Below are 230,686 nucleotides of genomic sequence, written 5' to 3' on the forward strand. Positions count from 1 at the left end.
CGTAGTGGTAGACGTAGCCGGTCTGGAGGCGGACCACGCCGCGGGTGATGTCCACCACCCGGGCCGAGATGCCGTCGGGGCCGAGGCCGTCGATGACGCGCCCGTCACCCTCCTTCCAGAGGAACAGGCCGAAGTTCTTGGCCGGCCGGACGAAGATCCGGTCGTAGATCTCGTCGAAGTACCACTTGTTGAGCAGAAAGCGGTACAGGATCGGCTGCGACTCCGCGAGGCGATGCGGCAGGTCGGGCCGGCGCAGGTACATCCAGAAGGCCAGCAGGAAGCCGAGCACCAGCATCACGAAGGGCGAGGCGGCGACCCAGCCCGGCGCATCGTGGATCTTGTGCATGATGTCGTTGCCGGACCCGTGCGGGAGCGCGTTGCCCCAGAACTTGTCCATGTCGTGCCCGATGAAGCGCTCCTTGAAGATCAGGCCGGCGAAAAGGGCGCCGAAGGCCAGGATCGCCAGCGGAATCGTCATCACGAGCGGGCTCTCGTGCGGCGTGAGGGGCGCGTGATCGTGATGCTCGACCGCGCTGTGCGAAGCGGGTTCGACGTCGTGACCGTGATCGTCGTGGGCGACACCCTCGTGGTGCCCCGGCGCGCCGTCGGCTTCATGCGCGGTGGCCGCGTGGACGTGGTCGTGCGCCGCATGCGCGTGATCGTCATGCCCGTGTGCGCCGTGCGCGACCCAGCGCTGCGGTCCCTCGAAGGTGAGGAAGAACAGGCGCCAGGAGTAGAACGAGGTCATCAGCGCGGCGATCACGGTGGCGAGGAACGCCAGCACGTGGCCCGGGCGGTCCGACATGTAGGCCGCCTCGATGATCGCGTCCTTCGAGTAGTAGCCGGAGGTGAAGGGGAAGCCGATCAGCGCGATCGTGCCGATCGTCATCATCGCCGTGGTGAAGGGGATGTAGCGGCGCAGGCCGCCCATGTTCCGCATGTCCTGCTCGTGGTGCATCGCGTGGATGACCGAGCCGGCCCCGAGGAACAGCAGCGCCTTGAAGAAGGCGTGGGTGAAGAGGTGGAACACGCCCGTGGCGTAGGCGCCGACGCCGAGGCCGACGAACATGTAGCCGAGCTGCGAGCAGGTCGAGTAGGCGATGACCCGCTTGATGTCGTTCTGCACGAGGCCGACGGTGGCCGCGAAGAAGGCGGTGATGCCGCCGATGACCGTGACGACGGTGAGCGCGGTCGGGGCCAGCTCGAACAGCGGCGACAGGCGCGCGACCATGAATACGCCGGCCGTCACCATGGTGGCGGCGTGGATGAGGGCCGAAACCGGGGTCGGGCCCTCCATCGCGTCGGGGAGCCACGTATGCAGCAGGAACTGCGCCGACTTGCCCATCGCGCCCATGAACAGGAGCAGGCAGGCGAGCGTCAGGGCGTGCCAGTCATGGCCGAGGAAGTGGAAGGTCGCGTCCTTCAGCTCCGGGGCCTTGGCGAAGATCGCGTCGAAACCGACCGAACCCGTCAGGACGAAGACGAGGAAGATGCCGAGCGAGAAGCCGAAATCGCCGACGCGGTTGACGATGAAGGCCTTCATCGCCGCGGCGTTGGCGGAGGGCTTCTCGTACCAGAAACCGATCAGCAGGTAGGAGGCGAGGCCGACGCCCTCCCAACCGAAGAACATCTGCACGAGGTTATCGGCCGTCACCAGCATCAGCATGGCGAAGGTGAACAGCGACAGGTAGGCGAAGAAGCGCGGCCGGTGCGGATCCTCGTGCATGTAGCCGATGGAGTAGAGGTGCACGAGGGTCGAGACCGAGGTCACGACCACCAGCATCACCGCGGTCAGCGTGTCGACCTTGAAGGCCCAATCGACCACGAGGTCGCCGGCGGTGAACCACTGGGCGACGGGCACGGTCTCGGCGCGGCCGTCGCCGGTCACGAGGAAGAAGGCGCCCCAGGACAGCAAAGCTGCGAAGGCGAGGCAGCCCGTCGTCACGAGCTCGCTCATCCGCGCGCCGATGAACCGGCCGAACAGGCCGGCGATCAGAGCGCCGATGAGCGGGAAGAAGACGATCGCGTGATACATGGGTCGGTCGTGCCTCGCAGCAGGCGGACGAAGGGTCGGGGCTCTCTTGGAGGGAGCGTCAGCCCTTCATCATGCTCACGTCCTCGACGGCGATGGAGCCGCGGTTGCGGAAGAACACCACCAGGATCGCGAGCCCGATCGCGGCCTCGGCCGCGGCGACCGTCAGCACGAACAGGGCGAAGACCTGTCCGGTGATGTCGTTGAGGTGGGTCGAGAAGGCGACGAGGTTGATGTTCACGGCGAGCAGGATCAGCTCGACCGACATCAGGATGACAATGACGTTCTTGCGGTTGATGAAGATGCCGAGCACGCCGAGCGTGAACAGGATCGCGGCAACCGTCAGGTAGTGGCTCAATCCGATCATCGGCCTCAGACCTCCACGCCCTGCCGCGAGGGCACCTTGATGGTATCGACCGCCATGCCTTGCGTGCGGGCGTTCTGCACGGCGATGTTCTGGCGCTTCACGCCGGTGCGCTCGCGCAGGGTGAGCACGATGGCGCCGATCATCGCCACCAGCAGGATCAGGCCGGCGATCTGGAAGGCGTAGACGTAGTCCGTGTAGAGCACCCGCCCGAGCGCCTCGGTGTTGGTCGCGGTCTCGCCGTGGGCGGCGCGGCCGAGCGGCGCCTGCACCAGGCCCGGATCGATGGTCCAAGTGCCGACGACGAGGACCAGCTCGATCAGGAAGATCGCGCCGATCAACCCGCCGATCGGCAGGTAGCGCTGGAAGCCCTGGCGGAGGGCGGCGAAGTCCACGTCGAGCATCATCACGACGAAGAGGAACAGCACCGCGACGGCGCCGACATAGACGACGACGAGGATCATCGCCAGGAACTCGGCGCCCATCAGCACGAACAGCCCGGCGGCGTTCACGAAGGCGAGGATCAGGAACAACACCGAGGTGACGGGGTTCCTGGCTGCGATCACCATGAAGCCCGAGGCCACGGCGAAGCCCGCGAAGAGATAGAAGAAGGCGGCGGCTGCGGTCATGCGATTTTCAGCATCGGCCGCCCAAGCGAGCGGCTCCCTTCTGCCTCGGTGGACCCTCGGCCGCAGGCGGCGGCCCGTCTAGCGCATCGAGAGCGAGGCGCTAGGTTCCTGTTTCCGCATCGTCTTTTTCCGAGGGCCGGAAGCCGCCGTTCGGGACGATGCTCTATAGAACTGGGCTGTGCGACGCACAACCGATGTCGGCGGCCGAACTAGCGGTAGGGCGCGTCGACCGCGATGTTGCGGGCGATCTCGCGCTCCCAGCGATCGCCGTTCTCGAGGAGCTTCTGCTTGTCGTAGAGCAGCTCCTCGCGGGTCTCGACCGAGAACTCGAAGTTCGGCCCCTCGACGATGGCATCGACCGGGCAGGCTTCCTGGCACATGCCGCAATAGATGCACTTCACCATGTCGATGTCGTAGCGCGTGGTGCGCCGCGTGCCGTCGTTGCGGCGCGGCCCCGCCTCGATGGTGATGGCCTGGGCCGGGCAGATCGCCTCGCAGAGCTTGCAGGCAATGCAGCGCTCCTCGCCGTTGGGATAACGGCGCAGGGCGTGCTCACCGCGGAAGCGCGGCCCGCGATGGCCCATCTCGAAGGGGTAGTTGATCGTGGCCTTCGGCTTGAAGAAGTATTTCATGGCGAGGACAAACCCCGACACGAACTCCTTCAGGAGAAGGCTTCTGGCGACCTGATCGAGCTTCACGGCGCGATCTCCAATTCTGGTCGCCTTCCTTAGCGAGCGGGTGACCGGCTCGCGTGAAGGAAATGCGACCTCACAAGGGACGGGTCAGGCTCCCGGCGCGAGGCCGGTGAGCTTGAGGACGAAGGCGACGACGATGACCGAGATCAGGGACAGCGGAAGGAAGACCTTCCAGCCGAGCCGCATGAGCTGGTCGTAGCGGTAGCGGGGCACCATGGCCTTCACCATGGCGATCATGAAGAACAGGAAGCTGGCTTTGAGCGTGAACCAGATCACGCCGGGCACCCAGGTGAAGGGCACGAACGGGATCGGCGAGAGCCAGCCGCCGAGGAACAGGACCGTGCCGAGCGCGCACATGGTCATGATCGCCACGTACTCGCCGAGCATGAACAGCAGGTACGGCGTCGAGGAATACTCGACCATGTAGCCCGCCACGAGTTCCGATTCGGCTTCCGGCAGGTCGAAGGGCGGGCGGTTGGTCTCGGCCAAAGCCGAGACGAAGAACACGCCGAACATCGGGAACAGCCAGAGCCAGTACCAGCCGAACAGGCCGAGCGCCGTGTCCTGCGCCATGACGATGCGCGAGAGGTTGAGCGAGCCGGCGCAGAGCAGCACGCAGATGATGACGAAGCCGAGCGAGACCTCGTAGGAGATCATCTGCGCCGCCGAGCGAAGCGCGCCGAGGAAGGCGTATTTCGAGTTCGAGGCCCAGCCGCCCATGATGACGCCGTAGACGCCGAGCGAGGAGATCGCGAAGATGTAGGTGATGCCGACATTGATGTCGGCGATCGCCCAGCCGTCGGCGAGCGGGATCACCGCCCAGGACGCCAGCGCCAGCATCGCGAAGACCAGCGGCGCCAGCAGGAAGATCGCCTTGTTGGCGCCCGCCGGGATCACCGGCTCCTTCAGCACGAACTTCAGCAGGTCGGCAAAGGACTGGAACAGGCCCCAGGGCCCGACCACGTTCGGGCCGCGGCGCAACTGCACCGCCGCCCAGATCTTGCGGTCGGCCAGCAGCGCGTAGGCGATGAAGACGAGGAGCGCGGCGAGGAGCACGAAGCTCTTCAACGCGATCAGGAGGACGGTGCCGAGCACTTCCCAGAAGGTCATCGGTGGCGTCCCCTATTCCGCCGCTTCGAGGGCGCGACCTCGGGCGAGGCCGGAACACTCGGCGAGCACCCGCGAAGCGCGGGCGATCGGGTTGGTGAGGTAGAAGTCGGCGACCGGCGAGGAGAAGGTCGCCTTCTCCGTCGCGGCCGGCAGTGCGGCAAGCCGATCGAGCATGGCCGCCGCATCGGACGGCTCGACCTGTCCGACCGCCGCGAGATGCGGATGGGCGGCATACATCGCCTTACGCAACGCAGCGAGAGAATCGTAGGGCAGGCGCTTGCCGAGCACGTCGGACAGGGCGCGCAGGATCGCCCAATCCTCGCGGGCGTCGCCCGGCGGGAAGCCGGCGCGGTTGGCCATCTGCACCCGGCCTTCGAGGTTGACGTAGGTCGCGCTCTTCTCGGCGTAGGCAGCGCCCGGCAGGATCACATCGGCGCGGCTCGCGCCGGCATCGCCGTGGGTGCCCTGATAGATCACGAAGGCGCCCGGCCCGATCACCCGCTCGTCGGCACCGAGGTTGAACACCACGTCCAGCGCGCCCGGCTCCAGCATTTGCGAGAAGCTCAAGCCCCCCTCCCCCGGCACGAAGCCGAGATCGAGGGCGCCGACGCGGGCAGCGGCGGTGTTGAGCACGCCGAAGCCGTTCCAGCCGTCGGTCACCGCGCCGACATCCTTCGCCAAAGCGGCGGCGGCGGCGAGCGAACCGAGCCCGCCCTCGCCGACGATGACGAGCGGACGCTCGGCTTGTCTCAGCACATCGAGGAAGCTGTGCTCCCCCTTGGCGATCGAGGCCAGCGTGTCGGTGCCGGCGCCGAGATAGGTGTAGGGGTAGGTCAGGTCCGGCTGCTCGTCGAGGATCAGCCCGATCGAGACCGGAGCCATGCGCCAGCGCTTGCGGATGCGCACGTTGAGCAGCGAAGCCTCGGTGCGCGGGTTGGCGCCGACGATCAGGATCGCGTCCGCCTGCTCGATACCGGGGATCGTCGCGCCCAGCGTGTAGGCGGCCCGACCCCAGGCCGGATCGATCGCCTCGCCGGTCTGGCGCGCGTCGAGATTGGTGACGCCGAGCGAACCCATCAGCGCCTTGAGAGCGAAGATTTCCTCCGCACCCGCGAGGTCGCCGACGAGCGCGCCGACGCGCTTGGGATCGGCGCCCTTCACCTTGGCGGCAATGGCCGAGAACGCCTCCCCCCAGGAAGCGGGACGCAGGCGGCCGTTCTCGCGCAGGAATGGGCGGTCGAGGCGCTGCAGCCGCAGGCCGTCGACGACGTGGCGGGTCTTGTCGGAGATCCACTCCTCGTTGATCTCTTCGCTGATCCGCGGTTCGATCTGCATCACCTCGCGGCCGCGGGCATCGATGCGAATCGCCGAGCCGACCGCATCCATCACATCGACGGACTCGGTCTTGTGCAGCTCCCACGGACGCACGTTGTAGCTCTGCGGCTTGTGCACCAGCGCGCCGACGGGGCAGAGGTCGGCGACGTTGCCCTGAAGCTCCGAGCCCATCGCCTCTTCGAGGTAGCTGGTGATCTCCATGTCCTCGCCGCGGCCGATGGCGCCGAGATCCGGCACGCCGGCCACCTCCGCGAGGAAGCGGACGCAGCGGGTGCAGTGGATGCAGCGGTTCATCGCCGTGCGCACCAGCGGGCCGATATACTTCTCCTCGACCGCCCGCTTGTTCTCGCTGTAGCGGGTCGAGTCGACACCGTAGGCCATCGCCTGATCCTGCAGGTCGCAATGGCCGCCCTGGTCGCAGATCGGGCAATCGAGCGGGTGGTTGATGAGGAGGAACTCCATCACCCCCTCACGCGCCTTCTTCGTCGTTCCCGAACGGGTGAGAACCTCCGGCGGCTCGCCGTTCGGTCCCGGTCGGCAATCCTTCACTGCGTAGGCGCAGGAGGCCACGGGCTTGGGCGCGCCCTTCAGCTCGACCAGACACATGCGGCAATTGCCGGCGATCGACAGCCGCTCGTGGAAGCAGAAGCGCGGGATCTCCGCGCCCGCGATCTCGCAGGCCTGAAGCAGGGTGTAGTCGGCCGGAACATCGACCTCGGTGCCGTCGATGAGGATTTTGGTCATCGGGTCATCTCGAAGGTGAGCATCGGGGCGGCACTCACTCCGCCGCCATCGGCACCGCATCCATGTGCGGGTTGGCGCTGTACTGGTCGATCCGCTTCTCGATCTCGGGGCGGAAGTGCCGGATCAGGCCCTGGATCGGCCATGCCGCGGCGTCGCCCAGTGCGCAGATCGTGTGGCCCTCGACCTGCTTGGTGACTTCCAGGAGCATGTCGATCTCGCGCTTCTGCGCCCGGCCGGCGGCCATGCGGGTCAGCACGCGCCACATCCAGCCGGTGCCCTCGCGGCAAGGCGTGCACTGACCGCAGCTCTCGTGCTTGTAGAAGTACGAGATGCGGGCGATCGCGCCGACGATGTCGGTCGATTTGTCGAGCACGATCACCGCTGCGGTGCCCAGCCCCGAGCCGAGGTTGCGCAGGGTGTCGAAGTCCATCTTGGCGTCGATGATCTGCTCGGCCGGCACCAGCGGCACCGAGGAGCCGCCGGGGATGGAGCACAGCAGGTTGTCCCAGCCGCCGCGCATGCCGCCGCAATGCTTATCGATCAGCTCGCGGAAGGTGATGCCGAGCTCTTCCTCGACGTTGCAGGGCTTGTTGACGTGGCCCGACACGCAGAACAGCTTGGTGCCGGTGTTGTTCTTGCCGCCGAGGCCGGCGAACCACGCGCCGCCGCGGCGCAGGATGGTGCCGGCCACCGCGATCGATTCGACGTTGTTGACGGTCGTGGGGCAGCCATAGAGGCCCATATTGGCCGGGAATGGCGGCTTCAGCCGCGGCATCCCCTTCTTGCCTTCCAGGCTCTCGATGAGGGCTGTTTCCTCGCCGCAGATGTAAGCGCCCGCGCCGTGGTGGACGTAGATGTCGAACGGGTAGTCGTGGATGTTCGACGGCCCGACGAGGCGCGCCTCGTAGGCCTCGTCCACCGCGCGCTGGAGGGCGAACTTCTCCGCCACGTACTCGCCGCGGATGTAGATGTAGCAGGCATGCGCGCCCATGGCGAAGGAGGCCAGCAGGCAGCCCTCGATCAGAAGATGCGGATCGTGCCGCATGATCTCCCGGTCCTTGCAGGTGCCCGGCTCCGATTCGTCGGCGTTGACGACGAGGTAGTGCGGGCGCCCATCCGACTTCTTGGGCATGAACGACCATTTGAGGCCGGTGGGGAAGCCTGCGCCGCCGCGGCCGCGCAGGCCGGAGCCCTTCATCTCGTCGATGATCCAGTCGCGGCCCATGTCGAGGAGGAACTTGGTTCCGTCCCAGGCGCCGCGCTTCTTCGCGGCCTCAAGCCCCGGCGAGTGCAGGCCGTAGAGATTGGTGAAGATGCGATCCTGATCGGCGAGCATGATCCGCTCCTCAGCCCCTGCTGCCGGCGAGATCGGACGCCTGTCCGACCCAGTTTTCCCGGTCGATCCGTCCCGGGAAGGCGAGGTAGGCGCTCACCCAGGCAACTTCCGGCGGCGACCAGGCGGCGACCTGATCGTAGTGCCAGACGCCGAGATCGTTGAGACGGCGCTGGTTGATCGGGCCGATGCCCTTGATCTTGGTCAGGTCGTCCGGACGATCGTCTCGCGGGGTATCAAGCCCCTTCGGCCGGGTGCCTGCGGCGTCGGCGCGAGCCTCCGGGTTCTCGCCCTCGGGGACGTCGTCGCCGGCACCGACCGTCGCCGGATGCTGAGGCGGCTCGGTGCGAAGGACCTTGTCCTCCACGACGGCCGGATCCTGGCTGGGGGCCGCCTTCGCGTCGCGGGCCTGCGCCTCGTCCTCGGGCTTCACCGGAGTCTGACCGGCGCTGGCCCGCTCGGCGGGCGCATCGACGGCGTTCGACTCGTTGGCGCGCCCGGCCGAGGGACGGGCCGGCTTGGTCTCGTCCTTGACGCGGGCCTCGGTCGAGGCGGCCTCGTCCTTCTTGACGCTTTCCCCGCCCTGGTCCGCGCCCTCGGTCTGCTCGAAGCGCTTGCGCCAGGCACCGACGCGGGAGCCGTCGAACAGGCTCTCGTCGGTCAGGGTGTTGACCGCATCCTTCGGCTCGGAGGACACTCGGCCGATCTGCGAACCGACCTTCACGGGGCGGCCGGCGGCGAGGTCGTCCATGAGCTTGTTCAGGCTCTCGGGCGTCAGATCCTCGTAATAGTCCTGGTTGATCTGCACCATCGGCGCGTTGCAGCAGGCGCCGAGGCACTCCACTTCGAGCCAGGAGAAGTTGCCGTCCGCCGTCACTTTGCCGGAGGGGCCGAGGCGCTCGTGGAGCGAGGCCTTCAGCTCCTTCGCCCCGCAGCAATCGCAGGGCACGGTGCCGCAGACCTGGATCCAGAACCGGCCGACCGGCTCCAGCGCGAACATCGTGTAGAAGGTCGCGACTTCGAGCACGCGGATATGCGGCATGCCGAGTTCGTCGGCGACCGCCTCGATCGCCTTCTGCGGCAGCCAGCCGCCGTTCTGCTCCTGCGCCTTCCACAGCAGCGGGATGACGGCGGAGGCCTGCCGGCCCTCCGGATATTTCGCGATCTGGCCGCGCGCCCAGTCAGCGTTCTCGGGCGTGAACGCAAAGTCCTGGGGCTGCTCGGCGGCGGGGGCTAGCCTGCGGTTGGCCATGACGTTCGACCCGTCTCCTCAGCGGTCCACTTCGCCGAACACGATGTCGAGCGTGCCGAGCACGCAGGACACGTCGGCGAGCAGGTGGCCGCGGCACATCCAATCCATCGCTTGAAGGTGGGCGAAGCCCGGAGCGCGGATCTTGCAGCGGTAGGGTTTGTTGGTGCCGTCGGATACGAGGTAGACGCCGAACTCGCCCTTGGGGGCTTCGACCGCGGCGTAGACTTCGCCCTCGGGCACGTGGAAGCCCTCGGTGTAGAGCTTGAAGTGGTGGATGAGCGCTTCCATCGAGCGCTTCATCTCCCGGCGCGGCGGGGGCGCGAACTTGCCGTCGATCGAGGCGATCGGGCCCTGACCGGCGGGCTCGCGCAGCTTGGCCACGCATTGCCGCATGATCTTCACGGATTCCCGCATCTCTTCCATGCGGATCACCTGGCGATCGTAGGTGTCGCCGTTCTTCCCCACGGGGATGTCGAACTCCATCTCCTCGTAGAGTTCGTAGGGCTGCGACTTGCGCAGATCCCACGGGATGCCGGAGCCGCGCACCATCACGCCGGAGAAGCCCCAGGCCATGGCCTCGTCCACCGAGACGATGCCGATATCGACGTTGCGCTGCTTGAAGATGCGGTTGGCCATGACGAGGTTGTCGAGATCGTCGACCACCTTCAGGAACGGGTCGCAGAACGCCTCGATGTCGTCGATCAGCGCGGGCGGCAGATCCTGATGCACGCCGCCGGGCCGGAAGTAGTTGGCGTGGAGCCGAGCGCCCGATGCGCGCTCGTAGAAGATCATCAGCTTCTCGCGCTCCTCGAAGCCCCACAGGGGCGGCGTCAGCGCGCCGACGTCCATCGCCTGCGTGGTGACATTGAGGAGGTGGGAGAGCAGCCGCCCGATCTCGCAGAACAGGGTGCGGATGAGCTGAGCCCGGCGCGGCACCTCGATGCCCGCGAGCCGCTCGATCGCGAGGCAGAAGGCGTGCTCCTGATTCATCGGCGCGACGTAGTCGAGCCGGTCGAAATAGGGCGTCGCCTGGAGGTAGGTCTTGTGCTCGATCAGCTTCTCGGTGCCCCGGTGAAGGAGCCCGATATGCGGATCGACCCGCTCGACCACCTCACCGTCGAGTTCGAGCACGAGGCGCAGCACGCCGTGCGCCGCCGGGTGTTGCGGCCCGAAATTGATCGAGAAGTTGCGGATGTTGTGTTCGGTCATCGCCGCAGCCTTCAGCTCGACGTCTTCTCGTCGCCGGGGAGCACGTAGTCCGTGCCCTCCCACGGCGACAGGAAGTCGAAGTTGCGGAACTCCTGGGTCAGCTTGACCGGCTCGTAGACGACGCGCGCCTCGTCCTGATCGTAGCGGACCTCGACGAAGCCGGTCAGCGGGAAGTCCTTGCGCAGCGGATGGCCCTCGAAGCCGTAATCGGTGAGCAGCCGGCGCAGGTCGGGATGGCCCGAGAATAGGATGCCGTAGAGGTCGTAGGTCTCGCGCTCGTACCAGTTGGCCGCCGGGAAGACCGGAATTGCCGAGGGCACCGGGGTCGCGGCGTCGGTCTGCACCTTCACGCGCACCCGCATATTATGACGCAAGGAGAGCAGGTGGTAGACGACGTCGAAGCGGCGCGCCCGCTGCGGGTAATCGACGCCGCAGATGTCGATGAAGCAGCGGAAGGCGCAAGCCGGCTCGTCGCGCAGATAGGTCAGCGCGTAGACGATGTCGCTGCCCTGGACGACGAGCGTCAGCTCGCCGCGGGAGATGGCCCATTCGGTGACCGCCGGGCCGAGCGCTCCGGCGATCCGCTCGCCCATGGCCCGCAGGGCGTCCTCGCCTTGAGGGGCCGCGACGGTGCGGCGAAGCGTGATGCCATTGGTGGTGATGGCTTCCATCGCGCCCTCCCTCACCGCTCGATCGTGCCGATGCGGCGGATCTTCCGCTGCAGCAGCAGGACGCCGTAGAGCAGGGCCTCGGCGCTCGGCGGGCAGCCCGGCACGTAGATATCCACCGGCACTACCCGGTCGCAGCCACGCACCACCGAGTAGGAGTAGTGGTAGTAGCCGCCGCCGTTGGCGCAGGAGCCCATGGAGATGACGTAGCGCGGCTCCGGCATCTGGTCGTAGACCTTGCGCAGGGCCGGGGCCATCTTGTTGGTCAGCGTGCCGGCGACGATCATCACGTCGGATTGCCGCGGCGAACCGCGCGGCGCGAAGCCGAAGCGCTCGCAATCGTAGCGCGGCATCGACATCTGCATCATCTCGACCGCGCAGCAGGCGAGACCGAAGGTCATCCACATCAGCGAGCCGGTACGGGCCCAGTTGATGAGCTCGTCGGCGCTGGTGACGAGGAAGCCGCGATCCGCCAACTCGTCGTTGATCGACAGGAAGGTCGGATCGTTCGCGCCGATCGGACGCCCCGTCGCGGGATCGATGATCCCTTTGGGCGCCGGCGCGATGTCGGGCGCGCGGGAGAAGGTCGGAGTCAGGGCCATCTCTGCCTCTGAGCGAGAGCGGGAGGGAAACGACGCGGGAAGAACCGTGCCGCTAGTCCCATTCGAGGGCGCCCTTGCGCCACTCGTAGACGAAGCCGACGGTGAGAACGCCGAGGAAGATCATCATCGACCAGAAGCCGAACCAGCCGAGTTCCCCGAAGGTGATCGCCCAGGGGAACAGGAAGGCGACCTCGAGGTCGAAGATGATGAACAGGATCGCCACGAGATAGAAGCGCACGTCGAACTTCATGCGCGCGTCATCAAAGGCGTTGAAACCACACTCGTAGGCTGAGAGCTTTTCCGGATCGGGGCTCGAATAGGCCACGATGAAGGGAGCAATCAGCAGCGCCACTGCAATGAACAGCGACACGCCGAGGAAAATGATGAGCGGCAGGTAATCCGCCAATAGGCCGGTCATGCCGCACCTCTCATGTGGTTGCGCGTGAGGATCATGAACGACGGCCCTCGCGACGGCTTCCGGCCCGTGGAATCCCTCGGATGGAATTCCTCCAATGCCAGACTGAGCGCGGGCGAGGCTTAGACGAGCCCCCCCGCGAAACAAGGGCATTGCGCGTCGCACAATCACCTCATTGGCTGACAGATGGGGGTATCCGTGCACCGGACCACAGGACGGATCGGCGCATGCCCCTGCACGGTTGAGCATCGCCATCTCATCCCCGTCGCTTCCTCGACCACCAATCCTGGCATTTGGCATACCAGAGCCATGGGTCGCAAGCACGGCGCGCGGCTGTGAAGAAGTGCCCACACCGTACTCCACGGACGCTCTGGCGCGATGCGCCTGTCCTCCTTCAACGTTTCGGGCCGTGTTTTCGCGAACCGTCGCCGGATCGTCGTATTTCCCCAAACCGTCGCTTGACAGCTCGGGGCGCCCCACATAAACCCCGCCTCGTCGCCGACACGAGCCCAGCCGGCCGGCGACGCAGAACGCGGGCGTAGCTCAGTTGGTTAGAGTGCCGGCCTGTCACGCCGGAGGTCGCGGGTTCGAGCCCCGTCGCCCGCGCCATGTTCCCGATGTCGATCCGACCGGGAAACCTGAACTCCACAATCCTCAGACAACCGACACGCTTCTTTGAGCGGTGAACGCGCGATTTCGCCTGCCTTGTCCGGCGTGACCGATGCGCCACAAGCCGCGCGATGTGGCGGGTCCGAGCTGCGGGCGCCCCGGTTTCGCCGCAACGGCCAGGGAAGCGGGCGCATCCGACTCACGCTGCAGCCCTCACCCCTCCGATGCCGAATCTGCGCCTGTCCGCCGCCGCGGCCCTCGTCACCCTGACACTGGCCGGCTGCGGAGGATCACCCGTTCTCGATGCGGGCGTACCGGCCCTGCCGGTGATCCTCGACGAACAGGCCGCCGCCGCTGCGATCTCCCGCTATAGGGCGCAGCATGGGCTGAGCGCCGTCGTCATCGATTCCCGTCTGATCACCGCGGCCTCGTTCCAGGCACAAGCCAATGCCCGGGCCGGGCGGCTCAGCCACGAGATCGCCGGAAGCTTCGACAGCCGCATGGCGGGCGTCGGTTTCGGCCGGCGCTACGCCTCGGAGAACCTGAGCGCGGGGTCCGAGACCTTCGATCAGGTGCTCGCCCGCTGGAAGGCGTCGCCCGAGCACAACCGCAACATGCTGATGCCGCAGCTCCGGCGCGTCGGCATCGCCCGGTTCGATGCTCCAGGAACGCGTTACAAGCGCTTCTGGGCGCTGGTGATGGCCGGCGATTGAGGTGAAGCGGCCCGAGCCCCGACGCGGCCGGGCCGCCCATCACCGCTACTGAATCTGCGCGAAGAGCGGATCCAGGCGCTTCTGCGTCAGCTTGTTGTGCTGAACACTCTTGGCGGCTTCTAGGTTGTCGCGCTTGTCGCCGACGACCACGAGGGCGACCATCCCCATCATGTAATGCGGCGCGCATTTGAAGCCGTAGACGCCTTCCTTGTCGAACTTGACCACGGCTTCCTGACCGACGGTCGTTTTGACATAGTCGGCGCCGTCCGGCGCCATGCCCTTGATCGTCTCGACGTTGTGCCCCTTGTCGGTCGGCAGGAACTTGATGCTGTCGCCGGGCTTCAGCCGCACGAGCGCGGGATCGAACACCATCATCCCGCCTGGCCCGCTATTGAGCATCTTGACCGCCACTTCGTCGGCCGCCGCCGGCAAGGTCGTGGCGATGGCGATGGCGAGCGTGGCGGCAGCGATCAGGGCCCTGAAGATCATCATTCATTTCCTCGTAATAATTCTTAAGATAATCGACGATCATCATCGACATTTACGGAATACCGAGTCTTTTACCGAGTATCAAAGCGATAATTACTTGAGAAATTGAATTATTACACTTTGAAATAGGCTCCCCGAGAAGCAGGGCGGGACTGGATGGGCCGGGCCTTTCAAACCTGCGCGGCTGCGTGTAAACGCAGGGCTTGACGATCATCCCAGCGCCTGCGCCCCCTTGGCGCCGCCTTCGAAATGGCGGTGCGCGAGGGCGAGCGCGCGCGAACTCGCTTCAAGGCGCTCAATGCCGAAACGCACCGACATCTCCTCCATTCTCATCATCGGTGCGGGCCCCATCATCATCGGGCAGGCCTGCGAATTCGATTATTCCGGCACTCAGGCCTGCAAGGCCCTGCGGGAAGAAGGCTACCGGATCGTTCTGGTGAACTCGAACCCGGCGACGATCATGACCGACCCGGACATGGCCGACGCGACCTATGTCGAGCCAATCACGCCGGAGATCGTCGCCAAGATCATCGAGAAGGAGCGGCCCGACGCGCTGCTGCCCACCATGGGCGGACAGACGGCGCTCAACTGCGCGCTCTCGCTCAAGCGCATGGGCGTGCTCGAAAAGTTCGGCGTGCAGATGATCGGCGCGACGGCCGAGGCCATCGACAAGGCGGAGGACCGCAACCTCTTCCGCGACGCGATGACCAAGATCGGCCTGGAGACGCCGAAATCGGCGCTCGCCAACGCCTCGGCTGCCAAGAAGGCCGACCGCGACCGCTATCTCGCCGAGAAGGCGCGCATCGAGGCGGCGCAGTCGGATCCGGCCGTCCGCGCGACGGCGCTCGCCGAATTCGATCGGCAGTGGAGCGGCGGCGAGGGTGACCGGCGGCGGCGCTACATCGAGCACGCGCTGGGCCAGGCGCTGATCGCGCTCGCCGAAGTCGGCCTCCCGGCGATCATCCGCCCCTCCTTCACCATGGGCGGCACCGGCGGCGGCATCGCCTACAACCGGGAGGAATTCCTCGAGATCGTCGAGCGCGGCATCGACGCCTCGCCGACCAACGAGGTGCTGATCGAGGAGAGCGTGCTCGGCTGGAAGGAGTACGAGATGGAGGTCGTCCGCGATAAGGCGGATAACTGCATCATCGTCTGCTCCATCGAGAACGTCGATCCGATGGGCGTGCATACGGGCGACTCGATCACCGTCGCGCCGGCGCTGACGCTCACCGACAAAGAATACCAGGTGATGCGCGATGCCTCGCTCGCGGTCCTGCGTGAGATCGGCGTCGAGACCGGCGGCTCGAATGTGCAGTTCGCGATCGACCCGAAGACGGGCCGGATGATCGTGATCGAGATGAACCCGCGCGTGTCGCGTTCCTCGGCGTTGGCCTCGAAGGCCACCGGCTTCCCGATCGCCAAGGTCGCGGCCAAGCTCGCCGTCGGCTACACGCTGGACGAGATCGCCAACGACATCACCGGCGGCGCGACCCCGGCCTCGTTCGAGCCGACGATCGACTACGTCGTCACCAAGATCCCGCGCTTCGCCTTCGAAAAATTCCCCGGCGCCGAGCCGACGCTCACCACCGCGATGAAGTCGGTGGGTGAGGCCATGGCGATCGGCCGCTGCTTCGCGGAATCCCTGCAGAAGGCCCTGCGCTCGCTCGAGACGGGGCTGACCGGCCTCGACGAAATCGAGATCGAGGGTCTCGGCAAGGGCGACGACCACAACGCGATCAAGGCCGCGCTCGGCACGCCGACGCCGGACCGGCTGCTCAAGGTCGCGCAGGCCATGCGCCTCGGGATCAGCCACGAGGAGATCTACGCCTCCTGCGCGATCGATCCGTGGTTCCTGGAGCAGCTCCAGGCCATCGTCGATCTGGAGAACCGGGTGAAGGCACATGGCCTGCCCAAGACCCCGGGCGCCTTCCGCCAGCTCAAGGCCGCCGGCTTCTCCGACGCGCGGCTGGCCGTACTGACCGACACCGACGAGGACGCCGTGCGCGCCGCCCGCCGAGGCCTGGGCGTGCGCCCGGTCTTCAAGCGGATCGACACCTGCGCCGCCGAGTTCAAGGCGCCAACCGCCTACATGTACTCGACCTACGTCGCCCCCTTCGCTGGCCAGACCTCGGACGAGGCGTACCCTTCGGACAAAAAGAAGGTCATCATCCTCGGCGGCGGCCCGAACCGGATCGGCCAGGGCATCGAGTTCGACTATTGCTGCTGCCACGCCTGCTTCGCGCTGACCGAGGCCGGCTACGAGACCATCATGGTCAACTGCAACCCGGAGACGGTCTCGACCGACTACGACACCTCCGACCGGCTCTATTTCGAGCCGCTCACCGAAGAGGATGTCCTGGAGATCGTCGAGACCGAGCGGCAGGCGGGCACGCTCCACGGCGTGATCGTACAGTTCGGCGGCCAGACCCCGCTCAAGCTCGCGCGCGCCCTGGAGGCCGCCGGCGTCCCGATCCTCGGCACCTCGCCCGACGCCATCGACCTCGCCGAGGACCGCGACCAGTTCAAGCGCCTGCTGGACAAGCTCGGCCTCAAGCAGCCCAAGAACGGCATCGCCTACTCGGTGGAGCAGAGCCGGCTCGTCGCCGCCGAACTCGGCCTGCCCTTCGTGGTGCGCCCGAGCTACGTCCTCGGCGGGCGGGCCATGGCGATCATCCATGACGAGGCGCAGTTCGCCGAGTACCTGCTCGGCACGCTGCCGAGCCTGATCCCCTCCGATATCAAGGCGCGCTACCCCAACGACAAGACGGGGCAGATCAACACGGTGCTGGGCAAGAACCCGCTCCTGTTCGACCGCTACCTGTCGGACGCGACCGAGGTCGATGTCGATGCGGTCTGCGACGGGCAGAGCGTGTTCATCGCCGGCATCATGGAGCACATCGAGGAGGCGGGCATCCATTCCGGGGACAGCGCCTGCTCGCTGCCGCCGCGCACGCTCTCGCCCGAGATCCTCGCCGAGTTGGAGCGGCAGACGAAGGCGATGGCGCTGGCCCTCAAGGTCGGCGGCCTGATGAACGTGCAATACGCGATCAAGGACGGCGCGATCTACGTGCTGGAAGTGAACCCGCGCGCCTCACGCACGGTACCCTTCGTCGCCAAGGTGATCGGCGAGCCGATCGCCAAGATCGCCGCGCGGATCATGGCCGGCGAGCGCCTCGACAGCTTCGGCCTCAAGCCGAAGCGGCTCGACCACATCGCCGTGAAAGAGGCGGTGTTCCCCTTCGCCCGCTTCCCCGGCGTCGACGTGCTGCTCGGACCGGAGATGCGCTCGACCGGCGAGGTGATCGGGCTGGATGCGGGCTTCGGCGTGGCCTTCGCCAAGAGCCAGCTCGGATCGGGCACGGCGGTGCCGCGCACCGGCACGGTGTTCGTCTCCGTGCGCGACGACGACAAGCCCCGCGTGTTGCCGGCGATCCGGCAGCTCGCCGGCCTCGGCTTCACCATCCTCGCGACCGGCGGCACGCAGCGCTACCTGGCGGACGAGGGCATCCCGACCCAGCGCATCAACAAGGTGCTGGAGGGCCGTCCCCACATCGTCGATTCGATCAAGAACGGCGATATCGCGCTGGTCATCAACACGACCGAGGGCGCCGGTGCGCTGTCCGACTCACGCTCCCTGAGGCGGGCGGCCCTCTTGCATAAAGTGCCGTACTACACCACTCTCGCTGGCGCGATGGCGGCGGCCGAGGGGATCAAGGCCTATCTTGAAGGCGATCTTCAGGTTCGCGCCTTGCAGGAATACTTCGCGGCCTAATTAGACGTTCGTGTGCCGGGCGGCCCGCCGACGGAAGCGGGCGGCCCGAGAGCACACAATCGAGAGCCGTTATCCCGGCCCGGAAGGAGCATTTTGCTCCGGCCGGGCCTCTTCATTGTGGCGCGAGACCATGAGCATCGACAAGCTTCCCATCACGGCACGCGGCTACGCAGCCCTCGAGGAGGAGCTGAAGCGTCGCCAGCAGGTGGAACGCCCCCGGATCATCCAGGCGATCTCCGAAGCCCGCGCGCTGGGCGACCTCTCCGAGAACGCCGAGTATCATGCGGCCAAGGAGGCCCAGTCCCACAACGAGGGGCGGGTGCTCGAACTGGAGAGCATGATCGCGCGCGCCGAGATCATCGACACCTCGAAGCTGTCCGGCTCCAAGATCAAGTTCGGTGCCCGCGTGAAGCTGCTGGACGAGGATACCGAGGAAGAGAAGACCTACCAGCTCGTCGGCGAGCCGGAGGCGGATGTGCGCGAGGGCCGCGTCTCGATCTCCTCGCCCATCGCCCGCGCTCTGATCGGCAAGGCCGTCGGCGACACGGTCGAGGTCACGACGCCCGGCGGTGGCAAGTCCTACGAGGTTGTCGCCGTCGAGTGGGGAGCCTGACCCCATGCGCGTCCCCAGCCTCGCGGCCGCGTTCGGCCTCCTGGCCGGGGTCGTGCTCGGCCTCCCGGCCGCGGCGCAGGAATTTGACCGGGTCGGCGGCATCGCCGTCGATGTGCGCCCCCTGCAAGTCTATGCCCGCGGTCCGCAGACGGAGCTTCTGCGCGCGGTTCTGACCGAGGCGATGCAGCGCAGCTTCGGTGACCGCATCGTCCGTGGCGCGCCGACCCTGGTGGTGCGCGTGAGCGGCCTGTCGCTGGCCGCCTATGGCGGTGCGCAGGGCGGCGATCGCAGCAGCCTCGGCGGCAGCGGCACGACGGACTATCTCGACGGCGAGGCTGTGCTGGTCGGCCGTGGGGGCGAGATCCTCGCGCGCCATCCCCAGCTTTCGGCCCTGCCCGCGAGTTCCGGCGGCGCGTGGTACGATCCGGCCTCCGAGCGGCGGCGGGTCGCGGCCCTTGCCGAGCACTACGCGCAGTGGCTGCGGCGCAGGCTCCCGGCCCAGTAGGCCGGGTTTGGTGGGATCGAAGGTTTTGCGTCGCGTGAACGAACAGGGGCCGGTGCAAGGGCGGGCGCAAGCGCCGGTGAAGCCCGACGATAGCGTACCGCCGGAGCTCGCGCGGGCCCGCGTCTGGATCCTCACCGACGGCAAGGCCGGCGACGAGAACCAGTGCATCGGCATCGCCGAGGCGCTCGGCCTCGCCTATGAGACGCGGCGGATTCCGGACGGACGCCCCCTGACCTGGATGGCCCCGTGGGGGCCGATCGACCCGCGGGACGCGCCGGGCCGGGCCGGCGGCCTGCTGCAAGGCCCGCTTCCCCATCTCCTGATCGCGTCGGGGCGGCGTGCCGTGCCCTATCTGCGCGCCGTGCGCCGCGCCTCGGACGAGAAGACCTTCACGGCCTTTCTCAAGGACCCGCGCACTGGCCACGATACGGCGGACTTCATCTGGGTTCCCGACTACGACGATCTGCGCGGCCCCAACGTCTTCACCACGCTCACCGCGCCGCACCCCGTCTCCCGCGCCCGGCTCGACGCCGCCCGCACGACGCCTGACCCACGTCTCGCGCGCCTGCCCTGGCCACGCATCGCCGTGCTCATCGGCGGGGACAGCCGGCATCTGCGTTACCGCAAAGCCGACATGCAGCGGCTCGTGCGCGATCTCACCAAGCTCGCCGAGGGCGGCTGCTCGCTAATGCTGACGGTGTCCCGGCGCACGCCGCCGGACCTGCGCAAAGCCCTCGAGGACTTGGTGAAGGACAAGGGCGGCTTCTTCTGGGACGGCAGCGGCGAGAACCCGTACGTCGGCATGCTGGCGATCGCCGACCACATCGTCGTCACCTCCGATTCCGCCAACATGGTGGGCGAGGCCGCGAGCACCGGCGTGCCCCTCCTGCTGTTCGACCTGCCGCGTACCTATATCCGCCACCGGCGGATGTTCGCGGGTCTCGCCATGGCCGGCGCGCTGAAGCCGTTCATCGGGCGCCTGGAGGCGCTGCGCTACGCCCCGATCGACGCGACGCCGGAGATCGCGGCGGCGCTGGCGGAGGGTTACCAGCGGCATCGCGCGCGCTTGGCCGGGGAGGTAGCGGCGGTGCCGCGCCCGGCCGAACCGACGCCTGCCCCGCGCGGACCGTTCTGAGACGGCACCGGGACGGGCTGTTTTCCCCGCGTCCTCCGCTTTGGGAAGAAATTTTTGGCTTCCTCGTGCCAGACTGGGCGCGAGGCTACACAAAGCAACGGACAGCCGGCGCCCAAGGATCGGGACGCCCGCTGATAGGAGACGGCACAGATGGCCCACACCCATGCGAGGCTCGTCATCATCGGCTCGGGGCCGGCGGGCTACACCGCCGCGATCTACGCCGCCCGCGCCATGGTCGAGCCCCTGCTGATCTCGGGCTTCCAGCCCGGCGGCCAACTGATGATCACGACCGATGTCGAGAATTATCCGGGCTTCGCCGACGCGATCCAGGGCCCCTGGCTGATGGAGCAGATGCGGCTCCAGGCCGAGCATGTCGGCACGAAGATCGTCTCGGAATACATCACGAGCGTGGACCTGAACGTGCGCCCGTTCCGGCTGGAGGCCGATTCCGGCGAGACCTACACCTGCGACTCGCTCATCATTGCCACTGGCGCCCAGGCGAAGTGGCTTGGCCTGCCCTCGGAGGCGAAGTTCCAGGGCTTCGGCGTCTCGGCCTGCGCCACCTGCGACGGCTTCTTCTTCCGCGGCAAGGACGTGACCGTGGTCGGCGGCGGTAACACCGCGGTCGAGGAGGCCCTGTATCTGGCCAACCTCGCCAAGTCGGTCACCGTGATCCACCGCCGCGGCGAGTTCCGGGCCGAGCGCATCCTGCAGGAGCGCCTGTTCAAGCACGCCAACGTCACGGTGAAGTGGCATCACGCGGTGGAGGAGATCTGCGGCTCCGACACGCCGCCCTCCGTCACGCATCTGCGTCTCAAGGATCTGCGCACCGGCGCGATCGTCGAGCAGCCCACCGACGGCCTGTTCGTGGCGATCGGCCACCAGCCCGCCACGGGGATCTTCGAGGGCCAACTGCCGATGCGGCACGGCGGCTACATCACGGTGACGCCGGGCACTACCGCGACCGACATACCGGGCGTGTTCGCAGCGGGCGACGTCACCGACGACGTCTACCGTCAGGCGATCACCGCGGCCGGCATGGGCTGCATGGCCGCGCTGGAGGCGGAGAAGTTCCTGGCCAATCTCGATGTTGGCGAGAGCCCGGCCAAGGCTGCCGCCGAGTAGGCGCCCGGGCTTCGGGCGTTTCGCGGGCGTTTCAAGTACTGTTCAAAAGAACGCCCGCTTCGCCATCGTGTCGGACCCGGAGACCGACCGGGGACAGGCGCTGTCGAAGCATTCAAGACGTTGTTCGACACGCATTTCCCTGTTGATGGCGGAAATGACGCAACCAAATTGCAAGCTTGTCGTCCTAACCTGAAAGCTGCGGGAGCCGGCAGGTTTCGCGAAGAAGCCTTTCGCCGGGTATGGCAGGGCAACAGACTGGCGTCGTGCAACGCCCGAAGGTCGTGGCCCCCCGTGCGGGCTGACTGCGACGGGCCGACCTCGACGGGCGGGAGTGACGGCCTTGGATTGGGACAAGATCCGGATTTTCCTCAACGTCGCGGAGGCCGGCAGCTTCACGCGGGCGGGCGATGATATCGGCCTCAGCCAGTCGGCGGTGAGCCGGCAGATCAGCGCGCTGGAGCGGGAGCTGAAGGCGCCCCTGTTCCACCGGCACGCCCGGGGCCTGATCCTGACCGAGCAGGGCGACCTGCTGTTTCGCGCCGCGCGCGACATGAAGCTCAGGCTGGAGAACACCCGCGCCCGCCTCGTCGAGACCAGCGAGCGCCCCTCCGGTGACCTGCGGGTGACGACGACGGTGGGCTTAGGCACATCCTGGCTGTCGCAGCGCGTCTCGGAATTCCTCGATCTCTATCCGGATGTACGGATCGAGCTGGTGCTCACCAACGAGGAGTTGGACCTCGCCATGCGCGAGGCCGACATCGCGATCCGCATGCGCCGTCCGGCCCAGCCGGACCTGATCCAGCGGCGGCTGTTCACGGTGCATTATCACGCCTTCGCGAGCCCCGATTACGTCAAGCGCTTCGGTGAGCCCAAAACCATCAGCGACCTCGACGAGCACCGCCTCGTCTCGTTCGGCGGCAACGAACCGTCCTATCTGCTCGCGACCCACTACCTCGCCAGCATCGGCCGCGAGGGGGATGAGCGCCGTCCGGTCCACTTTACGGTCAACAACATCACCGCTCTCCACAAGGCGATGGAGGCGGGGGTCGGCGTCGGCATCCTGCCGGACTACGCCGTCGATGGGAACGAGAGCCTCGTCCAGGTGCTGCGCGAGAGCGAGATGCCGACGATGGAGAGCTATCTCGTCTATGCCGAGGAGATGCGCTCGGTCGCCCGCGTCCAGGCCTTCCGCGATTTCCTCGTGAACAAGGCACAACGCTGGACTTATTGAAAGCTTGGCCGGGCAACCGGCCGGCAACCGCCCTTGTCGCGCACCGACGCACTCGTCTAAGACCGGCCCTCCTGCCGGGCGGTTCGCGAAGCCTCCGGCCGACGCAGCCGGACGGCATGATCGCGATTCACTGCCTCAACGGGCCGAACCTCAATCTCCTGGGCCAGCGCGAGCCGGGCATCTACGGCGCCGCGACGCTCGCCGACATCGAGCAAAACCTGCGGGAGCAGGCGGCTCGCCTCGATATCGCCCTGACCTTCCGTCAGACGAATCACGAGGGCGAACTCGTGACGTTCGTGCAGGAGGCCGGCGCCGCCGGGGCTGGGGTGCTCATCAACGCCGCCGCCTACACGCACACCTCGATCGCGCTGCGCGACGCGATCAAGGGAGCGGGGGTGACAGCGGTGGAGATCCACCTCTCCAACGTCCATGCCCGCGAAGACTTCCGCCACGTCTCGCGGATCGCGCCGGTCTGCGCCGGTTTGATTTCGGGCTTCGGTGCCCACAGTTACGTCCTGGGGCTCGACGCCCTCGCCCATCTCCTGCGTGGACGCACCCCGTCCGCCTCCTGACCTCAGAACTACGAGCCGATGGCCAAGAACGAACCCTTCGATCCCGAACTGGTGCGCGAACTCGCCCGGATGGTCGCCGAGACCGATCTGACCGAGATCGAGGTCGAGAAGGGCGATCTGCGCATCCGCGTCGCCCGAAAGATCGAGACGGTCTCGGTTCAGGTCGCGCCTTCCGCCCCGGCCGCTGCGGCGGCACCGGTCGCGGCGGCGCCTGCCGCTCTGGCGCCGGCACCCGCCAAATCCGGTGCGGGCCATCCCGGCGCCGTGCCGTCGCCCATGGTCGGCACCGCCTATCTGCGCCCCTCGCCGGACGCGAAGCCGTTCATCGAGATCGGCACGAAGGTCCAGGCGGGCGACAAGCTGCTGCTGGTCGAGGCCATGAAGACCTTCAACGAAATCGTCGCGCCCCGCGCCGGTACGGTGACCGCCATCTTCATCGAGGATGGGATGCCGGTCGAGTACGGCGAAGCCCTCCTCGTTCTCGAGTAGCCGCCCCGCGATGTTCGACAAGATCCTGATCGCCAACCGCGGCGAGATCGCACTCCGCATCCTGCGGGCTGCGAAGGAGCTCGGTATCGCCACCGTTGCGGTCCACTCCACGGCCGACGCCGACGCCATGCATGTGCGGCTGGCCGACGAGAGCGTCTGCATCGGCCCGCCGGCCGCCCGCGACAGCTACCTCAACATCCCCTCGATCATTGCCGCCTGCGAGATCACCGGGGCGGACGCCGTGCATCCCGGCTACGGCTTCCTGTCGGAGAACGCCCGGTTCGCCGAGGTTCTGGCGCACCACAACATCGGCTTCATCGGCCCCAAGGCCGAGCATATCCGCATCATGGGCGACAAGATCGAGGCCAAGCGCACCGCCAAGCGCCTCGGCATTCCCTGCGTGCCGGGCTCCGAGGGCGGCGTCACCGATCCGGACGAAGCCAAGCGCGTGGCCGCCGAGATCGGCTATCCCGTGCTGGTGAAGGCCGCTTCGGGCGGCGGCGGGCGCGGCATGAAGGTCGCCCGCTCGGAGAGCGAGCTGGAGCAGGCCCTCGACATGGCCCGCACCGAGGCCAAGGCCGCCTTCGGCGACGATGCGGTCTACCTCGAGAAGTACCTCACCAAGCCCCGCCACATCGAGGTGCAGATCCTCGGCGACGGGAAGGGCCACGCGGTTCACCTGGCCGAGCGCGACTGCTCGCTGCAGCGCCGCCACCAGAAGGTCTGGGAGGAAGGCGGATCGCCGGCCCTCAACGAGGCGATGCGCGCCGAGATCGGCGGCATCTGCGCCAACGCCATGCGCGAACTCGGCTATCTCGGCGCCGGCACCATCGAGTTCCTCTACGAGGACGGGCGGTTCTACTTCATCGAGATGAACACCCGCATCCAGGTGGAGCACCCCGTCACCGAGATGATCACCGGGATCGATCTCGTGAACGAGCAGATCCGGGTCGCGGCCGGCGGCGGCCTGTCGGTGGCTCAAGAGGATATCAAGGTCGAGGGCCACGCCATCGAGTGCCGGATCAACGCCGAGCACCCTTCGACCTTCCGGCCCTCGCCGGGGCTGATCACCTATTTCCACCCGCCGGGCGGCCTCGGCGTCCGGGTCGATTCGGCCGCCTTCCAGGGCTACCGGATTCCTTCGAACTACGACTCGCTGATCGGCAAGCTGATCGTGCACGGGCGCACCCGCAACGAGTGTCTGATGCGCCTGCGACGGGCCCTCGACGAGTTTGTGGTCGACGGCATCGACACCACGCTGCCGCTGTTCCGCACGCTGGTGCGCAATGCCGACGTGCAGAACGGCCTCTACGACATTCACTGGCTCGAAGGCTTCCTGGCCCGCGAGGAACTGAACGGCGTCGAGACCCGGCGCTGAGAAAGCGGGGCGGCAGGCCGACACGGCACGCCTGCTGCCTTCTGACGGCTGGTGTTCGCGCCCGGAGCGCGCGACAACGCTTCGATGCACGACAGGCCGCCCGTGGACATCACGCCCGACATCCTGCTCAAGGCCTATGCCGCCGGGATCTTCCCGATGGCCGAGGATGCGGATGATCCGACGATCTACTGGGTCGAGCCCCGCGCCCGCGGGGTGCTGCCCCTCGACCGTTTCCACGTGCCCAAGCGGCTCGCCCGCACCGTGCGCTCCGACGGGTTCGAGGTCGTCAGCGACCGGGATTTCGATGCGGTGATCGAGGGCTGCGCCGCCCCGCGCCGGGATACCGCCCGCACCTGGATCAACGCCCGCATCCGCGACCTCTACGGCGCGCTGTTCGATCTCGGCCATTGCCACACGATCGAGGTCTACCACGAGGGGCGCCTCGCGGGCGGGCTCTACGGCGTCTCGCTCGGGGCGGCCTTCTTCGGCGAGAGCATGTTCCACGAGGTGCGTGACGCCTCGAAGGTCGCCCTGGTCCACCTCGTGGCTCGGCTGCGCTCCGGAGGTTACCGGCTCGCCGACACGCAGTTCCTCACTGAGCATCTGAGCCAGTTCGGCGTCGAGGAAATGCCGCGCCACATCTACAAGCGCCACCTCGCAGCCGCGATCACCGAGCGGGCCGAATGGGGTCCGCCGGACCGGGTCTTTCGCGGCGCCGAAGCCCTGGCCGCCCTCGGGATCGGCCGCGCCGAGACGTAGGGGCGACATCGGGGCGCTGCCCCGATTCCCCGCCAAAGGAATGATCCCTTTGGGATCCCATTCTTTCAGCCGGGTATCGGTTCGAGCCGCAGCAGGCGGCCGGCGAGCGCCGCGGCCACGTGCGGGTCGGTCCGTACGGCCTCACCGAGCAGGCCGTCGATGACGAGCGCGGCGATGCCGTGGACGAGCGCCCAGGACCGCAAGGCTTCGTCGGCGGCGGCCTCCCCCGGCAGCAGCGTCGCAACCCGTTCAGCCAGCACCGCGTAGGCGGCGGCGGAGGCTTCGCACAGTGCCTGGGGCCGTGAGCCGCCCGAGCGCGCGCCGCCGAACATCAGACGAAACAATCCGGGCTGCGCACAGGCAAAGGCGACGTAGGCCGCCCCTTGCGCGTAGAGGGCCTCGCGTCCCGCCCCCTCCCCTCCCCGGTCCGCCACCTCCAGCGCCGCGCGCAGTCGCTCGAAGCCGACGATGGCCACCGCCGCGAGTAGGGCGTCCTTGTCGGGAAAGTGCCGGTAGGGCGCCATCGCCGACACACCCGCCCGGCGCGCGGTCTCGCGCAGGCCGAGCGAGGCCGGATCGCCCCCCTCCTCCAGGATCGACAGGCCCGCCGCGACCAGCGCCCCGCGCAGATCGCCGTGATGGTAGCCGCCCTTGGCCGGATTCGACTCAGCCTTCGATGTTGACACTGTAAGCAACGCGCCTATGATTACACCGTAAACATGGGATTGATGCCATGCAGACATCGGATAAGCAAGCTGCCGCAAACGGCCGCCCCACGCGGGACTCGGTCGATCTCTCGGCCTATCCGGGGCTTGTCGTGGTCTATCTCGGCTTTCGCGTCGGGCGGATGCGGGGCCTCAAGGCGCTGCTCGGCATCGGGCGCGGGCTGGCCCAGATGCAGCGCGAGCGGCCGGACGGGCTGCTGGCGCACGAGAACCTCGTCTATGGCCTCAACCATATCGGCATGCGGCAGTACTGGCGCGATCTGGAAAGCTTGGAGGCCTTCACCCGCTCGGACCCGCACAAGACATGGTGGCGGGATTTCGGCCGCGATCCGGCCGGCAACGGCTTCTGGCACGAGGCCTACCGGCTCTCGGGCGGGATGGAGGCGATCTATGTCGGCATGCCGCGCCCGATCGGGCTCGCGTCCTTCGCCGCCGCCCGCCAGCCGCTCGGGCCCTTCATGACCTCGCGGCAGCGGCTGGCTTCTTAGAGCGCATTCCGACGAAGTGGTGGCCGGTTCGTCGAAAGAATCCGCGTCAAAACAAGGATCGGGAGCCGCCGGCCTGATGCAATCAGGTCGGATGGGCGCTTAACGAAAAATCGCGTCGAAGATCGATTGCGGCTCGCGCGGAGGCGGCGGAGCGGCTGCAGGCCCCTCGTTGTTCGGGAAGAACTTGCGCGAGGGCTTCTGTTTGGGCTGGACCGGCACGCCGCGCGGCCCCTCGACGTCGACCTGACCGTTCTGGTTGACCTGGGCGGACGTCTTGGTCGGGTCCGCGCCCTTCTTCCTCGGCTTGTCCTGGCGCGAGGCGAGCGCGGGCACGTCCTCCTGCTCCTTCGCCTCGGCGATCACGTCGGAGCCGCCCTTACAATCGGTCAGCCACACATCGTAGATCGGGTGCTCGATGGCGTGCAGGCCGGGGCTCGCCGCGAACATCCAGCCGGTGAAGATGCGCCGGTACTTGCTGTCCAGCGTCACCTCGTCGACCTCGAGGAAGGCCGTGGTCTTCGGCGTCTCGGTGGGCGGGCGCGAGTAGCAGACCCGCGGCGTCATCTGCAGCGCGCCGAACTGCACCGTCTCGTCGATAGCGACCTCGAAGGTCACGATCCGGCCGGTGATCTTGTCGAGGCCGGAGAACACCGCGGTCGGGTTCTTGATCTTGTCGGCGGAGGCCGGCAGCGCGCAGAGCGCCAGGGCGAGCGTGCCGAGTGCGGTCCGGCGCAGGATCGTTGCGGGGATGCGGCTCAAGGCGCCCTCTTGAGTCTGGAGCCGGCCATCGCGGCCGGCAAACGGTGCGGCCGTTCCAACACCCCAAGGGTGGTGGAAAAAGGGCGGCCGGGCCGTGATGCTCTGAAGTTCCGCCCGGGCTGCGCACCGACCGCCCTATGGCAGATCGCGGTGCCCCCCGGCTCGCGGCATGGCTTCGTCTACTCGGCGGGCGTCCACGGCACGTAGTCGCCGGTCGCGGCCGGGCGCTGGCCCCAGGAGAGCTGCGAGCCCTTCGGCCGGTAGGCCGCTGCCGTGCCGGTGAGGTTCTCCTCGTGGGCCTTCTGCCACTCGCGAGGCTGATAATCCTCCTCGCTCGGAGCGACGTCGCCGTTGTGGCACAGCCAGGCCCGCCAGCCCGGCGGCACGCGGGAAGCGTCGGCATAGCCGTTATAGACGACCCAGCGCCGCTCCGGGCCGACTGAGCGGTCGATCAGCGGACCCAGCGCCTTGTAGTATTTGTTGCCGAGCTCGTCCGAACCGACGAACTGGCCGCTGCGCGCGGTGTAGAGCGCAAGCGACATCGTCTGCCCGTTCCACCAGGTGAAGATGCGCAGCAGCGTGTCCTTGAGGGCCATGATTCCTCCGGCGAGCGACGGACCCGCGGTGCCGTCGCCGCGGTCGTTATGGTCGTCACGCGCGTGTGAGTCCAGCACCCCGGACCGCTGTCGCATTTACGGCACGCTCCCCCTGTCTCGCGCACCCGTTAACCCTGTCCGACCCTCTCGAGGGCGGCCAAACCCATCGCCTTCCCTGTGGACCGAAAAATTTTCCCGGCGGATTCGATCAAGCCGAAAGGCCACTTAGCGAACCGCCTCGAATATCCACAGATTTATGATGCAGGACACAACATCTAGCGCGGAACACGGGTAGCCGGCACTAGTTATTGACGCAGATGGCCGCTCGGACGTAAGGTCCGGGCATCGCTTCGAACGGTTCGGCGGGGTTTGGGAAAAACCCCGTTTCCGCATGACGGACAGGCTCCCACGTCGTCTGCTGCGGGGCCCCGAACCGGCCGAGGCACATCCGGCTTTTCATCCATGATCCGCGGCTTGCGCCGCGGCACGGGGTCGCTTGGCTCCGAGGGAGAGGGATTCATGCGGTTCGAGCGGCGCTACACGACGGCAGGCCAGTCGCCCTACGCTGCCATCGCCTTCCGCAAGGCGGTGAGCGAGATTCGCAACCCGGACGGCTCGATCGTCTTCCGGCTCGACGGCATTTCCGTGCCGGAGAGCTGGAGCCAGGTCGCCGCCGACGTGCTGGCGCAGAAGTATTTCCGCAAGGCCGGCGTCCCGGCCCGCCTGAAGAAGGTCGAGGAGAACAGCGTTCCCTCCTTCCTCTGGCGCGCCGTGCCGGATGAGGCCGCGCTCGCCGAACTGCCGGAGGAGGAGCGCTTCGTCTCCGAAATCTCGGCGACCCAGGTGTTCGACCGGCTCGCCGGCTGCTGGACGTATTGGGGCTGGAAGGGCGGCTACTTCTCGTCCGAGGAAGACGCCGCCGCCTTCATGGACGAGCTGCGCTTCATGCTCGCCCGCCAGATGGTGGCGCCGAACTCGCCGCAATGGTTCAACACCGGCCTGCATTGGGCCTACGGCATCGACGGGCCGAGCCAGGGCCACTTCTACTGCGACCCGAAGACCGGCGTGCTGACGAAGTCGGCCACCGCCTACGAGCACCCGCAGCCGCATGCCTGCTTCATCCAGTCCGTGCAGGACGACCTCGTCAACGAGGGCGGCATCATGGACCTGTGGGTGCGCGAGGCGCGCCTGTTCAAGTACGGCTCGGGCACCGGCTCGAACTTCTCGATGCTGCGCGGCGAGAACGAGCGCCTCGGCGGCGGCGGCAAGTCGTCCGGCCTGATGTCCTTCCTCAAGATCGGCGACCGGGCCGCGGGCGCGATCAAGTCCGGCGGCACCACCCGGCGCGCCGCCAAGATGGTGATCGTCGACATCGACCATCCCGACGTCGAGAACTTCATCGACTGGAAGGTGAAGGAGGAGCAGAAGGTCGCCGCGCTGGTGACCGGCTCCAAGGTCGTCTCCAAGCACCTCACCGCGGTGATGAAGGCCTGCACCCAGTGCGAGGCCGAGGGCGACGCCTGCTTCGACCCCGAGCGCAACCCGGCGCTCAAGCGCGAGATCAAGGCCGCCCGCAAGGCGATGGTGCCGGACGCCTACATCAAGCGCGTCGTGCAGTTCGCCCGCCAGGGCTTCACCAAGATCGACTTCCCCGTCTACGACACCGATTGGGATTCGGAGGCCTACCTCACGGTCGCCGGCCAGAACTCCAACAACTCGGTCTCGCTGACCGACGAGTTCCTGCGCGCGGTGGAAGCGGACGGGCCGTGGAGCCTGACCTCGCGCACCACGGGCAAGGTCGTGAAGACGCCTCAGGCGCGCGACCTGTGGGAGAAGATCGGTGAGGCCGCCTGGGCCTCGGCCGATCCGGGCCTGCACTTCAACACCACGATGAACGACTGGCACACCTGCCCGGAGGGCGGGCGGATCCGGGCCTCGAACCCGTGCTCCGAGTACATGTTCCTCGACGACACGGCCTGTAACCTCGCCAGCGCCAACCTGCTGACGATGTACGATCGTCAGTCGAAGCACTTCGACGTCGAGGCGTTCGAGCACCTCAACCGGCTCTGGACCGTGGTGCTCGAAATCTCGGTGATGATGGCGCAGTTTCCGTCCAAGGAGATCGCCGAGCTTTCCTACAAGTACCGCACGCTGGGCCTCGGCTACGCCAATATCGGCGGCCTGCTGATGACCATGGGCCTGCCCTACGACTCCGATAAAGGCCGGGCGCTGGCCGGCGCGCTCACCGCGATCATGACGGGCGTGGCCTACGCCACCTCCGCCGAGATGGCGGCCGAACTCGGCACCTTCGAGGCCTACCCGGACAACGCCGCGCACATGCTGCGGGTGATCCGCAACCATCGCCGTGCGGCGCATGGCGAGGTCGCGGGCTACGAGGGCCTGAACGTCAGCCCCGTGCCGCTCGACCACGCCAACATCCCGCAGGCCGATATCGGCGCCCATGCCCGCGCGGCCTGGGACCGGGCGCTGTCGCTCGGCGAGCAGCACGGCTACCGCAACGCGCAGGCCACCGTGATCGCGCCGACCGGCACGATCGGCCTCGTGATGGATTGCGACACCACCGGCATCGAGCCCGACTTCGCCCTGGTGAAGTTCAAGAAGCTCGCCGGCGGCGGCTACTTCAAGATCATTAACCGCGCCGTGCCGGACGCCCTGCGGGCGCTGGGCTACCGCGAATCCGAGATCGCCGAGATTGAGGCTTACGCCGTCGGCCACGGCTCGATGGGCCAGGCTCCCGCGGTGAATCCGGGGTCGCTGCGCGCCAAGGGCTTCACCGACGACAAGATCGCGGCGGTGGAAGCGGGGTTGAAGTCGGCCTTCGACATCAAGTTCGTGTTCAACCGCTGGAACCTCGGCGACGACTTCCTCAAGGACACCCTCAAGGTGCCGGCGGAAAAACTCGCTGACCCGACCTTCGAGCTCCTGCCCTTCCTCGGCTTCTCGAAGCGCGAGATCGAGGCCGCCAACACCCATGTCTGCGGAGCGATGACGCTGGAGGGCGCGCCCTTCCTCAAGCCCGAGCACTACGCGGTGTTCGATTGCGCCAACCCGTGTGGGCGCACCGGCAAGCGCTACCTCTCGGTCGAGAGCCACATCCACATGATGGCCGCGGCGCAGCCCTTCATCTCGGGGGCGATCTCCAAGACCATCAACATGCCCAACGACGCCACGGTGGAGGATTGCAAGGCGGCCTACCTGCTGTCCTGGCGCCTCGCGCTTAAGGCGAACGCCCTCTACCGCGACGGCTCCAAGCTCTCGCAGCCGCTCAACTCGGCGCTGATCGCCGACGACGAGGAGGACGCCGACGAGGCTCTGGAGGCGATCATCCAGGCCCCGGCCGCCGCCAAGGCGACGGCGGCGGCGGAGAAGATTGTCGAGCGGGTGATCGAGCGCATCGAGCGCATCCGCTCGCGCGAAAAGATGCCTGACCGGCGCAAGGGCTACACCCAGAAGGCGGTCGTCGGCGGCCACAAGGTCTACCTGCGCACCGGCGAATACGATGATGGCCGCCTCGGTGAGATCTTCATCGACATGCACAAGGAAGGCGCAACCTTCCGAAGCCTGATGAACAACTTCGCCATCGCGATCTCGCTCGGCCTCCAATACGGCGTGCCGCTGGAGGAATACGTCGAGGCCTTCACCTTCACCCGCTTCGAGCCAGCGGGCTTCGTGCAGGGCAACGACGCGATCAAGAACGCGACCTCGCTGCTCGACTACGTGTTCCGCGAACTGGCGGTCTCGTATCTCGGCCGCACCGACCTCGCCCACGTCAATCCGGCCGAAATCGGCGGCACGGTGCTCGGCGGCGGCGAGGGCGACACCACCCGCGAATCGGCCAAGCCGGCGCCGGCCGCCTCGGCAGTCGTCTCCCGCGGCCTGCTGCGCGGCTCGGCCGACCGGCTCACCCTGATCCAGGGCGGTCCGGCCGGCGCCACGACGGGGGTGGCCGCAGCCGCCACGGGCCAGTCGGCCCCGGCCGGCGGTACGGTCCACGCGGTGCGGGGCGCGACCGCCCTGAAGGCGGAGCCGCAGAGCGTCGGCAGCATCGAGGCGCTGCCCTTCGCCAAGCCGGAGCCGAAGGCGGAGCGCACTGTCGCCGACCGCCGGGCCGAAGCGAAGATGAAGGGCTATGTCGGCGAGGCCTGCCCCGAATGCGCGAACTTCACGCTGGTCCGCAACGGTACCTGCCTGAAGTGCGACACCTGCGGTTCGACGACAGGGTGCTCATAGTTATGCCGTGCTACTGTGGATGAGAGCATAAGTTGAGCATCGCGCGAGGCGAAAGTTGCCATGTGATGCGCTCAGTTCTCGGTCTTCAACCTACCGAGTCCTGAATCGCTAGCGAGCTGGCGGACATTTGGGACGGTACTGGCAAGGAGGGCGCCTGATCGGCGTCCTCCCCATGCTGCGGAGAACAAAACAGATACGACCTCGCTTAGGGCGGAGCGGCTTCGGACCGCCCTGTAGCCTGAGGCAAAAGATGAGCACTGTGGGGAGACCCATGAGGACGCCGATGAACGCACCGGTTCGACCTAGTCACGGCCTGCAGGGCTTCCTGGCCCGCTATTGCCCGGAACCAGAAGTTTGATCCGCCCCCACTGAAGTGGTCCGCCCTGAGGTATGGCTTTTGAGCCAGATGAGGACGGACAGATGGGAACGAAGCGGCACAAGCCGGAAGACGTGGTCGCCAAGCTGCGGCAGGTGGATGTTCTGGTCTCGCAGGGCCAGAGCGTGGCGGAGGCGATCCGGGCCATCGGCGTGACGGAAGTGACCTACTACCGCTGGCGCAAGGAGTACGGCGGCCTGAAGAGCGATCAGGTTCGACGGATGAAGGACCTGGAGGTTGAGAACCAGCGGCTGCGCAAGGCGATTGCGGATCTCACCCTCGACAAGCTGATCCTGCAGGAGGCCGCTCGGGGAAACTGACCAGCCCCGCGCGCCGACGCGCCTGCATCGCGCATGTCATGAACGTCCTAGACGTCTCCGAGCGCCGCGCCTGTCGGGCGCTCGGGCAGCATCGCTCGACGCAGCGCAAGGTGCCGCGGGGAAGAGAGGATGAGGCCGCGCTGACAGCCGACCTCGTGGAACTGGCTCGCCAGTACGGGCGCTACGGCTACCGGAAGATCGGTGCATTGCTGAAGGCGGCGGGCTGGTTCGTCAACGACAAGCGGGTCGAACGGATCTGGCGGCGCGAGGGGCTGAAGGTCCCGTCTCGGCAGCCCAAGCGCGGCCGCATCTGGGACGGGGATGGTTCCTGCCTGCGATTGCGGGCGGAGCGTCGCGATCACGTCTGGTCCTACGACTTTGTCGAAGCCCGCACGCACGAGGGCCGCAAGTTCCGGATGCTGAACGTGGTCGATGAGTTCACGCGGGAGTGCCTAGCGATCCGCGTCGCACGCAAGCTGAAGGCGGCGGACGTGATCGACGTGCTGTCCGACCTGTTCATCCTGCGCGGCGTGCCCAGCCATATCCGCTCGGACAACGGTCCGGAGTTCATCGCCAAGTCCGTGCAGGCCTGGATCACCGGTGTCGGCGCCAGAACAGCCTACATCGCACCCGGCTCGCCATGGGAGAACGGTTACGTCGAGAGCTTCAACGCACGACTACGGGACGAGCTTTTGAACGGTGAGATCTTCTACACGCTCAAGGAGGCGCAGATCGTGATCGAGAGTTGGCGTCTACACTACAACAGCGTGCGCCCGCACGCCTCGCTCGGCTACCGACCACCGGCCCCGGAGGTGTTCGTGCCGGCCTTCACCGCTTGGCCGGCTGCGCTCACTCGGTCGGCTCCGCCGGCCAAGCGACCCGTGGAGCAAAGGCCGACCCTGCACTAACTTAGAACTTGGACCACCGCGTGGGGGCCGATCAGTCGTTAGATGAATTCCGGAGCGAATACGCGACCCTGTTCCAAGAGATGACAACCACAGGCATTCATTTTCGCGAGATCAAAAGGCGCCTGACTGCGCTCGGTCTCGGGCCGTCGATCGAACGGGAGGTCGTTGGAGCGGCATTCTATCGACGATCGGATCTTCGGCGCATCTAAAATATCAAGACCAATAGTACGTACTCCAGGCCCTCGCGGATAAGACCGCGGGGGCCTTTGCTATGTCTCGATCGAGCTGCTCTGCGGGCGCGAGCGACCATGGATTTCTCCTTCGTCGCTCGAACAACTTATCCGCTTGGAGTGAGCAACTTATACCTGATTACGTTGGAGGGTGCGAAAAATCTTCAATCAAATCAGTTACATAGACCTGGGCACTTATCAACTTATGCCTAACTCCACAGCTACTGTGGATGAGAGCATAAGTTGAGCATCGCGCGAGGCGAAGGTTGCCATGTGATGCGCTCAGTTATCGGTCTTCAACCTAGCGAGTCCTGAATCGCTAGCGAGTTGGCGGACATTTGGGACGGTACTGGCAAGGAGGGCGCCTGATCGGCGTCCTCCCCATGCTGCGGAGAACAAAACAGATACGGACCAGCTTAGGGCGGAGCGGCTTCGGACCGCACTTCGCCAAAGCTGGATCCAACCAGCAGCACCCGCGGCGTAATGATCAGGCCGACCTTCATGTACTGGTCCCAGGTGATGCGCTGGCCCTTGCTCGCCAGCACGTGCAGCCAGAGCAGGGTGGCGAGGTTGCCGCTGGGCGTGAAATTCGGCCCAAGATCGCAGCCGATCACGTCGGCGTAGACCATCAGCTCGCGGGTCAGCGGCGACAGGTCCGGGGCTTGCTGGATCGAGAGCGCCCCGACCAGCACGCTCGGTATCCGGCGGCTCGCAGAGCTTCAACGCCGTGAACAGCCTGCGCATGCTCGGGCGCTGGATGCGGATGATCATCGACCCGAATCAGTCTTCGGTGACGATGGCCTACAAGGAGTTCGACGAAGCCGGCTGCATGAGGCCGGGACCGCTCTACGACCGGGTGGTGGATGTCTGCGAGGCACTCATAAAGTTCACGCTGCTGACCCGCGAGCGAACGGACTACCGAGCGGATCGCTACAGCGAGCGGAAAGAGCGGGAGCCGGAGAGCCTGAAGGCGGTGGCGGCCGACATCGGTTTTGTGAAGCGGTAGGCAAGCGCTTGACCTTCCCCCTATGGGAAGGATCACAATCAGGTCGCATCCTGCGGAGGACACCAAGCCATGAAGAACCTGATTGCGAGCGCGACAGCCTTGCTACTGCTAAGCGCTGCCCCTGCTCTCGCCATGAGCTGCTGCGGTGGCAGCAAGGGCAAGGGCGCGATGATGTGCGGGAAAGGCAGCATGGCGATGAACCACGCCCAGAAGGGCAAGAAGGGTGGTTGCTGCTGCGAGGGTATGAGCGGCGGCAACATGAGCAAGCGTACCTGAGCTGCGCCAGGTCGTGCCGCAATCAGGCCGGGCCGACTGCCCGGCCTTTTTTGCGCGTGCCATTGGTCAAAACTCGTCCCAACGCGCACGCAGCACTCACACCTGACCGACAAAGCTGATGCACCAGCGGCGCGGCGCAGCTAGGCGAAACTTCATAATTCAAGATTTCCGGATGGCTCGGGGTAGGCGTTGCCAATCAGGCACTCGGAAGGCGCGAAAGTCTCGACCGAAACTCAACTCATTGGTTCCGATTTCCACACGCTCTAGACATTGGGATGTGGCTACTCAAAAGTCCGACTGGGGTCGAAAGCGGCCCCGGGTCAGTGTTCGATCGATGAGTTGACGGCCTGCTCCTTTCCGCGCACGGCGCCCGCATCAACTTTGGGGGCTCCCCAGCGAACGTTGTGATCGGTCCGATGGATATCCTGCGCTCGATAGGTCGGTCGGCGCGAGGCTCAGGCGGTTCGCGGGTGTGCCGGGCTGCGCGAACGAGGGAACGGTCGCGCCGGCCGTAGACCGAGCGGAAAGCGTCGGGCTCATGATGGGCCTGCCTGCCGCCCGCCTTGGCTCGATGAGACAGCTTTCAGGCGGGTGGCAGACCCGATGCAGGGTAGCTCACGATGAGGTTGTCGAACTGCGAGATGCCCGAGCGGCTCCTCGCGTATACAGGGACGGCAAGTGCAACCACTACAAGGGTCCTGCATAATATTCAGCAAGCAGTTCCCACTCCTGCCCGGAAATTAGATGATCATCGCGCCTTGAGAACTCAGGCGCGTTATGCAGCTGCTCCTCCGTGATGTTTGTGCGATAGCCTTGTAGGCCCAAATCGTAGTGCAGATAATTCCACGGAATTGTGTGACTGTCTGAACTTCCGCCAATAAATTTTCTGAACGAGGTGACTGCATAAGCGACATTGCCATTTACCTTCTCAATCACAAGGCGCTTGATTATCCCAATTTGTTTTCCGCTTGCGTCGTACACAGCAGTGCCTTCGACACGACTGCTCTCGATGAACGGGTGGCTCGGAGCTGACGTCGTATGCGCGTCTGACATAGTTCATCTCCCTTAGTTCTGCGCCAACACAGACAGTAAACGCGCACTGCCACTTTGTTGTGCCGTCTCAAGGAGCATCAGGGCCATCGGTCCGAGAATCGTGAGCCCGCCGACGAGGCACCTCGATGAGTTGGTCTCCCTCGTGTCAGGGGGCTGAGGATGCGATCCGCCGCACTCAGTTCCGAAGCACTTTGTCCGTCGCGATAATTTCGGCCTGTTGGCCGTAGCGACCGTGTCAGCGTATGAGCACAGCGCCGGAATTTAATCCCATTGCCATATCCCCGAACCTGCTTTGACGTAGCCGCCGCTGACGGACCGCTTCTGCCTCGGTAGCGGACGCTCGAAGCGATCGCGGGGGAAGTCCGCAAGGGGCCATAAGTTCGCGTGAGGCGAGGACAAGCTAAAGGTCCGAGTGGAGCCGGAAGCGGCCATGAATGGCGATCCGTTAAAAGTGCACCTATCGCGAACCCGTGGTGCTGGTCTTCGGCCGCATACCGAAATCGAACCGACGCCAGCGCACGGATATCAAAGCGTCAGCCCACGCAACCGCAACTCAATTGGGTCGTTACGATATCTCGGGGGCGTTCTCCAGTAAAGGAGCGTGCCGTGACGAGATCAGAAGCAAAGTTCCTGGATTACATCAAGAAAAAACCTGGGATGCCAGATGCCAGTGAGCTTGAGCGTCTCCGGGATATATTGGATCGGATGGAATGGCAGCACATCTTTAGCTGGGTGGAGCCGAAGAAGTCTGCACGCTCTGATTGAGAATGATGGGAGGGGCAAATGCCTTTTGGTAGGTTCCCTCCCATACCCAAACAGAACCATGCGGCACGGCTGCCTCAGGTAGCGAGCGGCCGCCCTGGGCCGAAGGACCGCTGAAGTCGCACAGCCGAATAAGTGGCAAGCGAACTTCTGCCCCCCTTCCGGATAAGGGAGGCTGCTCGAGAAAGCCCGTTCAGGTCGCGGGACCTGACATCCATCCCGCTGAACGTGTCCACCAAGGGGATCGCTCCCTCGTTCTGCCAAACAGCCAAACGAACGTGAACATGAGCTCGATCAACGAGGAGGCGACGGTCGCATCCCGGATCGAGCTACGTGCGAGGAACGTTTATTTCCCCGGAGCGAAGCGGCGGACGTGTCTCTACACATGGTAACCTGGAAGCGGAGGATGTGGGAGCTTTACGAGGGCGATAGCGACCGCGCGCATCGGTTTCGTTACGGCCTGCTCGCCTTTGACTTGACCACCCTCCTGTTCATCGTCGTGTCCTCGTTCATGCCCCGCCCCCCATGGGTCGAGGTGGTCGATATTCTCATCGGTGCCGCGGTGGCTGCCGACTTCCTCTCGCGACTGTCGATCTGTCCACGACCGGCCCGAGAGTTCCTGCGGCCGACGACCTGGGCGGACGTCGCCGCTATCGCCTCCTTCCTGGCGCCCATCGTCGGCGAGGGCGCCGGATTCCTGCGCATCCTTCGCACGCTGAGGCTGCTGCGGACCTACCAACTGCTGGATCGGCTGCGAGCAGACTTTCCGTTCTTCCGCCGCAACGAGGAGGCGATCATCGCGGTGCTGAACCTCGCGGTGTTCATCTTCATCATGACCAGCATCGTCTATGCGACGCAGCATCGCACGAATCCAAATATCGCCAACTACGTTGACGCGCTGTATTTCACGGTGACTTCGCTGACGACGACGGGCTACGGCGACGTCACTCTACAGGGGACCAGCGGGCGGCTGATCTCCGTCGTCGTGATGATCTGCGGCGTGACCCTGTTCCTGCGCCTCGCCCAGGTTCTGTTCCGGCCCAACAAGGTGCGCTTTGCCTGCCCGACCTGCGGCTTGCAGCGCCACGAACCGGATGCGGTTCACTGCAAGGCTTGCGGCACGACCCTGAACATTCCCGATGAGGGCGCCGATTGAAGGTCGGAGCGGCCGCGGTGCTGTCTTGGAGATCAACGTTCGATGCCGCGAGCCTGACCACCCTGAGCATCATGCACCTGCCTTACTTCGAGGCGCCAAGCTCCCATTGAACGGCGAGCGCGACTTGGAACTGCGGTGTGTTCCGGTTGAGTCCGAAGCCCACGGCTGCACCAAGGATCGCACGCTGGTCTCTCAGGCGGTGTCGCACACCCGCCTGCGCCAAGCTGTAATCTGGCTGCCCCTTCTCCTGCTGCTCGCGTGCGTAGGTGATGACCAGAGCCGTGTCGCGGGTGAGTGCCTGTCCGGCTGAGGCGTTGACGAGATAGCGGGTCATCCGTTCCCCAGGGGCTGGATCGAAGCGGTGGACGGTACCTATGTTCAGGCTCACGCCGAGCGGACGCTCGCCAGCAATGAGCGTCTTGCCGAAGAGGGCTGTCGCTTCGGTTTCGTACGCCGTGCCACCCGGTCCGTAGAGGGAGCGCACGCGGCCGAGCAAGCCGACAATCGGCCAGGAACCGCTCTCCTCCGTCAACTGGTAGAGCGCACCCAGCCGGGTCGTTCCGCCGAGAGCTGCACGCTCCTGCTCCGAGCCGGGTCCACCCACTTCGGTCGACACTGTTCCGAGGCGACGGCGCACGTCCAGGTTACCGTAAGCACCTGTTTGGCCGATGCGGAGGTCGAGATTGGGTGACACGCCGTAGCTCAGTTCGGTCTCGGCGCCCCAGGTGCTTCGCACGCGGCCTGTCGCGGCTCGTTCATAGGATCCGACGATGGAGTAGGCCGCTTCTCCGGGCGGCGTGGCGTGCGGGTCGGTGACCTCGAAGGGATCATCCGCCAGGGTGATCGGCTCGTCCTGTGCCGCAGTTGCGCTCGGAAACGCCAGTGCGGCCGCCAAGGCAAGCCCCCAGGCAGCCGTGACGGACGGAGCCCGGCATCGCACTCTGCCGCCTCGTGGTGCGTTCTTCATCGGGTCGGAGCTTACGCTTAAGCACCCAGTTGCGCGATGGCAGCATCCGACGGCCCGAGGCGGTTGAGCGTTGCGGAGGTCTCGATGCCCGATTGGCAGGCTCTGTTCGTGCCGGAGCACTCCCTGCTGGAGATCGCCCTGCGCGGCACGATCATGTACTTGGCCCTGTTCCTCGTCATGCGGTTTGTCATGCAGCGCCAGGCGGGCGCCGTGAGCCTAGCCGACCTCTTGGTCATCGTGCTGATCGCCGACGTCTCGCAGAACGCCTTCTCGAACGAGTACAAGTCGCTGACGGAGGGGCTCCTGCTCGTCCTGACCATCGTTGGCTGGAACTACGCCATCGACTGGCTGGCCTTCCGCGTTCCGGCCTTTGAGCGCTTCATCACGCCCAAGCGCCTGCCGCTTGTCGTCGATGGCCGCATCTGCTGGCGGAACATGCGCCGGGAGATGATCACGCACGCCGAGTTGATGAGCCAGCTTCGCCAACAAGGCATCGACGATCCCGTCCTCGTTCGGCTCGCCTCGCTGGAAGGCGACGGTTCCATCAGCGTGATCCGCAAAGATGATGAGGAGCCGAACGGCAAGCCGGAGGATCGACGTGCTGTAACGTGAGGCGGCGTGCAATTCGGAAAGGCTGTCGTCGACTGATAGACTGCTACGCGTATATCGAGCCTCATTGACGTATCAACTCGGCCGAGCGCCTGCGAAGCGCGCTCTCGTACAGCAAGCGTTGCATCCGGTTGGGATCGCGTTCAGTCGTTGGGCCAGAGTGCGCAACGAGAAGAATGCCCGCAATGGGTCGCAAGCAGCGGTTCAGCACTTCACGATCCAAAGTCGGCTTTTGGTGCAGAGGCGATCGAGAGATGTGTGAAATGCGCTTCGGCAGACGTCATGGCCTACATAATGGTCTGCCGAAGTCGTGTTTCATTGGAGTTGCGGCCGCAACACACAGTCCGGATCGGTGACATCAGGGGGTGTGGACTGCCGCGATAGCCTCGATCTCGATCATCGCCGCAGGATCGTAGAGCGCCTTAACCTCCGCAATCGTGTCGGCTGGATAGGGTTCGGAGAAGAACTGTCGCCGCAACTCGACCACATCCTTGAAGTGGCTCATGTCGGTGACGAAGATCGTCACTTTGACGACATCCTTCAGGCTCGATCCACCGGCCTCAAGGGCGCGGCGCAGGTTGGCGAAGGCCTGTTCGCCCTGTGCCCGGAAGCCGCCCTCGACGATCCTGCCGTCATCCGCGGCGCCCGCTTGGCCAGAGATGAAGAGCAGGTTCCCGTAGCGGATGCCCTGCGAGAGCAGGAACGGCGCATAGTTGTCCGGTTCGGTGACCACACGTTCCAACATCGTCTATCTCCTGTCGCTGCGTTATCGCTGCGGGCCGTGCTGGAAATCTCCGCGGTCCGGCGACGGCACACGCATGCGCCGATCCGCGGATGCGCGTGTCAGGCCGCCAGCTCGCTCGACTTGATGTTGGCGATGGGCCCGAGGATGGCGGGGTCGAACGCGGTCACCTCCCGCTCGGCCCGGACGCGGTTCGGGAAGTCCGGGTTCGCGAGCGCGGCCTTGCCGAGCGCCACGATGTCGGCCCCCGCGGCCATCACCTCCTGCGCCCGCGCCACATCCTGCACGCCGCCGTTGGCGATCAGCGTGACATGCGGCGCGTAGCGGCGAGCCAGGGCAACGAGGCTGTCACGACCTCCCTCGAAGGCAGGCTCCCACACCTTGTGCTCGGTGACGTGGAGGTAGCTGGCTCCGGCCTCGGCGAGTGTGCCGAAGATGGCCTCGGCGTCCTGCTCGCGACCCGCCCACTTGTGACCGAAGTCGTTGACCTTGCCCTGCGAGATGCGCACGCCAACCGGGACGCCGGCCGGGACCGTGGCCCGAACCGCATCGAACACGGCGCGCACGAGCGTGGTGCGCCGGCGCATGTCGCCGCCCCACCGGTCGTCGCGCCGGTTGGCGTAGTCGGTCAGGAACTGGTCGATGAGGTAGCCGTTCGCGCCGTGGATCTCGATGCCGTCGAAGCCGGCCGACACGGCCCGTGCCGCCGACGTGGCGAAGCCTTCGATGGTGTCCGCGATCTGCTCTTCGGTCATGGCGGTGGGCATCGGATAGGCGCCCTTGCCGTAGTAGAACTCCATCTGGTGACCCTTAGGCTGCACGGCCGAGGGTCCGACGGTGGTGTCGCGAAAGCGGTTGCCCTGGCTGATCGCACCCGCATGCATGAGCTGCGCGAAAATGCGCGCGCCATGCCGATGCACGGCGTCCACCACCGGTCGCCAAGCCTCAGACTGAGCCTCGTTGGTAATGCCGGGCTGGCGAAGGTAGCCCTGGGCAAACGCCTGGTCCGTATAGATGCCTTCGGTGACCAGGAGCCCGAAGCCGCCACGGGCGAAGCGCTCGTAATAGCGGGCCATCGTCTCCGTGGCGGTGCCGTCCTCGGAAGCGCTCACGCGTGTCATCGGAGCGACCGCCAAGCGGTTACGAAGCGTCAACCCGGTTATATCGGTGGCGGTGAAAAGGCCGTTTGCGTCCTTACTCATGTTCGTCTTCCGACCTGCTCTCGCTGCTCGTTTGACAGCAAGATAGCTGCAGGGTCGGCCATTCAGTAGCCGTGATGGACGATAAGCATTTTATCAGTCAGTGATATGCTGATGAATCTCTTGGATGTGGCCTTGTTCTGCGCCATCGTCTCGACCGGCAGCCTCTCGGCCGCCGGGCGGCAGGCGGGACTGTCTCCGATGGCGGTCAGCCGGCGCCTTGCGGCGCTGGAACACGAGCTCGGGGTGCGCTTGATCCACCGCACCACGCGCTCCGTCGCGCTGACAGCGGACGGCGAGACGTTCCTGCCGCTCGCTCAGACGATGCTGGAGGCGCAGGAGGCGGCGACGGCGGCCTTCTCCGAACAGCACGAGGGCTTGAGCGGGGTCCTGCGCGTGACCGCGCCCCACCGCATCGGCCGGGCTCTCGTCGTACCCCTGGTCGTCCGGCTGATGGCCGAAAACCCGCGCCTCAAGGTCGACTTGACCTTCTCGGACGGGATCGTGGACATCGTGGCCGGCGGTATCGACGTGGCGATCAGGGTGGCAACCCTGCAAGCGTCCGAGCTGGTAGCCGTTCGAGTGGCGGACAACCCACGCATCCTGTGTGCCGCGACAGCCTATCTCGCTGCGCACGGATGCCCCGAGCGTCTCGCCGACCTCGACGCACACGCCTGCCTGACACTGCACGCGATGGACGCCTGGACGTTCCGCCAAGCCGGGCACCCCATTGCCAAGCGCATCAAGGGCAGACTGGCCGCCAGCAGCATCGATACGGTGCACGCCGCCTGCGTCGCCGGAGCTGGACTCGCGTTGCTGACCTATTGGGATGTGGCACAGGACTTGGCCAATGGCACCCTCAAGGCCCTAACCCTCAACGATGCCGAGCCGGAGCAGTTGGCCATCTGGGCCGTGCTCCCAACCCGGCAACACATGCCGGCACGCGTGCGTCGGTTCATTGACGGGCTCAAGTCCGCGTTGATGGTGTCTCTTCCAAACGTACCGACATCAGGAAGCCTCTTCTCATCCTAATGGACGGGTCAGAATGCCTGAGGGGCGGGAACCGTTGCACGCACTGATCTCGGCGGCGTCCCAGCATGGGATACCTTCCGCCCGGACGCGGTCGGCGGAACGATTTGGCCCTGTTCCCCGTCTCTGGTTGACGCTCGTCTTCCTGCCGTTTCGCCTCCTGCGAGGGCTCATACGGCGTCGCCCCATGGTCGCCGCCTCTCCATGACCGCGGCGGGACGTTCCCCGGAACGGTAAGGTTGAGCTTCGAGTTTAGGCGGCGCCAATCCGGGGGGCTTCCTTGAGACCATCTCTTCTCGCAATGTTGGGGCTGCTGCTTGTGGCCGACCCGAACACTTCCGTCGCACAAGGCGTTCAGGAAGTACCCGCCGCGTCCGTCGAGGCGGACGAACCGCGCCCTGGGCCGCCTCCTCCGTTACCGGACATTTCGGACCCGAACGGCCGGGCCGGCGAGGCCCTGAACGAACCAGGCGCGCGCTCCGGCATCCCGAAGGCCCTACGCGCCTCGGGCTCCAAGGCGGGCGGGCCAGCCAACGACCTCAACTCGAGCGGCCGGGCCGAGGCGCCGGCACCGCCGAAAGGAAACCTTAGCCAAGTCGTCGCCGGGAAGGAGCTGTTCCACGGGAACTACTGCGGAAAGGGCCAGCGGGGCGAGGGTCTGCCGCCGACGGACGACCTCGACGCCGCGTGCATGCGCCACGACGCCTGCTACGACACCGCGGGGTACAGCTCATGCGCCTGCGACGCGACACTGAAGCGGGACGCAGCCATCGTCTCGGATAGCCCGAGCGTATCGCTCGAGGTCCGGCGAAGGGCTCTTAGCGTCATCGAGGCGGCAACCGCGATGGACTGCCGCGCGCCGTGACCCCGGCTGGGTGATTGGAGCTGCGAACCAATACTGCTCAACTTTAGACGCCTGCCATCCGCCGTCGCCGGAACCGAAATTCTTCGTCAGGTGTTGAATCCCGAACCCTCATTCACTTGTAGCATAAAGACTGCAGATGCCTGCTTTCTCAAAGCCACGCCTTATGATTGCATTAGCATTTGCGGCTGGAGCAGCTTCCACTGCAGCCTTTATTGCAATCGGGGCCGACAGAACTGTGACTCCACAGGAGGGAACGGAAGCAAAATTGCCTGCCTCGGCCGTTGCCTCTCCAGCCGAGTCCGGCTTGGGTAGCTGGGTAGATCCTAATCAACCCGCTACAACGAAGCATGCCGCCGGTGTTGTCTCGCCGAATCTGGTATTCCAAGCTGAGGCTCCAACAGAGGAGCCTCGAGATATTCCTGATCAAGCGAACAAGCTGGCATCTGGGCTTGCTGTACCCGTGCCCCCCCGCAGACCAGAGCATTTCCGCATTATCGCGAACTCAGGCGATCGAAATGCCCGTACGCTTGCAACCGAAGATCGCGTCAGAAAGATTGTTGTTCCCAATCAAGCTGATAGCACTCCTCGAAACAAGAAAGCGGTACAGTTCAGCGTACAGCGCCATGCTGGAACTAAGGAGGATACGGCCAAAAGAGAGATACCTGAGCCCAGGCAGCACGTCACCTCGACTCAGCCTAATGGGGTGATGCAGTGGCTCATTGAGCCTTCTCGCTTCTAAACCGGCAATTCCCCCGAGAGATGCTGCTGGAGCGAGACATATAAGGACGGCTTGGCGCCTCAACGGCGTCCATCAATAAATGCAGTCCTATGGATTTTTCTTCAGATGCTCGGCGGAACAGCGGATGAAAACTTATAAATTGATAGCGCTTCTGGCTCCGCTTGCTGCATGTTCGTCCTCCGTTCAAGCCATCAGTCTGGCTGAGATGCGGGAACGCACGGCAGTCATTGCCAGTCGCTATCTCGAAATTTGGTCTGCCAATAATGCGAGTCCGATTTCAGGCGTGCCGTACATGTACGGACCAACAGTGATTTTCTACGGCAAACGGTATACTCAGGCCAATTTGGTTGACGAAAAACGGCGAGCGATACGTCAGTGGCCGGTGCGGAAATACGTTCATCGACCTGGAACACTCAAGATCGACTGCAATGCATCCACACTGAAGTGCGCCGCGCGTTCGACGATTGATTTCGACGTGGGCAATCCTAGCAATGGCACGTCCAAATCTGGATCAGCCAAGTTCGATTTGGGCGTCTCCTTCGCTGACCGTCATCCTGTTATTCTCTACGAGGGTGGAAGCCTAAACAGCCGACGTGCCGGCAGATAGGCGTTCACGGCTCGAAGAAGCAATGGGCCTCAGACCCCCCGGAAGATCCCGATCAGGATGACCGTGAGCAGCACGGAAATCAGGATCGAGCCGAGACAACCCAACCGGTTGGAGAAGAAAAAGAACATGCCCGGAATACCGCTGCGGACAGCAGGTGGTTCCGTGACGATCAGCAACAGTGGCAATCAGGCTAAGGCCGGGGTCGCTCGAGTCTGCTCCGTTCGCCTAAGCAACAGCTGCCGGCCCTCAGGTTACGGTTCTTTCGTCCGAAAATCGCCACTTCTAGACCTTCAAACATGGCTTCTGGAATGGGCGCTCTTGTCCCGCACGCTGCCACTGCCCGGGATGTTCAAGCCGGGAGACACAAGATCCTGATGTCGTGACCGCTGCTCAAAGGTCCGCTTCTTCCGACCAAGCGGACGTCTCGGCCGGCAGGCTTGAGGGTCTGCAAGGGGTGAGGAGTTCGCCTCCACCTTGTTCGGCTTTGCGCCGTTCGCAGACCCTCGGCCTTGTCCTCTAAAGATCCGCTCATGATCCAAGTCCGGACCTTAATCCTACTCTGGGGAGCTGTATCTTCAGCTGATCAGACAGAGGCTCGCGGCTCGACACAGACCAGGCCGGGGCGCAGCGAGTCTCCGGCGCAGTCCAAGCAGCAGGCGCGCTGCTCGGGAGCCTGTCAGCCGGGTTTGATGCAGGGGCCGTCACGGTCAGCAGCAACGTGGCCGCGGGCGTCCGCACGGGCGGAGACCCGCTAAACCTCTACCGCCTCGCCGGTGCGGCGCTCCACGGGGCCGAGGCCTGCCGGCGCAACCAAACCCGCTACGCATGTCGGCCCCGTGCCGAGGAGGGCAGCAAGTCCGCGACATTCCGTTCCGAGCCGGTTCACCGCCTCGGCAATCCAACAATCACGCCGTCCTTACCCACCTGGCTTTGACATCTCTCGACGATCGTTCAGGCCGCGGCAATCTGACGGTTCAGGCGTGCGGCGAGTTGGTCGGCGAATTTGCTCGCCGCGACCGGGAGCAGACGTCCGCGCAGTTGCGCCAGCACGACGCTCATCGGTTCGAGATCGCGGGCGTCGATCAGACGGCTGCGCAGGCGCGGGTCGTCGGGAATGCCGCTCGGCACCTGGAAGCTGACGACATCCTCCCGCAGGACGACGTTGCGCAGAAATTCCAGCGATCCCGATTCCACGGTCGCGCGCATCTCGATCCCGCGCCGGGCGAGGGCCTGCTCGATATGGTGGCGGATGGCGAGGGAGCGGTCGGGCAGCGCCAGGGCGTGGGCGAGACAGTCGCGCAGCCGGATCGGCCCGTCTTCGGAGGCCAGGGGATGGCTCGCCCGCATGAGGGCGCACAGGGACTGACGGCCGGCATAGAGCGCATGCAGCTCCGCCGAGGGCGGCGGCTGGAGGATGAGCGCGAGGTCGGCCTCGAACGAGACGAGGGCGGCCACCGCCTGGACGTGATCGCGCACCTGCACGGTGAAGGCGACCTGGGGAAACTGTGCCCGGTAGGTCTCGACCTCCTCCGGGATCATCCGGGTGACGAAGGCTTGACTGCAGGCAAGCGCCACTTGGCCTCGGCGCACGCCGGAGAGGTCGGCGATCTGCGAGCGCACCCGGTCGAGGTCCGCGGCCTGGTCGCGGATGTGCCGCGCCAACAATTCCCCCGCCGCGTTCAGCCGCATCCCTTGGGCAAGGCGCTCGAAGATCGGCGTTCCGAGCTCGTACTCGATGTCTTGGATCTGGCGGGTCAACGCCGAGGGCGTGATGTTGAGGCGCTCGGCTGCCCGCCGGATCGATCCGCTGCGAGCGACCTCGGCCACCGCGGTCAGGCTGCGCAGATGCTTCATCCCGGTCCTCCCGCACGGTGTTGCCAAAAATTCAACAGCGCCGTCAAGAATTAGCACTTCCCGGCAACAGCCCTGCTTCCTAGGCTCACGGCCTCGGTACATGCAGGAGCCGCCCGATGATCGACCGCCGCAGCCTCCTCGCCGGTCTCGGAGCCGGCCTCGTCGCGAGCTCACTCCCCGGCCGCGTTGCGCGGGCACAGTCCGCTCCGACCGTCATCCGGATGGGCTCGCTCAAGCTCATTCACTCGATCGCGCCCCACTTCTACGAGCGCTTCACGCCCGAAGGCGTGCGGGTCGAGGTCATCCCGTTCGAGAGCCCGACCGAGGGCAAGAACGCCGTCGTCACCAAGTCGGTGGATTTCGGCACTTTCGGGCTCGCGGCAGCGACGCTCGGGGCCGCGGCGGGCGAGCCGATCGTCGTGATCGCCTCCACCTGCAACCGCGGCATGGGGGTGATCGCTCGCAAGGATTCCGACATCCGGACGATCAAGGACCTGCGCGGCAAGCGCGTGGCGATCTGGCCCGGCAGCACGCAGGAGGTGTTCGCCCTGGAGCGGATGCGCATGGAGGGACTGTCCGTGAAGGACATCACCCCGGTGCGCATCTCCTTCTCGGAGATGCACCTCGCGCTCGCCCGCGGCGACGTCGATGCCTATGTCGGCGCCGAGCCCGCCCCCGGCGTCAGCCTCGCCTCGGGCATTGGCCAGCTCGTCGAGTACCCCTACGGCACCGAGATGGGCTCGCTCAACATGGTGTTCGGCGCCCATCGGGACACGCTGGCCGAGCGGCCCGACCTCGTGCGCACCATGCTGCAGATCCACCGCAAAGCCACCGAGTTCGCCGCCAAGGACCGGGAGGCGATGATCGCCATGGCGGTGTCCAAGCTGGGCCAGAAGCGCGAGGCGCTGGCGATCTCGGCCCCGAACGTCGAACTCACCTGGAAGCTCGGGCCCGACGAGGTGCGGCAGGCCAAGATCTATGCCGATCGCATGCTGGCACTGAAGCAGATCAAGCGCCTTCCCGAAGACGGTTTCATCGACACCCGCTTCGTCGATGCCATGAGGGACGCGTGAGCGCCGCGATCGAGGGCGCCGCCCTCCCCGCCGCCTTGCCGACCGCCATGCCGGCTCAGGGACAGAGCCCGAAGCCGGACGCCCCGCTCCGCAACCTCCTCGACCGCTTGCGCGGCCCTGTCCTCGCGCTGGTAGTGCCGCTGGCGGCCCTTGCGCTCTGGCACTTCGCCACCGCGAACCGGCCCTACAGCCTCGTCCCGCCTCCCGCGGAAGTGTGGCTGGCCCTGCGCGACATGGCGTTCGGCGGGATCAACGACGACGCCTTCAGCGCCACTCTCTGGGCTCATCTCTGGGCCTCGCTGTCGCGGGTCTATGGCGGCTTCGCATTGGCCGCCGCGGCGGCCCTGCCGCTCGGGCTGATGATCGGGCGGGTGCCCCTGGTCCGGGCTCTCCTCGATCCCGTGCTGCAGATCCTGCGCCCGATCCCTGTCACCGCGTGGCTGCCGCTGGCCATGATCCTGTTCGGGCTCGGGGCCACCTCGGCCTTCTTTCTCGTGTTCCTGGGTGCCTTCTACCCGATCCTCGTCAACACCGTGTTCGGCGTGCGTTCGGTGGAGCCGCGCCTGTTCGAGGCGGCGGCGATGCTGGGCTGCACGGGTCCCGCCCAGTTCCTCCGGGTGGTGCTGCCCGCCGCCCTCCCCTCGATCTTCACCGGTCTGCGGCTCGGCCTAGGCTTCGCCTGGGTGGTGATCGTGGTCGGCGAGATGACGGGCGTCCAGACCGGCCTCGGCGCCGTCATCATGGAGGCACGCCAGCTCTCGCGCACCGAGATCGTGATTTGCGGCATGGGCGTGATCGGCGTCGCCGGCTTCGTCTCGGACTGGATCGTCATGCGCGTTGGTCGCCGCCTCCTCTCGTGGAGCCCCTCCCATGGCTGAGCCCACCGTTCCCATCCTGACGATCCGGGACGTCTCGAAGACCTACACGGCGCAAGGCCGACGGACGGAGGCCCTGCGCGGCGCCGGCCTCACCGTCCAGCGGGGGGAGTTCGTCTGCCTGCTCGGCGCCTCCGGCTGCGGGAAGTCGACCCTGCTGCGCATCGCCGCCGGCTTCGAGGCGCCGAGTTCGGGCCAGGCCCTGATGTGGGACAAGCCGATCGCCGGTCCTGCGCCGAGCCGCGGCATGGTGTTCCAGGATTACTGCCTGTTCCCTTGGCTCTCCGTGCGCGACAATATCGGCTTCGGCCCCAAATCGCGGGGCCGCCCCGCGGCGGAGGTCCGCGACACCGCGCGCCGCTACATCGATCTGGTCGGTCTCGGCCGCTTCGCCGACGCCTATCCACACCAGCTCTCGGGCGGCATGAAGCAGCGCGTGGCCATTGCCCGGGTGCTCGCCAACGAGGCCGAGATGGTCCTCATGGACGAACCGTTCGGTGCCCTCGACGCCATGACCCGCGAGCGCCTCCAGGACGAACTCCTCGACCTCTGGGCCCGGACCGGCCTCACCGTGCTGTTCGTCACCCACGCCATCGAGGAGGCGATCTTCCTCGCCGACCGGATCGTGATGATGTCGCCGGGGCCGGGCCGGATCGAGGCCGTCCACACCGTCGACCTGCCGCGGCGCCGGGACGTGTCGAGCCCCGCCTTCAACGATCTGCGCCGCATGCTGTCGGCCCAGCTCCACAGCCACCACGCACCGAAGGCCGCCTGATGGCCGCGGCCGATGCCGTGCACTGGCGCGACCTCGACCGCGCCGCGCTCACCCGGGCCTACGACAATTCGGGGGCGGTCCGGGACAGCGCTGCCCTCGTGGCGGGCTGGCGCTCCCGCAGCGCTACCTTCCGGGAGAGCAAGGCCGGCCACATCCTTGCCTACGGCCCCGGCCCGCGGCAGGCGCTCGATCTCTACCGCTGCGGGGCGGCGGGGGCGCCCTGCCTCGCCTTCATCCACGGCGGCTACTGGCAACGCAACGCCCGCGAAGACTTCACCTGCATGGCCGAGGGGCCTCTCGCCCTCGGCTTCGACGTGGCGCTTATCGGCTACACCCTGGCCCCGGAGGCAAGCCTCACCCGGATCTCCGAGGAAGTCGGGGCGGCTTTGCGCCTGCTGCGGCAGAAGATCGGACCCTCGCGCCTCGTTGTCGCGGGCTGGTCGGCCGGCGGCCATCTCGCGGCGCTGATGGCGACCCTTGCGGCCGACACGGTCGATGCCGCCCTGGCCGTGAGCGGGATCTTCGATCTCGAACCGATCGCCGGGACCGCACTCAACGACGCGCTGCGCCTCACCGATGGGGAGGTCGCCGAGCTCTCGCCCATCCACCGCCTCGCCCCGGACGGGCCGCCCGTCTCGGTGATCTATGGCGGGGCCGAGCTGCCCGAGCTGTGCCGCCAATCCGAGGACTACCACGCCGCCCGCAGGGCGCTGGGCCTCGCTGGCGACCTGCACGTCGTGCCGGGAGCCGACCATTTCCGGGTGCTCGACGCCCTGATCGCGCCGGACGGCTCAATCGCCCGAGAAGGCGCCCGCCTCGCGGGCCTGTGACATTTAACGACGAGGACGGACCCGTGCCTCCCTTCCCGACAATCTCCGCCCTGCACGCGGCCTACGCCAGCGGCCTCGGCCCGCGAGAAGTCCTGGCCGAGACCTACCGGCGCCTCGCCGCCATCGACGATCCGGGCATCTTCCTCACCTTGCTGCCCGAGGCAGAGACTTTCGCAGCCGCGGCGGCGCTCGGGCCCTTCGACCCGACCGAAAAACCGCTCTGGGGCGTGCCCTTCGCGGTCAAGGACAATCTCGACGTCGCCGGCCTGCCCACTACAGCGGCCTGTCCGGACTTCGCCTTCGTGCCGTCCGAGACCGCCCCTTGCGTCGCGCGCCTGCTGGCCGCGGGTGCGATCCTGATCGGCAAGACCAATCTCGACCAGTTCGCCACTGGCCTCGTCGGCCTTCGCACGCCCCATCCGGCCCCGCGCAATGCCCTGAACGCCGATCTCGTGCCCGGCGGGTCGAGCAGCGGCTCGGCGGTAGCGGTGGCGCACGGGCTCGTCGCCTTCGCGCTCGGCACCGACACGGCGGGCTCCGGGCGGGTGCCGGCCGGCCTCAACAACGTGGTCGGGCTGAAACCCTCGCTCGGGTCCGTCTCGAGCCGGGGCCTGCTGCCGGCCTGCCGGACGCTCGACACCGTCTCAGTCTTCGCTGGCACGGTCGCGGATGCCGACCGGGTGTTTCGGATCATGGCAGGCTACGACGCGGCCGATCCCTACTCCCGCGACCTACCCGTGCCGACCCAGCCACTCGGGCTGCCGCCGGGCCTGCGCGTCGGCATGCCGGATGCCGCAAGCCTCCGCTTCGGTGGCGATCCCCTGTCGGAGGCCGCCTTCGTGGCGGGACTCGACGACCTCGCTACCCTCACCGGACGGCCCGATGCAGTCGATCTCGCGCCGATGTTCGCCATCGCCGCGCTCCTCTACGACGGCCCCTGGGTCGCTGAGCGCTATCAGGCGATCCGTCCGCTCATCGAGAGGTCACCGCAAGCGCTGCACCCGACCACCCGCGCGGTGATCGGCCGGGCCACGGCCTTTACTGCCGCCGACGCCTTCGCTGGCCTCTACCGGTTGGCCGAGCTGCGCCGAGCCGCCGACGCCCTGTGGGAGCACATCGACGTACTGGTGGTGCCGACCTACCCGCGGCCGGTCGCCTGCGCCGAACTTGAAGTCGACCCGATCGGCCCCAACAGCGAACTCGGGACCTACACGAACTTCGTCAATCTGCTCGACCTCTGCGCGCTCGCGGTACCGGGCCGCTTCCGGACCGACGGCCTGCCGGCGAGCCTCACGCTGATCGCGCCGCGCGGCCGGGACGGGCTCCTCGCCGCCTTGGGCGCCCGCCTTCACGCGGCGGCCGGCGTCCCGATCGGCACGAGCGGGGAGTCGGTGCCGGTGCCGGAGGCCGGGCCGGCGAGCGCGGGCCCAGACGAAATCGAGCTCGCGGTGATCGGCGCGCATCTCTCGGGACTTCCGCTCAACCGCGAGCTGACCGGCCTCGGGGCACGCTTCCTCCGGATGGGCGCCACGCGGCCGGATTATCGGCTCTACGCGCTGCCCGGCGGTCCGCCCCGGCGGCCGGGCCTGTTGCGAGTCGCGGCCGGCGCGGGCACGAACATCGCAGCCGAAGTCTGGGCCCTGTCGCCGGCCGCCTTCGGCCGCTTCGTGGCCGCCATCCCGGCCCCACTCGGCATCGGCACCCTTCACCTCGCTGACGGCACCAATCCCAAGGGGTTTCTGGTCGAGGCTGAGGGGATCGCCTCTGGTACGGACATCACCCGATACGGCGGCTGGCGGCGTTACCTCGCCGTACAGAGCGACGGAGCGGACCGCCCCACCGCGGTCGAACGCCAGTCCCTCCACGTTGCCTAGCGTTCGCGCGCTTTCTGCAAACCGGTGCGCTTGCGTTGGACCTCGTTGAAAGGCCCAGCCCATCTGCTCACGACTTGAGAGTTCCGCACTCACCCACGAACGACTGAGAGACCGCTTTCGCGGCTCAACCGGACCTCAACCGGCACCGGCGCAAATGGCTGCTCGGGGTCAGGAATTCGCATTCGGTGTATTTGGCGTTCAGCAGGAGGTCCGCGCGACCCAACTCATCCCTGTGAACGGAACCGCCCGGCACGTGCTTCAATCCTGGGCCGGACCCACGGTGTCGGCCGTGAAGGCTTGGCGTGATCCGAGGGGCTTGGGTCGCCCCGCGGTGCTATCACGGGCAGTCTGGCGCTCCATCTCGGCGTTCAGTTCCGCCCCAAGCAGCACGATGACGACGGATAGCCAGATCCAAGTCATGAATCCGACGCCGGCACCGAGCGATCCGTAGACACGGTTGTAGCTGTCGAAACTGGCCACGTACCAAGAGAACAGAACAGAGGTGCAGACCCAGGAGAGAGAGGCGGCGACGCTGCCCCAGCTGACCCAGCGCCATTTCGCCTCTCGTCGGCTCGGGCCATAGCGATAGGTCAGTGACAGGCTCATGCTAACGAGCAGCAGGAGGGCAGGCCAGCGCAGGATGCGAAGCGCTGTATCGGCAAGTCCGCCCAAGCCTATGCGGCTCAGTACGATCGGCAGGATCACCACCATGCCGGTCGACGCGAGAACGAAGACGATGCCGGTCAGGGTGAACAGGAAGGTGGTTACGTAGAAGCCCACCAGCGATCGCTTCTCGCGCTCTCGGTAGATCACGTTGAGCGCATCGAACAGCGCGCTCACCCCCGAGTTCGCGCTCCAGAATGCGATGATCATGCTGAGCAGCGAGGCGGTGCTGAGAGCACCCGTACTCTGCCGGGCGATGCGGACGAGTTGCTCCGACAGCAGATCGAGCACGCCGTTCGGCAGAACGCCTGCAAGTAGGCTCAGGTGCTGTCCGATCGCTGTCGGGTCCGAGAACAGGCCGTAGAGCGAAACGATCGTGGCGAGCGCGGGAAAGACTGCGAGCAGGGCGAAGAACGCGACACCGCCCGCCGTCGCCAGAACCCGATCGCGCTGTAGGGAGAAGACGACCCGCCAGAGGATGTCCCGCCAGCCAAGAGCCGGAATGTCGGAGGGCTGATCAGCCGTGCGGCCACGGTTGGGCTCGCGTGATCTGGTGAGCGCGACGCCGATGCTCCGCTCGTCAGGCCCTCGCGTGCTGACGGATCGCCAATCCTCGCCTTCCGCCTCGTCCTGCTGCATGAGGCGCCTCTTCGAGCCTGCAACGGCCCAAGTTCATCAAGACCGAGCCGTAGGCAAGCGCTGCCTATGCGGAGTGCGGTCGAGCACGCGAAGACTCCGGTTCTCGAACGGATCTTGCTCCGGTGGGTTGACCGCCTGTTGGCTGCGCGTCCTTCGCCCCACAGCGGCACAGCAGAGCGCACCGGTCCCCCGGCACCCACGCGAGCGATGATGGCAGAGATCCGAAGGGCCCTGGTTGCGGGCGCGAATGGCATCATCGGCAAGGCGCTGATGCAGGAACTCGCGGCAGCGGACGGTTGGCATGCGCGCGCCCTCTCGCGTCGACCGCACGGATCGAGCGGTGACATCGCGGCGGATCTCACCGATCCCCACACGACCCGCGCCGCCCTCGCGCAGGCCCGAGATACGACGCACCTGTTCTACGCCGCGCTCGCGCCGCATCCGAGCCTCGCCGAAGAGGATCGGCTGAACGGCGCGATGCTGCGCAACCTCCTCGACGGGCTGGACGCCGTCGGCGCGCCGCTGGAGCGCGTGGTCCTGTATCAGGGCGCGAAGGTCTATGGCGTCCATCTCGGGTCGGTTCCTGCACCGTTCTACGAGGACGAGAACCCGCGCCACATCGGGCCGAACTTCTACTTCACGCAGGAGGACGTGTTGCGGCGTCGGGCGGAGCGCGGCGGTGCGGCGTGGTCGATCCTGCGCCCCGACGTGGTGGTCGGCGACGCGGCCGGTAACGCCATGAACATCGCCATGGTGATCGGCGCCTACGCCGCCCTGTGCCGTATGGAAGGGGCAGCGTTCCGTTTCCCTGGTCCCACGCACGTCTACGAGGGCGTGTTCGCCCAGGTGACAGATGCCCGCGCCCTTGGCCGGGCAAGCCTTTGGGCTGCGACAGCGGACGCCGCGCGCGGCGAGGCCTTCAACTACGTACACGAGCCTTTCCGGTGGCGGCGGGTCTGGGAGAAGCTCGCCACCGCGCTCGATCTGCCGCTCGGGCCACCGGTCCCCATGCGCCTCGCCACCCACATGGCGGACAAGAAGCCGGCCTGGGAGAAGCTGGTGGCCGAACAGGGCTTGAGCGACATGCCCTACGAGCGTGCGGTCGGCTGGGGCTTCGGCGACTTCGTGTTTCACAGCGACTTCGACCTCGTCTCCGACATGGGCAAGATCCGGCGCGCCGGGTTCGGCGAGAGTGTCGACAGCGTCGAAGCTCTGGTGTCCGCCATTCGCAGCCTGCAGGAGGCAAAGGTGCTGCCGCGCTAGTTGCCTGCCCCCAGTTCGTTGTCGCTACGGCGCTTCTAGCGCTCGCCGCACTCAGAAAGAAAAGTCTACCCGCGCCGGAAACTTGAGATGTTCGCAGTGGATCGGAGGCGGAAGCTCAATGCGCTCGCGATGAACGTCCAAAGCTGACGTGCCGGCAAGCTTGCCGTAGAGATCTTCAAGGCCGTTTCTTCGCGCCATCGGTGAGCGGTAGGTCGATGACACAGCGCAGTTGAGCCTCACTGAGTTCGTAGCTGGTGCGGGCCTTCAGTGCGTAGGGCAGCGCCTTCTCGATCAGGTCACGTCCGTAGCCCCGCCGGATCGGACTGCCTTCCTGGGGCCGGCGGATACCCTCTTCCTGCCAAACCAGCGATAGCCGCCGCTCTTCGTCCTCTCCCCTGTAGGTATCCCAGCTCACCCAGAGCCTCCCCTGCTCGTTGGCGAGAGAGCCGTACTTGCGCGCATTGGTGGCCAACTCGTGCAGGGCGAGAGCGAGTGTCTGCACGCTGACCTTGCGCAAGCGGACCGGCGGGCCCTTCAGCGCCACTCGAGCCTGCATCGCGGCAACCCCGAACGCGTCGAGCTCGATCTGGATCAACGCCTGGATGGTGATCGGCTCCTTGTCGGAACGTGAGAGCAGACCCTGCACGCGTGAGAGAGCCGCGAGACGGTCGTTGAACCGGTCGCAAAACTGATCGGTCGGACCAGTCTGGGTCATCGTTTGCTGCGCGATCGAGCGCACCACGGCGAGCAGATTGCGGGTGCGGTGCTGCAGCTCATCCACCAACACCGCTTGACGCTGCTGCAGCTCATGCAGATCGTGGATGTCTGTGACAGCTCCGTAGCAGCGATCGATCTGCCCAGCAGCATCCCGTATCGGCTCAGCACGGACCATGAACCAGCGGTAGATGCCATCCTTCCCGCGAATGCGGTATTCACGGTTGTACGGCCGTTCCTGATCCATGGCGGCCCGGAAGCCCGTGATTGTGTACTCGCGCTCGTCTGGGTGGATCACCTTCTGCCAGCCATAGCCGAGAGCCTCCGGTTCAGATTGGCCGGAGTACTCGTACCAGCGCTCGCTGAACCACGTTGCTCGACCGACAAGATCACTGCTCCAGAGAAAGCCGGGAACAAGGTTGGCCAAAGCCTGGAACCGTTCCTCGCTCCTGCGCAGCGCCGTCTCAGCGCGCTCGGCGATCACGCGACGGAGCTCCATCTGTGACATGGCCTGCCGGGCGAGTGCCTCAAGGCTGCTGGCCTGGTTATCCGTGAGGCCTTCCGGCCGCGGCTTGGTGTCGATGACACAGATCGTGCCGAAAGCGACACCGTCCGAGGTCACCAGTTGTGCTCCGGCGTAGAACCGAATGTGAGGTTCGCCCGTGACGAGAGGATTGCCGGAGGTCCGCGGATCGAGCGTCAGGTCCGGGATCACAAAGAGTCCGGCCTGTTTCAAAGCATGACGACAGACCGATTGCTCGATGGGCATTTCGGAAGGGGCAAGGCCGATGCGTGCCTTGAACCACTGCCGATCTGACCCAACAAGGCTGATGAGTGCGACAGGCGCCTCGCAGATCCGCGAGGCGAGGAGCACAAGGTCGTCGAAGGCCGGCTCTGGAGCCGTGTCTAAGATCGCGTAGCGGCCCAGTGCGATAGAACGCGCTGTTTCCTCCAGATCAGGCATGATCGCGTCCGCCAAGGCCGCCTCTCCCAATGAACATACAAGGACGGCGGGGCGCGATTTGTTTCGCCTTCAGCGAGCGCAACCGCTTCCCGCAGTATCGGCGGCGTACGTCGTGCGCCGAGCAAAGAGGCGCATCGCTGAAGCGCCTCGCGATCAACACGTTTTACGCTCGTTCACGCGTCAGCAGCGGACGGACTGCCGTGCGAGAGCGAAGGTCCGGAACTGTCGCATGTCGTGAGCGAGCCCAGCTCCCGACGATCGTACGGCGTTGCCCCAGCGTATCCGTTCGCGCCAAGACCGCGCTCAGGCGGGGATCGGCGAGCCGTCCCATCCGAAGACGCCGCCGGTGTCGTCTGCGCTGAGGCCGTTCAGTACGCGCAGGAGATGCGACGCGCTCTCCTCGGGAGAGAAGACGCCGTCGGCCGTCGGGTCCGGCCGGAAGGGCCGCGACAGGCCGGAGGCGACCGTGCCCGGATGCAGGCCCACGACGATCGCCTCCGGTCGGCTGCGGGCCACCTCGATCGCAAGCGTTCGCAGAATCTGGTTCAGCGCCGACTTCGAGGCGCGGTAGGCGTACCAGCCGCCAAGTCGGTTATCGCCGATCGATCCGACACGCGCCGACAAGGCCGCAAACACGCATCGCTCCCGTTGCGCCAGCAGAGGCACGAAATGCTTGGCGACGAGCGCTGGGCCGATCGTGTTGACGGAGAAGATGGTGGCCATCGCGGTGGGATCGAGCGCCTTGACCGTCTTCTCGGGCGAGACGCCTGTCCGGTGAAGAAGGCCGGTGGCGACGATGACCAGGCCGACCGGTCCGGCTTCGCCGACCCTGACCGCCGCCGCCGCAACCGTCGCCTCGTCGGTTAGGTCGATCGGGAGGGTTCGGACGCCCTGCGGGACAGACGATTCCGAGCGCGAGAGCGCGAAGATGGGCGCGTAGGCAGCAGACTCGGCGAGCGCGCGGATCAAGGCCCCGCCTATGCCGCCGGACGCACCGACGATGACCGCGCTGGTCTGGCGCGAGGCGGTCAAGGCGTGAACTCCCTGTCAACAGCGGAGCCTCGGTACCCTCGGTGAAAAATCAGACTGAGGTTGTTGGCCGGCATCGGGACGCGTTCGACCAAATGCAGATCGTGCGCTCGGCCGGCCGCCGCGACCGCCTCGATATCGCGGACGCCCCAGGAGGCATTCCTCGCGCGCAAGCTGTCGTCGAACGCGGCGTTGCTCGGCGCGGTGTGCTGACCATCCTCCCGAAAAGGACCGTAGAGGTAGAGTATACCCCCCTCCGGGAGCGTCGCTTCCGCGCCAGCCATCAGCCCGATGGTCGCGTCCCAGGGGGCGATGTGGATCATGTTGATCGCGACAACCGCGTCCACCCGTGTCACCGGCCACGGCTGACGGGTCGCGTCGATCGCCAGTGGCAATCGGATGTTCGCCAGCCCAGCGGCGCGGGCGTGGGCGATGATACTGCGACGGGCTGCCTCATCCGGATCGCTGGGCTGCCAGACGAGCGCGGGTAGCGCACGAGCGAAGTGAGCGGCGTGCTCGCCCGACCCGCTCGCGATCTCGAGGACAAGGCCGCTGGGCGGGAGAACGCGCTTGAGGACCTCGACGATCGGAGCGGCGTTGCGGGCGGCGGCCGGCGAAAACAGGGCATCGGGCATCGGGCTCTTTTAAGGGCAGCCGCTGCCGACCGCATGCCCTTTCGTCGCGGCACGCCTGCTCGGAGGCAACGACACGACTTCAGCTCGAAGCGCACAGCTGCGGCGCGGGCGGATGCGGGTGCGATGCTGATGGCTTCCAAAACGGAGTTCCATCATGCCTTCAGCGACACCACCCGCCGACCGTGCAACCTCGGCCGCCTCATCGGCTCCAAGCCGCCGTTTAAGCCCAAGTGATGCTTGTTTTACCGTTTCCGAGCCGAATGACCCGTCATTCCGGTGCGAACCAGCCGACTGCAGCCGTCATCGGATCGCTCGGGCCACCATCCGGGATCAGGACCCGTGTTTCAGTTCGCGCAAAACCTGCGCGTCGCAGATACAGATCGACGAGCTGCGCGTGCCCCATCGCATCGAGAGCAGTCCAGATCGCGACAGCCTTGGTCGGGAAACAGCGGTTCGAGAAGCTGACGATGACCGGCGATCCTGGGCGGAGCACACGCGCAACCTCCGACAGCACCGTCACCGGTTGCTGGAGGTACTGCACCGACACGCAGATCAGCGCCGCGTCGACGCTCGCGCTCTCGATGGGGAGATGCGGGTCGGCATTCAGATCTTGCACGAAGCGTCGTGTCAGCCGTGGGTTGGCGTCGAGTTCGCGCTGGTTCAAGCCATGGCCGATCACCGCCGCGAAGGCTTTGTCCGGGGGAAGGTGGCTGACCCAGCTCGACATCATGTCGAGGATGATGCCGCCCGAGGGGAGTAGTTCGGCGTACAGGCGCGTCACCGCGGCGATGGCCGACTCATCAATATGCGTGACGAAGCGCGGCTCCCTGTAGAAGCGGGAATCGGGCGAGGGGTCATGTTTCGTGAAGGCCTCGGCTGGCAGCTCGGGCAGTTCGGGCGAGGCGATCCGGGTTGCAGACACGGTCAGAGCTTACCGTTGAAGCTGCCGATGATGGTGCGCCAACAGATGCGCAGCCGACTTGGTTCGAGGTGGTGCGCAGCGCCTGATGCCGCAGCTTCAATGCCGACTCAGTGAGACCGCGAAGACCGACCCGCACATAGACGGTAGACTCCGTTGTGGGGGGCAGCCGCCGGATCGCCGGCGCTATCGTGTCGCGTGTCGTCACCGCCCCGGAACGCGTGGCAATCCCGTACGGGACGTGCTCGTTGTCCTTCGACACAGCAGGGAACGCCCGAGCGGCGCGCAGTGCGTTTGTTTCCGTCAGCCACCGCCCGGCTTCGCCGCGCCGCCGCGGCACGGATCGGTCCGTTCCGGCACCTCCCGGCCCTGTTCCACCTCGCTTGGGCAACGAGCCGCACCCTGACGCGCGCCAGTATCGGTTTGCGCCTTGCCCGCGCGGCCATCCCTGCCTTGATTCTCTATGCCGCCAAGCTCGTCGTCGATACGATCGTGGCCAGGCAGGCCGGTGCTCCCGCGCCGGCGAGCGTGTCGGATTGGCTTGCCGATCACCGAAACTTTCCCTGGGATCCGGGCAGTCGGCCGGGCGCGGGGAGCGAAGGTCCGCGGCCGTAGCGATGGTTCCTCGGATGTCCGAGCTAGCCCTCGGGTAGCATGTGGGAATGGTGAGGCTTGCCCGAGCAAGATGCTTTTGCCGCGAACGAACCGAGCCGTTTGGCCGTTGAAGGCCGATCCTGGCGGGAACGGCCCGCGTTCGGAGGAAGCGTCGGATGTCGGGTTCTACAACTGAACTCTCGGCCTTGCAGACGCCGCCGTCGGCCGATGCGGGCCACGGCTCCAAGACGAGCTTTTGGGCGCTGACCCTCGGATCCGTCGGCATCGTCTACGGCGACATCGGGACCAGCCCCCTCTACGCGCTGAAGGAATCCCTGCACGCTGCCGCAGGCGGGGGCACGCCCCGACGCGCGACATGGTGTTTGGCGTCGTCTCGCTGATCCTGTGGGCCCTCATCCTCATCGTGACGCTGAAGTACGTGCTGCTCGTCATGCGCGCCGACAACGAGGGTGAAGGCGGCACGCCCTCCCTGGTGGCGCTCGCCCAGCGGGTGCTCGGCCAGTCCGGAAGCTTCGTCATCGTGCTCGGCATGGTCGGCATCGCCCTGTTCTACGGCGACGCCATCATCACCCCGGCCATCTCGGTGCTGTCCGCCGTCGAAGGGTTGAAGCTCGTCACCCCGGCCTTCGAGCCGTACGTGCTACCCCTCAGCCTCGCCATCCTGATCGGCCTGTTCGCGGTCCAGAGCCATGGCACGGCGCGGGTGGCGACCTTCTTCGGGCCGATCACGGCGTTCTGGTTCGTCGTCATGGCGCTCGGCGGCCTCAGCCATCTCGCCGACGACCTGAGCATCCTGGCGGCCTTCAACCCGGCCTACGGCGTCAGTTTCCTGCTCAACCATGGCACGGCCGGCTTGCTAGCGCTCGGCGCCGTCTTCCTGGCCGTGACCGGTGCGGAAGCGCTCTACGCCGACATGGGCCATTTCGGCCGTTCGCCGATCCGTGCGGCATGGTTCGGCCTGATCCTGCCGGCGCTCGCCCTGAATTACCTGGGACAGGGCGCCATGCTGCTCGCCCATCCCGAGCGCATCGAGAACCCCTTCTTCCTGCTCTACCCGTCCTGGGCCCTGCTGCCGATGGTGCTGCTCGCCACCGTAGCGACCGTCATCGCGAGCCAGGCCGTCATCACCGGCACCTTTTCGATCACCCAGCAGGCCATGCAGCTCGGGTTGCTGCCGCGCATGCGCGTGCAGCGCACCTCCGAGACGGAGAAGGGGCAGATCTACATTCCGCGGGTGAACTGGTGGCTGCTCGTGGCCGTCGTGTTCCTGGTGGTGCTGTTCAAGTCGTCGAGCGCGCTGGCGGCGGCCTACGGCATCGCGGTAACCGGCGACATGGTCATCACGGCGAGCCTGCTTTTCATCGTTGCCTGGAAGGCATGGCGCTGGTCACCCGTGCTGGCGGCCGTGGTCATCGCTCCGTTCCTGCTCATCGAGTTGGTGTTCCTGTCCGCCAACGCGCTCAAGCTGCTCCACGGCGGCTGGGTGCCGCTGACCATCGGGGCGGCCCTTGTCACCGCCATGTGGACCTGGCGGCGCGGTTCGGCCCTGGTTGCGGAGGAGATCCACCGGCGCCGCGTTCCCCTGTCGAACTTCACGCGCATGGCCGAGACCGGCTCGGTCCTGCGGGCACCGGGCACGGCCGTGTTCCTGACCGGCTCGCCGGGCGACACGCCCGGGGCCTTGATGCACAACGTGAAGCACAACCACGTGCTGCATGCCCGCAACGTCATCCTGCACGTGGTCACCGAGGACCTGCCGCGGGTGCCTCAGGCGGACCGCGTGACGGTCAAGCCGCTCTCGGACGTCTTCACCTGCGTGACGGTGCGCTTCGGGTTCATGGAGCTGCCGGACCTGCCCCGTGCCTTGGCCGCAGCCGGCTTCGACGCGAGCCACCTGTCCTACTTCCTGACCCGGCGGGTCCTGGTGCCCTCGCCGGAGACCGGCATGCCGGTCTGGCAGGACCGGCTCTACATCGCCATGGCGCGCGCGGCGACGGACGCGTCCCGCTACTTCCGCATCCCGGTCGACAGGGCCGTCGAGATCGGCGCCCGAATCGACATCTGAGGACACGATTCCCTGCCAGGGCGGGTCAAAGTGCCGTTCGGGACGTGCGGCGGCGCATTCAGCGCATCCCGGCCCTTGCCAGGGCGGAGCGGACGACGCGTACATGCCCGGGGTGGATGGCGGCGAGGTAAGCGCGCCCGAACAGGTTATGGCAGCGGACCACGCTGGTGGCCGTAAGGTCTTCCCGTCCATCGTCGCGCGTGACCAGAAGCAGCGACAGGCGGAAATCGAGGTGGCGGTCGTCCTCGCCGAGCACGATCTCCCGGTCCGAGCGCGAGAGCACGGGGAAGAAACCGATCCGGTCCCGTCCGCCGGTCTCCAGCCGGGTACGGATTTGGCCCGACGTCCGCACCCCGAAGGGGCGCACAGCCCCGTCGCGCAACCACATGGCCATGGTGACCCAGGCTGCCGGGTTCGACAGCGCAGCCTCGGCAAGCCTGGACAAGTCATGCGGCCCCGGCCCTGGCAGCCTCACCGCGAAGGCATCGGCGAGGTCGGCGCCGGCGTACCAGGAGGTCACGGCGCAGTCGGAGGGCAGCGGGACGGGCCTGACGTCGGTTCGCTTTCGCGATGCCGGGGAAATAGAGGGCATCATGCGAGGCTACCGCGATCTGCTCAGAGCGTCGACACCGACCCGCCATCGACGCGCAGATTCGTCCCGGTGACGAAGCCCGCCCGGCCGGATGCGAGGAACACGACGGCGGCGACGACTTCCGGCCTGCACGGGCGACCGAGGCCGATGTTCAGGCGGAACGCGGCGAGGGCGTGGGTCAGGCTGTTGATGGCCGCCTTGGCCATGGAATAGATCGGCACCGCTACCAATCAGACGCAGACGGTGGCCGCCAATTCGAAAGTCAACCTCGGTGCCGAGGCGAACCCGAGTTAGAATTCCATGCCAAACTTGACCCGGACGTTGTGCCGCTCGAACTGGTTGAGCCCAAGGGCACGGCCAGCGAGGGTCGGATCTGCATCCCGACCCCAAACCTGCCCCGCATACGCTGCTGTCAGCCAGATCTTCTCAGTAAACCTATGATGCAGGGCGGGTCCCACAGTGAGCGCTTCGCTCTCCAGCTGGTTTAGGAAAATTCCCTCATAGCCGCGTAGGTAGCGTACTTCCGGACCGAAATACGTGTTCTCCCCAATCCGTCCCACCAGGACGTTCGACCACAGGAATGTCGAGGAGCGGTAGCCAGGACCACCACCCCGTTGGCGGCCAGCGGCGGGCTCGAAGCTGATGTTGCTGCCGTACCAGAGCTTGTCCGGCACCACCTGAACGTCGAGCTGGAGCAGGCTCTCAAGGTCGAAGATGTTGGCGCCATTGCCTTCAACGGGCAGGATACGCGTGAATCGGGGACGCACCTCGAGGGCGAGCCCCAATGGCTGCTCCTTCGTACCTTTCAGAAACTGGTACTTCACCTCCATGGAGACACCGTCGAAGGTGCCGTAGGATTTGTCGTCCAGATCCACGATGTTGCGTTGCCGACGCAGCGTGCCGAAAGCGCTGAATTCGATGCTCAGCTTGTCGATGGGGTTGAACTGGTAGGCGAACCGCGTCTCGAGCACACGATAAGTCGATGGGCCAGGACCGTCTCTGCGCTTGCTGACGCGTGTGACGGTATCGATTACGACTTCCTGTTCACCCTTCTCTCCGGCATCAGCGCCCTCCGTGAAGCCGAACAGGTGCTCGGTATCGACGTCCTTCTTGTCGGACTTCTCTGCCTTCTGATCCTTGTCTGCGCTGCTTCCCGGCGAACCATTCTGTTCCGTCTGAGGCTTGTCACTTGGTTTGGCCTGAGCAGAGGACGGAATGGCGAGAGTGAGCAGTACGCCCGCCACTACCGAGACGTGTCGAATTGGCCAGTTGCTTCCGGTCATGATCCTGCGAGGGCCTTGGGTGGGCAGTGCTCCAGCACGTCCGCTTAGAGCCGATGCTGGCCGATCTGCCTGCTGCTAAAATGCCACTCGCACAAAAACTCATGGTGTCAGGGGATTATGTGGTCGGGGATGATCGTACCAAACGTCCGCAGAGCGTCGAGAGCGGCAATTCCGGCCTAACGAGTTGAATGTCGGCTGCTGGCGCAGAGCCGACGTTCAGCATCCGCGCGCTGAACAGCAGCTTTCCACCCTAAGCGGCCCCCAACGTTCGCCGCGGGAGCGTGATGAGCGTGCGGTGGTGCTCGTTCTCATCGTCGCCATGCGGGATATGGTCCTGGCCCGCCAACAGATGCACCTCCGGGGTGTGCGTTGCCCGCAGCAAGGCGTGTTCGGCTCCGTGGGAAACACCGTAGCGGCAGACTGTGAAGCACAGCCAAAGTCTCGGCTGTTCGGTCCGGGGCGACATCTCGAATGTCGCCCGCGTTCCACACGTCACCGCCGACCGAATAGCCGAACGGGACGCCCAGGAACCCGTGAGCCGCCAGGATAGCGGCCGTCAGAGAGCTGTACCTCCGCCAGCCGCGGCCCAGGAGACCGCTCGGGTTCAAATTCGTACGCCGCTTGTTCGGACTATGCGCCGCTATTGGCACTTAGGCCCATGCGGTCATAGGGGGCGTTTTCCGCTGGCGATTATTATCGGTGAAATGGCGGCGACGACGGCCGCCCGCGGTGTGCGCCTCCTCACCGCGTTCAGGACGGCAAGTGCCCTAGCCAGCGACTTGTATCGATGTCGCCACCGTCTCAAAGAGGCAGGCCCCTGTGAGGGAAGACGCAATCCCGCGCCTCGGCTACAGCCGGCGTCGCTTCACGGCCATGATCGTCGGCGGCTTCGCGACAGGCGTGGTCACCCGCGCGATCCGTCCGGCCGAGGCGGCGCCCGAGGACGTCCGTATCGCAGATCTGGACTGGGTTGATGCCCGTCGCGACCGCCGCGTGCCGGCGCGCTTGTACTGGCCGTCGCCGGGGGTACCGGCGGGGCCTGTTTCCCTGATCGTCTTCTCGCACGGCCTCGGTCAGTCGCGGACCGGCTACAGCTATCTTGGGCGCCACTGGGCGGCCAGCGGCTACGCGAGCCTTCACGTGCAGCATGTCGGGAGCGACGGCAGCGTCTGGGCCGGCAATCCGTTCGAGGTTCTCGATCGCGTGAACGTGGCAGCGGACGAACGCGAGGCAATGGCTCGGGCCGCCGACATGAGCTTCGCTCTCGACCGCCTCCTCGACAAGGACAGCGCCTTTGCCGCGTTCATCGACCGGGCGCGTATCGTCGCCGCCGGCCATTCCTATGGTGCGAACACGACCTTGATCGTCGGCGGGGCGCGCGTTGTTCGCGAAGGGCGGACAATCGATCGTAGGGACATGCGCTTCAAGGCCGGCATCGTCATCTCGGCGCCGCCCTTCTACGGCGAGCGCGACCTGCACGCCGTGCTCGCGGCCATCACCATCCCAACTTTCCACGTGACCGCGACGGCGGACGTCATCGCGTTGCCCGGTCGACGGTCGCCCGTGCAGGATCGTCTTGAGGTCTACGAGGCGGTCGGGACGACAAGGAAGGCGCTGGTGGTCTTCCAGGGCGGGTCGCACAGCATCTTCACCGACCGGCTGCTGACAGGCGGAGTAACGCTCAATCCGCAGGTCAAACAGGCGACCGCGGAAGGCGCGCTGGCCTTCCTCGACCTGGCATTCCGAGGCGACCCCTCACCGTTGTCGTCATGGAGCGAGGCCTGGAGCCCGCTCCTCGCCGTGGCGCCCACAGCTTACCTCGTCCCGGAATCGTCGCGGCACCCATCACGCCGATATCGTCCCCGCTCGTAGCGGTTGCGCCAACCCTCGCCCCGCTCGGACGGTCCATGTTCCACCTGATCTTCGGTCTGCCCTGCCTGTACGTCATCGCCAGGGTGCTGTGGCCTCTGCCTTGGCCCTTCGCTTTGAAGGCCTGCGTTGCGGTCCTCCTGCTCGTTGCATCCCAGTACCACCTATGGAGCCGCCTCTCCTCAGGCTCGGTGTTCTCACCCGAGTTTCCGCGCGCGTTGGTCATCCTGTTCAACTGGGCCTTCGGCGCCATTTTCCTGTTGGCGGCGATGCAGTTGGCGCTCGATGTCGTGACGCTGGTCAGCAAGCTCGTGCCCGGAGGCAGCTGGCCGCTGCCGATGGCGTGGCGCTACGCCGAGGCGGGTCTAGCCATGCTTCTGTCAGCGGTCGCAGTACAGCAGGCCGTGCGGGTGCCCCCGCTGAAGGATGTCACCGTCGAGATCGAGAACCTCCCGGCCGGCTTCGACGGCTATACCCTTCTCCAGCTGACGGACCTGCATATCAGCCGCCTGTTCCTGGCGAGTTGGACGCGCGAGGTCGTGGCGCGATCCAACGCGCTCGGTGTCGATCTTATCGTGGTCACCGGTGACCTGATCGACGGGTCCCTCGCCAGCCGTCGTGCCGACGTCGAACCGCTGCGTGATCTCCGGGCCCCCGATGGGGTCTGGCTGATCCCCGGCAACCACGAATACTTCTTCGAGTACGCGGCGTGGATGCGCCACTATGCCGAGTTGGGCATGGCCGTGCTTGCCAACCGGCACACGGTCCTGAGGCGCGGTGATGATGCCGTCGTCCTGGCTGGTGTGACCGACCTTTCGGCCTCGCATTCCGGCCAGCCGGCTCACGACCTTGATGCGGCGTTGGCCGGTGCTCCGGTCGGCGCCCCGATCATCCTCCTCGACCATCAGCCGAGGGATGCGGCCAGGGCGGCCTCGAAGGGTGTGGCCCTGCAACTGTCGGGTCACACGCACGGCGGGATGATCGTGGGTCTCGATAGGCTGGTCGCGCGGGCGAATGGCGGCTTCGTCTCGGGCGCATACGCGGTCGGCGGTATGACGCTTTACGTCAACAACGGCACGGCGCTGTGGCCGGGCTTCGCCCTCCGATTAGGCCCTCCGTCCGAGCTGACGCGTATCACGCTCCGGGCCAGAGTTCGGCCTCGCACGAACTGACGGAAACCAGGTCCGGCTCCGCCTTCAGGGTTCGAAGAAGCGACTCGCCCTCGAAACACGGCCATCGCGTCAGACCACCAGACCGGTCTGAGTCGCACCTCGCACCCATCATCTGGGGAAGATCGCTGCGACGGCCCCAGCCCGACGCCGAGGGCATCGAAGGGGAAAACTCATGTCTAGCAAAAGGGTAGATCGCGCGCCCGAAAGGATTCGGCACGGCACAGCTTCGGCAAGAACGCTTGCGTGCCTTGGTCGGACATCACAAAGACATCCTCCGAGGCACGCGCTTACGGGGCTTGTGCGGAAGAGGCGGAGAATGTCTTCCTCATAGCCGCTGACGAGCTCCGGCTGAGACCGTCTTCGTCTGGCTCGGCAGCGGCTGCGATCTCTATCGTTATTGCGCTACAAACGTGAAGAGCTGCGGACTGGCGAGCGTGGTGTCACGACCGGCCTGGATCTGAGAGCAGGATCGCTGCCGCCCAACATCACGGCTCTCAGTTCTTCGAGGCTGAAGTCTGCGAGGTTGGCTGCCAGATCGGCGCGCACCCGTTCGAGCAAGGCCTCGTTGCTGGCGCCATGGATCATTGCATCGATCAGCACGTCAGCGTAGGCGCGGCTCGTCCGAGCATCACAGCCAAGTTTCCGGATCGCGAAATCAGCCAATGCTTGGGCGCCAGCGCGGCGGCTCAGAAAGCGTCGTTCCTCGCCGATCACAAATAAAAGCTCTTCGGCGCGTTCTCTTTCCTCGAACGATCTAAGCATCTTCTCCCTCCACAACAGGTCGGCGGATGCGAGCGTGCGAAGATCGCAACATGCGACCAATCACGGCGAAAGCCAAGAGAAATCGCCTTTACTGCCAGGGGGCCTCCGAGGCGTTGGCGAAACTCAAATCACATCCGTGCCACGATGGCGTGAGTAGCCAGACTCCGTTCGCGGTCGGAAGTCGTGAGCGCGGGCGTTCTGTCACAGCGCGGAAGCAGCCATCGCCGACCATGTTGAGGCGATGCGACCTGCACCCTTTACCATCGTCATATCCGGCAAGCGGTACGAGTGCCGTGTTGCTGGGAACACTGAAGCCGAGGCCGCCGATACGGCCGAGCACATCCTGCATCAGCTCCGACAGGAGGAGCGGGTTTGGCCCGGGCAGGTCAACATCGAGTGCGAGGATTTCGAAGCGGCAAAGCGCCTTGCCGCGTACTTCGCCACCATCACCGTCGAACCCGACCTCAAGTGAGTTCTGCCGCGATGCGGTGTGTCTGGCCCGCAACCTGGTGCGAAAACGGTGAGGCTGCCCTCACGGTCTGGTCGGGTTCGGGGCGCCTCATCGCCCGGTGGACAGCCCGTTGTCATCGATGGATCCACAAAGGGCACGCGCGTTGATCAATTTCCCAATCGCGATCTTGACCGTCTGGCCTTGCAGTTCGAGCGCCTTCACCCGCTAACCGCGCACGATGGCGCGCAACGCTTCAACGTCGGAGTCGTCGGGGATCTCTGAGGCCAGTTGCGCAGTCTCATCCGCCGCCACCCAGGGCGAGCGAGGTGCAGGCAAGTTCCGCACGGTGAAAGCGCTGCCGCTTAGGCGGCAGCGCTTTCAACTACTTCGTGGCAACCTGCTGCAGGCTCTCAGCCAACTGGCTGGCGAACTCATCGCCCTTGTAGATCTCCGAGACAGCCTGCTTGAGCTTCTGCTCGTCCTCCGACTTGCCCAGAGCCTTGGCGTAAGCGGCCGCTGATCCGAACCCAGCTAAGCCGTAGTGCGCCATGCGCTGGTACTGGGCGATGATCACCACGTCCCGAAGCTGGCCATCCTGCGGGGCCTCTTCGGACGCGTGCTTACGCGCCTCGGTGACCAGCCCTTCCATGCCCTTGCAGTGCTCCGGCTCAGCCTTTCCTCCGGCTTGCTCGATCAAGCTCTTGAGGATGCCAGTGTGCTTGTTGATACCCTCGACCGATTTCTCAAGCATTTGCTTCAGCTTGGCGTCGCTAGCCTTCTGACTGAGCTGTTGAACGGTACGGGCCATCTGGTCGTTAGCAGACCAATTATCTTTCAGTTCATCGAGGTATACATCTTGCAGGCTGCGGGGTGCTGACATGAGGAACCTCCTTGAGCTCCTCCGGCCAACCTCCAACTTCTGCCGACGTTCCTGACAGAGTTAGCGTCGTTCGTGCCGCAAATGCCTGAAACCACCTTTTCCGCCCGTTCCGGCTACGTGCAGGGTTAGGGGCTGGCAGGCGGTCACCGTCCTGGCAGACGATATGATGGGACACCGGCTTCTGGAGAAACCAGCCTCAAGCCGCGGCTCGGGTACATCAACCCGCGGGCTTGGCACTCCAGTTGCCAGCGCATTCCACAAATCCGCCGGACGTGCGCCATGTCCCAACGCCGTTACCTTTGATGTTAAGGCGGGCAGAAGCCCGGTTCAGCACACTGGGCGATGGAAATGTCGGCCGCTCTCTTCCTCCATCACAAGTGCGGGTCATCCGCTGCCGTGAGGCGACCTTCAGCTATCGCGGCGCGAAACATCTCGTAGTCGGCCGCATTTCGATCCCCATAGGCCTGCGCCCAATCAGCAAGGGCTTCACGCAGGTCGGCACGCCCATCGTGACCGAAGTAGCCCGCGATCGCCGCTGCATCTCCGGTGCGAGCATGCGCCTTCGCCAGCAGCGCACCGTAGGCGTGCGAGAAGTACATCAGCGAGCGGCCCGCCATACGACTGAGCGGGATCTCGCCCTTCATGTTCTTCATCTGACGCACGTAGAATGGGCGGCCATCGATGCTGGTCCAGCCGAGCAGCGGGTCTCCCACTGCCTGCAGCAGGCGCTGTCCGTAGATGACGCGTTCGCCCTCGTGGCTCGCATAGGGCTCGGGCATGCCGCGCAGATACGGTGCGCTTGCCGGTCGCACGGCTTCCTTGACCTGGAGGAACAGCGCATCCTGGTCCGAATTTCCGCACAACAAGGCGACATAGGCCCGCGTGCCGACGCTACCGACGCCAACCACTCGGTGCGCGACATCGACGACGTGGTAGCGGCTCAGCATGAACCGGCGCTCGCGCGGCAGCGTCTCGGCGTAGCGTTCCAGTCCGGCCGTGACGCTCTGGCGTGTCGCTTCATCGACGCGGGTGAGAATCGGAGGCTCCTCGCGGAAGCGCCAGCCACCATCCGTGCGCCGCTCGCCGACCCGATCGAGCAGGCTCTGATTATTCTTGCGTCTGGCCTTCTCGACGGCTCGGAGCACCACGGCCTGCGACTGGGCATCGATTTCAATGCCGATGAAGTCGAGATCATCAGCGCGCGCGGCCTGCTGCCAGACGTCCAACGATCCGCGCGGAGCGAGATCGTCCATGGCGTGCTGGTAGCCCGCGGCGGCGCTTTGGACCGCCTGACGCCGTTCGGTTACGGGCACGGCGGCGTCTCGCGCCGCGACCTCGATACTCGCGCACAGCCGTTTGAGATCCCATTCCCACGGTCCGACCGTGACCTCATCGAAATCGTTGAGATCCAGAACGACGTCGCCCTGCGGAGAGCCGAACAGGCCGAAGTTCGATAGATGGGCGTCACCGTTCATCACGACGTCGATCGCACCGCGCGGTCCCTGAGCCAGATCCCAGGCCATGACCTGCGCTGCCCCGCGCAAGAACGCGAACGGCGAGGAAGCCATGCGGGCGACCCGCAGCGGGATGAGGTGTTCCTGCCGGCCAGCATGCGCCCCTTCGATGAGCGAGACCGGGTCGGGTCGATCCGCGTCGGCGCCTAGGATGGCATGATCGGCATGGGGAAGGTCGCGTCGCAGCGTCTTGCCCGCGGCTCGACGCTTATCCCACGGCTCGACTCCGGTGCGCAGGTCAATGTGCGGGAAGTCGGCCAGCGGCTCCAGCACGACCTCTTCAGCAGCCTCGATGATCGCGGCCTGCTCGCCCGATCCTGGTGCTGTGACGTCGTGATCCATCGTGCGTTCCGTCGTCAGGTCCGTCCGCGATGAGCCGCGGTCACTCCGCTTACGGCTTGAAGCGGTTGTCCCGCAACGCGACCGAACAGACCTCTTTCCCCGATATCCGCCTCTAAAAATCAAGCAGCCCTCGGCTCGGCGATCGAGCGCGTGCGCCCCTCCTCAGGGATTGATGGCGGACGGGTGAGCTTCGGCGCGGCGGACCGGCGCCGAGCGGCAGGACGCCCGGTCCTGAACGGCGGAACCGCGGCCTTCGGCGGAGAGCCGCCCGAACCGTGGCGTCGGCAAGGGCGTCGCACGGCACGCTGTGCTGCTCAAACGGGCGTGGATCTTGCTGAGGCGCGACCGACCGGTGCGGGCAAGGCTCGCCCCGGCGGGTCAGACACCACGTCGGACCGGAGGCGCCCGGAGATCCGGGCGGGGACTCGTCGAACCCAGCATCTTCCGGCCGCCACAAGGAAACCAGTATGGCTTACCTCGCGCCCTCCGAATTCGTGACCAAGATGGTCGATGCCGGAGAATCCAAGATTTTCATGGCGACCCGCGACACCGTGATCCGCGCCTACATGGCGGGCGCGATCCTGGCGCTTGCCGCGGTCTTCGCCGTCACCATCACTCAGCAGACCGGGATCCCGATCCTCGGCGCCGCCCTGTTCCCGGTCGGGTTCTGCATGCTCTACCTGCTGGGCTTCGATCTTCTGACCGGCGTTTTCGTGCTGGCCCCGCTGGCGCTCCTCGATCGACGCCCGGGCGTGACCTGGGGCGGGGTGCTGCGCAACTGGGGCCTCGTCTTCCTCGGCAACTTCCTGGGGGCGCTCACGGTGGCCTTCATGATGGCCTTCGTCTTCACCTTCGGCTTCACCGCGCCGGCCGACAAAGTCGGCGAGTTCATCGCCCATGTCGGCGAGCGCCGCACCCTCGGCTATGCCGCCCACGGCGTTGGCGGCTGGTTCACGATCTTCATGCGCGGCATGCTCTGCAACTGGATGGTCTCGACCGGCGTCGTCGGCGCGATGATCTCGACCACGGTGAGCGGCAAGGTCATCGCCATGTGGATGCCCATCATGGTGTTCTTCTACATGACCTTCGAGCACTCGGTGGTGAACATGTTCCTGTTCCCCTTCGGCCTGATGATGGGCGGCAACTTCTCGATCGGGGATTACTTCTTCTGGAACGAGATCCCGACCGTGCTGGGCAACCTCGTCGGCGGCTTGGCCTTCACGGGGCTCACCCTCTACACCACCCACGTCCGCACCGCGCCGAAGCGCACAGCCGTGCAGGGCGAGGCGCGCCGCCTCGCCGCCTGATCCGTGCTTGACCGGACGGGGACCCGCGCCGCAAGGGCACGGGTCCCTGTCCCTTAAGTCCTCCCCGATGCCGAACGACCTCAGGCTCACGCTCGGCCAGCACAGCGCGGCGGGTCGCAAGCCCAACAACCAGGATTTTCACGGGGCGCTCATCCCCGGGCAGCCGGCTCTGGGGCTCAAGGGCGCGGCCATCGCCATCGCGGACGGGATCGGCAGCAGTGCGGTCAGCCACGTCGCGAGTGAGACCGCGGTCAAGAGCTTCCTTACCGACTACTATGACACCCCCGACACATGGTCGGTGAAGAGCGCGGCGCAGCGCGTGATCGCGGCAGCCAATTCCTGGCTCCACGCCGAGACGCGGCGCAGCCGGCACGAGCCCGACCGCGGCTACGTCACCACCTTCAGCGCCCTCATCCTCAAGGGCCGCACAGCCCATCTCTTCCACGTCGGCGACGGGCGGATCTGCCGGGTTGCGGGCCGCTCCTTGGAGCAGCTGACCGAGGATCACCGCCTCGTTCTGTCGGCGGAGGAATCCTATCTCGGCCGGGCACTCGGCGCGGGCGGACGCGTGGAGATCGACCATGCCAGCGTGCGGACCGAGCCCGGCGACGTCTTCGTCCTGACCACCGACGGCGTACACGAGCACGTCGATCCAGAGACGATCGCTGGCCTGATCGCGCGCCATGCTGCCGATCTGGACACGGCTGCCCGCGAAATCATCAGACATGCCTACGAAGCCGGCAGCACCGACAATCTCACCGCACAGATCGTGCGCATTGAGGCAGCACCCGAGGACGGGCCGGCCGATCTAGCGGGCCGCGTCGCGGATCTGGCGCCCGCGCCCCTGCTCGATCCACCGACCGATTTCGACGGCTACCGGGTGCTGCGCACGCTTCACGCGAGCCACCGCAGCCACGTCTATCTCGCGCTGGATTCCGAGACCGGCGCGACCGTCGCCCTCAAGGTGCCCTCGACGGAAGCACGCGACGACCCCGCGCAGCTGCGCCGGCTGGTGATGGAGGAGTGGATCGCCCGGCGCATCGACAGCCCGCACGTGTTGAAGGCCCAGCCGCAGGCGCGGCGGCGCAGCCACCTCTACACGGCGATGGAGTATGTTGAGGGACGCACGCTGGCGCAGTGGATGCGGGACAATCCCGCGCCGGACCTCGAGACCGTGCGCAGCCTTGTCGAGCAGATCGCGCGGGGCCTGCAGGCCTTTCACCGGCGCGAGATGGTGCACCAAGACCTGCGGCCTCAGAACGTCCTGATCGACGCCGCTGGCACCGTACGGATCATCGATTTCGGCGCGACGCGCGTGGCGGGCGTGGCCGAGCTCGCCCCGAGGAACCGGTGCTCGGCACCCAGCAGTACAGCGCGCCCGAATACCTCGCCGGCCATGCCGGTACATCCGCGGCAGACGTGTTCTCCCTCGGGATCATCGCCTACCAGATGCTGACCGGACAGTTGCCCTATGGCGCGGCGGCCGCCCGGGCCTTGACCGAGGCGCGGGCGCGGCGCCTGCGTTACGTCCCGCTCTCGGCCGTGCGGCCGGGCCTGCCGGTCTGGGTCGACGGCGCCCTGCGCAAGGCCGTCCACCCGAACCCAGCTCTGCGCTATGAGGCGCTGTCGGCCTTCACCTACGACCTGCGCCACCCGAACCCTTCGCTCGCCGGAATGCGCCGGGCGGCTTTGCTGGAGCGCAATCCGATCCTGTTCTGGAAGCTGGTCTCGCTGGGGCTTGGGCTCGCGCTCCTCGCCCTGCTGGTGAGCCGAGCGGTCTGAGCACGCTGGCCGACGCTTCTCTCCGCTTTGAACCGCGCGTTCCACTTCGCAGCCGGTGGATCGTCAATCGCAACGTGCATTGGAGCGAGTGAAGGCACGGCAACGAGCACGAAGTTGTGGGGCTTCGTTGTCTGAACCCAGTCGGACATTGAGCGGCGATCGAGCAGACGCGGCGCTACATCGGAGATTGGTGGCGGACGGGGGCGCTAGGGACGGGCGGAGCGGCGCCGGGGTGATCGTGCGACCCGACCTCCACCCCACAATCGTCCTGCAGAATGGGCGCCGAAGGCTGGACATCAGGGGCGGAGGCCCGTCTACCTAAGGCCTACCCTCCAGTAGGCCTCGATACCGGACTTGCCCCATCTCGGTTCGCCGCGGTGGGGTTTTTCACGTGCCTACCCATGCAGGGGCGCTACGCAGCACATGAAGGGCCAAGCCTCCTAGAACGACGCCGGCACCGATCAGCACGAGGATATCGCCGAGTGTCATAGGTTGTTTCATGGCTGTCGTTTGCAGCCAAATGCACCTATCGATCTATACAGGCAGCCGCACGGGGCACTCTCACGCTCTGCCGACAGCACATGGCCCCGCGTGGATTAAATCGTAGAGCCGATACCTTGCCCGATCGCAGATTGCCCGTTTAAGGCCTCCGGCACCCGTCGCGCGGGGCTTTTCGTATCTGGGGCTACTGGCTTGGCTCGACCGATGCTCGCCCCGCCGCATCGTCACGGATCATCTGGAGCACCTTCTCAAGCTCAGCGAACGATGTCTTCGTGTGCGCGATAGAAGCCTCGGAGATCGGCTCAGGCCGGACCATAGGTGCCACCTCGTCCGAACAGGCGGCTCCAGAGGCCCCCGACGACGGCCGACTTGTCGATGTCACGGATGTCCTGCGAGTACTGGCCGGTGTAGAGTCGGACAATCATCACGTCGCGGCAGGCGCCCTCGAGATTGTAGGAAAATCGGACGCATGCGGGGCTCCGACGCCTGCCCGGCGTCACGCCATCGACCGTGGCTTCAAGGTGCGGGAAGCGCTCCATCTCGATCCAGATCTGGTCGCCGGGGCGTAGCTCGGGATCGGCCGGGAATGATGCGATCCCTCGATCGAGCGACAGATTGACGATCCGCGCGTCCAAGGTGCGGTCCGCTGCGACGATGCGGGCCGGCTCGTCTGTTGCGAAACTGTCAAGGAGCGGACGCGATTTCTCGAAGCAGATCAGGGCCGCGACCAAGAGGACGAGGATGTTGAGGGCGGCCCAGTAGGCCGAGACGAGCGAGAACTCACCCTCGCCGATGCGCGACCATTCCGGCACGATGTTGATGACGAGGCCGAGCGCGGTGACGGCGATCCAGAAGGCGATCGAGAAGAAGGTGTAGGCGTCGAAGGCGTTCTCCTCGTTGCCGCTGCCCTTCGGCGTCACGCGAAACGGCACGCCGAACGGCTTGATCACGCTGGAGACCACAACGGGCAGCATGCGGAACGTCGCGAAGGTGCCCACCGCGCTCGACACCAGTGGCAAGTAGCGGGTCGGCGTCAACCAGCCCATCAGCAGGAAGTAGGCCGTGAGCACGGGCAACTGGTAATAGACGATGTCCTGCGAGCCGGTGAAGTACAGCGGTGCCGCGCCGGTCCAGAGGTAGACGGCCGGTACCACGAGGATCACGAACCGCGTCGTGTACTGCATCAGCCACGACAGGGGCAGGAACATCACCCGCTGGAACAGGTTCAAGCCCGGCCCCCGCAGCGGGCCGTTATGCAGGTAGATCGTCTGGATGCCGCCGCGGCACCAGCGGCCCCGCTGAACGAAGTATCCCTTCAGGTTCTCCGCCGCGAGACCCATCGACAGGCGCTCGTTCAGGTAGCGGGTCTTGTATCCCTTATTGAGCATCGCGAGGGTCGTGAGGAGATCCTCGGTGATCGAGTCGTGCGGGAAGCCGCCGATTACATCGAGGGCCGCGCGGCGGGCGATCGAGCAGGAACCGCAGCAGAAGCTCATGTCCCAGGCATCGCGGCTCGCGGCCATCTCATCGAAGAACAATCTCTGCTCGTCGGGCCAGACCTTTTCGAGCGAGAGGTTCGACTGGACCGGATCCTTGTTGAAGAAATGTTGCGGGGTCTGAACGATGCCAATCGACGGGTCCGCGAAAAAGGGCAGCGTGCGGCGCAGAAAATTGCGGTAGGGCACGAAATCGGCGTCGAAGATCGCGATGAAGTCGCCTGAGGATACCTTGAGTCCGTTGTTCATGTTGCCGGCCTTGGCGTGGGAATTGTCCGGCCGGGTGACGTGGATCGCGCCCTTCTCCTCACAATACGCTTTCAACCAGTCCCGCTTCTTGTCGTCGAGGACATAGACCTTGAACTTGTCCCGCGGGTAATCGAGCGCGAGAGCCCCGACGATGGTCCGCTCCAGCACGTCGAGCGGCTCGTTGTAGGTTGGGATGAAGACATCGACTCTCGGCAACTCCGCCTCCGGCCGTACGAAGAAGGCTCGTTCCAACCGGCTCGCCTCGGCGCTTCGGTCGACCGAGCGGCTCATCACCACGAGGAAGAGCAGGATGTCGGCGAAGGCGCCGAGTTCCACGAAGAAGACGGCCCAGGTCCAGATGAGGGCAAAGCTGCCGTCCACAGGATGCGGCAACACGGTGTGAAAGAAGCGCCAGAGGAGGTAGCGCACGGCCACCGCGAGAACGAAGGCGCAGGCGATGCTCCGCGCCCAGGTCTTCTGCCGCGGCCAGTTCGTCACGAAAAGATAAAAGAAAGCCCCGACGAGGCAGGTCGGCGCGAGAGGAGCGAGGTTGAGCTCTAGGAGATGCTGAACCACAGGCTCTTCACCCAGTTGACGAACGGCAGAGTCGCTGCGGATCGTGCAAACCGGACTTGCACGGTGCGGCCCACATGGCAGAAGTTCTCGTAGTCGGTTTGCATCGCATTCTGATCGAGGATCAGCCGAATGCGGGCATTCTTGCCTCTGCTCTTGGGCGGAATGGCCGCAAGCGTCACCTCCTCGACGGCCGCGCTTGACCCACGGACGGAGTTCACGCGTCCGGCAATGACGTCGGAGGTTCCGAGCAGCCGCACTTCTGCGGGATCGCCAGGCTTGATTTGATCATAATCGACTTCGTCGAGCAGGATGTCGACGAAGAGATCCCGGCAGTCGAGCAGGCGGGTCAGCTCATTGCCGACAATCACGTTCGAGCCGCCGACGACGTTGTTGCGCCAGATCACACCGCGAAAGGGGAGCCTTATGGAGGCACTCGACAGCCTGTCGTTGCGGTTGCGTTCGATAAAAAGCTGTTTCTCCAGGAGCTTAACACGTGCGCGTTCGATCTTAGCCTGGGCCTCGACGTTGGCGAGCTGAATCGTGACTTCGTCTCCACGTTGTTGCGAGTACGGCACATCGTTTCGCCCCTCGCCCACGAAGGTGCCACGCTTCAAAGCGTCGAGCTGCTGGTTCAGCCGATCAAGTTCAGCTTTGGCGATCGTGCCCTCGTTGCCGGAGGCGACGGCTGCAGCCCTCGCCGCTTCGACTGAACTGTTCGCGACCACACCGGTCGCACCGAGGGTCTGCTTGCGGCTGAGGTCGGCCTCTGCCGAGACACGGTTGGCCTGGGCTGTGCTGATCCGTTGCTGGCGGATAATGATCTCCTGCTGGATGCTTTGCAGGCTCGCCTTCTGGTAGTCGCCGAGCCGCGCAGCGAGTTCCTTCTTGAGAGCCGCGAGCTGACCGATCTGCGCGTCGAGCGCCTTCAGGCGCTCGAGCGCGGCGCCGAGGTCAGCATCGAGTTGCGCTTCCGCCGTGCGGGCGATGCGATCGTTCGTGATTTGGAAGATCTCGGCTTCCTCCGGCAGCGCGGTCCCGACCTTGGGAGGAGTCTCGGAAACGACGCCCTCGATCGGCGCCGACACCACGGCGAAGCGCGCATTTACGGTGCCATCGAGGCTCGTATATCCGGTCAGGCCTGGCAGCATTACAACGACTGCGGTGGCTAGAAGCGCCAATCCGACAAGGATGCGAACAGCACGAGTGTTCCAAAACATGCCCCATCATCCTGATACGGCGTCTCGGCGCCTTGTTTTTTCAGGCGGTTAGCTCAAGCGAGTGGAATGATTTGCTTGCTGCTCAGACACGAAAACGCTCACTTCTCCGGCATGGATCCTTGGGATCGCACGATAGTTGCATTTTCCTTAGCGAGATTGGTGCGCTTTTATTCGCGCGGGGGCTGCGCCTGGGCCAGTCCGCTGAGTGGCGCAGTCCAATCCTCAACGACCTACTCTGGTTTCTACGGACGAGCGCATTGTGGAAGGATCTGCCAACGTGTTCCGATTCCGTCGGAGCCGTGGTGAGCCAATTGCATCGCTGGCGCCAAGCGGGCGTGTTCGAGCGGGCTCCGCAGCACCGGCAGGCACAGGCGGGTGCCTGCCGTGATTTCGACTGCGATCTTGCGAAAGTCCGTCCAGGTACTTCCTAGACTTAAAAGCGAACGGGCAACTTCCTGCCGGATACGGTTGTGTCGAGCTCATTAGCCTGTCGGGAAGCGGGCATTCTGAAGGCCTGAGAAGGGTCGCAAGCAGCGGTCCGGGTCCGGTGAAGCCAATGTCGGCTTTTGTTGCAGAGGGCCGTCATCCGAGGCTGGGCTTATCGGCAGCAGCGGGTTCCTTCTGAAGAGCTCCTCAACCCAAGGGCCTGTCATGCCCGAAGTCGCTACCTCCCAAACCAGGGCCCGCGTTCCTTGGAACCGTGGCCGCAGTGTTGGCCCCAAGCCGCTGCGCGTAACTGCGCCCGGTCTTGGGCAGTCGATCGAACGGGAGGTCGTTAGAGCGGCATTCTATCGACGGTCGGATCTTCGGCGCATCTAAAAAAAAGATTGATAGTACACACTCCAGGCCCTCGCGGATAAGACCGCGGTGGCTTTGCTATGTCTCGATCGAGCTTCTCTGCGGGCACGAGCGAACATGGATTCCTTCTCGTCACTCGAACAACTTATCCGCGCGGAGCGCGCAATTTATACTTTATTACCCAGAAGGTGCGCACAATCTTCAATCAAGTCAGCGCCATAGAACCAGGCTCCTATCAGCTTATGCCTAACGCTAAAATGTTGGGCTACCCAAAGATACGCATTCTGACCTCTAGGATACACATCAGCAGAGCCTAAAATAAACTAACGAGATTGGGGCGACCGTGGATCGGTCGCCCCAGTCGCGAAGGGAACAAAGGGGCACGGCAATTTCCACCCCGGCGAGGACGGACTTGCAAGCGCAGCGATGGGCTGCGGATGCTATCGTTGTATCGGCCCGATACGGATCGCGCGGCTGGGTCGGTAGCGGCGGCAGTAGTTCGACGCACACAAGTGCGAGCCGCTCTTGATGGCACATAGAATGAAGAAACCGCTCGCGGGCAAGGTACTCCGGTAGTCCCATAAGCGTGACCACGATCGAGGTGTCGGAACCCGTGTGCAGCCAAGGACGGATCACTAGGGCCGACGCAATTTTTACGTGCAAGTGCACCAAAAGACGAAGCGCAACTGCGGACGAAGTACAGCCCGGTTCAGCGCCTGGTAGGCACCTCTTGGTGTCCCGTCCGATCAAGCAAAAATATATACAACGAGCCATTTGACGGCTGGAGGATGCCGCCATGCCCGGTTCCGTCAGGCTGCGCGCCGACATCTGCTCGAATCGGGCAGCTTCAACCATGTATTCTGGTGCCCTTCGCCGCTGGGTGGGCATGACGCCCAGCGCATGGCGGAAGGTTCAACGAACGGGGTGAAGCGCGACGAGAACCACGAAGAAGCTCGCTTGCGACGGAAGAGGGAGAGCGGATGCAGCAGCACCTTCCTGCCTGGGCCTGCGTCCTCGTGATGCTCGCTGGCGAGGCGAGCGCGCAGGAAGCCCGATCGCCCCTGCTCGACGCGGCGGACTCGCGCATGCAGATCGGCGCCGCCTCGCTCGTGCCGACGCTCCGCCGCCGCTGGCTCTATGCTGATCACAAGCTCGTCGTCGGGCGCGTAAAGGATGTGCGGGTCTCGGCCGACGGGACGACGCTGATCGCAGTGGTGGCCCGCCGTCGCTGGCTCGGCGGCGGGGAGGTTGGCATCCCGGTTCCTCTCCTGCGGCAGGCGGACAACGACCTGACCGTCAGCGCCACACGCGAGACCATCGGGCAGCTTCCACTCTTCAAGCCGTGAGAGACGAGCCTTGATGACTCGCTGCTCGCGGCGCTGGAGGCGTACCGCAACCAGCCACACCGGCTTCCGCTGCGTTGTCAGGAGGGAGCCATTGCCCGATGATCCAAACGCCATGCAGGGCTTCCCACGATGAGTCCGGCCAACTTGGAACGGCTGACGGGGACGCGGATGCCGGTCCGTGCCTGGCACATTGGCATCCTCTTGGCAGCAACCGTGCTTCCGGGGAGCGCGTCGGCCGGTCCGAGCGGACGCGACGGCGAACGCATTCGGGTCGTCTATGTGGCACCCAAGACGGCCGCCTACCGTGAGATCTACGACACCATGCGCGAGCACAAAGTGCTGGAGCGGGTCGGCGCCATCATCGGTCTCGTCAGGCTGCCCAATCGACTGACTTACCGGCTGACCGAATGCTCCGGCGAGCGCAACGCTTGGTACGCGCCCGAGAACTGGAGCGTGACCGTCTGCTACGAGCTCCTCGACAGCATCGTCCAGGCCGCACCGCGAACGAAGTCGCCGGCCGGGGTGACCCGGCAGGATGCGATCCACGGCCCGGTCTTCCAGATCCTGCTGCACGAGAGCAGCCACCTCCGTTCCCTCGCGGCGACCGATCCTGATGCGCAGCGGGCCATCGACCTCTTCGTCTACCGGATCGAGCGGGAGCTCGGCTCGCTGGTGGCGGCACTCGGCGGCCTGGACGCCCTCATTTTCACCGGCGGCATCGGTGAGAACGACGTCGCCACACGGGCCGAAGTTCTGCGGGGAGCCGCCTGGGCCGGTTTCGAACTCGACGCGGTGGCCAATGCTTCCGGCGGCCCGCAGGTGACCCGAGGGCCCGGTCCCGCTGCCTGGGTCATTCCGGCGGACGAGGAGATGACGATCGCGCGCGGAACGTGCGAAGCGCTGGCCCAGGTCCAGCGCGAACCGGCCTCATGAACAACAGGAGTTCGCCATGGAAGCGCTGAAGACGAATCCACAGACCGAACACGAGCTTGGCGACGAGAGCTTCATGTCCGCCGCCGAACTCGGCGCTTATACGGCCAAACTGAAGGCCGCGAAGGCCCTGCAGACCGAGGATCGAGCCGAAGAGGCGCGGGCCGAGCTCATCAAGACTCTGTCCGAGACCATCGAGGTCACGCCTAAGAAGGTGCACGAGATCATGACGTCGCTCTTGTACAAGCTCCGGATCGCGGCCGAGCAGGGCAAGAACGAACTTCTCGTGATGCGTTTCCCGAACGTGATGTGCAGTGACGGCGGACGGGCCATCAACAATTTCGAGAAAGGTTGGCCCGAGACCCTGACCGGACGCCCGCGCCAAGCTTTCGAGTTCTGGCGGGACCGCCTGCAGCCGGCCGGCTACGGCCTGAAGGCCGTGATCGTCAACTTCCCCGACGGCATGCCGGGTGACGTGGGCTTCTTGCTCACCTGGGAGACACGCAGCGCATAGGTTCCACCGACCTTCAGGATGGCAGCCATGGCCGCGCGATCACGACGGGCTTGAGTCCGACAAGGTGGGCAGGCCGTTGCGCCTCGTCGTCGACGGGAGATGGTTGTCGACGTGCAGGTTCCAGCGGCTGGTCAACCCCGCGCTGGTGCGCCGGGAAGCTCTCCTGGGCGTCGGTACCGAGCTGACCGGCATGACCATCGACGTCGACGATGGCCAAGAGTGCCTCGCGAGACGCCCAGTCACAGGCGCCCTCCCTCTCGGGCTGGCGGCGCAGCAGGCGTTTCTTAGGAGAAACGCAGCATCATGCCCTGCCGGCGCTCGGCCGCGCCTCGACCGCGGGGTTGCCCTGGAGCTTGCCGGCGCGATCCCAACCTCAGTACCTTTCGGTGACGAAGCGCCTATTCCTGAGGGTATCGTCGTACGCATCCTCCTTGCTGCGCTTCGGCAGCGTCACCGCGTCGTGCTTCTGTTCCCTGTAGGGGATCAGACGGAGGAGGTGAGTGATGCAGTTGAGGCGCGCCCGCCGCTTGTCGTCGGAGCGGACGATGTGCCAGGGAGCGTCGTCAGTGTCGGTGGCCGCCAGCATCGCATCGCGCGCCTTCGAGAACGCGTACCAGCGCTCGTAGGATTCGAGGTCCATCGAGCTCAGCTTCCACTGCCGGAGGGGATCCTCGATCCGTGCCAGGAAGCGCCGCTTCTGCTCCTGCTTTCCAACCTCCAGCCAGAATTTGATGAGTTGGGTCCCGCCATCGACGATGAAGCGCTCGATCCGCGGGCAGAGGTCGAGGAACCGGCGATACTCCGCGTCGTTGCAGAAGCCCATGACGCGCTCGACGCCCGCCCGGTTGTACCAGCTACGGTCGAAGATCACGATCTCGCCGGCCGCCGGGAAATGCTCGATGTAGCGCTGGATGAACATCTGGGACTTCTGCCGGTCCGTTGGTGCCGGCAGCGCGACGACGCGGAACACGCGCGGGCTGACCCGCTCGGTGATGGCCTTAATCGTCCCTCCTTTGCCTGCCGCATCGCGGCCCTCGAACACGATGATGATGCGGGCGCCGGTTCGCTTGACCCAGTCCTGCAGATGGCACAGCTTGACCTGTAGGGTGTGCAATTCCCTCTCGTAGTCCTTTTTCTTGAGCTTCTTGGCGGTCCCGGCCTGGGGCCGACCCGCATCGGGCTTCGTGGTCGGTATGACCTGCTCGATATCGTGCATCGTCATGCTCCCACCTGCCCGCATCGAAGGGGTCGATCGAGTCACTCGGCCGGCAAGTGCTTCGGGGCGCCGCTTGCGCCTTCGACCGACGGCTCGACCTGCTGTTTCGCTCCCTTGCGCCTCATGAGGCTCCAGGCCCGCTCGCGCAGGCCCTGAAACAGGACGTAGAGGGGCGGAATCACGAAGATGCCGAGGAATGACGCGGCGATCATGCCGCCGAAGACCGGCGTCCCGACATTGCGTCGGGCGAGCTGCGAGGCTCCGACAGCGATGACCAGGGGGAGCAGGCCCAGGATGAAGGCGAAGGACGTCATCATCACCGGGCGGAAGCGCAGGCGCGCGCCTTCGGTGGCAGCCTTCTGAAGCGGAACGCCCTTCTCCCGCTGCTCCTTGGCGAACTCGACGATCAGGATGCCATTCTTGGCAGCCAGCCCGATGAGCACGATCATGCCGATCTGCGCATAGAGATCGAGGGTGAGCTTGCCCCACACCATGGACGCGTAGGCCCCGGCGATCCCGACCGTAACCGACAGCAGCACCGGGACGGGGATGGTCCAGCTCTCGTAGAGCGCGACCAGAAACAGGAACGCGAACAGGACCGCGAAGCCCAGGATGATGGCGGTCTTGCCCTCGGCCCGCTTCTCTTGGAACGCCGTGTCCGTCCACTCGCCGCCGAAGCCCGCAGGCAGGGTCCGGGCCGCGACGCCGTCCATGGCGGCGAGCGCCTGACCGGACGAGACGCCCGGCGCGGGCGAGCCCTGGATCGTGACGGCGCGAAGGTTGTTGTAGCGGATCAGCGCCGGCGGCCCCACCACGATCCGGACCTCCGCGAGCGAGCGCAGCGGCACCATCTCGCCGTCCTTGTTCCGCACGTTGATCCGATAGATGTCGTCGATCTTGGTCCGGTCTGCGGCCTCCGCCTGAACCTGCACCTGCCAGGTACGGCCGAACAGGTTGATGTCGTTGACGTAGTAGCCGCCGAGCGAAGCCTGTAGCGCTTGAAACACGGCGCTCAGGGGCACTCCGAGAACCTGCGCCTTGTCGCGATCGATATCGAGATAGACCGATGGGTTCGTCGCCGAGAAGGTGCTGAACACACGGTTGAGCTGCGGATCCTGGTTCGCTGCTACGACTAAGCCGCGCAGGACTTGGGCGAGCTCCTTCGGATCGCCACCGCGCAGATCCTGCAGCACGTAGCTGAAGCCACCGCCGGTGCCGAGGCCGATGATGGGTGGAGGAGCGAGCGGTACGACGGTGCCTCCGGGGATCTCCCGGAATTGCTGGCCGAGGCGCGCAATCATGGCCGCCGCTCCGTCCGCGGCAGCCTTGCGCTCCTCGAACGGCTTGAGGGTCACGACCAGGAAGGCCGCGTTGCCCTGGGAGTAGTTGTCGATGAAGTTGAGGCCGATCACCGAGGTGGTGTCAGCGACCGCATGCTCCTGCCGCAGGATCTGCTCGGCCCGGGCCACGACCTCGGAGGTCCTCCCGACCGATGCGCCTTCCGGCAACTGCACCACGACGAAGAAGGCGCCTTGATCGTCTTCGGGCAGGAAGCCGGTCGGGGTTCGCTTCGCGAGTTCGGTCGCGCCGTAGGCCGCGGCGCCGGCGAGCACGAGACCGAGGATCGAGAAGCGCACGATGCGCGCCACGGCGGCACCATAGCCGTTGCTGACCCGGTCGATGGAGCGCATCACCATGCCCATGATACCCCGGCGAGGGCCGTGGTGCGGGCGCAGCAGCACGCCACAGAGAGCCGGCGACAGGGTCAGCGCGTTGACCGCCGAGATGAACATCGAGACCGCGACCGCGACGGCGAACTGGCGGAAGAGCTCGCCCGAGATGCCGGGCACGAAGGCGACCGGCACGAAGACCGACAGCAAGACCAGCGTGATGGCGATGATCGGGGCCGTGATCTCGGCCATGGCCCGCTTCGTCGCGTCCCGGGGTGACAGCTCCGGGTGCTCCTCCATCACACGCTCGACGTTCTCGACCACGACGATGGCGTCATCGACGACGATCCCGATGGCGAGCACCAGGGCGAGTAGCGAGACCGAGTTCGCCGAGTAGCCGACCGCCTTGAGGACGATGAAGGTGCCGATCAAGCTGACAGGCACGGCCAGCGTCGGGATCAGCGTGGCGCGCAGGCTACCGAGGAACAGGAACACCACGATCACAACGAGCACGAAGGCCTCGACCAGGGTCTTCTGCACCTCGTGCACCGTTTCGGTGATGAAGGCGGTCGGATCGTAGGTGACCTTCCAGGCCAACCCCTCGGGGAAGGTCTTCGCCAGCTCTCCGACCCGCCTCTCGACCTCTTTCAGGGTCGAGAGGGCGTTGGCGCCGGGTGACTGGTAGATCGCGATCACCGTCGCCGGGCTGCCGTTGAGCCGCGTCTCACGGTCGAGATTGGCCGCGCCGAGATCGACTCTCGCCACGTCGCCGAGGCGCAGCACCGACCCGTCCGGGTTGGTGCGCAACACGATGTTGCGGAACTGCTCCGCGGAGGTCAGGCGCCCTTGCGTCTGGATGCTGAGCTGAAGCTGCTGCTCGTCCGAGATCGGCCGGGCACCGATCCGCCCGACCGGCGCCTGCACGTTCTGGGCCTGGATCGCTCCGATGACGTCGCCCGTGGTCAGGCTGAGCCCGGTGAGCTGGTCGGTGCGCACCCAGGCTCGCATCGCGTAATCCTGCGGGCCCCACAGCGTCGCATCGCCGACGCCGGGCGTGCTCTTGATGCGGTCGAGCAGGTTGATCGTGACGTAGTTGGAGATGAAAAGCGGGTCTTGGGTCGATTTTGGCGAGTAGACCGCCAGGACGCCGAGAAGGGCCGAGGATTTTTTCTTGACGGTGACGCCCTGCTTGCGAACGTCCTCGGGCAGCTTGGCGAGGGCGATCTGCACGCGGTTGTTGACGTTGACCGCATTGATGTCGGGATCGGTGCCGAGCTCGAACGAGCCGGTGAGCGTGTAGCTGCCGTCGTTGCCGCTGACGCTCTTCATGTAGATCATCTTGTCGACGCCGACGACCTGGGACTCGATTGGCTGCGCGACCGTCGATTCCACCACGTCGGCGGATGCGCCCGGATAGGTCGTGGTCACCGAGACCTGCGGCGGCACGATATCGGGGTACTGCGCCACCGGGATCGTCAGGAGCGCCAGCGCGCCCGCGATCGAGATCACGATGGCGATCACCACCGCAAGGCGCGGCCGGTCGACGAAGATGGCGGAGAACATGGACGTCAGATCCTGCTGGCCGTCTCGCTGACCGGGGTCGCCTGAACGAGGATCCCGGGCCGCACCCGCTGCAGCCCATCGACGATGACGACTTCGCCGCCCGAGAGGCCCTCCGCGATGACCGCGTCCGTTCCGGTGCCGCCAGGCTCCGGTTTGACGCGCCGTATCTTGGCCCGGCTTTCCTCGACGACGAACACGTAGACGCCGCCCTGGTCGGCGATGAGGGCGGATTGCGGCACGACGACCTTCTGCTCCGGCTGCCCGGCCTGAAGGTTGACGCGCACGAGTTGCCCGTCGCGAAGCGCACCGGCCGGGTTCGGCATCGTGGCGCGCACGACGACCGTGTCGGTCGCGCGGTCGACGCTGATGTTGACGAAGTCGACCCGTCCGATCTGACCGTATTCCGAGCCGTCCTGAAAACGGATCCGGACTCCGATCTTGCTCCGGTCTGGGCGCGCCTCGCCCTGCTGGTAGCGCAGGAACTCGCGCTGGCTCACCGGGAAGGTGACGTAGATCGGGTCCTGGCTGACGATCGTGGTGAGAGCGCCGCTGTCGGGCCCAACCACGTTGCCCTTGGTGACGCTGGTGCGGCCGATCTGGCCGGAAATGGGCGCGAAGATCTGCGTGTAGCCGAGATTGATCCGCGCCGTCTGGAGGCTCGCCTCGTCACCCATGACGGCGCCCTTCGCCTGGTCCCGCGCGGCGCGGGCCTGGTCCCGGGCTACGACGGTGCCGGAGCTTTTATCGAGTAGGTCTTGCGCCCGCTGCAACTGGATGGCTGCCAGAAGTTCGGCGGCCCTGGTGCGCTCGAGCGCGCCCTCGGCCTGCTTGACCGCGGCCTCGAACAGGTCCGGCTCGATCCGGTAGAGCGGCGCCCCCTCCTTGATCGGCTCTCCCTCCTTGAATTGGACGGCATCCAGAAAGCCGACAACGCGCGCGCGCACCTCGACACGACCGACCGCCTCGACGCGGCCGACGAAGTCGAGCGCCTGATCGATGGCCTTGCGTTGAGCGAAGGCCGTCCCGACCGGGACTGCAGCGGGCGCGGCCGGCTGCGCCTGCGCCTGCAAGCCGAGCCCAGAGACGAGGAGCAGGGCACACAACCGAGGGAGAAGGCGGAACATGGTCATCCCTCTCGTCGCCACCGTCACCCGATCAGGGCAGCTTCAGCCTCTTCTCGCAGAGTACGAGCACTCCGGCTTGATCAAACGGGACTGAACCGCTCCGGATTCCCTGGAGGCTCCAACTTTTGAGAGGATGGAGCCCGGACGAATAGAAGCACACCTTTTCCGCCTGAGGTGTCAGTCCGCTCCATCCTCCGTAGCGGACACTTGCAAGCGAGAACGCGGTCGCGCATCGCCACTTCACATTCCCGGCCCGCTATTGCGAAACGAGATTGCCCGCCGCGCCGACCGAGGCCGCTAGGTCGCTGGTGCCGATGGCGACGTGCGGCGAGCTCACGCCGTCTACGTAGATCAGGCGAGGACCGTCAGGATCGAGCCGCCCCCGCCGACGAGGCCGAGGATCGCCCCAACGACCCCGCCCGGGCCGGTGGCGAGACCGGATGTGAGCAAGCCGGACATCACGCGTCAGCCACTTGAACGGCCGTCGGCTTCAAGGCCGCCGAGGGCACAAGGCGGAACAGCAGCATGCCGATGACCATGGCCGCCACGAAGGTCGCGGCGGGGGCCGGCGCGACCGTCAGGAGGGTCAGCGCCGGTCCGGGGCACAAGCCGATCAGGCCCCAGCCGACGCCGAAGACCGCGGCACCGGCGAGCAGGCGCGGGTCGAGGTCACGCCGGGTCGGGATCTCGAGCCGGGGCGCGAGCAGCGGCCGGCCGCGCCGCCGCGCGATGAGGGTGCCGGCGGCCGAGACCGCGACGGCGCCCGCCATGACGAAGGCAAGGCTCGGATCCCAGCGTCCCGTCACGTCGAGGAAGGCGAGGACCTTGGCCGGATTGGCCATGCCGGAGACGAGCAGGCCGAGCCCGAACAGCAGGCCTACGGCAAAGGCGGAAACGGCTCTGGCCATGGCTCAGGCTCCGAGCAGGTGACGCGTGACGAAGACGGTGAGGATGGCGACGGCCATGAAGGTGCCGGTGGCGGCGAGGGAGCGGGACGAGCCGCGACCGATGCCGCAGACGCCGTGGCCGCTGGTGCAGCCGGCCCCGAGGCGCGCGCCGAACCCGACCAGCAGGCCCGCGACCACCAGGAGCGGGAACGAGGCATCGACCGTCACCGGCGGCAGGCTTCCTCCGAAGCCGGCATAGACCAGCGGCGCCAGGACCAGACCGGCCAGGAAGGCGGCCCGCCATCCCGTCTGGCCTGAGGGAGGGGCGAGCAGACCGCCAAGGATGCCGCTGATGCCAGCGATCCGTCCGTTCAGAAGCAGGAACAGGGCAGCGGCGGCGCCGATCATGACGCCGCCGAGGGTGGCGCTGAGTGGCGTGAAGCCGTCCATGGTGATCTCTCCCGAACTGCCACAGGGACAAACCTGCGGGCGCTATGGGCTCCGTATGCAGGCTGCGGGGTCGCTTGGGCCGAATGCCCCCGCATCCAACCGAGCTATAATTAGATGACACTTAATTAGCAACATCTAATCTAACGTGAAGAGGGAGACGCCTGACGATCCCCGGGACGGCGGAGCGGGTTTTGCTTCACACAGGTGCGCGACAACCAGCGCATCGCTGCCGAGTCCGATGCGAGCGTCCGCTGGCATGCTCAACTCCCGTAGGCCAGCGGCAGCCTGCTGCGCGAGCTCGATGCGACGTCAGACATCGAGCGGAAGCCCGAGGCCAAGGCCGCAACGCTGGCGCTCTCCGGAACGGGGGCATGCCCCCATCTTGCCTCGGCCGAGCTGGTCGCGTTTGATCGAGTCGCATGCCTGTTCCAGCGCTCATCGACGCGACCCGCCCAGGATCTACGACCGCAAGAGGCGAGCCGGCTGCGGATGGCGGCTGGTGGCGACAAGCGCTGCATCGGTGGCAGGCGGCACTTCCGCTCGCGGGGCTCTGCGCCGGGTTGGCCGCACAGGCGCTCGGCGCGCCGGACTTTGCCTTTTGGGCCTGGACCGTCCCGACCCTGGTCGTGCTCGCCAGTCTTGTCCGTGAGGTCGTCACGAGCCTCCTGAAGGGCGATGTCGGCCTCGACCTCGTCGCGCTCCTTTCGATGAGCGGCGCCATCGCACTCGCGCAGCCCCTTGCCGGCGTCGTCATCGCCCTGATGTACGCGGGCGGCCAGGCGCTCGAAGCCTTCGCCGCGGGACGCGCGGCCCGGGAGATGACCGCGCTGCTGTCACGGCAGCCGCACACCGCGCATCGCGAGGACAGCGCAGGCGTGCACGAGGTGCCCATCGACGCGGTCGTCCCAGGCGACCGCGTGCTGGTCCGGGTCGGCGATGTCGTCCCCGTCGATGGGCGCGTCGTAGCCAGTCGCGCCGTGCTCGACCAAGCGAGTCTCACCGGCGAGGCGCTGCCCGTCATCCACGAAGCGGGAGGCGCGGTGCTCAGCGGCTCCGTCAATGTCGGGACACCCTTCTCGCTGTTGGCCGAGCGCCGGGCAGCGGAGAGCACCTATGCGGGTATCGTTCGCCTGGTCGAGGCCGCACGCGAACAGAAGGCGCCGATGGTGCGCTTGGCCGATCGCTACGGCCTCGCCTTCCTCGCCGTCACCCTTGCCCTCGCCGGCGGCGCCTGGGCGGTCACGCAAGATCCGCTGCGCGCCCTCGCCGTCCTCGTGGTCGCGACGCCATGTCCGCTCATCCTCGCGGTTCCGGTCGCCCTCGTCTCCGGCCTGTCGCGGGCGGCCGCGAGCGGGGTGCTGATCAAGGGCGGGGGCGCCCTGGAGACGCTGGCCGAGGTCAGCGTCCTCGTGGTCGACAAGACCGGTACGCTGACTCATGGCACGGCCCATCTCTCGGCCACCGAGGCCTTCCCGCCGTTCGGCGAGGCAGAGGTGCTTCGGCTCGCCGCCTCCCTCGATCAAGTCTCCGCGCATCCGACGGCGCGGGCTCTTGTCGACGAGGCCCTGGATCGGCGGCTCGACCTCGCGCAGCCGGAACGTGCGGAGGAGATTCCGGGGGAAGGGGTGACGGGCTCGGTCGAGGGCGCCTCGGTCACGGTCGGGGGGCCGCGCCTGATGCACAGGATGGGGCTGACCTTCCCGGCCGAGGAGCCGCCGGTCGCGACGAGCGGTGCGGCGGCGACGGTGCTCGTGGCCGTCGATGGCCGCCCGGCGGGCAGGCTGCACCTGACGGACCCGCTGCGGGCGGACGGCGCCGCCACGCTCACGGCCCTGCGGGCCTGCGGCATCCGGCGCATCGTGCTCGCGACGGGCGACCGGCGCCCGATCGCGGAGGCGCTTGTGGCCAAAGCGCCCGTCGATGCCATCGCCGCCGACCTCGATCCGGCGGACAAGACCGCGGTGGTGGCGGCCGAGCGGGCGCGAGGTCCCGTGATGATGGTCGGGGATGGCGTGAACGACGCCCCCGCGCTGGCCGCGGCGGATCTCGGTGTGGCGCTCGGCGTGCGAGGCGCGGCCGCAGCGGCTGAGGCCGCCGACGTGGTCCTGCTCGTCGATAGCCTCGCCCCGCTTCCGGGCGCGATCCGCATTGCCCGTCGAGCCAAGTTCATCGCCCTTCAGAGCGTGTGGGTCGGCCTCGGATTGTCGCTTGCCGGAATGGTCGCCGCAGCCTTCGGCTACCTGACGCCGCTTCAGGGCGCGCTGCTGCAGGAAGCCATCGACGTCGCGGTCATCCTCAACGCCATGCGGGTGCTGGCTCCAGGGCCGGCTGACGCAGAGCCCGAAACAGCGGCGGCTTGATACTGTTCGCGTCCAACCCGTACGGCTCCGGCGACCCGCGGGTGCGCCAGGAGCCCGTATGCGTCAGCGGCGGCGCTGGGAGCGGAGGGGTGCGGTGCCCGACACGCTCAGCCGATCTCCGGGCAGAAGATGTCCTTCAAGGTCGCGAGCAGCCGGGCGACCCTGGGGTCCTCCACTCGATAGTACAGGGTCTGGCTCTCGCGCCGAAACGCGACGAGACCGTCCTCACGCAACTTGGCGAGGTGCTGCGACAGGGCCGATTGGCTGAGATCGACCGCCTCGCTGAGGCTCGTCACGTCCATCTCACCGCGGGCGAGCAGCAGGCACAGGATGAGCAGGCGCTTCTCGTTGGCAAGGAGACGCAACAGGCGCGCGGCGTCGGCCGCCTTGTCCTGGAGGCGCAGCAGATCGGTCGGCGTAACGGCATCCACAGGCTAGCAGTCCATAACGTTAGATCCACCTTGTTTAGGTAGTTCTAATATACTTTCAGCGAGCCGTCTCAATGCGCTCCGATCCCGATGTGAATTTCGGTCCAGGCGAATGACCACAGCATCCGGCCGTGTGCCTCAGCGCTTCCGAACCACGGTTTCACATCCGGTTCGCCTCAAACTTCAACAGCGGACCTGAGCGCCAGCCGTGGATCGGACCGACAACTGCAGTGCCGCCGCTGGCGGCGGGCTAGAACCCGCATCAGAGCCTCGAACAACTCCTTCGCAATCCAGCGCCGGAACCGGCCGTCGATTGTGCGCCAGGACTTGGCACGCAGGCGTCGCATCCAGACGATCCGGTGGATCGGCTCGCTCCGGGAAGCGGGCTCGCTGATGCCAGGGAGCCGACCCGCGAGGGGCCGGCGCCGGGATCAGGCTCGCCGGGCCGGCGGCTCGGCGGCGATTGCGGCGGCGTCCGCCTCGCTGAGCGAGGGGCGCACCACCGGTGGATGGCGGGGGTCGTAGCCCTCGGGCATGGCGTCCCGCAGGGTGCGGGAGCGGGTCACGAGGAAATCGATCAGGTGGTTGCGCAAGGCGTAGTAGCCCGGCGCGTGGTGAAGCTGGGTGCGGTCGCGGTTCTTGGGCAGCGGGTTCTCGACGATCTCGGCGACCTTCGCCTCCGGACCGTTCGTCATCAGCACGATCCGGTCGGCGAGATAGATCGCCTCGTCGACGTCGTGGGTGATCATGAAGACCGTCTGCCCGGTCTCGACGCAGATCCGGCGCACCTCGTCCTGCAGCGTGCCGCGGGTGAGCGCGTCGAGCGCCGAGAACGGCTCGTCCATCAGCAGGATCTTCGGTTCGATCGCCAACGCCCGGGCGATGCCGACGCGCTGCTTCATGCCGCCCGACAATTCCGACGGACGCTTGTGCTCGGAGCCGGCCAGTCCCACCGTGGCAATCGCCTTGCGGGCGCGTGCCTCGATCTCGGCGCGCTTCGCCTTCCGCCAGCGCGAGGACACCGCGTAGGCAACGTTGCCGAGCACGCTGCGCCAGGGCAGCAGGGCGTGACCCTGGAAGATGACGGCGCGGTCGAGGCTCGTGCCGGTAATGGCCTGCCCGTCGACGATGACGACGCCCTCGCTCGGTGCATCGAGCCCGGCGAGGATGTTGAGCACCGTGGTCTTGCCGCAGCCGGAATGGCCGATCATGCACACGAACTCGCCGCGGCGCATCGGCAGCCACAGGTTCTCGAAGATCGTTGTGGCCTTGCCGCCCGGCGCCGGGTAGCGCCGAGCGATCCCCTCGATGGAGATGAATTTTTCAGACGTCGACATGCGGCTGGTCCCGGCATCAGCCGTTTGGGAAGCGGAGCGGCGGGCGCGCCGCGCGAACGGAAGGAGCGTGCTCATGGGTCGCTTCACTCCGGGAAGGTGACGAGGCGCTGCGCACGCGCCAGGAGCTGGTCGAGGACCATGCCGACAAGGCCGATCACTAGGATCGAGGTGATCACATTGGTGATCGAGAGGTTGTTCCACTCGTTCCAGACGAAGTAGCCGATGCCGGTGCCCCCCACGAGCATCTCGGCGGCCACGATCACGAGCCAGGCGATGCCGATCGAGATGCGCATGCCGGTGAGGATCGTCGGGGCCGCCGCCGGCAGGATCACCGTGAAGGCGCGCCGGACCGGGCTCACCTCCAGGGTTCTGGCGACGTTGAGCCATTCCTTGCGCGTGCCCGCGACGCCGAAGACTGTGTTGATCAGCATCGGCCAGATCGAGCAGATGAAGATCACGAAGATCGCCGACAGGCTCGAATCCTTGATCGTGTAGAGGGCGAGCGGCATCCAGGCGAGAGGTGAGACGGGTTTCAGGATCTGGATGTACGGATCGAGCGCCCGGCTCATCAGCGGCGACATGCCGATGAGGAAGCCGACCGGAATTGCCACCAGCACCGCGAGGCCGTAGCCGAGCGCCACGCGGCCGATCGAGTAGGCGAGCTGGATCCCGATGCCCTTGTCGTTGGGCCCCCGGTCGTAAAACGGATCCTTCAGGTGTTTCCAGATCGTCGCCCCGACATCCAGCGGGCCGGGCATGGCCGACTTGCCCGTGGTGGCCGCCTGCCCCATCAGGGCGGCGTATTCCGGGTCCATGGCCTCGGTGCGGGCGGTACCGCTGACCGCGATCTGCCAGCCGAGCAGGATCAGCGCGAGAAGCGCGAGGGAGAGGACGCCGGCGCGCAGCGAGAGCGTGCGTTGCATGGCTCTAGCTCGCACGCTTGATCTTGAAGGAGTCGAGGTATTCCTCGGGCTTGGCCGGATCGAAGGTCTTGCCCATCACCACGAAGGTCTTGGTGGTGGCCTCCGGCGGGGTCAGTCCGTCCTGCTGCATCAGCTTGGCGGCGTCGGTGGCGCGGTAGACCTGTTTTGCGACCGCCGCGTAATCGACATCGCCCTTGATCTGGCCCCAGCGCTTCATCTGGGTCAGCGTCCAGATCGCGAAGCTCTCGTAGGGGAAGGGGTCGAAGGCGACCCTCTTGGGGTCCTTCTTCACGCTGCCGAGACCGTCGGCATAGGTGCCGGTGAGGACCTGCTCCACCACAGTGAGCGGCTGGTTGAGGTAGTTCGCGGGCGCGATGGCGGCGGCGATCTCCTTGCGGTTCTCCGCTTTCGAGGCATAGGCGGTCGCCTGGAGGATGGCGCGCAGCATCGCGGCCGTCGCGTTCGGCATGTCGCGGATCGTGTCCTGTGCCACCGAGAAGGAGCAGCAGGGATGCCCGTCCCAGATCTCCTTCGACAGGATGTGGATGAAGCCGACACCGTCATAGACCGCGCGCTGGACGACGTTGTCGGGCGCGAGGAAGCCGTCGATGTTGTCGGCGCGCAGGTTCGCGACCATCTCGGGGGGCGGCACCGAGCGGAGCTGCACGTCGGTGTCGGGGTCGATCCCGTGCTCGGCGAGGTAGTAGCGCAACAAGTAGTTGTGGTTCGAGTAATCGAACGGAATCGCGAGCTTGAATCCTTTCCAATTCTTCGGGTCGCGATTGTCTTTGTGCTTATTCGCGAGGCAGATTGCCTGCCCGTTGACGTTCTCGATCGCCGGCACGGCGAACGGAACGGGGTTCGATCCGAGCCCCATCGTGATGGCGAGCGGCATCGGTGCCAGCATGTGGGCGGCGTCGTATTCCTTGTTCAGGGTCTTGTCGCGCACGACCGCCCAGCCGGCGGTCTTCACGACATCGACGTTGAGGCCCTGCTTTTCATAGAAGCCCATGGGCTTGGCCATGATGATCGGCGTGGCGCAGGTGATCGGAATGAATCCGATCTTGAGGTCGGTCTTCTCCGGCTTGCCCGCTTCGGCGAAGGCCTCGGCCACGAATTTCGTCGGTAGGAACTGGCTGACGGCCGCCGCCGCCGTCGCGAGGCCGACGCTGCGCAGGAAGGCGCGGCGCTCGGCCTGATGCGGAAACAGGGCCCGCATCATCGTCGCCTCGACGGCCCGCTCGATCGCGGCGTCCCCGCTCGGCAGGGCCGCCTCGTGCGCGGCCTGGGACGCGTGCGAACCGCAGGAGCAGCCGCCGCGTGCGAAGCGGCGTTTGGCATCGAAGGGTTTGTCGAACGGGGCCATCGCGGTCTCCGGCAGGGCAAGTAAGAATTTCTCAGCAACAGTCGCGCCAACCGCTGGAATTTTTTATTCCTGCTTTTGGGCCAGCGACTTGCCGCCTATGCGGGCGGCTCGGTCGGTTCTCGCGCCTTCGACAATGTCGATCCTTTGTCGACATTGTCGGCAGGCTCAGGCCGCGAGCCAGGCGGTGACTTCGCCGCCCTGCCGCTGCTCCATCGCGAGCCGGTGCTCGCTCTCTTCGACGACGTGCCAGGGGCGGTCGGCGACGGGGGTGCCGTGCAGCGCGATCGGCGCCGAGCGGGTCTTCAAGCGGATGACCGGGGCGGCGTGCGCGTAGCCCGGATGAGCCCGGCCGAGGATCGCGTGCGCGATGACCGCGGCTTGGCGGGCGATGGGCTCGATGAAGCGGCAGGGCCGCCCCGCGATGCTGATGCAGTCGCCCAATGCGAAGATGTCGGGCCCGCTCGTGCGCAGGGTCGCCGGATCGACGACGATGCCGCGGTCGAAGGCGAGGCCCGCTCCCCGGACGAGGCGCGAGGGCGTGGCGAGGCCGGTCGCAGCGATCACGGTCGCGGCGGCCAGGCTCGTCCCGTCCGAGAGGGCAAGCGCGACGGTGCCGTCCGGCCGGCGGCTCAGACCACTCACGAGGCTCTCGCCCCGGTAGCGGACACCCACGCCTTCGAGGCCCGCCAGCAGGCGCCGTCCGGCCTGCTCCGGCAGGAGTTCGGGCAGCGGCAGCGCCTTGGCCCCGAGAAGCGTGACGGCATGTCCGGCGCGGGCCAGGTCCTCGGCCAGTTCGCAGCCGACCATGCCGGCACCGATCACCGCGACCGTGCGGGGGCCGCGGGCGAGCTCGGCATGGAGCGACGACCACGCGGCAAGGTCGTTGATCCGCCAGCACAGGGCGAGGTCGAGGCCGTCCAGCAACGCTGGCCGCGCCCCGTGGGCGAGGACGAGATGGGTGTAGGGAAGCGTGCCGCGCGTCGTGCGTAAGGTGTGGCGCTCGGGCGAGAGGCCGACCGCGACCGTGTCGGCCATCAGGCGCAGGGACAAGCGTGCCGCCGCCGCTTCGCCCGTCTCACGGCGGAGCGCGTCGGGTGTCAGGCCGCGTCCGAGGGCCACCGAGAGTTCCGGCTTGTGGTAGAGGCTGCCGTCGCACGCGCTCACCAAAGTGATCGGCAACTCCGCATCCTCGGCCCGGATCGCCTCGGCGACGCTCCAACCGCCGATTCCGCCGCCGACGATCACCACGCCGGGCCGGCGCTGCGGCACCGTCGGGGCCGGCACCGGCGCGACAGGCGCACGCCGCTGATAGGGCTCGAAATCCAACTTGGTGACGCCGCAGATCGGGCAGGCCCAGTCATCGGGAATGTCGGCGAAGCGGGTGCCGGGCGGCAGGCCGCTATCGGGGTCGCCCTCGCCCTCGTCGTAGATCAGGCCGCAGGCCCGGCAGAGGAAAAGCTGCCAGGGGCCGAGGCCGTCGGTGGGCTCAGGGAGGCTCATGCCCGGCTCCCTTCCGTCACGGTGGGCAGAGTCTCCCGCGACAGCCGGGCCATCTCCCAGCGCAGATGCTTGATCGCGGGGGTAACGATGGCGACGAAATGCGCCTCGCGGATCCGGCGCTGGGGCGCGGCCGACATCAAGTAGCCCCGGGCGCCCTGGTGCAGCAGCGACGATTGCGAGGCGCGCAAGGCGAGTTCGGAGACCTGGGTGCGGGCGTCGAGAACGTCGATCAGGTAGTCGGTGGAACCGTCGAAGGGCGTCTCGGCGAGCCGCATCACGCGGGCGCGCAGCTCGGTGAGTTCGGCCGCGATGGCGTCGGGCCGATCGTCGAGGAACTGATTGACGTGGCCCAGCGTCTCCTCGACCGCCAGCATGGCATCGAGGCTCCCTTCGGCCACGCCGAGGCCCATGCCGCATTGAAGCAGGATGAAGGCGCCGCGGATGCGTCCGATGAAGGGGCGTGCCGGATCGGCGATGAGGTCGTCATGCCCGACGAAGAGATCGTCGAGCCGAACACCCCAGGTGCTGGTGCCCTCCATGCCGGAGAAGTGCGGGCAGGGCCGCAGCTCGGCACGGTCGCAAGCCAGCACGAACATGATCTCGTGGCTGATCGTGTCGTTGGCGCCGACGACACCCGCGATGGCGCCGCAATACTGGCCCGGCCCGATATGGCTGACCCAGGGCAGCATGCCGCTGACCCGGTAGCCGCCGGGGACGCGGCGGGCGCGCAGCAGGATCGGCTCGATCCCGGCGAAGGCCTTCATCGGGTTGGAGAGCGCCGTGCCTCCGAAGCTGCGGCCCGCGGCGTGATCGTCGAGCACCGCGCCGGTCAGGGCCGCATTGCCCGACTGCTCCAGGTACAGGCCGCACACGTCGTGGCACCACATCAGGAAGCCGGTGGCGCCGCAGGCCCGGCTCGCCGCCTGCATGGCCGCCACCGAGAGGCCGAAGCGCCCCCCGTGCCGGTCGAGATGCACGGCGAGCGCGCCCACGCCGCCGAGCCGGCCCAGGATCTCGAGCGGGTAGGCGCCGCGGTCGATCTCCGCCGCCGCGGCGCTTAACGGACCATCGGCGATGGCCTTCGTTCCGGCGAGGACGGCCTCGTCGGTCCAATCGGGGCGGTTCGGCGTGGCAGGCGGCACCGGCCCGACGGAATCATCCGCCGGCCGCAGAGCGAGGGCGCTCGACATCGTGCAGTCTCCTCAAGGATCGGGGAAGGCGGCGGGACCGTTCGGTCCCGCCCTGCGGGTCAGCCAGCCAAGCCGATCTTGAAGGCGATCGGGTTTCGCATGGAGTTGGCCACCGGCGAGTAGACATTCGCGTGGCGCACGATCTCGTCGAGTTCCTCACGGCTCGCATCGCCCTCGATGGTCACGGCCACGCGGATTTCCTGGAATCCCATATCCTCCGGCCGCTTCTCGGCGCCGCCCGCGCCCCAGGCGGCGGGGTTGCCGATATCGCCCTCGAGATGCAGTTCGAGGCGTGAGAGGCGCACCTGTTTCCAAGTCGCGACGGCGGTGATGCCGACCGCGAGGCAGCCACCGAGGGCCGAGAGCACGATCTCACCCGGCGCCGGCGCCGTGTTCTCGCCGAACAGGTGCAGGGGCTCGTCCACCACGACCGGCTGGTGGTCGCCGACATAGCTGAGGGTGCGGTACTGCCCGTCGACGACGGTGTGCACCTTGTTGGTGCCACGCGAGCCGGGATTGCAGCGGCCCTTCTCGGCGAACTGCATCAGGCCGTCCCGGTCGATCGGACGCAAGTAAGTGGTGACGGTGGTGGGGGCGGCGCTCGCGCTCATCGGCAACTCCTGTTCGTGCCCTGCCCCCGTCTTCGTCGGGGCCGGCTCGGAGGGACTTGCGCAAAGCGGGTGCCAAATCGGACGCCCATGCGACTATTTCATATTGCTGATATTTTACAGTGCTTTATCGCAAATCTGTGAACGTCCCCTCCGGACGAAACGTCGATGAATGTCGACACTTTGTCGACATTGTCGGGTTTGGCGGAGGCAGGTCAGGGTGCCGGCTGGAGCTTGCGCCAGCGATAGGAAAATTGGCGTTCGGTGAGCCCGAGGCGCTGGGCCGCCCGCGTTTTATTGCCGCCGGCCTGGGCCAGGGCCATGCGCAACTGTTCGTGGCCGTGCGAGTCGGCCGGCAGATAGGGGCGCACGGTGCCCATCGCGCGCAACGCCGCTTCCCGTTCGGGCGAGAAGAACGGGGCCGAGGCGGGAGCGAGCAGCGGGGGCGCCGTGACGACGGCACCTTCGAGCATCGGACGCACGTCCTCGGCGTCCAAGACACCTTCGCTTGCCAGCAGCACGAGCCGCTCGATGAAGTTGGCGAGCTGGCGGATGTTGCCCGGCCAGGACTGGCGGGCGAGATGCGTGACCGCGCCCTGGGTCAGGTTGACGTTGCGCTGGTTGTTCTGGTTCGCCTGGGTGAGGAAGTGCAGCACCAGATCGGGGATGTCGCTGCGCCGCTCCGCCAGCGGAGGCAGGGTGATCGGCACGACGTTGAGGCGGTAGAATAAGTCCTCTCGGAAGCGGCCATGGGCGACCTCGGTGGCGAGATCCCGGTTCGTCGCGGCGACGAGGCGCATATCGACCCGGATCTCGCGCTTGCCGCCGAGGCGTACGACCGTCCCCTCCTGAAGTGTGCGCAGCAGCTTGGTCTGGAGGACCGCCGGCATCTCGCCGATCTCGTCGAGGAAGATCGTGCCGCCGCTCGCCTGCTCGAACCAGCCGGCCCGCGCATCGACGGCCCCGGTGAAGGCGCCGCGCTCGTGCCCGAACAGCTCGGATTCGAACAGGCTGTCGGGGATCGCCGCGCAATTGACCTTGATGAAGGGCCGGTCTCGGCGCGGACTCGCAAGGTGGAGCGCCCGGGCGAAGAGTTCCTTGCCGGTTCCGGACTCGCCGAGCAGCAGCACGCTCGCGGTCGCGCTCGCGACCTTCTCCACTTGGGCGAGGGCGCGCAGCAGCGCGGGCGAGGTTCCGATGATGCCGTAACGGGCGCGCTTGATGCGCAGCTCGCGCGCCAGCATGTCGTTGTGTTCCTCGAGCGCCCGCGTCTTCTGCTCCACCCGCTCGTTCAGGGTCAGCAACTGGCTGACCATCGTGGCGATGATGCGCAGGATGGTGAGATCGTCCGAGAGCGCCCGCTCCCGGTGGCGGATGCGGTGGCAGGCAATGGCGCCGACCGTCCTGTGATCAACGCGGATCGGCAGTGCCAGGAACGACACGGCGCCGCGGGGAAGCTGCGCCCGCGCCACCGCCCGCCCGAGGAAGGTCGGGTCCTTGTCGATGTCCTGCACGATGATGAGGTGACCGTCCTGGATGACGCGTCCGGTGATGCCCTCGCCCGGCGCGTAGCGGCCCCGAGCGACCTCCTCGCGGGTCAGCCCATAGGCGTAGGCAATGCGGTGTCCCTTGCCGTCGGGGTCTTTCAGGACGATCCGTCCCCGGTTCAGTCCGACGATCTCGGACAGGAGATGAAGCATCTCTCGCGCGACCTGATCCAGGCGCAGGCCCTTGCCGATCAGGTTCATGACCTCCTGGACGAGGAACATCTCCTGCGTACGCCAGTGTGTGCTCGACGCGCCCTTGAGGCTTCCATCCATTCCGCGGCGCACCCCAGGTTCCTGATTGGCGCCTCAGCAACCTGCAAGCTTCGTGCAAAGGTCGGCGCACATCCGAACCAGCTTGTCCCCGGAGACGCGCCGATCAGGCATAAGCAGCCGAAATTGCATGCCCGAAGTTGTATGCCTCTGAGCCCATCTCGATAGGGCAATGCGCTCGGATCCGAGGCCGCTTCGGAATTTAAACGTGGATCGACTGCGCGGAAACGAGGAGTGCACGGTCGATCAAGAAGAATGCGAACGGTTGATCCATTCCTGACCTTGCACCGCCAGCTCCAAGGAACCGCTGGGCGCCAGGGCCGCCCGTCCGCTACGAGGCTCGGGCTCAGGTGAGAGGACGCTCGGCGCGGTTCACGCGAAGGCCTTCATCTGCGGATCGATGCCAAAGCGGGAGCGATAGTCCTGTGGCGTGCTCGCGAGCAGACGCAGGAAGCTTCGGCGCATCGTCTCCTCGGACGCAAAGCCGCAATGGTGCGCGATCCGCTTGATCGGCCGATGGGTCTCCGCCAGCATCTGGCGGGCGGCCTCGACCCTCAGCCGTTCGACGGCTCTGGCCGGCGTAAGCCCGGTCTCCTTGAGGTAATGCCGGCTGAAGCTGCGCTCACTCATCCCCGCCTCCGCAGCCAAGGCCGAGAGCGACAGGTCTGCGCCGAGATTCACCCGCATCCAGCGATGCAGCGCGTCGAAGCGGTCCCCCTCCGTCTGCAGCGACAAGGCCGCGCTGAATTGCGCCTGACCGCCCGGACGCTTGAGGAAGACGACGAGGTAGCGTGCCACGGCCAGCGCCGTCTCACGGCCGAGATCCGCCTCGACGAGCGCCAGCGCAAGGTCGATCCCGGCCGTCACGCCCGCGGAGGTCCAGACGGGGCCGTCGCGTACGAAGATCGGATCGGCCTCCACGCGCACGGCCGGGAAGCGCCGGGCGAAGGCGTCGCAGTACGACCAGTGGGTCACGGCCCGCCGGCCGTCGAGGATGCCCGAAGCCGCCAGGATGAAGGCGCCGGTGCAGACGGAGGCGACCCGTCGCGCCTGCGCGGTGCGCCGACGCAGCCATTCGATCAGTTCGGGATCGCCGGCCGCCGCATCGACGCCGGGGCCGCCGGCAACGATCAGGGTATCGACCGCCTCCGGCATCGGCGTCAGCGGCTCCGCCGCGAGCGTGAGGCCGGCGGAGGACGCGACGGCATCGCCGCTCTTCGCGACCACCCGGAGCCGATAGGGCGGCCCGTCTCCGTCGCGGGCGACATGCTCGTTGGCGGAGGCGAAGACCTGAAGCGGACCGGTGACGTCGAGCACCTGCACGCCCGGAAAGGCGAGCACCTCCACGGACCGCACCGGTTTTGGCGGGAAACGAGGGTTCTTTGGCATCCGCGCCAGAGCCTGCCCGAGTACCCTTCGGCTGTCCACCGGAGGCAGACATGATCCCGCCCGACACTCACCTGGAAATCGGCTCCCTCCTGTTCGAGGGCGTCGACCAGATCGATCTCACCGGCCCGTTCGAGGTCTTGTCGCGCATCCCGAACGCGACCTACCGCGTCTACGGCAAGACGGCCGAGACGGTCCGGGACATTCGCGGCCTGAAGCTGACGCCGGACGCGGCGATCGAGGACGCGCCGCAACTCGATGTGCTGCACGTCCCCGGCGGTTTCGGCCAGGAGGATCTGATGGAGGACGAGGCCGTCCTCGCCTGGCTCCGCCGCCAGGCGGGCGGCGCGCGGAGCGTCTTCTCGGTCTGCACCGGCGCTCTGCTCTGCGGGGCCGCGGGCCTCCTGAGAGGCCGCCGCGCCACGACCCACTGGGCCTCGTTCGATCTGCTGCCCTACTTCGGCGCGATCCCCGTCGACCAGCGGGTGGTCGTCGACGGCACATGGGTGTTTGCGGCGGGCGTTACGGCCGGGATCGACGGCGCCCTGCGGTTGGCCGCGGAGCTGCGCGGCGAGGACGCCGCGAAGGCGATCCAGCTCTACATGGCCTACGCGCCCGAGCCGCCCTTCGACAGCGGCACCCCGGAGAGGGCGCCGCCGGCCATCCTCGAACAGGCCCGCGCCGCGGTGGCGGCGATCACGGAACGCCGCACGGCCACCGCCCGGCGCGTCGCCGCCCGGCTCGGCGTGCAGCCTTGAGCGGCCGACGACCGAACACCTATGGACGGGGCGTCCTTCGACGCCCCGTCCATAGGTAGTCCAGGGCCGAGGGTTCAGCGGCCGGCGTAGGCCGTCCGCGACGCACCGAACATGATCCTCCGGCGCATCTCCTGGAAGGTGCTGTCGGCCGCATCCTCCTTGGTCACGAGCGAGACGCCAATCGCCACCAGGAAGGACAGCGGCATGCTGATGAGGGCCGGGTTCTTCATCGGGACGAACCACCAAGCCTGCGAGACCTCCGCGAGGCTCCGCCCCAGCACATCGACCTGGATCGTGGGGGAGAGGCTGATCAGCAGCAGCGAGGCGAACGTGCCGATCAGGATGCTGGCGACAGCGCCTGCCGTCGTGAATCGCTTCCACGTGATCGACAGCAGCAGGGCCGGGAAGTTGGCGGCTGCGGCGACGGCGAAGGCCAGCCCTGCCATGAAGGCGACGTTCTGGCCCTCGAAGACGATCCCGAGCACCACCGCCAGGACCGCGATGGCGACCGTCGCGATCCGGGCGACGGTGAGCTGCTCGCGCTCCGGGGCATGGCCGTTGCGGACGACGTTGACCCAGAGATCGTGGCAGACCGTGGCCACGCCGGAGAGCGTCAGGCCCGCGACGACCGCCAGCATGGTCGCGAAGGCGACCGCGCAGATGAAGCCGAAGAACCCGTTGCCGCCGACCGTGAGGGCGAGCAACGGTGCCGCCATGTTGCCGCCGCCGCCCGCCTTCGTGACGGCCTCGGGCCCGACGAGGACCATCGCCCCGAAGCCGATGACGAAGACGAGGAGGTGGAACGAGCCGATGATGCCGGTGGCGTAGAGGATCGACATCCGCGCCTCCTTCACATCCGGCACCGTGAAGGCGCGCATCAGGATGTGCGGCAGCGCGGCCGTGCCGAACATCAGCCCGACGCCGAGCGAGATCGCGTCCCACCCGCTTCCCGCGACCTTGGAGCCCGGCTGGAGCACACGCTCGCCGTACTTGTCGGCCGCTGCCGAGAACAGGCGCAGCGGGTTCATCTCGAAATGGGCGAGCACGAGGAGCGCCAGAACGAGACCGCCCAGCGAAAGGAGCACCGCCTTGATCACCTGAACCCAGGTGGTCGCCAGCATGCCGCCGAAGATCACGTAAATGAGCATGGCGGTGCCGACCACGATGACCGAGGCGGTGTAGGGCAGGCCGAACAGAAGTTTGATCAGCGAGCCCGTCGCGACCATCTGGGCGATCAGGTAGAGCAGGATCACGGTCAGGGTGCCGATGGCGGCGGCCATCCGCACCGGGCGCTGCCGCAAGCGGTAGGCGACGACGTCGGCGAAGGTGAACTTGCCCAGGTTGCGCAGCGGTTCGACGATCAGGAACGAGATGATCGGCCAGCCGACCAGGAAGCCGATGGAGTAGATCAAGCCGTCGAAGCCATGCGACGTGATGATGCCGGCAATGCCCAGCAGCGCGGCCGCGCTGAGGAAGTCGCCCGCGAGCGCCCATCCGTTCTGCCAGGCTGTGATCTGTCCTCCGGCGGCGAAGAACTGCTCCGTGGTGCGCGTGCGCCGGGCGGCCCAATAGGTGATGCCGAGCGTCAGCGCCATGAAGATGAAGAAGAACGTGACGGCGAGGGGATTGTTGGCGGCCTGCATGGTTCGCTCCTCAGCTCATGATGCGGCGCACGGCCGGGTCGTAGAACCGGTTCGCCCAGACGACGTAGACCAGACAAAGGACAAACGATCCGACGATCACCCCCGCACCGAGCAGGATGCAGAGCGACAAACCGGGCATGAGGATCGTACCCATCGCAGTCTTGGCGAAGGCGAACATCGTCATGAACCCGAAATACATCGTGATCATCACGAGGCTCAGCACGATCGCCACGCGCGATCGTGTTCGCGACAGTCGTGCGATCGCCTCGGCCTCCTCGCGAGGGGCCACTCTATCAGGTGAAAGCATGCTGCACCTCCGTCCATGCGTGCGGGATCTTGCGAACACTTCCGGGAGGCCGAAGCCTCCGGAGCCAGCGCGGCGTCGCCTTCGAGGCCCGGCCGCGCCCGAACCGTCTCAGTGGCCTGCGCGGCGAAGCGGCGGGGCCGGCGCCGGCTCGCCAAGACCGGGCTGTGTCCGAGCGCCATCCGGATCGAGGGCCTCGAGCCCATCGAAGCCGTCGGCGGCGGCTCCCGACGGCCGGGCGGCCGCGTCGAAGCTGATCGGCTCGCGCGGCGTGCGGTCGACATGGAGGCGGAAGATGTCGAAGCGGTTGTAGTAGCCGACGACGTCGTGGAACTGCTTGGGCTCGACGCAGGCCTCGACGTCGATGTCGGCGTAGACGATCGTCTCGTCCCCCTGGTGCGGCTCGACGACATGGGAGCCGGTGGGGTCGAGGACCATGGACACGCCCGCGGGGGTCCGCTCGACGAGTTCGGCGAGGGCAGCGTCCCCGTCGCAGAGGGTGGCCCTGGCGGCCGCGTCGAGGACGGCGGAGCAGACGATGTTGAACACCTTGGCCTCGAAGGCATGCGCCCCGGCGCGGATCTCGATGGCCCGTTTCAGGTCATAGGCGGCGCTCTCTCCCGGCGGGCGGGTCGGCCAGGCCGGCGGGTAAGTCGAGATATGGACCTGCTCGCCCTGCGCCATCAGCGTGTACCGGGCCAGCGGATTGGTGTTCTCACCGCAGATCAGCATGCCGACGCGGCCGATCTCGGTGCGCGTCACGCGCAAGCCCCGGGCGTCGCCGTTCGCCCAGATGAGCTTTTCGTAGAAGGTCGGCACGAGCTTGCGATGGTGGTTGAGGATCGCCCCGTCGCGGCCGATCAGCACGTTCGCGTTCCACAGGCAGCCGACGCTGGCCTCTGTGCTCTCGCTGAACCCGAGCGAGACGAGCACGCCGTGGCGCCGGGCGGCGGCGCGGACCGCGCCGATCTCCGGGCCGTCCCAACGCACGGACTGGGCCGCGAGGCGCTTGAACAGATCGTGGTTGTGGATCGGCGCCCGTAGGGCCGCCCAAAGTGGGAAGCCCGGCATGTAGCCCTCGGGAAAGACCACGAGGTCGGCGCCCGCGCGGGCGGCCTCGCCGATCAGCGCAACGGCCTTCTCGGCGGAGGCGGTGCTGTCGAGGAAGACCGAGGCGACGTGGCAGGCGGCCGCCTTGAACTTCGGGTATTGGAGGGACATCGGCACGGCTCCTGGAACGGGATGCCGCATTTGCAACAGAGGCCGTCCGCGTCGCGAAGGTGGAAAATCCGCAACGCCCGCTGCATTCTTGCCGTGACCTGCCTAAAACCGGTTCAAGTACGCTGCCTCCTTTGAGAACAGGTCGGCCAGGAAGCGTGTCACGGCGCGGATCCGGCCGGCATACTCGATGTCTTCGTGAACACCGAGATAGAGTTCACGCTGCACCACCACATCGTCCGCCAGGACGGGGATGAGCGCCGGGTTGGTTTTTGCTGAAAAAAGCGGCAGCAGGCCGAGCCCCGCCCCGGCGGCGACGGCCGTCTGCTGGGCGGCCATACTGGTGGAGCGGAAGACCACGTTCGTCGGTTTCAGGACTTCGAGCAGCCAGTGCACCGGCTCGATCGCCACGAGATCATCGACGTAGTCCACGAAATCGTGGTCCTGAAGGTCGGCGCGCGTCGTCGGGCGGCCATGCGTGGCGAAGTAGCGTTCCGCCCCGAACAGGGCCAAGCGGAACTCGCCGACCCGCCGCACCTGGAGGCGCGGGCCCTGGGGCGGCACGAAGGACACTGAGATGTCGGCCTCGCGCTTGGTCAGGTTGATGAGGTGCCGCTCGGTGACGAGTTCGACCACGATGCCGGGCATGGCGGCGGCGAACTCGGCGAACTTGGCCGACAGGTAGAAGGCGGCGATGCCTTCCATGCTGGCCACACGCACGCGTCCCGCGGGCTCGGCTCCATCGGAGAGGCCGAGTTCGTCCGGCACGGACAGCATCTTCTGTTCGATCGCCTCCGCGATCACGAAGAGCTTGTGGCCGGCCTCGGTCAGCAGGAAGCCGTCGGAGCAGCGCTGGAACAGTTTCGTGTCGAGCCCCCGCTCCAACTCCGCAATGCGACGGCTGACCGTCGTGTTATCGACCTTGAGCCGACGCGCGGCCGGCATCAGCCGGCCATGCCGGGCCAACTCCAGGAAGAAGGTGAGGTCGTTCCAATCGAACATGCGGTGATCTGAGGTGAGGCACGGTCCGGGCCAAAGTTCTCCGCCAAGTTTCTCCATCGCGGCAGGGGAAGCAACCGGCTGAAACCTGGCCCGGCGTCGGAGAGCTGCGTGGCCTACTTCGGCCGAAGGAGACCTGATGCCACCTCAATCCGCTTCAGCTCCATGTGAAGAATGGGCTCTTCCTGCTGCCGCGCGGCTGTCCACGGCGGCAGCAGGCCACTCAGCGCACTTACGAGGAAATTACAGCCCCAGCGCAGGCCACCTACCTCAGCGAGCGCGGCCAGCGCTCCGTTTGAATGTCTTGCGTATTGTCGTAGCACGCGAGCGCCGCGCCGCAGTGCACCAGGATGGCGCGGAGATCCTCGACGCAAGCCTCTGCCTCTGCGAGCGTGAGCAATCCGTTGCGCCAGTACGCAGCACCCGATGCAGCCACGACGACGACCGCGAACCGACCATCCGGACAGTCAACGACTCGATACGTCACCGGGCATGTCATCACTTCGACCGTGCAAGCTCTCAACGCTACTCCGAGCGCAACCCCGAACGCGCCGACGGAATGGATCGATCCCCGAGGTTCGCGAGTTAGATGTTCACTGTACGGCGGAAGGAGCTGGCTCAGGCATCTCTCTGCCGCTCGCTCCGAGAAGGAACGTGGGTTGATCGACATGCTGATTGCAAGCGGACTCGGTCCGGTTTGCTCGGATCCGGAAGGGAAAGCGGGAGCTGCCAGGCTGCCCTTCGCGGTGCAGAAGCACATCGGAGCTCAGTTGCAGGCGACTTATCTCGAAATCGTCGTTTCAGGTGCGCCGCAGCATTTGCTTGATCTCACGCGGGTTCTGGAGAGTGCTCTTGCGCCCCTGGCGAGTGAGCGCGACGCAGCCTTTCGCGCGGGGCTCACGGCAGCACTCCCGGCGCTGCAGGTGTTCGCGCAGTCGCTCGCCGGAAGTGCTGCACGGGCCGACGATCTCGTGCAGGAGGCCGTGCTGAAAGCGTGGGCCAATCAGGATCGGTTCGTGCCGGGCACGAATCTGAAAGCGTGGCTGTTCACCATCCTCCGCAATCACTTTTACACCGAGCGACGCAAGCACAGGCGTGAGGTGGAGGACGTGGATGGTGTCATGGCGGGCCAACTGGTTGCGCTGGCGGCACAGGAGCATGGCTCGGACCTTCAGGTCGTCCTGTCCTACATCGCGCGGCTACCTGCCCCCCAACGCGAAGCGCTGCTTCTCGTCGGTGCGCAGGGCCTGACTTACGAAGCGGCCGCGGAGGTCATGGGCTGCCAGACCGGCACGGTGAAGAGCCGGGTAAGCCGTGCTCGCTCCTACTTGATGGAGCGGCTGAGCATGCCTTCCACCAAGGTGCCGGCCTGAACTTCATCTTTCTCCGATTGGCCCAAATCTGCTTCGAACGCCGGATGACGTCGTCCGCGATCAGTGCGGATTCGGGCCGTGTTTCACATTGCGGCTGTCCACGCCTCTTTTAGAGCGGCTGGATACAGCGAAGTCCATAGCTTGAACTGCACGAACGGGCGACGCATGACAGGGCTGGTCTTCACGCTTCCAGCCATCGCTCTCCCTCGTGCCCATGTCTCGCCGCGCGTCGTATCGGATCCTCGAACGCCCTGACGGACGGTTCGACATCGCAGTGACGTTGGCCGGTGGTGGCACGCATTTCCGAGAAGGCTTGTCGACGCCGGCGGAGGTGCAAACCGCTCTGGCGATGCTGCGCGACCTGATGACAGCCTGTGGCGCCGTCCTTGTCGAAGCGGAGACGCTCAGCCTCGCGGCGGAATAGGCGCAGACAGCCAGCTTCCCGCGCGTTTCACGGCAAGATTCGAGCTTGTCTCGACGACGGGTCAGTCGCCGAAGAGGATCTCGAACGTCAGCGGATCGTAGAAGCGCATCAGGCTCTTCACAAAGTCTTTCGCATCCACTCCCAGGGCATCGGCCCAGAGCCGGTACCGGTCCGGGGGCACACGGCCGCGTCCCGTCTCAAGCTGTGAGATGAAGGTGTAGTACTCGGCGCCGACCAGCGCAGCCAACTGTCTCTGTGAGAGACCCTGCTTCTCGCGAAGGTCCTTCAGGAAGCGGCCACCTTCGCGGCGCAATTCCTGCACCTCCTCAGAGCCGAGACGTTGCTGATGGACATACAAATGTGCGGCTCCCGCCAGCGCTCAATTGCGAGAGCGCCGAATGGTACAGTGATTTCCATATGGCGCTCAGACAGCCGATGTCCAGTTGGCATTGCGTCCGATTTTCGACGGTCTCGGCGGCGCTCCTTGGAATACAATAAGCCTGCGCTAAGATTCATAAGCCGGCACGCGATGACGCGAGCCGGGGAAGCGGACGCGATGCGGCGGCACAAGTCACATTTTTCCGGGAATGAATCCCGGCCGACGGCCTCGAAGCTCCCCTTCCTGTTCCGAGGGATGGCGCTCTGTGGCCGGCATTCGCAGGCGGACTGCTTGGCCGCGCGATCCGGGCCACGTGAACCGGCGCGCCGGGAGGTGCCATGAGCGATCGTGTGGCCGAGTCCGTCTTGAAGGATGGGCTGCGGGCGATCCGCCCCGTTCTGATGACGGTGTTCGTCTTCGCCTTCTTCACGAACCTGCTTCTGTTCGCCGGTCCCCTGTATATGCTGCAGGTCTACGATCGCGTCCTCTCGAGCCGGAACGAGGCGACGCTCCTCGGCATCACGGGCATCGCGGCCTTCGCGCTCGCCGTCTATGCCGTCCTCGAAATGCTTCGTTCGCGCCTGTTGGTGCGGGGCGGGATGATCTTCGATCGAAAGGTTGCCGGACCAGTCTTCGAGATCGTTCACAGGGCCGCATTGCTCAAGCCGCGCGCCGGGCACGAAACGATCCTTCGCGATGTCGATGTCCTGCGTGAGTTCCTCACGGGCGGCGCGATCCTGGCGCTCTGCGACCTGCCCTGGGCCTCGCTGTTCCTGATGGCCTGCTTCATCCTCCATCCGTGGTTCGGCTGGATGGCGTTGCTCGGGGGCGGCACGCTCCTGGGGCTCACGCTCCTGACCGATCTCACGACCCGGCGGCCCCTCGACGTGGCGAGCCAAGCGGCCCGAGAAGCGGGCGAGCAGGCCCGCGCGACCATGCGAGGGGGCGAGGTTCTGCGCGCCATGGGCATGCTCGGCGCCTTGCGGTCCCGGTGGCGTCGGCGTCACGACGAGGCGATTCGGCTGCAGGCCCGGGCGAGCGATCGCGCCGGCCTCATCACCGCGGCGACGAAGTTCACGCGCATGTTCCTGCAGACGATGGTCCTCGGTGTCGGCGCCTACCTCGCCATCCATGGCGAGATCTCTGCCGGCTCGATGATCGCGGCTTCCATCATCATGGGCCGGACGCTCGCGCCCATCGAGGCGGTCGTCGGGCATTGGAAGAGCTTCACGGCGGCCCGGCGCAGCTATGCCCGGCTGGCGGACATCGTGGGGCGCATCGGCCTCGAACCGCAGCGCGTGATGCTGCCGCGTCCGCGCGGTCTGATCGAGACCGAGAATTTGGTCGTGGCGGCGCCGGGCTCGCCGACGGCCATTCTCCACGATGTCAGCGTGCGGCTGGAGCCCGGCAGCGTCGTCGGCATCATCGGTCCGAGTGCGGCCGGGAAATCGACCCTGGTCCGCGCGATCACCGGCGTCTGGCCCATCACCTCCGGCGCGGTGCGCATCGACGGAGCCGACCTCCGGCACTGGGACCCGCAGGCGCTCGGCCGGCATCTCGGATACCTGCCGCAGGACGTTGAATTGTTCGACGGCACGGTGGCGCAGAACATCGCGCGCTTCGACACCCAGGACGACGCCGCCATCGTCTCGGTGGCGCAACGCGCGGGCTGCCACGACCTGATCCAGGCTCTGCCGGACGGCTACAACACCCGGATCGGATCGGGCGGGCACGGCCTCTCCGGCGGCCAGCGTCAGCGCATCGCCCTGGCGCGGGCGATGTACGGGGACCCGAGCTTGGTCGTCCTCGACGAGCCGAATGCCAGCCTCGACCAAGCCGGCGAGGCCGCGCTGATGCGGGCGGTGGCGGACCTTCGAGAGCGGGGGACGACGGTTGTGATCGTCACGCACAAGGTGAGCCTGCTGGCGGGCGCCGATCAGATCCTGATGCTGGAGGGCGGAACGCTCCGCGCTTCGGGCCCGGCGGATCAGATCCTCACCCAGGTTTCCGGGCCGCGCCCGGTTCCGGCGCTGGTCGCGACCGGCGGTCGCGCGATGCCCGAGAACGAGAGGCTGTCCGAAATCCAACGTAGCGCGGGCTGAGCCATGACAATGCCTCCTGCCCCGATCCCGATCACGTCTTCCGCCGCTTCCTCGTCGTCGCTGGGCCGAGGCGGAACGGGTGCCGAGGACAGCGCCGTCCCGTCGATCGCGTGGCAGCGTTACGCGATCGGCGGCTATGCGCTCATCGCCGCGGCCTTCGGCGTCGCCGGTGCCTGGGCGGCCACCGTCCGCCTGGATCGCGCCGTCATCAGCACCGGCGTCATCGTCGCGGAAACCAGCCGCAAGGTCGTCCAACACTTCGAGGGCGGCATGGTCCAGGCGGTGCTGGTGAAGGACGGGCAGACGGTTCGCTCCGGCGACGTCCTTCTGCGCATCGATCCCCTACAGTCCCAGGCGAGTGCGGACCTGTTCCGAAACCAGCTCGACGCCGCTCTTGTCCTGGAGGCGCGGCTGCGGGCGGAGCAGGCGCAGTCCGACGACCTGCAACTGCCCGCCGACATCGCCGCACGGCGCAACGAGCCCGTCCTCGCACGCATGATCGGCGACCAGGCGGGTCAGTTGGCCGAACGGAGGACGACGCTGAAGGGCCAACTCGCCCTCATCGAGGCCAAAGTCACCCAGCTGCGGACGGAGATCTCCGGCCTTGCGGTCGAGAAGTCCTCGGTCGAGCAGCAGGTCGGCTTCATCCGACAGGAACTGGAGGGCCTGCGCAGCCTGCACGAGCGAAATCTGATCCCGCTGTCGCGCCTCCTCGTGATGGAGCGGGAGCGCACGCGACTGGAGGGTGTGATCGGGCGCTCCGTCGCGGAAAGAGCAAAAGCCGAGAACGCCATCAGCGAGGCCGGGCTGCAGGTCACCCAGTTGAAGCAGAAGCTTCAGGAGGCGGTCACCGGCCAACTTCTCGAGACGCGGCAGAGGATCGGCGAACTCCGGGAAAAGCTCGTCGTCGCGCAGGACGTGTTCCGGCGGCACGAGATCCGCGCCTCCCACGACGGCGTCATCCAGGGGCTCAAGGTTTTCGCGATCGGGCAGGTCGTCCGCTCGGGCGAGCCGCTGATGGAGATCGTCCCGACGGCGGACAGGCTCGTGGTCAACGTGCAATTCTCGCCCAACGACCTTGAGGCCGTCCATGCCGGCATGCGGGCGGAGATCAAGTTTCCGACCTTTCAGGCTCGCCGGACGCCCGCAGTCTTCGGAACGCTCACGGTGGTGTCGCGGGACCGTCTGGTCGACGAGGGGTCGAAGCAGGCCTATTTCGCCGGCACCGTGGAGATCGACGAACACCAGCTTCCCGCCGAGGTCCGACATCGCCTTCTCGCGGGCTTGCCAGCCGAGGTGGTGGTCTCGGCCGGGGAGCGCACGGCCCTGGAATATCTGTTCGCGCCCTTCTTCGACGCGATGGGACGCGCCTTCCATGAACGCTAGCGCTGCACCCGGTCGCTCCGCCATGGGGTGCGGCGCTCTCCGCCAAGGGTCGCCACGAGCCGACACGGTGAGATGACGATGAGCACGGTCATTCCCTTCTTCCGTCCGGCATCGGCGCGGCAAGGCAACTGGTCGCAGCAGGAGCTGGCCGAGTTCTATCGCGTCGAGGCGGCTCTCCTCCGTGCCGGGTTCAGCATCGCGAGCGAGCACGGCCTCAGCGACGAGGGTGAGCCGTGGTTCGTCTTCTGCCAACCGGACGGCGACGCGATCATTCATTTCGCCAAAATCGACGGCAGCTATCTCATCGCCTCGGACGCTCTGGATCGGCCCGTGCGTGGCACGGATTTCCGGACCCTGATCGACCAGATCGCCCAACTGCATCCGCACCTGCTTCCGATCCCGGCGACAGCGACGGGGACGACGCTCGTGGTTCATCCGGCCGCGCTGCTCGCGGCCCTGGTGGCGGCGGCAGCCTTGAGCCTGTCCTCAGAGGATGCCCATGCCGGTTCGCTCGTGGCGGACGGCGAAGGCGTATCTCCGCCGCCCGCCTCCCAGGGTGGCGGGCCCGCGCCGGGCCATCCGCAGCCGAAGGCCAATGGCGGGTCCGGTGATCGGGACACCGATCGCAAGCAGCTCGAGGCCATCATCCTCTCCGCGATGATCTTCGCAGCCGAGGCCATGGCGATCGATCACCGCGCCGTGAGCGCGGAGCTGAATCTCGACTTCGCGGACGGGGCGAGCAACGCCTCGATCCTAACCGCGCAGGGTGAAGCGGCGCCGGCGTCGGGCACCGCGTTCGGCTCCGGCCGCGGGAGCGTGTCGGCTCAGCCGGCCGTTCTGACGGCGCAGGGCAGCGGCGCGAATCCCGATGCTCGTCCTCACCCGGCTTCCGACACGATTACAGCGGCGAGCCGGGTCGATCCGGCTCCTGTGGCGCGGACCGAATCCCCGGCTGAAGCGCCGAAGTCACCAGCCTCGCAGAACCAGCCGCTGGCGCCGAGATTTGGCAGCGACGTCGCGCTAGCCAGCACATCGGCCGAGGCGTCCGCCGCCAAATCCAGCGGCCAACAGGCGTCGACGTCGGGTCGCAGCGAGAGTGCGGCGCCCACATCGGACGAGCCGGGGTCAAACTCAACTGATCAGCATGCCGGTTCGGCATTGGCCTCGATCGCCGAACCCGGCTCCCGCGCCCGTCCTGCACCTGCCCCATCGTCTGACTCGGCTGACGCCGGAAGCGGACCTGCCCGACCGGCCTGGGGCAATGCCGTAACCCAGACTGCGACGAACCGGATACCGGCCCCCGAAGCCTCGCGGGATGCCGACGATCGGGGCGGCGGCCGACCCGCAAAGGCTGCGCTCGAGGACAGTGCGAAGGTCGATCCGGCGGGGCTTGCCAACGGTCACGTCGAGGGCGTGGGCCGGGATCGAGAATCCCCGGCCAAGGCTGGAGCCGAGACCCATCCGACAGGAGAACAGGCCGCCCCCGGTCACAGCCAGCCCGAGGGCATCGGTCGAGGCCGAGGCGTTCAGACGGATACAGCGACCGGGAATAGTCCGCAGGCCGAGCGTGGCGCCGACAGTGACAGGCACCCCACCAGCGTTGCGGCGGCCCAGAGCGCGCAGGTTGAAACCGCGACCGGGAACACTTCGCAGGCCGGGCAGGCCCGCCCCGGTCAAAGTTTCATCGAAAGCACCGGTCAGGATCGCGGCTCGCCGGCGATGGCGGCCGTCGGACACAGCCCGAAGGCCGAGCAGGTTGGACCCGGCCAGGGCCAAGCCAGCGCCCAAGGCCAGGATCAGGGCGCGCCGGCTGCGGCCTCTCATGAAATGCGGGCCGAGCCAACGAGCCCCACGAACGGCCACGTGAACACCGTCGGTCCGGACCGCGCTTCATCGCCTGAGGGGGCGAGCGGGAACAACCCGCAGACCGTGCCGGCCGGCGGTGGCAATGGCCACGCCAGCGGCGGCGCTCGGGAAAACGCCGCGCCGGCTCAGGCTGAAGCTGCGAATAGCCCACCGGTCGAGTCGAGCAGCCGTGGCAATGCCGGTGCCGTTGCTCAGGAGCGGGGCCCGCAGGCTGAGCCTGCGACGGGAAGTAATCCGCCGAGCGCGCAGACCGGCCGCGGCCAGGACCAATCCAGCGTTGTCGCTGGGCAAGACGCCGTGCCGGCTCAGGCCGAAGCTGCGAATAGCCCACAGGTCGAGCAGACCGGCCGTGACAACGGCAACACGAGCGCCGTTGCTCAGGACCGGGGCCCGCAGGCTGAGCCTGTGACGGGAAGTAATCCGCAGACCGCGCAGCCCGGCCGCGGCCATGACCAATCCAGTGTTGTCGCTCGGGAACACGCCTCGCCGGCTCAGGCTGAAGCGGCGAATAGCCCACCGGTCGAGTCGAGCAGCCGTGGCAATGCCGGTGTCGCTGCTCAGGAGCGGGGCCCGCACGCTGAGCCTGCGACGGGAAGTAATCCGCCAAGCGCGCAGACCGGCCGCGGCCATGACCAATCCAGCGTTTTCGCTCGGGAAGAAACCGTGCCGGCTCAGGCCGAGACGAGGAACGGCCCACCGGTCGAGCAGACCGGCCGTGGCAACGGCAACGCGAGCGCCGTTGCTCAGGACCGGGGCCCGCAGGCCGAGACTGCGGTGGCACAGAACCCGCCGATCGTGCAGACCGGCCCGAGTGAAGGCCATGCCGGCGTCTCTGGCCCGGGAAGCGCACGGGCCGAGGCCGTGATCGGCGATCCTCCCGCGGGTCAACAGGTTGGTCGCGCCAGCGGCCAGGAGAATGCCAACGATCAAGGTTCGCAGCGGCCGACCGAGGCGGCGTCTGGAAACGATCCGCAGATCGAGCCGACGGGCAGCAACAACGGCCAGGGTCATGGCAGCAACTCGAAGGCCGAGGTTGTCGCGCACCGTGAGCCGGGTTCAGACGCGCCGACCGCCGGCCACGGCCGGGCCCCAAGCGATGCCAACGAGCGGGGATCGGCCGCGCAGGCCGAAGCCGTTCTTCCCGCGACTGAGCAGCAGGCCGATCGCGGCCAGAGTCAAAACTCGGTTCCGGCCGAGCGGAACGACCAGCAAGCGCCCGAAGCGCATGGTCCCGGCGCGAGCGACACGGCTTCAAGTCACGGTAAGCCAGAAACTCCCGGCGAAACGCGATCCGACGCGGCACCGACCCCGAAGGCTCATGCGTTGCTCGACCCCGATCCCGCTCTCCACGGATCGAAAACGCTCAGCGCGACCGAGCTGCCGGGCGGCGCGCACGATCCGACCGACGGAGCGGCTCCCGGGCCTGCAGCCAAGGCCGATCGGGCGCCCGCGGCGGCGGATGGACCTGGTCAGGATCTGACATCGTCGCCCTCCGAACCCGCACGGGGTCATTCGATCGAGCATGGCTCCGATCAGGCCGCGAACGCGGCAGCCTCGGAGCAGACGAACGGGGACGTGTTCGGCACGAAGGAGCACGGATCCACGCCAAGCGACGTCGCCGTGACGTCGCCATCGAACGTCCATGCCGGCGGCGCCGGGCCCCAGGCATGGCCTGCGCAGGAAGAGTCGGCGCCGCACGGGCAAAGTGCCGATGCGGAGCCTGCCGTTCCCGCGTCGGCTGCCCACGATCCAGTCTTGCAGGATCGGGGAAGCGATCGGGCGGAGGCGGAAAACCCCCTCGGACACGGCGCTTCACCGGCGTCGGACGCTCAGATTGCGTCGCCGAAGGGTGAGCACGCCCAAGCCGATCCTGACGGACCGCATGACAGCGCGGGACCCGTCGTCGTTCGCGCGATCCCAGTGGCGGACCCGCAGGCGACAGTTCACGGCGTGGACGAGAATGACCTGTCCGGCCCGTCCGGTGGTCCTGACCTGACGTCGCCGTCTGCACCGGCTGCGCAGGAGGCGATCGCACCGGCCCATCCCGATCGAGGACAGGTCGATGACGTCCTTTCGGTCAGCGGCCGCACCGACCGGGAGGCGCCCGGACAGGCGGCCCCTCCGGTCAAGGCCAACGAGCCGACCCAGCCGCCTGTACAGGTCGAAGCCGATCTGGCGGGCGGGCCTTTGCCAAACGGCCAATCCGGCTCCGCGGCGTCCCAGGGGGCGTCCGGTCAAGCGAAGCCGGGCCGGCCAAGCCCGCCGCCCGCGGTGATCGACGCGGACGGCAATCTCGTGTTCCACGCGGACGCCCCTCAGGATCCGGCGCCATCGGCCCTTCCACACGGGCCGGACGAGGCAACGACCCATCACACGGTCGGCCTGATCGGGGTCACGGATCAGACGCATCCGGTGCACGACATGTATCACCACACCTAGAGCCGTATCCGGCCGGATTGCCTCAGGCCGGCGTCTCCGGATGCTTGTCTTGCCGCGGGTTCTTGCGGCCGCACCGGCCGCCACTCGGTCGGAATGCGTTCAAGAGTATCCGCCGATGCGCTTCGCCCGCGGCGCCGCTCAGCCGAGGCCCAGGCTCCGGCGGAGCAGGCCACCAACGGCCGGTGTGAACCGGGCGGCCCGGGCGATGGTATCGCGCGGGGTGGAGTAGAGGGCCACGACCAGAGCCCGGTACTGCTCCGGGGTCGGATCGAGTGAAAGGCCGGCGGAGTCCGCAACCGCGTCGATCGCGCCGATGCCCGGAAGGTGCAGGATGAGCGGCGCACCCACCGCGGAGACCGGCTCCCCCGCCTCGGCGAGGGTCGCCCGGCCGGGCGAAAGGGTCGCGATGCGGCAGGCGTGGCTGGTCCCGCCGGCTTCGATCCGGGCGTCGGCGTCGTAGCGGAATGCGAGATCGACGCGCGGGTATTCGAAACAGACGAGGAAGCAGATGAAGGTCAGCACCATCGCCACTCCGGCCCAGACGAGGTTGAAGTAGTCGATATCCGAGATCTCGGCCGGAGCGGTCGGGGCGATGAAGGCCCAGACGATGCTGAAGGCCGAAAGCAGGGAGAGGCCGCCGAAGGCCGAGGCCATGCGCCAGCGGACGCGCATCTGGGAGCGATCACCCCCCTTTTCCGTGACTTTGAACGGACGGCCGAAGGGTCGGACGGCGGCTTGGATGAGCGTCATGGTGACGGCGAGCGCACTGATCGCGTGGGTCACCTCCATGAAGATCGGCAGCGTGCGCAAGCGCGAAACCCAGCCGCTATAGGCCCACAGAGCGAAGAGCGGGGGCGCACCGTATCGCAGGAAGGACAGCACGTCGGCCTCGAAGGCCGGCAGCCCGGCGATCCAGTAGACCGCCGGGGCCAGCAGCATCAGCACGATGTAAGGTTTGCAGGCCCAGTTCAGCACACCATGCAGGAAGTGGATCCGCTGGACCAGGGTATAGCCCGGCCCGCGAAGCGGCCCGTCGGCGAGCAACGCGATCTGAATCGTTCCGAGACACCAGCGGGTACGCTGCGTGATGTATTCCGGGAGGCCTTCAGCCGAGAGGCCCATGCTTAGCCGCTCGTTCAGCCAGTGAGTCTCGTAGCCTCGGCGTGACATGCCGAGCGACAGATTGAGATCCTCGCAGATCGCGGCATCCGGGAAGCCACCGATCTCGCCGAGCCGGTCGCGGCGCACGATGAACGAGGTGCCGACACAGAAGGCCGCGTTCCAGGCGTCCTTTGCCGGCTGGAACACGTCGAAGAAGATGCGCTGGTCATCGACCCAGCTATCGGAGGCGGCGAGATTGTGCTGGATCGGATCGGCATTGAAGAAGAATTGCGGCGACTGCACCACGCCCGTCTTCGGATCATCGAACAGGCCGACCATGCGCTTGAGGATGTTCGGCTGCGGCGCGAAATCCGCATCGAGCACGAGAATAAGGGGGGCGTCGGTCCGCTCAGCGGTGTGACGCAGGGCGTTGTTGAGGTTGCCGGCCTTGGCCCCCTTGTTGTCCGGGCGCGTGATGTAGCGGGCGCCGACCTCCTCGCAATAGTCGCGCAGCCAATCGCGACGGGTGTCGTCGCAGACCCAGACGGTCTTGGGTTCGTAATCGATGGCGAGCGATGGCAGGATCGACTTCTCCACAACCTCGCGCGGCTCGTTGTAGGTGCAGATGAAGATGTCGACGGCCGGCCATTCGCCACTCGCCTCGCGGCGAGCCTGGGCCGCGTCGGCCTCCGTTGACCGGTCCTTGAAGCGCAGCAGGATGATCACCGAGAGCAGGGTATAGACCACCGCCACCATCTCGGCGGCGAAGAACAGGTAGGACCAGAGGGCACCGGCCTCGGGGGTCAGCGGCGGCAGCGTGTCGCTCCAGCGCCAGCGCGCGTAGGTAGCGATGAGCGCGGCCGTCAGCGCTCCGAACAGAAGGCGATCGAAGGCGCGCTCCGGCCGCAACAGGCCCGCGAGAGCGAAAAGCCCGAGCGCGATGCCGAACGAGAGCGCGAGCACGGAGGCCGCGTCGCCGGGCGAGGGAAACATCATTGGACGCGGCCTCCTGTGAAGGGATTGTGGCCCAAAGCTGCCAGCGCGGCCCAAGCCGTCGCGCCAAGATGCGGACGGCGGAAGTAGAAGAAATCGTCCTGCGTGCTCGCCGGCCCGATTCGCAGACCGGTGGTCAGCCGTGCTTCGCGGCTCGCATAGAGCCAGCCCGAGGGCGCGCGCTGACCGGCCAGAGTCTGCAGAAGTTCGCCTGCCGTGGCCTCGTTCTGGACGGAGCGATAAGCGAGCGCCGCCTGTGCGGTCCCCTCGACCCAAAGGCCGTCGCGGTCGTCGTTGAAATCGAACCCGCCGGGCACGCCCAACCGTGTGGTCGCGCAAGACAGGGCGCGCCGCCAAGCCTCCGGTGGATTGGCGACCCCGAGCAGCGGCCAGAGCTGCGTATCGAGGGCGACGGCCTCGATACCGCGCATATGGCCCTCGGTATCGGTGCCCATCCGGAAGCAGCCGGCCCGCTCGTCGAAGGCGGCGTCGAGGAATGTCCGCGCCGAGGCAGCCATGGCCCGGTCGTCGGGCTTGCCGAGCCGCATCCCGAGGGCAACGATGTCGAGGTTGTGCTCGGTGGAGGCCCAGCTCAGCGACGCTTGGTCGGGATCGTAGCCGTCGAGCCCTCCGGTGAAGCCGGGCCCGTTGTGGCGGGCCGTCCGCGCTCGGATCCAGGCCGCGAGACGGGTGGCCCCTTTCTCGAAACGCGGGTCCTGCGTCGCGTCGCGCAGATTGAGCAGTGCCAGCCCGACCCACGCGACGTTGCCGGTCGCCGTGCCGTCCTGATAGCGGTCCTCAGACCAGCGCTTGTTCGCGGCGTCCCACCAGCCCGGGAGGAGGACGGGACGCGCGCGCACCGGGCCGGCGCGATAGGCATTGCGGATGCGACCGTCCTCGAAGGTGCGGTCGCTCTCGATCGCCACGAGGAAAGCCTCGCCGATCTGACGGGCGCGCCGCAGGTCGCCGCAGGCCGCGAGCGCCGTGGCCGCCAGGGCGTTGTCGTAGGAGAAGGCGGTGCTGCGCAGCGGCGGCGGAACCTCCTTCTCGTCCGGCCCGGGCTCGTAGCTCGCGAGGAACACGGGGTCCCCATCGGGCGCCGTCCTCTCGACGGCGCCGGACAGGGCGCGGCACAGCTCCCGGCCGAGATCATCCGCCCAGGCAGGGGCCGACATTCCCAACGTGAGAGCGAGCGCGGCGGCGACCGCCCTCAGCTGCGTGCCTCCTGTGCGATGGAACCTGTCCGTTTCGGAGCCTCGCTTTGGAAAGAATTCGGCCGTGCCGGCGGGAGCGGCGGCATCGAAATGCGGCGCGCAGGGGCGATCTCGGCAGGCTGCTGCCCCGTGCTCGAAGGCTGGGTCAGGATCGGGGCCATGCGATCGGCCACAGGCTTCTCCCCGGACTCCGTGGACGCGATGGTCGGCGCGTCTCTCTGGATAGCGGGCGCGATCGCCTCCGATTGCGTCTCGGAACGGCCCTCACCAACGGCTGAGCTCGCCCGAGGCGTTCCGGGTTCCGGCCGCACGGGGACGTCGTGGCCGGCCCGGGCCGGGCCAGCGACATCCGCACCCGTGGAGACGACGTGTTTCAGGACGTCGCTGGCGGAGGAGACCATGGCCCGGGCGTGATCGGACACGGTTTGCACGACATCGGGTGCGGCGGCCGCGACCTTCGTCACGAGCCCGCTCGCGCCGTCACCGAGATCGCGCCAGACGACGGAGTTCGACGGCACCCAGCCCGATTCCCGTGTGACCGTCACCCAGCGCCCGACGCCACAAGCCGCCTCCACCGGGGTTTCGGACGCCGCACCGCTGGCCGGGAGCGGCTCGGGCCTGACCAAGACGTAGAGCTCGCGCCGCTCCGTCTGCGGGAACGGCACCGCGTAGGTCGCGTCGACGGTGTCGCTGGTCTTGGGCAGAATTTCGGTCACGATGCCTTTGCGAGGCCCGACGGATCCGCCCGAAATCGTGACCGCGCTTCCCACCTGCAGGTTCTGGCCCTGGCGGTAGGAGAAGATGGCGACAACGAAGCTGCGCTCGCAATCCACGACGGAGGCGAGGCTGTCGCCGGCTCCGACGTGACGTCCGGTCGTGGCGTTGACGTTGTAGACGACGCCCTTGGCCGAGGCCTTGATTTCGGAGGTCGTCAACCTGTCGAGGCGCTGGTCCTCCCGCTTCAGCAGCGCCTGCTGATCGACCATCGCGGCCTTCAGCTCCTTCTCCTCGATTGCAAGGCGCTGCGTATCGTAGGTGATGGAGAGCTGCTTCTCCGACAGGTCGGCAAGGCTGCGCAGTTCGTCGCCCAGGAACAGCCCACGAGCCAGTCCCTCGAGCTGAACCGTCTTCTGATTGAGCTTGGCCTCCGCCGCCTTCTTCTCCTGAATCGCGGCGTTGAAGGCTTGCGTCGTCGACTTCACCATATCGGGGCTCGCCACGTCGCGCGCGACCATGCCGACCTGACGCTCCATCAGCACCCGCTTCTCCTCGCCCGACGCGTTGGCTGAGGCGATTTTGGCTTTGAGCTCCTCGACCTGTGAGCGGAGGACCTGCATCATCTGTGCGGACTGATCCCGGATCGCCCGATCGATGGCCGAAAGATAGGCCTCGTTCGAGGTTCTCTTGTTCTCGGCGGCAAGCGCGCGCTCCCGCAATTCGGAGACCCGCCCAGCTAGCTGGATCGCCGTGGCGCGATCCAGGCGGTCATTGGTGATCTGGGCCACCAGCGAACCGCGTTCGACCTTGTCCCCCGCAGTGACCGGGATCGCCCCGATATCGCCCGCGATCGGGGCCGTCAGCAGGGTGACCGGGGCGTTGACCACCGCGCGATCGGATTGGTCCGCCACGAGGGGCGGAAGCACCGAGGTGCCGATCAAGATCGCCAGAACCGAGGCAAGACCGACGCTCGACACGCGGACGAGCCGGCCATGGCGGTGCTCCGGCGCGGACGTGAGGGTAGGCTGGGACACGAGGCCAACTCCAGGCGCGTGGAATGGGTCGCTCTGCGGACGGCAACCGTTCGGGTCATCGGCCGTGCGACGCCCTCTGAATTGCTGCGGCGCCGAAAGGGTTGCGAAAATTTTTCGTTAAATTCGAATTAAAAGCGAGCATGTAAGAATATAGTCGGAGCCGGACAGCGCCTAAGAGCGTACGCATAAGTCCAATTTACGATTGCGGTGCACGCGATTCGCCGAATTGTGGCGCAAATGCAGTCATCTTTGTTCAAAATATTGTCATTCGAAGCGCGGGGTGCGTCGATTGTTTGCAGGCTGTCGCCGCTCCCGCGCGCTGCACCCTTGCCCCTCTGCGGGCATGGGTGTGCTTACGTGCATGCTGCCGCAATGCGTGGCGATACATCCGGCGCCCAAGTTCAGGTCCGCCGGCCAAACTCAGGGCTAAGAGTGCCTCACGAAATTCCGGTTTCCGACCGGTTCTCGCTCCTGCGATGACAGCGCAGCGGGAGTTTCGTGAGAGTCACTAAGCCGAGTACGCCCCAAGTCGGCCTGCCCATCGTCCGTTGTCATTCGCACTGCACTCGGGTCGGCATCAACTCGCGTGAACACCCGTAGCTCTGGCCTGGTCCAACGTTAGACATCTCGGTCATGCCGGCCGCCGAATGTCATGCAAGGCAACGGCATGCACTTTTGGGCGGCACCAAGCCTCAAGCGGGCGATTGGACCGTGACCGCTGCACTAAGAGTGACCGCGGAATCCTGGAGGCTCCCGCTCTCATATATTCGAGACGCAGAATTCGTAGCCTCTGTCCTCAGGCTTGAATGCCTCAGCACAGACAAAAACCGCGGCAATCTTACACTCGCTGCGCTTGTCCTGTTCGGTGTGTCGTTCGCGATTCACGTTGTCGGCGACAATGGATCGGAACCTCGAGCTTAGCTCCCCACGAACGCTCTCAGCGCGTCATCGAGGTCTGGAGTTTGCATTGATCCACACCGGGAATGCCTGCTTCGCGCCAGCAGCAGACCTTTGGCACGCATATCACGACGATCCGACATTGTTCGCTTAGCCAACCGACGCCACCGGCTTCGGTTGGCGCGGTGGTTACGGATGGGCCGGTCGAACGGAGGATGAAAGCACGACCCCGAGCGGCAGCCGATCAGATCGATTGACCGAGGATGCCGAGGATTTTTCGGCGCAGACGCACCAATTCAGGATCGTCGCGGTGGCGCGGATAGGGACGCTCGACGAGGATGTCCGCGCGGATCGCGGCCGGGCGGTCGGAGAGCACGATGACACGCTCGGCCAGCACCAGCGCCTCCTCCACGTCGTGGGTGACGAGGAGCGCGGTGAAGCGCGTCTCCTGCCACAGCCGCAGGATCTCGGCTTGCAGGCTGAGTCGGGTCAGAGCGTCGAGCTTGCCGAGCGGTTCGTCGAGCAGGAGAAGGCGCGGCGCGTTCACCAGGGCGCGGGCCAGCGCCGCGCGCTGGGCCATGCCGCCGGAGAGTTGGTGCGGAAAGACCTCGCTGAAGCCGTCGAGCCCGACGAGGCGCAGGGCCGCCTCGACCCGGGCCGCGCGTTCGCGCCTGGCGACACCGCGGGCCTCCAGCCCTAGCATCACGTTCCCCTGCACCGTGCGCCAGGGATAGAGCGTCGGGTCCTGGAACACGAGCAGGCGCGACGGATCGGGGCCCGTGACCCCAGCCCCGTCGATCGAGATGCGGCCGGCGCCGGGCGGCTCCAGCCCGGCGACGAGACGCAGTAGGGTGGACTTGCCGCAGCCGGAGGGACCGAGCAGCGCCACGAAGCCGCCCGGCGCCACGTCGAGGGAGATGCGGTCGAGCACCGGTAGCGCGGCGCCGCGGATGTCGAAGGCGTGCGAGACGGCCTCGACGGTGAGCCGCGATCCGGCCGCCGCAAGGGGCGCCGGGGCGGAGCGTTCGAGTGGACCGGCTACCATTGCACCAGCCCCTTCTGCCAGGAGAGCACCCGGTCGCGCAGGCGGAACAGCAGGGTGATGAGCCCGGAGCACATCAGCGCCATCACGATCAGCGCGGCGTACATGTTGGCGTAGGCGGCCCAGCCCTGAGCCCATTGCAGGTACCAGCCCAGGCCGGACTTCACGCCGAGCATCTCGGCGACCACCAGCACGGCGAAGGCGCCGCCGAGCCCCATGAACAGCCCGACGAAGACGTGCGGCAGCGCCGCCGGGACCGCGACCCGCAACACGAGGAAGGCGGGCGAGGCCCCCAGCGTGCGCGCCACGTCGAAATAGGCCTTGTTGACCCCGGCGACCCCCGACCACGTCAGCACCGTGACCGGGAAGCCGGTGGCGAGCGCGATCAGGAAGGTGCTGGCCGACCAGGACGAGGGAAACACGAAGAAGGCCATCGGCAGCCACGCGGTCGCCGGCAGCGGCCCGACGAACCGCAAAATCGGATGCGCCCAGTAGCCCACGGCCTTCGACCAACCGATGGCGACGCCGAGCACGAAGCCGAGACCGGCGCCGATCAGGTAGCCTCCGGCGAGCAGCTTCAGCGAGGCCAGGATGCTGCCGCCGAGCCTCGGCCAGTCTTCCACGAAGACTTCTAGGATCGCCTGCGGCGGCGGGAAGAAGGGCATCGGCAGGAGCGCGAACTTCGCCGTGATGAGTTCCCAGGCGGTGAGGGCCAGCGCCAGAAGCGTCAGCCAGGGCGTCCAGTGCGCCAGGGAGGCTCCGGCCCGGCCGAGATGCGCCGACCGGGCGACCAGCAGCGGCAGGACGAGGCCGAGGCCGAGGGCCCCGGCCGCGAAGGCGGCGGTGGTGGGGAAGTCGCCGTCCTCCGGCAGGGCGTAGGTCGCCCCCGCGAGCGCGAGCCAGGCTGCGCCGAGAGCGAGCGCCCGCAGCGGTAGCCCCGGGGAGCGCCCATGGGCATCGGGCAAGGCGCCGGCGAATCCGGTGAGGCTGGTCATGAGCGCCCCTCAGCTCAGCACGTCGGCATAGACGCGCTCGGCGAACTTAGCCGTGTCGGTGGTGCGCTTGAGGACGTTCACCTGTTTGAGCTCGTCGCCGTAGAGTACGAGCTGGCGCTTCAGGTCGGTGCCGACCGGGCGGTCGCCGTGGTGCTGGCTGCGCAGCATCGCGGCGAGATCCTCGACCGACCCCTTGCCGCCGTAGCCCGAAAAGATGCGCGCGGCGTCCTCCGGGTTCTCGTGGACGCGGTGACCGGCCTCCAGCACGGCGCGGGTGAGCGCGGCGGCGGCAGCGCGGTCGTTACGGATCAGGCTGCCGCGCACGGCGACCACGCAGCAGGTGCGGTCGGCGTAAGCCCCCGAGAGGTTGGTTGCGATTTCCGTGAATTTCGGGTCCTTCAGCCAGATCCACGTGCGCGGATCGGAATCGGCCAGCGCCTGCGCCTCGCCCTTCTCGACCGCGAGGTTGAGGAGGTCGGCCGGGTATTGCCGCCACTCGACACCAGTCTCCGGATCGATGCCGGCCTGCGCGAGCAGCAGGGCGAAGAAGTTCTTGGCCGGGCTCGCGTGATCGCTGATCGCGATCGTTTTGCCCTTCAGCGCCGCGATGTCGGTGATACCGGCGGATTTCGCGCCGAGCAGCCGGAGGCAGCCGCCATGCAGGCCGGCGGTGATCTTCACGTCGAAGCCCTGTTCCAGCGGCTTGAGCCAGCGCAACGCCATGCCGATACCGGCATCCGCCTTGCCCGTGGCAATGGCCTCCAACAGAGCCTCGGTCGAGCCGCCGAAATTGACGAACTCCACGTCGAGGCCGTGGGCGGCGAAGATGCCGCGCTCCTTGGCCAGCGGCGCCGCGGCGGTGCAGATCGCGGTGGCGTTCCAGGCGAGCTTGATCGGCTTCAGGGGACCGGCGGGCCCCTCTGCGGCGGCGGGGCGGCAGATCGGGCCGGGATCGAACGGCACGGCCGGACCGGGCCCCCAGGCCCGCACGCCGCCCACCCCGAAGCCGAGCGGGAGAGCCGCTGCGGCAGCGCCCGCGCGCAACAGGAACCGGCGCGACGGCAGGAGGCCGGGGCGCGGGGGCTCGTCGGTCATGGTCGTCTCCGCAGGGTCGCAAGGCGGGACGCACCGGAGGATCGCCCGGTCAACCGGGACGATGCGGCGCGTCGATATCGGGAACAGCTTCTCGGGAGGGGGCTGGTTTATTCAGTTTTCAATTGCTTGGCAGTGAAGTCAATCGAAGCATCTTTCCAAAATACGTCATGTCCGGCGATAGACTTTCTCAGTTTTGACGTCCGCGAGAAGATTTTTCGCCCAGCGATCCGGGTTTAGGGTGATCAGCGCTGGATCATGGGGAAGCGGCGACAGGACGGTCCGTTCGCGGGCGAGACACCGCGGACACGGCCTCCGAAGCAGAGGTCCTACGCGTCGTCGACAGAGCAGAGCGCGATCTTCCGGTATTCGGAAGCGTGCGGGCAGAACCTCCTTCCAGAGGTCCCATCTTTGGAAACACGTTTCGTTGACCGCCCGCTCCTCCGCGCCGAGCATAGCGAGACCTTGCGAAAAGCCTCCCGCCAATCGCCACGGCACTTGGCTCCGCCCCTCCCCCCTCGCTCTTTCCTCATGCCCTCTCGATGACCATGGCCGCCGCGTCCCTCGATACCGTCCGGCGTCTGGCCGAGAACTTTGCCGCGGAAGCCGGTGAGCGCGATCGCGCCGGCGCCTTTCCGCACGGGCCGATCGCATCTCTGCGCGAAGCAGGTCTGATCGGGCTCACCGTGCCGGAACGGCTCGGAGGCGGCGGGGCCGGGCTGGCGCGGGCGGCGCAGGTCGTCGGTACGCTCGGTGCCGGCGATCCGGCGGTCGCCCTGGTGCTGGCGATGACGCTGCTCCAGCACGGGCTGATCCACCGCGCCGGCACGCCCTGGCCGCGTGCGCTCGCGGACACGGTCGGGCGCGACGCGGTGACGAAGGGCGCCCTCATCAATGCGCTCAGGGTCGAGCCCGATCTCGGCACACCTGCCCGCGGCGGCCTGCCCGGCACGCTCGCCCGGCGCGATGGTGACGACTGGCGGGTATCGGGCCGAAAGATCTACTCCACCGGCGCGCCGGGCCTCGCCTACGGCGTCGTCTTCGTGCGCACCGACGAGCCGGAGCCGCGGGTCGGCAACCTGCTGGTGCCGATGTCGTCCCCGGGCATCCGCATCGAGGAGACCTGGGACCATCTCGGCCTGCGCGCGTCGGGAAGCCACGACGTGGTGTTCGAGGACGTGCGGGTGCCGGGCGACCACGCGGTCGACCTGCGCCGCCCGGAGGAATGGCGCCGGCCCGATCCGCTGCAGCAGGCCTGGAGCTGCACCCTGCTCGCCGCCCTCTACGACGGGGTCGCGCAGGCGGCGCAGGCGTGGTTCCGGGACTTCCTGCACGAGCGCGTGCCCGGCAGCCTCGGGGCGCCGCTCGCCAGCCTGCCGCGCTTCCACGAGGCCTTGGGCGAGAACGAGCGGCTCCTCTCCGTCAACGCCCGGCTCGTGGCCAGCCTCGCCGCCGAGACCGATGCGGGCGCGCTGCCGGCCCCGCAGGAGGCGGGCTTCGTCAAGCTGACCGTGACCGAGAACGCGATCCAGGCGGTGCAGCGGGTGGCCGAGTTCTGCGGCAACGCCGCGCTCTCGCGAAAAGCGCCACTGGAGCGGCACCTGCGCGACGTCCTGTGCGCGCGCATCCACTGGCCGCAGGGCGACGCGGTGCGGGTTGCCGCCGGCCGCACCGCGCTCGGTGTCTGACAGTCGAGGAAAATCCGGATGAGCCTGCTGCCGCCCGAGACGACCGAGTTCATCGGCTTCGTCGCCCCGCACGAGGTCTCCGAGACGCGCGCGGCGCGCGGGCCGGCGATCGAGCCCGACTATCTGCGGCTCCTGGCCAAGGCGCACGAGCGGGGCGGGTTCGATCGGGTTCTGGTGGCGGCCTATTCCACCTCCCCCGATCCCCTGCTGATCGCCGCGGAGATCGCGGCCGCGACGCGGCGCATCGGGCTGATGATCGCCCATCGCACCGGCTTCACCGCGCCCACAATCGCGGCGCGCCAGTTCGCGACGCTCGACCAGCTCAGCGGTGGGCGCGTAGCGATCCACGCGATCAGCGGTGGCGACGACCGCGATCTCGCCCGCGACGGCGACCATCTCACCAAGGACGAGCGCTACGCCCGTACCGCCGAATTCCTCGACATCCTGCGTCTCTCTTGGACGTCGGACGCGCCCTTCGATTACGCGGGTCGCCATTACCGGATCGAGGCCGGATTCTCCGAGGTGAAGCCAGTCGGGGCGATCCCCGTCTATTTCGGCGGCGCCTCGCCGGCGGCTCTGGCGGTGGCCGGCCGACACGCCGACACCTACGCCCTGTGGGGCGAGACCTACGCCCAGGTGCGCGAGCTGATCGGCAGGGTGCGGGCGGCGGCCGCCCCGCATGGGCGCTCACCCCGGTTCAGCCTCTCGCTGCGGCCGATCCTGGCGGAGACTGAGGAGCGGGCCTGGGCGCGGGCGGAGGCCATCCTTGCCGAGACCCGGCGGCTGCGGACCGCCCGCGGCCTCGCGTCTGCAGCGCCCCCGCAGAACGAGGGCTCGCGCCGGCTGCTTGCCGCGGCGGCCGAAGGCCAGCGCCTCGACAAGCGCCTCTACACCGCGATCGCCGCCGAGACCGGCGCCTCCGGCAACTCCACGGCGCTCGTCGGGACACCCGAGCAGGTCGCCGACGCGCTCCTCGACTATCACGACCTCGGCGTGCGCACCTTCCTGATCCGCGGTTTCGACCCGCTGGAGGACGCGATCCAGTACGGGCGCGAATTGCTGCCAGCCTTCAAGGATCTGCTCGCCCGGCGCCGCGGCACGGCGGAGGCCGCGTGATGGCCCGCTGGCTCGTCCTGATCGCGCTGGCGCTCGCCAGCCTCGCGCCCGCCCACGCGGAGGAGGTCTTGCGCGTCGGCGACCAGCGCGGCAACGCCCGCGCCCTGATGGAGGCCACGGGCGTGCTCGACGGACTCCCCTACCGGCTTGAATGGAGCGAGTTTCCGGCGGCCGCCCCGCTGCTGGAAGCGTTGAATGCCGGCGTCATCGACGCGGGCGGCGTGGGCGACGCCCCCTTCACCTTCGCCGCCGCCGCGGGGGTTCCGGTCAAGGCCTTTCTGGCCTTCCGCAACCGGCAGGACGGGCTCGCCATCCTCGTGCCGCCCGACTCCGCCATCCGTAGCGTGGCGGATCTCCAGGGCAAGCGGATCGCCACCAACCGCGGCTCGATCGGCCACCAGGTCGTCCTCGCCGCCCTCGAAGAAGCGGGGCTGCCGGCCGACAACGTGCAGTTTCGCTTCCTGCCGCCTGCCGACGCCAAGTTGGCGCTGACCTCCGGCGCGGTCGATGCGTGGTCGACCTGGGAGCCCTACACCTCCGCGGCCGAACTCGCCGGCCTCGTGCGGGTGCTCCGCGACGGCAACGGCATCACCCCGGGCCTGAGCTACGCGGTGGCGAGTGATGCCGCGCTGAAATCCAAGCGCGCCCTGCTCGCCGACTACGCCGCCCGCCTCGCCAGGGCCCGAGCCCGGGCGCTGACCGATCCGGCGCCCTATGCTGCCGCATGGTCGCGGCTGATCGGCCTGCCCGAGGCGGTGCCGCTGCGCTGGTTCGGGCGCGCGCGCTATCGCACCGTGCCGATCGATGACACCGTGATCGCCGACGAGCAGCGCATCATCGACCTCTACGTGCGGGCCGGACTGATCCAGGCGGCGCGAGCCCCGCGCGCCGAGGCGATCCTCGATACCGGGTTTTCGGACGCGCTTGCCGCCGTGCGATAATCGCGGCGACGAAGGATTTTGTGAACATGCACGACCTCGGCGACGGCCACACCCATGACCATGAGCCTCACGACCATGAGCCTCACAATCATGACCACGACGAAGGCGCCGCGCGTTGGAAGCATGACGGCGTGCGGGTGATCCCCGGCGACCGGCTCGATCCCAACACGGCGCAGACGCCCGGCATGTTCCGGCAGGCGGCGGTCAACGCCGCACGGGTCGGCGCCCAGAAAATCTGGGCCGGCACCGTGGCGATCGAGCCCGACGCCAAGACCGGCGTGCACCACCACGGCGCGCTGGAGAGCGTGATCTACATCGTCTCCGGCCAGGCCCGGATGCGCTGGGGCGAGCGCCTCGAATACGTGGCGGAAGCCGGGCCCGGCGACTTCATCTTCGTGCCGCCCTACGTGCCGCACCAGGAGATCAACGCCTCGACCAACGAGCCCCTGCACTGCGTGCTGGTGCGCTCCGACAACGAGGCGGTGGTGGTCAACCTGCCCGATGTCGAGGCGGCCGAGCGGCCCGAGACGGTCTACTGGGTCGATCCGATCCACAAGCACCCGTGAGGCAATCGGCCGAGCGTTCGGCCGGCCGTTGTCGCAGGCGGATGCGAAAACCTGTTTGCGCTCGAGGCCCTCGGCACCATCGACATCCCGGTCACCGGTCCCACCGTCGACGTGCTGGAGCGGCGTCCTTGCCGCACTGAAGGGCGGTGCGGCCGCACGCGCCCCCGCCTCGGATCAGGCGGCCTCCGCGCTGAAGCGTCCAAGCTGTTCTATGGCGTCGCCCATATCGACATGCCCGCAGCCGCGCGATCCAACCAGCTTCGACCCGCCACTCGCACTTGACGCCGGATGAGCCGCGCGCCGTCGGCGCCACCGACGGCTACGTGCGCCTCGCCGTCGGGCTGGCGAACATCGACGAGATCCGGACCGACCTCGATCGAGCGCTCGCTGCCGCCGGCAGCGGCTGGATCGCCGTCCCGTTCCGGGGGCGCGCGGCGAGAAGTGCGGAACAAGGCTTGCCAAACGGCGTTCTCTCGATAATTATCGAATTGAAACAATGACTTACCGAAAATAATGCTCTTGATCCGCCCTCCCGCGCAGCAAATCTTCTCCCGTATCCCGGCGCGGTTGGCAGGCTCTTCCTACCCCTCCCGCGGCGCGCGATTTGAGACGCTGCGTGCGGGCCGGTGGATCGGAAGCCGTGACGGGATTCCCGCTTCAAGGACACCATCATGCTGAGTGCGACGATGCTTCCCGGCGATCAGGTCGTGTTCGATCGGCTCGACCTCGCCGAAGCCCTCGGGATCTGGCGCCATGCGCGGGGCCGGGTGATCGGCATCCACGGTCAGGCCGGCCGCGCCACGATCGATGTCCAGTTCGACGGCCACGAGACCCTGCAGAGCTACCTGCCGGACCTGTTCCGGCGCATCCCGTGAAGCGATTGGACGACCCGACGATGCGTGCGCGCGATCACCGCTGCGGCCTCCGCCCGCTCCCCCCGTCCAATCCGGAGACCCGGTCGTGACCGCAGCCCTGGCGATCGTCCCGCCCCTGCGGGCGACGAGCCGCAGCATGGCGGAGGGGGATGTCTGGGCGGCGATGCGGAGCGAGGCCGAGGCTGCGCTGATCGAGGAGCCGCTCTATGCGGGTCTGATCCAGGCGACGGTGCTCGACCAGCGCAGCCTGTCGGAAGCGCTGGCCTACCGCCTCGCCCACCGGCTCGGCGACGGCGACCTGTCGCGGCTCACCATGCGCGATCTCTGCTTCTCCGCCTTCGAGGCCGACCCGCATACGGGGCTGCACGCCGTGCGCGATCTCATCGCCATCCGCGAGCGCGACCCGACCTGCCGGCGCTATCTCGATCCATTCCTGTTCTACAAGGGCTTCGCCGCGCTCGAAGGCTACCGGGTGGCGCACTGGCTCTGGCATCAGGGCCGGGCGACGCTCGCCCTGCACGTGCAGAGCCGCATCTCCGAGGTGTTCGGCTGCGACATTCACCCGGCGGCGCGGATCGGCTCGGGGGTTTTCATCGATCACGCCACCGGCGTCGTCATTGGCGAGACCACGGTCGTGGCCGATGACGTCTCGATCCTCCAGTCGGTGACGCTCGGCGGCAACGGCAAGGAGAGTGGCGACCGGCATCCGAAGATCGCCCGCGGGGTGCTGCTCAGCGTCGGCGCCAAGGTGCTCGGCAACATCCGGGTCGGGGAAGGCGCCAAGGTCGCCGCTGCCGCGGTGGTGCTGCACGAGGTGCCCGCCCACACCACCGTCGCGGGCGTGCCGGCGCGGGTCGTCTCGCGCCTGCGGAGCGACGAGGAGCCCGCCCAGACCATGGATCAGTCCTTCGGTTTCGGCGACGGGATCTGAGCCGGCTGCCAAAAAAATCTTTCGGCGACGAGTTGCTTCAAGACATTCTCCAAGAGAACATCTTGTAGAACATTTTTCCAGTAAAAGGCTGGTTTATAAAACGTTCAACTCATTTAGACAGCTTCAGAAGATCCATCTCCTGCGGCGTCCACAAAAATTGGAAAATCATTCCGTTGACCGCCGGCTGCCGCCGCGCCTAGTACATCAACTGTCCCGGGCGAACGTCTCAATAGGCCCGGCTCGGGCAAGTCGCAATCAATAGAGCGATGGTGTTGGCAAGTTCAGTGCGGCGCCGGCGTGGCCTTTGTGCCTGCGCCGTGCCGGCGGCTGCCTGTCATCCGCACCCGATGTGCTGCCGGCGCCGGGCCCCCGCGTCCACACCGGCCGAATTTCCGAAACACCGTAAGGAGACGACGACAGATGAGTGGACCGGGTCTGAGCGTGAGCGCATCCGCCGCGCGCAATCTAGCGACCGCGACCGTCACCTCGGTCCAGAACGTCGCCAACACCCCCCGCTTCCTCCTGCGCCTGCTGCCCTTCGTCGACGTCGCGGGCGGCGTCTACCGGGTCAACCGCCGCGCCGTGGTGCTGGCCAAGCCCGGCCGCATCGATCTCAGCCTTGAGGACAAGGGTCGCACGGTCCGTCCCGGCTCGCTGCGCGCCGTTCCGCTGTTCAGCCGCCTCGGCGATGCCGAACTGGCCACGCTCGCGGACAAGTTCACGCAGAGCCGGCACAAGGCCGGCGAGGTCATCGCCGAGGAGGGCTCGTCCGGCCGCAGCCTCGTGATCGTGGCCGACGGCACCGTCGAGCTGACCCTGTCGGGCCCCTACAAGGGCCGGCTACGCCAGGGACTTGCCACGCGCGGCGACTATTTCGGCGACGACGCCCTCGTCGGCGAGGCCGGCCCGGCGCCGGCGGTGAAGGCGCTCTCGGCGGTGACGCTGCTCACCCTCGACCGCGCCGCGATCGAGGACGAGGCCGTCCGCTCGCGCATCGACCAGTACCAGGAGGAGCGTGATCGCCTCAAAGGGCACACCAACTCCTACGGCGAGCAGGGCATCGAACTCCTGGCGGTCCATGCCGGCGAGCCGCGCCTGCCGACCACCTTCGTCGATTACGAGATCGATCCGCGCGAGTATCACCTCTCCACGATCCAGACGATCCTCAACACCCACACCCGCGTCACCGATCTCTATTCCAACGAGATCGATCAGCTGCGCGAGCAGATCCGCCTCACGGTCGATGCCGTGAAGGAACGCGAGGAGTGGGAGCTGCTCAACAACTCGCAGTTCGGCCTGCTCGGCGAAGTCGCCGGCCGCCAGCGCATCCCGACCCGCTCAGGCCCGCCGACCCCGGACGACCTGGACGAGTTGCTGACCCTGGTGTGGAAGAAGCCGGCCTTCTTCGTGGCCCATCCGCGCGCCATCGCCGCCTTCGGCCGCGAGGCCACCCGCCGCGGCGTGCCGCCGGTCGTCGTCCACCTGTTCGGCGCGCCCTTCATCACCTGGCGCGGTGTGCCGCTGGTGCCGAGCGACAAGCTGCCGATCGACACCGATCCGGTGACGGGTGCCCAGACCACTTCGATCCTGCTGCTGCGCGTCGGCGAGGGTGAGCAGGGCGTGGTCGGCCTGCAGAAGTCGGGTGTGACCGGCGAGATCGAGCCCGGCCTGTCGGTGCGCTACATGGGCACCAACGATCACTCCATCGCCTCGCACCTCGTGACCCGCTACTTCTCGGCCGCCGTGCTGGTCGAGGACGCGATCGCCCGCCTCGATAACGTGCTGCTGGGAAACTACCATGACTACGCCTAACGCCCCCGCTCTCGGTCTTCCGACCGGCAACGCGGGCGATCTGGCGCATGCCGATCTCGTCGGGCGCCTCGCCCGCGAGATCACCGGCCAGGGACAGGCGGGTAGCGCACCGTTCCAGCCCCAACTGCCGCAGACGCCTCAAGTCCCCCAGGGGCTTGAGACCCTTCCCACCGGTTCCGGGCAGCCCGCGCTGCCCGGCGCCAATCTGGGTACGCCCTCTCTGCCCTCGGGCGCGCTGCCGTCGGGCTTCCAGCCCGACCTGTCGGCGCAGGCCGCGCGCTCCTTCGGCGCGCCGCCGGTCGGCCTGCCGGGCCTGACCGGTCCGTCCCATGCCAACCCGGTCGGCGCGACGCCCGCGCCGGCGAGCGCAAACCTGTTCGACGTGGCGGCGATCCCCTCGGTGCATCCGTTCACGAACTCGAACCGGTTGCCCGAATTCTTCGTGCCGAGCCTGCCCGACGTGGCCGCAGCGATCCCCGGTGGCCCCGACCTGCACCGGCAGACCGCGGCCGACCATCCCCGCGCCAACGGCTTCGCCCACGCGCTGGCACCCCACCTCGTGCCGCGCGATCCCGGCAAGCCCGGCGGCGACGCCGCGCAGGAGCATTTCTCGCGCACCGGCCAGCTCCCGCATCCGAGCGTGCCCGCCCCCGACAACACGGGCGATTACTACTTCCTGAGCCCGGCCCCGCCGCCAGCGAGGGGCAAGAAGGCGGCCGCCCAGCCACGGGTCGAGCCCTCGCGCCACGCGGGGCCCGCCCCGCGGGTGACCTCGCACGGGTCGGTTCCGGCCGGCGCGCCGTTCGATGTCGAGCACGTTCGCAAGGACTTCCCGGCGCTGCACCAGAGCGTGAACGGGCATCGCCTCGTCTGGCTCGACAACGCGGCCACCACCCACAAGCCCCAGAGCGTGATCGACGCCACGAGCGAATTCTACGGCCGTCACAACTCGAACATCCACCGAGCCGCGCACACGCTCGCCGCGCGCTCCACCGACCTGTTCGAGGGCGGTCGCGAGAAGACGCGCCGCTTCCTCAACGCGCCGAGCAAGGACGATATCGTCTTCCTGCGCGGCACCACGGAAGCGATCAACCTCGTCGCCAACTCCTACGGCCGGGCCAATATCGGCCCCGGCGACGAGATCATCGTCTCGACCATCGAGCACCACGCCAACATCGTGCCCTGGCAACTTCTGGCACAGGCGACCGGCGCGACGATCCGGGTGATCCCGGTCAACGATCGTGGCGAGATCATCTTCGAACAGTACGCGGCTTTGCTCTCGGGCCGCACCAAGATCGTCTCGGTGACGCATGTCGCCAACGCGCTCGGCACCGTGAACCCGATCCGGGAGATCATCGCTCTGGCGCATGCCTACGGCGTGCCGGTGCTGGTCGATGCCGCGCAATCGACGCCGCACATCCCCATCGACGTGCAGGCGCTCGACGCCGATTTCCTGGTCTTCTCCGGCCACAAAGTGTTCGGGCCGACCGGCATCGGCGCCCTGTACGGGAAGCGGCACCTCTTGGAGGCGATGCCGCCGTGGCAGGGCGGCGGCCACATGATCGAGGACGTCACCTTCGCCAAGACCGTCTACAAGGGCGCACCGGAAAAGTTCGAGGCGGGCACGCCCGACATCGCCGGCGCGGTGGGTCTCGGTGCGGCGCTCGATTACCTGGAGAGCGTTGGCCTGCCGGCGATCGCAGCCTACGAGCACGACCTGCTCGAATACGCGCAGGAAGGCTTGGCTGATGTGAAGGGCCTGCGCCTGATCGGTACCGCGCTCAACAAGGCGAGCGTCATGTCCTTCACGGTCGATGGCCTCACCAACGAGGCCGTCGCCCACCACCTCGATTCCCTCGGGATCGCGGTGCGCTCGGGCCACCACTGCGCCCTGCCGGCGCTGCGCCGCTTCGGCGTCGATCAGTCGGTGCGCGCCTCGCTGGCCTTCTACAACACGCGGGAGGACGTCGACCTCTTCCTGCGCGGGCTGCACACCTTACCGCGGCACTGACCTACGCGCCCAAGGACATGCCGGCCCGCTGCAGCGGGCCGGACACCGTTCCGGGACGGGGCCGCTGGCTCCTCGACCGGCTCGGACCATCCGATGCCGTGTCGATCCCGATACCCGTCGTTCACGGGCGGTGGCCCCTCGATCGAACGATATTCGGGTGCCCGACAACTCCATCGAATGATCCGAAGCTCTCGATCGAGACTGTCCCGATTTCTCGGGCCGTCCAGGGCGGGCAAAGCTGGGCATGTCGCATCCGCCCATGCAAGGGATTCCCATGTCCGCCCTCGACGCCGCCCTCCCGTCCGACGCCCCGCAAACGGGGGGTTAAGCTCCTGCGCATCGCCCTCTGGACGGCGCAGGCTCTGGTGGCCGCACCAAGGCCCCGATCCGTCCGCGGGCCTGACGGAGCCCGCTCGGCCGGCTTGGCCGCTCCAACAGGATTACGCCTCCCGACGGTCCGAAGCTTCGGCCGGTGGCGGAACCGATGAAGGCCGAAGGTGGTCTCGGCAAGGGTGGCCCTCATAAACGGATGAGCGAATGGCTCGGCTTCTGTCCGCTGATCTCTCAGAGCCGATCGACTGCCTGATTGTCGGCGGCGGCCCGGCCGGGCTGACAGCCGCACTCTACTTGGCCCGCTTCGAGCGCCGCTTCCTCGTGGTGGATGCGGGCGATTCCCGCGCGTCTTGGATACCCACCAGCCACAACATCCCGGTCTTCGCCGACGGCATCTCCGGACAGGAGATCCTCCTCCGTCAACGCGAGCACCTCGCTCGGTATGGATCCGAGGTCACCCATGGCACCGTCACGACCCTGCGCAGGGTCGAGGGAGGCTTCGCGGCCAGCGTCGAAGAGGCGGGCGGCATCTCACGCGAGGTGCGGGCGCGCCGGGTGCTTCTCGCCACGGGCGCGGACGACGTGGAGCCCGACCTGCCGGACCTTCCCGACGCCGTCAGACGCGGCCTCGTGCGCTACTGCCCGATCTGCGATGGCTACGAAGCGAGAGGCAAGCGCATCGCGGTGATCGGCCACGGCGACAGGGGCCTGGGAGAGGCGGTGTTCGTGGCCCGCACCTACTCGCGCGACGTGACGCTTCTGACGCTGGGGCAAGGCATGCACCTCGACGCGGGCGAGCGCGAGCGCGTCGAGAAGCACGGCATCAAGGTCGTCCACGAGCCGGTAACAGGCCTCGATGTCGAGGATGCCCGGATCACCCGGCTACGCACGGCGAGCGGTGATGAACACCGGTTCGAGGTGCTCTACTCGGCTCTCGGATTGAAGCTTCGCTCCGAGCTCGCATTGGAATTGGGAGCCGAGCACGATGAAACGGGAGCTCTCCTCGTCGACGAGCACAACCGCACCACGGTACCGGGTCTCTACGCCGCCGGCGGAGTCGTGCGCGGTCTCGACCAAGTCGTGGTTGCGATGGGACATGGCGCGATGGCGGCCACTGACATTCACAACCGCTGCGAGCTGCCGACCGAGGAGGAAGTCGATGGAGCCGACAGCTCCGCCTGATCTCGACAGCGGGCGCGTCGCCCTCGGAACATCGCGGCCGGCGCTGGCCAATGGCTCATCGTTTGGGCCGAACGGAACCAAAGGGCCGACAGGGCGGTGACGCGAGGGATCGGCACGATCACGGCGATGTCATCGATGGGCTGTGGCTAATATATCATATGACCTGAGCTGGGCCGCTGCTAACAGGGCGCACGTTTAACAAACCCCTGGTTCAAACCTTGCGCAATTCCCTGATCCTTGCCGGCCTCACGGGCATTCTCCTGTCGGGCACGGCGCTCGCCGCCGACCTCCCGCGCCGCGCGGCTCCGCCGCCGGTGTTCCAGCCGGTGCCGGTGTTCACCTGGACGGGCTTCTACGCCGGTTTCAACGCCGGTTACGGCTTCGGCACCCAGGATGACCGCGTCCCGACCGTGATCGGCGTCGGCCCGGCCTCCCTGCTCGTGCCCCCGGGCACCACCGCCGTGGTCGCCTTCAGCAACCGCGAGTCCAACGAAGGCTTCGTCGGCGGCGGTCAGATCGGCTACAACTACCAGTTCACCCCGGGCTCCGGTGTCGTGATCGGTGTCGAGGCCGACGCCCAGTACGCCGATTTCGGCCGTGACCGGAACCGCTTCCTCTCGACCAGCCCGCTGGCCGCTCAGCAGGTGTTCAACCCGGGTGGTCTGTCCGGCCTCGACTTCTTCGGCACCGTCCGCGGTCGCCTCGGCTACGCCTTCGACCGCACCCTCGTGTACGGCACCGGCGGCTTCGCCTACGGCTCCGGCGGCGGTCGTGAGTTCGGCACCGGCGTGTCGAGCAACGACTTCCAGACCGGCTGGGCCGCCGGTGGTGGTATCGAGTACGCTCTCCCGACCGACTCGTTCCTGAACTTCTTCAAGTCGTCGGCCGTGACGCTGAAGGTCGAAGGTCTGTACGTGAACCTCGATCGCGGCACCGGTGGCCGTGGCGCCTTCGCGACGGACAACCAGGGCCGCACGGTCTCCATCGGCAGCCCGGGCACCGTGCTCGTCAGCGGTGGCCAGCAGGTCCGCGACACCGAGTTCGCCGTCGTCCGCGCCGGCCTGAACTACAAGTTCGGCTCGTACTAGGACCCGGATCTCCGGCGGCCCCTCACCGGACCGCCGGGTGGTCTGACGCTTCCTCGTGAACAGTGAAACAGGCGCTCCTTGGGAGCGCCTGTTTTCGTTTGAGCGCTCGGACCCTGACCGGGCGGCAGAGTTGCACGTGCGCATGATCTGGGGCGGACGGCGCCGTGTCCTGCAGGGATGGGACAGGCTGCCGATGACGCGGTTGGTGCGAGGCTGACGGCCTTCGGTCAGCCTGAGAGGGAGCCGCGTCGCGTACGGGCGCTTCGTCGGGTGGAGACGACAGGCCCCGCCAACCGTTGAGCAGATTGGGCCGCGGGGCCCTCTTTCGAGGAACGATCCCATCCTCTCGATCATTCCTGCCCGCCCATATCGGGCTCAGGAAGCATTCGATGCCACGCCTCGCTACCCTCGGTCTGCTGCTTGCCGCACCGTTCGTCGTCGCCTCGGCCTCTGCCGCACCGGAGAGCAAGCGCGGCAACCCGGATCTCAAGAAGTACTGCACGGGCGATGCCTTGCAGTTTTGCGGAGGCATCGACTCCGATAGCCCGGAGATGGATGCCTGCTTCAAGAAGCACCGCGCCGAGCTGTCCGAGAATTGCCGCCGCGCGATCACCGCCTATGAAGCGTCGGGCGGCAAGTGAGGTATCCTTCGATGCGCGCCAAACTCGCTACGATCCTCATCCCGGTCGGGATCGGTATGGCCGCCTCCGCTCACGCGCAGGGGCTTCAGCGCGGCGCGCAGGAGGGGGCCGCGCGTGGGGAGGAGATGGCCGGTCCCCTGGGAGCCGTGGTCGGCGGAGCGATCGGTGCGGCCGTCGGGACGGCCAATGGCATTCTTGGCATCGACCGCCGCGAGCGATTTCGCATCTACGCTCGGGCGGAACGTCGTCCCTCCTTCGTCTCCCGTCTGCCGGTTCGCGTCGGCACCGTCCTGCCGGACGAAGGCCCGGTCTACTACGACGTTCCGCGCGAGTTCGAGCTCAAGGGCTACAACTACACCATCGTGAACGATCACCCCGTGCTCGTCGAACCGGGCACGCGTCGCATCGTCGAGGTGATCGACTGAGGAGTGATCGACTGAAGAGGTCGCAGCCTGGATCGGCATGCAAAGCCGCGGGCTTGGCTCAACCCGTTCTACGGGCTTAACGCGGCATGCCGCCGGCTCGAAAGTGATTGGGCCGTCGGACTCGTCATTGATTGTTAACCATGATGCCCCCATCTGAGGGACATGCCGATCGCGACCCTGTCGCTTGATCGGTCGCGGCCACGATGCCGGGATGGGGGTGACGCCGGATGTACGCGCACCTTCGTTCCAGCTTCCGTGGCCGTTCCTTTTCAGCGCCGGTCCGGATGACTTTGAGGCGCGTTCAAAGCCTGCTCATCGAAGCGAAACGGAGCGGGTTCCGTACTGTCCACCAGCAGGCGGATCATCTCTGACCGGCTCTCCAGCATGATGGCAGGAGGTTCGCCGACCAGAGACCGCCAGCGGGCCACGAAATCCGCTTGAGGCAGATCGGCGAGAACGTCCAAGGTCGGCAACCTTGTCTCATCCGGCATACCGGCTCTCCTGTCTGGTGCGCCTATACGGCGTTGCTCGCGATTCCGTTTCGCCCCCCATGCCGGGAGGGTTAACAACCCCTTGCGAGAAAGGGACATCCGACCGGGCAGCCACAGGCGCCGGGTCTGAGGACGGCCCGGCTTTCTCCGCCGATCGATCATCCCCGGCAGGCCGAGGAGAACGTCTCTCGTAAAGAGAGGCGGGCGACCTGCAGCACGGCCTCAGATTGGAAGTTCGGAAGCCTTGCACGTTCTCGTTCCCGGCCGAACCTGTGGCACCTGCGCGGAGTGCTGCCGAGTTCTTGAAGTCAAGGCGCTTGCCAAGCCTGCCGGAACCTTATGCGCGCATCAGACAGGTGGGGCATGCAGCATCTACAGGGATCGCCCGGCCGCCTGCGCCACGTGGCACTGCCTCTGGCGCAAGATCGGGGCTCTCCCGGATGAGCTGCAGCCCGACCGTTCAGGGGTGATGTTCTCGCTGGAAACGGCTCCCACGGCGGAAGACCCATTCCTGCGCGCCCGCATTGTCTGCCGGGCCGTGCATGGGCCTGACGCCTTCGAGCGGTGGGAGGCTGTCGAGGCGATCGACATGTTCGTTCAAGAGGGCTCGCTTCCGGTATGGACGGCCTTCGACTCCGTGACGTCTCTGGTGTACCCAGAGCCTGCCCATGCGGATCGGCTGCGGGACGCCATCAGGCATCCGCACCTGGCGATAAGCCAAGTCTGCGGGCAAGAGGCTGCGACCTGGAGGCTGAGGCTCGGCTACGGCGAGACGCCTCAAGAAGCCAACGGTTTGGAACAAAAGCCGCTCGGCGCGTTAAAGCCTCTGTTCGCCACAGGAGGAGCACACATGGCAACCGGTACGGTAAAGTGGTTCAACGAGACGAAGGGCTATGGCTTCATCCAGCCCGACAACGGCGGCAAGGACGTGTTCGTGCACATCTCGGCGGTCGAGCGCGCCGGCCTGCGCGATCTCGCTGAAGGGCAGAAGGTGACCTACGAGGTCGAGATCGACCGGAAGAGCGGCAAAGAGTCGGCCGGACAGCTCCAGGTTGCCTGATCGTCGGGCGCCTTAGGGTCGCCAATAAGGAAAGCGGTGGGCTGGCTTAGCGTCAGCCTACCGGCCTGGAGGGCGTTTGCCTTCTTCGATTTCCGGGCGCTCTTGCGCTCGTGAAAGGGCTGTCCCTGCGACCAACTGCCCAGCTTGGGATCACCCGCCGATGAAGCGCGGTTGCCACCTCGCCTTCATACGGACCGGAGCCCCTGCTTGTTCAATCCCTTCATGACGTCCCTTCTGCTCGCGTTCGAGGCGCAGCGGGTCATCGAACTCCGTCTGGTACGGCTTGCCTGGGGCGGTCAGGAAGGGTGGGCCGAGATGAACTCGATGGTGTTGGAGAAGATCGCGGCGGCCACTGAAGCGACCACGACGTTGCTGACCGGCGGTTCACACGAGGACGTGGTTGCCCGCTACCGCGAACACGTGGCTGCGAACACGGAGCGGCTGAGGGCGTAGCGTCCGCCCCGGCGAGCCGGGAGATGGGCCGTCTGGGCCAGACCGGGAGTCCAGCTCTCCCCTGCGTGGCGGTGCTGCACCCGACGTCGTCGTGAACTGGCTCGCCGTGTATGGCGGGCCCCTCAGGTACGATCCTCGCTGGTGAAGCCCGTTTTCCATCGCGGCGGCGGAGCCATGGGGCCCCTATCCTCGAACGCCCCGGATGCCGCTGTCGCCCGTTCGCCTACCGGCCTTCGAGGCGGCAAGAGGGGGCTGTTTCGACAGGGCACGAGGCGGGTGGCTCTCGGTAAATCCGCACTCCGGGCGGCTCATCGCCGTTTTCCAGCGCAATGCGACGCTCTTCCTCGGCGTAGTCCCAGCTCCACTCGTCGGAGTGCTCCCCATCCAAGACGACGCCGGCCCGGCAGCCCCAGCCATGCTTGCGGGCGACCTGGGCCTGCTCGTAGGTGACGGTGAAATAGCCGTACTCGTGAAGCTCTCGGTCACGGCAGAGGATCTTACCGTCAGCCGTCACGATATCGCCCGGCTTCGCACCTTCCGGCAGTGTCGATGTCATATTTGGTTCCTACGCGTCGTGCCTCAGCACGATCATACCGATCCAACGGGTGCGTGGAACAGGCCACCGAGCAGATTCCTGCAAAATAACTACAATCAGCATCGGCGCCGATGCGCTGCCTCGTGGTCGAGCCCCGGGGCCTTGGTTGCGGCACCGACGACCCGTGGAATGCCTCCGTGAGCTCGAAGTCCTCACTCGGCCATCGAACGCGCCGCTCGAACTGAATAGCGTACAAAGCAGCGCGCAGAGCCAACACAGAGAGAAAACGAGGCGCAGCCCGGCATTCCTCTCGACGTCTTTCCCCTGACATGCTTGCTGAGAACACCGGCCAGCACGAGCCGGACAGGGAGCGAACATGCGCAACGGTTGGGTTGTGGTCGGCGCACTTGGCTGCGCCCTCGGCGCTGCGCCGGCTCGTGCGGGCATCACCGGCATCGAGATCGCCAGCGTCGAGCCTTTTGCCGATGGCGCGGAGTTCGGATCAGCCGGAAGCTACGAGCGTGTCGTCGGCACGGCCCGTGGCGAGTTGGACCCCGCCGATCCTGCGAATGCCGGCATCGTCGACATCGCCCTGGCGCCCCGCAACGCCCGCGGCATGGTCGAGTACAAGACAGACCTGTTCATCCTGCGGCCCAAGGATCCGGCCCGAGGCAGCGGAACGCTCCTGTTCGAGGTGCTGAACCGGGGCCGCAAGTTCCTCTTTAACTGGGTCCTCGACGCGCCGGCTCAGGCGGCGCAGGCGGTCAACGATCCGAAGACCGCCACTGATGCCGGGACCGGGCTCGTGCTGCGCCGGGGCTACACCATCGTCTGGTCGGGCTGGGAGGCGGACGCACTGCGCCAGCAGGGCGGTATGGCGATCGACGTGCCCGTGGCCACGCGCGGCGGCAAGCCGATCGTCGAGGTCGTACGCGATGAACTCGTCAGCGCGACCCGAGGCCCGCCGGAGGCTCCGTTCTACCTTTCCTTCAAGACAGCCAGCCCGGACAAGGCCGAGGCGCGCCTCACCGTTCGGCGCCGAGAGGCCGACCCGCCGCGGCCGGTACCGCCGGACGCCTGGCACTACGCGACGCCGCGTCAGATCGAGCTTCTGCCGAAGGGCACCAAGCCGCTGCCCGGCTCGCTCTACGAATTCACGTACCAAGCCACCGAGCCGAAGGTGCTCGGAATCGGCTTCGCCGCCACGCGGGACGTGGTGGCCTATCTCCGCGGCGAGGGCGGCGCGGCCAATCCGGCGGGTGGCGCGATCCGGCACGCCCTCGCGCTCGGCATCTCGCAGAGCGGGCGCTATCTGCGCGACTTCATCCAACAGGGCTTCAACCGGGACGAGACCGGCAAGCGGGTGTTCGACGGCGTCCTGTCTCACATCGCGGGCGTGGGCGGGGTGTTCCTCAACGCCCGCTTCGGTCAACCCTCACGAACCAACACGCAGCACGAAGACCACCTCTACCCGGAGAACACCTTCCCGTTCTCGGCCGCCACCCAGCACGATCCCGTCACCGGTCGGACGGGCAAGCTGCTGCGGGATGATGGATTCGACCCTCTGTTGATCGAGGCCAATACCGGCACCGAGTATTGGCAGAAGGGTGCCTCTCTCCTCACGACCGATCCGGTTGGCCGCACCGATGTGCCCCTGCCCGACACCGCGCGCGCCTACTTGGTCTCGAGCGGCTTCCATTATGGGCGTGCCGGCCTGGGCTCGACCAAGGGACCCTGCACGAACCCACGCAGCAGCCTGAACCCGGCCCCGGCGGTCCGGGCGCTGCTGGTCGCGCTCGAAGAGTGGGTGAAGGACGGTAAGGCACCACCGGAGAGCCGTGTGCCGCGCCTCTCCGATCAAACCCTGGTCGAGGCGGCTGACATCGGCTTCCCGTTCATGGTCGGGGTCCCCGTTCCGACAGCACCGAATGCGATCGCGCGCTTCAGCACCTACGTGGATCCGCACCCGGAAAGCGGCCCGCAATATCGCCCGCTGGTCCCGCGCGTCGATGCCGACGGCAACGAGGTGGCTGGCATTCGCCTGCCGGCCGTTGCGGCCCCGCGTGCCACCTTCACCGGCTGGAACCTGTATGCCGATCCGTTCCCCGCCGGTGCGCTGTGCGATCGCGAGGGTAGCCAGATCCCGTTCGCGCGCACCCGTGCCGAACGGGACACGGCCGGCGACCCCCGCTTGTCCCTTGAGGAGCGATATCAGGACGCGGATGCCTACGTCGCGGCCGTGACGAAATCGGTCGATGCGCTCGTGTCGGATCGCCTGCTGCTGCAGGAGGACGGCGATCGCATGATCGCGGCGGCGCGACAGGAAACGCCGTAGCGGACGGCCTTTCGCGGATGCCGGAGCCATTCGCCGGCCTCCGCGCCCGGCCTCACCCCGATCGAACGGGCTTTCGCCAAGCTTCAAGGCGCTACGGCGCCAGAGGGCACCCGAGCAGGACCCCGAACCGGTGACGCGGGCCATCGAGGCCGGCGCCACCGGATGCCGTTCCTGCACTCAGTTGGTCTTCGGGTCGGTTACGGTGAAGGCGAGCGTCGCGCCGTAGCTGTCCGCATCGGCCAACGCCGGCGTCTGCGAGGGGCTGACGCGGTGGCTGACGCCGAGCACCTGCGGTCCGGCACTGCGCAGCGAGACGACCGCGACGCCGTCCGCATCCGTCGTGGCGCGGGCCTGATCCGCCTCGCTCTTGAAGTTCACGCCGTCGGTGGCGACCACGCTGGCGCCGTCGAGCGGGCGGCCCTCGAACAGCACCCGCACCCGGATCTGGCCCGAAGCCGCGGCGGGCTCCTCCAGCGGGACGATCTCCAGCGGCTGGCCGACGACCTTGTCCCACGGAGCTGTCGGGCCGGATACGGCCTTGGCGAACTTCACCGACCAGAGGCTCTTGTCGGCCTGCGGCAGCATCCGCTTGCTGGCATTGCGGTAGCTGCCGTCTGACAAGCGGACCCAGTAGCCGTTGTCGTAGGACGCCACGACCAGCGCATCGCCGTCATAGGCGGCCTTGAGCACAGGTGCCGCGCCGGTCTGCAGCTTGGCGTTCAGGGTCACCGCGCCCGAAGGCTCGTAGGCGGTCAGGCTCATCAGCTTGGCCACGTTTGGAAGCTCCGGCTCGTGGGGATGCCCGTAGAGGATCTGCACCCCGCCACCGACCGGATTGATCCAGAGGTCGTGGGCGGCGGCCGGTGCGGCAAGGGCGAGGAACGCGGCGAGGAGGGCGGTATGTCTCATCGTGGAGATGCTTCCCGTTACGGAATTTCGGGCGATGCCGGCCGGCCGCAGCGGACCGGTGAAGATCGCGGCCGCCACAGCCGGTGGCGAGACCGTAGCCTGCGGGTTCGGCGTCGGCCCCGAGACGGTCGTCGCCGACGTCATAGAACCGCACAGCGCGATGACCCGGATCTCCAACGATTCCGCGGCCGCCGGATGGATGGCGTCGCCTGCAAGAGGTGTTCACCCCGAACGGCACCGGCCGATGCGCGCCGGTGCGTCAGGAGTGGCGACGTCGTGTGCGCCGGGGCTCAGCGCCTCGGATCGACACGGGATCGCAGCGGCCCAGTATGCACAAGCTAGGCCATTTTACACCCATGCACGGCCCGCGCAGATCCCGGCGTCTTGCCGTGAAGCGGGCACCTAGTCCCTTAGGCGGCGACCTCGGCGCGCGGCTCCTGCATCGATGCGAGGGGGGCTTCCAGGCGGCAGACGAGGCCGGTCGGCGCGTAGGTGAGCTTGACCTCTCCGCCGACCTCGGCGGCGAAGCTGCGCTCGATCAGGCGCGAGCCGAAGCCGCGGCGCGAGGGCTGGCTCAGGATGGGCGGACCGCCCTGCTCGGACCATGTCAGGCAGAAGCGGGGTGCCTCGTCCTCGTGCACCACGTGCCAGCGCAACTCGACGCATCCCACCTCGTTGGCGAGGGCGCCGTACTTGGTCGCGTTGGTGGCAAGCTCGTGCAGGGCCAGCGCGAGCGAGAGCGCCGCCTTGGCGCCGAGCAGCACGCTCGGCCCGCTCGCGCGGATGCGCGCCATGGCAGCGCCGCGATGGACCGCCAGAGCCCCCTCCACGACTTCCGCGATGGGCGCCTCGGTCCAGCTCGACCGGGTCAGGATGTCGTGCGCGCGGCCGAGCGAGATCAGGCGCGCGGCAAAAGCCTCGCGGGCCGCATCGAGATCCGGGGCGTTGCGGAGGGTCTGGCTGGCGATCGCCTGAACGAGGGTGAGCGTGTTCTTGACCCGGTGCTGCAACTCGCCGGTGAGCAGGCGCTGGTGCTCCTCGGCCCGCTTGCGCTCGCTGATGTCGAGCATCGCCCCGATCATCCGCACCGCCGCCCCGTGCCCGTCACGGATGACGTAGCCCCGGTCGAGGATGTCGGCATAGGTGCCGTTCGCGCGCAGGAAACGGTACTCCTCGCTCCAGGCGGTACCGGTCCCGTCGATGACCGCGTGGATGGAGGCGTCGATCCGCGCCCGGTCGTCGAAATGGATATGGGTGATCCACCAATCGCCGGTCGGGTCGACCGCCTCCGGCGGATAGCCGTAGGCGACCGTGAGGGCCTCGTTCCAGAGGACTTGGTTGGTCGCGAGGTTCCAGTCCCAGATCGCATCGTTGGTGGCGCGCGCCGCGAGGCGGTAACGCTCCTCGGTCTCGCGCAGGGTCTGCTCGGCCCGCCGGCTCTGCGTGACGTCGCGCACGGTGCCGATGAAGCGCACGGTGCGGCTGCCGGCGACGAAGGCCTGTCCCTTGGCGGCGACCCAGCGCTCGATGCCGTCCTCCAGCCCGATGGTCCGGTACGCGATGTCGTAGGTGCCGCTGCCGGCCGGATCGAGCGCGGCCTCGACCGCCCGATCGACCCAGGCCCGGTCATCCGGATGCAGGCCGGCCAGGAACACGTCGTAGGCGACCGGCGCCTCCGGTCCCAGGCCGAACAGCGCGCGGGTGCGCGCGTCCCATTCCAGCGTGTCCGTGACGAGGTCGTAGTCGAAGATGCCGGTTCCGGTCGCCTCGACGGCGAGGTGCAACTGCTCCCGCGCCCGGCGCAGATCCTCGTCCGCCTGCCGACGGTCGTGGATGTCGCTGTTGCTGCCGAGCCAGCCGACTACCGCGCCGCTCGCGTCCCGGCGCGGCTCAGCACGGATCAGGAACCAGCGGTAGGTTCCGTCGCGCGCCCGCAGGCGTGCCTCGGTGTCGTAGACGGTCTCGTGGGTGCGGGCCGCCTCCCAGACCTTGAGCAGGCCGTCAACGTCGTCCGGGTGGATCGCCTCGCCCCAGCCGAGCGGCAGTGCCTGTTCCGGGGTCTGGCCGGTATAGGCGTACCAGCGGTCGTTGAGGTAGCTGAGGCTGCCGTCCGGATTTCCGAACCAGATGATGGCCGGGGCCAGTTCGGTGAGCGCCGCGAAGCGCTCCTCGGCCACCTTGCGCTCGTGGATGTCGAGGGTGGTGCCGATCCAGCTCTTGAGATGCCCGGCCTCGTCGCGCACGGGCCGCGCCCGCGACAGGAACCAGCGGTACTGCCCGTCGGCGCGGCGAAGGGGGAACTCGACCTCGTAGCCCCCCCGGCTTCGCGCCGCGGCAAGCCACGCATCGCGAACGCGCTCGCGGTGATCGGGATGGATCACACCCATCCAGCTCGCCTCGCCGGTCTCGCCGGGGGCAGCCCCGTATAGTCGTACCAATAGGTGTTGCAGTAGGTGACGCGGCCGGCCTCGTCGCCGAACCAGACGACCTGCGGGCTGACCTCGACGAGAGAGCGGTAGCGCAACTCGCTTGCCTGCAACGCCGCTTCCGAGGCACGCTGCCCGGTGCGGTCGCGCAGGATCTTGAGGAAGCCGATGAGCCCGCCGTCCTCGGCCGTCAGCGGCATCATCTCGCCCGAGGCCCAGAAGCGGGTTCCGTCCTTGCGCATGTGCCAGCGCTCGTCCGGGGCGCTGCCGGTCTGCGCCGCCAGGCGCTTCTCGACATCGGGCCGGTCGCCCGCCCGATCCTCCGGCGTGAAGAACGCATCGACCGTCCGGCCCAGCATCTCGGCCTCGGTCCAGCCGAGGATGCGCTCGGCGCCGGTGTTCCAGCGCGTGACGCGGCCCTGGGGGTCCATGGCCACGATCGCGTAGTCAGTAGCGCTGTCGAGGATGCGCTCGTGCAGCAGGCGCTGCTCCGCCTGCTCACGCAGCGAGCGGCGCAGTTCCATCTGCGTCATGGCCTGGCGGGCGAGCCGCATCAGGCCGCGGCGCTGCCGCTCCGAGAGTTCGCGCGGGCGGGTATCGAGGACGCAGACAGTCCCGATCGGCTGCCCCTCGTCGGTCCTCAGCAGGGCGCCGGCGTAGAAGCGCAGGCCGGGATCGCCGCTGACGAGCGGGTTGCCTTCGAAGCGCGGGTCGCGCGCGGTGTCGGGCACGTAGAGGAAGTCGTCGTGCAGGATCGCCTGCCGACAGAAGGAGGTTTCGAGCGGCGTCTCGCGCACACCGAGGCCGACCTCCGCCTTGAAGAACTGCCGCCCGTCGCCGACGAGATTGACCACCGCGATCGGCGCCTCGCACAGCTCGGCGGCGGCCTCGGCGATCTCGTCGAAATCCTGCTCGCGCGGGGTGTCGAGCAACCGATAGCGGTCCAAGGCACGAAGGCGCGCAGCCTCTTGCTCGCTCATCGGGGCGGGATTCATTGTTCGGACAGGCTGGGGCTCGACGCAGTGTTCCACCATGGAGGTCCGGCGGAGGCGAAAGTGAGGCCGGACCTTGTTTCGACCGGAAGGCGGCGCCTCACCGGGCGGCCGCGTGAGAAACCGCCGTGACGCCCATCCCGGCCGGGCCGCTGCCGACGGCCGGATGCGACGGCTTACGCACCTTCGAGACAGGGCCCGCCGGTTGCGCAAGCGCCGCGATCAAGAGCCGTCGGCGGTGCCGGAGCCCCCGGGAGGCGGCGCGCCCGTGCTGCCCGCGGACGGTTCGGCCGACGCGCCGTCACTTCCGGGCATCGACACGTCAGGCTGCGACAGGGCGGCCTGCAGGCGGCTCTCCTGCTCCGGTGAGAGCGAGGAGCGGATGACGCGCCCTCGGAACTGCGACATCTCCGCGAGCACCTTTTCCGGCTGTGCCTTGCGCACGAGGATGAACAGAGCCGAGGTGTTCGGCTGCACCGCCTCGGCGACGGAGCGGATGAAGTCATCGTTGATGCCGTAATCGGCAAGCTTGCCCGACAGGGCGCCCGCGCCCAGTCCGAGGGCGGCTCCCGTTGCGAGGCCGAGCAGCGGGTTGAGGAAGACGAGGCCGACCAGCGAGCCCCACATCGCGCCCCAGATCCCGCCGGAGGCGGCCCCGGCGCCGACCAGATCAACGCTCTGTTTGAGCCGCAGCTTGCCGTCAGGGCTCCGGATGGCGACGACCGCATCCTCGAGATCGATCAGATATTCCGTCTGCAGGCGGGCCAATTCGTTCAGAGCGCGATCCGCCTCCTGCGGATCCTCGAAGCCGATCACCACGAGTTCTGCCATCCAATCCTCCTCGATGAACACGTGTTGGCGGGGATTCCCGAGGGCAGCGGACCCGGACCGTCCCATCGCCTGAACAGCCCCGCAGCGCATCGATGCCGCGGCAGCGGACGACGCGATCCAGACTTGTTGAATGAGAGGAAGCTTGGCAGCTCGTCTCTCTGCACATCCTTTCGCCGGGATACTTGCTGCGCGATCCCCTCAGGGAACCATCGCTCACCGCGAAGCCAGCGCTAACACAGGGGATGCAGGGCCCGATTGCGACACATCAATGCCGACGCATCGGACTCATGGCCAAACAGGCCGGCTTTCGAGGCTCAAACCCGCTTTTGCAGCAGGCCCTACGCCGGCGATCACGAGCCGATCACCCGCCTGACTGTCTCTCACGCAACGCCCGCTGCGCCGCCGTGCCCGGAGGGGGACGATTGGTGATCGCGCGTTTCGTGAGGCCCTCTTAGTCCGTCACGCCGGCCCTCTGACGCCGGCCGTCCTCTCGGGAGACGCGCAATGGCCGGAGCCATTCCAGGCAAAGAAGGTCACGATTTCGTCGTCGAAACCGATGCATCGGCCGCCTATTGGCATAATCGCCCTGCCAATACGCTCCCGCCCCCCGACATGATGGGCGCCTACATGCGCAACCGCCCGGTGCCGGGGCCGCGGGTGGAGGGGCGCAAGGCCTGGATCATCGGCGGTGGCATCGCCGGGCTGGCCGCCGCATTCTACATGATCCGCGACGGCGGCATGAACGGCCAGGACATCACGATCCTCGACGCGCTGGACGTCGAAGGCGGCTCGCTCGATGGCGCCGGCAACCCGGAGGACGGGTACATCATCCGCGGCGGTCGCGAGATGAACTGGAACTACGACAATCTCTGGGACATGTTCCAGGATGTTCAGGCGCTCGAACTCCCGGAAGGCTACAGCGTCCTCGACGAGTACCGGCTCGTCAACGATCACGACCCCAATTACTCCAAAGCCCGCCTCATGCATGAGCAGGGGCAGATTCGCGATTTCTCGAATTTCGGCCTCACGAAACCCCAGCAATGGGAACTGATCCGCCTCCTGCTCAAGCGCAAGGAGGATCTCGACGACATCACGATCGAGCAATATTTCAGCCCGGAATTCCTGGAGACCAATTTCTGGTTCTTCTGGCGATCGATGTTCGCCTTCGAGAACTGGCAGAGCCTGCTCGAGATGAAGCTCTACATGCACCGCTTCCTCGACGCGATCGACGGTCTGGCGGATATGTCGGCGCTCGTCTTTCCGAAATACAATCAGTACGACAGTTTCGTCCGGCCGCTGGTCAACCACCTCATGGCGCGCGGCGTGACCGTGCGGTTCGGCGTGCGGGCGTATGATCTGGCCATGAGCGTCGATGGTGACGCCCGCACCGTCACGGGCATCCACGTCAAAACGAAGGGCAAGGAGGACGTCATCCCCGTTGAGAGCCGGGACGTGGTCTTTGCTCTGACCGGCTCGATGACCGAGGGCACGGCCTATGGCGACATGGATCAGGCGCCGATTCTCGAACGCGGCCGACACGATCCGGGCCAGGACAGCGACTGGGCGTTGTGGAAGAATTTGGCTGAGAAATCACCGGTCTTCGGCAATCCCGCGAAGTTCTACGGCGACATCGACAAGTCGATGTGGGAATCGGTGACGCTGACCTGCAAACCCTCGCCCCTGGTCGAGCGGCTGAAGGAGCTGGCGGTCAACGATCCCTATTCAGGCAAGACGGTGACGGGTGGCATCATCACCTTCACGGATTCAAACTGGGTGCTGAGCGTGACCTGCAACCGTCAGCCGCACTTCCCGGAACAGCCAAAGGACGTGCTGGTGCTCTGGGCCTATGCGCTCCTGATGGACAAGGACGGGAACCACGTCCGGAAGCCGATGCCGGCCTGTACCGGCCGGGAGATCTTGAGCGAACTTTGCTATCATCTCGGCATCGCCGACCAATGCGAAGCCGTCGCGGCCAACACCAAGGTGCGGTTGGCGCTGATGCCCTACATCACGGCGATGTTCATGCCGCGCGCGGCAGGCGACCGGCCGCATGTCGTGCCGAAGGGCTGCACGAATCTGGGCCTGATGGGCCAGTTCGTCGAAACCTCGAACGACATCATCTTCACGATGGACAGCTCGATCCGCACCGCGCGTGTAGCCGTCTATACGTTGCTCGGCCTGCACAAACAGGTGCCCGATATCAGCCCCGTACAGTACGATATCCGAAACCTTCTCAAAGCGGCGCGCACCCTGAACAACAATCTCCCGTTCCCCGGCGAACGTCTGCTGCATCGATTGCTGAGCAAGACCTATTACGCCCATATCCTGCCGCCCCTGCCGGCCTTGGAGGGTCCGAGCCGCGAAGCGGCCCAGTTGGATCTGCGGCATCTGCTAGGGAGGCGTCGTCACGCCTTGAGCGCGATCGGCGAATCTTTCGAACACATTCGAGGCTATCTCAAATCGCAGAAATGAGTGCAGCGCTCGGGCTCGCAATTCGGCGCCGAATCGACCTCGGGATCGGTCCCGCGCTGCCGGACCGTCCCGTCCCTCAGCATCATCCCTCCGCCTCTCCCGCGATCATCCGGCCCAAAGTCCGCTCCGGTTTTACCCCCGCCCGACCATGATCTCGCCCCAGAATCGCCGAGCGCGACGGCGCACTTGGTTAACGAGACATTGACCGGCCGAGGGATGCGCGTCGCAGGGCGCGTGCGTCGGCGGGGCGGTTCAGGACCGGGGCGGAGGCCGCTCCCGGACGGGAATTCGGGCGGCGCATGGCACATCCTCTCCTCTCGTGGGCTCTCCCCTCGGCCGCCTATCTGAGCGCGGCCCTGATCCTGGCCTCCTCCGCGCCGTTTGGACGGATCGATCTGCCACCGCTTCAAACGGTGGCGGTCCCCATTGCGGCAGACCCGGTGCCGGATACCCCCGTAGAGACGGTGGCCTCGATCCCGGACCAAGCGCCGGAGGCCGCACCGGACGCCGCGGAGCCGCCGGCCGAAGCTATGGCCGAATCCTTGGCCGAGTGGATGCCCCAGGCGTTGCCCGCCCCCACCGAGGCGCGCTTCGGGACGGCTTCCCTGTTCTGGCTTCCGAACGAGGCACCGGCGACGGCCCTCGCGCAGGTCGTGCCCCTGCCCGTGCGCCGCCCGGCCGAGCTGACGCGCCTCGGGGCGGCGGACGCCCTGCGCCGGGCTGAGCGGATGGTCGCGCGCCGGTCCACGGTCGCGGTGGCGCCGGCCCAGGTCGAGGACACCCGCACCTTCTTCGAAAAGCTGCTCGGCGTCGAGAAACCCGCCACGCCGGCCCCCGCCCTCGCCTATGCGGCCCTGGAGAACGGCGCTGCCGAGTCCGCCGCCCGCCGGGTCCTGACCACGCCCCTGCCCGCCGCGCCGCCCGTCGGCGAAGGCGGCATCGCGGTCTACGACATCAGCGCCCAGAGCGTGGTTCTGCCGAGCGGCGAACGGCTGGAAGCGCATTCCGGCCTCGGCGAGAGCATGGATGATCCGCGCTACGTCCATCTCAAGATGCGCGGCGCCACCCCGCCGGGCACCTACGACCTGACCGAGCGCGAGGCGCCGTTCCACGGCGTGCGAGCCCTGCGCCTCACGCCCGTCGGCGGAAGCGAGGCGATCCACGGCCGCGTCGGACTGCTCACCCACACCTACCTGCTCGGGCCCAACGGCGCCTCGAACGGCTGCATCTCGTTCAAGAATTACGACCGGTTCCTGCAGGCCTATCTGCGCGGCGAGATCCGCCGCGTCGTGGTCGTTCCGGGTCGCGGCCGGGACGCGAACCCTCTGGTTGCATCGCGCTAGAGCCACCGACCTGATTGCATCAGGCCGGCGACTCTCGGTCCTTGTGCTGACGCGCATTCTTGCGACGAACCGGTAACCACTTCGTCGGAATGCGCGCTGGGCGCGCGCCACACCGCCTGCTGCTTTCTTTCAGAGAAAATTTAATTCTCAATACGCTCGATTCTGGCGCGATCCTCGCTTAGGATCTTGGGAGTTGCCGGGAACCGCCCCGCGGTTTCGGCACCCCGAGGACAGCTCCGCCCCCGCACCGGGCGGGGCGGCGTGTGTATCGGAGTCGTGGCGTATGCGTGTGATCCAACGCGTTCTGGGCAGCCGGTCGGAGGCTGATCTCGCGGAGCGCCTGCATCACCTCGAACATCACGGTGCGGTGGACATCCTGCGGGTGCCGAGCGCCGACGTGGCCCGGCGGCGCCTGCGGGCGACGACAGTGGCCGGCGAGGAGATCGCGCTCGCCCTACCGAGGGATCAGGCCCTGTTCGACGGCGCGGTGCTCGTCCTCGAAGATGGTCACGCGCTTGTCGCCCGCGTCGGCACCGAAAGCTGGCTGCGGCTCGTGCCGCGTTCCACCGCCGATGCGCTCGAACTCGGCTACCATGCCGGCAACCTTCACTGGCGGGTCCGCTTCGACGGCGCGGCGATCCTCGTCGCGCTGGAAGGGCCGGCCGAGGATTACCTCGTGCGTCTCGGCGCCCTGGTCGAGGAGGGCCGCGTCGCCCATTCCATCGACGCGGCGGCCGAAGGGGCCTGAGGCCTTGCTCGCCGCCCTCACCGCGCTCCAGCAGGCAGACACGGCCTTTCCGAGCGGCAGCTTCGCCTTCTCCAACGGCCTCGAAGGTTTGGTGGCCGAGAACCCGGCCTTCGACGAGGCGGCGCTCGCCCGCACCGTCGCGGCGGCCCTGCGCTTCCGCTGGGCCGAAACCGACCGGGTCGCGCTGATCCTGGCCCACCGCGCCGGCGGCGCCATCGAACGCCTCGCGGCCATCGACGCAGCGGTCGAGGCGGCCTCACTGGCCGAGCCGATGCGGGTCGGCAGCCGCCGCAACGGTGCCTCGCTGCTGGCCTCGCATGCCCGCCTCGGCACGCCGGGCGCCACCGACCTGCGCGCGGCCGTGCGGGCGGGCGGGCTGCTCGGTCATCTGCCCACCGTGCAGGGCGCGCTGTGGCCGGCGCTCGGCCTCGACGAGCGCGCGGCCGCATCCGTCTCCGGCTATCTCTTCGTCAGCGGGCTCACCTCGGCCGCGGTGCGGCTCGGCGCCATCGGGGCGATCGAGGCACAGCGGGTCTTGGGGGGCGCGCTGCCGCTGATCGCCGAACTACTGGAGCAGCCCGTGCCCGAGCCGGCGGGCGCCGTCGAACTCACCGGCTTCACCCCTCTGATCGAGATCGCCGCCATGCGCCAAGCCCAGGCCGAACTCCGCCTGTTCGCGAATTGAAGGAGCCGCGCCGATGCTGCTGACGCCGACCGAACTCGAACGGCTCACGATCTTCACCGCCGCCGAACTCGCCCGTAAGCGGCGGGCGCGGGGGCTCAAGCTGAACTACCCGGAAGCCGTGGCGATCATCACCGACGAGATCCTGGAGGGGGCTCGCGACGGGCGCACGGTCGCCGACCTGATCGGCTGGGGCTCGACCATCCTGACCACCGGTGACGTGATGCCGGGCGTCGCCTCGATGATGCCGATCTTGCAGGTCGAGTGCGTCTTCCCCGACGGCACCAAGCTCGTCACCGTGCACGAGCCGATCCGGCCTGCGGAAGGGGCGGAGCCCGACACGCTGGAGCCCGGCGCGATTCTGCCGACGGAGGGCGAGATCGAGCTTGGTGCCGGGCGCCCGCGGGTCACGATCGAGGTCGTCAACACCGGCGACCGGCCGGTGCAGATCGGCTCGCACTACCACTTCTTCGAGGTCAACCGGGCGCTCGATTTCGACCGCGCCAAGGCGCTGGGCTTTCGCCTCGACATCCCGGCGGGCACGGCGGTCCGGTTCGAGCCGGGCCAGCGCAAGAGCGTGACGCTGGTGGGGTTCGGCGGCGAGCGCGAGCTCACCGGACTCAACAACCTGACGCAAGGCAAGCTCGATACCGACGCGGCCCGCGCCGACGCGCTGGCGCGCGCCAAGGCCTGTGGCTTCAAGGGCGCCTGAGGGAGACGCGGAAACATGGTCACGATCCCAAGGCGCGATTACGCCGCCCTCTACGGCCCCACCACCGGCGACGGCGTGCGGCTCGCCGACACCTCTCTCATCGCGGTGGTCGAGCACGACCACGCAGTCTACGGCGACGAGTGCCTGCATGGCGGCGGCAAGACTCTTCGGGATGGCATCGGGCTCGCGCCCGGCGTCACGGCGGCGCAGGGCGCGCTCGATTTCCTGCTGTGCAATGTCCTCGTGATCGATCCCGTCCTCGGCATCGTGAAGGGCGATCTCGGCATCAAGGACGGGCGCATCGTCGGCCTCGGCAAAGCTGGCAACCCGGCGATCATGGACGGCGTCGATCCGCGCCTGATCGTGTCGGCCGGCACCACGGTGCGCGACTGCGAGGGGCTGATCGCGACGCCCGGCGCCATCGACGTTCACGTGCACTTCGATTCCGCCGGCCTGCCCGACCACGCCATCGCCTCAGGGATCACCACCCTGCTCGGCGGCTCGCTCGGGCCGATCACCGTCGGCATCGATTCCGGCGGGCCGTTCAACACGGGGAAAATGCTCCAGGCGGCGGAAGCCTGGCCCGTCAATTTCGGCTTTTTGGGAAGGGGCAACACCCACAAGCCGGCAGCCTTGAAGGAACAGCTAGAAACCGGCGTCCTTGGCCTCAAGATCCACGAGGATTGGGGGGCGATGCCGGCGGCGATCGATGCCTGCCTCGGCTTTGCCGACGAATACGACTTCCAGGTCCAGCTGCACACCGACACGCTCAACGAGTCGGGCTTCGTGGAGGACACGCTGGCCGCGATCGGCGGCCGCACGATCCACATGTACCACACCGAGGGCGCGGGCGGCGGGCACGCGCCCGACATCATCCGCGTGGCGGGGCTGCCCCACTGCCTGCCCTCCTCGACGAACCCGACCAATCCCTACACGGTCAACACGTTCGACGAGCACCTCGACATGACGATGGTGTGCCACCACCTCAACCCGGCTTTGCCGGAGGATGTAGCGTTTGCCGAGAGCCGCATCCGGGCGCAGACCATCGCGGCCGAGGACGTGCTGCACGATATCGGCGCGATCTCGATGCTCGGCTCCGACAGCCAGGGCATGGGCCGCATCCACGAGGTGATCTGTCGGACATGGCAGCTCGCCTCCAAGATGAAGGACCAGCGCGGCGCCCTGCCGGAGGAGCGGCCGGGCTTCGGCGACAATGCCCGGATCAAGCGCTACATCGCCAAATACACGATCAACGCCGCGCGCACTTTCGGCATCCAAGAGCATATCGGCTCGCTGGAGCCCGGCAAGATGGCCGACATCGTGATCTGGCGCCCGGCCTTCTTCGGCATCAAGCCGGAACTCGTGATCAAGGGCGGCTTCATCGCCTGGGGCGCCATGGGCGATTCCGCGGCCTCCCTGATGACCTGTGAGCCGATGCTGATGCGCCCGCAATGGGGCGCGTTCGGGCTGGCCAAGCAGGGCCTGTCGGCCTGCTTCGTCCACCCGCTCGCCATCGAAGGGGGACTGCGCGAGAGCCTTGGCCTTCGCAAAGGCCTGCTGCCGGCCCGCGGCACCCGCACGCTGACCAAAGCCGACATGCTCTGGAACGACGCCTGCCCGGATATCCGGGTCGATCCGCAGACCTTCGAGGTCTTCGTGGACGGGGAACTCGCCACCTGCGAGCCCGCCACCGTCCTCCCGCTCGCCCAACGCTACATGCTGCGATGACCACTTCCCCCTCCCCTGCCCTCCCTGAATCCGTCACCGCCGCCCGCATCGGCATCGGCGGCCCGGTCGGTTCGGGAAAGACTGCGCTGATCGAGCGGCTGATCCCGGCGCTTCAGGCCCGCGGCGTCGATCTCGCGGTCGTCACCAACGACCTCGTCACCAAGGAGGATGCCGAGCGCCTGCGCCGCTCCGGGCTGATCGACCCGGCCCGGGTCGAGGCGGTGGAGGCCGGCGCCTGCCCGCACACCGTCATCCGCGAGGACCCGACCCTCAACATCGCCGCCGGCGACGATCTCGAGGCGAAGTTTCCGGGACTCCAGCTCCTGATCTTCGAGTCGGGGGGCGACAACCTCGCCTCGACCTTCTCCCTCGATCTGGTCGATTGGTGGATCTTCGTGCTCGACGTGGCGGGTGGCGACGACATCCCGCGAAAGCGCGGCCCCGGCGTGCTGCGCTGCGACCTCCTCGTCATCAACAAGACCGATCTCGCACCCCATGTCGGCGTCGATCTGCCCGGCATGCTGGCGGAGGCCGCCCGAGTCCGGGGCGCGAAGCCCGTGGCCGCCACCAATGCCCGCTCCGGCGAGGGCGTCGAGGCGGTGGCCGACGCGATCTGCCGCGCCGTGCTGTTCGCGCCCTGATGGCCCTGTCGCTGGATGGCCTTCCCGAAAAGCCCGCCCCGGCCGAGGCACCCTCCCCTCCGGTCGGGCGCCGGGTGCAGGCGTCCCTCGTCTTCGCCCGCGGCGGGGGCACCACCGTGCTGTCGCGGCAGGTCGTGCCCTACCCGTTCCACATCACCCGCGCGTTCCGGATGCATCCGGAGAGCCCCGACCTCGCAACCCTCTACCTGCAATCGGCCTCGGGCGGCCTCTACGCCGCCGACCACCTCACCCTCGCGGTCCAGGCCCGGTCCGGCGCGCGGGTCCATGTCACGACCCAGGCCGGCACGGTCGTGCATCGCGGCGGCCCCGAACCCTCGCGCCAGGAGACGCGGCTCACCATCGCCGCGGATGCCTTCCTGGCGCTCAATCCCGATCCGCTGATCCTGTTTCCGGGTGCCCATCTCGCTGTCTTCACCGAGATCACCGCCGAGCCCGGCGCCCGCGCCATCGTCACCGAGAGCGTCGCCTGTCACGACCCCACGGGCGAAGACCGGCCGTTCGACCGGCTCGATCTCGGCCTGACGATCCGTGACCCCGAGGGCCACGCGCTGGTGCGGGAGCGCAGCCGCATCGACGGGAGGGCGTTCACGGCGCCGGATTCACCGATGGGGCCTCACCGCGCCTACGGCACGATGGTCGTGCTCGGCGCCCCCGACGACGCGCGCCTGGCCGGCCTCCATCTGAGACAGGCGGCCGACGCGGCGGGCTGCCTGACCGGCGTGAGCCCGCTGCCCAACGGCGCGGGACTCGGCCTGCGCCTGCTTGCCCCGGACGGCGGTGCGCTGTCGGCGGGCATGGATGCGGTGTTCCGGATCGTGTTCGAGACCTTGAGCGGGTGCGCCCCCGGCCGGCGCCGAAAGTAGAGATTATCCCGAAACGACCAGCCGGACGGCACATCGCGAGAAATATGGGCAGGCCGCCCAGCAATTCCCCTTGATACAAATCGGTTTCCTGAGAAGAAATACGCACGGGGGCATCGGCCTCGTCTGGCGGCCACAGGGCCGTCATTCGGACCGATTGGCCGAATGACGTTCGAAGGAATTCGAAGAGACATGCGCTCGCGTGACCGAAACGACGCCCACTTCCATCTCCGCCGCCGGCTTCTGCTCGGCCTTGCCGCCTCTCCGCTCCTAAGTGCCCTGCCCGGACGTGCTCTTGCGCAGACCGGCGCGGGCGCGCTCGCCGTCACCGACAAGGAGGTGACCATCGGCATCCTGCACTCGATCAGCGGCACCATGGCGATGTCCGAGACCGGGGCGACGCAAGGGGAAAGGCTCGCCATCGAACAGATCAATGCGAGCGGCGGCATCCTCGGCCGCACGGTGAAGGTGATCCAGGAGGACGGCGCCTCCGACTGGCCGACCTTTGCCGAGAAGGCGCGCAAGCTCGTCGTCAACGACCATTGCGCGGCGGTGTTCGGCTGCGTGACCTCGGCCTCGCGCAAGGCGGTGCTGCCGGTCTTCGAGCAGTACAACGGGCTTCTGTACTATCCGACCTATTACGAGGGCCTGGAGCAGTCGAAGAACGTGATCTACACCGGCCAGGAGGCGACCCAGCAGACGCTCGTCGCCCTCGACTGGGTGACGAAGGAGAAGGGCGCCAAATCCTTCTTCATGGTCGGCTCGGACTATATCTGGCCGCGCACCACCAACAAGATTGCGACCAAGCACATCACCAACGTGACCAAGGGCACGATCGTCGGCGAGGAATACTTCCCGCTCGGGCACACGCAGTTCAACTCGGTCATCAACAAGATCAAGCTCAAGAAGCCGGACGTCATCTTCGCCACCGTCGTCGGCGGCTCGAACGTCGCCTTCTACAAGCAGCTCAAGGCGGCCGGCATCGACCTCAAGAAGCAGACGCTGGTGACGGTGTCCGTGACCGAGGACGACGTCGATGGCATCGGCGGCGAGAACATCGCCGACGCCTATAGCTGCATGAAGTACTTCCAGTCGGTCAAGACCCCGGCCAACGAGGCCTTCGTCGCCGCCTTCAAGAAGCGCTGGGGCGACAAGACCGTCATCGGCGACATCACCCAGGCCGCCTATCTCAGCCCCTTCCTGTGGAAGGCGGCGGTGGAGAAGGCCGGTTCCTTCGAGGTCGATAAGGTGATCGCCGTTTCACCGGGCCTCGAGATCAAGGACGCACCGGAAGGCGCCGTGAAGATCCACGAGAACCATCACCTCTGGGCCAAGACCCGCGTCGCCCGCGCCCGGCCGGACGGGCAGTTCGACGTGGTCTACGAGAGCCCGGAGCTGATCGAGCCGAACCCGTTCCCGAAGGGGTATCAGTAGGCGGCTCGGGCGGGGTCAGAGGTAGCTCAGACCCCGCCACCGGCTGCGCCGCTTCAGCCGCACCATCCAGAGGCAGGCCGGGTAGAGGGCCAGCGCGAACAGTGCCGCGATCAGCCAGATCTGAAACGGGGCGCTGACTTCGATCCGGCCGGAGGGACCCGCAAGGCCGAAGGCGGCCAGGCCGTCATAGGTCAGGCGCAGGGCCCATAAGTGCAGCAGGTAGAAGAACAGCGGCACCCCGCCAAAGACGGTAAGCCAGCCTAGACGCCGTTCCGGCAGGCGCTCGAACAGCGCGAGCAGCAGCAGGCCGGGACCGAGGGTCGCGAGCAGGAAGTCGGCCGAGGGCGGATATTTGGTGAGGTTGACGAAGGACAGGGCGTCCGCGCCCCAATCCTTGCCCGCCAGCCACGGATGCGGATCACCGTAGCCGTTGAGGCCGCGCAGGATCAGGAAGGCGACAAGGCTGGCGAGCCCGAGGGCGACGAGGCCTCGGCGGCGCGCGGCCGGGTCGACGCCCGCGCCGTAGAGCGGCCCCAGCGCGTAGCCCGCGGCGATCACGCCGATCCAGGGCAGCACCGGATAGGAGGTGCGCGCCGCGCCCCAGGGCAGCGGGATCAGGCCGCGCTGATGCAGCACCGCCCAGAGGGCGTAGCCCGGCTGATCGGGCGTGAGCACAAGGCCGTCGAGCGCGTTGTGCCCGAGCATGATCGCCAGGCCTACGCCGATCAGCGCCGGACGCGGCAGCCAGAGCAGGGCGGCGAGCGCCATCATGCTGAGACCGATCGCCCAGATGACCTGCAGGTAGAGGATCGGCGGCAGCAGGGCACGGGTCCAGGCGAGGTTCACCAGGGTCACTTCGAGAGCGACCAGGAAGAGTCCGCGCTTGATGAGGAAGGCGGAGGTCGCGGCACGGCTGCCGTGCTTCTGCCCGTAGAGGCTCGCCGAGAGCCCCGTCAGCAGCAGGAAGACTGGGGCGCAAAAATGCGAGGCGGCCCGCGTCAGGAACAGGCCGGGCGGGGTCGCCGTGAGGTTCACCGGGTCGCTCACCTGGGCGTGCAGGTAGAAGAACTCCCGCGCGTGATCGACCAGCATCAGCAGCATCACGAGCCCGCGCAGGGCATCGATGGCGCCGATGCGGGTGCGTGGCGCGACCCCCGCGGCGATGGGAGCCGGTGCGGACGCATCCATGGCCGCCCCTTGGTGGGCGCTCATCAGAACCGCACCGTCATCGTTCCGGTGAAGCGCCGGGGGGCGCCGGGATAGACCCGGAAGCGGTTGAGGGAGCTCTCGTAATACTCGGTGTCGAACACGTTCTCGATGTTCAGCCCGAAGCGGAAGTTTTCGTAGCGGTAATAGGCGAGCGCATCGACCGCGATATAGGCCGGCAGGGAGAAGCTGTTGACCGCGTCCGCCGCGCGCTCGCCGACGCCGCGCACGCCGCCGCCGAGCCCGAGCCCCTTCCACGGGCCGGCCTGCACCTCGTGGACGGCGAGCAGGCTGCCAGAATGGCGCGGCACGTTGATGAGCGGCGTGCCGGCCGGCAAGGTCGGATCTTCGGTGACCACGGCCTCCGCGTAGACGTATCCCGCCAGCAGCTTGATCTCCGGCGTGATCTGGCCGGCGGCGGTCAGCTCGAAGCCTTGGCTGCGCACCCCGCCGACCGCCACCGAGAAACCGCTGCCGTTGGCCTCCGGCGTCAGCACGTTCTCCCGGTCGATGCGGAAGGCGGTGCCGGTCAGCGCCAGCGCGCCGCCATAGAGGTCGAGCTTGGCCCCGACCTCGTAGCCGATGCCGGTTTCCGGCGCGAACGGCCCGGAGGCGGAGGCGGCGGCAGCATCGGGACCGATATTGGGGCGGAAACTCGTGCCGACATTGGCGTAGAGGGAGAGTTCGGGCAGCGGCTGGTAGACGAGGCCGGCGCGGGGCGTCGCGGCAAAGTAGGCCTGATCGACCTGGGACCGCGGGATGCGCTCGCGGAACGACTGTTCGAAGAAGTCGAAGCGCACGCCGAGCAGCGCCTTCCATTCGGGCGTGAGGACGATCTGGTCCTGCGCATAGAGCGCGGTGTTGGTGATCCGCTCGAGGTTGTTGCGGAAGCGGTCGATCGGCGGCAGCGGCTGGCCGTAGCGCGGATCATAGATGTCGATGGCGAAGGTCGAACCCGGTCGGATCGTCGAGCGGTTGTAGACGACTCGGCTGTCGGTGCTCTCGCGCTCGAAGCCGAGCAGCATGGTGTGGCCGATCCCGGCGGTGTCGAAGCGCCCGACCACCTCCGCCTGGCCGATCGCCACGTCCCAGCGGTAGTCGCGGATATTGCGGTCGCGCGAGACGGTGCGGTTGTCGGCGGCGATGGCGCGGATCTCGGCGGATTCACCCTCCAGCGTGCCGGTGTTGAAGTGGGTGGCGAGCCGCATCTGCCAATCGGCGTTGAAGCGGTGATCGACGCGGACCTGCATCGTGTTGTTGGTCTGATAGGTGCTCTGGCCCGGCTCGCCGAGGAAGCGCGAGATCGGCAAGAGCCCGAGCCGCCCGTTGAGGGCGATGACGCCGCGGTCGAAGACGATGCGGTTGCGCAGGAACTCGGTCTCGACGGTGATGCGCGTGTCCGGCGTGATCTGCCAGCTCAGGACGGGCGCCACGAGCAGCCGGTCGCTGTCGACGAAATCGCGAAAGCTGCCCTGGCGGCCGGCGGCGAGATTGAAGCGGTAGGCGAGCGTGCCCTCCTCGTTCAGCGCGCCGCCGGAATCGACCGTGCCGCGGAACTGCCCGAACGAGTCCCACAACCCGCCCATCTCGACGAAGCGCTCGACGGTCGGCTGCTTGGTGATGATGTTGACGAGCCCGCCCGGATCGCTGCGCCCGAACAGCCCGCCGCCGGGACCTTTGAGCACCTCGACGCGCTCGACGTTCTGGGCGTCGGGCGGGGGCGGCGTGCCGCGGTTGAGCGGAAAGCCGTTCTTGTAGATCTCGGACGTGGTCACGCCGCGAATGGCGTAGCTGAACACCGACAGGCCGCCGAAATTGTTCTGCTGCGCCACGCCCGGCGTGTAGTTGAAGACGCGATCGACGCGGGTGGCGGCGAGATCCGTGATGACCTCGCGCGGGGCGACCGTGACGATCTGGGGCACGTCGCGCTGGGGCGTGTCGGTCTTGGTGCTGCTCACCGCGCGGTCGGCACGGTAGCCCGGCGTCGGCCCGATCAGGCCGATCGTGCCGGCGGCGCTGGTCCGGCCGTCCGATGCGCCGTTGCCGACGCCGCGGCCTTCGCCCTCGACCGCCAGTTCCTCCAGGGTGACCGATTCCTGCGCCCGCGCCTCCGGGCCGTGCAGGCCGGCGCAGAGCAGCGCGGCGAGCACCCAAGGCGGGCGCCGGGCCGGGACGTCGATGGCGTTCAGGATCGTCCGAACTGTCACAAGGCGCGCTCTGGCTGTTCGGGTGCGGGCCCGAGCGGGTGCCCCGCCGGGAGCGCAGGGGAACGCTCTCGCCGATCAGGCACGCCGCCGGAGCACCCCGCCCGGGGGACATCGTCGCGCCAAGGCAGGTCTCCTGGCTCACGGGTCAGCGCCTCCGTCTCGGCCTTCCCGGTGCAGGGCACCAGTGACCTTCGACGACGGTGGCTCGCCGCTCACAGTTGCGGGGGCAGCTTCGGCCTCGCCCGGACGGGCTTACCGAATTCCCTCTTAGCCCTCGGACATGCGTCCGGGGGAACCTTGGCCGCAGCAATTTCGCTGCGATGCGGCGCAGGGTCAACAGACCGGCCAATGAAATGTAACAACATCACACAACCTGTGGCCCGTAGAGCACAAGGGCTCGGCGAGAAGCCCCGTGGCGGCTGCGCTTCTCGCGGCGGCCTGAAGGCGGGCACGCGAGACGATGGCGATCATCCGATTGGCCTCGTCATTGAGTGCACACCGCGCCGCAGCGGTGGAGAGAGGCCGCCCCCTCATGGCGCGGCGGAGCCACTGAGAATCCGCATCGAACGTTTTTCGAAGGACGTGACCGAGCTTTAGGCAAGATTAACCAAGATCCCGTTGAATGACGAAGGCTTAAGGTTGATCCTTCCCTAATCGGCGAAGCCATCTCGTTTTGTCATTCTGGCACAGATAGCCGGGGATGACGGCGGGAGGCCGTGTGGGATCCGCGTTGTCGAGTACCGCCCGCAATGGACATCGCCGAGCTCGTCCAGAGTCGCTCCGCCCGGCCCGTCATCCGCCGTCGGCGCCGCCCGCCTGTCGCGGCGCTCGCGCTGACCGCCCTCGGGGGTCTCGCGGTCGCCGGGATCCTGCAACCGCAGGATCGCGCTGCGCCCGCCCCCGTGGAAACCGCGCAGGTCTCGGCCGAGGCCGAAGGGGCGGAGACCGTGCAGGCCGCGCCCGGCGCGCTGGCCTGGATGCTCGACCCCACTCCCGTGCTCGACACCGCGTCCGGCGGCTTCGTCCCGCGGACCGCGCAGGTGTCCGCCTTCCGGGCGCCGCCCGTGGCGGAGCCTTCCAAGTCGCAGCCTGCCCCATCGGAGCCGGTCACGACCCTGGCCGCCCTCCCCGCGGAACAGGCCGCCGACGCCGCGCCCGCCGTCACGCCGCGCCCGGCCGCGCCGACGGCCCGCCTCGCCCTTACGGTGCCGCTGCCAGTGCGGCGGCCCGACGAATTCCGCTACGAGCCGCGCACGCAGACCGCCCGGGCGGCGACGCCTCGGATCGCCACCGCATCCACGGCGCGCGCCTCCACCGAGCCGACCCGCAGCGTGTTCAGCGCCGCGGTGACCGACAACCGCAACTTCCTCGAGAAGATGTTCGATCTGCCGGGTTCGACGCCCACGCCGTCCTCGGACAAGGCGATGGCCTATGCCGGACTCGACAGCGGGGCGGTCGATTCGGCCGCGCGGCGCCGCGTCGTGCCCGGCCCGGTCTCCGAGCCGGGGGTCGCCGTCTACGACATCAGCGCCGCCACCGTGACGCTGCCGAGCGGCGAGGTGCTGGAGGCCCATTCCGGCCTCGGCGTCGCCCAGGACAACCCCGACCACGTCCATATCCGGATGCGCGGCGCCACCCCGCCCGGAGTCTACGACCTGCGGGAGCGCGAGGCGCTGTTCCATGGGGTGCGGGCGATCCGCCTCAATCCGGTCGGCGGCTCGGCCGCCATCCACGGGCGCGACGGCATCCTCGCCCATACCTACATGCTGGGCCCGAGCGGCGCCTCGAACGGCTGCGTCGTGTTCCGGAACTACACCCGCTTCCTCCAGGCCTATCTGAGCGGCGAGGTCCGGCGCCTGGTCGTGGTGCCCGGCACCGCCCCCGGCGTCTTCGCCAGCCGGCGCAACGCCACGCCGCGCCGCTCGGCCTCGGCGGATTAACAGGTTTCCAAAGGAATCATTCCTTTGGCCGGGACATCGGGGCAGCGCCCCGACGTCCCTTCACCAGGGCTCTGCCCTGGACCCGCGAAAGGACTTGTCCTTTCGAAACCCGCTTTGGAGCCCGTCAGGATTTGGCGACGGGCTTGAGCTTGAGCTGGTCGATGGCCCAGCGCCACGTCCCGTCCGATTGCCGGCGGGCCGACTCAACCGAGAGCGCGCCGTTCGGCAGCCGCGCGAAGGTCAGCGCGAGGTCGCCGTTGCGGATCGCCGGCAGGGTCTCGGGTTCGGGGAAGTCCGACTTGCGCGCGAGCAGATCGGTATAGAAGCGGCGGATCTCGTCGTGGCCGGTCGCCACGATATCGCCCGCGGCCACCACCGCCTGCGGCTCGTACAGGGCGACCAGCCCTTCGGCATCGCCGGCATTGGCCCGTTCGTTGAAGAGGCGGGCCAGATCCTCCGGCTCACGTGCCACGTCCCGCTGCGTCTCGCTCATCGCTCGTTCCTCCCTGTCTGTTTCAGGCCTGTCTATTTCAGGCGGTTGCCCTGGCCGTCCCGCACCGCGACCGCTACCGGAACGCCGGCCTTGACGCTCTCGGACACGGTGCAGAACTGCTCGAACTGAGCGAGCACGCGGTCGAGCCGGTCCATCGACTCGGCGGGCGCGCCGAGCGCGATATCGACCTCGATCCCGACGAGGCGCAGGCGGCCTTCCGCGTTGCGGGCCACGCGCCCGATCGCCTCGGCGCTCACGCCCCCACCCTCCTGCCGGTACTTGCCGAGCGCGAAGGCGAGGCTCGCGCACAGACAGTTGCTCACGGCGGCGATCAGCACCTGCTCAGGCGAGGGACCGGTGCCGCCACCGATCGGCTCGGGCTCGTCCGTCAGCAACGGCACGAAGCTCTCGCCGAAATCGATTCGGAAGGCATAGGCCTCGATCTGCCGGATCCGAATGCTGTGCTTGTCCGACATCGTGGCCTCCTCGCCTCCCTATCAACCCACCGCTGCGCGATCTCGTTCGAGCCCCGCACTGTGCCTTGACCTGCCATTCGTATCTGGTATACCAGATGCCAATGACGAGCCACCGGAAAGAGCGATCTCGATCCGGAAGGCCCGAGACCCGGGAAGCCAAGGAGGCAACGCCTGCCATGACCGAACGCGGCATCCTCGACAGACATCGCATCTCTCCGCTCACAGCGCGGCCTCAGGGCTAGCAACCGGCGGAAGGGGGGCAACCGATGGCCCAATCGCAGACCTTCGACACGTCCGGCCTTGTCGCGGCGATCGGTGACGCGGTGGTGATCTCCGACGCGGACGGACGGATCGTCGTCTGGAATCCGGCCGCGGAGCGGATCTTCGGCTTCTCGGAAGCCGAGGCGCTCGGGGAGAGCCTCGACCTCATCACCCCGGAGCGTCACCGCCGACGCCACTGGGACGGCTACGCCAAGACGATGCGTACCGGTGAGACCCGCTACGGCACGTCGCTGCTCAAGGTTCCGGCCCTGCACAAGGATGGCCGGGCCCTGTCGATCGCCTTCACCGTCGCGCTGCTGCACGGCGCGGCGGGCGAGGTCACCGGCATCGCCGCGGTCATCCGCGACGAGACCGAGCGCTTTCAGGAAGAGCGCTCCCTGCGCCGCCGCGTGGCGGAGCTGGAACAGGCTTTGGGCACCCTCGTCTGCGCCTGAAGGCGGGGGGCCTGAGCCATTCAGCAATATTACCGACCTTAATATTTTTCGATTTTCCAACAAAGACCCACAACGAAGTCGAAATAGGGAGAAGACCGAAATGACCCAGCCGCTCGACGGGATCAGAATCATCGATTTCACCCACGTCCAGGCGGGCCCCGCCTGCACCCAGCTCCTCGCGTGGTTCGGGGCGGACGTGATCAAGGTCGAGCGTCCGGGCTCGGGCGACGTGACGCGCAACCAGCTTCGCCACGTCGAGGACGCGGATGCGCTCTACTTCACGATGCTCAACTCCAACAAGCGTTCGCTGACGCTGGACACCAAGAACCCGCAGGGCAAGGAAGTCCTGGAAAAGCTGATCCAAGAATCCGACGTGATGGTCGAGAATTTCGGCCCCGGCGCGCTCGATCGCATGGGCTTCACCTGGGCCCGCATCCAGGAGCTCAACCCGGGCATGATCCTCGCCTCGGTGAAGGGCTTCTCCGACGGGCACCACTACGAGGATCTGAAGGTCTACGAGAACGTGGCCCAGTGCGCGGGCGGTGCCGCCTCGACCACCGGCTTCTGGGACGGCCCGCCCACCGTGTCGGCCGCCGCACTCGGTGACTCGAACACCGGCATGCATCTGGCCATCGGCATCCTCACGGCGCTGCACCAGAAGACCAAGACCGGCAAGGGCCAGAAGGTCGCCGTGTCGATGCAGGATTCGGTGATCAACCTCTGCCGGGTGAAGCTGCGCGACCAGCAGCGTCTCGATGCCATCGGCTACCTCGAGGAATACCCGCAATACCCGCACGGCGAGTTCACGGACGTGGTTCCGCGCGGCGGCAACGCGGGCGGCGGCGGCCAGCCGGGCTGGGTGCTCAAGTGCAAGGGCTGGCAGACGGACCCGAACGCCTACATCTACTTCACGATCCAGGGCCACGCCTGGGCCCCGATCTGCAAGGCGCTCGGCCGTGAGGAGTGGATCGACGATCCGGCCTACAACACGCCCCGCGCCCGCCAGGACAAGATCTTCGAGATCTTCGCCATCATCGAGGATTGGCTGGCCGACAAGACCAAGTTCGAGGCCGTCGATATCCTGCGCAAGTTCGACATCCCGTGCTCGCCGGTGCTGTCGATGAAGGAGATCGCCGCCGATCCGTCGCTGCGCGCCAGCGGCACCATCGTCGAGGTGCCGCACCCCAAGCTCGGCTCGTATCTGACCGTCGGCTCCCCGATCAAGTTCTCGGACCTGAAGGTCGACATCAAGGCTTCGCCGCTTCTGGGCGAGCACACCGACGAGGTCCTCGCCGGCCTCGGCTACTCGCCCGAGCAGATCGCCGCAATGCACGAGTCGCGCGCGGTCTAAAGGGGAAGCGGCAGCGCGGATCTCCGCGCTGCCCGTACAGGATGGCCAGTCTCTTTCGGCCATGATCCTCCCGGGACGGGGCATCGCCCCGGGAGCGCATGACCGGGCATGACGCCCGGGTTTCTTCCTCCTCCGATGACTTTCCCGGGCCGACTCCGTCGGTCCGGTTTTTCGTTGTTTGGGTCTTTGATACAGTATTCGTTTGATCAAACCTGATCACAGCGAAAGCCGAGCGTTCCCCCCTCCCCGCACGCGCGGGGGAGAGGGCCACGTCTCCCCCTTGTCGGGGAGCGTGGCGAGGCGGCAGCCGACGGTGAGGGGGCTTGGCCGGAAGAGCCTCTTCCAGAGTCGCCCCCTCACCGCCGCTCCGGCTTCGCCTGCGCTTCCTGTCTGCGCGACAGGGTGCAGACAGGCCTCTCCCCGCACGCGGGGAGAGGGGAAATCCGCCGTCCCGTCGAGATCAACCGGATTTGGGGTAGAGGCGCGTTCGCCCGCGCCGCCTAACCGAAGAAATCGCCCAGGAAGAAGTCCACGGCCTGGCTCACCACGTCCGGATTGTAGGCGTGCGGGCCGTCATACTCGACATAGGTGAGGTCGTACCCCGCCGCCCGAAGCAGCCGGGCATGGTTGTGGGCGCTCCGGTCGATCGGGATCTGCTCGTCGCGGGTGCCATGCGACAGGAAGATTTTGGGCGCACCGGCCTGAACCTGCACCGACATGAACCCGGCGGACGACACGATCAGGTGGCTGACCCGGTCACCGTTGGTGAGCCCGAGGGACAGCGCGTAACTGCCGCCGTCCGAATGGCCCGCGAAAGCGAGATGGCCTGGGTCGAGTAGGAAGCGGTCGGCGACCTCGGCGAGCGCCCGGTCGAGCCGCTCGCGGTCCGGCCCGTTGCCGGCGATCACGAGATCCCAGGTCGGGTGCAGCGATTGCGGCGCGAGCAGCAGGAAGCCGCGCTTGTCGGCATGGGCCTCCAGCATCGGCAGGATCTTTTCGGCGCTGCCACCGCCGCCATGGAACAGGACGACGAGCGGCGTCGGCAGGCGGGCGTCGATATGCTCGGGCACGCGGAGCATCGCGTCGCGGGTCTCGAACAGGCAAAGCGCGTGGCGGCCCGGCGGCAGCGGCGGCTTGCCCGGTAGCCGTGGCAGGAAGGCGAGCCGGCCGGCCAGCCGGGGATCGAGAGCAACCGTCGGATCGAAGGCGGAGGAGGACATGGGGCGTCTCTCGCGGGTGCAGCCCGACGCCGCCCCTCATGCTGAGGTGCCGGCGACGGCGGGCCTCGAAGCAACCCGAAACGCTGACCCTCCCCGGTGTCTGGAAAGGCCGTCTCGGGTCTTTCGCCGCGCGTGCTTCGAGGCGTTCGCTTCGCTCCGCACCTCAGCATGAGGGACGGAAGGGCTTGCCGGACAAAAAAGGACCGCGGCGCCCAGTTCGGGCACCGCGGTCCGGCTCAGTCGAAGCGGTGGGAGGGCAGTGCCCGCCTCACTTCTTCTTCAAGGTGCTCTGCGGGTTGAGGCTGCCGATATTGCCGCTCTCGCTGCCGGCGGCCGGGTCGATCTCCGCATTGATCAGAGTCGGCTTGCCGGAATTCATCGCCTCGTCCACGGCCCGCTTCAGCTCGTCCGGCGTAGTGACGTTCACGCCGACGCCGCCGAAGGCCTCCATCATCTTGTCGTAGCGGGAGTTCTTGACGAAGACGGTGGTGCCCGGATCGCGGCCGGTCGGATCGGTGTCGGTGCCGCGATAGATGCCGTTGTTGTTGAAGATGACGATGCAGACCGGCAGCTCGTAGCGGCAGATGGTCTCCACCTCCATGCCGGAGAAGCCGAAGGCCGAGTCGCCCTCGACCGCCAGCACCGGCTTGCCGGTCTCGACGGCGGCCGCGACGGCGAAGCCCATGCCGATGCCCATCACGCCCCAGGTGCCGACGTCCAGGCGCTTGCGCGGCTGGTACATGTCGATGATGCCGCGAGCCAGATCGAGGGTGTTGGCACCCTCGTTGACGAGGATCGCGTCGGGCCGCTCCTTGATGACCGTCCGGAGCGCCCCGAGCGCCGAGTGGAAGCACATCGGCGAGGAGTTCTTCATCAGCTTCGGGGCCATCTTGGCGATGTTGGCCTCGCGCTTGCCCCGCAGCGTCTCCAGCCAGTTGGAGGGCGCGCCCTTCCAGTCCTTGCGGATGCCGTCGAGCAGTGCCTCGACGCAGGAGCCGATATCGCCCACCACCGGCGCGACGATCTCGACGTTCGAGTCCATCTCGCGCGGCTCGATGTCGATCTGGATGAAGCGCTTCGAGCCAGGCTCGCCCCAGGTCTTGCCCTTGCCGTGGGAGAGCAGCCAGTTCAGGCGGGCGCCCACCAGCAGCACCACGTCGGAATCCTTGAGCGCGGTGGAGCGGGCCGCACCGGCCGAGAGCGGGTGGGTGTCGGGCAGGAGGCCCTTGGCCATGCTCATCGGCACGTAGGGGATGCCGCTTTCCTCGACGAGCGCACGCACCGCCTCGTCGGCCTGGGCGTAGGCCGCGCCCTTGCCGAGGATGATGAGCGGACGCTCGGCCGACTTCAGCACGTCGAGCGCCCGGGCGATGGCGGCCGGGGCCGGGAGCTGGGCCGGGGCCGCATCGATCACCTTGACCAGCGAGCGCGCGCCGAGATCGGCATCGATGACTTGCGAAAAGAGCTTGGCGGGCAGATCGAGATAGACGCCGCCGGGCCGGCCGGAGACGGCAGCGCGGATCGCGCGGGCCACGCCGATGCCGATATCGGCGGCGTGCAGCACGCGGAAGGCGGCCTTGCACAGCGGCTTGGCGATGGCGAGCTGGTCCATCTCCTCGTAGTCGCCCTGCTGCAGATCGACGATCTCGCGCTCGGAGGAGCCGGAGATCAGGATCATCGGGAAGCAGTTGGTGGTGGCGTTGGCCAGCGCGGTCAGGCCGTTGAGGAAGCCCGGCGCTGAGACGGTGAGGCAGATGCCCGGCTTCTTGGTGAGGAAGCCGGCGATCGCGGCGGCGTTGCCCGCATTCTGCTCGTGGCGGAAGGAGATGACCCGCAGACCCTCGGCCTGGGCCAGACGGCCGAGATCGGTGATCGGGATGCCGGGCACGTTGTAGATCGTCTCGATGCCGTTGAGCTTGAGCGCGTCGATGACGAGGTGGAAGCCATCCGTCAGCTCCGGCTCCTCGTGGGGCATCGCGCCCGCGGTGATCGCGTCGATGTTCTGGGCCTGGACGGTCATGCGGCGTTCTCCCTTGTGGTGCGGATGCTCTTGTCCGGCGCGGGGCCCGATGGCGTCGGGCCAAGCTCGTTTCGCGCCTGCTGCTGCGCCGCGCGCAGCGTGCGGACCGGTCTTGGGCGGCCGGCCTTGTTGCGACACAGCTGGCATACCAAATACCAACAGGCCGGTCAAACGAAACGCATGGCGTTGCATCCGCACGCGGGAAGCGTCGGGGGAGCGGTCGAAAAAGGGGTCGCAGGATCCAGGGTGTCAGAGACGACGCGTCGGGAGACGGACCTCCCGACGTCCGGCGGCCATGGTCGCCGAACGGAGGGCCAACGGCGGGCTTGTCGTCAGCGGCTTCTGATCACACTCGGCATGGTGCTGAAGCGTGCCCGGCCTCGTCGTAAGCAGCCGGCCAGAGCGGCTGCGGGCTGAGACACCGGCCCGCGTGACACCACGAAAGCGTTGAAGGTCTGGTCGGCGAAGGGCGGGGCTACTCTCGATAGACGTTGCCGTCCGGGCCGACCGTGATGAGGCTTCCCCCTCTCGCGACCGCCAAGCTGATGGCCTTCGTCGGATTGTGCTGCCAGTTCCGGGTGACGTCGTCGCCAGCCTTCGTCCAGATCTCGTTGGTGAACTTGTTGGTGACGGCGATGCGGCCATCTCCGGCTGTCGCGAGGTCGCCGACGCTCTCCCCGACCTGCGTCCATTTTCCGCCTTTCTCGATCCGGTGGACGTTGCCGTCCATCCCGATCGCCCAGTAGGCAAGGCGGCTCATCGGCACGACCCGGAGCGCGGCGCCGGGCATGTAGCTCCAGGCCTCCACGTCGTCGTCGGCGTTCTTGACGTAGATGTTGTCCTCGATGTTCGTGATGGCGACCGTCCCGTCCTCCGAGGCCGAGATCGTCCGGCCGCCATGCCCGACCTGCTTCCACGCATTGCCATTGTAGCGCAGGATGCTTCCATCGGTGGCCAAGCCGTAGATGCTGTTGGCCGTCACGACGGCCACGTCCACCATCGGCTTCGGAGCGGGGATCGGCGCGGCGCTCTGGCCGCCCGTCAGCCGCCAGAGCGTCCCGGCCTGGGCGTTTACGACGACGGTCGTGCCGTCGCGGCCGCGCGAGACGCGCTTCGAAAGCTCGCCGATCTGCGCCTTGATCGGCCCCTTCCCGGCCGGCCCCGCGACGGGCGCGGCCATCCCGCCGATCGAGACGATGATGCCGTTCGAGGGAACGCCGGCCGCGTCGAGAAGGAAGGCCATGTAGTAGCCCGGAGGAGCGATGTTGGGGCTGCCGGGCATCACCACCGACACCGTCCGGCCGGTCTGGGAGAAGGCCGCCGGGATGTAGCGCTGGCTGCTGTCGAAGCTGTGCGTCGCCGTCCCGAGGGCGACGAGGGCGACCCTGGAAATGCTGTCGTCGCCCGCGAGCGAGACCGTCAGCCGCGCGCCGTAGTCGAAGGTCTTGGCATTGACGCTGGCGACACGCGGACGCGGCGCAAGCACCTGCCGGCCCTGGTCCGTCCTGAACAGGTAGGGCGGATAGTAGATCTCGGCGTTGAAGTTCGTGACCGGTCCGGGAACGCCCCCGCCGGTCACCAGAACGGTGGCGTTGGGCAGGAGCACCGCCGCCGAGTGGTAGCCGCGATAGGTGGCCGCGCTCGCGCCCGTCTTCCAGCGGCCGGTGCGGGGATCCCAGAGTTCAGCCGGGTAGACGGCGTCGGCGCCCGCGTTGTCGGCGAAACGGGTGCCGCCGGTGACGGCGACGGTGCCGTCGGGGAGGATTGTCGAGTTCGCCCATTGCCGCGGGTTGGCCATCGGCGCCACCTCGGTGAGGACGGGTGCCGCGCCGCGGATATCGATCACTGTCGCGGCCGCGCTCGAGGGCGTGGCATGCTCGTTCGAGGCTCCGTTGCCGCCCACCTGCAGGATCCGCCCGACATCGAACATCGCCGCCGTCGAGGTCGGGCCGGTATTCGGTCGCCGGAAGGCATTGAAGCCGGTCTTGAAGTTGCCGAGCGTCCTGGTGGCGCCGCGGCCGTTCGGATCGAGCGACCACATCTTGTCGGCCGAGATCCCGAAGACCCGGCCGTTCGGCGCAACCCACATCCGCGGATACCACCACCGATTGAAGTCGGGACCGAACGCGTCGCGACTGGTCGCACCGGGCAGCGTGCTCCAGCCGGCGCCGGGCGTGTAGATTTCCGGCGTCATCGAGACGTCGCCCTGGGCGATCGCGGTGGCAGGCCCTCTGAAGGCGTTCACGACGTAGGGGGCGCCGCCGCCCGTGATGAGGATGCGGCCATCCGTCAGAGTCAGCATCGAGGCGTACCAGCGCTGATACGCGAGCTGCGAGGCGGCGGCCGTCGGCGTCGCGGTCTTCGGGTCGAACAGGGTGCTGGCCCGCGACGAGTAATTGTTGCTCACGGCACTGCCGCCGGAGATCAGCATCGCGCCCGACTTGAGGAAGGCGGCCGCGCTGCAGAAGCTGTCGATGAACTGCGCGTTCGGCAGGGTGTAGTGTGCGGCAGGATCGTCGAGGCCCCGGGCCGGGTCCCACAGGTCGAAGGTGCGCCCGTCATGCACGTCCCCGCCGAGGGCGGTGCCGTATGTCATGACGGTGCCGGAGGGCATCAGCGTCGCGTGGATGCCGACCAGCGGCCAGCCCCTCACCGGCGACCACATTCCCACCACGGAGGCGTTGGGCCCGACCCGGAGGTTGTCCACGAGCGGGTCCGGTTCGTTGCCGATGGCGACCTGCGCGAACGACGAACCGGGCACCGCCATCAAGACCAGGGCCGTCACAAGCCGGCCGACACGGTGGAAAGTGAAGTCCGACACCCTGCGAATCTCCCGATGACGATGGGAGACTTCCTTCTCACAATGACTAGAAATGAAACATAGGTTTAGATCGAAACTCAGTAATCTGCCGCGCTGGTTGCGCCGATTTGTGCACGCCAACCAGCAGCTTTGCTTCTTCCCGCCCGGGGATCAGTCCCGGCAGACGGCCAGACGTCATTTCGTCGGCCGTCACGTCGGGGCAGGAAATTCAATGGCCGGGAATTCGGCTGGGCGGCCGCCTCGACGCGAGCCGTCGAGGCGGCGGACCATCGTTCGAGGCCCTCAGGCCAACTTCACCGCGCGAGCCTCCGCCGCGTCGGCGATCTCGGCCTCCGCCGCGAGGTAGCGCCGCCGCATCGGCTTCAGCACGAAGACCGCCAGCGCCGCGGCTAGGATGTTCAGCCCGATGATGAGGCCGAACACAGCCGACCAGCCGTAGGAGGCCGACAGCACGCTGGCCAAGGGGACGAGGAAGGCCGCCGTCCCCTTGGCCGTATAGAGGAGGCCGGCGTTGCTGGCGGCGTATTTCGAGCCGAACGTGTCGCCGCAAGTGGCCGGGAACAGCGAGTAGATCTCTCCGAACACGCCGAAATACATCGCCGTGCACAGAACGAAGACGACCGGATTACGCCCGTAGCCGAGGAGCAGAATGCAGGCCGTCGCAGCGATCACGAAGGCGATGAACATCGTGTTCTCGCGGCCGATGTTGTCGGACACCCAGCCGAAGAAGGGCCGGCCGAACCCGTCGAAGATGCGGTCGAGCGAGATCGCCAGGGTGAGCGCGGCCATCTGCAGGCCGAACAGGTTCATCGTCACGTCGGCGACCTTGAAGTCGTGGGCGATCGGCGCGATCTGCGCCGCCGCCATCAGGCCGCCGGAGGCGACCATCACGAACATCGCGTACATCGTCCAGAACACGGGGGTGCGCACCGCTTCCTTCGGACTACGGTCGATCTTGGTCTGGGGAAGGCGCAGGTTCTTGCGCCGGATCGGCACGGCGACCGACGGCTTGCGCAGCAGGAAGGACAGCAGGACGACGACCAATCCCTGGCCGAGCCCGAAGACGAGGAAGGCCCTCTGGTAGCCGCTCGCGGCGATCATGTGGGCGATCGGCACCACGGTGGCCGCCGCTCCCGCGCCGAAGCCCGCCGCCGTCGCACCCGCCGCCAGGCCGCGGCGATCCGGGAACCATTTCAGGGCGTTGCCGACACAGGTGCCGTAGACCGAACCGGCGCCGATCCCGCCGATCACCGCCGCGGCGTAGAGCAGGGAAAGCGAGTCGGCGTAGGCGTTCAAGGTCCAGGACAAGGCGATCATGACGCCGCCGAATCCGACCACGATGCTCGGCCCGTAGCGATCGACGAACCACGTCTCGATCGGCACCAGCCAGGTTTCGGTGGCGACGAAGATCGTGAAGGCGAACTGGATCGCCGTGCGCCCCCATTGGTGCTGCGCGTCGATCGGATCGACGAAGAGCGTCCAGCCGTACTGAAGGTTGGCGATCATGGCCATGCAGAGCACGCCGAAGGCGAGTTGCCACCACTTGGCGGAAGGCGCATCCGGAGGCGCCTGGAGCGGCACGTGTTGCTCGGCCGGTTGGTGTACCATCCGGTTCTCTCCCTGAACGTTTCTCGTGCTCCCCTAGCGCCACATCATGCACAATGATGCTAGGCATACAATATACCAGAGCAGCAAAGTCCAAGCGTGGCGGTGCGGCAACCCGGCACACCGGAGCGACCGCGTCGGCGGGAGCACGTCAAAGAATGCGCGGCGTCGGGAGCGGAAAACGCGTCGGCGCGCACCGGGCGTCTGAGCCCGGCGCGCGCCGACATCTTCGAAAGGCCGGGCGGCGGCCCGGCCCGTGCGCGGCCTCAGTGGGCGGAGACCGTGTCCGGCTTGGCTTCCAAGACGGTCGACTCCTGCCGCGTGTAGGCCTGCCGCATCGGCTTGAGGACGAAGATCGCCATCAGCGCCGCCAGGATGTTGAGCGCAGCGGCCGCCAGGAACACCGCGTGCCAGCTCCCCGTCATCGTCGTGAGGATGCTGGTATAGGGCACGATCAGCGCCGCCGTGCCCTTGGCCGTGTAGAGCAGGCCGGCATTAGTGGCGGCGTATTTCGAGCCGAAGGTGTCGCCGCAGGTCGCCGGGAACAGCGAGTAGATCTCGCCCCAGGCGAAGAACACCAGACCGGTCAGGATCACGAACAGGATCGGGTCCTGGCCGAACTGGCTCAGCAGGTAGATGCCCACGCCCTCGATGCCGAAGGAGAGGAACATCGTGTTCTCACGGCCGATATGGTCGGAGATCCAGCCGAAGAGCGGGCGCGTCACGCCGTTGAGCACCCGGTCGATCGTGGCGGCGAAGGTCAGCGCCGGCAGGGTGATCCCCAGCAGGCTCACCGGCACGTCGGCGATATGGAAGTCCTTGGCGATGGGGCCGAGCTGGGCGGTGGCCATCAGGCCGCCGGCCGCCATCATCACGAACATCGCGTACATCACCCAGAAGATCGGGGTGCGCACCATCTCGCCGGGCGTGAAGTCACGCCGGCTCTGGCTGACGCGGGCGATCTCGGGCACCTGTCCTTTCTTCGGCGCGACGAGGAACAGGGCGATCAACATCACGATCAGGCCCTGGCCGATCCCGAACCAGAAGAAGGCAGCCTCGTAGCCGTAATGGTGAATCACCGCCTGGATCGGCACGACGGTGAGTGCCGAGCCCGCGCCGAAGCCCATGGCGGTGAGGCCGGCGGCCAGACCGCGCCGGTCGGGGAACCACTTCAGCGAGTTGCCGACGCAGGTACCGTAGACCGCGCCCGCACCGGTGCCGCCAACGGCCGCACCGACATAGAGCAGCCACAACGTATCGGCGTAGGCGTTGATCACCCAGGCCAGCCCGCACAACAGGCCGCCGACGAGCGTCACGGCCCGCGGGCCGTACTTGTCGACGAACCAGCCCTCGATCGGCACCAGCCAGGTCTCGGTGAGAACGAACAGGGTGAAGGCGACTTGGATCGCGGCGCGGTCCCAGCCGTGCCGTTCCTGCATCGGGTTGACGAAGAACGTCCAGCCGTACTGCATGTTGGCGATCATGCACATGCAGACGATGCCGAACACCAATTGCAGCCATCGGCTCGTCGGTGGTGGAACGTATGTTGTCGTAGGTTGGGTCATGGACGTATCTCCAGTGTACGCTCGATTTTTCCGAGCTTTTTGGCAGCTCAATTTCTCGATTATTTTTTGAATATGACTTTAAATATTCGCTGACGCGGAATGACTGCGTGAGCAGACCATCGCGTTCGTCCGGTAAATTCCTGGAGTCGCATCCAACTCGATCACATCGGATCGGCGGATCAGGACCCTCGTTTCAACGCGCCGAGTTTCGACGAACCGGCTGCCACCTCGTCGGAATGCGCTGACGAAGCCGACAGGCACCGCCGCGGATGAGCTCTGCCGGTTCCCGGGGACACCCTGCGAGGACGAGCGCGAGGCTTTCGTGCAGCCCTGGATCAGGGGCAGGACATGCCTCGGATCATGCCGCACCGGCCGAACGGAGGACGCCTAGGCGGATCGATGTTTGCGGCTCAATCTTGCCAATCCCGCCCGGACGGCGGCACCATAATTCAAAACGCAGGATTGACAATAGGTATGCTGTATACCAGCCTGCAGTCCAAGGCGGCCCCGTCCGAGAGGCATGCCGATGGAGGAGCGCCGTGTTTGGAACGATGCGCCGTGAGCCGGATGCCGGTGGCGTCCGCACCATCCACCGGGACCGATCCGTGGCCGAAGCGGCCCAACTCCTCGCCGAGCCGGGAACGGGCGCGCTCGTCGTCGTCGAGGGCGATGCCGACGCCACGGTGACGGGTCTGCTGACCCAGCGCGACATCTTCCGCGCGGTGGCGACCGAGGGCCCCGAGATCTACAACCGCAGCGTCTGGCTCATCACCGATCACGACTTTCCCGCGGTCGATGTCGGCGCCTCGGCACAGGAGCGGCTGAAGACCTTCTGCGAGCGGAAGGTCGATCACATCGCCCTGATGGAATCCTGCCGCATCAGCGCGATCCTGAGTATCTGGGACTGCGCCGGCCAAGGAGTCGGCCAGGATATGGGCCAAGCACGGGCGACGAACCCGCCGGCATTGCCGCATACGTGAAGGCGCACGGCTCACAGTGAGCGCAAATGGAGCGCCGGACACGACGCATCTCGTTACGGATTCATGCCTGCCGGGAGCAGGCACCGTTCACCGAGCGTTGTGCGAGAACGATCCGGAACAGGTCGGAAGACGAGTCCGAGAAAAGGCGTCCGCCATGGAAAACCCGATGAAACATCTGACCGTCATCGAATGCCCGATCGTCTTCCCGGGCGAGAACGAATTCGGTGCGTCGAGCATCGACATGTTGCCCCGTCTTGGCATCGCCGGCGGGCTGGAGAGCCGCCACATCCGCGTTCTGGACGAGCGCATCATCGCGGTGTGCATCTGGCGCAGCTCGTTCTGCGCCAAGCTGTTCTTCGACACCGCGTGGCACGAGCGGGCGGCGAGCCTGTGGGGCGAGGCCTACCAGATCCGGTTCGAGGCGATCGAGAACGCCTCCGCCGCCTGATCGAGACCGGGAGGGGCGAGCGATGACCGACGCCGCGCCGCCCCTCTCTGACAGGTTTCCGGCCGAGGCCGCCGGCACGGCCCGCGCGGACGAGCCGGCCTTCCACGCGTGGAATCCCGGCCTCGAACCCGGCCTGCCGCGGGCGATGCGCCCGCTCGCGACGGTGTTCCGGCCCGAGAACGTCCGCCTGCCCTTTTCCGAAATCCTCGAACTGTCCGATGTCAGCGGCCTGCCCGCGACGCAGCTCGCCCCCTTCCGGCCCGAGCGCCTCGCGGTCCACGAGGTGCTGATCCGGGTCATGGCCGACATCTCAGTCCCCGTCGGCGAAGTCTATGCCGATCTCGGACTGAACTTCCGGCGCATCGTCGGCACGCTGCTGCGCGAGGGCGTGATGCACCGCCTCGACGCGGTCGCGGCGACCCTCGACGCGGTCCGCGCCGAGGCCGACGCGGCGCTGGAATGCGAGCTGTCGGCCCTGTTCGACGAGGCGCCCGCGCCGCCGCCCGAACCGGTCTCCGGCTGGGCCGGATGGCTCCGCCGCCTCGGCCCGCGCGAGCCGCCCCCCCCTTCCCCTTCTCCAGCCGGCGACGGGCAGGCTCGCATCCTTGCCCGCCTCGACGAACGATGCGCGTCCGCGAGCGAGCCCGAGAGCATGGAGAGCGCCGCCCGCGAGGCCCTGCGCACGGTGTTCGGGCACGTCATCGCCCGCCAGGGCATGCTGATCCGCGACCGCACGCTGCTGCGGCGGCTCGCCGGCATCCTCGTCACCAACCGCTGCGGCAGCGACCGGATCGGCGCACTGATCGCGCCCTGGATCGAGGCGGTCGCCGCGGCGCAGGGCTACCATCGGCCCGCGCCGCAAGCGCAGCCGGTGGTGATGACCGTCAAGGGCGCCTCGGCCTCGGGCAAGAGCACGATCCGGCCCTATCAGCGCGACCTCGCCGGGCGGATCGGCGCGCAATGGCAGGACTTCGCCGTCATCACGCCCGACGTCTGGCGCAAGTTCCTGCTGGACTATGACAGCCTGGGCGAAGCGCGCCGCTATGCCGGGCCGCTGACCGGGCACGAGGTCGAGATCATCGATGCCAAGCTCGACCGCTACATCACCCGCAAGGCGGCCGGCGGCCGCCTCTCGCACCTGCTGATCGATCGCTTCCGCTTCGACAGCTTCTCGACGGAGGCCGGCAGCGACGGTGCGGGCCAGCTCCTCACCCGGTTCGGCCAGCGCGTCTACCTGCAATTCATGATCACCCCGCCCGAGGAAACGGTGGAGCGGGCCTGGAAACGGGGTGAGGAGTTCGGGCGCTACAAGGCGGTCGAGGATCTGCTCGCGCACAACGTCGAGGCCTTCACCGGCATGCCGCGGCTGTTCTTCACCTGGGCGCTGCGCCGAGACCGGCCGGTCACCTACGAGTTTCTCGACAACAGCGTGCCCAAGGGCGCGCGCCCACTTACCATCGCCTTCGGCACAAACGACGCGATGACGATCCTCGATGCCAAAGCCCTGCTGGCGATCGAGCGCTACCGGCGGATCGATATCCGCGCCCGCGCGGCGGCCGATGTCTATCGCGGCGTCGCCGACGAACCGGAGGCCGAGGCGCGCTTTCTGCGGGAGGCGTTGCGGCAAGTCTCCGTCGTGCGCTTCGCCGACCGGGCATCGGGGCGGGTCTTCGCGCGCTTCGAGAGCGGTCGTCTCGTCGGCCTCGACCCGGCGGGTCTCGCCGCCGCACGCCGCGACGTCGGGACCGCGCGGGCGCTCGCAGCGACGGGCCTGACGGAGCAGACCGAGGGTGTCGCGCCGCTCGACGAGGTTCTCTGCCCGGACGAAACCTCGACCCTCGGCGCATGGGGTCCAGAGGTGGATCGGGCGATCTCCTGAACCGCGGCCATGCTGCGGTGCGACATCGAATTGCGTCTGTCACACCGTCATCGGCCGCAGGGATTGCAGCCGGATTCGCGCATGGTCAGATCATAGCACGCCGTTCACATGCACGTGACGCATGCGCGTATCTGGTATTTTGTACTTCATATCCCAAAACGCGCGGCTTATTTCGGATTCGTTCGCACCGCACCATAGTCCGCACCGACGGAGACTATCATGCTCGCCACTTGGCTCGCCGCGCTCGTTTTCCTCGTCGCCGTGCAGGCTCTGCTCGTCGTCAAGCTGGCCGACCGGCTGACCGTCTCGAGCGCCGCCCAGGATTCCCCGACGGGCCGCGGCACCGAGGCGCTGGATACCGCCGACCGCTACGCCCGCGCCGCCTGAATCGCGATCTCGCCGGCAGCAAATCCCGCAGCAGCCAGCCATTCGGGTCCGGCCGGTTTGGCGGGCGAAATTTCGCAGCGCATCTCGGCTGCGAACGGCGTCGCATCGAGAAAAGCCTGCATCTCGGCGTCGGAGTAGTGACCGAACGCGTCCACGAGATCCGCCAGAGCGCGATCCGCGGCGTGATCAGAGACGTTTTCGGCCATCACCGTATCCTCCGGTCACCGGCCCGAACGGTGCGCTACGCCGCCGTATCGGGTCTCGCCTGCCTCACACTGGTATCTGGCATACCAGAAGGAGGAAATCAAGTTCCGAACCCTCTGTCGTTCGGCAGGATAGTTCCGTGACCTACTCCGCGGCGATGCGGTGGACGCCGCCCACCGCACCCGAACCGAGGATGTCGCTGATTTCCGTATCGGTGCAGCCCAGCACCTCGCGAAGGATCTCGTCGGTATGCTCGCCGAGCAGCGGCGCGCGGGTGATCTCGGTGGGGCTCGCCGACAGCTTGATCGGGTTGCCGACCGTCAGATAGGCCCCGCGGGTCGGGTGCTCGACCTCGACCACCGTGCCGTTCGCCCGCAGCATCGGATCCTCGGCGATCTCCCGCATCGACAGGATCGGTCCGCACGGGATCTCGTAGGCGTTGAGGATCTCCATCGCCTCGAGCTTGTCGTGCTTCATCGTCCACGCTTCGATGCGCGTGAAGATCTCGTTGAGATGCGGCAAGCGAGCTTTCGGCGTCGCGTAGGCCGGATCGGTCTTCCAGTCCGGCTCGCCGATGATGTCGCAGATCGGTCCCCAGACCGCGCCCTGCGTGATGAAGTAGATGTAGGCGTTGGGATCCTGCTCCCAGCCCTTGCACTTGAGGATGCGGCCGGGCTGCCCACCGCCGGAATCGTTGCCGGCCCGCGGCACCGCTTCGCCGAAGGGTACGCCTTCGCCGTACTGGCTGTATTCCATCAGCGGGCCGTGGGCGAGGCGCTGCTGGTCGCGCAGCTTCACCCGGCAGAGGTTGAGCACCCCGTCCTGCATGGCACAATCGACGCGCTGGCCCTGCCCCGTCTGGGTGCGCTGGTAGAGGGCCGTGACGATGCCGAGCGCCAGATGCAGGCCGGTACCGGAATCGCCGATCTGCGCCCCCGACACCATCGGCACGCCGTCGCGCCAGCCGGTGGTGGAAGCCGCGCCGCCGACGCATTGGGCGACGTTCTCGTAGACCTTGCAATCCTGGTAGCGGCCGGGCCCGAAGCCCTTCACCGAGGCCAGGATCAGGCCCGGATTGGCGGCCTGCAGTTTCTCCCAGGTCAGCCCCATGCGGTCGAGCGCACCGGGGGCGAAGTTCTCGACCAGCACATCGCACTCGGCGATGAGCCGCCAGAGGATCGCGTTGCCCTTGGGGTTCTTGCCGTCGAGCGTGATCGAACGCTTGTTGTGGTTCAGCATCGTGAAATAGAGGCTGTCCACGCCGGGAAGGTCCTGAAGCTGCTGGCGCGTCGCGTCGCCCGCGCCCGGCCGCTCGACCTTAATGACGTCGGCCCCGAACCACGCGAGCAATTGCGTGCAGGTCGGCCCCGATTGAACATGGGTGAAATCGAGGATGCGAACGCCCTCGAGGGCCTTGCCCGGTGCCTTGCTCATCGCAGGTCTCCTCCCCAGGAGAGTGGCATGTTGCCGGGCGCTGATCGGCCGATGGCGTCGGCCGTGTGCGCCCGTGGGGTTCCGTGCCGGTCTGGTTCCGTGCCGGTCTTGGAGCGTCCGGTACGGCTGGCATGCGCGACGTGAGCGCAGCTCAGAGCACCATCCGCGAGGCTGCCCTGCACCCGGCGAATGCCGCCGGCATCGACTCCCCGGTTTTCTTCTGGCATACCAGATGCCAGAGGTCAACATTTCGGGCCGGAAACCGAAGATCCGCACGTTCTCGTGCGGATTCCGCGGGGAGAGCCGGGACGCCGGAGTGCGGGCTGCCTTGTCTTCCGAAGGATGAGACGCCATGCTCTCGCGGCTCGATGCTTCCACTCCGGACCCGCAACCCCATCGGCATCAAGGTCGATCCGAAGTGATGGAAAATCTCTCGATCAAGCCAATCGTTCCGGCGACGAGCCTGCGGACGCTGGCCTACGAGGCGCTGAAATCCGCCATCACCAACATGGACATCTACGGCCAGACCGGGGATGTGCGGCTCGATGAGCGCGGCCTGTCGCAGACGCTCGGCGTGAGCCGCACGCCGATCCGCGAGGCGCTGACGGTGCTGGAGCAGGAAGGCTTCGTGCGCAACGAGCCCAGGCGCGGCGTATTCGTCGTCAAGAAGACGAAGCGCGAGATCGTCGGCATGATCCAGGCCTGGGCGGCGCTGGAGAGCATGGCGGCGCGGCTCGCCTGCACCGCCGCCTCGGACGAGGATCTGGCCTGCCTGCGCCGCTCCTTCCCGGAATTCTTCGACGGCCAGCCCTACGAGCATCTCGACGAGTACTCGGAAGCCAATATCCGCTTCCACCAGAAGATCATTGCGCTTGGCCACAGCGCGGTGATCACGGACCTGACCAGCAACCTGCTGATGCATGTGCGCGGCATCCGCAACACGGCGCTCCGCCAGGGCGACCGCGCCTCGAAGTCGATCGAGGAGCACGTGCAGATCATCGAGGCGCTGGAAGCCCGCGACGCGGATCGCGCCGAGCGCCTCGTGCGCGACCACGGACTCGGCCTCGCCGACCACGTCCAGCGTTACGGCGACCACCTCGACTGATCGGCCCCGGACGAGACGGCGCCGACGACCGTCTCCGCTCCCGGCTTGCTGCGTCTCAGGGCGTGCCACGAGGGCGCTGCGTGTCCTCGCGCGACGTGAACACGCCCGAGACCTCGCCGGGACGACGCCCTACCCCCCCGGGATCGCCAGCGGATTGTCGGTGAGCGCTGCCCGGTCCGGTGTGTCCAGGGCGGGCTTGCCGAGAAAGGCGTCCCAGATTCGGCGGACGAAGGCCGGGTCGAGGTCGCGCACGATCAGCACGAGCCGCGAACGGCGATCCGCGTCGGGCCAGGCCGGCAGCGTCACCGGCGTGTGGACGACGTGCTGCACCCCGTGCACCACGACTGGTCGCTCGGGATCGTCGGCGAGCGCCACGAGCCCCTTGAGGCGCAGGAGCTTCGGCCCGTGTGCCGAACGCAGAAGATCCAGGAACATCTCGAAGGTCGGGCGCGGCACCGGTTCGTCGCTGGTGAGGTGAAAGGCGCGGATCGCCGCGTCGTGCCGGTTCACGTCGTGATGATGGTGACCGTGGTCGTGGTGATGGCCGTGCGCGTGCTCCTCCGCGCCGAGCCAGGCGCGCACGTCGTCCCCTTTGCCGTCGAGGCCGAACAGGCCGCCGAGCAGGCGCTCGGCCGGCACGTCGGGCCTGTGGATCCGGCCCCCCGGATTGAGGGCGGCGAGCCGTTGGGTCAACGCCTCCGCCTCGGCGCCGGGCAGGTCGCCCTTGGTCACCACGAGATGATCGGCGACCGCTGCCTGCCGCAAGGCCTCGCCGTGCGCGTCGAGGGTGTCGGCGCCGTTGACCGCATCGATCACCGTCACCACGCCCTGCAACTGGAACCGGATTGCGAGATAGGGGTGGTAGATCAGCGCGTGGAGAATCGGCGCCGGGTCGGCGAGCCCCGTGGTCTCGATCACCACCCGGCGGAACGGGTTGATGCGGCCGTTGTCGCGGCGGCGCAGAAGGTCTTCCAGCGTCGAGATCAGGTCGCCGCGCACGGTGCAGCACAGGCAGCCGGCGCCGAGCAGGATCATCCCCTCATCGACCGTCTCGATCAGCAGGTGGTCGAGCCCGATCTCGCCGAACTCGTTGACGATCACCACCGTATCGGCGAGCGCCGGATCGCCGAGGAGGCGGTTCAGCAGCGTGGTCTTGCCCGCGCCGAGGAAGCCCGTGAGCACGGTGAGCGGGATCGGCGCGGGGCGGCCGGGTTGTTCGGTCTGAGGCATCGTGGAACGGCTTTCGAAGTCTGAGCCGCTCGCGGTTCCCCCCCTCTCCCCGGCAGGGGCGAGGGGATCAGCCGTCACCGCAGCGTGCGTCTCGGCAACGATATGACGATGCCGAGGGCCTTCGAAAACCCCTTACGACTCGTCGTTCTTGGCCTTGGCAGGCTTCTTGTCCGCCTTCTTGGCGGCGGGCTTGGCCGCCTCGGGCTTTGTCGCTTCGGGCTTCTTGGCGGCCGGCTTGTGCGCCGGCTTCGCGGCGGCCTTCGGAGCGGACTCCACCGCCGTGTAGGCGCTGGTCGTGGCCGGCACGCTCTTGTCCCGGCCGGCGGCGGTCTTCGTGGCGGGCTTGGGCGCGGTCACGGCGGCGGCGCGGGCCTTGGCGGCTTTCTCCGAGGCGGCCTGCTTGGCGGCCTCTCGGGCCGCGTCCTTGGTGGCCTTGGCTTCCGCGCGCTTGCGCTGGGCAGCCTCCAGCGCGGCCTGACGGGCCGCCTGCTTGGAAGCCTGCGCCTCCTGTTCCTCGCGAGCCAGCGCCATCGCGCCTTCCGTGGGGCTGCTGCCGATCCAGACCGGGATCGGCTGGAGCGGCGCCCGCGGCGGCAGGGTGCGGCCACGGACGTTGGCGCTGCTGAGCGCGGCAAAGGCAAGGTTGGTGGCGTCCGGAGTCGCCGAGCCGAGGAGCTGCGTCGTCGCGCTGCTGGCGCCGGGGCCGCTCGCGGTCAGCGCGCCGGGACCTTCGTCCACCGGCATCGGCTTGCGCTTGTCGCAGATGTAGGGCCGCAGGTCCGGCGGGGCGGCGACGTTGGAGGGCGGCAGCGATTCGAGCGTCGGCGCGGTCCAGCCCGCCGACTGGCCGAAGCCATAATCGAACAGGTCGGCAGCCTTGATGTCGCGCTCGCGTGCGCTCGGCTGGCCCATCACCACGGTGATGATGCGCCGGCCGCCGCGGGTCGCGGTCGCCACCACGTTGAAGCCGCCCGAGCAGATGAAGCCGGTCTTCATGCCGTCGGCCCCGGGATAGCGCCCGAGCAGGCCGTTATGGTTGGCCATCACCGACTTGCCGAACTGGATCGCCGAGATCGAGAACAGGTTCTGCTGGTTGGGAAAGTCGCGCATCAGCGCGCGGGCCAGGACCGCCATGTCGCGGGCGCTCGTCCATTGCCGCGGCTCGGGCAGGCCGTTGGGATTGTACCAGCGGCTCTCGCGCATGCCGATCCGGTGCGCGGTCTCGTTCATCATGTCGGCGAAGCCCTCGACGGAGCCGCCGAGCCCCTCGCCGATCGCCCAGGACACGTCGTTGGCCGACTTGACCATGATGATCTTGAGGGCGTTGTCGAGGGTGATCTGCGTGCCCGGCTTGAAGCCCATCTTCGAGGGCGGCTCGGCGGCAGCGGCCGGCGACACCGTCAGCAGCGTGTCGAGAGAGACCTTGCCCTGGCGCACCATGTCGAGGGCGACATAGGTGGTCATCAGCTTGGTGATCGAGGCCGGATACCAGGGGTCGGTCGCGCCCTGGCTGTAGAGCACCTTGCCGGACTCGGCATCGACGACGAGGATCGGTGCCGTCACCGCCGAGGCCGCCCCCGCCATCAGGCCGAGGGCGGTGAGCGAGCCGATCAGCCGTCCCCAAACACGGTTCACCATCGGGCCAATCTCGAAAGGGTGGGAGGGCGCGGGACGCCGCGGAGCAGGAATTCCGTTGCCGGCTCCGGGCCTTCGTGAAGAAAGCGCCCGGACAGGGTCGGATCGAGGATACCCGTTCATCAACGTGCCCTCCGTGGCGAGAGCATGGCAGAGCCCGGCGTTTTGCCTAACGGTACACGGCCGATCAGGGTTGCGTTCCGCGAAATCGTGCCCCGCTTGGTCTTCCGCGCCTCCCGGAGGTATGGGCAAGCCCTGGCAGAAAAGCGCAACGATGTCCTACGCGGTCAAGGAACTCTTCCACACACTTCAGGGCGAGGGCGCACAGGCCGGGCGCGCGGCGGTGTTCTGCCGGTTTTCCGGCTGCAATCTCTGGTCCGGCCGCGAGGAGGACCGGGCGGGCGCCGCCTGCCGCTTCTGCGACACCGATTTCGTCGGGATGGACGGAGAGGGCGGCGGGCGCTTCGCCTCCGCCGAGATCCTGGCGGACGCGATCGCCGCGACCTGGGCCGGGGGGACGGCCAACCGCTACGTCGTGTTCACCGGCGGCGAGCCGCTGCTGCAACTCGACGAGGCGTTGATTGCCGCCGTCCATGCCCGCGGCTTCGAGGTCGCGGTGGAGACCAACGGGACGCTTCCCGCCCCGCCCGGCATCGACTGGATCTGCGTGAGCCCCAAGGCCGGCAACCCGCTGGTCCAGACCTCGGGCGACGAGTTGAAGCTCGTCTTCCCGCAGGCGGAGGCCGAGGCCGCGCCGGAGCGTTTCTCGGATTTGCCCTTCCGACATCATTTCTTGCAGCCGATGGACGGTCCGGACGCCGCCGCCCACACCGCGGCGGCGGTGGCCTATTGCCGGTCGAACGCCCGCTGGCGGCTCTCGCTCCAGACGCACAAGATCATCGGGATTCCGTGAGGGCATCGCCCTGAAGGGCGGCTTCCGGCTTTGGCTGACAGCGATGCGTGGGCAGGTGGGTGGGCAGGCGGGACAGGTGCGGCCGGCGGTTGCATCCGCCGCCGACCTCGACCACCTTCGCGCGCAACCGCGGCCGGCCGCCCTATGGCCAGAAGGATGCCCGATGACGCCTGATTCCACGACGCCGGACGCCGCGGCGCTCAGGCTCGATCACTCCTCCGTCGAGGAACTCAACCTTGCCCTGCGCCACTTCCGGCGCCTGATGATCCGCCTGCCCCTGATCCTCGTCCTCGGCTTCGCGGCAGCGATCGGCCTGTCGTATCTCGGGACCGCGCTGTCGCCACCCTACGGCGTGTACATCCTCGGGTGGGATCTCATGACCTGGGGGCTGCTCGGGGTCCTTGCCGTTCTCTTCGCCGAATTCTGGTGGGAGGGGCGGCAGATCGGGCGGGCCCTCAACAGTGTCGAGATGCAATCCGCGCCGATCGCCTCCTTGCTGGGCGGACAGGCTCTGATCGGGGAGCGCGCCCGCGAACACGGCATGAAGCCGGGCCTCTTCAACGGTCCGCTCCGGCCGATCACGAAACGCCAGCCGGGCTAACGAGCGACGGACGATTTGAGTTGAGCAGACCGAACGGTCTGACCTGATCCAGCGTTTAGGGTCCCCAGGTCTGAGGATCCGAGGATTGATCGATGTGGAGCTGGCGGATCATGGATCGGGCGCCCCGCGACGGCCGCTGGATCATCGCCATCAACCGGCGCGAGCCGGACCGCCGCGCCGTCATTCGCTGGGATCCGCGCAATTCCAGTGACAGCGAGCCCTGGCGGGTCGCTTCGTGCGACCATGGCTACGCGTCGGACGCGTTCACGGATTGGATGCCCTTTCCACCTTGGCCAGCTCAGGGCGAGCACGCAGATGCGGGCCAGAGCGAGATTCAGGCGGCGCTCGGCGGTGAGACGGTGCCGACCGGGTTGTGAGGCCGCGAAGGCTCAGCACGACGCTGGCACCCTCGCGGACTTCGATGTCGATCCGGATCCCGCGGCTCTCAGCCCGCTCCGGCGCTGACAGCGTCAATGGCGGGGCGTTCCCGGTTCGGCTCCGGCGATGCCGCATTTGGCTCTTGATCCGAACGGGTGCGCTGGTCCGCCGATTCGCCCGAGAGGTGCGGCCGCGCGACCCGTCAGTTTGGTATATTGACCACGCAAATACAGGTATGTTCTCGCAGGTATCCGCTTCAGCAGCCGAGAGCGCCTCGCGAGCAGGAGCGTGAAGAAGGCGGGTGTGTTGTAGCGGATGTAGCGCGGAAGGTTCTCGAACCATTCCGCACTTAGGCGCGCATCCCGTTGCACGCGAGCGAGTGCGCGTTGGCGTCGACGGTCGAACGCGTCGAGGGCGCGGGGAAGGCTGTCGTGCTCGCTCAAGGCCGAGGCGAGCGCGATCGCGTCGTCGATGGCCAGACGCGTTCCCGAACCGATCGTGAAATGTGTCGTATGCGCGGCGTCACCGATCAGCACCAAGTTGTCCGCGCGCCACCTTCGGTTGACCAACCTGCGGAAGCTCGACCATGGCAGTGTGTGGCCCTGGCCATCGCGGCTGATCAGTTCGTGCCCGTCGAGATGCTTGGCGAATATGCTTTCCAGTAGCCGCAACTCGGCATCCGCGCGCATCGTGCCAAGACCGAGCCCCTTCCACGTCTCCGGTGCGCATTCCACGATGAACGTACTCATTCCCTCCTTGAAGGAGTAGGCGTGAAACCAGACCCATCCGGCGCTGGTCGGAACGAATCCGAACGTGAAGGACGGGAAACGCTGTGTCGTTGCGAGCCAGAGGTATTTGTTGCGGCCGGCTTCGATCTGCGGCCGGAACTGATCCGCGCGGTGCCGACGCAACGGACTCGCGACACCGTCGGCCGCCACGATGAGGTCGGCATCGGCGACCTGACTCAGCTCGCTGATCTCGCTCTCGAACCGCACGTCGACGCCGAGCGCAAGCGCCCGCTCGATGAGGATCTGCAGGAGGCGACGACGGCATAGGCCGTAGCCCCCGCCTCCGTGGTGAAGCGGCGGTTGCCCCTCGACGTCGACCACTTGCCCGGACCAGGGCACCGCCTGATCCGCGATCGCCTGCGCGCTGTCCGGATCGTTGGTCCGCAGGGTGGCAAGAAGATCCTCCCAGAAGACGACGCCCCACCCATGTGTCGTTCCCGCTGGGTTTCGCTCGTGGACGACAATCTCATGGTTCGGGTTGCGCCGCTTCATCACGATCGCGAAATACAGTCCGGCAGGCCCCGCACCGACGCATGAGATCTTCATCAAGACTCTCCATCTCGTCTGACGCTTCCTGCATCATGACATGCGACAACTCGGCTAGAGCGCATTCCGAAGAAGCGGCCACCGGTTCGTCGAAAGACTACGCATCAAAACAACGACCGAGAGCCGCCAGCCTGATGCAATCAGGTCGGATACGGCTCCAGGCCATGATTTTATGTGTAATTTTGCTGCCGCACTCGCGACGACAGGAGTTCTTTCTGCATGCAGCGCGAGCACCGGCGGTTTTTGAAGGATGCAGGAATGCTGACGAGCATCCTGCGCGACAGTTCAGTCGTGGCAGCGCGACGAAAGCCGGCGACGAGAGCTTGAGATGAACAACCAACGCGCGCAACGTCGATTATGGATGGTAGCCGTAACCCCAACGGGCCACGCCCGCCGCTTCGTGTGCCTGGATGGGCGTGACATCTCTCCCCGGCCAACTTGGGCGTCGGAGCCGCCTCCGGCCCGCCGTCGCACGCGCGTTCGTTGATCGATGCTCGCCCCTGGGCCGGGCCGCCAGCGCTGCGTGCGTCGGCGGGTGACGATCGTGCGTCCACGTCGCGATCGGGTCCGAACGCCCTCTGCAGTCTCCCCTTGAACCCGAGCCTGATCTCGAACGAAGCGTTCGAGCGGCCCCAGGCGATGAGGTCGGTCTGGTTCGAGGGGCCGCGCCGGCACGATCACCACACGCGGGCTCGCGGCCGCAAAGACCGGATAGAGGGTGCATTTCGGCCGATGTGGTGACATATCCACGATCTCGGTGCGCCCGCCGGCCGCCGACAACCCGCTGCGCTGTCCGCGGCGGGACCGTTCCGGACCTCGTGAAGATCCCGCGATGAAGATCACTCAGGCCTTCACCTTCGAGGCGGCTCACCGCCTGCCGAACGTGCCCCAGACCCACCGCTGCCACCGCATGCACGGGCATTCCTACCGCGTGGAGCTGACGGTCTCCGGCGCGGTCGATCCGACGAGCGGCTGGGTGGTCGATTTCTACGACATCGAGAGCGCCTTTGCGCCGCTCCTGGAGCGGCTCGACCACCATTGCCTCAACGAGATCGAGGGGCTGGAGAATCCCACCGCGGAGCATATAGCGGCCTGGATCTGGCATCGGGCCAAGCCGGCGATTCCGGGGCTTTCCAGCGTGCGGATCTTCGAGACGCCTTATTCCTGGGCCGAGTACGAGGGCGACTGACCATGCCGGAGGACGCGGCCGTGGCGGGCGGTGAGGCCGGTGCGCTGGTGCTGTTCTCCGGCGGCCAGGATTCGGCGACCTGCCTCGCCTGGGCGCTCGATCGCTTCCCGCATGTGGAGACGCTCGGCTTCGATTACGGCCAGCGCCACCGGGTCGAACTCGATCGGCGCGCGGCCCTGCGGCAGGGCCTGACCGCCCTCGATCCGGCCTGGGGACGCCGGCTCGGGCCGGATCACACGCTGGCGCTCGCCGCGCTCGGCGAGATCTCCGACACGGCGCTGACCCGCGACAGCGCGATCGCGTTCGCCCGCGACGGCCTGCCCAACACCTTCGTGCCCGGCCGCAACCTGGCCTTCCTCACCTTCGCCGCCGCGCTCGCCTACCGCCGCGGCCTGCGCCACATCGTCGGCGGCATGTGCGAAACCGACTATTCCGGCTATCCCGATTGCCGCGACGACACGATCAAGGCGCTGCAGGTCGCGCTCAACCTCGGCATGGAGCGCCGCTTCGTGCTGCACACGCCCCTGATGTGGATCGACAAGGCGCAGACCTGGGCGCTGGCCGAGACTCTGGGCGGGCGGGCGCTCGTGGATCTCGTCGTCGAGGAGAGCCATACCTGCTATCTCGGCGAGCGCGGGGCGCGCCACGAATGGGGCTATGGCTGCGGCACTTGCCCAGCCTGCGACCTGCGCGCCAAGGGATTTTCGCGTTATCTCGCCGCGCGAGCGGAATAGGAGGCTTCTTATGCGTGCCGACGCCTTCCTCGAGGCCGTGAAGGCCATGCCCGTCGCCCCTCTCGCGACCCTGGTGCCGGGCGGGGGCGGCCTCGTCGTGGTCGCGCCCCACCCCGACGACGAAAGCCTCGGCTGCGGCGGGCTGATCGCGCAGGCCGTGCGAGAGGGCCGAACTGTCCGCGTCGTCGTCGTCAGCAACGGCTGCGGCTCGCACCCGAATTCCAAGGCCTATCCGCATGACCGCCTGCGGGACTTGCGCGAGGCGGAGACCGTGGCGGCGATGGCCGAACTCGGGCTGAGCTCCGAGCATGTTCATTTCCTGCGCCTGCCCGATGGCGGCGTGCCGAGCGAGGGCGCAGACGCCGAGGCGGCGGCGGAGCGGATCGCCGACATCGCCCGAGAGGCCGGGGCGAGCGCCCTGTTCGTGACCTGGCGGCACGATCCGCATTGCGACCACACCGCCTCGGCCGCCATCGCCGGTCTCGCCCAGGCCCGGCTTCCCGGTATCGCGGCCTATGCCTACCCGGTCTGGGGCTGGACCCTGCCGCCGGAGCGCGAGGTCGGGCCGGCCCCCGAAGGCTACCGCCTCGCGGTGGAGGACGAGCGTACGGCCAAGCGCCGGGCGGTCGAGGCGCATGCCTCGCAGGTCTCCGGGCTGATCACGGACGATCCGTCCGGCTTCCAGTTGCAGACGGCGATGATCGACCGGCTCTGCGGCCCGTACGAGTGGTACATCGCGCTGCGCTGATCGCCTCTTCATCCGCGTTTCAGGTTGGGGCTGGCAGGACGGGTACGACCGTAAAGCTTGGCCCGGACCGGAATCCCCGTGAGCACCATCAGCGTCGTCACGCTCAACAAGGGGCGTGACGCCCATCTCGCCCGACTGATCGAGGGGCTCGCCCGCGGGCCGGCTCCCACCGAATGCGTCGTGGTCCAGATGGGCCCGGCCCCCGAGCCGCTGCCGGCGACGCCGTTCCCGCTGCGGCCGATCGCTTTCCCGAGCGCCGGCCTCCCGCTCGCCGCCGCGCGCAATGCCGGCCGGGCGGCGGCCTCCGGCGACATCCTCGTCTTCCTCGACGTCGATTGCATTCCCTCCGCCGGCCTCGTTCCGGCCCTGGCTGCGGCGGCGGCCGCGCATGACGGCCTCGTCTGCGGGCCGATCCGCTACCTGCCCGCGGGCGCGGTGCAGGACGACTGGCAGGAGGCCGATCTTCTGCAGGCCGGCCTCCTCCACCCGGCCCGGACGTTCCCATCCAGCGGCGTGGCGGAGACGCAGAATCCCGGCCTGTTCTGGTCGCTCGCCTTCGCGGTGCGCGCCTCGACCTACGACCGGCTCGGCGGCTTCGACGAGGGCTATGACGGCTACGGCGCCGAGGATACCGATCTCGCCTTTCGCGCCGCCGAGATCGGCGTGCCGGCGCTGCTGGCTGGCGCCCCGCCCGCCTTCCACCAGCATCACCTCTCCTGCGACCCGCCGCTCCAGCACTTCGCCGACATCGTCCGCAACGCCCGCCGCTTCCGCGCCCGGCACGGGCTCTGGCCGATGGACGGCTGGCTCGATGCCTTCGCCCGGCTCGGCCTGATCGGCGAGAGCCGCGAGCCCGACATCACCCTCCTGCGCGGCCCGAGCCCGGAGGAGATCGCCGCCGCGCGCGTGCCGCCCGAGCGGCCGTTCTGAGCGGTTTTTGGGAGCGCGGATGCCGTCGATCCCCTCCACGCCCTTACCTTGAGAGGCACAAGCGAAGCGGCGGCCTCGAAGATGCTCCGGACTTCACGCGGGATTTTTGCCGCCGGACGGTGGATCGGCCTCCCGTCACGGATGACGCGCCGTCACAGTTTTGGTCGCGTGGGCCCAGCCCACCCCATGATCCTGCCAAGCAACATCCGTGGCGCAGCGTAGCATTGACGGCTCGCAGGCACGTGTAGCGCCGATCATTCCGGCCCTATCTCTTGCGCTATGGCGCGATGATCCGCCGCATCGCGTAAAAAGTTTTCGGCATTCGGCGCGAACTCTTCGAGATGCGGCTGGTTCTCCGGGGATCACATCTCTCCTATGAACCCAGGAGCCTCGATGACCGCCAAGCCCCCGCCCGTTCCGCCGGCCAACCGCTCCGACAAGGGGCCGGGAAGCGCCCCCGAGACCGCGACCACCCAGGGCCGAGCCTCGTCGCAGACGAAGGACCCGGACAAGATCGGCCAAGCGGGCAATTCGAAGATCAACACCACCCATCAGGGTCATCAGCAGGATCGCTGAATGAGCACCTCCAGCAAACATCCCAACGCCGACCGTCACCATGGCGGGCCGGGCAGCAGCCATCAGGACCGGTCGAAGCCCGCCGCCGAGCCGGATCACGGGCCAACACCAGGTAGCCCGACGAACAGCTCCAAGTCCGGCGTGTCCGGAGGCGGTGGCGAGCGCGACGCGCACCACGCCCATAGCGGCCCGGGCCATGCCCCCGACCGCACCGACCGCTCCCATTAACGGCGGCGCGCCGCATCGACATCGAGCGGAACGATCCGCTCCGCATCAGGAGAAGAACCGCCATGGACGAGAGCCGCAAGCACGATTCCCTGCGCGACTTCAACGCGAATGCCGACCGTAACGGGCAGGATTTCGGGCAGGACAGTCCCCTCGACGTCGCCCGCCCCGCCGATCTCCAGCGCGCCCTTCAGGAAGATCCGAGCTGGCAGGCGCAGGTAGCGCGCACGGCCTCCGACTTCGATCGGCGTGATTCGGTCGCGGGCGGCAGCATCGAGTCGGTCGAGGCCACCGAGGCGGAGACGCCGCCGGAGAACCTGCGCCGCATCAGCGACCCGAGCTACACGCCCAAGCGCTGATCGGCTCGACCCGAAAAGATGAAGGCGCGGCGGTTGGGCGATTGCCCACCGCCGCGATTCTGTGTCTCGCGGCCGTCGCGCCCGCGCCGGAGATGGCTCGTGAAACGCGCCGACGGCGGCCCGGAGGGTCAATGGGCCTGAGCGCTCGTCAGCCCGCATCCCGGCACAGGGTCTCGATCGCCGCTGCCGTCCGCGCCAGCGCGTCGGGTTCGGCGAGGCGCCGAACCACGTCCGGATCGAGGGCGAGGCCGCGGGCGACGAGGAGGGCCCAGGCCGCGGGGTCCGGCCAGCCGAGTTGGACGACGGCCGCGCCGAGCCGCTCCAGCGCCGCCGCCTTGGCCTCCTGCTCGTCATAGGCGCGCGGCTCCGGCAGGCACAGGAAGCGCTTGCCGAGACCCGCCACGGCGGTGACGAGCCCGTCGCCGGCGCCCCCAATCACGAGGGAGGCCGGGGCGAGATGCGGGCGCACATCTGTGACCCAGCCGTGGAGATGCAGGTTTTTCGGAGCCGCGCCCGCGCCGGTCACCGGCCCGAGGACGTGCCAAGTCCGGTCCGGGACGGCGTCGGCCGCCTGAGCAAGCCTCTCCAGACGCCCGCCCTCGCCGCCACGCCCGAACACCACGACGATGCGCCCATCCTCCTCGGAGACCGCCCCCGCCGGAGCCCCCCCGAGGAAGCCGCCATAGACGGTCTTTTCACGCACCCAGGCCGGCACGTCCCCGCCGTCGAGGGCTTCGGGAAAGGGAGCCAGCAGCCGCGAGGCGGCGCGGAATGCTTCCAGATGCGGCGGGTCCGTGCGGGTGCCGGACAGACGCACCACGAGACTCGGCACCGACAGGAGCCGGGCCAGCAGCGCCACTTCGGCCGAGACATCGACGACGATCAGCGCCGGGTCGTTCTCCGCCGCCCAGGCGGCGATCCGGCCCATCCGCGCGCGGATGCCCGGATGGTTCAGCGGCACGTAATGGAAGCATTCGGGCCGCTGCCCCGCGCCGTCCTGACCGTCGAAGCTCCGGTCGAGGCGGTCGTCGGGCAGGTCGAGGACGGGGCCCGGCGCGCCCGAGATGTCGAGGCCGGCAAAGCTGCCCATCAGCGTGCAGGGCCGCCCGAACGCGGCGAGCGCCCGCGCAAGCGCGATCGCCCGCTGCAGGTGACCGGCGCCCTGATGGTGGACGTAGTAGCCGACCGGACGCGTCATGCGAGCTCCGAGAAACGTGCGGCGCGAGGCGGCAAGACCGCCGGGACGACAGACCAGCTCTCAGGCCGCCTGATCGCGCCCCAAGGCCGCGGCGAGGTTTTCGAGGGCCGCCAGCGCCTCGTCGAGGCCGCATTCCGGCGCGGGACCGTCCCGCGCGTCCAGGCGGGCATGGGCCCGCTCGACGAAGGCGATGTCGTTGGGGCAGGCCGCCGAGTCGATGGCGGCGAGGTCGTCCGCATCGAGCCCGAGCGCGTGCAGGGCGGCTGGCGCGGCGCCCTCGCGATAGGCGCGGCGCAAAGCGGCCCGGCGCAGGATGATCCGCTGCCAGTGGGCGGCCACCGGCAGCCGGTAGGCCTCGCCCTCGCGCACGACGCGGGCACGGCGCAGCATCTCGGTCGCCATGCCGCCCTCGGCCCGTCCGGCGGTGCGAGCCGAGACGAGCACTGACACGGCGGGGCAGTGGCGCAGGCGCCCGCCCGCCCGCTGCACGGCAGCGACCAGGGCGTTGTCCTCGCCGCGCGGCAGAGCCGGCAGACCGCCGACGGCGCGGTAGAGTGAGGCCCGGAGCGCGAGACTTCCGCCGGTATGGTCGCCGTGGCGCGGCGCCGGGTCGTGGGGCGGCGGATCGAGGGCGTCTTCGAGCGCACGCACACCCGACCAGTAGCGCTCGACCCGCGCGTGGAAGGCGGCGAGCGCAGGGTCGGCCCCGTCTTCCTCGTCGATTACGAGCCGGCCGCCGACGATCTCGGCGTTCTCCAGGGCGCGCAGGTTCGCCGCGACCCAACCGGGGGCGAGCCGCGCATCGGCATCGGTGGTGAGCAGCACGCCGTCCGGCGCGCCTTCGCTCTCCAACCAGTCGGCGCCCGCATCGAGGGCGCGGCGGCGGGCGGTGCCGACATGGGCCTCGGACGGGGCGAAGGTCGCCTCGATCAGGCGCAGCGCCAGGGTGTCGAGCGCACCCGAGCTTTCGAGGGCACGCACCGCCTCGACCGTGCCGTCGGTGCAGTTGTTGCTGACGATCACGACCTTCAGAGGGGCAGCCGTCGAGAACCCCTCCTGCGCGGCGAGCGCCCGCAGCAGGCGCGGCAGGCGCTCGGCCTCGTTACGGGCCGGGATGCAGACGACGGCCGGGCTGGAGGGCGCGGGCATCGTATCAGGCCGCCGGGCGTTCGAAGAGGGCGACGCGGGAGCTCTGGGCCGGGGCACCGGCCAGCACCTCGCGGTAGAGTTCCTCGTAGCCGTCGGTCATCACCTGGGCGTCGTAGAGCGTCTCGGCCCGGCGGCGGCAGGCGCGGCGGTCGAGGCCGACGGCGCGCTGGATCGCGCGGGCCAGGGCCGCCACGTCGTCGGCGGGTGCGAGCGCGCCGGAGAAGCGATCGACGATGTCGGGGATCGCGCCGCGGCCGAAGGCGGCGACCGGGGTGCCGCAGGCCAGCGCCTCGGCGACGACGAGGCCGAACGGCTCTTCCCAGCGCGGCGAGACGATGGCCGCCCGCGCGCCGCCGAGCTGGTGGGCCAGCTCTCGGTGGGAGAGGTGGCCGACATAGGCCGCATCCGCTCCGAGACGCGGGGCGATCCACTCGTTCCAGTAGCGCGGGTTCGGCTGCGGGCCGGCAAAGCGCAGGGGGATCCCGGCGCGGCGCGCCGCGTCGATGGCCAGATGCGTGCCTTTCTCCGGCACGATCCGCCCGCTCCAGAACACGTAGCCCGCCGGGTCGGCCTTGGGGCTGAAGGCGAAGGTCGAGAGGTCGATGCCGTTGCCGATGACGCGGGCATCCGGCACCAGCGGCTGCCATTCCTGCGCCAGCGACGGCGAGACAGCGGCGAAGATCATGCCGGGCTTGGCCGCCCGCACGCCCTCGGCCAGCGATTCGAAGGGCGGCGTGTGCAGCGCCGTCGTCATCGGCACGGGGAGCGTGTGGCTCGCCCGCAGCGGCAGGTCGTGCAGGCTGTTGTTGTGCACGATGTCGAAACCGCCGCGCGCGACCGCTTCCATGATCCGCTCGTAGGCCGCGAGTTCGGCGCGCTCGATCCGCTCGCAGGCCACGGGATCGCCCAGGGCGTCGCCGGTCGGCGGGCAGACGGGGTTCGGCACCAGCGCCGGATCGGAGCCCTCCGAGGCGAAAAGCGTGACCCGATGGCCCCTGGCGCGCAGCGCGCCGGCCAAGTGATGCGTGTGCATCTCGAGGCCGCCCAGATAGGGCTGTCCAATCGGGAACTTGAGATGGGCGATGACGGCGATCTTCAAGGGCATTGTCCGACGTCGGTGGCGTAAGGGACCCTGGGATGAGTCCAACGGCCAGGCTTCCGGCCACACCATCGCCGTTCGTCTAGGAACGCCCGATGAACGAACCCTTCAGAAAATGGAGAGCTTGGGGAATAAAAGTGACGCATGCCGCCAACCGGTCTCGGATGCGTGTGGGACGCCGCGAAGCGCCGCGACAGCCTCGTTCACGCAGCAACGTGCGCGTGAATTGTGCGCGGGAACGGTCTGACCCGCGGCACGATCGATCCCGGGACCTGCCGTTGACATCATGGCCAGTGCCGCGACGGGAGGCTCTACATGGATGTCAGCTCAAACCTTCGGCGCCGTGCCTCAGCGCATCGGGACAGATTGATGGAGGACTTCACGACCGGCGGCAGCGCGAGTTGCTGGTCTGGCACGAACCATACGAGGCGATGAGCAACGCCGTCGCGCGCGAGCACGACCGCCGCCGTCGCGCTTAAAATCGCCCTGCCGCGCGAGACGGAACGGCCGAGGACTACTCGTCCTCGCCGAATTTGTCGGCGAGCAGCGCCTCGATCGCGTCGAGGGCGGCGTCCGCGTCGCCGCCGACGGCGACCACGGCGATGGAGGTGCCCTTGGCCGCCCCCAGCGTCAGCAGGCCCATGATCGAGCGCCCACCGACGGTCTCGCCGCCGCGGGTCACCGTCACGGCGGCGGAGAAGCGCTCCACCGTCTGCACGAACTTGGCCGAGGCGCGGGCATGCAGGCCGCGGCGGTTGATGATCGGCAAGATCCGGACGAGGCCACCCTCGGGCACCTCCGGCTGCGGCTCGACCTCGCCGTCCACACTCTCTCCCATCGCCCCTGGCACTCCCTCCCCCGCCGCTTCGGTGCGAACCGGCGACGCGTCGGCGCGCCGTTCCGGATGCGGGACGACGTGGTTAAGCCGGGAGCGGGGCGAAGAAAAGGCCGTGCGGGGTGTGAGACCGGGCTACTTGCCCGCAAGAAGCTACTTGCCCGCAAGAACCCGCGACGCGACGTTGATGTACTTGCGGCCCGCCTCCTGCGCATGGAGCACGGCGTCGCCCAGGCTCTCGGCCTCGCGCACGCTGGCGAGCTTGATCAGCATCGGCAGATTGATCCCGGCGACCACCTCGACTTGGCCGCCGTTCATACATGACAAAGCGAGGTTCGACGGCGTGCCGCCGAACATGTCCGTGAGAACCACGACGCCCTGACCGGAGTTGACCCGACCGACGGCGGACATGATGTCGCCGCGGCGCAGCTCCATGTCGTCCTCCGGGCCGATCGTAATCGTCTCGACCTGCTTTTGAGGGCCGACGACATGCTCCAGGGCGGCCTTGAACTCGGTCGCTAACAGCCCGTGTGTGACGAGCACCATTCCAATCATCGAAGCGTGTTCCAACGCCCTGTGAGCGGAGACGCCATCTTGTGCAGCGCAAGGTGAAGCGCAAGCGGGTCGCGTCGTTTTGCGCGACACAACGGGCTCACCATGACACGGCCGCGGCAGCCGCGCTACACATCGCGGGCACCGCCGGGCACAAGAGCCGCCGGGTGCGTCCGCATTGCCACGCCGGCTCGAAGCGCCTCACGGATCAGGTATTCGTGGGGATGGCGCGGTTCAAGGGCGAGGCGGGGCAGCGCGACACCGAGGAGCATGGCGGTCGCGGCGGTTTCGGGAAGGCGCTCGGCCTCCGCCACGAGATCGACCACGAGGCGCAGCACCGCGGCCGGTGCATGTGCCGCCAGACGACGGAGACCGAGGCCGCGGATCTCGATCAGGCCGGCGAGCGCCGGGTGGGGCCGGGCGACGAGGCGGCCGTGATGCGCCTCCAGCCGGATGCGGTCGTCGCCGACGAGGCGGGCATGGCGACCTTCCAGGAAGAAGCGGTCGAGAAGCGCGAGGCACAGTGCGGACTTGCCCGCCCCGGACGGCCCCCGGATCAGCACGCCGGCCTCGTCGAGGAGCACGCAGCTCGCGTAAACCGTTTCCTGTTGCGGCTCGCTTTCCGGCGCAGCCTCCCCGCTCATGCGGCGAGGTCGTCGTCGCGGTAGCGGTCGGCCCGAGGGGCCACGGGCAGGCGCACGATGAAGCGGGCGCCGCGCACCGTCGGGTGCCCCTCCTCGTCGGCCGGGCCCGGGCGGTTCTCGGCGCGGATCGAGCCGTGATGGGCCTGGATGATCTGCCGCGAGATCGACAGGCCGAGCCCGGAATTCTGGCCGAAGCCCTGTTCCGGCCGGTCGGTGTAGAAGCGCTCGAAGATCCGCTCCAGCGCGTGCTCGGGGATGCCGGGCCCCTCGTCCTCGACCACGAACTCGACCTCGTTCTTGAGGCGGCGCAAAGCCACCCGCACCTTGGCGCCGGGCGGGGAGAACGAGCGGGCGTTGTCGAGCAGGTTGTTGACGACCTGTCCGAGGCGGCTGTCGTGGCCGATGATGCGGAACGGGTCCTCGATCTCGCCGCTCGGCCGCTCGATGTCGAACTGGATCACCGCCGCCTTGGCGCGGCGCCGCTCGTTGGCCACCGAGGTCACGGTGGTGAGGAGCTTGCCGAGATCGACCCGGCGCGCCTCGGCGCGGGCGAGTTCCGCGTCGAGGCGGGAGGCGTCGGAGATGTCGGAGATCAGCCGGTCGAGGCGCTTCACGTCGTGCTGGATGATCTGCATCAGCCGGCCGCGTGATTCGTCGGTCTTGGCCAGTGGCAGGGTCTCGACCGCGCTGCGGAGCGAAGTCAGCGGGTTCTTCAACTCGTGGCTGACATCGGCCGCGAAGCTCTCGATGGCGTCGAGCCGCCGGTAGAGCGCCTGGGTCATGTCGCGCAACGCGCCCGAGAGATGGCCGATCTCGTCGGTGCGGCTGGTGAAATCCGGGATCTCCTGGCGCGACTTGATGCCCCGGCGCACCCGCTCGGCGGCATCGGCCAAGCGCCGCACCGGCCCGGCGATGGCGCCGGCGAGCAGGATCGACAGCACCAGCATCACGGCGGCCGCGACGAGGAACACCTGAAGCAGGCCGAAGCGCTCGGAGGCGATCACCCGGTCGATGTCGCCGCCTTGCGTCGAGACCATCAGCACGCCGCGCACGGAGCCCGCCCGCTGGATCGGCACCGCCACCGAGACGATGGTCTCGCCGCGCTCGTTGCGTCGGGAGATCGTGCCGCGCGAGCCCTTGAGCGCCGCCTGAACCTCGCGGAAGGCACGCCCGTCCTGCGGGCCCGCCTCCTCCTGGGCCGAGCGCTCGCTGACGACGAGGCCGAGAATGCGAGTGCCGACGAAGTCCCAGATCCGCTCCAGCACGTTGGGCTTGGGCGGCTTCACCACGGTCTCGCTGCGGCCGATATCGCCGCGGGCGTAGAGCGTGCGGGTGTCGAACAGCAGGCTCCCCTCGCTGTCATAGACCCGTGCGCGGTTGCCCGTCGGGGTCACGAGGCGGCGCAGCAGCGGCGCGACCTTCTCGGGGTTGAGCGAGAAGGCGAGCGAGGCGGGGTCGTCGTCAAACTCGCGGCCCTCACCGGCCTGCTGCTGCAGGAGCTTGTCCGGATCGACGCGAATGGTGTCGGTGTCGACGGAGGCCTGGGCGGCGATGGCGCCGGCGATGATGTCGCCCTGGATCAGCAGGCTCTGCACCCGCGCCTGGATCAGCCCCTGGCGGAACTGGTTCAGGTAGAGGAAGCCGAACAGCAGGACGATCAACCCGACGAGGTTGAGCACCACGATGCGGCGCGTCAGGCTCGACGAGGCGCGCTGGCCGACCGCGTTCCAGAGGGCGCGCGGCCAGGTCAGCGGCGGGCGGGTGAGGGAGCCGACGAGCCGCGCGAAGACGCCGCGGCGGGCGTGGACCTCATCGGAATCGGGCTGGCGGGACAGGGGGGCGAGCATCGACGGACGGGACCGCGGGGGAATCGCCTCAACCCTCCTTGAACCGGTAGCCGACGCCGTAGAGCGTCTCGATCATGTCGAAGCTCTGGTCCGTCACCTTGAACTTCTTGCGCAGCCGCTTGATGTGGCTGTCGATGGTGCGGTCATCGACGTAGACCTGATCGTCGTAGGCCGCGTCCATCAGGGCGTTGCGGCTCTTCACGACGCCGGGGCGCTGGGCCAGCGCCTGGAGGATCAGGAACTCGGTGACCGTGAGGGTCACCGGCTCGCCCTTCCAGGTGCAGGTATGGCGCTCGGGGTCCATCATCAGTTGGCCGCGCTCGAGCGAGCGGGCGGCGGCGTCGGCCTCGCGGGCGGCGGCCCCCGGCGTGGCATCCTTCGGGGCGAAGCGGCGCAGCACCGCCTTCACCCGCTCGACCAGCAGGCGCTGTGAGAACGGCTTATGGATGAAGTCGTCCGCGCCCATCTTGAGCCCGAACAGCTCGTCGATCTCCTCGTCCTTCGAGGTGAGAAAGATCACGGGAAGGTCCGATTTCTGCCGCAGGCGTCTGAGAAGCTCCATTCCGTCCATGCGCGGCATCTTGATGTCGAAGATGGCGAGATCGGGCGGGGAGTGACGCAGACCGTCCAGCGCCGAGGCGCCGTCGGTGTAGGTCTGGATGCGGTAACCCTCGGTCTCCAGCGCGATCGAGACGGAGGTCAGGATGTTGCGGTCGTCGTCGACGAGGGCGATCGTGGGCATGCAGTTTCCCTGACTTGACGGCGCGCGCGCCGCCCCTGGCGCGTCCTTGGCGGGGCCCGCAACGGCGAGGCTCGGTACCCGCAAATCGGGGACCGCCAGCCGTGCGGAGGGTCTCGTCCTTTACGACCATCGTTCGAAAAAAGCGAGCGGCAGTCTAAGCTTGGCCGTGTCGGACGGCTTGGACAAGGGGTCTGCACGAGCGTTTTCGCGTGGATGGCTTCGGCATTCGCCTCGCTCCTCAGCATGAGGAGCGTCGTGGACATCCGCGCCCGCCGGCCAAAACAGCTTTGGCGGACGGCAGGGCGGACAACGCGCCGCGCCCGTCCGTGCCGCGGACCCTTCTGCACCGGCCGCGTGCCGCGCTATGCTCCGACCCGAAACCGGGGAGGAATGCTTTCATGGCCAACGACGCGATGCCGCCCGCGGGGGAACGGCGCCGGCCGGCCGAACCGTTGCCCGCCTCGGAAGCCCCGTTCGACGCGATCGGGCTCGCCCGGCATCTTCTGCGCAGCGTACGATCAGGCGCGCTCGCCACGATCGACGCGGCCGACGGCACCCCCTTCGCCTCCCTCGTCACCTTCGCCACCGACAGCGACGGCACGCCGGTGATGCTGCTCTCGCGCCTCTCGGCGCATACGCGCAACCTCGATCACGACCCGCGCGCCTCGCTGCTGTTCTCGGTGGGCGGCAAGGGCGATCCGCTGGCCCATCCGCGCCTGACGGTGACGGGCCGCGCCGCGCGCTGCGACGAGCCGCGGATCCGCGAGCGCTTCCTGGCCCGCCACCCGAAGGCGAAGCTCTACGCCGACTTCCCCGATTTCGGCTTCTTCACCCTCGCCCCACGGCCGGCCACCTGAACGGCGGCTTTGCCAAGGCGGCGACCCTGACGCCGCAGGAACTGCTCCTCGACCTGGCCGGCGCCGAGGCCATCGTCGCGGGCGAGCGCGGCGCCGTCGAGCACATGAACGCGGATCACGCCGACGCCCTTGCCCTCTACGCCGCAGGCGCCGGCGAGCCCGGCAGCGGCTGGCGGCTCACCGGGCTCGACCCGGAGGGGCTCGACCTGATGGCCGGCGAGCGCACGGCGCGGGTGCCCTACCCCGAGCCGGTGCGCGACATGGGCGCCTTGCGCAAGAGCCTTGTGGCGATGGCGGCCGCAGCGCGGGCGGGCTCCGCGGCCGAGGCCGCACCCGGTCCCGACGGGCCGACCTGAACCCGTTCGGCAGGCACGCGGCGCCAACAACGGTAAGCGCGCGGCGCACCCCCGCCTTGGCGTGCGTGCCCGCCGCTGCTATCTCCGCCCGGACAATCCCGACAAACCTGCCGTGCGCCGCGTCAGCCCCGCGACGGGACCGCCGTGCCGGAGACCCCGATGACCACCCGCACCATCGACAACATCCGCAACTTCTCGATCGTCGCGCATATCGACCACGGCAAGTCGACGCTCGCCGACCGGCTGATTCAGACGACCGGCACCGTGGCGCTGCGCGACATGAGCGAGCAGATGCTCGACTCGATGGATATCGAGAAAGAGCGCGGCATCACCATCAAGGCCCAGACCGTGCGGCTGGAATACCGCGCGGAGGATGGCAAGGATTACATCCTCAACCTGATGGACACGCCCGGCCACGTCGATTTCGCCTACGAGGTGTCGCGCTCGCTCGCCGCCTGCGAGGGCTCGCTGCTGGTGGTCGATGCCTCCCAGGGCGTCGAGGCGCAGACGCTCGCCAACGTCTACCAAGCGCTCGACGCCAACCACGAGATCGTGCCCGTCCTCAACAAGGTCGATCTGCCGGCCGCCGAGCCGGACCGGGTCAAGGAGCAGATCGAGGAGGTGATCGGCCTCGATGCCTCCGAGGCCGTGCCGATCTCGGCCAAGACCGGCCTGAACATCGAGGCGGTGCTGGAAGCCATCGTCAAGCGCCTGCCGGCACCGAAGGGCGACCGCGAGGCGCCGCTCAAGGCCCTGTTGGTCGATAGCTGGTACGACGTCTATCTCGGCGTCGTCGTGCTCGTGCGCATCATCGACGGCGTGCTCAAGAAGGGCATGACCATCCGCATGATGGGCGCGGACGCCGCCTACGGCGTCGATCGCATCGGCGTGTTCCGCCCGAAGATGGCCGATATCGGCGAGCTCGGCCCCGGCGAGGTCGGCTTCTTCACCGGCTCGATCAAGGAGGTGGCCGACACCCGCGTCGGCGACACGATCACCGAGGACAAGCGCCAGACCACGCAGATGCTCGCGGGCTTCAAGGAGGTTCAGGCGGTCGTGTTCTGCGGCCTGTTCCCCGTGGACGCCGCCGATTTCGAGTCGCTCCGTGGCGCCATGGGCAAGCTGCGCCTGAACGACGCCTCGTTCTCCTACGAGATGGAAACCTCGGCCGCGCTCGGCTTCGGCTTCCGCTGCGGCTTCCTCGGGCTGCTCCACCTCGAGATCATCCAGGAGCGCCTGGAGCGCGAGTTCAACCTCGACCTGATCTCGACCGCGCCGTCGGTCGTCTACCGCCTGCTGATGCGCGACGGCGAGCTCAAGGAGCTGCACAACCCGGCCGACATGCCCGATCCGATGAAGATCGAGACGGTCGAGGAGCCGTGGATCCGCGCCACCATCCTCACGCCCGACGAGTATCTCGGCGGCGTGCTGAAGCTGTGCCAGGACCGGCGCGGCATCCAGATCGACCTGAACTACGTCGGCAAGCGCGCCATGGTGGTCTACGACCTGCCGCTCAACGAGGTGGTGTTCGATTTCTACGACCGCCTGAAGTCGATCTCGAAGGGCTACGCCTCGTTCGACTACCACGTCTCGGATTACCGCGAGGGCGACCTCGTGAAGATGTCGATCCTGGTGAACGCCGAGCCGGTCGATGCGCTCTCGATGCTCGTCCACCGCACCCGCGCCGAGTCGCGCGGCCGGGCGATGTGCGAGAAGCTGAAGGACCTGATCCCGCGCCACCTGTTCCAGATCCCGGTCCAGGCGGCGATCGGCGGCAAGATCATCGCCCGCGAAACCATCCGCGCGCTGTCGAAGGACGTGACCGCCAAGTGCTACGGCGGCGACATCTCGCGCAAGCGCAAGCTTCTGGACAAGCAGAAGGAAGGCAAGAAGCGCATGCGCCAGTTCGGCCGCGTGGAGATCCCGCAGGAGGCCTTCATCGCCGCGCTGAAGATGGACGATTGAGACGGTCGCCGCTTGATCAAAGCGGGGACCGTATCAGCAAGCCCGCGCGGCGCTTGAGCGAAGCCCAAATCCGCCATCCCGAAGGGATCAACCGGATTTGGTATGACGGGCTCGTCCCCTTTCCTCGCCGTCGCAAGGCGGGGCCGAAACGATCCGGGCTCCTCTCTCCGGAGACGTCGCGCGATGGTTCGCTTCGCCGCCTCGCGGCCACGGCGAGGCACCATACGAGCAACAATCGAAAAAAATCCCGCCTGCGCGTAAAATCAGCGCCGTTGTTTCATTTGTAAGAAACCGATCCCGTCATACCCCGGTCAAGCCGCCACGGTAACGGCGTAATTCGGGAGCTTCGGTTGCGCGCAAGCGAAAGCCGAATCAACCGGCGCGCAGCGCGCCCGTCGTGACATCGAGGCGCTGGGTCGAAGCGGAACGGGACGACGATGGGCGGGGCGCACGACGACAACCTGACGCCGCATAGGATGCGGCTGCGCACGCAACTTCTCGTTGCGTGCGTACTGGGGGCAGGCGCGGCCGCCGCCCTCTGGTACGGCCGCCCGAAGGAAGTCGATGCCGCCGTCCCGATGCCGGCCGCCGTGACGGCCGCCGCACCGGGGCGCTTCGTGCTCACCGAGAGCCAGCTTGCCACCGTCACCACCGTGGCGGTCGAGCAGCGGCTGTTCTACGAGGACATCGCCACCGAGGGGAAGATCAGCGTCGACGAGTACCGCGCGACGCCCGTCTTCTCGCCCTATGCCGGCCGGGTCATCACCATCTTCGCCCGCTCCGGCGAGCGGGTGAAGCAGGGCGACAAGTTGTTCTCGCTCCAGGCCAACGAGATGGTCCAGGCGCAGAACGACTTCCTCGCGGCGCTGAACGTGCTCAACAAGACGCGCTCGCAGCTCTCCTACGCCACCAACACCGAGAAGCGCCTGCACGACCTCTATGATTCCCGCGTGACCACGCTGAAGGAATTGCAGACCGCGCAGAACGACCTCACGACGGCGCAGAACGACGCCAAGACCGCCGAGGTCGGCCTGGAGGCGGTGCGCAACCGCCTGCGCATCCTCGGGCTCGCCGACGACGACATGAAGGCGCTCCAGACCAAGGGCGCGATCAACCCCGAGACGACGATCAACGCGCCGCTCTCCGGCACCGTGATCCAGCGCAAGATCGGCCCGGGCCAGTACATCAACACCGGCGGCTCCGACCCCTCCTACCTCATCGGCGATCTCGGCCGGGTCTGGATCGTCGCGCAGTTGCGCGAGACCGACGCGGCCAAGGTCGATCTCGGCGAGCGCATTCGCTTCCGGGTGCTCGCCTACCCGAACCAGACCTTCGAGAGCCGCATCAACTACATCGGCGCCTCGGTCGATCCCGCCACGCGCCGCATCGTCGTGCGCGCCGAGGTCGACAACCCGAAGGGGCTCTTGAAGCCCGAGATGTATGCCAGCGTCCACATCATCAACGAGCGCGAGACCGTCTCCCGCGCCGTGCCGCGCCAATCGGTGATCTTCGAGGGCGACAAGGCGCGGGTCTGGGTGCTCGGCGCCGGCAACGCCGTCGAGAGCCGCGCGGTCAAGACCGGCTTCCTCGACGGCAACGACATCGAGGTCACGGAAGGGCTCGCGCTCGGCGAGCGGGTGATCTCGAAGGGCGCCCTGTTCATCGACGGCATGACCGACCAGCCCGGCTGAGAGCCCGGCCCACCGCTTCCCGCGAAAACAAGCATTCCGAGCCGGGGCCGTCCCCGGCCGCGCCCGACGGCGCGAGGTTGGAACCGCCCCCATGAACGGCATCGTCGCGCTCGCGCTCCGGCAACGGCCCCTCGTCATCCTCGCTTTCGTGCTGTTCGTGGTCGGCGGCTTGGCCGCCTTCCAGAACCTCAACATCGAGGCCTATCCCGACCCGACCCCGCCGATGGTCGATGTCGTGACCCAGACCGACGGCCTCTCGGCCGAGGAGATCGAGCGCTACGTCACGATCCCGATCGAGCGGATCACCTCGGGCATGCCGAACCTCAAACAGGTTCGCACCATCTCGCTCTACGGCCTGTCCGACGTGAAGCTGCAGTTCGGCTTCGAGTTCGACTACCTCCAGGCCGAGCAGCAGGTCTTGAACCGCCTGCAGCAGCTCGATCCGCTGCCGGCCGGCGCCAAGCCCACCATCTCGCCGATCAGCCCGATCGGCGAGATCTTCCGCTACAAGCTCACGGCGCCGCCGGGCTACAGCGTGCTCGACCTGCGCACGCTCCAGGAATGGGTGCTGAAGAAGCGCTTCCGCGCGGTGCCCGGCGTGATCGACGCCATCGGCTGGGGCGGCAAGACCAAGACCATTGAGCTCTCGGTCGATCTCGACCGGCTGATGGCCTACGGCCTCTCCCTCGCCAACGTCGTCAAGACCCTCAACGACAGCAACCTCAATGTCGGCGGCAACCGCGTCGCCATCGGCGGCCAGTCGGCGGTGGTGCGCGCGGTCGGCCTGATCCGCGACATCGACGATATCAACGGCACGGTGCTGACTCAGGTCGGCGGCGCGCCGGTTCTGGTCAAGGACGTGGCCACCGTCACCATCGGCCACCAGCCGCGGCTCGGCATCGCCGGGATGAACGACGAGGACGACATCGTCCAGGGCATCGTCCTGATGCGCCGTGGCGAGAAGTCGACGCCCTCGATCGAAGCCGTGAAAGTGGAGGTCGCCAAGATCGAGGCCGCCGGCATCCTGCCGCCGGGCGTGAAGATCGAGCGCATCTACGACCGCGCCGACCTGATCGCGGTCACCACCCACACCGTGCTGCACAACATGGTGGTGGGCATCCTGCTGATCCTCGCGATCCAGTGGCTGTTCCTCGGCAATCTGCGCTCGGCGCTCATCGTCGTGGCGACGATCCCGTTCGCCCTGTTCTTCGCCGTCGTCATCCTCGTGGCGCGCGATGAATCCGCCAACCTGCTCTCGGTCGGCGCGCTCGATTTCGGCCTCATCGTCGACGGCACCGTCATCATGGTCGAGGCGATCTTCCGGCGCCTGTCGGGCCACGGCATCCCCGGCTACCCGCCGCCGGGGCTCGACGCGAAATCGGGGCGCATCGCGCTCGCGGCCAGCGATGTCAGCCGCTCGATCTTCTTTGCCGCGGCGATCATCGTGACGGGCTTCCTGCCGCTCTTCACGCTCACCGGCGTCGAGGGCCACATCTTCGGGCCGATGGCGACGACCTATGCCTACGCCCTGCTCGGCGGCCTCATCGCCACCTTCACCGTCACGCCCGCGCTCGCCGCCTACCTTCTCCCCGCGCATATCGAGGAGAAGGAGACGATCCTCGTGCGCGCCCTCGACTGGATGTACCGCCCGGCGGTGCGCGCGGCGCTCGGCGCCCGGCTCGTCACGGTGGCCTGCGTCGCGCTGATCGCGGTCGGCGTCGGGCTGGCTGCGCGCAATCTCGGCTCGGAGTTCCTGCCGAAGCTCGAAGAGGGCAATCTCTGGGTCCGCGCCACCATGCCGGCGACGATCTCGCTGCGAGAGAGCAACGGCTACGTCAACGAGATGCGCAAGATCATCGCCTCGCTGCCCGAGGTCGAGCGCGTGGTCTCGCAGCACGGGCGCCCAGACGACGGCACCGATGCGGCCGGCTTCTTCAACGCCGAGTTCTTCGCGCCGATGAAGCCGCTCGAACAGTGGCGCCCCGGCGTGGACAAGGAGAAGCTCACCGAGGAGATGCTGCACAAGCTCCAGGCGGCCTTCCCCGGCGTCGATTTCAACCTGTCGCAATACCTGCAGGACAACGTCGCCGAGGCGGTGTCCGGCATCAAGGGCGAGAACTCGTTCAAGATCTTCGGTAACGACCTGCAGAAGCTCACCGACAGCGCGAAAAGCGTGATGAAGGTGCTCTCCACGGTCCGCGGCGTCGAGGATCTGGCGGTGTTCCAGTCGCTCGGCCAGCCGACCATCGAGATCGACGTGGACCGGGTGCGCGCCGCCCGCTACGGCCTGACGCCGGGCGACATCAACACCACGGTGCGCACCGCCATCGGCGGCGACTCGGCCGGCGACCTCTACGATCCCGGCTCCGAGCGGCACTACCCGATCATGGTGCGCCTCCAGCCCCAGTTCCGCCAGAGCATCGAGGCGATCGCCAACCTGCGCATCGCCGGCCAGAGCCCGGCCAACGGCGCGCCGGTGCAGTTCCCCCTGAGCGCGGTGGCGCGGGTCGAGCTCGTCTCCGGCCCCGCCTACATCTACCGCGAGGCGCAGGAGCGCTACCTGCCGGTGAAGTTCTCCGTGCGCGGACGCGACCTCGGCAGCACCATCGAGGAGGCGCGCGCCCGCGTCGCCAACGAGGTGACGCTGCCGCCGGGCTATCGGCTGGAGTTGGTCGGCGAGTTCAACAACATGAAGGGCGCGATCGCCCGCCTCTCCGTGACCGTGCCGATCGCGGTCGGCATCATCGCGATCCTGCTGTTCATGAACTTCTCGTCCGTGGTGGATTCGCTCCTCGCGCTCAGCGTGATCCCGATGGCGATGGCCGGTGGCATCCTGGCGCTCTCGCTGACCGGCACCTCGTTCAGCGTCTCGGCAGCGATCGGCTTCATCGCGCTGCTCGGCATCGCGGTGATGGACGGCATCATCGTGCTGTCCTTCTACAACGACCTCCTGGCTGCGGGTGTGCAGCGCGTGCCGGCGATGCTGCGCACCTGCTACACCCAGATGCGCCCCGTGGTGATGACCTGCGTCGTGGCCGGCGTCGGCCTGCTGCCCGCAGCCTTCTCCACCGGCGTCGGCTCGCAGGTGCAGAAGCCGCTGGCACTGGTGGTGGTGGGCGGCATGGCGCTGGCCCCCTGCTGATCCTGCTCGTGCTGCCGGTGCTGATCCTCACCTTCTCGCGCCGCAAGCCCGCCGCGCATTCCGAGGCGTCGGACCGGGTCGCAGCCGCGCAGGCGCATTCGCCCGCAGGGGCGCATTGAGGGGCGTCAGAGCCCCTCGTGCGAAATCCGACGGATTGCTTCGCATAAGCGGATTTCGCACGCCGCTCGGGCGCCGCGCGGGCTTGCTGAGACGGCTGACCGCTTTGTTCGAGCGGTAAGCCGTCTCACCGCACTACGACGAGCCCCGCCGCACAGCCCGACCGCTCAGCGTCACCTTGCGCACCGGCTGGCCCGGATGCGCGATCCGCTCGTACAGGGGGCGCATCGCCTGGGCACCGATTGCGGCCACCGGCTGCTCGATCACGGTGGGGCCGGGCTCGAAGCCCAACAAAAAGCGGCGCGCCTAGGGGGCGCGCCGGCTGAGGTAACTCGCGGTCTCAGGAACGAGTCGTTGTACTTTATCCAATATACCAGAGCGTGTCTGTGCTCTTCCGGTGACAGATCCCTTCCTGCTCACACTTTTGTGAGAAACAGGTGACACCGGCGGATGCGCATCAACGCTTCGCCAGGGCGTCGGCGAAGGCGACGATGCGGTTGCGGGCGTAGGTCGGCACGCCGGCGCTGATCGAGGTGCCGGTGTTGAACGAGGAATTGCCCATCAGCACCTGCACCGGCAGCAAATTCTTCAGCACCGGCACGCGGGCATATTCCTGCTTGCGCTCCAGCACGTCGGCCTTGATGGCCAGCGCCATGTAGGTCGTCACCACGGTCCGGTTCGGATCGTCGGGGGCCGGCTGCATCACCGCCAGGAACTTGCCGAAGCGCAGGATCTGATTGACCCAGAAGATCGTCTGTTCGAGCCCACCCGCCACGGGCGTGTCGATCTTCGTGAGCGCCGCAAGACCCGCCGCCTCGGCCGGCGGCAGCACGCGCAGCTCGCTCTGGAACGAGACGAACTCCGCGACCTTCTTCGAGCTGCCGAGTTCGAGCTTGTTGGCGAGCTTCACGCCGAGCGGCAGCTTGCCCTCGAGATCGTAGCGCGACTCGATGCACACGCCGCCCGCCCCGCACCAGGGCCGGTCGGGGCGCTTGGCAAAGGCAGCGGCCGGGTCCTTGGTCGGCGTCACCTCCGCCGGTTCGAGCCGCTTGTGGCGAATCACCGGGTCCATCTTGGCCAGGAAGTCGAGATTGGCGAAGGCCGACAGGTCGATGGCGGAGGGCGGCTTGGCCACGACGAAGCGGCCTTCCGCGACGTAGACCTTCAGGGTCTCGTGGCGCGGCTTGGCGACGCCGTTCACCGTCTGGGTGTAGTCGGGCTCTGTATAGCCGGGCCAGGGGCTCAGCGCCGCGGCCTCGGCGGCCCGTGCCTTGCGCCAGGCGTCGAAAGCGATCAGCCCGCTCTCCGGATTGGCCGAAGCCGCCTCGCGGTGGTCGCTGAACAGCACCGTGCCGGGCTTGAGGCTCGCGGCGTCGCCGGGCGTCAGGGCCGGCACGTCCTTGACCCGGTCGGAGACCAGGGCCGCGGGCTTCGGGAGATCCTTGGGGGGATCTTTCGCCACCTCCTGCGCCTGGGCCGGCACGGCCAGCGCGAGCGCGACGACAAGGGCGGCCGGAAACTGCCTGGGCAAAGCGGACCTCGAAGGAGTCGATGAAGGAAGGCGTCGAAGGGCGCGGCTTCAGTAGCCCGGGTCGTCGCCGAACAGGTAATCGGGATCGCGGCGGCGCTGGCGCGTGCGGGTGTCGCCTTCGTCGTCGAAGGGCGAGCCGAATGGCACCGGGTTGACCTGCCCGTAGCGGTCGCGGCCGGGCCAAGCCTGCGGCTCCTCCCGGCGGTCGCGGCGCAGGCCCCAAGGGTCGGCTGTCCGGCCGGAATCGGTCTCGGCGCTGCGCCGCTGCGCGAACGGGTCTTCGGTGGTCCGGCGCCCGCCCGGCAGGTTGCCGAAGAGGTCGCCGGCCACGTCCGCCCCGTCCTCGGCGTTGGCGTAATCGCCGTCCTCCGCATCGGGACGCATGGCGTAGAGCGTGTCGCGGGGCACCAGCGCGTATTGCGTGTCGGCGACCTGCCCCCCCTTGAGGCGGAAATGCTCGATGAAGCCGCCGCCCGCGACGCGCTGGCCGCTCCTCGGCTCGATCGGCAGGTCGGCGATCAGCGCCTTCGCCTCCGGAGAGGGCGGCGCCAGCGGCGTGCGGGCCACGCCGTTGGCCCAGGCCGCCTGGAAGATGGCCCGCGCGATCGGCACCGAGACGTGGCCGCCGGTCTGGCCGCGGCCGAGCGTGCGGCGCACGCCGTCGGCGTTGTCGTAGCCGGCCCAGACCACCACGGTGATCTCGTTCGAGAAGCCGGCAAACCACGCGTCGTTCTCGTTCTCCGACGTACCGGTCTTGCCGGCCACATAAGCCGAGATGCCGGAGAGCGCGGCCGCGGTGCCGTGCTGGGTCACGCCCTGGAGCATGGTCTTGAGCTGGTAGAACGCGACCCGGTCGGCCGAGCCGATCCGCACCGGCGCCTTGTCGGGATGGCGGTAGAGCGGTTTGCCGTCGCGCTCGACCGCTTCCAGGGCGTAGGCGCTCGGGCGCGCGCCCTCATTGGCGATGGCCGCGTAGAAGCTCGCCAGATCGATCATCCGCACCGGCTGGGCGCCGAGCACGAAGGGATAGTAGCGCTCGCACTCGGCGTAGAGCTGGGCCTCCAGCGCGATGTCGCAGACCCGCTGGAGGCTGTCGGGCGCCTTGGCCGCGATGCCGCCCTGAAGCAGGCGCGCGGTGACGAGATTCTTGGAGAATTCGAGCCCGCGCCGGATCGTCGTCGCGCCGGAGCCGCCGCCGTCGTAGTTCTTCGGCGACCATGAATCGCCGACCCCGCCGATCGGCGGCAGGGTCACGGCGGAATCCATCACCAGGGTGTTGGGCTGGAGCCCGGCATTCAGCGCGGCGAGGTAGGTCAACGGCTTCAGGGTCGAGCCCGGCTGGCGCACGGCCTGCGTCACCCGGTTGAGCTGGCTCAGCGGATAGGAGAAGCCCCCGCTCATCGCCAGGATCTTGCCCGTGCGGTTCTCCAAGACGATGGCCGCGCCCTGGACGGTGGGGCGCACGCGCAGCTCGGCGCGGAGGCTGCCTTTGCCCTCGCGCAGGCGCACCCGGACGGCATCGTAGAGCTGAAGCTTTCCGCGCGCGGGGCCGGGCTCCAGGCTCGCGACTCGGCCGTCGGGCAGGCCGACCTTAGTGCCGTTCTTGCCCGTCTGGAGCACCACCGCGAGCGGCCAGCGCACGTCGTAGAGCGGCGGCCGGGCGGAGACGAGCGCGCGCTGCCAAGCGGGCTGGAGAGTGGGCTTGGCCGGCGCCTTTGCGGCCCCCTTGTCCGCCCCCTTGGCTGTCTTGGCACCCTTCTTCGCCTCGGGCGCGGGCGCTGGCTCGGCGGCGGGCTCCGGTGCGGGCGCAGCGGCCTCAATGCGCTTGATCGCCTCGGACAGGTTCAGTTCCGGCCCCTCGTAGCGGGCGCGGCCGGTGCCGCGCTCGTAGGCCGCCAGACCTTCCTGCAGTGCCGCTTCGAGCGCGCTTTGCAGGCCGGCATTCACCGTGGCGCGCACGGTGTAGCTCGCGTTGGTGAGCGTTTCGAGCCCGGCGAAGGTGCGCGTCTCGCGGGCCACGTGATCGACGAGGTAGAAGCCAGAATCCTGGCGCGCGGCATCCGGCGGCTTGATGCCGAGATCGGAGGCCAGCGCCGCATTCATCTGCGCTTCTGTGATCGTGCCCTCTTCCTTCATCCGGCTCAGCACGTAGGCGCGCCGCTCCCGCGCCCGCTCCGGGTACTTGTCGGGGCTGTAATAGTTCGGGCCCTTCGGCAGGCCGGCGAGCAGGGCGGCCTCCGGCAGCGTCAGCGCGCCGACCGACTTCCCGAACCACGAGCGCGCCGCCATTTCGATGCCGTAGGCGCCGCGGCCGAGATAGATCCCGTTGAGGTAGAGCCCGAGGATCTGCGGCTTGGTCTGGAGCCGCTCCAGCCGCGAGGCCACGATCATCTCGCGGATCTTGCGCTCGTAGGTGACGTCGTCGCCGACCGAGAGGTTCTTCACCACCTGCTGCGTGATGGTCGAGCCGCCGGCCGGGCGCCCCGGCGAGGCGAGGTTGCCGACGAAGGCGCGGATCACCCCGCGCTCGTCGATGCCGTGGTGCTGGTAGAAGCGCTTGTCCTCGGCCGCGACGAAGGCCTTTTGCACGAGGTCGGGCACGCCCTCGATCGGCACGACGAGGCGACGCCCATGCGTCTCGAAGGTCTCGGAATAGGGTTTGCCCGCCGCATCCAGGATCACGCTGGCGCTGGGAAGCTTGATGTCGCGCAGGGCCTCGGCCGAAGGCAGATCCTTCACGGCGTTGTTGTAGAAAGCGATCACCGCCGCCGCCTCGAAAGGCGAATTGGCCGGGTTCTCGCCCTTGCAGAATTGCTTGTAGCTCGTGTTCAGCTCGGCGATGTCGAGGCCGTGCAGGATCTTGGGCGCGTTGTCGCCCGCCACCGCGCTCGGATCCTCCATGGCGGTGGAGATCAGCTCGTCGAGGTTGATATCCTCGATGTCGAAGGACTTGCGCATGTGGGCGCAGCCGTCGCGCAGGATCGCCACGACCTGCCCGCCATCCTTGGCCGGGTCGAACTGGGTCCGCACCGCGTCGGGCCGCGTCGTGACCTGGGACAGGGTCAGCGCGGTCGCGAACAGCTTGATCAGGATGGCGTTCATCGAGCGGTTGAGGCCCCCGGCCGGCACGCGACGAAGAGCGTACCAGGACCGATCAAGCGGCGCACAACGCGGCTGATTTATGGACAGGCTCGCCCGGACGCCACGGGGCGGGGATGCGCCGCCGTCGGGTGTGGACGCCAGCCCCTCCAACGAAAACGTATGGCCCGCCCCGTCCGCAAGTGGCTCGGATCCGCTGGTCTGTGCAGTCTGCATAAACGTATCCGGCCTTCCGGCAGCGCCGTTGGCCAAGATGGAGATCCGCGCGTCCTGGGCCTCATAAAGGGGTCGGCGTCGAGCGCCATTTTTGCGGAGAGGCTTCCAAAACACCGGTCGACTGTCAGGCCATCTTCCTCTCACCGCCCGCAGACATCGAAAGGCCGGCGCGTCCGCGCCGGCCGAACTCGGATCAGGCGGCCACGGCCGCCGGCTCGTAGACCCGCCCGTGGCGCAGCAGCGCCCAGACGATGCGCGCCATCTTGGCCGCCAGGGCGACCACCGCCGTGTTGACGTGCGACCGCGCCAGCAGCCCGCGCAGCCACTGCCCGAGATGGGTGTCGCTCTGGCGCAGCGAGGGCAGCGCGGCGCGGGCACCCTGGACCAGCGTCTTGCGCAGGTACTTGCTGCCGCGCTTGGTGATGCCGACGAGCCGAGGCTTCCCGCCGGTCGTCACCTGCCGCGGTACGAGACCAAGCCAAGCCGCTAGATCGCGCCCGCGGGCGAAGCTGGCCACGTCGCCGATGGCCGCCACCAGCGCGGTCGCGTTAAGTGCGCCGATGCCCGGGATCGTGGTCAGCCGACGAGCGTCCTCGTTGATGCGGGCCTGCTCAGCGAACTCGGCGTCGAGCGCGGCGATGCGCTGGTCGAGCTCCTGCCAGCGTTCGCGCACCTCGGCCATGAGGGTGCGCATGCGCGGTGTGAGCGACGCGCCCGCGTCTGTGTCCAGCAACGCGGCCAGGCAAGCGGTGAGCTTGGCGCGCCCCTGCGCCACGACGTGGCCACGCTCCAGCAGGACGGAACGGATCTGGTTGGTCAGCGCCGTGCGCTCGCCCACGAGCTGGTCGCGGACCCGGTGCAGGGTCTGCACGTCGAGCTGCGCCTCGGACTTGAGTGCCACGAAGCGCATCGTCGGGCGTGTGGCCGCCTCGGCGATGGCCTCGGCGTCGCGGTCGTCGTTCTTCTGCGCCTTGACGTAGGGGCGCACGTACTCCGGCGACATCAGCCGGACGGTGTGGCCTTGCTCGGCCAGGGCGCGGCCCATGTGATGGGCGCCGCAGCAGGCCTCCATCGCAACGACACACCCCGGCAGCTTCGCGCCGAAGGCGATCACCCCCTCGCGCCGCATGCGTCGGCGCAGCACGACCCGCCCCGCCGCGTCCAGCCCGACGAGGCTGCAGCTGTTCTTGCCCAGGTCGATCCCAAGAACCGCAATCGTCATCGTCCCGCTCCCTTCCTCATCTCGGCTACCCTGCAAGCCTAGCAGCGCAGTCCGGTGAGGGGCGGGCCATCCATAAAGGGGCGACCGCTTCGCGCGATCGCCCTCGAAACCCACCCGCCTGCGACGACCGATGCCGATCAGCGCAGGAGCTGGAGGATGCCCTGCTGCGCCTGGTTGGCGAGCGACAGCGCAGAGATGCCCAGCGACTGACGGGTCGAAAGCGCCTGGGAGTTCGCCGCCTCCTCGTTGAGGTCGGCGTTGGTCAGGTTCGACGCGCCGGTATCGAGGATGTTGACGAGCCGCTTGGTGAAGTCCTGCCGGTTCTGCACCACGGAGAGGTTCGAGCCGAAGGTCGAGCTCGCCGAGCGCAGGGTGTCGGAGCCTGCCGTCAGCTTGGTCAGCGTGCCCTTGATGTCGGTGTCGAGCAGGAAGTTGCCCTGGCCGTTCGCCGTCGCACCCGAGTTGCCGGTGATCGAGGTCAGGAGCAGGCCGTCGGCCGTCAGATCCTTGCCCTGGACGTCGAGATTGGCGGTGTCGCGCTCGTTGAAGGTAATGTGCAGCTTGTTCGAGGGGTCACTGTTACTGATCAGATTCACACCGTTGAAGCTCGAATCCTTGGCCAGCTGCGTAATCTGGATCAACAGGCTGTTGTACTGTTCGGCCAGCTTCGCACGCGTCTCCACGCCTGAGATGGTCAGGTTGGCGCTGTTGCTCGCGACCGTGTTGCCGGTGCCGTACTTGTCGGCCGTGGCGCTACCCGTGCCAGCGGCAAAGCCTAGAGCCGTCTGGCCGGTCGTGGTCGCGAACTCGACCGCCGAACTGGCGTTCAGCACGATTTTTTTGCCGGTCGTGTCCTTGGAGAACATCGTCGAGCCGGCCGCCGTGTTGAGCGCGGTGATGGCCGCATCGATCGTCGAGCTGGTCGCGATGGACGCCGTCTTAGTTGCGCCGTTGACGAAGAAGTTGACGGTCGTCGCCGACGTGGTGCTGGCGGCAAAGTCGCTGGCTGCGGTGCCGGTCGTCGTGATCTGCGTCGATAGCGCCTGGTTGGCGGTGGACTTGGCCGAGTCGATCAGCTTCTGGATCGAGGTGATGCCCTGGTTGGCGGCCTGGATCGTCTGGATGCCGTTCGAAATCGAGTCGAGCAGCGAATTGAGATCGCCCGATCGACTGTTGAAAGATTGCGCGGTGAAGAAGTTCACCGGGTTATCGAGGGCCGACGAGACCTTCAATCCCGTTGCCAGCCGATTCTGGGTCGTGGCCGTCAGAGCCGAGGTGTCCTGCAGCGAGAGCAGGTTCTGACGAGTGGCGGCGGAAAGCGTGACGCTGGAAGACATGGGTAACAACCCCGTTCAGATCGATACCGATCCGGCATTAGGGTTAATTCACCACGCCCAGGGTTTCTTTAGCGTTAACGATCTCTTCTCGGCCAAATAATTTTCGATTTTGGAATGAGGAGACGGTCGGAACAAGGTCCCGACCGTCTCTTTTGCTGGTGTGGTACGTCTCAGAGAACGTGATCAGCGCAGGAGCTGAAGGATGCTCTGCTGCGCCTGGTTGGCGAGCGACAGCGCCGAGATGCCCAGGGACTGACGGGTCGAGAGCGCCTGGGAGTTCGCCGCTTCCAGGTTGAGGTCGGCGTTGGTCAGGTTCGCCGCACCGGTATCGAGCACGTTGATCAGGTTCTTCGAGAAGCTCTGACGGTTCTGCACCACGGAGAGGTTCGAGCCGAAGGTCGAGCTCGCCGTACGCAGGGTATCGGAGCCTGAAGTCAGCTTGGTCAGCGTGCCCTTGATGTCCGTGTCGAGCAGGAAGTTGCCCTGGCCGTTCGCCGTCGCACCCGAGTTGCCGGTGATCGAGGTCAGCTTAAGACCGTCGGCCGTCAGATCCTTGCCCTGGACGTCGAGGTTCGAGGTGTCCTTCTCGTTGAAGGCGATGTGCAGCTTGTTCGAGGGGTCACCGTTGCTGATCAGATTCGTGCCGTTGAAGCTCGAATCCTTGGCCAGCTGCGTGATCTGGGTCAGCAGGCTGTTGTACTGCTCGGCAAGCTTGGCGCGCGTCTCCACGCCTGAGATGGTCAGGTTGGCGCTGTTGCCCGCGACCGTGTTGCCGGTGCCGTACTTGTCGGCCGTGGCGGTGCCCGTGCCGGCGTCAAAGCCCAGAGCCGTCTGACTGCCCGTCGTCGCGAATTCGACCGCCGAGCTGGCGTTCAGCACGATCTTCTTGCCGGTCGTGTCCTTGGAGAACATCGTCGAGCCGGCCGCCGTGTTGAGCGAAGTGATGGCCGCGTCGATCGTCGAGCTGGTGGCGATGGTCGCCGTCTTGCTTGTGCCGTTGACGAAGAAGCTGACGGTCGTCGCCGACGTGGTGCTGGCGGCAAAGTCGGTGGCTGCGGTGCCGGTCGTCGTGATCTGCGTCGACAGCGCCTGGTTGGCGGTGGATTTCGCCGAGTCGATCAGCTTCTGGATCGAGGTGATGCCCTGGTTGGCCGCCTGGATCGCCTGGACGCCGTTCGAGATGCCGTCGAGCAGGCCACCCAGATCGGTCGAGCGGTTCGACAGGTTCTGCGCGGTGAAGAAGTTGACGGGGCTATCGAGGGCGGAGGAAACCTTGAGGCCGGTGGCAAGGCGGTTCTGGGTGGTGGCCGTCAGGGCCGAGGTGTCCTGCAGCGAGAGCAGGTTCTGACGGGTGGCGGACGAAAGCGTGATGCCGGAGGACATGGGGGCGATCCTTGTGGGTCTTGATACCGCCTTTTTGGCGACACCCTGACACTCCACCCCGCGCCTTGCCGAGACCTTAATCCAACCGTCCGATTCCGCCGCTTTCGCCCGTCAAACGCAAGCATCGCGCAAAGCCTTGCCTTCGTGGTTAAGAGAACATCACGACCTTTGCTTCGTTTCGTCCCACCAAGGAACTGTCCACCATGGCCCTGCGCATCGAGCTCAAGCCCCAGGAGCGGCTAATCATCAACGGCGCGCTGATCCGCAACGGCGACCGCCGCTCGACCTTCGTGATCGAGAACCAGTGCAAATTCCTGCGCGAGAGCGAGATCATCACCGAGACCGAGGCCGACACCGCGGCCAAGCGGCTCTGCGTGACGCTCCAGTTCATTTATCTCGCCGACAACCCGCCGGAGGCCGAGGATCTGTTCGTGCGCCAAGCCACGGAAATCATGAAGGCGTCGCCGAGCATGGCGCCCTACATCCTCGCGATTCAGGACGAACTTTCGGCGCGCCAGTATCACCGCGCGATCAAGCGCGGGCGCGAATTGATCGCCTACGAGCGCCAGCTCCTCGACCATCTCGAGGCGAGCCGGGATGCGGATGCGCATCAGGGCTGAGCGGCCGAGGCGGGCGCGGGAGCCCGAAGCCTCGTCCTGAAACGAGCATCCAGGACGAGGCTTTCACTGGGCCGGGGATCGCCCCGCCCTTTGCGGTCTCACACGATGCCGCTCTTCTCGTAGGGCCAGGGCTTGCCGAGATGGGCGGCGACCCGGGCGGCATCGGAGCCCACCGCCTCGACCGCCGCCTGCACCTGCTCCGCCGGCACCTCGAACCGGCGCGCCCAGTAGGCGCGGTCCCGCGGGGCGTCGAGAACCACCTGGGCGGGATCGCCGCTCACCGCATGTCCGACGTCGGACCCTTCCTGCACCATGCCCCTGTCCTCCCGATCGCGCCCGCACGAAGAAGCGGGCCAAAGGGGGCAAACCGGCGAGCGGGGCAGGATGGTTCCGCCGACGGTCGTCCGCTCATGCCTCGCGCGGGGCCGCCGCCGGCCGCAGGCGTGCCGGCGCAGCCGGTGCCGGTGCGATGTGGAAGGCGGCCGGGCGCCGGAACAGGAAATCCAGGCGGGTGCCGCGTACCAGCCGCTCGAAGGCGAGCGGCACCGTCACCGCCGCCACAGTGACGACGAGGCTCGCGAGCCCGACATCGAGGGCGAGATCGGGCTGGGCTTCATTGAACCGGGCGATCAGGGTGCGGGTGAGCGCCATCGGCAGGAAGAAGCCGAGATAGATCACGATCGAACGCTCGCCGCAGGCGCGCAGCGCCGCGGTGACGGGGCCGCCCGCACGGGTCATCAGCCCGGCAAAGGCGACGATGGCGAGCGCGCCGACCGTGCCGAGCCCGAGGCTGACCACCGGCAGGCGCGCGAGCGTCGGCAACGCCTCGATTCCCGTCGGCGTGAACACGAACACGGCCTCCAGCACGGCCCAGAGGGCGAGACCCGCGAGCGCGAGGCCGGCCCGCTCGCGCACCCGATCGGCGAAGCGGAAGATCCACTCGGCGAAGAGGTAGCCGCCCAGGAAGTAGACGTAGCGCTCGCAGAACTCGTCCAAGAGCTCCGGCAGGCCGCTCGTCGGCAGGATCTGCAGCACAGCCGCCGCGACCAGCAGCACGGCCGGCGGCACCCGGCGGTGGAGCAGCTTCGTCACCACCGAGAACACCGCGAGCAGGTAGACGAACCACAGCGTCGAGTAGGGCACCACCAGCGCCTCCGCGAGGTGCAGGCCGAAGGCAGCGAGTTTCTCCGCGCTCCCGTCCGCTCCGCCGACGATCGAGCCGGCCTTGAACAGCGACTGGATCACCACCCACAGCCCGTAGAAATAGGCGAAGTGGACCACGCGCCGGTCCGCGAACAACCGCCAGTCGCGGTCGATCACCCGGCCGAGGAAGAGCCCCGAGAGCAGGAAGAAGTCGGGGATCCGGAACGGTTTGGCGAATTCGACGACCGTATGCAGGAAGCCCTCGCCGCCCAGGGCCTCGCCGGTGCCGAGCGTCGAGTGCATCATCACGACGAGAATGATGCAAAGGCCCTTGGCGACATCGACCCAGGCGAGCCGGGCGGCCTCTTCGGGAAGCGGGCGGAGGGGGCGGGTGGCCGCGGTGGACGCTATGGAGGGCGCTGCGGTCATGGCGGACGGACCTGGTGCGGGCGGGATCGAGCCGCAATGGTGGCGCCGAAGCGTTAAGCGCCCGCGATCACGGCCCGGCGATCTCGCCATGCGGTTAATACCGCAGCAACACGGCCGGACATTTCCCACAGGTTGCCACGCCCTCGGCTGAAACGCCGTATTCGCCCCCGGCAAACCTGCGGATGCAGTAACACGCAGAGTCCGTTCACCATCCGGCCGGGTCGCCGTCGCGGCGCAACGCTTTCATCAGGCTCTGCAAGCAGTGTTCGGGCCGAAGAGCAAGAGGACGGGTGGGGGGAAGTCATGCACATCGTGTCGGGCAGCGAGGGGGAGCAGACCGTCCAACTTTCGGAGATTCTCGGCGCCCTGAGCCACGCCCTCGATCTGACGGAGGGCCAACCCGTCGGGCATTGCGTGCGCGCGACCTGGATCGGCTTCCATATCGGCCGGCAGATGGGCCTGCCCGAGCTGCAGCTCTGGGAACTCTACCACACCGTGATGCTGAAGGATCTCGGCTGCTCCAGCAATGCCGCGCGCATCTGTGAACTCTACCTGTCGGACGATCTGAGCTTCAAACGCGACTTCAAGACGGTCAGCGACAGCCTGCCGAAGGTTCTGGGCTTCGTCTTCTCGCATACGGGCCTCAAGGCCGGCTTAGCCGACCGTTTCCGGGCGGTGCTCAACATCCTGCAGAACGGGGGTACGATCGTCGACGAACTGATCCAGACCCGGTGTCAGCGCGGCGCCGAGATCGCCCGGCAGTTACGCTTCCCGGCCAGCGTCTGCGAAGCCATCCACGCCCTCGACGAGCACTGGAACGGCGGCGGCCGGCCTGATCGGCTCTCCGGCCCCGCGATCCCGCTCTATGCCCGCGTGGCGCTGCTCGCCCAAGTGGTCGATGTCTTCCACGCCTCCGCCGGCCGCGCGGCGGCCCTGGCCGAGGTGCGAGCCCGCGCCGGCACGTGGTTCGATCCGCAGATCGTGGCTTGCTTCGAGGCGGCCGCGGCCGCCCCCGGCTTCTGGGAGACCCTGGCCTCCGACGGAGTCGAGGCGGCGGTGTTCGCGCTGGCGCCCCGCAGCCCGATCGTGGTGGACGAAGACTACCTCGATGACATCGCCCGCGCCTTCGCGCAGATCATCGATGCCAAGAGCCCGTTCACCTCGGGCCATTCGGAGCGCGTCGCGGTCTATGCCGACATGGTCGCGGCCGAACTCGGCTACACGCCGGAGCGCCGACGCTGGCTGAAGCGGGCCGCGCTGCTGCACGATGTCGGCAAGCTCGGGGTCTCGAACGCGATCCTCGACAAGAACGGCAAGCTGGACGAGGCCGAGTGGCAGGACATGCGCAACCACGCCTCGATGTCGGAGACGATCCTGACACGGGTGGCCGCCTTCCACGAGATCGCCCGGATCGGGGGCGGCCATCACGAGCGGCTCGACGGAAGGGGCTATCCCCGCGGGCTGAAGGGCGAGGCGATCGCGCCCGAGACACGGATCGTCTCGGTCGCCGACGTGTTCGACGCCCTGACCGCCGACCGGCCTTACCGGAAGGCCATGCCCGTGGAGAAGGCGCTGGCGATCATGCGCGGCGATGTCGGCACCGCCTTCGATCCGGACTGCTTCGCGGCGCTGGAACGCGCCATCGCCGGGCTCGACACGGAATTGGCGCAGGCGCACGAGGCGGCATAGGGCGACACGCACGGCTCATCCGAGATTACTCGCGAGATCACTCGGGCACCCCGCCGGAGCGTCGGAGCCCGCGATGCCCGCTCGGCCGACCGGGTCTCGCCCTACCGCCGCACGCCCCCGTCGCCGCGCCGGTCGCGGGTCTTGCGCGTGGGGGCGTGGAAATCGTCGGGCTTGCCGCGCACCCAGTCGAGGAAGCGGGCGATCTCGGGATCGGCGCGCAGCGCCTCGACCTCGGCGAGCCGCCGGGCGATCTCGGCCTCGCTGTAGCGGGCATGGATCGCCGAGTGGCAGATCTGATGGAGCCGAACGGTCGCGCCGTGGGCGCCGCCCTTCATCTTCGGCGTGAGGTGATGCAGGCTCTGGCGCGCATGGGCCGGAATCGGCCGCTCGCAGAGCGGGCAGACCGGCGTGGCCGCCGGCTTCGGTCCGTGCGTCTCGGGATCCGCGTCGCGCCAGCGACGGGCGCGCCGCCCCACCACCGCGTGTCTCCGTTCAATGGCCCGGTCGTGCCGGGCGCCAGGGAAACGGACGGGAAGCCGCACGGCTCCCGCCGGGGCCCGCGTCACGTGCGCCGCCTTGATCGCGCGCAGCGCCTTGTTGCGGCAAACGGTGCAGGCTACGCCCGGAGCTCAGACGGCGATACGGGTGGGCGGCATGAAGCGGACAACCATCGATTCCAAGCTCTCCGTGGCCGGCCAGCCGAGCCTCGGGGAGATCGAGGCGCTCGGGGCCGAGGGCGTGCATCTTCTCATCAACAACCGTCCCGATGGCGAGGAGCCGAGTCAGCCCGGCGCGTCGGCCGAGCGCGCGGCGGCGGAGGCGGCGGGCCTGCGCTACCTCGATCTGCCGGTGACCGGCCCCACCCTCACCCGCGAGGCGGTGGAGCGCTTCCACGCGGCGGTCGAGGCGGCGCCGGGCCCGGTCGTCGCCCATTGCCGCAGCGGCACGCGCTCGCTGACGCTCTGGGTGATCGGCGAAGTGCTCGCCGGACGCCTGGGCCGGGATGAGGTGGCAGCCTACGGCGCCCGCCACGGCTACGACCTCTCGGGCGCTGAGCGCTGGCTCGACGCGAATGCGGGCTGAGTGACGAGCCTCGTCCCGAAAGGTGGCTGCCGGCTTTCGGGACGATGCGGAATCAAAAACGGAGAGCGGCGTCCTCGACCTGACATCCAGGTCGACGCTCTGGCGACGCTCTCTTGCGCTACGCCCCCGGCATGGTGAGGATCAGCGGACCGTTGCGCGTGGCGACGGCGGTGTGCTCGTACTGGACTGTGAGGGCGCGCGGCCGGCTGTAGAGGGTCCAGGGATCGTCGCCGTCCTCGGCGAAATCCGCGCCCAGCGATAGGAACGGCTCGACGGTCAAGACCATGCCGTCGCGCATGATCCGGCGCTCGGACGGATCGGGCCAAGTCGCGATCTCGGTCGGCTCCTCGTGCAGCGACAGGCCCACGCCGTGGCTCGCGAGGTTGCGCACCAGCGTGTAGCCGTTCTTGTGCGCGAAGGTGCCCACCGCCCGGCCTATCCCCGAGAGCGGCTTGCCGGCGCCGACCTGACGCAGGCCCGCCCACATCGCCCGGCGTCCGTCCTTGCACAGCCGTTCGACCGCGCGCGTCACCGGCGGCACGGCGAAGGACGCGCCCGTATCGGCAAAGTAGCCGTCCCGCTCCGCCGAGACGTCGATATTGACCAAGTCCCCCGGCGCGATCCGGCGCTCGCCGGGGATGCCGTGGGCGATTTCCTCGTTGACGCTGATGCAGGTCGCGCCGGGAAAGGCATAGACCGCCTCCGGTGCCGAGCGCGCGCCAGCCGCCTCCAAGAAGGCCCGCCCGACGTCATCGAGCTCGCGCGTGGTCATGCCCGGTTCGATCGCCCGGCCCATCGCGGCCAGCGTATCGGCCACGATGCGACCGATCTGCTTCAGCCCCGCCAACTCGTCGTCGTTCGACACCGTCATGTCGCGTCCTTTCGCACCGTCGGGGTCCGGCATCCCCGTCCCGGCCTTCGCAGAGAAGCCTAAGCTTCCGCCGGACGGTTCTGCCATCTTCGGGCGATTCCGCGAAGCCATCGGTGTGGCTCGGACCGTCGCCATGCCTGCATGAGAGCGGGCGGTTCCCGCGGGGGCATTCAGGGGGGCACGCCGCGTCGCTCGAACCGAGACACGGCAGCCCCTTCGATTGCGCAAGGGATCACTGGAAACGCCATGAAAGGTTCCTGGCGCAGAATCCGAGACACCCGCAGATGTCGCTTCCCGCATCCAATCTTGATGCCGGGGCCCGCGAATTCAGGATCGACCAAGCGGCGGCTCGAGCGGCAAGATCGCCGCTATCGCCTCCACCGAAGCGGCTCGGATACGCACATCGGCCGCAAACGATCCGATGGCCCTGAGTACGGACACTTGCGAATTGGCTTCATGCTCCGTCCCTCTATCACGAAGCGGGGAACAGGCAGCTCTAAGTTGCGTTGCACAACCGATGGGACGCGTGTGCCCGGCCCGATCCGGCCGCTGCGCCGCCATCGCCGACCTTGCCCGACTGTGCCCAACCTTGCCGGAGGAGCGTGAGATGGCTGGAACGTCCGAGACATCCGGTGCAACCCATCCGCCCGGCTTGCCGCCGACCGGATCGGACCGCCTCGACGCGATGAGCGCCGTCCTGGCCCGTAACTGGTGGCTCGTGGCCCTGCGCGGGGCGCTGGCCATCCTGTTCGGAGCGATCGCCTTCGTGGCGCCGGGGGCCTTCGTGCTCTCGCTGGTGCTGTTCTTCGCGGCCTACATGCTGGTCGACGGCTTCTTCGGCATCGCCGCGGCGGTGCGAGCGGCACGGCAACACGAACGCTGGGGCTTCCTGCTGCTCGAGGGTCTGCTCGACATCGTGGTCGGCGTCGCGGCGTTTCTGGTGCCGGCCGCCGCCGTCTGGGCCTTCGTGCTTCTCGTGGCCGCCTGGGCACTGCTCTCGGGCGGGCTGATGATCGCGGCGGCCTTCCGCCTCCATCCGCATTACGGGCGCTGGTGGCTCGGCCTCGGCGGCGCCGTCTCGGTGCTGTTCGGGATCGCGCTCCTGATCAATCCCGGCATGTCGGCTTTGGTGCTGACGTGGTGGCTCGGCGCCTACGCGGTGGCCTTCGGCGTGATGCTGCTGATCCTCGGCTTCCGCCTGCGCTCCCATCACACGGCGCCGGCGCGGCCGCTCTCGGAAAGCGGCCACGCCAGAACCTCAAGCTGAATGGTGTCCGGCCCGCCTGAGGCGGGCCGGATCGTCACTGGCCGGCAATCGCCGGCCCCGCGGCGCTGTTGCGCCGAACGAGGACGCGGTTCGGAACCTGTTCCCCCTTATCCGGCCGCCAGAGCGGCACGAGGAAGCGCAGCCAGGCGCGCGTCTCCTCGCCGCCGAGGTTACGCTGGGCGATGTCGCGGGTGACGAAGGATTGGACCGTGAACTTGTCGAACGCGTAGGCGACGAGCGGGCCCATGGCGACCTGCCCGCCGGGCCGGTAGCCCCGCCGGTTCGTCGGCAGGTCGGTCGAGCCGAAGGCGACGGCGCCGAACGACCATTTGCCGAACCGCTTGGTCGCGGTCAGGTCGAGGTTGAGGTAGTCGGAATAGTGCACGTTGGTCGGCGAATTCTCTGCCAGCATCGTGCCGTAATGGAGGTTGGCCGTCACGTTCCAGCCATCGCCGACATAGCTGATCGCGAAGCGCTGCGCGATCGAGGCCGACCGGAGTGCCAGGAGCGTGTCGCTGGGCCAGAAGCCACCGAGGAAGTAGCTGACGCCGAGGTTGTCGTTGATCTTCCAGGCGATCTGGGCGGTCGTCAGCGGTTGATAGAGGCCTGCCTGCCACGGACCGCCTTGCGGGCTGGCCGCGTTGAACGGAAACGACTGAAGAAACCGCAACTGTCCGCCCAGCACCTTCCAGGGCGTCGCCCAGAGGAAGACGACGAGGTTGTTGTTGCCCTGGTTGTCCCGCGGCTGCGTGCTGCGCTCGGCGAAGCTCGTCGTGAGGGCCATCTGGACGCCCTCCGGAACCTGCCAGCCCGTCGGAAGGCCGACGGTGATGCCGGGCAAGGCGGCGGAGCGGGCCAGGGCCGAGGAAGACGCCCCAGCCAGGCATGCGCCCGCTACGCAAACAGACGTGACGACCTGTGCGGCGCGGCGCACTTTCTGTCCGAATTTCAAGTCGATTCCCCCGGAACTCGCGCCTGAACCGCCGTCCTCGACTCGGCACGCTTTGCTCGTTGAGCCACCTTCATGGAGGGCCGACCCAGGGGGGAGAAGCCGAGCTTCAGCTGATCAATTGATAAACATCGAGACTTGTTACAAGTTTAATTCAAAAACAACAGACTAAAAATATCTGCATGCCATCAAAAAAAGAGGGATTAAAAATCGTCTCCGCACAAATCCACATTTGAAGCCGGTTGGGAGCGCCACCGCCGAAGTAGATGCCGGCCCGGTATCAAGCACAGCCTCACGAACCGGGCCGCAAAATGTCGCCGATGCGAACCGGCCCGGCGTCAGCGCCGGATCGGGCCTCCGGAGAGGCCCGGTGCGGGTCAGGCCATCAGCGCCCGCGCGGTGTCGGCATCGGCCAGCGGGCGCCCGAGCAGGCGGGTACCCTCCGCAGCGCGGCGGATCTGGGCGGCATTGCTCTCGGCCGGGTGGCCGTCGGGCGCGAGCAGGCTGTTCTCGAAGCCGACGCGCACATGCCCGCCGAGGCCCGCCGCGACGAGGGCGCAGGCATTCTCTCGCGGGCCGAAGGCGCAGATCGACCAGAGCGGCACCCCCTTCCCCGAAGCGGCGAGGAAGGGCAGCAGGTCGGCAGGTCGCGAGACCTGTCCGGGCGTGTAGCGGCCCAGCACGAAGAGCGGGAAATCCCCGCCCTCGCCGAGCACGCCGCGGCTTTTGAGATCGGCGTAGCGGGCGACCTCGGCCGGTTCGTAGAGAATGATCTGGAGGAGGACGCGCTCGCGCCGCGCCCAGGTGAAGAACGCGGCCGCCGCCGTCTCGGCCCCGGCATCGGGCACGATCTCGCGCAAAGCCAGCGACACCGCCTCGGGGCGGGTCGCGCGCACCACCGCCATCTGCTCCGGGGCTTCGTAGCGCCCGGCAGCCTCCGAGGTGATCTGGACGACGAGGCGATCCCCGACCTCGGCGCGGATCGCGGCGGTGACCGCGCGATAGGCCTGCGCGTCGAGGAGGTGGCGGCCTTGCGCGTCGCGGACATGGACGTGGATCAGGGCGGCACCCGCTTCCGCGATCTCGGCAGCGGTGCGGGCGATCTCGCTTTCCGTGATCGGCAGGGCCGGATGGTCGGCCTTGCTGCGGGTGGCGCCGTTGGGGGCGTTGGCGAGGATGAGCGGCGGCCAGCCGGTGTCGTGCGTCATGGGCTCGTTCTCGTATTCGAAGGACATCAGTCGCCCGCGCTCAAGCCGAGACGCCGCATGCGGTCGGAGAGCGTCTTGCGCGGCAGGCCGAGCGTCCGCGCGGCCTCGGCGATGCGCTGGCCGGAGGCCTTGAGCGCGTCCTCGATCACGAGTCGCTCCACCCGATCGAGCAGGGCGTCGAGGCTCGGCGCCGCGCCGGGGCCGCCGGCGAGGTCCGGGCTGAGGAAGCCGAGGACGTAGCGCTCGGCGGCGTTCTTGAGTTCGCGCACGTTGCCCGGCCAGTCGGCGAGCATCAGCGAGCGGCGCAAGGACGGCGGCACCTCGATCACCGGGCGCTGGTACTTCACCGCCGCCTGGACGAGAAAGCGCTCGAACAGGAGCGGGATGTCCTCGCGACGCTCGCGCAAGGGGGGCAGGGTCAGCGTCACCACGTTGAGGCGGAAGAACAGGTCGCGGCGGAAGCGGCCCGCCTCTGAGAGCGCGTCGAGATCCTCCTTCGTGGCCGCCACCACCCGCAGATCCACCGGCACGCTGGTATTGGAGCCGAGCCGTTCCACGCGCCGCTCCTGCAGCACGCGCAGCAGCTTCACTTGGAGCGCCAGCGGCATGCTCTCGACCTCGTCGAGGAACAGCGTGCCGCCGCTCGCGTGCTCGACCTTGCCGATGCGGCGCTTGCCCGCCCCGGTGAAGGCGCCGGCCTCGTGGCCGAACATCTCGCTCTCGAACATGCTCTCGGGGATGGCGCCGCAATTGATCGCCACGAAGGGTTTCGCCGCGCGCGCGCCGCCCTCGTGCAGGGCGCGAGCGACCTGCTCCTTGCCCGCCCCGGTCTCGCCGAGCACCAGCACGTCGGCGGCGGCCGAACTGAGCGAGGCGATGTCGTCGCGCAGCCGCCGCAGGGCCGGCGACTGGCCGACGAGGCAACGCTCCACCGCACTGCCCGGCGCGTCGCCGCGATCGAGGGCATCGCGCAGGCGGCGATTCTCCATCACCAGCGCCCGCTTCTCCAGGGCGCGGCGGACCACCTCGACGAAGGCATCGTTGACGAACGGCTTCTCGATGAAGTGGTAGGCGCCCTCACGCATGGCGGCGACCGCCATGGCGATGTCGCCGTGGCCGGTGACGAGCACCACCGGCAATTCGGGGTCGCGGCGGCGGATGTCGGCGAGGAGTTCGAGCCCGTCGCGGCCCGGAAGACGCACGTCGCTCACGACGATGCCGGAAAAGCCGCGCCCGATGGCCGGCAGCGCCGCCTCGGCGCTGGAAAAAGCCTCGACCGCGATGCCGGCGAGCTGCAGCGCCTGCTCCATGGCGAGCCGAACCATCTCCTCGTCGTCGATCAGCACGACCCGCGCCGCGGCTGGCTCGGCCTCAGGAAACATGGCGCATCCTCTCCGGCGGGGGCATGTCCGCGGCCTCCTTGATTGCGTCCTGCTTGATCGCTTCCTTGGCCACCTCCATCACGAGGTCGAAGGCGAGACCGCCGCCGGGCATCGGCCGGGGCTGGAGGTTCGCCCCGAATTCGCGGGCGATGGCGAGCGAGATCGGCAGGCCGAGGCCGAGCCCCTCCCCTGCCGGCTTGGTGGTGAAGAACGGCTCGAAGAGGCGCGCCAGCGCCGCCGCGTCGAGGCCCGGCCCGTTATC

General features: G+C 67.5%; 188 protein-coding genes, 1 tRNA gene, 9 pseudogenes and 1 riboswitch (2 of these 199 cut by a window edge). Of the genes and pseudogenes, 94 read left to right on the forward strand and 104 right to left on the reverse strand.

Annotated elements, in window-relative coordinates; genetic code table 11:
- From nuoL to MSPGM_RS04840, 12 genes and pseudogenes are all read right to left on the reverse strand, one after another.
- Nucleotides 1-2,035: pseudogene (nuoL, locus tag MSPGM_RS04785) on the reverse strand (NADH-quinone oxidoreductase subunit L); its annotated part reaches 68 nt to the left of the window's first position; the annotation flags it as partial.
- Nucleotides 2,036-2,093: 58 nt separating this feature from the next.
- Nucleotides 2,094-2,399, reverse strand: coding sequence for an NADH-quinone oxidoreductase subunit NuoK (gene nuoK / locus MSPGM_RS04790; protein WP_003598182.1), 306 nt, complete (start codon nt 2,397-2,399; stop codon nt 2,094-2,096).
- A 5-nt stretch (nt 2,400-2,404) separates the two neighbouring features.
- The gene (locus MSPGM_RS04795; protein WP_003598184.1) at nt 2,405-3,025 is read right to left on the reverse strand and encodes an NADH-quinone oxidoreductase subunit J; all 621 of its coding nucleotides are present in this window, start codon (nt 3,023-3,025) and stop codon (nt 2,405-2,407) included.
- A 209-nt stretch (nt 3,026-3,234) separates the two neighbouring features.
- Nucleotides 3,235-3,723 carry an NADH-quinone oxidoreductase subunit NuoI gene (gene nuoI, locus MSPGM_RS04800; protein WP_003598186.1) on the reverse strand — a complete coding sequence of 163 codons (489 nt, stop codon included), beginning with the start codon at nt 3,721-3,723 and terminating at the stop codon, nt 3,235-3,237.
- 84 nt (nt 3,724-3,807) lie between these two features.
- Entirely contained in the window at nt 3,808-4,830 is a 1,023-nt protein-coding gene (gene nuoH, locus MSPGM_RS04805; RefSeq protein ID WP_003598188.1) for an NADH-quinone oxidoreductase subunit NuoH, read from the reverse strand.
- A 12-nt stretch (nt 4,831-4,842) separates the two neighbouring features.
- Complete coding sequence (nuoG, locus tag MSPGM_RS04810; RefSeq protein ID WP_003598190.1) at nt 4,843-6,909, reverse strand: NADH-quinone oxidoreductase subunit NuoG; 2,067 nt, start codon at nt 6,907-6,909, stop codon at nt 4,843-4,845.
- A 34-nt stretch (nt 6,910-6,943) separates the two neighbouring features.
- Nucleotides 6,944-8,245: an NADH-quinone oxidoreductase subunit NuoF gene (nuoF, locus tag MSPGM_RS04815; protein WP_003598192.1), complete on the reverse strand. Its 1,302-nt coding sequence runs from the start codon at nt 8,243-8,245 to the stop codon at nt 6,944-6,946.
- 10 nt (nt 8,246-8,255) lie between these two features.
- Nucleotides 8,256-9,494: an NADH-quinone oxidoreductase subunit NuoE gene (gene nuoE, locus MSPGM_RS04820; RefSeq protein ID WP_003598194.1), complete on the reverse strand. Its 1,239-nt coding sequence runs from the start codon at nt 9,492-9,494 to the stop codon at nt 8,256-8,258.
- A gap of 18 nt (nt 9,495-9,512) precedes the next feature.
- A complete protein-coding gene (locus tag MSPGM_RS04825; protein ID WP_003598196.1) occupies nt 9,513-10,703 on the reverse strand; it encodes an NADH-quinone oxidoreductase subunit D in 1,191 nt (396 codons plus the stop codon).
- Nucleotides 10,704-10,714: 11 nt separating this feature from the next.
- Complete coding sequence (locus tag MSPGM_RS04830) at nt 10,715-11,374, reverse strand: NADH-quinone oxidoreductase subunit C (RefSeq protein ID WP_003598198.1); 660 nt, start codon at nt 11,372-11,374, stop codon at nt 10,715-10,717.
- A gap of 11 nt (nt 11,375-11,385) precedes the next feature.
- Nucleotides 11,386-11,973 carry a NuoB/complex I 20 kDa subunit family protein gene (locus tag MSPGM_RS04835; RefSeq protein WP_003598199.1) on the reverse strand — a complete coding sequence of 196 codons (588 nt, stop codon included), beginning with the start codon at nt 11,971-11,973 and terminating at the stop codon, nt 11,386-11,388.
- Nucleotides 11,974-12,025: 52 nt separating this feature from the next.
- Nucleotides 12,026-12,391 carry an NADH-quinone oxidoreductase subunit A gene (locus MSPGM_RS04840; protein WP_003598200.1) on the reverse strand — a complete coding sequence of 122 codons (366 nt, stop codon included), beginning with the start codon at nt 12,389-12,391 and terminating at the stop codon, nt 12,026-12,028.
- A gap of 529 nt (nt 12,392-12,920) precedes the next feature.
- On the opposite strand from MSPGM_RS04840, the gene MSPGM_RS04845 reads away from it, so the two are divergent.
- Nucleotides 12,921-12,997: transfer RNA gene (locus MSPGM_RS04845), tRNA-Asp, on the forward strand.
- A gap of 224 nt (nt 12,998-13,221) precedes the next feature.
- Nucleotides 13,222-13,710 carry a CAP domain-containing protein gene (locus tag MSPGM_RS04850; RefSeq protein WP_003598202.1) on the forward strand — a complete coding sequence of 163 codons (489 nt, stop codon included), beginning with the start codon at nt 13,222-13,224 and terminating at the stop codon, nt 13,708-13,710.
- A 45-nt stretch (nt 13,711-13,755) separates the two neighbouring features.
- Here MSPGM_RS04850 and MSPGM_RS04855 read toward each other — a convergent pair whose 3' ends face one another.
- Nucleotides 13,756-14,202 carry a pseudoazurin gene (locus MSPGM_RS04855; RefSeq protein WP_012752226.1) on the reverse strand — a complete coding sequence of 149 codons (447 nt, stop codon included), beginning with the start codon at nt 14,200-14,202 and terminating at the stop codon, nt 13,756-13,758.
- A 295-nt stretch (nt 14,203-14,497) separates the two neighbouring features.
- On the opposite strand from MSPGM_RS04855, the gene carB reads away from it, so the two are divergent.
- From carB to aat, 10 genes are all read left to right on the forward strand, one after another.
- Nucleotides 14,498-17,971, forward strand: coding sequence for a carbamoyl-phosphate synthase large subunit (gene carB / locus MSPGM_RS04860; RefSeq protein ID WP_003598206.1), 3,474 nt, complete (start codon nt 14,498-14,500; stop codon nt 17,969-17,971).
- Between the two features lie 136 nt (nt 17,972-18,107).
- Nucleotides 18,108-18,584 carry a transcription elongation factor GreA gene (greA, locus tag MSPGM_RS04865; protein ID WP_173390180.1) on the forward strand — a complete coding sequence of 159 codons (477 nt, stop codon included), beginning with the start codon at nt 18,108-18,110 and terminating at the stop codon, nt 18,582-18,584.
- 4 nt (nt 18,585-18,588) lie between these two features.
- Entirely contained in the window at nt 18,589-19,089 is a 501-nt protein-coding gene (locus tag MSPGM_RS04870) for a hypothetical protein (RefSeq protein WP_003598208.1), read from the forward strand.
- Nucleotides 19,090-19,099: 10 nt separating this feature from the next.
- A complete protein-coding gene (locus MSPGM_RS04875; protein ID WP_003598210.1) occupies nt 19,100-20,224 on the forward strand; it encodes a mitochondrial fission ELM1 family protein in 1,125 nt (374 codons plus the stop codon).
- Nucleotides 20,225-20,374: 150 nt separating this feature from the next.
- Nucleotides 20,375-21,349 (forward strand): thioredoxin-disulfide reductase, encoded by a 975-nt coding sequence (gene trxB / locus MSPGM_RS04880; protein ID WP_003598212.1) that lies wholly within the window; start codon nt 20,375-20,377, stop codon nt 21,347-21,349.
- Between the two features lie 340 nt (nt 21,350-21,689).
- On the forward strand, nt 21,690-22,580 hold the full coding sequence (locus MSPGM_RS04885) for a LysR family transcriptional regulator (RefSeq protein ID WP_003598214.1): 891 nt from the start codon (nt 21,690-21,692) through the stop codon (nt 22,578-22,580).
- A 116-nt stretch (nt 22,581-22,696) separates the two neighbouring features.
- Complete coding sequence (gene aroQ / locus MSPGM_RS04890; protein ID WP_003598216.1) at nt 22,697-23,152, forward strand: type II 3-dehydroquinate dehydratase; 456 nt, start codon at nt 22,697-22,699, stop codon at nt 23,150-23,152.
- Between the two features lie 18 nt (nt 23,153-23,170).
- A complete protein-coding gene (gene accB, locus MSPGM_RS04895) occupies nt 23,171-23,641 on the forward strand; it encodes an acetyl-CoA carboxylase biotin carboxyl carrier protein (protein WP_003598217.1) in 471 nt (156 codons plus the stop codon).
- Between the two features lie 10 nt (nt 23,642-23,651).
- Nucleotides 23,652-25,019, forward strand: coding sequence for an acetyl-CoA carboxylase biotin carboxylase subunit (accC, locus tag MSPGM_RS04900; protein WP_003598219.1), 1,368 nt, complete (start codon nt 23,652-23,654; stop codon nt 25,017-25,019).
- A gap of 84 nt (nt 25,020-25,103) precedes the next feature.
- Nucleotides 25,104-25,778 carry a leucyl/phenylalanyl-tRNA--protein transferase gene (aat, locus tag MSPGM_RS04905; protein ID WP_003598221.1) on the forward strand — a complete coding sequence of 225 codons (675 nt, stop codon included), beginning with the start codon at nt 25,104-25,106 and terminating at the stop codon, nt 25,776-25,778.
- A 65-nt stretch (nt 25,779-25,843) separates the two neighbouring features.
- Here aat and MSPGM_RS04910 read toward each other — a convergent pair whose 3' ends face one another.
- On the reverse strand, nt 25,844-26,464 hold the full coding sequence (locus MSPGM_RS04910) for a TetR/AcrR family transcriptional regulator (RefSeq protein ID WP_003598222.1): 621 nt from the start codon (nt 26,462-26,464) through the stop codon (nt 25,844-25,846).
- 47 nt (nt 26,465-26,511) lie between these two features.
- On the opposite strand from MSPGM_RS04910, the gene MSPGM_RS04915 reads away from it, so the two are divergent.
- Nucleotides 26,512-26,991 (forward strand): DUF4188 domain-containing protein, encoded by a 480-nt coding sequence (locus MSPGM_RS04915; protein ID WP_003598226.1) that lies wholly within the window; start codon nt 26,512-26,514, stop codon nt 26,989-26,991.
- A gap of 99 nt (nt 26,992-27,090) precedes the next feature.
- On the opposite strand, the gene MSPGM_RS04920 is transcribed toward MSPGM_RS04915, so the two are convergent.
- Nucleotides 27,091-27,750 carry a DUF2155 domain-containing protein gene (locus tag MSPGM_RS04920; protein ID WP_003598227.1) on the reverse strand — a complete coding sequence of 220 codons (660 nt, stop codon included), beginning with the start codon at nt 27,748-27,750 and terminating at the stop codon, nt 27,091-27,093.
- Between the two features lie 179 nt (nt 27,751-27,929).
- Complete coding sequence (locus MSPGM_RS04925) at nt 27,930-28,346, reverse strand: NADH:ubiquinone oxidoreductase subunit NDUFA12 (protein ID WP_012752230.1); 417 nt, start codon at nt 28,344-28,346, stop codon at nt 27,930-27,932.
- 519 nt (nt 28,347-28,865) lie between these two features.
- Here MSPGM_RS04925 and MSPGM_RS04930 point away from each other — a divergent pair.
- Nucleotides 28,866-32,597, forward strand: a complete 3,732-nt coding sequence (locus tag MSPGM_RS04930) for a vitamin B12-dependent ribonucleotide reductase (protein WP_012752231.1) — start codon at nt 28,866-28,868, stop codon at nt 32,595-32,597.
- Nucleotides 32,598-33,017: 420 nt separating this feature from the next.
- Nucleotides 33,018-34,201, forward strand: a protein-coding gene (locus MSPGM_RS04935) for an IS3-like element ISMex5 family transposase (RefSeq protein ID WP_209688052.1) whose coding sequence is annotated in 2 segments (ribosomal slippage) — nt 33,018-33,282 and nt 33,282-34,201 — 1,185 coding nt in all. Because the reading frame shifts where the segments join, the coding sequence is not laid out codon by codon here.
- Nucleotides 34,202-34,847: 646 nt separating this feature from the next.
- Here MSPGM_RS04935 and MSPGM_RS04940 read toward each other — a convergent pair.
- Nucleotides 34,848-35,132, reverse strand: a pseudogene (locus tag MSPGM_RS04940) (ArsB/NhaD family transporter); the annotation flags it as partial.
- On the opposite strand from MSPGM_RS04940, the pseudogene MSPGM_RS04945 reads away from it, so the two are divergent.
- Nucleotides 35,129-35,437, forward strand: a pseudogene (locus tag MSPGM_RS04945) (arsenical resistance protein ArsH); the annotation flags it as partial. The pseudogenes MSPGM_RS04940 and MSPGM_RS04945 sit on opposite strands and share 4 nt — an antisense overlap.
- 69 nt (nt 35,438-35,506) lie before the next feature.
- Nucleotides 35,507-35,713, forward strand: a complete 207-nt coding sequence (locus tag MSPGM_RS04950; protein ID WP_003601423.1) for a hypothetical protein — start codon at nt 35,507-35,509, stop codon at nt 35,711-35,713.
- 687 nt (nt 35,714-36,400) lie between these two features.
- Here the strand turns inward: MSPGM_RS04950 and MSPGM_RS04955 are convergent.
- On the reverse strand, nt 36,401-36,766 hold the full coding sequence (locus MSPGM_RS04955; protein WP_261926182.1) for a PRC-barrel domain-containing protein: 366 nt from the start codon (nt 36,764-36,766) through the stop codon (nt 36,401-36,403).
- A gap of 1,168 nt (nt 36,767-37,934) precedes the next feature.
- Between MSPGM_RS04955 and MSPGM_RS04960 the strand changes: the two genes are divergently transcribed.
- Complete coding sequence (locus MSPGM_RS04960) at nt 37,935-38,684, forward strand: potassium channel family protein (RefSeq protein WP_003601425.1); 750 nt, start codon at nt 37,935-37,937, stop codon at nt 38,682-38,684.
- 82 nt (nt 38,685-38,766) lie between these two features.
- Here the strand turns inward: MSPGM_RS04960 and MSPGM_RS04965 are convergent, their stop codons facing one another.
- Nucleotides 38,767-39,579 carry a hypothetical protein gene (locus MSPGM_RS04965; RefSeq protein WP_245265601.1) on the reverse strand — a complete coding sequence of 271 codons (813 nt, stop codon included), beginning with the start codon at nt 39,577-39,579 and terminating at the stop codon, nt 38,767-38,769.
- A gap of 156 nt (nt 39,580-39,735) precedes the next feature.
- On the opposite strand from MSPGM_RS04965, the gene MSPGM_RS04970 reads away from it, so the two are divergent.
- Complete coding sequence (locus tag MSPGM_RS04970; RefSeq protein ID WP_003601427.1) at nt 39,736-40,263, forward strand: DUF421 domain-containing protein; 528 nt, start codon at nt 39,736-39,738, stop codon at nt 40,261-40,263.
- 355 nt (nt 40,264-40,618) lie between these two features.
- Here MSPGM_RS04970 and MSPGM_RS04975 read toward each other — a convergent pair whose 3' ends face one another.
- Nucleotides 40,619-41,005 carry a RidA family protein gene (locus tag MSPGM_RS04975; RefSeq protein WP_003601428.1) on the reverse strand — a complete coding sequence of 129 codons (387 nt, stop codon included), beginning with the start codon at nt 41,003-41,005 and terminating at the stop codon, nt 40,619-40,621.
- A 98-nt stretch (nt 41,006-41,103) separates the two neighbouring features.
- Nucleotides 41,104-42,204, reverse strand: a complete 1,101-nt coding sequence (locus MSPGM_RS04980) for an NADH:flavin oxidoreductase (protein WP_261926183.1) — start codon at nt 42,202-42,204, stop codon at nt 41,104-41,106.
- Between the two features lie 105 nt (nt 42,205-42,309).
- On the opposite strand from MSPGM_RS04980, the gene MSPGM_RS04985 reads away from it, so the two are divergent.
- The 3 genes from MSPGM_RS04985 (at nt 42,310) to MSPGM_RS04995 (ending at nt 45,441) form a co-directional block, all read left to right on the forward strand.
- Nucleotides 42,310-43,233: a LysR family transcriptional regulator gene (locus tag MSPGM_RS04985; RefSeq protein ID WP_003601431.1), complete on the forward strand. Its 924-nt coding sequence runs from the start codon at nt 42,310-42,312 to the stop codon at nt 43,231-43,233.
- 298 nt (nt 43,234-43,531) lie between these two features.
- A complete protein-coding gene (locus MSPGM_RS04990) occupies nt 43,532-44,095 on the forward strand; it encodes a hypothetical protein (RefSeq protein ID WP_003601433.1) in 564 nt (187 codons plus the stop codon).
- Between the two features lie 863 nt (nt 44,096-44,958).
- Nucleotides 44,959-45,441: a hypothetical protein gene (locus MSPGM_RS04995; RefSeq protein WP_100213315.1), complete on the forward strand. Its 483-nt coding sequence runs from the start codon at nt 44,959-44,961 to the stop codon at nt 45,439-45,441.
- A gap of 29 nt (nt 45,442-45,470) precedes the next feature.
- Here MSPGM_RS04995 and MSPGM_RS05000 read toward each other — a convergent pair whose 3' ends face one another.
- Together MSPGM_RS05000 and MSPGM_RS05005 are read right to left on the reverse strand one after the other, a co-directional pair.
- Nucleotides 45,471-45,617 carry a hypothetical protein gene (locus tag MSPGM_RS05000; RefSeq protein WP_186813010.1) on the reverse strand — a complete coding sequence of 49 codons (147 nt, stop codon included), beginning with the start codon at nt 45,615-45,617 and terminating at the stop codon, nt 45,471-45,473.
- 775 nt (nt 45,618-46,392) lie between these two features.
- A complete protein-coding gene (locus MSPGM_RS05005) occupies nt 46,393-47,295 on the reverse strand; it encodes a LysR family transcriptional regulator (RefSeq protein WP_003601437.1) in 903 nt (300 codons plus the stop codon).
- Between the two features lie 116 nt (nt 47,296-47,411).
- Between MSPGM_RS05005 and MSPGM_RS05010 the strand changes: the two genes are divergently transcribed.
- From MSPGM_RS05010 to atzF, 5 genes are read left to right on the forward strand one after another with little or no spacing between them, the layout of a single operon-like run.
- A complete protein-coding gene (locus MSPGM_RS05010) occupies nt 47,412-48,368 on the forward strand; it encodes an ABC transporter substrate-binding protein (protein ID WP_003601439.1) in 957 nt (318 codons plus the stop codon).
- Nucleotides 48,369-48,415: 47 nt separating this feature from the next.
- Nucleotides 48,416-49,246: an ABC transporter permease gene (locus MSPGM_RS05015; protein WP_050900031.1), complete on the forward strand. Its 831-nt coding sequence runs from the start codon at nt 48,416-48,418 to the stop codon at nt 49,244-49,246.
- Entirely contained in the window at nt 49,239-50,018 is a 780-nt protein-coding gene (locus tag MSPGM_RS05020; protein WP_209687948.1) for an ABC transporter ATP-binding protein, read from the forward strand. The genes MSPGM_RS05015 and MSPGM_RS05020 overlap by 8 nt, the downstream gene beginning before the upstream one ends.
- Complete coding sequence (locus MSPGM_RS05025; RefSeq protein ID WP_209687947.1) at nt 50,018-50,848, forward strand: alpha/beta hydrolase; 831 nt, start codon at nt 50,018-50,020, stop codon at nt 50,846-50,848. The genes MSPGM_RS05020 and MSPGM_RS05025 overlap by 1 nt, the downstream gene beginning before the upstream one ends.
- 23 nt (nt 50,849-50,871) lie before the next feature.
- The gene (gene atzF, locus MSPGM_RS05030) at nt 50,872-52,722 is read left to right on the forward strand and encodes an allophanate hydrolase (protein WP_261926184.1); all 1,851 of its coding nucleotides are present in this window, start codon (nt 50,872-50,874) and stop codon (nt 52,720-52,722) included.
- Nucleotides 52,723-52,980: 258 nt separating this feature from the next.
- Here atzF and MSPGM_RS05035 read toward each other — a convergent pair whose 3' ends face one another.
- A complete protein-coding gene (locus tag MSPGM_RS05035; protein ID WP_209687945.1) occupies nt 52,981-54,024 on the reverse strand; it encodes a YihY/virulence factor BrkB family protein in 1,044 nt (347 codons plus the stop codon).
- Nucleotides 54,025-54,234: 210 nt separating this feature from the next.
- On the opposite strand from MSPGM_RS05035, the gene MSPGM_RS05040 reads away from it, so the two are divergent.
- Entirely contained in the window at nt 54,235-55,287 is a 1,053-nt protein-coding gene (locus tag MSPGM_RS05040) for an SDR family oxidoreductase (RefSeq protein WP_209687944.1), read from the forward strand.
- 175 nt (nt 55,288-55,462) lie between these two features.
- Here MSPGM_RS05040 and MSPGM_RS05045 read toward each other — a convergent pair whose 3' ends face one another.
- The 4 genes from MSPGM_RS05045 to MSPGM_RS05060 form a co-directional block, all read right to left on the reverse strand.
- Complete coding sequence (locus tag MSPGM_RS05045) at nt 55,463-56,965, reverse strand: HWE histidine kinase domain-containing protein (protein ID WP_209688685.1); 1,503 nt, start codon at nt 56,963-56,965, stop codon at nt 55,463-55,465.
- Nucleotides 56,966-57,268: 303 nt separating this feature from the next.
- A complete protein-coding gene (locus MSPGM_RS05050) occupies nt 57,269-57,997 on the reverse strand; it encodes an SDR family NAD(P)-dependent oxidoreductase (protein WP_209687943.1) in 729 nt (242 codons plus the stop codon).
- Entirely contained in the window at nt 57,994-58,629 is a 636-nt protein-coding gene (locus MSPGM_RS05055; protein WP_209687942.1) for a DUF938 domain-containing protein, read from the reverse strand. The genes MSPGM_RS05050 and MSPGM_RS05055 overlap by 4 nt, the downstream gene beginning before the upstream one ends.
- 268 nt (nt 58,630-58,897) lie before the next feature.
- On the reverse strand, nt 58,898-59,551 hold the full coding sequence (locus MSPGM_RS05060) for a methyltransferase domain-containing protein (RefSeq protein WP_261926185.1): 654 nt from the start codon (nt 59,549-59,551) through the stop codon (nt 58,898-58,900).
- 767 nt (nt 59,552-60,318) lie between these two features.
- Here MSPGM_RS05060 and MSPGM_RS05065 point away from each other — a divergent pair.
- Nucleotides 60,319-62,228 (forward strand): annotated as a pseudogene (locus MSPGM_RS05065) (potassium transporter Kup).
- 58 nt (nt 62,229-62,286) lie between these two features.
- Here MSPGM_RS05065 and MSPGM_RS05070 read toward each other — a convergent pair.
- The 3 genes from MSPGM_RS05070 to MSPGM_RS05080 all read right to left on the reverse strand — a co-directional run bounded on the left by MSPGM_RS05070 (nt 62,287) and on the right by MSPGM_RS05080 (nt 64,103).
- Complete coding sequence (locus MSPGM_RS05070) at nt 62,287-62,748, reverse strand: DUF2867 domain-containing protein (RefSeq protein ID WP_261926186.1); 462 nt, start codon at nt 62,746-62,748, stop codon at nt 62,287-62,289.
- A gap of 95 nt (nt 62,749-62,843) precedes the next feature.
- A complete protein-coding gene (locus MSPGM_RS05075; RefSeq protein ID WP_261926187.1) occupies nt 62,844-63,041 on the reverse strand; it encodes an SDR family oxidoreductase in 198 nt (65 codons plus the stop codon).
- A 69-nt stretch (nt 63,042-63,110) separates the two neighbouring features.
- Nucleotides 63,111-64,103, reverse strand: a complete 993-nt coding sequence (locus MSPGM_RS05080; RefSeq protein ID WP_209687937.1) for a hypothetical protein — start codon at nt 64,101-64,103, stop codon at nt 63,111-63,113.
- 819 nt (nt 64,104-64,922) lie between these two features.
- On the opposite strand from MSPGM_RS05080, the gene MSPGM_RS05085 reads away from it, so the two are divergent.
- Together MSPGM_RS05085 and MSPGM_RS05090 are read left to right on the forward strand one after the other, a co-directional pair.
- A complete protein-coding gene (locus tag MSPGM_RS05085) occupies nt 64,923-65,975 on the forward strand; it encodes an alpha/beta hydrolase family protein (protein WP_012752237.1) in 1,053 nt (350 codons plus the stop codon).
- A gap of 35 nt (nt 65,976-66,010) precedes the next feature.
- The gene (locus MSPGM_RS05090) at nt 66,011-67,144 is read left to right on the forward strand and encodes a metallophosphoesterase (protein WP_003605493.1); all 1,134 of its coding nucleotides are present in this window, start codon (nt 66,011-66,013) and stop codon (nt 67,142-67,144) included.
- Nucleotides 67,145-67,546: 402 nt separating this feature from the next.
- Here MSPGM_RS05090 and MSPGM_RS05095 read toward each other — a convergent pair whose 3' ends face one another.
- Nucleotides 67,547-67,906 carry a DUF1476 domain-containing protein gene (locus MSPGM_RS05095; protein ID WP_261926188.1) on the reverse strand — a complete coding sequence of 120 codons (360 nt, stop codon included), beginning with the start codon at nt 67,904-67,906 and terminating at the stop codon, nt 67,547-67,549.
- 241 nt (nt 67,907-68,147) lie between these two features.
- Between MSPGM_RS05095 and MSPGM_RS05100 the strand changes: the two genes are divergently transcribed.
- Nucleotides 68,148-68,378: a hypothetical protein gene (locus MSPGM_RS05100; protein ID WP_003603602.1), complete on the forward strand. Its 231-nt coding sequence runs from the start codon at nt 68,148-68,150 to the stop codon at nt 68,376-68,378.
- Nucleotides 68,379-68,739: 361 nt separating this feature from the next.
- On the opposite strand, the gene MSPGM_RS05105 is transcribed toward MSPGM_RS05100, so the two are convergent.
- A complete protein-coding gene (locus MSPGM_RS05105) occupies nt 68,740-69,237 on the reverse strand; it encodes a ferritin-like domain-containing protein (protein ID WP_056502789.1) in 498 nt (165 codons plus the stop codon).
- 371 nt (nt 69,238-69,608) lie between these two features.
- Entirely contained in the window at nt 69,609-71,093 is a 1,485-nt protein-coding gene (locus MSPGM_RS05110; RefSeq protein ID WP_003603598.1) for a DUF2252 domain-containing protein, read from the reverse strand.
- Nucleotides 71,094-71,560: 467 nt separating this feature from the next.
- On the opposite strand from MSPGM_RS05110, the gene MSPGM_RS05115 reads away from it, so the two are divergent.
- Together MSPGM_RS05115 and MSPGM_RS05120 are read left to right on the forward strand one after the other, a co-directional pair.
- Nucleotides 71,561-72,400 (forward strand): formate/nitrite transporter family protein, encoded by an 840-nt coding sequence (locus MSPGM_RS05115; protein WP_003603596.1) that lies wholly within the window; start codon nt 71,561-71,563, stop codon nt 72,398-72,400.
- A gap of 67 nt (nt 72,401-72,467) precedes the next feature.
- Nucleotides 72,468-74,182: pseudogene (locus MSPGM_RS05120) on the forward strand (protein kinase domain-containing protein).
- Nucleotides 74,183-74,985: 803 nt separating this feature from the next.
- Here the strand turns inward: MSPGM_RS05120 and MSPGM_RS05125 are convergent.
- Nucleotides 74,986-77,004 carry a glycosyltransferase gene (locus MSPGM_RS05125; RefSeq protein ID WP_003603591.1) on the reverse strand — a complete coding sequence of 673 codons (2,019 nt, stop codon included), beginning with the start codon at nt 77,002-77,004 and terminating at the stop codon, nt 74,986-74,988.
- On the reverse strand, nt 76,986-78,221 hold the full coding sequence (locus tag MSPGM_RS05130; RefSeq protein WP_012252797.1) for an HlyD family secretion protein: 1,236 nt from the start codon (nt 78,219-78,221) through the stop codon (nt 76,986-76,988). The genes MSPGM_RS05125 and MSPGM_RS05130 overlap by 19 nt, the downstream gene beginning before the upstream one ends.
- Nucleotides 78,222-79,999: 1,778 nt before the next feature.
- On the opposite strand from MSPGM_RS05130, the gene MSPGM_RS05135 reads away from it, so the two are divergent.
- From MSPGM_RS05135 to MSPGM_RS05150, 3 genes are all read left to right on the forward strand, one after another.
- Complete coding sequence (locus tag MSPGM_RS05135) at nt 80,000-80,365, forward strand: hypothetical protein (RefSeq protein ID WP_003605095.1); 366 nt, start codon at nt 80,000-80,002, stop codon at nt 80,363-80,365.
- Between the two features lie 129 nt (nt 80,366-80,494).
- Complete coding sequence (locus MSPGM_RS25345) at nt 80,495-81,298, forward strand: DUF4344 domain-containing metallopeptidase (RefSeq protein WP_315974103.1); 804 nt, start codon at nt 80,495-80,497, stop codon at nt 81,296-81,298.
- A 16-nt stretch (nt 81,299-81,314) separates the two neighbouring features.
- Nucleotides 81,315-81,809, forward strand: a complete 495-nt coding sequence (locus MSPGM_RS05150) for a hypothetical protein (RefSeq protein WP_003605093.1) — start codon at nt 81,315-81,317, stop codon at nt 81,807-81,809.
- 13 nt (nt 81,810-81,822) lie between these two features.
- On the opposite strand, the gene MSPGM_RS05155 is transcribed toward MSPGM_RS05150, so the two are convergent.
- The 7 genes and pseudogenes from MSPGM_RS05155 to MSPGM_RS05185 form a co-directional block, all read right to left on the reverse strand.
- Nucleotides 81,823-82,026, reverse strand: a complete 204-nt coding sequence (locus tag MSPGM_RS05155; protein ID WP_131473094.1) for a hypothetical protein — start codon at nt 82,024-82,026, stop codon at nt 81,823-81,825.
- 156 nt (nt 82,027-82,182) lie between these two features.
- On the reverse strand, nt 82,183-83,025 hold the full coding sequence (gene ppk2, locus MSPGM_RS05160) for a polyphosphate kinase 2 (protein WP_003605091.1): 843 nt from the start codon (nt 83,023-83,025) through the stop codon (nt 82,183-82,185).
- Between the two features lie 41 nt (nt 83,026-83,066).
- Nucleotides 83,067-86,258 (reverse strand): efflux RND transporter permease subunit, encoded by a 3,192-nt coding sequence (locus tag MSPGM_RS05165; protein ID WP_003605089.1) that lies wholly within the window; start codon nt 86,256-86,258, stop codon nt 83,067-83,069.
- Nucleotides 86,259-86,263: 5 nt separating this feature from the next.
- A complete protein-coding gene (locus MSPGM_RS05170) occupies nt 86,264-87,382 on the reverse strand; it encodes an efflux RND transporter periplasmic adaptor subunit (protein WP_003605088.1) in 1,119 nt (372 codons plus the stop codon).
- Nucleotides 87,383-87,641: 259 nt separating this feature from the next.
- Nucleotides 87,642-87,841: pseudogene (locus MSPGM_RS05175) on the reverse strand (hypothetical protein); the annotation flags it as partial.
- Nucleotides 87,841-88,290 (reverse strand): DUF6691 family protein, encoded by a 450-nt coding sequence (locus MSPGM_RS05180; RefSeq protein WP_012752243.1) that lies wholly within the window; start codon nt 88,288-88,290, stop codon nt 87,841-87,843. The gene MSPGM_RS05180 and the pseudogene MSPGM_RS05175, both read right to left, overlap by 1 nt.
- A gap of 3 nt (nt 88,291-88,293) precedes the next feature.
- Nucleotides 88,294-88,719 (reverse strand): YeeE/YedE family protein, encoded by a 426-nt coding sequence (locus MSPGM_RS05185; RefSeq protein ID WP_003607291.1) that lies wholly within the window; start codon nt 88,717-88,719, stop codon nt 88,294-88,296.
- Nucleotides 88,720-89,138: 419 nt separating this feature from the next.
- On the opposite strand from MSPGM_RS05185, the gene MSPGM_RS05190 reads away from it, so the two are divergent.
- Entirely contained in the window at nt 89,139-91,079 is a 1,941-nt protein-coding gene (locus MSPGM_RS05190) for a heavy metal translocating P-type ATPase (protein ID WP_261926189.1), read from the forward strand.
- Between the two features lie 107 nt (nt 91,080-91,186).
- Here the strand turns inward: MSPGM_RS05190 and MSPGM_RS05195 are convergent, their stop codons facing one another.
- The 9 genes from MSPGM_RS05195 to MSPGM_RS05235 all read right to left on the reverse strand — a co-directional run bounded on the left by MSPGM_RS05195 (nt 91,187) and on the right by MSPGM_RS05235 (nt 101,637).
- A complete protein-coding gene (locus tag MSPGM_RS05195) occupies nt 91,187-91,510 on the reverse strand; it encodes an ArsR/SmtB family transcription factor (RefSeq protein ID WP_003599379.1) in 324 nt (107 codons plus the stop codon).
- 428 nt (nt 91,511-91,938) lie between these two features.
- The gene (locus tag MSPGM_RS05200) at nt 91,939-92,919 is read right to left on the reverse strand and encodes an ABC transporter ATP-binding protein (protein ID WP_003599380.1); all 981 of its coding nucleotides are present in this window, start codon (nt 92,917-92,919) and stop codon (nt 91,939-91,941) included.
- Nucleotides 92,920-92,927: 8 nt separating this feature from the next.
- On the reverse strand, nt 92,928-93,767 hold the full coding sequence (ntrB, locus tag MSPGM_RS05205) for a nitrate ABC transporter permease (protein WP_003599381.1): 840 nt from the start codon (nt 93,765-93,767) through the stop codon (nt 92,928-92,930).
- 4 nt (nt 93,768-93,771) lie between these two features.
- Nucleotides 93,772-95,133 carry a CmpA/NrtA family ABC transporter substrate-binding protein gene (locus MSPGM_RS05210; RefSeq protein WP_003599382.1) on the reverse strand — a complete coding sequence of 454 codons (1,362 nt, stop codon included), beginning with the start codon at nt 95,131-95,133 and terminating at the stop codon, nt 93,772-93,774.
- A 165-nt stretch (nt 95,134-95,298) separates the two neighbouring features.
- The gene (locus MSPGM_RS05215; RefSeq protein WP_003599384.1) at nt 95,299-96,633 is read right to left on the reverse strand and encodes an FAD-dependent oxidoreductase; all 1,335 of its coding nucleotides are present in this window, start codon (nt 96,631-96,633) and stop codon (nt 95,299-95,301) included.
- Entirely contained in the window at nt 96,630-97,823 is a 1,194-nt protein-coding gene (locus MSPGM_RS05220; RefSeq protein ID WP_003599386.1) for an acyl-CoA dehydrogenase family protein, read from the reverse strand. The genes MSPGM_RS05215 and MSPGM_RS05220 overlap by 4 nt, the downstream gene beginning before the upstream one ends.
- Before the next feature lie 59 nt (nt 97,824-97,882).
- On the reverse strand, nt 97,883-98,434 hold the full coding sequence (locus MSPGM_RS05225) for an OsmC family protein (RefSeq protein ID WP_012252811.1): 552 nt from the start codon (nt 98,432-98,434) through the stop codon (nt 97,883-97,885).
- Nucleotides 98,435-98,646: 212 nt separating this feature from the next.
- The gene (locus MSPGM_RS05230) at nt 98,647-100,251 is read right to left on the reverse strand and encodes a sigma-54-dependent Fis family transcriptional regulator (RefSeq protein ID WP_012752248.1); all 1,605 of its coding nucleotides are present in this window, start codon (nt 100,249-100,251) and stop codon (nt 98,647-98,649) included.
- A gap of 369 nt (nt 100,252-100,620) precedes the next feature.
- Complete coding sequence (locus MSPGM_RS05235; protein WP_003599392.1) at nt 100,621-101,637, reverse strand: GlxA family transcriptional regulator; 1,017 nt, start codon at nt 101,635-101,637, stop codon at nt 100,621-100,623.
- A gap of 50 nt (nt 101,638-101,687) precedes the next feature.
- Between MSPGM_RS05235 and MSPGM_RS05240 the strand changes: the two genes are divergently transcribed.
- A complete protein-coding gene (locus MSPGM_RS05240; RefSeq protein ID WP_003599393.1) occupies nt 101,688-102,392 on the forward strand; it encodes a DJ-1/PfpI family protein in 705 nt (234 codons plus the stop codon).
- A gap of 74 nt (nt 102,393-102,466) precedes the next feature.
- On the opposite strand, the gene MSPGM_RS05245 is transcribed toward MSPGM_RS05240, so the two are convergent.
- The 4 genes from MSPGM_RS05245 to MSPGM_RS05260 form a co-directional block, all read right to left on the reverse strand.
- A complete protein-coding gene (locus MSPGM_RS05245) occupies nt 102,467-104,035 on the reverse strand; it encodes a cation acetate symporter (RefSeq protein WP_003599394.1) in 1,569 nt (522 codons plus the stop codon).
- 10 nt (nt 104,036-104,045) lie between these two features.
- Nucleotides 104,046-104,342 (reverse strand): DUF485 domain-containing protein, encoded by a 297-nt coding sequence (locus MSPGM_RS05250; RefSeq protein WP_003599397.1) that lies wholly within the window; start codon nt 104,340-104,342, stop codon nt 104,046-104,048.
- Between the two features lie 108 nt (nt 104,343-104,450).
- Nucleotides 104,451-105,560: a carbon-nitrogen hydrolase family protein gene (locus MSPGM_RS05255; protein WP_003599399.1), complete on the reverse strand. Its 1,110-nt coding sequence runs from the start codon at nt 105,558-105,560 to the stop codon at nt 104,451-104,453.
- A gap of 102 nt (nt 105,561-105,662) precedes the next feature.
- Nucleotides 105,663-106,559, reverse strand: coding sequence for a LysR family transcriptional regulator (locus tag MSPGM_RS05260; RefSeq protein ID WP_003599402.1), 897 nt, complete (start codon nt 106,557-106,559; stop codon nt 105,663-105,665).
- A 665-nt stretch (nt 106,560-107,224) separates the two neighbouring features.
- Between MSPGM_RS05260 and MSPGM_RS05265 the strand changes: the two genes are divergently transcribed.
- Nucleotides 107,225-107,929 (forward strand): sigma-70 family RNA polymerase sigma factor, encoded by a 705-nt coding sequence (locus tag MSPGM_RS05265; RefSeq protein WP_003599403.1) that lies wholly within the window; start codon nt 107,225-107,227, stop codon nt 107,927-107,929.
- Nucleotides 107,930-108,414: 485 nt separating this feature from the next.
- Here the strand turns inward: MSPGM_RS05265 and MSPGM_RS05270 are convergent, their stop codons facing one another.
- Nucleotides 108,415-108,711 (reverse strand): helix-turn-helix domain-containing protein, encoded by a 297-nt coding sequence (locus MSPGM_RS05270; protein WP_012252820.1) that lies wholly within the window; start codon nt 108,709-108,711, stop codon nt 108,415-108,417.
- 359 nt (nt 108,712-109,070) lie between these two features.
- Here MSPGM_RS05270 and MSPGM_RS05275 point away from each other — a divergent pair, with 359 nt between their 5' ends.
- From MSPGM_RS05275 to MSPGM_RS05285, 3 genes are all read left to right on the forward strand, one after another.
- Nucleotides 109,071-110,834, forward strand: coding sequence for a type I secretion system permease/ATPase (locus MSPGM_RS05275; protein WP_012752254.1), 1,764 nt, complete (start codon nt 109,071-109,073; stop codon nt 110,832-110,834).
- A 9-nt stretch (nt 110,835-110,843) separates the two neighbouring features.
- The gene (locus tag MSPGM_RS05280; protein ID WP_003599415.1) at nt 110,844-112,220 is read left to right on the forward strand and encodes an HlyD family type I secretion periplasmic adaptor subunit; all 1,377 of its coding nucleotides are present in this window, start codon (nt 110,844-110,846) and stop codon (nt 112,218-112,220) included.
- Nucleotides 112,221-112,298: 78 nt separating this feature from the next.
- Nucleotides 112,299-116,525 carry a hypothetical protein gene (locus MSPGM_RS05285; RefSeq protein ID WP_012752255.1) on the forward strand — a complete coding sequence of 1,409 codons (4,227 nt, stop codon included), beginning with the start codon at nt 112,299-112,301 and terminating at the stop codon, nt 116,523-116,525.
- A gap of 138 nt (nt 116,526-116,663) precedes the next feature.
- Here the strand turns inward: MSPGM_RS05285 and MSPGM_RS05290 are convergent, their stop codons facing one another.
- The 6 genes from MSPGM_RS05290 to MSPGM_RS05315 all read right to left on the reverse strand — a co-directional run bounded on the left by MSPGM_RS05290 (nt 116,664) and on the right by MSPGM_RS05315 (nt 125,613).
- On the reverse strand, nt 116,664-118,622 hold the full coding sequence (locus MSPGM_RS05290; RefSeq protein ID WP_043765896.1) for a glycosyltransferase: 1,959 nt from the start codon (nt 118,620-118,622) through the stop codon (nt 116,664-116,666).
- Nucleotides 118,619-119,794, reverse strand: coding sequence for a hypothetical protein (locus MSPGM_RS05295; RefSeq protein WP_003599418.1), 1,176 nt, complete (start codon nt 119,792-119,794; stop codon nt 118,619-118,621). Before MSPGM_RS05295 ends, MSPGM_RS05290 begins: the two co-directional genes overlap by 4 nt.
- 35 nt (nt 119,795-119,829) lie before the next feature.
- Nucleotides 119,830-121,584 carry an HlyD family secretion protein gene (locus MSPGM_RS05300; protein ID WP_003599419.1) on the reverse strand — a complete coding sequence of 585 codons (1,755 nt, stop codon included), beginning with the start codon at nt 121,582-121,584 and terminating at the stop codon, nt 119,830-119,832.
- A gap of 1,141 nt (nt 121,585-122,725) precedes the next feature.
- A complete protein-coding gene (locus MSPGM_RS05305) occupies nt 122,726-123,526 on the reverse strand; it encodes an ABC transporter ATP-binding protein (RefSeq protein ID WP_003600814.1) in 801 nt (266 codons plus the stop codon).
- Nucleotides 123,520-124,518 carry an ABC transporter permease gene (locus MSPGM_RS05310; protein ID WP_003600815.1) on the reverse strand — a complete coding sequence of 333 codons (999 nt, stop codon included), beginning with the start codon at nt 124,516-124,518 and terminating at the stop codon, nt 123,520-123,522. The genes MSPGM_RS05305 and MSPGM_RS05310 overlap by 7 nt, the downstream gene beginning before the upstream one ends.
- 9 nt (nt 124,519-124,527) lie before the next feature.
- The gene (locus tag MSPGM_RS05315) at nt 124,528-125,613 is read right to left on the reverse strand and encodes an ABC transporter substrate-binding protein (protein WP_012752259.1); all 1,086 of its coding nucleotides are present in this window, start codon (nt 125,611-125,613) and stop codon (nt 124,528-124,530) included.
- 539 nt (nt 125,614-126,152) lie between these two features.
- Here MSPGM_RS05315 and MSPGM_RS05320 point away from each other — a divergent pair.
- The 13 genes from MSPGM_RS05320 to MSPGM_RS05380 all read left to right on the forward strand — a co-directional run bounded on the left by MSPGM_RS05320 (nt 126,153) and on the right by MSPGM_RS05380 (nt 139,219).
- Nucleotides 126,153-127,298: an acyl-CoA dehydrogenase family protein gene (locus MSPGM_RS05320; RefSeq protein WP_003607256.1), complete on the forward strand. Its 1,146-nt coding sequence runs from the start codon at nt 126,153-126,155 to the stop codon at nt 127,296-127,298.
- 18 nt (nt 127,299-127,316) lie between these two features.
- Nucleotides 127,317-128,414, forward strand: a complete 1,098-nt coding sequence (locus tag MSPGM_RS05325) for an LLM class flavin-dependent oxidoreductase (RefSeq protein WP_012752260.1) — start codon at nt 127,317-127,319, stop codon at nt 128,412-128,414.
- Nucleotides 128,414-129,355: an ABC transporter substrate-binding protein gene (locus tag MSPGM_RS05330; RefSeq protein WP_003600619.1), complete on the forward strand. Its 942-nt coding sequence runs from the start codon at nt 128,414-128,416 to the stop codon at nt 129,353-129,355. Before MSPGM_RS05325 ends, MSPGM_RS05330 begins: the two co-directional genes overlap by 1 nt.
- A 26-nt stretch (nt 129,356-129,381) precedes the next feature.
- On the forward strand, nt 129,382-129,921 hold the full coding sequence (locus tag MSPGM_RS05335) for a cupin domain-containing protein (protein ID WP_003600620.1): 540 nt from the start codon (nt 129,382-129,384) through the stop codon (nt 129,919-129,921).
- Between the two features lie 248 nt (nt 129,922-130,169).
- Nucleotides 130,170-130,421, forward strand: coding sequence for a PLP-dependent transferase (locus MSPGM_RS05340; RefSeq protein ID WP_375541390.1), 252 nt, complete (start codon nt 130,170-130,172; stop codon nt 130,419-130,421).
- 171 nt (nt 130,422-130,592) lie between these two features.
- Nucleotides 130,593-130,796, forward strand: a complete 204-nt coding sequence (locus MSPGM_RS05345) for a hypothetical protein (RefSeq protein WP_003600621.1) — start codon at nt 130,593-130,595, stop codon at nt 130,794-130,796.
- Nucleotides 130,797-130,881: 85 nt separating this feature from the next.
- Complete coding sequence (gene cysE, locus MSPGM_RS05350) at nt 130,882-131,727, forward strand: serine O-acetyltransferase (protein WP_261926190.1); 846 nt, start codon at nt 130,882-130,884, stop codon at nt 131,725-131,727.
- 420 nt (nt 131,728-132,147) lie between these two features.
- Nucleotides 132,148-133,539 carry a family 2B encapsulin nanocompartment shell protein gene (locus MSPGM_RS05355; protein ID WP_003600625.1) on the forward strand — a complete coding sequence of 464 codons (1,392 nt, stop codon included), beginning with the start codon at nt 132,148-132,150 and terminating at the stop codon, nt 133,537-133,539.
- Nucleotides 133,526-135,550: a family 2A encapsulin nanocompartment cargo protein cysteine desulfurase gene (locus MSPGM_RS05360; protein WP_003600626.1), complete on the forward strand. Its 2,025-nt coding sequence runs from the start codon at nt 133,526-133,528 to the stop codon at nt 135,548-135,550. The genes MSPGM_RS05355 and MSPGM_RS05360 overlap by 14 nt, the downstream gene beginning before the upstream one ends.
- A gap of 537 nt (nt 135,551-136,087) precedes the next feature.
- Nucleotides 136,088-137,065, forward strand: coding sequence for an NAD(P)/FAD-dependent oxidoreductase (locus MSPGM_RS05365; RefSeq protein WP_003600627.1), 978 nt, complete (start codon nt 136,088-136,090; stop codon nt 137,063-137,065).
- Between the two features lie 218 nt (nt 137,066-137,283).
- Nucleotides 137,284-138,153, forward strand: a complete 870-nt coding sequence (locus MSPGM_RS05370) for an outer membrane protein (RefSeq protein ID WP_003600628.1) — start codon at nt 137,284-137,286, stop codon at nt 138,151-138,153.
- A gap of 389 nt (nt 138,154-138,542) precedes the next feature.
- Nucleotides 138,543-138,794 (forward strand): cysteine rich repeat-containing protein, encoded by a 252-nt coding sequence (locus MSPGM_RS05375; protein WP_003600629.1) that lies wholly within the window; start codon nt 138,543-138,545, stop codon nt 138,792-138,794.
- A gap of 11 nt (nt 138,795-138,805) precedes the next feature.
- Nucleotides 138,806-139,219 carry a DUF1236 domain-containing protein gene (locus tag MSPGM_RS05380; protein ID WP_261926191.1) on the forward strand — a complete coding sequence of 138 codons (414 nt, stop codon included), beginning with the start codon at nt 138,806-138,808 and terminating at the stop codon, nt 139,217-139,219.
- Between the two features lie 269 nt (nt 139,220-139,488).
- Here the strand turns inward: MSPGM_RS05380 and MSPGM_RS05385 are convergent, their stop codons facing one another.
- A complete protein-coding gene (locus tag MSPGM_RS05385) occupies nt 139,489-139,710 on the reverse strand; it encodes a hypothetical protein (RefSeq protein WP_003600631.1) in 222 nt (73 codons plus the stop codon).
- An 850-nt stretch (nt 139,711-140,560) separates the two neighbouring features.
- On the opposite strand from MSPGM_RS05385, the gene MSPGM_RS05390 reads away from it, so the two are divergent.
- Both MSPGM_RS05390 and MSPGM_RS05395 read left to right on the forward strand, forming a co-directional pair.
- Complete coding sequence (locus MSPGM_RS05390) at nt 140,561-140,770, forward strand: cold-shock protein (RefSeq protein WP_012252841.1); 210 nt, start codon at nt 140,561-140,563, stop codon at nt 140,768-140,770.
- Nucleotides 140,771-140,977: 207 nt separating this feature from the next.
- Nucleotides 140,978-141,223, forward strand: a complete 246-nt coding sequence (locus tag MSPGM_RS05395) for a hypothetical protein (protein ID WP_003600633.1) — start codon at nt 140,978-140,980, stop codon at nt 141,221-141,223.
- A gap of 223 nt (nt 141,224-141,446) precedes the next feature.
- Here MSPGM_RS05395 and MSPGM_RS05400 read toward each other — a convergent pair whose 3' ends face one another.
- Complete coding sequence (locus MSPGM_RS05400) at nt 141,447-141,779, reverse strand: hypothetical protein (protein ID WP_003600635.1); 333 nt, start codon at nt 141,777-141,779, stop codon at nt 141,447-141,449.
- A 355-nt stretch (nt 141,780-142,134) separates the two neighbouring features.
- On the opposite strand from MSPGM_RS05400, the gene MSPGM_RS05405 reads away from it, so the two are divergent.
- Complete coding sequence (locus MSPGM_RS05405; protein ID WP_003600637.1) at nt 142,135-144,093, forward strand: alpha/beta hydrolase domain-containing protein; 1,959 nt, start codon at nt 142,135-142,137, stop codon at nt 144,091-144,093.
- Nucleotides 144,094-144,270: 177 nt separating this feature from the next.
- Here MSPGM_RS05405 and MSPGM_RS05410 read toward each other — a convergent pair whose 3' ends face one another.
- From MSPGM_RS05410 to MSPGM_RS05420, 3 genes and pseudogenes are all read right to left on the reverse strand, one after another.
- Nucleotides 144,271-145,002: a DUF4198 domain-containing protein gene (locus MSPGM_RS05410; protein ID WP_003600639.1), complete on the reverse strand. Its 732-nt coding sequence runs from the start codon at nt 145,000-145,002 to the stop codon at nt 144,271-144,273.
- A gap of 410 nt (nt 145,003-145,412) precedes the next feature.
- Nucleotides 145,413-148,408: pseudogene (locus MSPGM_RS05415) on the reverse strand (PAS domain S-box protein).
- A gap of 234 nt (nt 148,409-148,642) precedes the next feature.
- Nucleotides 148,643-149,251 (reverse strand): DUF1269 domain-containing protein, encoded by a 609-nt coding sequence (locus tag MSPGM_RS05420; protein WP_003600641.1) that lies wholly within the window; start codon nt 149,249-149,251, stop codon nt 148,643-148,645.
- A 504-nt stretch (nt 149,252-149,755) separates the two neighbouring features.
- Between MSPGM_RS05420 and MSPGM_RS05425 the strand changes: the two genes are divergently transcribed.
- From MSPGM_RS05425 to urtA, 9 genes are all read left to right on the forward strand, one after another.
- Entirely contained in the window at nt 149,756-151,723 is a 1,968-nt protein-coding gene (locus MSPGM_RS05425) for an oleate hydratase (RefSeq protein WP_261926192.1), read from the forward strand.
- A gap of 299 nt (nt 151,724-152,022) precedes the next feature.
- Nucleotides 152,023-153,066, forward strand: a complete 1,044-nt coding sequence (locus tag MSPGM_RS05430; RefSeq protein ID WP_012752267.1) for a DUF2778 domain-containing protein — start codon at nt 152,023-152,025, stop codon at nt 153,064-153,066.
- A 283-nt stretch (nt 153,067-153,349) separates the two neighbouring features.
- Nucleotides 153,350-153,814 carry an urease accessory protein UreE gene (gene ureE, locus MSPGM_RS05435; protein WP_003607566.1) on the forward strand — a complete coding sequence of 155 codons (465 nt, stop codon included), beginning with the start codon at nt 153,350-153,352 and terminating at the stop codon, nt 153,812-153,814.
- A 4-nt stretch (nt 153,815-153,818) separates the two neighbouring features.
- Complete coding sequence (locus MSPGM_RS05440; protein WP_012752269.1) at nt 153,819-154,499, forward strand: urease accessory protein UreF; 681 nt, start codon at nt 153,819-153,821, stop codon at nt 154,497-154,499.
- A 13-nt stretch (nt 154,500-154,512) separates the two neighbouring features.
- Nucleotides 154,513-155,208, forward strand: a complete 696-nt coding sequence (locus MSPGM_RS05445; protein WP_003604337.1) for an urease subunit beta — start codon at nt 154,513-154,515, stop codon at nt 155,206-155,208.
- 15 nt (nt 155,209-155,223) lie between these two features.
- On the forward strand, nt 155,224-156,936 hold the full coding sequence (ureC, locus tag MSPGM_RS05450) for an urease subunit alpha (protein ID WP_003604334.1): 1,713 nt from the start codon (nt 155,224-155,226) through the stop codon (nt 156,934-156,936).
- The gene (gene ureG, locus MSPGM_RS05455; protein WP_261926193.1) at nt 156,933-157,577 is read left to right on the forward strand and encodes an urease accessory protein UreG; all 645 of its coding nucleotides are present in this window, start codon (nt 156,933-156,935) and stop codon (nt 157,575-157,577) included. Before ureC ends, ureG begins: the two co-directional genes overlap by 4 nt.
- On the forward strand, nt 157,577-158,461 hold the full coding sequence (locus tag MSPGM_RS05460) for an urease accessory protein UreD (protein WP_003604330.1): 885 nt from the start codon (nt 157,577-157,579) through the stop codon (nt 158,459-158,461). The genes ureG and MSPGM_RS05460 overlap by 1 nt, the downstream gene beginning before the upstream one ends.
- Before the next feature lie 189 nt (nt 158,462-158,650).
- The gene (gene urtA / locus MSPGM_RS05465; RefSeq protein ID WP_003604328.1) at nt 158,651-159,892 is read left to right on the forward strand and encodes an urea ABC transporter substrate-binding protein; all 1,242 of its coding nucleotides are present in this window, start codon (nt 158,651-158,653) and stop codon (nt 159,890-159,892) included.
- Between the two features lie 15 nt (nt 159,893-159,907).
- Here urtA and MSPGM_RS05470 read toward each other — a convergent pair whose 3' ends face one another.
- Together MSPGM_RS05470 and MSPGM_RS05475 are read right to left on the reverse strand one after the other, a co-directional pair.
- On the reverse strand, nt 159,908-161,104 hold the full coding sequence (locus MSPGM_RS05470; RefSeq protein WP_003604326.1) for a DUF1624 domain-containing protein: 1,197 nt from the start codon (nt 161,102-161,104) through the stop codon (nt 159,908-159,910).
- Nucleotides 161,104-163,305: a TonB-dependent siderophore receptor gene (locus MSPGM_RS05475; RefSeq protein ID WP_003604324.1), complete on the reverse strand. Its 2,202-nt coding sequence runs from the start codon at nt 163,303-163,305 to the stop codon at nt 161,104-161,106. Before MSPGM_RS05475 ends, MSPGM_RS05470 begins: the two co-directional genes overlap by 1 nt.
- 105 nt (nt 163,306-163,410) lie before the next feature.
- Nucleotides 163,411-163,620: riboswitch (cobalamin riboswitch) on the reverse strand.
- A 434-nt stretch (nt 163,621-164,054) separates the two neighbouring features.
- Here MSPGM_RS05475 and MSPGM_RS05480 point away from each other — a divergent pair.
- Nucleotides 164,055-165,245, forward strand: coding sequence for a DUF2778 domain-containing protein (locus MSPGM_RS05480; protein WP_012752272.1), 1,191 nt, complete (start codon nt 164,055-164,057; stop codon nt 165,243-165,245).
- 124 nt (nt 165,246-165,369) lie between these two features.
- On the opposite strand, the gene MSPGM_RS05485 is transcribed toward MSPGM_RS05480, so the two are convergent.
- The gene (locus tag MSPGM_RS05485) at nt 165,370-165,738 is read right to left on the reverse strand and encodes a YybH family protein (RefSeq protein ID WP_003602632.1); all 369 of its coding nucleotides are present in this window, start codon (nt 165,736-165,738) and stop codon (nt 165,370-165,372) included.
- Between the two features lie 32 nt (nt 165,739-165,770).
- Nucleotides 165,771-166,214 (reverse strand): OsmC family protein, encoded by a 444-nt coding sequence (locus tag MSPGM_RS05490; protein ID WP_003602635.1) that lies wholly within the window; start codon nt 166,212-166,214, stop codon nt 165,771-165,773.
- A gap of 266 nt (nt 166,215-166,480) precedes the next feature.
- On the opposite strand from MSPGM_RS05490, the gene MSPGM_RS05495 reads away from it, so the two are divergent.
- Together MSPGM_RS05495 and frc (MSPGM_RS05500) are read left to right on the forward strand one after the other, a co-directional pair.
- Entirely contained in the window at nt 166,481-166,930 is a 450-nt protein-coding gene (locus MSPGM_RS05495; protein WP_261926194.1) for a PAS domain-containing protein, read from the forward strand.
- Nucleotides 166,931-167,030: 100 nt separating this feature from the next.
- The gene (gene frc, locus MSPGM_RS05500; RefSeq protein ID WP_003602639.1) at nt 167,031-168,281 is read left to right on the forward strand and encodes a formyl-CoA transferase; all 1,251 of its coding nucleotides are present in this window, start codon (nt 167,031-167,033) and stop codon (nt 168,279-168,281) included.
- A 500-nt stretch (nt 168,282-168,781) separates the two neighbouring features.
- On the opposite strand, the gene MSPGM_RS05505 is transcribed toward frc (MSPGM_RS05500), so the two are convergent.
- From MSPGM_RS05505 to oxlT (MSPGM_RS05525), 5 genes are all read right to left on the reverse strand, one after another.
- Nucleotides 168,782-169,501, reverse strand: coding sequence for an alpha/beta hydrolase (locus MSPGM_RS05505; RefSeq protein ID WP_003602641.1), 720 nt, complete (start codon nt 169,499-169,501; stop codon nt 168,782-168,784).
- A gap of 268 nt (nt 169,502-169,769) precedes the next feature.
- Nucleotides 169,770-171,521 carry an oxalyl-CoA decarboxylase gene (gene oxc, locus MSPGM_RS05510; RefSeq protein WP_003602643.1) on the reverse strand — a complete coding sequence of 584 codons (1,752 nt, stop codon included), beginning with the start codon at nt 171,519-171,521 and terminating at the stop codon, nt 169,770-169,772.
- A gap of 475 nt (nt 171,522-171,996) precedes the next feature.
- The gene (locus tag MSPGM_RS05515; protein ID WP_003602644.1) at nt 171,997-174,342 is read right to left on the reverse strand and encodes a galactose oxidase-like domain-containing protein; all 2,346 of its coding nucleotides are present in this window, start codon (nt 174,340-174,342) and stop codon (nt 171,997-171,999) included.
- 282 nt (nt 174,343-174,624) lie between these two features.
- Entirely contained in the window at nt 174,625-175,950 is a 1,326-nt protein-coding gene (oxlT, locus tag MSPGM_RS05520; protein WP_003602646.1) for an oxalate/formate MFS antiporter, read from the reverse strand.
- 263 nt (nt 175,951-176,213) lie between these two features.
- Complete coding sequence (oxlT, locus tag MSPGM_RS05525) at nt 176,214-177,512, reverse strand: oxalate/formate MFS antiporter (protein ID WP_003602648.1); 1,299 nt, start codon at nt 177,510-177,512, stop codon at nt 176,214-176,216.
- 539 nt (nt 177,513-178,051) lie between these two features.
- On the opposite strand from oxlT (MSPGM_RS05525), the gene MSPGM_RS05530 reads away from it, so the two are divergent.
- From MSPGM_RS05530 to MSPGM_RS05545, 4 genes are all read left to right on the forward strand, one after another.
- Nucleotides 178,052-178,492 (forward strand): cyclic nucleotide-binding/CBS domain-containing protein, encoded by a 441-nt coding sequence (locus MSPGM_RS05530; RefSeq protein WP_003602650.1) that lies wholly within the window; start codon nt 178,052-178,054, stop codon nt 178,490-178,492.
- 166 nt (nt 178,493-178,658) lie between these two features.
- On the forward strand, nt 178,659-178,940 hold the full coding sequence (locus MSPGM_RS05535; protein ID WP_012752276.1) for a hypothetical protein: 282 nt from the start codon (nt 178,659-178,661) through the stop codon (nt 178,938-178,940).
- A 22-nt stretch (nt 178,941-178,962) separates the two neighbouring features.
- On the forward strand, nt 178,963-180,819 hold the full coding sequence (locus tag MSPGM_RS05540) for a hypothetical protein (protein WP_012752277.1): 1,857 nt from the start codon (nt 178,963-178,965) through the stop codon (nt 180,817-180,819).
- 219 nt (nt 180,820-181,038) lie between these two features.
- The gene (locus tag MSPGM_RS05545) at nt 181,039-181,206 is read left to right on the forward strand and encodes a hypothetical protein (protein ID WP_003606201.1); all 168 of its coding nucleotides are present in this window, start codon (nt 181,039-181,041) and stop codon (nt 181,204-181,206) included.
- Here the strand turns inward: MSPGM_RS05545 and MSPGM_RS05550 are convergent.
- Entirely contained in the window at nt 181,188-181,412 is a 225-nt protein-coding gene (locus tag MSPGM_RS05550) for a hypothetical protein (RefSeq protein ID WP_003606200.1), read from the reverse strand. The two genes, MSPGM_RS05545 and MSPGM_RS05550, sit on opposite strands and share 19 nt — an antisense overlap.
- Before the next feature lie 142 nt (nt 181,413-181,554).
- Nucleotides 181,555-182,844, reverse strand: coding sequence for a formyl-CoA transferase (gene frc / locus MSPGM_RS05555; protein ID WP_003606199.1), 1,290 nt, complete (start codon nt 182,842-182,844; stop codon nt 181,555-181,557).
- A gap of 421 nt (nt 182,845-183,265) precedes the next feature.
- Here frc (MSPGM_RS05555) and MSPGM_RS05560 point away from each other — a divergent pair, with 421 nt between their 5' ends.
- The gene (locus tag MSPGM_RS05560) at nt 183,266-183,949 is read left to right on the forward strand and encodes a GntR family transcriptional regulator (protein ID WP_012752280.1); all 684 of its coding nucleotides are present in this window, start codon (nt 183,266-183,268) and stop codon (nt 183,947-183,949) included.
- Between the two features lie 129 nt (nt 183,950-184,078).
- Here the strand turns inward: MSPGM_RS05560 and MSPGM_RS05565 are convergent, their stop codons facing one another.
- Nucleotides 184,079-185,179 carry a CobW family GTP-binding protein gene (locus tag MSPGM_RS05565; protein WP_003606195.1) on the reverse strand — a complete coding sequence of 367 codons (1,101 nt, stop codon included), beginning with the start codon at nt 185,177-185,179 and terminating at the stop codon, nt 184,079-184,081.
- 132 nt (nt 185,180-185,311) lie between these two features.
- On the reverse strand, nt 185,312-186,817 hold the full coding sequence (locus MSPGM_RS05570; RefSeq protein ID WP_012752281.1) for a D-alanyl-D-alanine carboxypeptidase family protein: 1,506 nt from the start codon (nt 186,815-186,817) through the stop codon (nt 185,312-185,314).
- A 271-nt stretch (nt 186,818-187,088) separates the two neighbouring features.
- Between MSPGM_RS05570 and queE the strand changes: the two genes are divergently transcribed.
- The 3 genes from queE (at nt 187,089) to MSPGM_RS05585 (ending at nt 188,705) form a co-directional block, all read left to right on the forward strand.
- A complete protein-coding gene (queE, locus tag MSPGM_RS05575) occupies nt 187,089-187,727 on the forward strand; it encodes a 7-carboxy-7-deazaguanine synthase (RefSeq protein WP_012752282.1) in 639 nt (212 codons plus the stop codon).
- 163 nt (nt 187,728-187,890) lie between these two features.
- Nucleotides 187,891-188,328 carry a hypothetical protein gene (locus MSPGM_RS05580; protein ID WP_003604194.1) on the forward strand — a complete coding sequence of 146 codons (438 nt, stop codon included), beginning with the start codon at nt 187,891-187,893 and terminating at the stop codon, nt 188,326-188,328.
- 110 nt (nt 188,329-188,438) lie between these two features.
- The gene (locus MSPGM_RS05585; protein ID WP_244426862.1) at nt 188,439-188,705 is read left to right on the forward strand and encodes a hypothetical protein; all 267 of its coding nucleotides are present in this window, start codon (nt 188,439-188,441) and stop codon (nt 188,703-188,705) included.
- Nucleotides 188,706-188,798: 93 nt separating this feature from the next.
- Here the strand turns inward: MSPGM_RS05585 and MSPGM_RS05590 are convergent, their stop codons facing one another.
- Nucleotides 188,799-190,040 (reverse strand): FAD-dependent monooxygenase, encoded by a 1,242-nt coding sequence (locus MSPGM_RS05590; RefSeq protein ID WP_003604192.1) that lies wholly within the window; start codon nt 190,038-190,040, stop codon nt 188,799-188,801.
- Nucleotides 190,041-190,872: 832 nt separating this feature from the next.
- Between MSPGM_RS05590 and queD the strand changes: the two genes are divergently transcribed.
- From queD to MSPGM_RS05625, 7 genes are all read left to right on the forward strand, one after another.
- The gene (queD, locus tag MSPGM_RS05595) at nt 190,873-191,229 is read left to right on the forward strand and encodes a 6-carboxytetrahydropterin synthase QueD (RefSeq protein WP_003604191.1); all 357 of its coding nucleotides are present in this window, start codon (nt 190,873-190,875) and stop codon (nt 191,227-191,229) included.
- A 2-nt stretch (nt 191,230-191,231) separates the two neighbouring features.
- Entirely contained in the window at nt 191,232-191,963 is a 732-nt protein-coding gene (queC, locus tag MSPGM_RS05600; protein ID WP_012752284.1) for a 7-cyano-7-deazaguanine synthase QueC, read from the forward strand.
- 10 nt (nt 191,964-191,973) lie between these two features.
- Nucleotides 191,974-192,711, forward strand: a complete 738-nt coding sequence (locus MSPGM_RS05605; protein WP_003604189.1) for a PIG-L deacetylase family protein — start codon at nt 191,974-191,976, stop codon at nt 192,709-192,711.
- A gap of 78 nt (nt 192,712-192,789) precedes the next feature.
- Nucleotides 192,790-193,641: a glycosyltransferase family 2 protein gene (locus MSPGM_RS05610; RefSeq protein WP_261926195.1), complete on the forward strand. Its 852-nt coding sequence runs from the start codon at nt 192,790-192,792 to the stop codon at nt 193,639-193,641.
- A 393-nt stretch (nt 193,642-194,034) separates the two neighbouring features.
- Nucleotides 194,035-194,217 carry a hypothetical protein gene (locus tag MSPGM_RS05615; RefSeq protein ID WP_003604187.1) on the forward strand — a complete coding sequence of 61 codons (183 nt, stop codon included), beginning with the start codon at nt 194,035-194,037 and terminating at the stop codon, nt 194,215-194,217.
- Nucleotides 194,218-194,445 carry a hypothetical protein gene (locus MSPGM_RS05620; protein ID WP_003604186.1) on the forward strand — a complete coding sequence of 76 codons (228 nt, stop codon included), beginning with the start codon at nt 194,218-194,220 and terminating at the stop codon, nt 194,443-194,445.
- A gap of 62 nt (nt 194,446-194,507) precedes the next feature.
- Complete coding sequence (locus tag MSPGM_RS05625) at nt 194,508-194,801, forward strand: hypothetical protein (protein WP_261926196.1); 294 nt, start codon at nt 194,508-194,510, stop codon at nt 194,799-194,801.
- A 148-nt stretch (nt 194,802-194,949) separates the two neighbouring features.
- Here the strand turns inward: MSPGM_RS05625 and MSPGM_RS05630 are convergent, their stop codons facing one another.
- The 8 genes from MSPGM_RS05630 to MSPGM_RS05665 all read right to left on the reverse strand — a co-directional run bounded on the left by MSPGM_RS05630 (nt 194,950) and on the right by MSPGM_RS05665 (nt 202,867).
- Nucleotides 194,950-195,999: a glycosyl transferase gene (locus tag MSPGM_RS05630; protein WP_012752287.1), complete on the reverse strand. Its 1,050-nt coding sequence runs from the start codon at nt 195,997-195,999 to the stop codon at nt 194,950-194,952.
- 60 nt (nt 196,000-196,059) lie between these two features.
- The gene (locus tag MSPGM_RS05635) at nt 196,060-197,148 is read right to left on the reverse strand and encodes a glycosyltransferase (RefSeq protein WP_012752288.1); all 1,089 of its coding nucleotides are present in this window, start codon (nt 197,146-197,148) and stop codon (nt 196,060-196,062) included.
- Between the two features lie 4 nt (nt 197,149-197,152).
- Entirely contained in the window at nt 197,153-198,247 is a 1,095-nt protein-coding gene (locus MSPGM_RS05640) for a glycosyltransferase family 4 protein (RefSeq protein ID WP_043765902.1), read from the reverse strand.
- A gap of 514 nt (nt 198,248-198,761) precedes the next feature.
- Nucleotides 198,762-199,085 (reverse strand): HPr family phosphocarrier protein, encoded by a 324-nt coding sequence (locus tag MSPGM_RS05645; RefSeq protein ID WP_003606019.1) that lies wholly within the window; start codon nt 199,083-199,085, stop codon nt 198,762-198,764.
- 150 nt (nt 199,086-199,235) lie between these two features.
- The gene (locus MSPGM_RS05650) at nt 199,236-199,637 is read right to left on the reverse strand and encodes a PTS sugar transporter subunit IIA (protein ID WP_003606016.1); all 402 of its coding nucleotides are present in this window, start codon (nt 199,635-199,637) and stop codon (nt 199,236-199,238) included.
- A 125-nt stretch (nt 199,638-199,762) separates the two neighbouring features.
- Nucleotides 199,763-200,278 carry an HPr kinase/phosphorylase gene (locus MSPGM_RS05655; protein WP_003606014.1) on the reverse strand — a complete coding sequence of 172 codons (516 nt, stop codon included), beginning with the start codon at nt 200,276-200,278 and terminating at the stop codon, nt 199,763-199,765.
- Nucleotides 200,275-202,125 carry a sensor histidine kinase gene (locus tag MSPGM_RS05660; protein ID WP_003606012.1) on the reverse strand — a complete coding sequence of 617 codons (1,851 nt, stop codon included), beginning with the start codon at nt 202,123-202,125 and terminating at the stop codon, nt 200,275-200,277. The genes MSPGM_RS05655 and MSPGM_RS05660 overlap by 4 nt, the downstream gene beginning before the upstream one ends.
- A gap of 28 nt (nt 202,126-202,153) precedes the next feature.
- Nucleotides 202,154-202,867, reverse strand: coding sequence for a response regulator transcription factor (locus MSPGM_RS05665; protein ID WP_003606011.1), 714 nt, complete (start codon nt 202,865-202,867; stop codon nt 202,154-202,156).
- A 398-nt stretch (nt 202,868-203,265) separates the two neighbouring features.
- Here MSPGM_RS05665 and MSPGM_RS05670 point away from each other — a divergent pair.
- The 4 genes and pseudogenes from MSPGM_RS05670 (at nt 203,266) to MSPGM_RS05685 (ending at nt 210,997) form a co-directional block, all read left to right on the forward strand.
- Nucleotides 203,266-204,080, forward strand: a pseudogene (locus tag MSPGM_RS05670) (HugZ family protein).
- 159 nt (nt 204,081-204,239) lie between these two features.
- On the forward strand, nt 204,240-206,045 hold the full coding sequence (gene lepA, locus MSPGM_RS05675) for a translation elongation factor 4 (protein ID WP_012752292.1): 1,806 nt from the start codon (nt 204,240-204,242) through the stop codon (nt 206,043-206,045).
- 437 nt (nt 206,046-206,482) lie between these two features.
- Complete coding sequence (locus MSPGM_RS05680; protein ID WP_003600414.1) at nt 206,483-207,736, forward strand: efflux RND transporter periplasmic adaptor subunit; 1,254 nt, start codon at nt 206,483-206,485, stop codon at nt 207,734-207,736.
- A 91-nt stretch (nt 207,737-207,827) separates the two neighbouring features.
- Nucleotides 207,828-210,997 (forward strand): annotated as a pseudogene (locus MSPGM_RS05685) (efflux RND transporter permease subunit).
- A 133-nt stretch (nt 210,998-211,130) separates the two neighbouring features.
- Here the strand turns inward: MSPGM_RS05685 and MSPGM_RS05690 are convergent.
- From MSPGM_RS05690 to MSPGM_RS05715, 6 genes are all read right to left on the reverse strand, one after another.
- Complete coding sequence (locus MSPGM_RS05690; RefSeq protein ID WP_244426864.1) at nt 211,131-211,289, reverse strand: LacI family transcriptional regulator; 159 nt, start codon at nt 211,287-211,289, stop codon at nt 211,131-211,133.
- 163 nt (nt 211,290-211,452) lie between these two features.
- The gene (locus MSPGM_RS05695) at nt 211,453-212,526 is read right to left on the reverse strand and encodes a hypothetical protein (protein ID WP_003600416.1); all 1,074 of its coding nucleotides are present in this window, start codon (nt 212,524-212,526) and stop codon (nt 211,453-211,455) included.
- 48 nt (nt 212,527-212,574) lie between these two features.
- Complete coding sequence (locus MSPGM_RS05700) at nt 212,575-215,628, reverse strand: penicillin-binding protein 1A (protein ID WP_003600417.1); 3,054 nt, start codon at nt 215,626-215,628, stop codon at nt 212,575-212,577.
- A 406-nt stretch (nt 215,629-216,034) separates the two neighbouring features.
- On the reverse strand, nt 216,035-217,063 hold the full coding sequence (locus MSPGM_RS05705; protein ID WP_261926093.1) for an IS110 family transposase: 1,029 nt from the start codon (nt 217,061-217,063) through the stop codon (nt 216,035-216,037).
- A 137-nt stretch (nt 217,064-217,200) separates the two neighbouring features.
- Nucleotides 217,201-218,400: a flagellin gene (locus tag MSPGM_RS05710; RefSeq protein ID WP_003600418.1), complete on the reverse strand. Its 1,200-nt coding sequence runs from the start codon at nt 218,398-218,400 to the stop codon at nt 217,201-217,203.
- A gap of 183 nt (nt 218,401-218,583) precedes the next feature.
- Nucleotides 218,584-219,783: a flagellin gene (locus MSPGM_RS05715; RefSeq protein WP_003600419.1), complete on the reverse strand. Its 1,200-nt coding sequence runs from the start codon at nt 219,781-219,783 to the stop codon at nt 218,584-218,586.
- A gap of 203 nt (nt 219,784-219,986) precedes the next feature.
- On the opposite strand from MSPGM_RS05715, the gene MSPGM_RS05720 reads away from it, so the two are divergent.
- Nucleotides 219,987-220,403 carry a flagellar biosynthesis repressor FlbT gene (locus MSPGM_RS05720; RefSeq protein ID WP_003600422.1) on the forward strand — a complete coding sequence of 139 codons (417 nt, stop codon included), beginning with the start codon at nt 219,987-219,989 and terminating at the stop codon, nt 220,401-220,403.
- Between the two features lie 98 nt (nt 220,404-220,501).
- Here the strand turns inward: MSPGM_RS05720 and MSPGM_RS05725 are convergent, their stop codons facing one another.
- A complete protein-coding gene (locus tag MSPGM_RS05725; protein ID WP_003600423.1) occupies nt 220,502-220,717 on the reverse strand; it encodes a DUF3606 domain-containing protein in 216 nt (71 codons plus the stop codon).
- A 94-nt stretch (nt 220,718-220,811) separates the two neighbouring features.
- On the reverse strand, nt 220,812-221,975 hold the full coding sequence (locus MSPGM_RS05730) for an acyltransferase family protein (RefSeq protein WP_003600424.1): 1,164 nt from the start codon (nt 221,973-221,975) through the stop codon (nt 220,812-220,814).
- A 303-nt stretch (nt 221,976-222,278) separates the two neighbouring features.
- On the opposite strand from MSPGM_RS05730, the gene MSPGM_RS05735 reads away from it, so the two are divergent.
- Nucleotides 222,279-223,664 carry an HD-GYP domain-containing protein gene (locus MSPGM_RS05735; protein ID WP_003600425.1) on the forward strand — a complete coding sequence of 462 codons (1,386 nt, stop codon included), beginning with the start codon at nt 222,279-222,281 and terminating at the stop codon, nt 223,662-223,664.
- A 101-nt stretch (nt 223,665-223,765) separates the two neighbouring features.
- Here the strand turns inward: MSPGM_RS05735 and MSPGM_RS05740 are convergent, their stop codons facing one another.
- Nucleotides 223,766-224,143, reverse strand: a complete 378-nt coding sequence (locus tag MSPGM_RS05740) for a restriction endonuclease (protein ID WP_003600426.1) — start codon at nt 224,141-224,143, stop codon at nt 223,766-223,768.
- A 175-nt stretch (nt 224,144-224,318) separates the two neighbouring features.
- Between MSPGM_RS05740 and MSPGM_RS05745 the strand changes: the two genes are divergently transcribed.
- Nucleotides 224,319-224,747, forward strand: coding sequence for a TIGR01244 family sulfur transferase (locus MSPGM_RS05745; protein ID WP_003600427.1), 429 nt, complete (start codon nt 224,319-224,321; stop codon nt 224,745-224,747).
- 118 nt (nt 224,748-224,865) lie between these two features.
- Here the strand turns inward: MSPGM_RS05745 and map are convergent, their stop codons facing one another.
- Nucleotides 224,866-225,618, reverse strand: coding sequence for a type I methionyl aminopeptidase (map, locus tag MSPGM_RS05750; RefSeq protein WP_012752296.1), 753 nt, complete (start codon nt 225,616-225,618; stop codon nt 224,866-224,868).
- A 607-nt stretch (nt 225,619-226,225) separates the two neighbouring features.
- Here map and MSPGM_RS05755 point away from each other — a divergent pair.
- The gene (locus MSPGM_RS05755) at nt 226,226-226,885 is read left to right on the forward strand and encodes an HdeD family acid-resistance protein (RefSeq protein WP_003600429.1); all 660 of its coding nucleotides are present in this window, start codon (nt 226,226-226,228) and stop codon (nt 226,883-226,885) included.
- A 34-nt stretch (nt 226,886-226,919) separates the two neighbouring features.
- Here the strand turns inward: MSPGM_RS05755 and MSPGM_RS05760 are convergent, their stop codons facing one another.
- The 4 genes from MSPGM_RS05760 to MSPGM_RS05775 all read right to left on the reverse strand — a co-directional run.
- Nucleotides 226,920-227,837: a transporter gene (locus MSPGM_RS05760; RefSeq protein ID WP_015950169.1), complete on the reverse strand. Its 918-nt coding sequence runs from the start codon at nt 227,835-227,837 to the stop codon at nt 226,920-226,922.
- Between the two features lie 374 nt (nt 227,838-228,211).
- Nucleotides 228,212-229,069 carry a 3-keto-5-aminohexanoate cleavage protein gene (locus tag MSPGM_RS05765; RefSeq protein ID WP_012752298.1) on the reverse strand — a complete coding sequence of 286 codons (858 nt, stop codon included), beginning with the start codon at nt 229,067-229,069 and terminating at the stop codon, nt 228,212-228,214.
- Entirely contained in the window at nt 229,069-230,424 is a 1,356-nt protein-coding gene (locus tag MSPGM_RS05770; RefSeq protein ID WP_003600433.1) for a sigma-54-dependent transcriptional regulator, read from the reverse strand. Before MSPGM_RS05770 ends, MSPGM_RS05765 begins: the two co-directional genes overlap by 1 nt.
- Nucleotides 230,414-230,686, reverse strand: partial view of an ATP-binding protein gene (locus tag MSPGM_RS05775; protein WP_012752299.1) — the end only. Its footprint extends 1,608 nt past the window's final position; only the last 273 of its 1,881 coding nucleotides appear in the window; the start codon falls outside the window, past its right edge — the gene reads right to left on this strand; the stop codon is at nt 230,414-230,416. The genes MSPGM_RS05770 and MSPGM_RS05775 overlap by 11 nt, the downstream gene beginning before the upstream one ends.

It is taken from the genome of Methylorubrum sp. GM97 (genome assembly GCF_024347855.1).
Lineage (GTDB): Bacteria > Pseudomonadota > Alphaproteobacteria > Rhizobiales > Beijerinckiaceae > Methylobacterium > Methylobacterium extorquens.

Coding starts and splice junctions, on each gene's coding strand:
- nuoK (WP_003598182.1), bottom strand. CDS start 2,399: ATGATCGGATTGAGCCACTACCTGACGGTTGCCGCGATCCTGTTCACG.
- MSPGM_RS04795 (WP_003598184.1), bottom strand. CDS start 3,025: ATGACCGCAGCCGCCGCCTTCTTCTATCTCTTCGCGGGCTTCGCCGTG.
- nuoH (WP_003598188.1), bottom strand. CDS start 4,830: ATGACCTTCTGGGAAGTGCTCGGCACCGTCCTCCTGATCGCGTTGAAG.
- nuoG (WP_003598190.1), bottom strand. CDS start 6,909: ATGACCAAAATCCTCATCGACGGCACCGAGGTCGATGTTCCGGCCGAC.
- nuoF (WP_003598192.1), bottom strand. CDS start 8,245: ATGCTCGCCGATCAGGATCGCATCTTCACCAATCTCTACGGCCTGCAC.
- nuoE (WP_003598194.1), bottom strand. CDS start 9,494: ATGGCCAACCGCAGGCTAGCCCCCGCCGCCGAGCAGCCCCAGGACTTT.
- MSPGM_RS04825 (WP_003598196.1), bottom strand. CDS start 10,703: ATGACCGAACACAACATCCGCAACTTCTCGATCAATTTCGGGCCGCAA.
- MSPGM_RS04830 (WP_003598198.1), bottom strand. CDS start 11,374: ATGGAAGCCATCACCACCAATGGCATCACGCTTCGCCGCACCGTCGCG.
- MSPGM_RS04835 (WP_003598199.1), bottom strand. CDS start 11,973: ATGGCCCTGACTCCGACCTTCTCCCGCGCGCCCGACATCGCGCCGGCG.
- MSPGM_RS04840 (WP_003598200.1), bottom strand. CDS start 12,391: ATGACCGGCCTATTGGCGGATTACCTGCCGCTCATCATTTTCCTCGGC.
- MSPGM_RS04850 (WP_003598202.1), top strand. CDS start 13,222: ATGCCGAATCTGCGCCTGTCCGCCGCCGCGGCCCTCGTCACCCTGACA.
- MSPGM_RS04855 (WP_012752226.1), bottom strand. CDS start 14,202: ATGATGATCTTCAGGGCCCTGATCGCTGCCGCCACGCTCGCCATCGCC.
- carB (WP_003598206.1), top strand. CDS start 14,498: ATGCCGAAACGCACCGACATCTCCTCCATTCTCATCATCGGTGCGGGC.
- MSPGM_RS04870 (WP_003598208.1), top strand. CDS start 18,589: ATGCGCGTCCCCAGCCTCGCGGCCGCGTTCGGCCTCCTGGCCGGGGTC.
- trxB (WP_003598212.1), top strand. CDS start 20,375: ATGGCCCACACCCATGCGAGGCTCGTCATCATCGGCTCGGGGCCGGCG.
- aroQ (WP_003598216.1), top strand. CDS start 22,697: ATGATCGCGATTCACTGCCTCAACGGGCCGAACCTCAATCTCCTGGGC.
- accB (WP_003598217.1), top strand. CDS start 23,171: ATGGCCAAGAACGAACCCTTCGATCCCGAACTGGTGCGCGAACTCGCC.
- accC (WP_003598219.1), top strand. CDS start 23,652: ATGTTCGACAAGATCCTGATCGCCAACCGCGGCGAGATCGCACTCCGC.
- aat (WP_003598221.1), top strand. CDS start 25,104: ATGCACGACAGGCCGCCCGTGGACATCACGCCCGACATCCTGCTCAAG.
- MSPGM_RS04915 (WP_003598226.1), top strand. CDS start 26,512: ATGCAGACATCGGATAAGCAAGCTGCCGCAAACGGCCGCCCCACGCGG.
- MSPGM_RS04925 (WP_012752230.1), bottom strand. CDS start 28,346: ATGGCCCTCAAGGACACGCTGCTGCGCATCTTCACCTGGTGGAACGGG.
- MSPGM_RS04930 (WP_012752231.1), top strand. CDS start 28,866: ATGCGGTTCGAGCGGCGCTACACGACGGCAGGCCAGTCGCCCTACGCT.
- MSPGM_RS04950 (WP_003601423.1), top strand. CDS start 35,507: ATGAAGAACCTGATTGCGAGCGCGACAGCCTTGCTACTGCTAAGCGCT.
- MSPGM_RS04955 (WP_261926182.1), bottom strand. CDS start 36,766: ATGTCAGACGCGCATACGACGTCAGCTCCGAGCCACCCGTTCATCGAG.
- MSPGM_RS04960 (WP_003601425.1), top strand. CDS start 37,935: ATGTGGGAGCTTTACGAGGGCGATAGCGACCGCGCGCATCGGTTTCGT.
- MSPGM_RS04970 (WP_003601427.1), top strand. CDS start 39,736: ATGCCCGATTGGCAGGCTCTGTTCGTGCCGGAGCACTCCCTGCTGGAG.
- MSPGM_RS04975 (WP_003601428.1), bottom strand. CDS start 41,005: ATGTTGGAACGTGTGGTCACCGAACCGGACAACTATGCGCCGTTCCTG.
- MSPGM_RS04980 (WP_261926183.1), bottom strand. CDS start 42,204: ATGAGTAAGGACGCAAACGGCCTTTTCACCGCCACCGATATAACCGGG.
- MSPGM_RS04985 (WP_003601431.1), top strand. CDS start 42,310: ATGCTGATGAATCTCTTGGATGTGGCCTTGTTCTGCGCCATCGTCTCG.
- MSPGM_RS04990 (WP_003601433.1), top strand. CDS start 43,532: ATGTTGGGGCTGCTGCTTGTGGCCGACCCGAACACTTCCGTCGCACAA.
- MSPGM_RS04995 (WP_100213315.1), top strand. CDS start 44,959: ATGAAAACTTATAAATTGATAGCGCTTCTGGCTCCGCTTGCTGCATGT.
- MSPGM_RS05005 (WP_003601437.1), bottom strand. CDS start 47,295: ATGAAGCATCTGCGCAGCCTGACCGCGGTGGCCGAGGTCGCTCGCAGC.
- MSPGM_RS05010 (WP_003601439.1), top strand. CDS start 47,412: ATGATCGACCGCCGCAGCCTCCTCGCCGGTCTCGGAGCCGGCCTCGTC.
- MSPGM_RS05015 (WP_050900031.1), top strand. CDS start 48,416: ATGCCGGCTCAGGGACAGAGCCCGAAGCCGGACGCCCCGCTCCGCAAC.
- MSPGM_RS05020 (WP_209687948.1), top strand. CDS start 49,239: ATGGCTGAGCCCACCGTTCCCATCCTGACGATCCGGGACGTCTCGAAG.
- MSPGM_RS05025 (WP_209687947.1), top strand. CDS start 50,018: ATGGCCGCGGCCGATGCCGTGCACTGGCGCGACCTCGACCGCGCCGCG.
- MSPGM_RS05035 (WP_209687945.1), bottom strand. CDS start 54,024: ATGCAGCAGGACGAGGCGGAAGGCGAGGATTGGCGATCCGTCAGCACG.
- MSPGM_RS05040 (WP_209687944.1), top strand. CDS start 54,235: ATGGCAGAGATCCGAAGGGCCCTGGTTGCGGGCGCGAATGGCATCATC.
- MSPGM_RS05045 (WP_209688685.1), bottom strand. CDS start 56,965: ATGCCTGATCTGGAGGAAACAGCGCGTTCTATCGCACTGGGCCGCTAC.
- MSPGM_RS05055 (WP_209687942.1), bottom strand. CDS start 58,629: ATGCCCGATGCCCTGTTTTCGCCGGCCGCCGCCCGCAACGCCGCTCCG.
- MSPGM_RS05080 (WP_209687937.1), bottom strand. CDS start 64,103: ATGACCGGAAGCAACTGGCCAATTCGACACGTCTCGGTAGTGGCGGGC.
- MSPGM_RS05090 (WP_003605493.1), top strand. CDS start 66,011: ATGTTCCACCTGATCTTCGGTCTGCCCTGCCTGTACGTCATCGCCAGG.
- MSPGM_RS05095 (WP_261926188.1), bottom strand. CDS start 67,906: ATGCTTAGATCGTTCGAGGAAAGAGAACGCGCCGAAGAGCTTTTATTT.
- MSPGM_RS05100 (WP_003603602.1), top strand. CDS start 68,148: ATGCGACCTGCACCCTTTACCATCGTCATATCCGGCAAGCGGTACGAG.
- MSPGM_RS05105 (WP_056502789.1), bottom strand. CDS start 69,237: ATGTCAGCACCCCGCAGCCTGCAAGATGTATACCTCGATGAACTGAAA.
- MSPGM_RS05110 (WP_003603598.1), bottom strand. CDS start 71,093: ATGGATCACGACGTCACAGCACCAGGATCGGGCGAGCAGGCCGCGATC.
- MSPGM_RS05115 (WP_003603596.1), top strand. CDS start 71,561: ATGGCTTACCTCGCGCCCTCCGAATTCGTGACCAAGATGGTCGATGCC.
- MSPGM_RS05130 (WP_012252797.1), bottom strand. CDS start 78,221: ATGTTTTGGAACACTCGTGCTGTTCGCATCCTTGTCGGATTGGCGCTT.
- MSPGM_RS05135 (WP_003605095.1), top strand. CDS start 80,000: ATGCAGCAGCACCTTCCTGCCTGGGCCTGCGTCCTCGTGATGCTCGCT.
- MSPGM_RS25345 (WP_315974103.1), top strand. CDS start 80,495: ATGAGTCCGGCCAACTTGGAACGGCTGACGGGGACGCGGATGCCGGTC.
- MSPGM_RS05150 (WP_003605093.1), top strand. CDS start 81,315: ATGGAAGCGCTGAAGACGAATCCACAGACCGAACACGAGCTTGGCGAC.
- ppk2 (WP_003605091.1), bottom strand. CDS start 83,025: ATGCACGATATCGAGCAGGTCATACCGACCACGAAGCCCGATGCGGGT.
- MSPGM_RS05165 (WP_003605089.1), bottom strand. CDS start 86,258: ATGTTCTCCGCCATCTTCGTCGACCGGCCGCGCCTTGCGGTGGTGATC.
- MSPGM_RS05170 (WP_003605088.1), bottom strand. CDS start 87,382: ATGTTCCGCCTTCTCCCTCGGTTGTGTGCCCTGCTCCTCGTCTCTGGG.
- MSPGM_RS05180 (WP_012752243.1), bottom strand. CDS start 88,290: ATGGCCAGAGCCGTTTCCGCCTTTGCCGTAGGCCTGCTGTTCGGGCTC.
- MSPGM_RS05185 (WP_003607291.1), bottom strand. CDS start 88,719: ATGGACGGCTTCACGCCACTCAGCGCCACCCTCGGCGGCGTCATGATC.
- MSPGM_RS05190 (WP_261926189.1), top strand. CDS start 89,139: ATGCCTGTTCCAGCGCTCATCGACGCGACCCGCCCAGGATCTACGACC.
- MSPGM_RS05200 (WP_003599380.1), bottom strand. CDS start 92,919: ATGAGCACGCTCCTTCCGTTCGCGCGGCGCGCCCGCCGCTCCGCTTCC.
- ntrB (WP_003599381.1), bottom strand. CDS start 93,767: ATGCAACGCACGCTCTCGCTGCGCGCCGGCGTCCTCTCCCTCGCGCTT.
- MSPGM_RS05210 (WP_003599382.1), bottom strand. CDS start 95,133: ATGGCCCCGTTCGACAAACCCTTCGATGCCAAACGCCGCTTCGCACGC.
- MSPGM_RS05215 (WP_003599384.1), bottom strand. CDS start 96,633: ATGAGCCTCCCTGAGCCCACCGACGGCCTCGGCCCCTGGCAGCTTTTC.
- MSPGM_RS05220 (WP_003599386.1), bottom strand. CDS start 97,823: ATGTCGAGCGCCCTCGCTCTGCGGCCGGCGGATGATTCCGTCGGGCCG.
- MSPGM_RS05225 (WP_012252811.1), bottom strand. CDS start 98,434: ATGAGCGCGAGCGCCGCCCCCACCACCGTCACCACTTACTTGCGTCCG.
- MSPGM_RS05230 (WP_012752248.1), bottom strand. CDS start 100,251: ATGGATGGAAGCCTCAAGGGCGCGTCGAGCACACACTGGCGTACGCAG.
- MSPGM_RS05235 (WP_003599392.1), bottom strand. CDS start 101,637: ATGCCAAAGAACCCTCGTTTCCCGCCAAAACCGGTGCGGTCCGTGGAG.
- MSPGM_RS05240 (WP_003599393.1), top strand. CDS start 101,688: ATGATCCCGCCCGACACTCACCTGGAAATCGGCTCCCTCCTGTTCGAG.
- MSPGM_RS05245 (WP_003599394.1), bottom strand. CDS start 104,035: ATGCAGGCCGCCAACAATCCCCTCGCCGTCACGTTCTTCTTCATCTTC.
- MSPGM_RS05250 (WP_003599397.1), bottom strand. CDS start 104,342: ATGCTTTCACCTGATAGAGTGGCCCCTCGCGAGGAGGCCGAGGCGATC.
- MSPGM_RS05255 (WP_003599399.1), bottom strand. CDS start 105,560: ATGTCCCTCCAATACCCGAAGTTCAAGGCGGCCGCCTGCCACGTCGCC.
- MSPGM_RS05260 (WP_003599402.1), bottom strand. CDS start 106,559: ATGTTCGATTGGAACGACCTCACCTTCTTCCTGGAGTTGGCCCGGCAT.
- MSPGM_RS05265 (WP_003599403.1), top strand. CDS start 107,225: ATGCTGATTGCAAGCGGACTCGGTCCGGTTTGCTCGGATCCGGAAGGG.
- MSPGM_RS05275 (WP_012752254.1), top strand. CDS start 109,071: ATGAGCGATCGTGTGGCCGAGTCCGTCTTGAAGGATGGGCTGCGGGCG.
- MSPGM_RS05280 (WP_003599415.1), top strand. CDS start 110,844: ATGCCTCCTGCCCCGATCCCGATCACGTCTTCCGCCGCTTCCTCGTCG.
- MSPGM_RS05285 (WP_012752255.1), top strand. CDS start 112,299: ATGAGCACGGTCATTCCCTTCTTCCGTCCGGCATCGGCGCGGCAAGGC.
- MSPGM_RS05290 (WP_043765896.1), bottom strand. CDS start 118,622: ATGATGTTTCCCTCGCCCGGCGACGCGGCCTCCGTGCTCGCGCTCTCG.
- MSPGM_RS05295 (WP_003599418.1), bottom strand. CDS start 119,794: ATGTCGGCCCCTGCCTGGGCGGATGATCTCGGCCGGGAGCTGTGCCGC.
- MSPGM_RS05305 (WP_003600814.1), bottom strand. CDS start 123,526: ATGGTAGCCGGTCCACTCGAACGCTCCGCCCCGGCGCCCCTTGCGGCG.
- MSPGM_RS05310 (WP_003600815.1), bottom strand. CDS start 124,518: ATGACCAGCCTCACCGGATTCGCCGGCGCCTTGCCCGATGCCCATGGG.
- MSPGM_RS05315 (WP_012752259.1), bottom strand. CDS start 125,613: ATGACCGACGAGCCCCCGCGCCCCGGCCTCCTGCCGTCGCGCCGGTTC.
- MSPGM_RS05320 (WP_003607256.1), top strand. CDS start 126,153: ATGACCATGGCCGCCGCGTCCCTCGATACCGTCCGGCGTCTGGCCGAG.
- MSPGM_RS05325 (WP_012752260.1), top strand. CDS start 127,317: ATGAGCCTGCTGCCGCCCGAGACGACCGAGTTCATCGGCTTCGTCGCC.
- MSPGM_RS05330 (WP_003600619.1), top strand. CDS start 128,414: ATGGCCCGCTGGCTCGTCCTGATCGCGCTGGCGCTCGCCAGCCTCGCG.
- MSPGM_RS05335 (WP_003600620.1), top strand. CDS start 129,382: ATGCACGACCTCGGCGACGGCCACACCCATGACCATGAGCCTCACGAC.
- MSPGM_RS05345 (WP_003600621.1), top strand. CDS start 130,593: ATGCTGAGTGCGACGATGCTTCCCGGCGATCAGGTCGTGTTCGATCGG.
- MSPGM_RS05355 (WP_003600625.1), top strand. CDS start 132,148: ATGAGTGGACCGGGTCTGAGCGTGAGCGCATCCGCCGCGCGCAATCTA.
- MSPGM_RS05360 (WP_003600626.1), top strand. CDS start 133,526: ATGACTACGCCTAACGCCCCCGCTCTCGGTCTTCCGACCGGCAACGCG.
- MSPGM_RS05365 (WP_003600627.1), top strand. CDS start 136,088: ATGGCTCGGCTTCTGTCCGCTGATCTCTCAGAGCCGATCGACTGCCTG.
- MSPGM_RS05375 (WP_003600629.1), top strand. CDS start 138,543: ATGCCACGCCTCGCTACCCTCGGTCTGCTGCTTGCCGCACCGTTCGTC.
- MSPGM_RS05380 (WP_261926191.1), top strand. CDS start 138,806: ATGCGCGCCAAACTCGCTACGATCCTCATCCCGGTCGGGATCGGTATG.
- MSPGM_RS05385 (WP_003600631.1), bottom strand. CDS start 139,710: ATGCCGGATGAGACAAGGTTGCCGACCTTGGACGTTCTCGCCGATCTG.
- MSPGM_RS05390 (WP_012252841.1), top strand. CDS start 140,561: ATGGCAACCGGTACGGTAAAGTGGTTCAACGAGACGAAGGGCTATGGC.
- MSPGM_RS05400 (WP_003600635.1), bottom strand. CDS start 141,779: ATGACATCGACACTGCCGGAAGGTGCGAAGCCGGGCGATATCGTGACG.
- MSPGM_RS05405 (WP_003600637.1), top strand. CDS start 142,135: ATGCGCAACGGTTGGGTTGTGGTCGGCGCACTTGGCTGCGCCCTCGGC.
- MSPGM_RS05410 (WP_003600639.1), bottom strand. CDS start 145,002: ATGAGACATACCGCCCTCCTCGCCGCGTTCCTCGCCCTTGCCGCACCG.
- MSPGM_RS05420 (WP_003600641.1), bottom strand. CDS start 149,251: ATGGCAGAACTCGTGGTGATCGGCTTCGAGGATCCGCAGGAGGCGGAT.
- MSPGM_RS05425 (WP_261926192.1), top strand. CDS start 149,756: ATGGCCGGAGCCATTCCAGGCAAAGAAGGTCACGATTTCGTCGTCGAA.
- MSPGM_RS05430 (WP_012752267.1), top strand. CDS start 152,023: ATGGCACATCCTCTCCTCTCGTGGGCTCTCCCCTCGGCCGCCTATCTG.
- ureE (WP_003607566.1), top strand. CDS start 153,350: ATGCGTGTGATCCAACGCGTTCTGGGCAGCCGGTCGGAGGCTGATCTC.
- MSPGM_RS05445 (WP_003604337.1), top strand. CDS start 154,513: ATGCTGCTGACGCCGACCGAACTCGAACGGCTCACGATCTTCACCGCC.
- ureC (WP_003604334.1), top strand. CDS start 155,224: ATGGTCACGATCCCAAGGCGCGATTACGCCGCCCTCTACGGCCCCACC.
- ureG (WP_261926193.1), top strand. CDS start 156,933: ATGACCACTTCCCCCTCCCCTGCCCTCCCTGAATCCGTCACCGCCGCC.
- MSPGM_RS05460 (WP_003604330.1), top strand. CDS start 157,577: ATGGCCCTGTCGCTGGATGGCCTTCCCGAAAAGCCCGCCCCGGCCGAG.
- urtA (WP_003604328.1), top strand. CDS start 158,651: ATGCGCTCGCGTGACCGAAACGACGCCCACTTCCATCTCCGCCGCCGG.
- MSPGM_RS05470 (WP_003604326.1), bottom strand. CDS start 161,104: ATGAGCGCCCACCAAGGGGCGGCCATGGATGCGTCCGCACCGGCTCCC.
- MSPGM_RS05480 (WP_012752272.1), top strand. CDS start 164,055: ATGGACATCGCCGAGCTCGTCCAGAGTCGCTCCGCCCGGCCCGTCATC.
- MSPGM_RS05485 (WP_003602632.1), bottom strand. CDS start 165,738: ATGAGCGAGACGCAGCGGGACGTGGCACGTGAGCCGGAGGATCTGGCC.
- MSPGM_RS05490 (WP_003602635.1), bottom strand. CDS start 166,214: ATGTCGGACAAGCACAGCATTCGGATCCGGCAGATCGAGGCCTATGCC.
- MSPGM_RS05495 (WP_261926194.1), top strand. CDS start 166,481: ATGGCCCAATCGCAGACCTTCGACACGTCCGGCCTTGTCGCGGCGATC.
- frc (WP_003602639.1), top strand. CDS start 167,031: ATGACCCAGCCGCTCGACGGGATCAGAATCATCGATTTCACCCACGTC.
- MSPGM_RS05505 (WP_003602641.1), bottom strand. CDS start 169,501: ATGTCCTCCTCCGCCTTCGATCCGACGGTTGCTCTCGATCCCCGGCTG.
- oxc (WP_003602643.1), bottom strand. CDS start 171,521: ATGACCGTCCAGGCCCAGAACATCGACGCGATCACCGCGGGCGCGATG.
- oxlT (WP_003602646.1), bottom strand. CDS start 175,950: ATGGTACACCAACCGGCCGAGCAACACGTGCCGCTCCAGGCGCCTCCG.
- oxlT (WP_003602648.1), bottom strand. CDS start 177,512: ATGACCCAACCTACGACAACATACGTTCCACCACCGACGAGCCGATGG.
- MSPGM_RS05535 (WP_012752276.1), top strand. CDS start 178,659: ATGAAACATCTGACCGTCATCGAATGCCCGATCGTCTTCCCGGGCGAG.
- MSPGM_RS05540 (WP_012752277.1), top strand. CDS start 178,963: ATGACCGACGCCGCGCCGCCCCTCTCTGACAGGTTTCCGGCCGAGGCC.
- MSPGM_RS05545 (WP_003606201.1), top strand. CDS start 181,039: ATGCTCGCCACTTGGCTCGCCGCGCTCGTTTTCCTCGTCGCCGTGCAG.
- MSPGM_RS05550 (WP_003606200.1), bottom strand. CDS start 181,412: ATGGCCGAAAACGTCTCTGATCACGCCGCGGATCGCGCTCTGGCGGAT.
- frc (WP_003606199.1), bottom strand. CDS start 182,844: ATGAGCAAGGCACCGGGCAAGGCCCTCGAGGGCGTTCGCATCCTCGAT.
- MSPGM_RS05560 (WP_012752280.1), top strand. CDS start 183,266: ATGGAAAATCTCTCGATCAAGCCAATCGTTCCGGCGACGAGCCTGCGG.
- MSPGM_RS05565 (WP_003606195.1), bottom strand. CDS start 185,179: ATGCCTCAGACCGAACAACCCGGCCGCCCCGCGCCGATCCCGCTCACC.
- MSPGM_RS05570 (WP_012752281.1), bottom strand. CDS start 186,817: ATGGTGAACCGTGTTTGGGGACGGCTGATCGGCTCGCTCACCGCCCTC.
- queE (WP_012752282.1), top strand. CDS start 187,089: ATGTCCTACGCGGTCAAGGAACTCTTCCACACACTTCAGGGCGAGGGC.
- MSPGM_RS05580 (WP_003604194.1), top strand. CDS start 187,891: ATGACGCCTGATTCCACGACGCCGGACGCCGCGGCGCTCAGGCTCGAT.
- MSPGM_RS05585 (WP_244426862.1), top strand. CDS start 188,439: ATGGATCGGGCGCCCCGCGACGGCCGCTGGATCATCGCCATCAACCGG.
- MSPGM_RS05590 (WP_003604192.1), bottom strand. CDS start 190,040: ATGAAGATCTCATGCGTCGGTGCGGGGCCTGCCGGACTGTATTTCGCG.
- queD (WP_003604191.1), top strand. CDS start 190,873: ATGAAGATCACTCAGGCCTTCACCTTCGAGGCGGCTCACCGCCTGCCG.
- queC (WP_012752284.1), top strand. CDS start 191,232: ATGCCGGAGGACGCGGCCGTGGCGGGCGGTGAGGCCGGTGCGCTGGTG.
- MSPGM_RS05605 (WP_003604189.1), top strand. CDS start 191,974: ATGCGTGCCGACGCCTTCCTCGAGGCCGTGAAGGCCATGCCCGTCGCC.
- MSPGM_RS05615 (WP_003604187.1), top strand. CDS start 194,035: ATGACCGCCAAGCCCCCGCCCGTTCCGCCGGCCAACCGCTCCGACAAG.
- MSPGM_RS05620 (WP_003604186.1), top strand. CDS start 194,218: ATGAGCACCTCCAGCAAACATCCCAACGCCGACCGTCACCATGGCGGG.
- MSPGM_RS05625 (WP_261926196.1), top strand. CDS start 194,508: ATGGACGAGAGCCGCAAGCACGATTCCCTGCGCGACTTCAACGCGAAT.
- MSPGM_RS05630 (WP_012752287.1), bottom strand. CDS start 195,999: ATGACGCGTCCGGTCGGCTACTACGTCCACCATCAGGGCGCCGGTCAC.
- MSPGM_RS05635 (WP_012752288.1), bottom strand. CDS start 197,148: ATGCCCGCGCCCTCCAGCCCGGCCGTCGTCTGCATCCCGGCCCGTAAC.
- MSPGM_RS05645 (WP_003606019.1), bottom strand. CDS start 199,085: ATGGGAGAGAGTGTGGACGGCGAGGTCGAGCCGCAGCCGGAGGTGCCC.
- MSPGM_RS05650 (WP_003606016.1), bottom strand. CDS start 199,637: ATGATTGGAATGGTGCTCGTCACACACGGGCTGTTAGCGACCGAGTTC.
- MSPGM_RS05655 (WP_003606014.1), bottom strand. CDS start 200,278: ATGAGCGGGGAGGCTGCGCCGGAAAGCGAGCCGCAACAGGAAACGGTT.
- MSPGM_RS05660 (WP_003606012.1), bottom strand. CDS start 202,125: ATGCTCGCCCCCCTGTCCCGCCAGCCCGATTCCGATGAGGTCCACGCC.
- MSPGM_RS05665 (WP_003606011.1), bottom strand. CDS start 202,867: ATGCCCACGATCGCCCTCGTCGACGACGACCGCAACATCCTGACCTCC.
- lepA (WP_012752292.1), top strand. CDS start 204,240: ATGACCACCCGCACCATCGACAACATCCGCAACTTCTCGATCGTCGCG.
- MSPGM_RS05680 (WP_003600414.1), top strand. CDS start 206,483: ATGGGCGGGGCGCACGACGACAACCTGACGCCGCATAGGATGCGGCTG.
- MSPGM_RS05700 (WP_003600417.1), bottom strand. CDS start 215,628: ATGAACGCCATCCTGATCAAGCTGTTCGCGACCGCGCTGACCCTGTCC.
- MSPGM_RS05705 (WP_261926093.1), bottom strand. CDS start 217,063: ATGACGATTGCGGTTCTTGGGATCGACCTGGGCAAGAACAGCTGCAGC.
- MSPGM_RS05710 (WP_003600418.1), bottom strand. CDS start 218,400: ATGTCTTCCAGCGTCACGCTTTCCGCCGCCACTCGTCAGAACCTGCTC.
- MSPGM_RS05715 (WP_003600419.1), bottom strand. CDS start 219,783: ATGTCCTCCGGCATCACGCTTTCGTCCGCCACCCGTCAGAACCTGCTC.
- MSPGM_RS05720 (WP_003600422.1), top strand. CDS start 219,987: ATGGCCCTGCGCATCGAGCTCAAGCCCCAGGAGCGGCTAATCATCAAC.
- MSPGM_RS05725 (WP_003600423.1), bottom strand. CDS start 220,717: ATGGTGCAGGAAGGGTCCGACGTCGGACATGCGGTGAGCGGCGATCCC.
- MSPGM_RS05730 (WP_003600424.1), bottom strand. CDS start 221,975: ATGACCGCAGCGCCCTCCATAGCGTCCACCGCGGCCACCCGCCCCCTC.
- MSPGM_RS05735 (WP_003600425.1), top strand. CDS start 222,279: ATGCACATCGTGTCGGGCAGCGAGGGGGAGCAGACCGTCCAACTTTCG.
- MSPGM_RS05745 (WP_003600427.1), top strand. CDS start 224,319: ATGAAGCGGACAACCATCGATTCCAAGCTCTCCGTGGCCGGCCAGCCG.
- map (WP_012752296.1), bottom strand. CDS start 225,618: ATGACGGTGTCGAACGACGACGAGTTGGCGGGGCTGAAGCAGATCGGT.
- MSPGM_RS05755 (WP_003600429.1), top strand. CDS start 226,226: ATGGCTGGAACGTCCGAGACATCCGGTGCAACCCATCCGCCCGGCTTG.
- MSPGM_RS05765 (WP_012752298.1), bottom strand. CDS start 229,069: ATGTCCTTCGAATACGAGAACGAGCCCATGACGCACGACACCGGCTGG.
- MSPGM_RS05770 (WP_003600433.1), bottom strand. CDS start 230,424: ATGTTTCCTGAGGCCGAGCCAGCCGCGGCGCGGGTCGTGCTGATCGAC.